At 61.8% G+C, this 223,493-nt stretch carries 229 protein-coding genes and 8 tRNA genes (2 of these 237 only partly in view); 142 read left to right on the top strand and 95 right to left on the bottom strand.

Translation table 11 applies throughout. The features are described from left to right. Positions 1-160: the beginning of a hypothetical protein gene (locus MNR02_RS10410; protein ID WP_241596379.1), read on the bottom strand. The gene continues 419 nt to the left of window position 1, outside the view; only the first 160 of its 579 coding nucleotides appear in the window; the start codon lies at positions 158-160; the stop codon falls past the left edge of the window. Next, entirely contained in the window at positions 157-378 is a 222-nt protein-coding gene (locus MNR02_RS10405) for a hypothetical protein (RefSeq protein WP_241596376.1), read from the bottom strand. Before MNR02_RS10405 ends, MNR02_RS10410 begins: the two co-directional genes overlap by 4 nt. A gap of 125 nt (positions 379-503) precedes the next feature. Between MNR02_RS10405 and dnaE the strand changes: the two genes are divergently transcribed. Further along, positions 504-3,998, top strand: coding sequence for a DNA polymerase III subunit alpha (dnaE, locus tag MNR02_RS10400; RefSeq protein WP_241946734.1), 3,495 nt, complete (start codon positions 504-506; stop codon positions 3,996-3,998). Between the two features lie 142 nt (positions 3,999-4,140). Then, a complete protein-coding gene (locus MNR02_RS10395; protein ID WP_241946733.1) occupies positions 4,141-5,091 on the top strand; it encodes a tetratricopeptide repeat protein in 951 nt (316 codons plus the stop codon). Between the two features lie 60 nt (positions 5,092-5,151). Here MNR02_RS10395 and MNR02_RS10390 read toward each other — a convergent pair whose 3' ends face one another. From MNR02_RS10390 to MNR02_RS10380, 3 genes are all read right to left on the bottom strand, one after another. Beyond that, positions 5,152-6,462 (bottom strand): L,D-transpeptidase family protein, encoded by a 1,311-nt coding sequence (locus MNR02_RS10390; RefSeq protein WP_241946732.1) that lies wholly within the window; start codon positions 6,460-6,462, stop codon positions 5,152-5,154. A 131-nt stretch (positions 6,463-6,593) separates the two neighbouring features. Beyond that, the gene (locus MNR02_RS10385; protein ID WP_241946731.1) at positions 6,594-7,970 is read right to left on the bottom strand and encodes a DNA polymerase IV; all 1,377 of its coding nucleotides are present in this window, start codon (positions 7,968-7,970) and stop codon (positions 6,594-6,596) included. A gap of 82 nt (positions 7,971-8,052) precedes the next feature. Continuing rightward, entirely contained in the window at positions 8,053-8,352 is a 300-nt protein-coding gene (locus MNR02_RS10380; protein WP_241946730.1) for a DUF3572 domain-containing protein, read from the bottom strand. Positions 8,353-8,493: 141 nt separating this feature from the next. On the opposite strand from MNR02_RS10380, the gene MNR02_RS10375 reads away from it, so the two are divergent. Continuing rightward, entirely contained in the window at positions 8,494-8,865 is a 372-nt protein-coding gene (locus MNR02_RS10375) for a response regulator (protein WP_003537642.1), read from the top strand. A 15-nt stretch (positions 8,866-8,880) separates the two neighbouring features. Continuing rightward, entirely contained in the window at positions 8,881-10,248 is a 1,368-nt protein-coding gene (locus MNR02_RS10370; protein WP_241946729.1) for a PleD family two-component system response regulator, read from the top strand. 651 nt (positions 10,249-10,899) lie between these two features. On the opposite strand, the gene rpmG is transcribed toward MNR02_RS10370, so the two are convergent. The 6 genes from rpmG to topA all read right to left on the bottom strand — a co-directional run bounded on the left by rpmG (position 10,900) and on the right by topA (position 18,598). Further along, positions 10,900-11,067, bottom strand: a complete 168-nt coding sequence (gene rpmG, locus MNR02_RS10365; RefSeq protein WP_241596359.1) for a 50S ribosomal protein L33 — start codon at positions 11,065-11,067, stop codon at positions 10,900-10,902. A 94-nt stretch (positions 11,068-11,161) separates the two neighbouring features. Next, entirely contained in the window at positions 11,162-12,346 is a 1,185-nt protein-coding gene (locus MNR02_RS10360; protein ID WP_241596354.1) for an MFS transporter, read from the bottom strand. A gap of 13 nt (positions 12,347-12,359) precedes the next feature. After that, on the bottom strand, positions 12,360-13,022 hold the full coding sequence (locus MNR02_RS10355) for an NUDIX domain-containing protein (protein ID WP_241946728.1): 663 nt from the start codon (positions 13,020-13,022) through the stop codon (positions 12,360-12,362). Then, on the bottom strand, positions 13,019-13,489 hold the full coding sequence (locus tag MNR02_RS10350) for a DUF983 domain-containing protein (protein WP_241946727.1): 471 nt from the start codon (positions 13,487-13,489) through the stop codon (positions 13,019-13,021). Before MNR02_RS10350 ends, MNR02_RS10355 begins: the two co-directional genes overlap by 4 nt. Before the next feature lie 77 nt (positions 13,490-13,566). After that, positions 13,567-15,918, bottom strand: a complete 2,352-nt coding sequence (rnr, locus tag MNR02_RS10345; protein WP_241946726.1) for a ribonuclease R — start codon at positions 15,916-15,918, stop codon at positions 13,567-13,569. 4 nt (positions 15,919-15,922) lie between these two features. Beyond that, on the bottom strand, positions 15,923-18,598 hold the full coding sequence (topA, locus tag MNR02_RS10340) for a type I DNA topoisomerase (protein WP_241946725.1): 2,676 nt from the start codon (positions 18,596-18,598) through the stop codon (positions 15,923-15,925). A gap of 258 nt (positions 18,599-18,856) precedes the next feature. Here topA and MNR02_RS10335 point away from each other — a divergent pair, with 258 nt between their 5' ends. Next, complete coding sequence (locus MNR02_RS10335; RefSeq protein ID WP_241946724.1) at positions 18,857-19,111, top strand: hypothetical protein; 255 nt, start codon at positions 18,857-18,859, stop codon at positions 19,109-19,111. Here the strand turns inward: MNR02_RS10335 and dprA are convergent. The 4 genes from dprA to MNR02_RS10315 form a co-directional block, all read right to left on the bottom strand. Continuing rightward, positions 19,043-20,194 (bottom strand): DNA-processing protein DprA, encoded by a 1,152-nt coding sequence (dprA, locus tag MNR02_RS10330; protein WP_241946723.1) that lies wholly within the window; start codon positions 20,192-20,194, stop codon positions 19,043-19,045. The genes MNR02_RS10335 and dprA overlap by 69 nt on opposite strands. 2 nt (positions 20,195-20,196) lie before the next feature. Beyond that, on the bottom strand, positions 20,197-20,802 hold the full coding sequence (gene plsY, locus MNR02_RS10325; protein WP_241597790.1) for a glycerol-3-phosphate 1-O-acyltransferase PlsY: 606 nt from the start codon (positions 20,800-20,802) through the stop codon (positions 20,197-20,199). A gap of 71 nt (positions 20,803-20,873) precedes the next feature. Next, positions 20,874-22,166 (bottom strand): dihydroorotase, encoded by a 1,293-nt coding sequence (locus MNR02_RS10320; protein ID WP_241946722.1) that lies wholly within the window; start codon positions 22,164-22,166, stop codon positions 20,874-20,876. Continuing rightward, complete coding sequence (locus tag MNR02_RS10315; protein ID WP_241946721.1) at positions 22,163-23,104, bottom strand: aspartate carbamoyltransferase catalytic subunit; 942 nt, start codon at positions 23,102-23,104, stop codon at positions 22,163-22,165. Before MNR02_RS10315 ends, MNR02_RS10320 begins: the two co-directional genes overlap by 4 nt. A 171-nt stretch (positions 23,105-23,275) precedes the next feature. On the opposite strand from MNR02_RS10315, the gene MNR02_RS10310 reads away from it, so the two are divergent. Continuing rightward, positions 23,276-24,922 carry an acyl-CoA dehydrogenase family protein gene (locus MNR02_RS10310; protein ID WP_241596329.1) on the top strand — a complete coding sequence of 549 codons (1,647 nt, stop codon included), beginning with the start codon at positions 23,276-23,278 and terminating at the stop codon, positions 24,920-24,922. On the opposite strand, the gene MNR02_RS10305 is transcribed toward MNR02_RS10310, so the two are convergent. Continuing rightward, positions 24,904-25,839, bottom strand: coding sequence for an AEC family transporter (locus tag MNR02_RS10305; protein ID WP_241946720.1), 936 nt, complete (start codon positions 25,837-25,839; stop codon positions 24,904-24,906). The genes MNR02_RS10310 and MNR02_RS10305 overlap by 19 nt on opposite strands. A 207-nt stretch (positions 25,840-26,046) precedes the next feature. Between MNR02_RS10305 and MNR02_RS22920 the strand changes: the two genes are divergently transcribed. Both MNR02_RS22920 and MNR02_RS10300 read left to right on the top strand, forming a co-directional pair. After that, complete coding sequence (locus MNR02_RS22920; protein WP_256464450.1) at positions 26,047-26,178, top strand: hypothetical protein; 132 nt, start codon at positions 26,047-26,049, stop codon at positions 26,176-26,178. Continuing rightward, a complete protein-coding gene (locus MNR02_RS10300) occupies positions 26,175-26,501 on the top strand; it encodes a DUF6105 family protein (protein ID WP_241596324.1) in 327 nt (108 codons plus the stop codon). The genes MNR02_RS22920 and MNR02_RS10300 overlap by 4 nt, the downstream gene beginning before the upstream one ends. Here the strand turns inward: MNR02_RS10300 and ruvX are convergent. Both ruvX and MNR02_RS10290 read right to left on the bottom strand, forming a co-directional pair. Continuing rightward, the gene (gene ruvX / locus MNR02_RS10295) at positions 26,447-26,932 is read right to left on the bottom strand and encodes a Holliday junction resolvase RuvX (RefSeq protein WP_241946719.1); all 486 of its coding nucleotides are present in this window, start codon (positions 26,930-26,932) and stop codon (positions 26,447-26,449) included. The two genes, MNR02_RS10300 and ruvX, sit on opposite strands and share 55 nt — an antisense overlap. An 11-nt stretch (positions 26,933-26,943) precedes the next feature. Then, positions 26,944-27,240 carry an alkylphosphonate utilization protein gene (locus tag MNR02_RS10290; RefSeq protein WP_241946718.1) on the bottom strand — a complete coding sequence of 99 codons (297 nt, stop codon included), beginning with the start codon at positions 27,238-27,240 and terminating at the stop codon, positions 26,944-26,946. 111 nt (positions 27,241-27,351) lie between these two features. Here MNR02_RS10290 and MNR02_RS10285 point away from each other — a divergent pair, with 111 nt between their 5' ends. The 5 genes from MNR02_RS10285 (at position 27,352) to MNR02_RS10265 (ending at position 31,242) form a co-directional block, all read left to right on the top strand. Further along, entirely contained in the window at positions 27,352-28,056 is a 705-nt protein-coding gene (locus tag MNR02_RS10285; RefSeq protein ID WP_241946717.1) for a metal-dependent hydrolase, read from the top strand. A gap of 104 nt (positions 28,057-28,160) precedes the next feature. Further along, positions 28,161-28,448, top strand: a complete 288-nt coding sequence (gene gatC, locus MNR02_RS10280; protein WP_241596313.1) for an Asp-tRNA(Asn)/Glu-tRNA(Gln) amidotransferase subunit GatC — start codon at positions 28,161-28,163, stop codon at positions 28,446-28,448. A 3-nt stretch (positions 28,449-28,451) separates the two neighbouring features. Beyond that, a complete protein-coding gene (locus MNR02_RS10275) occupies positions 28,452-28,916 on the top strand; it encodes a GNAT family N-acetyltransferase (RefSeq protein ID WP_241946716.1) in 465 nt (154 codons plus the stop codon). An 18-nt stretch (positions 28,917-28,934) separates the two neighbouring features. Continuing rightward, positions 28,935-30,416: an Asp-tRNA(Asn)/Glu-tRNA(Gln) amidotransferase subunit GatA gene (gene gatA / locus MNR02_RS10270; RefSeq protein WP_241946715.1), complete on the top strand. Its 1,482-nt coding sequence runs from the start codon at positions 28,935-28,937 to the stop codon at positions 30,414-30,416. A 313-nt stretch (positions 30,417-30,729) separates the two neighbouring features. Beyond that, complete coding sequence (locus MNR02_RS10265; protein WP_241596304.1) at positions 30,730-31,242, top strand: GNAT family N-acetyltransferase; 513 nt, start codon at positions 30,730-30,732, stop codon at positions 31,240-31,242. A gap of 33 nt (positions 31,243-31,275) precedes the next feature. Here MNR02_RS10265 and MNR02_RS10260 read toward each other — a convergent pair whose 3' ends face one another. The 4 genes from MNR02_RS10260 to MNR02_RS10245 all read right to left on the bottom strand — a co-directional run bounded on the left by MNR02_RS10260 (position 31,276) and on the right by MNR02_RS10245 (position 33,514). Next, positions 31,276-31,533 (bottom strand): YjhX family toxin, encoded by a 258-nt coding sequence (locus tag MNR02_RS10260; RefSeq protein WP_241946714.1) that lies wholly within the window; start codon positions 31,531-31,533, stop codon positions 31,276-31,278. A 192-nt stretch (positions 31,534-31,725) separates the two neighbouring features. After that, on the bottom strand, positions 31,726-32,628 hold the full coding sequence (locus tag MNR02_RS10255; protein ID WP_241946713.1) for an NAD(P)/FAD-dependent oxidoreductase: 903 nt from the start codon (positions 32,626-32,628) through the stop codon (positions 31,726-31,728). 81 nt (positions 32,629-32,709) lie between these two features. Next, complete coding sequence (locus MNR02_RS10250) at positions 32,710-33,153, bottom strand: Rrf2 family transcriptional regulator (protein WP_241946712.1); 444 nt, start codon at positions 33,151-33,153, stop codon at positions 32,710-32,712. A gap of 55 nt (positions 33,154-33,208) precedes the next feature. Then, a complete protein-coding gene (locus tag MNR02_RS10245) occupies positions 33,209-33,514 on the bottom strand; it encodes a DUF1294 domain-containing protein (protein WP_241596292.1) in 306 nt (101 codons plus the stop codon). A 130-nt stretch (positions 33,515-33,644) separates the two neighbouring features. On the opposite strand from MNR02_RS10245, the gene gatB reads away from it, so the two are divergent. The 4 genes from gatB to MNR02_RS10225 all read left to right on the top strand — a co-directional run bounded on the left by gatB (position 33,645) and on the right by MNR02_RS10225 (position 36,704). Beyond that, the gene (gatB, locus tag MNR02_RS10240; RefSeq protein WP_241946711.1) at positions 33,645-35,147 is read left to right on the top strand and encodes an Asp-tRNA(Asn)/Glu-tRNA(Gln) amidotransferase subunit GatB; all 1,503 of its coding nucleotides are present in this window, start codon (positions 33,645-33,647) and stop codon (positions 35,145-35,147) included. Positions 35,148-35,149: 2 nt separating this feature from the next. Beyond that, a complete protein-coding gene (locus MNR02_RS10235; RefSeq protein ID WP_241948855.1) occupies positions 35,150-35,650 on the top strand; it encodes a GNAT family N-acetyltransferase in 501 nt (166 codons plus the stop codon). Positions 35,651-35,776: 126 nt separating this feature from the next. After that, positions 35,777-36,172, top strand: a complete 396-nt coding sequence (locus MNR02_RS10230) for an NADH:ubiquinone oxidoreductase subunit NDUFA12 (RefSeq protein ID WP_241946710.1) — start codon at positions 35,777-35,779, stop codon at positions 36,170-36,172. Positions 36,173-36,299: 127 nt separating this feature from the next. After that, positions 36,300-36,704 carry a DUF2155 domain-containing protein gene (locus MNR02_RS10225; protein ID WP_241948854.1) on the top strand — a complete coding sequence of 135 codons (405 nt, stop codon included), beginning with the start codon at positions 36,300-36,302 and terminating at the stop codon, positions 36,702-36,704. 181 nt (positions 36,705-36,885) lie between these two features. Here MNR02_RS10225 and aat read toward each other — a convergent pair whose 3' ends face one another. The 5 genes from aat to MNR02_RS10200 form a co-directional block, all read right to left on the bottom strand. Next, positions 36,886-37,500, bottom strand: a complete 615-nt coding sequence (aat, locus tag MNR02_RS10220) for a leucyl/phenylalanyl-tRNA--protein transferase (protein ID WP_241946709.1) — start codon at positions 37,498-37,500, stop codon at positions 36,886-36,888. A 13-nt stretch (positions 37,501-37,513) separates the two neighbouring features. Then, positions 37,514-38,860: an acetyl-CoA carboxylase biotin carboxylase subunit gene (accC, locus tag MNR02_RS10215; protein WP_241596280.1), complete on the bottom strand. Its 1,347-nt coding sequence runs from the start codon at positions 38,858-38,860 to the stop codon at positions 37,514-37,516. A gap of 10 nt (positions 38,861-38,870) precedes the next feature. Continuing rightward, on the bottom strand, positions 38,871-39,332 hold the full coding sequence (accB, locus tag MNR02_RS10210; protein ID WP_241946708.1) for an acetyl-CoA carboxylase biotin carboxyl carrier protein: 462 nt from the start codon (positions 39,330-39,332) through the stop codon (positions 38,871-38,873). A gap of 22 nt (positions 39,333-39,354) precedes the next feature. Then, the gene (gene aroQ / locus MNR02_RS10205) at positions 39,355-39,792 is read right to left on the bottom strand and encodes a type II 3-dehydroquinate dehydratase (protein ID WP_241946707.1); all 438 of its coding nucleotides are present in this window, start codon (positions 39,790-39,792) and stop codon (positions 39,355-39,357) included. 140 nt (positions 39,793-39,932) lie between these two features. Then, complete coding sequence (locus MNR02_RS10200; RefSeq protein ID WP_241946706.1) at positions 39,933-40,691, bottom strand: DsbA family protein; 759 nt, start codon at positions 40,689-40,691, stop codon at positions 39,933-39,935. A gap of 206 nt (positions 40,692-40,897) precedes the next feature. Between MNR02_RS10200 and MNR02_RS10195 the strand changes: the two genes are divergently transcribed. Beyond that, positions 40,898-42,049: a pyridoxal phosphate-dependent aminotransferase gene (locus MNR02_RS10195; RefSeq protein WP_241946705.1), complete on the top strand. Its 1,152-nt coding sequence runs from the start codon at positions 40,898-40,900 to the stop codon at positions 42,047-42,049. Positions 42,050-42,124: 75 nt separating this feature from the next. Here MNR02_RS10195 and MNR02_RS10190 read toward each other — a convergent pair whose 3' ends face one another. Together MNR02_RS10190 and MNR02_RS10185 are read right to left on the bottom strand one after the other, a co-directional pair. Further along, positions 42,125-42,889, bottom strand: coding sequence for an SDR family oxidoreductase (locus tag MNR02_RS10190; protein ID WP_241946704.1), 765 nt, complete (start codon positions 42,887-42,889; stop codon positions 42,125-42,127). A 141-nt stretch (positions 42,890-43,030) separates the two neighbouring features. Further along, on the bottom strand, positions 43,031-45,919 hold the full coding sequence (locus MNR02_RS10185; protein WP_241946703.1) for a ribonuclease E/G: 2,889 nt from the start codon (positions 45,917-45,919) through the stop codon (positions 43,031-43,033). A gap of 632 nt (positions 45,920-46,551) precedes the next feature. Here MNR02_RS10185 and MNR02_RS10180 point away from each other — a divergent pair. The 3 genes from MNR02_RS10180 to prfB all read left to right on the top strand — a co-directional run bounded on the left by MNR02_RS10180 (position 46,552) and on the right by prfB (position 51,740). Then, positions 46,552-47,781: an N-acetylmuramoyl-L-alanine amidase gene (locus MNR02_RS10180; RefSeq protein ID WP_241946702.1), complete on the top strand. Its 1,230-nt coding sequence runs from the start codon at positions 46,552-46,554 to the stop codon at positions 47,779-47,781. 280 nt (positions 47,782-48,061) lie between these two features. Beyond that, the gene (locus MNR02_RS10175; RefSeq protein ID WP_241596253.1) at positions 48,062-50,509 is read left to right on the top strand and encodes a penicillin-binding protein 1A; all 2,448 of its coding nucleotides are present in this window, start codon (positions 48,062-48,064) and stop codon (positions 50,507-50,509) included. 99 nt (positions 50,510-50,608) lie between these two features. Next, positions 50,609-51,740 (top strand): peptide chain release factor 2 gene (prfB, locus tag MNR02_RS10170; protein WP_241596250.1). Its coding sequence is split into 2 segments (ribosomal slippage): positions 50,609-50,677 and positions 50,679-51,740, totalling 1,131 coding nucleotides; the frame shifts between segments, so codons are not numbered across the junction. A gap of 48 nt (positions 51,741-51,788) precedes the next feature. On the opposite strand, the gene MNR02_RS10165 is transcribed toward prfB, so the two are convergent. The 4 genes from MNR02_RS10165 to MNR02_RS10150 form a co-directional block, all read right to left on the bottom strand. Then, positions 51,789-52,259, bottom strand: a complete 471-nt coding sequence (locus tag MNR02_RS10165; RefSeq protein ID WP_371746743.1) for a hypothetical protein — start codon at positions 52,257-52,259, stop codon at positions 51,789-51,791. A gap of 51 nt (positions 52,260-52,310) precedes the next feature. Continuing rightward, positions 52,311-53,084: an NAD kinase gene (locus MNR02_RS10160; protein WP_241946700.1), complete on the bottom strand. Its 774-nt coding sequence runs from the start codon at positions 53,082-53,084 to the stop codon at positions 52,311-52,313. 230 nt (positions 53,085-53,314) lie between these two features. Further along, positions 53,315-53,506 carry a hypothetical protein gene (locus MNR02_RS10155; protein WP_241946699.1) on the bottom strand — a complete coding sequence of 64 codons (192 nt, stop codon included), beginning with the start codon at positions 53,504-53,506 and terminating at the stop codon, positions 53,315-53,317. Between the two features lie 139 nt (positions 53,507-53,645). After that, positions 53,646-53,813: a hypothetical protein gene (locus MNR02_RS10150; protein WP_241946698.1), complete on the bottom strand. Its 168-nt coding sequence runs from the start codon at positions 53,811-53,813 to the stop codon at positions 53,646-53,648. A 204-nt stretch (positions 53,814-54,017) separates the two neighbouring features. Here MNR02_RS10150 and MNR02_RS10145 point away from each other — a divergent pair, with 204 nt between their 5' ends. Next, the gene (locus MNR02_RS10145) at positions 54,018-54,227 is read left to right on the top strand and encodes a hypothetical protein (protein WP_241946697.1); all 210 of its coding nucleotides are present in this window, start codon (positions 54,018-54,020) and stop codon (positions 54,225-54,227) included. A 169-nt stretch (positions 54,228-54,396) separates the two neighbouring features. Here the strand turns inward: MNR02_RS10145 and MNR02_RS10140 are convergent. Continuing rightward, positions 54,397-54,472: transfer RNA gene (locus MNR02_RS10140), tRNA-Thr, on the bottom strand. Between the two features lie 55 nt (positions 54,473-54,527). Continuing rightward, complete coding sequence (locus MNR02_RS10135; protein WP_241596234.1) at positions 54,528-55,475, bottom strand: LysR family transcriptional regulator; 948 nt, start codon at positions 55,473-55,475, stop codon at positions 54,528-54,530. 131 nt (positions 55,476-55,606) lie between these two features. Here MNR02_RS10135 and MNR02_RS10130 point away from each other — a divergent pair, with 131 nt between their 5' ends. Continuing rightward, positions 55,607-56,230, top strand: coding sequence for an FMN-dependent NADH-azoreductase (locus MNR02_RS10130; RefSeq protein ID WP_241946696.1), 624 nt, complete (start codon positions 55,607-55,609; stop codon positions 56,228-56,230). A gap of 69 nt (positions 56,231-56,299) precedes the next feature. On the opposite strand, the gene rlmB is transcribed toward MNR02_RS10130, so the two are convergent. Beyond that, complete coding sequence (rlmB, locus tag MNR02_RS10125; protein ID WP_241946695.1) at positions 56,300-57,175, bottom strand: 23S rRNA (guanosine(2251)-2'-O)-methyltransferase RlmB; 876 nt, start codon at positions 57,173-57,175, stop codon at positions 56,300-56,302. A 254-nt stretch (positions 57,176-57,429) separates the two neighbouring features. Here rlmB and MNR02_RS10120 point away from each other — a divergent pair. The 13 genes from MNR02_RS10120 to rpoC all read left to right on the top strand — a co-directional run bounded on the left by MNR02_RS10120 (position 57,430) and on the right by rpoC (position 72,526). After that, a tRNA-Tyr gene (locus MNR02_RS10120) sits at positions 57,430-57,514 on the top strand. 25 nt (positions 57,515-57,539) lie between these two features. Further along, positions 57,540-57,613 (top strand) — tRNA-Gly (locus MNR02_RS10115). Positions 57,614-57,831: 218 nt separating this feature from the next. Then, on the top strand, positions 57,832-59,007 hold the full coding sequence (tuf, locus tag MNR02_RS10110; protein ID WP_241596205.1) for an elongation factor Tu: 1,176 nt from the start codon (positions 57,832-57,834) through the stop codon (positions 59,005-59,007). A 399-nt stretch (positions 59,008-59,406) separates the two neighbouring features. After that, positions 59,407-59,967 (top strand): hypothetical protein, encoded by a 561-nt coding sequence (locus MNR02_RS10105; protein ID WP_241946694.1) that lies wholly within the window; start codon positions 59,407-59,409, stop codon positions 59,965-59,967. Positions 59,968-60,102: 135 nt separating this feature from the next. Next, positions 60,103-60,178 (top strand) — tRNA-Trp (locus MNR02_RS10100). A gap of 192 nt (positions 60,179-60,370) precedes the next feature. After that, the gene (secE, locus tag MNR02_RS10095) at positions 60,371-60,571 is read left to right on the top strand and encodes a preprotein translocase subunit SecE (RefSeq protein WP_241596223.1); all 201 of its coding nucleotides are present in this window, start codon (positions 60,371-60,373) and stop codon (positions 60,569-60,571) included. A gap of 16 nt (positions 60,572-60,587) precedes the next feature. Beyond that, entirely contained in the window at positions 60,588-61,118 is a 531-nt protein-coding gene (nusG, locus tag MNR02_RS10090) for a transcription termination/antitermination protein NusG (protein WP_064329841.1), read from the top strand. Positions 61,119-61,329: 211 nt separating this feature from the next. Then, positions 61,330-61,761: a 50S ribosomal protein L11 gene (gene rplK, locus MNR02_RS10085; protein WP_023517311.1), complete on the top strand. Its 432-nt coding sequence runs from the start codon at positions 61,330-61,332 to the stop codon at positions 61,759-61,761. 4 nt (positions 61,762-61,765) lie between these two features. Next, positions 61,766-62,458: a 50S ribosomal protein L1 gene (gene rplA / locus MNR02_RS10080; protein ID WP_241596220.1), complete on the top strand. Its 693-nt coding sequence runs from the start codon at positions 61,766-61,768 to the stop codon at positions 62,456-62,458. A gap of 350 nt (positions 62,459-62,808) precedes the next feature. Further along, a complete protein-coding gene (rplJ, locus tag MNR02_RS10075; RefSeq protein WP_160859783.1) occupies positions 62,809-63,327 on the top strand; it encodes a 50S ribosomal protein L10 in 519 nt (172 codons plus the stop codon). A gap of 60 nt (positions 63,328-63,387) precedes the next feature. Further along, positions 63,388-63,765 (top strand): 50S ribosomal protein L7/L12, encoded by a 378-nt coding sequence (gene rplL / locus MNR02_RS10070; RefSeq protein WP_134652681.1) that lies wholly within the window; start codon positions 63,388-63,390, stop codon positions 63,763-63,765. A 254-nt stretch (positions 63,766-64,019) separates the two neighbouring features. After that, positions 64,020-68,159: a DNA-directed RNA polymerase subunit beta gene (gene rpoB, locus MNR02_RS10065; protein WP_241596218.1), complete on the top strand. Its 4,140-nt coding sequence runs from the start codon at positions 64,020-64,022 to the stop codon at positions 68,157-68,159. A 155-nt stretch (positions 68,160-68,314) separates the two neighbouring features. Continuing rightward, positions 68,315-72,526: a DNA-directed RNA polymerase subunit beta' gene (gene rpoC, locus MNR02_RS10060; RefSeq protein WP_241596215.1), complete on the top strand. Its 4,212-nt coding sequence runs from the start codon at positions 68,315-68,317 to the stop codon at positions 72,524-72,526. Positions 72,527-72,656: 130 nt separating this feature from the next. Here rpoC and MNR02_RS10055 read toward each other — a convergent pair whose 3' ends face one another. After that, on the bottom strand, positions 72,657-72,953 hold the full coding sequence (locus MNR02_RS10055) for a transcriptional regulator (RefSeq protein ID WP_134652687.1): 297 nt from the start codon (positions 72,951-72,953) through the stop codon (positions 72,657-72,659). Between the two features lie 554 nt (positions 72,954-73,507). Between MNR02_RS10055 and rpsL the strand changes: the two genes are divergently transcribed. From rpsL to MNR02_RS09895, 32 genes are all read left to right on the top strand, one after another. Beyond that, the gene (gene rpsL / locus MNR02_RS10050; RefSeq protein ID WP_003507760.1) at positions 73,508-73,879 is read left to right on the top strand and encodes a 30S ribosomal protein S12; all 372 of its coding nucleotides are present in this window, start codon (positions 73,508-73,510) and stop codon (positions 73,877-73,879) included. A 55-nt stretch (positions 73,880-73,934) separates the two neighbouring features. Continuing rightward, entirely contained in the window at positions 73,935-74,405 is a 471-nt protein-coding gene (rpsG, locus tag MNR02_RS10045) for a 30S ribosomal protein S7 (RefSeq protein ID WP_241596211.1), read from the top strand. A gap of 30 nt (positions 74,406-74,435) precedes the next feature. Then, positions 74,436-76,535, top strand: coding sequence for an elongation factor G (gene fusA, locus MNR02_RS10040; protein WP_241596208.1), 2,100 nt, complete (start codon positions 74,436-74,438; stop codon positions 76,533-76,535). Between the two features lie 65 nt (positions 76,536-76,600). Further along, positions 76,601-77,776 carry an elongation factor Tu gene (gene tuf, locus MNR02_RS10035; protein WP_241596205.1) on the top strand — a complete coding sequence of 392 codons (1,176 nt, stop codon included), beginning with the start codon at positions 76,601-76,603 and terminating at the stop codon, positions 77,774-77,776. 188 nt (positions 77,777-77,964) lie between these two features. Next, a complete protein-coding gene (rpsJ, locus tag MNR02_RS10030; protein WP_003507767.1) occupies positions 77,965-78,273 on the top strand; it encodes a 30S ribosomal protein S10 in 309 nt (102 codons plus the stop codon). Between the two features lie 169 nt (positions 78,274-78,442). Then, complete coding sequence (gene rplC, locus MNR02_RS10025; protein ID WP_024270438.1) at positions 78,443-79,126, top strand: 50S ribosomal protein L3; 684 nt, start codon at positions 78,443-78,445, stop codon at positions 79,124-79,126. A 12-nt stretch (positions 79,127-79,138) separates the two neighbouring features. Then, the gene (rplD, locus tag MNR02_RS10020) at positions 79,139-79,759 is read left to right on the top strand and encodes a 50S ribosomal protein L4 (protein WP_241596202.1); all 621 of its coding nucleotides are present in this window, start codon (positions 79,139-79,141) and stop codon (positions 79,757-79,759) included. Next, entirely contained in the window at positions 79,756-80,049 is a 294-nt protein-coding gene (locus tag MNR02_RS10015; protein ID WP_117372286.1) for a 50S ribosomal protein L23, read from the top strand. The genes rplD and MNR02_RS10015 overlap by 4 nt, the downstream gene beginning before the upstream one ends. 31 nt (positions 80,050-80,080) lie before the next feature. Next, on the top strand, positions 80,081-80,917 hold the full coding sequence (gene rplB, locus MNR02_RS10010) for a 50S ribosomal protein L2 (RefSeq protein WP_134649048.1): 837 nt from the start codon (positions 80,081-80,083) through the stop codon (positions 80,915-80,917). Positions 80,918-80,933: 16 nt separating this feature from the next. Next, positions 80,934-81,212 (top strand): 30S ribosomal protein S19, encoded by a 279-nt coding sequence (gene rpsS / locus MNR02_RS10005; RefSeq protein WP_023517272.1) that lies wholly within the window; start codon positions 80,934-80,936, stop codon positions 81,210-81,212. 2 nt (positions 81,213-81,214) lie between these two features. After that, on the top strand, positions 81,215-81,604 hold the full coding sequence (rplV, locus tag MNR02_RS10000) for a 50S ribosomal protein L22 (RefSeq protein WP_134649049.1): 390 nt from the start codon (positions 81,215-81,217) through the stop codon (positions 81,602-81,604). Next, on the top strand, positions 81,604-82,335 hold the full coding sequence (rpsC, locus tag MNR02_RS09995) for a 30S ribosomal protein S3 (protein WP_241596199.1): 732 nt from the start codon (positions 81,604-81,606) through the stop codon (positions 82,333-82,335). The genes rplV and rpsC overlap by 1 nt, the downstream gene beginning before the upstream one ends. 38 nt (positions 82,336-82,373) lie before the next feature. After that, a complete protein-coding gene (gene rplP / locus MNR02_RS09990; protein ID WP_024270440.1) occupies positions 82,374-82,787 on the top strand; it encodes a 50S ribosomal protein L16 in 414 nt (137 codons plus the stop codon). 12 nt (positions 82,788-82,799) lie between these two features. Further along, the gene (gene rpmC / locus MNR02_RS09985) at positions 82,800-83,000 is read left to right on the top strand and encodes a 50S ribosomal protein L29 (RefSeq protein WP_024270441.1); all 201 of its coding nucleotides are present in this window, start codon (positions 82,800-82,802) and stop codon (positions 82,998-83,000) included. 12 nt (positions 83,001-83,012) lie between these two features. Next, positions 83,013-83,249, top strand: a complete 237-nt coding sequence (gene rpsQ / locus MNR02_RS09980) for a 30S ribosomal protein S17 (protein ID WP_117372292.1) — start codon at positions 83,013-83,015, stop codon at positions 83,247-83,249. Between the two features lie 248 nt (positions 83,250-83,497). Then, positions 83,498-83,866, top strand: coding sequence for a 50S ribosomal protein L14 (gene rplN, locus MNR02_RS09975; RefSeq protein WP_147182031.1), 369 nt, complete (start codon positions 83,498-83,500; stop codon positions 83,864-83,866). Positions 83,867-83,878: 12 nt separating this feature from the next. Further along, positions 83,879-84,190, top strand: a complete 312-nt coding sequence (gene rplX, locus MNR02_RS09970; protein WP_241596196.1) for a 50S ribosomal protein L24 — start codon at positions 83,879-83,881, stop codon at positions 84,188-84,190. Beyond that, positions 84,183-84,740 carry a 50S ribosomal protein L5 gene (rplE, locus tag MNR02_RS09965; protein ID WP_241596193.1) on the top strand — a complete coding sequence of 186 codons (558 nt, stop codon included), beginning with the start codon at positions 84,183-84,185 and terminating at the stop codon, positions 84,738-84,740. The genes rplX and rplE overlap by 8 nt, the downstream gene beginning before the upstream one ends. 33 nt (positions 84,741-84,773) lie before the next feature. After that, positions 84,774-85,079 (top strand): 30S ribosomal protein S14, encoded by a 306-nt coding sequence (gene rpsN, locus MNR02_RS09960; protein ID WP_241596190.1) that lies wholly within the window; start codon positions 84,774-84,776, stop codon positions 85,077-85,079. Between the two features lie 12 nt (positions 85,080-85,091). Further along, positions 85,092-85,490 carry a 30S ribosomal protein S8 gene (gene rpsH, locus MNR02_RS09955; RefSeq protein ID WP_134649052.1) on the top strand — a complete coding sequence of 133 codons (399 nt, stop codon included), beginning with the start codon at positions 85,092-85,094 and terminating at the stop codon, positions 85,488-85,490. A 42-nt stretch (positions 85,491-85,532) separates the two neighbouring features. Beyond that, positions 85,533-86,066, top strand: a complete 534-nt coding sequence (gene rplF / locus MNR02_RS09950; protein WP_241596187.1) for a 50S ribosomal protein L6 — start codon at positions 85,533-85,535, stop codon at positions 86,064-86,066. A 12-nt stretch (positions 86,067-86,078) separates the two neighbouring features. Then, entirely contained in the window at positions 86,079-86,441 is a 363-nt protein-coding gene (rplR, locus tag MNR02_RS09945) for a 50S ribosomal protein L18 (protein WP_134649054.1), read from the top strand. Between the two features lie 127 nt (positions 86,442-86,568). Next, the gene (gene rpsE / locus MNR02_RS09940; protein WP_134649055.1) at positions 86,569-87,135 is read left to right on the top strand and encodes a 30S ribosomal protein S5; all 567 of its coding nucleotides are present in this window, start codon (positions 86,569-86,571) and stop codon (positions 87,133-87,135) included. Between the two features lie 13 nt (positions 87,136-87,148). After that, on the top strand, positions 87,149-87,352 hold the full coding sequence (gene rpmD / locus MNR02_RS09935; RefSeq protein WP_119258419.1) for a 50S ribosomal protein L30: 204 nt from the start codon (positions 87,149-87,151) through the stop codon (positions 87,350-87,352). A 13-nt stretch (positions 87,353-87,365) separates the two neighbouring features. Beyond that, on the top strand, positions 87,366-87,845 hold the full coding sequence (gene rplO / locus MNR02_RS09930; RefSeq protein ID WP_241596184.1) for a 50S ribosomal protein L15: 480 nt from the start codon (positions 87,366-87,368) through the stop codon (positions 87,843-87,845). A 315-nt stretch (positions 87,846-88,160) separates the two neighbouring features. Next, positions 88,161-89,501, top strand: a complete 1,341-nt coding sequence (gene secY / locus MNR02_RS09925; RefSeq protein ID WP_241596181.1) for a preprotein translocase subunit SecY — start codon at positions 88,161-88,163, stop codon at positions 89,499-89,501. After that, complete coding sequence (locus MNR02_RS09920) at positions 89,498-90,082, top strand: adenylate kinase (protein ID WP_241596177.1); 585 nt, start codon at positions 89,498-89,500, stop codon at positions 90,080-90,082. Before secY ends, MNR02_RS09920 begins: the two co-directional genes overlap by 4 nt. A 228-nt stretch (positions 90,083-90,310) precedes the next feature. Continuing rightward, complete coding sequence (gene rpsM / locus MNR02_RS09915; protein WP_134649059.1) at positions 90,311-90,679, top strand: 30S ribosomal protein S13; 369 nt, start codon at positions 90,311-90,313, stop codon at positions 90,677-90,679. 241 nt (positions 90,680-90,920) lie between these two features. Then, positions 90,921-91,310, top strand: coding sequence for a 30S ribosomal protein S11 (gene rpsK, locus MNR02_RS09910; RefSeq protein ID WP_023513823.1), 390 nt, complete (start codon positions 90,921-90,923; stop codon positions 91,308-91,310). A 100-nt stretch (positions 91,311-91,410) separates the two neighbouring features. Next, complete coding sequence (locus MNR02_RS09905) at positions 91,411-92,421, top strand: DNA-directed RNA polymerase subunit alpha (RefSeq protein ID WP_134649060.1); 1,011 nt, start codon at positions 91,411-91,413, stop codon at positions 92,419-92,421. Positions 92,422-92,560: 139 nt separating this feature from the next. Next, positions 92,561-92,986, top strand: coding sequence for a 50S ribosomal protein L17 (gene rplQ, locus MNR02_RS09900; RefSeq protein WP_134649061.1), 426 nt, complete (start codon positions 92,561-92,563; stop codon positions 92,984-92,986). 164 nt (positions 92,987-93,150) lie between these two features. Next, positions 93,151-94,341 (top strand): GGDEF domain-containing protein, encoded by a 1,191-nt coding sequence (locus MNR02_RS09895; RefSeq protein WP_241946693.1) that lies wholly within the window; start codon positions 93,151-93,153, stop codon positions 94,339-94,341. On the opposite strand, the gene msrQ is transcribed toward MNR02_RS09895, so the two are convergent. Continuing rightward, positions 94,342-95,001: a protein-methionine-sulfoxide reductase heme-binding subunit MsrQ gene (gene msrQ, locus MNR02_RS09890; protein WP_241946692.1), complete on the bottom strand. Its 660-nt coding sequence runs from the start codon at positions 94,999-95,001 to the stop codon at positions 94,342-94,344. After that, on the bottom strand, positions 95,001-95,942 hold the full coding sequence (msrP, locus tag MNR02_RS09885) for a protein-methionine-sulfoxide reductase catalytic subunit MsrP (RefSeq protein ID WP_241946691.1): 942 nt from the start codon (positions 95,940-95,942) through the stop codon (positions 95,001-95,003). The genes msrQ and msrP overlap by 1 nt, the downstream gene beginning before the upstream one ends. Positions 95,943-96,141: 199 nt before the next feature. Between msrP and MNR02_RS09880 the strand changes: the two genes are divergently transcribed. After that, complete coding sequence (locus MNR02_RS09880; protein ID WP_371746657.1) at positions 96,142-97,545, top strand: DegQ family serine endoprotease; 1,404 nt, start codon at positions 96,142-96,144, stop codon at positions 97,543-97,545. Next, a complete protein-coding gene (locus MNR02_RS09875) occupies positions 97,542-98,855 on the top strand; it encodes a replication-associated recombination protein A (protein ID WP_241946690.1) in 1,314 nt (437 codons plus the stop codon). The genes MNR02_RS09880 and MNR02_RS09875 overlap by 4 nt, the downstream gene beginning before the upstream one ends. Here MNR02_RS09875 and MNR02_RS09870 read toward each other — a convergent pair. The 6 genes from MNR02_RS09870 to MNR02_RS09845 form a co-directional block, all read right to left on the bottom strand. After that, on the bottom strand, positions 98,852-99,166 hold the full coding sequence (locus tag MNR02_RS09870) for a DUF1883 domain-containing protein (RefSeq protein ID WP_241596163.1): 315 nt from the start codon (positions 99,164-99,166) through the stop codon (positions 98,852-98,854). The genes MNR02_RS09875 and MNR02_RS09870 overlap by 4 nt on opposite strands. Before the next feature lie 142 nt (positions 99,167-99,308). Further along, positions 99,309-99,959 carry an alpha/beta family hydrolase gene (locus MNR02_RS09865; RefSeq protein ID WP_241946689.1) on the bottom strand — a complete coding sequence of 217 codons (651 nt, stop codon included), beginning with the start codon at positions 99,957-99,959 and terminating at the stop codon, positions 99,309-99,311. 13 nt (positions 99,960-99,972) lie between these two features. Next, positions 99,973-100,143, bottom strand: a complete 171-nt coding sequence (locus tag MNR02_RS09860; protein ID WP_241596158.1) for a hypothetical protein — start codon at positions 100,141-100,143, stop codon at positions 99,973-99,975. A gap of 61 nt (positions 100,144-100,204) precedes the next feature. Continuing rightward, positions 100,205-101,197, bottom strand: coding sequence for an endonuclease/exonuclease/phosphatase family protein (locus tag MNR02_RS09855; RefSeq protein ID WP_241946688.1), 993 nt, complete (start codon positions 101,195-101,197; stop codon positions 100,205-100,207). Between the two features lie 105 nt (positions 101,198-101,302). After that, complete coding sequence (locus MNR02_RS09850) at positions 101,303-101,914, bottom strand: hypothetical protein (protein ID WP_241946687.1); 612 nt, start codon at positions 101,912-101,914, stop codon at positions 101,303-101,305. 259 nt (positions 101,915-102,173) lie between these two features. Then, positions 102,174-102,461 (bottom strand): hypothetical protein, encoded by a 288-nt coding sequence (locus MNR02_RS09845; RefSeq protein WP_241596145.1) that lies wholly within the window; start codon positions 102,459-102,461, stop codon positions 102,174-102,176. Positions 102,462-102,669: 208 nt separating this feature from the next. Here MNR02_RS09845 and MNR02_RS09840 point away from each other — a divergent pair, with 208 nt between their 5' ends. The 5 genes from MNR02_RS09840 to MNR02_RS09820 all read left to right on the top strand — a co-directional run bounded on the left by MNR02_RS09840 (position 102,670) and on the right by MNR02_RS09820 (position 107,008). Continuing rightward, positions 102,670-102,906, top strand: coding sequence for an Lrp/AsnC ligand binding domain-containing protein (locus MNR02_RS09840; RefSeq protein ID WP_134649071.1), 237 nt, complete (start codon positions 102,670-102,672; stop codon positions 102,904-102,906). A 46-nt stretch (positions 102,907-102,952) separates the two neighbouring features. Continuing rightward, the gene (locus MNR02_RS09835; protein WP_241946686.1) at positions 102,953-103,945 is read left to right on the top strand and encodes an RluA family pseudouridine synthase; all 993 of its coding nucleotides are present in this window, start codon (positions 102,953-102,955) and stop codon (positions 103,943-103,945) included. Further along, positions 103,945-104,610 carry an HAD-IA family hydrolase gene (locus MNR02_RS09830; protein WP_241946685.1) on the top strand — a complete coding sequence of 222 codons (666 nt, stop codon included), beginning with the start codon at positions 103,945-103,947 and terminating at the stop codon, positions 104,608-104,610. The genes MNR02_RS09835 and MNR02_RS09830 overlap by 1 nt, the downstream gene beginning before the upstream one ends. Next, a complete protein-coding gene (locus MNR02_RS09825) occupies positions 104,603-105,388 on the top strand; it encodes an ATP12 family chaperone protein (protein WP_241946684.1) in 786 nt (261 codons plus the stop codon). Before MNR02_RS09830 ends, MNR02_RS09825 begins: the two co-directional genes overlap by 8 nt. A gap of 87 nt (positions 105,389-105,475) precedes the next feature. Next, entirely contained in the window at positions 105,476-107,008 is a 1,533-nt protein-coding gene (locus MNR02_RS09820) for an acyl-CoA carboxylase subunit beta (protein WP_241946683.1), read from the top strand. Between the two features lie 72 nt (positions 107,009-107,080). Here the strand turns inward: MNR02_RS09820 and sugE are convergent, their stop codons facing one another. From sugE to MNR02_RS09785, 7 genes are all read right to left on the bottom strand, one after another. Beyond that, positions 107,081-107,395 carry a quaternary ammonium compound efflux SMR transporter SugE gene (gene sugE / locus MNR02_RS09815; protein ID WP_241946682.1) on the bottom strand — a complete coding sequence of 105 codons (315 nt, stop codon included), beginning with the start codon at positions 107,393-107,395 and terminating at the stop codon, positions 107,081-107,083. A 162-nt stretch (positions 107,396-107,557) separates the two neighbouring features. Continuing rightward, the gene (fghA, locus tag MNR02_RS09810; protein ID WP_241946681.1) at positions 107,558-108,391 is read right to left on the bottom strand and encodes an S-formylglutathione hydrolase; all 834 of its coding nucleotides are present in this window, start codon (positions 108,389-108,391) and stop codon (positions 107,558-107,560) included. A gap of 16 nt (positions 108,392-108,407) precedes the next feature. Further along, entirely contained in the window at positions 108,408-109,064 is a 657-nt protein-coding gene (locus MNR02_RS09805) for a DUF1345 domain-containing protein (protein ID WP_241946680.1), read from the bottom strand. Further along, positions 109,061-109,534, bottom strand: coding sequence for a YaiI/YqxD family protein (locus tag MNR02_RS09800; protein ID WP_241946679.1), 474 nt, complete (start codon positions 109,532-109,534; stop codon positions 109,061-109,063). Before MNR02_RS09800 ends, MNR02_RS09805 begins: the two co-directional genes overlap by 4 nt. Before the next feature lie 13 nt (positions 109,535-109,547). Continuing rightward, positions 109,548-110,021, bottom strand: a complete 474-nt coding sequence (locus MNR02_RS09795; RefSeq protein ID WP_371746655.1) for a GNAT family N-acetyltransferase — start codon at positions 110,019-110,021, stop codon at positions 109,548-109,550. Next, positions 110,021-111,148: an S-(hydroxymethyl)glutathione dehydrogenase/class III alcohol dehydrogenase gene (locus MNR02_RS09790; RefSeq protein ID WP_241946677.1), complete on the bottom strand. Its 1,128-nt coding sequence runs from the start codon at positions 111,146-111,148 to the stop codon at positions 110,021-110,023. Before MNR02_RS09790 ends, MNR02_RS09795 begins: the two co-directional genes overlap by 1 nt. A 78-nt stretch (positions 111,149-111,226) precedes the next feature. After that, entirely contained in the window at positions 111,227-111,631 is a 405-nt protein-coding gene (locus MNR02_RS09785; RefSeq protein ID WP_241946676.1) for a helix-turn-helix domain-containing protein, read from the bottom strand. Between the two features lie 154 nt (positions 111,632-111,785). Here MNR02_RS09785 and MNR02_RS09780 point away from each other — a divergent pair, with 154 nt between their 5' ends. From MNR02_RS09780 to MNR02_RS09770, 3 genes are all read left to right on the top strand, one after another. Further along, positions 111,786-112,736: a DMT family transporter gene (locus MNR02_RS09780; protein WP_241946675.1), complete on the top strand. Its 951-nt coding sequence runs from the start codon at positions 111,786-111,788 to the stop codon at positions 112,734-112,736. 22 nt (positions 112,737-112,758) lie between these two features. Next, on the top strand, positions 112,759-114,765 hold the full coding sequence (locus tag MNR02_RS09775) for an acetyl-CoA carboxylase biotin carboxylase subunit (RefSeq protein ID WP_371746653.1): 2,007 nt from the start codon (positions 112,759-112,761) through the stop codon (positions 114,763-114,765). 69 nt (positions 114,766-114,834) lie between these two features. After that, positions 114,835-116,079 carry a hypothetical protein gene (locus MNR02_RS09770; protein ID WP_241946673.1) on the top strand — a complete coding sequence of 415 codons (1,245 nt, stop codon included), beginning with the start codon at positions 114,835-114,837 and terminating at the stop codon, positions 116,077-116,079. Here the strand turns inward: MNR02_RS09770 and lipB are convergent. Continuing rightward, positions 116,052-116,798, bottom strand: a complete 747-nt coding sequence (gene lipB, locus MNR02_RS09765) for a lipoyl(octanoyl) transferase LipB (protein ID WP_241946672.1) — start codon at positions 116,796-116,798, stop codon at positions 116,052-116,054. The genes MNR02_RS09770 and lipB overlap by 28 nt on opposite strands. A 195-nt stretch (positions 116,799-116,993) precedes the next feature. On the opposite strand from lipB, the gene MNR02_RS09760 reads away from it, so the two are divergent. Continuing rightward, positions 116,994-117,078: transfer RNA gene (locus MNR02_RS09760), tRNA-Leu, on the top strand. 468 nt (positions 117,079-117,546) lie between these two features. After that, the gene (gene exoR / locus MNR02_RS09755; protein ID WP_371746652.1) at positions 117,547-118,326 is read left to right on the top strand and encodes an exopolysaccharide production regulator ExoR; all 780 of its coding nucleotides are present in this window, start codon (positions 117,547-117,549) and stop codon (positions 118,324-118,326) included. A gap of 27 nt (positions 118,327-118,353) precedes the next feature. On the opposite strand, the gene xth is transcribed toward exoR, so the two are convergent. Both xth and erpA read right to left on the bottom strand, forming a co-directional pair. Continuing rightward, positions 118,354-119,145, bottom strand: a complete 792-nt coding sequence (xth, locus tag MNR02_RS09750) for an exodeoxyribonuclease III (protein WP_241597752.1) — start codon at positions 119,143-119,145, stop codon at positions 118,354-118,356. Positions 119,146-119,210: 65 nt separating this feature from the next. Beyond that, positions 119,211-119,543, bottom strand: coding sequence for an iron-sulfur cluster insertion protein ErpA (gene erpA, locus MNR02_RS09745; protein ID WP_241596097.1), 333 nt, complete (start codon positions 119,541-119,543; stop codon positions 119,211-119,213). A 217-nt stretch (positions 119,544-119,760) separates the two neighbouring features. Between erpA and MNR02_RS09740 the strand changes: the two genes are divergently transcribed. From MNR02_RS09740 to MNR02_RS09670, 15 genes are all read left to right on the top strand, one after another. Next, positions 119,761-120,981, top strand: a complete 1,221-nt coding sequence (locus tag MNR02_RS09740; protein ID WP_241946671.1) for a deoxyguanosinetriphosphate triphosphohydrolase — start codon at positions 119,761-119,763, stop codon at positions 120,979-120,981. A gap of 69 nt (positions 120,982-121,050) precedes the next feature. Further along, entirely contained in the window at positions 121,051-122,811 is a 1,761-nt protein-coding gene (gene argS, locus MNR02_RS09735; RefSeq protein ID WP_241946670.1) for an arginine--tRNA ligase, read from the top strand. Positions 122,812-122,873: 62 nt separating this feature from the next. After that, positions 122,874-126,170: an SPOR domain-containing protein gene (locus MNR02_RS09730; protein ID WP_241946669.1), complete on the top strand. Its 3,297-nt coding sequence runs from the start codon at positions 122,874-122,876 to the stop codon at positions 126,168-126,170. Between the two features lie 128 nt (positions 126,171-126,298). Beyond that, entirely contained in the window at positions 126,299-127,318 is a 1,020-nt protein-coding gene (gene nagZ, locus MNR02_RS09725; protein ID WP_241946668.1) for a beta-N-acetylhexosaminidase, read from the top strand. 108 nt (positions 127,319-127,426) lie between these two features. Next, positions 127,427-128,242 (top strand): ScpA family protein, encoded by an 816-nt coding sequence (locus MNR02_RS09720; RefSeq protein WP_241597750.1) that lies wholly within the window; start codon positions 127,427-127,429, stop codon positions 128,240-128,242. Between the two features lie 4 nt (positions 128,243-128,246). Then, positions 128,247-128,939, top strand: a complete 693-nt coding sequence (gene scpB / locus MNR02_RS09715) for an SMC-Scp complex subunit ScpB (protein ID WP_241948852.1) — start codon at positions 128,247-128,249, stop codon at positions 128,937-128,939. 63 nt (positions 128,940-129,002) lie between these two features. After that, on the top strand, positions 129,003-130,106 hold the full coding sequence (locus MNR02_RS09710) for an ABC transporter ATP-binding protein (RefSeq protein WP_241946667.1): 1,104 nt from the start codon (positions 129,003-129,005) through the stop codon (positions 130,104-130,106). A gap of 42 nt (positions 130,107-130,148) precedes the next feature. Beyond that, on the top strand, positions 130,149-130,343 hold the full coding sequence (locus MNR02_RS09705; RefSeq protein ID WP_241596076.1) for a twin-arginine translocase TatA/TatE family subunit: 195 nt from the start codon (positions 130,149-130,151) through the stop codon (positions 130,341-130,343). Positions 130,344-130,393: 50 nt separating this feature from the next. Further along, on the top strand, positions 130,394-130,999 hold the full coding sequence (gene tatB, locus MNR02_RS09700; RefSeq protein WP_241596073.1) for a Sec-independent protein translocase protein TatB: 606 nt from the start codon (positions 130,394-130,396) through the stop codon (positions 130,997-130,999). Further along, entirely contained in the window at positions 130,996-131,826 is an 831-nt protein-coding gene (tatC, locus tag MNR02_RS09695; RefSeq protein ID WP_241946666.1) for a twin-arginine translocase subunit TatC, read from the top strand. Before tatB ends, tatC begins: the two co-directional genes overlap by 4 nt. 66 nt (positions 131,827-131,892) lie before the next feature. Next, a complete protein-coding gene (gene serS / locus MNR02_RS09690; RefSeq protein WP_241946665.1) occupies positions 131,893-133,176 on the top strand; it encodes a serine--tRNA ligase in 1,284 nt (427 codons plus the stop codon). Positions 133,177-133,189: 13 nt separating this feature from the next. After that, positions 133,190-133,960, top strand: coding sequence for a 5'/3'-nucleotidase SurE (gene surE / locus MNR02_RS09685; protein WP_241946664.1), 771 nt, complete (start codon positions 133,190-133,192; stop codon positions 133,958-133,960). After that, complete coding sequence (locus MNR02_RS09680) at positions 133,957-134,613, top strand: protein-L-isoaspartate(D-aspartate) O-methyltransferase (RefSeq protein WP_134649100.1); 657 nt, start codon at positions 133,957-133,959, stop codon at positions 134,611-134,613. The genes surE and MNR02_RS09680 overlap by 4 nt, the downstream gene beginning before the upstream one ends. A 246-nt stretch (positions 134,614-134,859) precedes the next feature. Beyond that, positions 134,860-135,465, top strand: a complete 606-nt coding sequence (locus MNR02_RS09675; RefSeq protein ID WP_241946663.1) for a biotin biosynthesis protein BioC — start codon at positions 134,860-134,862, stop codon at positions 135,463-135,465. A 138-nt stretch (positions 135,466-135,603) separates the two neighbouring features. Then, positions 135,604-137,163: a peptidoglycan DD-metalloendopeptidase family protein gene (locus tag MNR02_RS09670; protein ID WP_241946662.1), complete on the top strand. Its 1,560-nt coding sequence runs from the start codon at positions 135,604-135,606 to the stop codon at positions 137,161-137,163. A gap of 69 nt (positions 137,164-137,232) precedes the next feature. Here the strand turns inward: MNR02_RS09670 and MNR02_RS09665 are convergent, their stop codons facing one another. Beyond that, complete coding sequence (locus tag MNR02_RS09665; RefSeq protein WP_371746651.1) at positions 137,233-138,117, bottom strand: ATP-binding protein; 885 nt, start codon at positions 138,115-138,117, stop codon at positions 137,233-137,235. 167 nt (positions 138,118-138,284) lie between these two features. Between MNR02_RS09665 and yajC the strand changes: the two genes are divergently transcribed. The 5 genes from yajC to MNR02_RS09640 all read left to right on the top strand — a co-directional run bounded on the left by yajC (position 138,285) and on the right by MNR02_RS09640 (position 143,037). After that, the gene (gene yajC, locus MNR02_RS09660; protein ID WP_241596051.1) at positions 138,285-138,623 is read left to right on the top strand and encodes a preprotein translocase subunit YajC; all 339 of its coding nucleotides are present in this window, start codon (positions 138,285-138,287) and stop codon (positions 138,621-138,623) included. Positions 138,624-138,710: 87 nt separating this feature from the next. Next, complete coding sequence (secD, locus tag MNR02_RS09655; RefSeq protein ID WP_241946660.1) at positions 138,711-141,227, top strand: protein translocase subunit SecD; 2,517 nt, start codon at positions 138,711-138,713, stop codon at positions 141,225-141,227. Next, positions 141,211-141,597, top strand: coding sequence for an Mth938-like domain-containing protein (locus MNR02_RS09650; protein WP_241946659.1), 387 nt, complete (start codon positions 141,211-141,213; stop codon positions 141,595-141,597). Before secD ends, MNR02_RS09650 begins: the two co-directional genes overlap by 17 nt. A gap of 21 nt (positions 141,598-141,618) precedes the next feature. Next, complete coding sequence (locus MNR02_RS09645; protein ID WP_241946658.1) at positions 141,619-142,470, top strand: phytoene/squalene synthase family protein; 852 nt, start codon at positions 141,619-141,621, stop codon at positions 142,468-142,470. Between the two features lie 117 nt (positions 142,471-142,587). Continuing rightward, positions 142,588-143,037, top strand: a complete 450-nt coding sequence (locus MNR02_RS09640; protein WP_241946657.1) for a hypothetical protein — start codon at positions 142,588-142,590, stop codon at positions 143,035-143,037. Positions 143,038-143,045: 8 nt separating this feature from the next. Here the strand turns inward: MNR02_RS09640 and trmFO are convergent, their stop codons facing one another. The 3 genes from trmFO to MNR02_RS09625 all read right to left on the bottom strand — a co-directional run bounded on the left by trmFO (position 143,046) and on the right by MNR02_RS09625 (position 145,240). Beyond that, positions 143,046-144,455 carry a methylenetetrahydrofolate--tRNA-(uracil(54)-C(5))-methyltransferase (FADH(2)-oxidizing) TrmFO gene (trmFO, locus tag MNR02_RS09635; RefSeq protein WP_241946656.1) on the bottom strand — a complete coding sequence of 470 codons (1,410 nt, stop codon included), beginning with the start codon at positions 144,453-144,455 and terminating at the stop codon, positions 143,046-143,048. 157 nt (positions 144,456-144,612) lie between these two features. Beyond that, complete coding sequence (locus tag MNR02_RS09630; RefSeq protein ID WP_119258352.1) at positions 144,613-144,756, bottom strand: DUF1127 domain-containing protein; 144 nt, start codon at positions 144,754-144,756, stop codon at positions 144,613-144,615. 340 nt (positions 144,757-145,096) lie between these two features. Next, positions 145,097-145,240: a DUF1127 domain-containing protein gene (locus tag MNR02_RS09625; RefSeq protein WP_069058672.1), complete on the bottom strand. Its 144-nt coding sequence runs from the start codon at positions 145,238-145,240 to the stop codon at positions 145,097-145,099. Between the two features lie 881 nt (positions 145,241-146,121). Here MNR02_RS09625 and MNR02_RS09620 point away from each other — a divergent pair. From MNR02_RS09620 to tig, 4 genes are all read left to right on the top strand, one after another. Next, on the top strand, positions 146,122-147,225 hold the full coding sequence (locus MNR02_RS09620; RefSeq protein WP_241946655.1) for a DUF2157 domain-containing protein: 1,104 nt from the start codon (positions 146,122-146,124) through the stop codon (positions 147,223-147,225). A 1-nt stretch (position 147,226) separates the two neighbouring features. Beyond that, positions 147,227-147,817: a GDYXXLXY domain-containing protein gene (locus MNR02_RS09615; protein WP_241946654.1), complete on the top strand. Its 591-nt coding sequence runs from the start codon at positions 147,227-147,229 to the stop codon at positions 147,815-147,817. 135 nt (positions 147,818-147,952) lie between these two features. Next, a tRNA-Leu gene (locus tag MNR02_RS09610) sits at positions 147,953-148,037 on the top strand. A gap of 180 nt (positions 148,038-148,217) precedes the next feature. Beyond that, positions 148,218-149,693, top strand: coding sequence for a trigger factor (gene tig, locus MNR02_RS09605; RefSeq protein WP_241946653.1), 1,476 nt, complete (start codon positions 148,218-148,220; stop codon positions 149,691-149,693). 99 nt (positions 149,694-149,792) lie between these two features. On the opposite strand, the gene MNR02_RS09600 is transcribed toward tig, so the two are convergent. Beyond that, positions 149,793-150,230, bottom strand: coding sequence for a BA14K family protein (locus MNR02_RS09600; protein ID WP_241946652.1), 438 nt, complete (start codon positions 150,228-150,230; stop codon positions 149,793-149,795). Between the two features lie 284 nt (positions 150,231-150,514). Here MNR02_RS09600 and MNR02_RS09595 point away from each other — a divergent pair, with 284 nt between their 5' ends. Continuing rightward, positions 150,515-151,489, top strand: a complete 975-nt coding sequence (locus tag MNR02_RS09595; protein WP_241946651.1) for a GlxA family transcriptional regulator — start codon at positions 150,515-150,517, stop codon at positions 151,487-151,489. 66 nt (positions 151,490-151,555) lie between these two features. Here MNR02_RS09595 and MNR02_RS09590 read toward each other — a convergent pair whose 3' ends face one another. The 4 genes from MNR02_RS09590 to MNR02_RS09575 all read right to left on the bottom strand — a co-directional run bounded on the left by MNR02_RS09590 (position 151,556) and on the right by MNR02_RS09575 (position 155,837). Continuing rightward, positions 151,556-152,332, bottom strand: a complete 777-nt coding sequence (locus tag MNR02_RS09590) for an amino acid ABC transporter ATP-binding protein (RefSeq protein ID WP_241596017.1) — start codon at positions 152,330-152,332, stop codon at positions 151,556-151,558. Between the two features lie 16 nt (positions 152,333-152,348). Next, positions 152,349-153,503, bottom strand: coding sequence for an amino acid ABC transporter permease (locus MNR02_RS09585; RefSeq protein WP_241596014.1), 1,155 nt, complete (start codon positions 153,501-153,503; stop codon positions 152,349-152,351). Between the two features lies 1 nt (position 153,504). Continuing rightward, the gene (locus tag MNR02_RS09580; RefSeq protein WP_241946650.1) at positions 153,505-154,713 is read right to left on the bottom strand and encodes an amino acid ABC transporter permease; all 1,209 of its coding nucleotides are present in this window, start codon (positions 154,711-154,713) and stop codon (positions 153,505-153,507) included. Positions 154,714-154,808: 95 nt separating this feature from the next. After that, positions 154,809-155,837, bottom strand: coding sequence for an amino acid ABC transporter substrate-binding protein (locus MNR02_RS09575; RefSeq protein WP_241596008.1), 1,029 nt, complete (start codon positions 155,835-155,837; stop codon positions 154,809-154,811). A gap of 355 nt (positions 155,838-156,192) precedes the next feature. Here MNR02_RS09575 and MNR02_RS09570 point away from each other — a divergent pair, with 355 nt between their 5' ends. Then, positions 156,193-157,383 (top strand): cystathionine beta-lyase, encoded by a 1,191-nt coding sequence (locus MNR02_RS09570; RefSeq protein WP_241946649.1) that lies wholly within the window; start codon positions 156,193-156,195, stop codon positions 157,381-157,383. A 70-nt stretch (positions 157,384-157,453) separates the two neighbouring features. On the opposite strand, the gene MNR02_RS09565 is transcribed toward MNR02_RS09570, so the two are convergent. Both MNR02_RS09565 and MNR02_RS09560 read right to left on the bottom strand, forming a co-directional pair. After that, on the bottom strand, positions 157,454-158,614 hold the full coding sequence (locus MNR02_RS09565; RefSeq protein ID WP_241946648.1) for an FAD-dependent monooxygenase: 1,161 nt from the start codon (positions 158,612-158,614) through the stop codon (positions 157,454-157,456). A gap of 22 nt (positions 158,615-158,636) precedes the next feature. After that, positions 158,637-158,885, bottom strand: coding sequence for a zinc-finger domain-containing protein (locus tag MNR02_RS09560; protein ID WP_134649122.1), 249 nt, complete (start codon positions 158,883-158,885; stop codon positions 158,637-158,639). A gap of 229 nt (positions 158,886-159,114) precedes the next feature. Here MNR02_RS09560 and MNR02_RS09555 point away from each other — a divergent pair, with 229 nt between their 5' ends. The 8 genes from MNR02_RS09555 to MNR02_RS09520 all read left to right on the top strand — a co-directional run bounded on the left by MNR02_RS09555 (position 159,115) and on the right by MNR02_RS09520 (position 165,998). Then, positions 159,115-159,900 (top strand): alpha/beta fold hydrolase, encoded by a 786-nt coding sequence (locus MNR02_RS09555; RefSeq protein ID WP_241946647.1) that lies wholly within the window; start codon positions 159,115-159,117, stop codon positions 159,898-159,900. Between the two features lie 90 nt (positions 159,901-159,990). After that, positions 159,991-160,824, top strand: a complete 834-nt coding sequence (gene cysE, locus MNR02_RS09550; protein WP_241595996.1) for a serine O-acetyltransferase — start codon at positions 159,991-159,993, stop codon at positions 160,822-160,824. Between the two features lie 131 nt (positions 160,825-160,955). Continuing rightward, on the top strand, positions 160,956-161,159 hold the full coding sequence (locus MNR02_RS09545) for a DUF3126 family protein (protein ID WP_241595993.1): 204 nt from the start codon (positions 160,956-160,958) through the stop codon (positions 161,157-161,159). Between the two features lie 217 nt (positions 161,160-161,376). After that, positions 161,377-161,730: a phasin family protein gene (locus MNR02_RS09540; RefSeq protein ID WP_241595990.1), complete on the top strand. Its 354-nt coding sequence runs from the start codon at positions 161,377-161,379 to the stop codon at positions 161,728-161,730. Between the two features lie 247 nt (positions 161,731-161,977). Further along, positions 161,978-162,328 (top strand): ATP-dependent Clp protease adapter ClpS, encoded by a 351-nt coding sequence (gene clpS, locus MNR02_RS09535; protein WP_134649127.1) that lies wholly within the window; start codon positions 161,978-161,980, stop codon positions 162,326-162,328. Between the two features lie 9 nt (positions 162,329-162,337). Next, positions 162,338-164,851, top strand: a complete 2,514-nt coding sequence (clpA, locus tag MNR02_RS09530; RefSeq protein ID WP_241946646.1) for an ATP-dependent Clp protease ATP-binding subunit ClpA — start codon at positions 162,338-162,340, stop codon at positions 164,849-164,851. Positions 164,852-164,916: 65 nt separating this feature from the next. Beyond that, positions 164,917-165,657 carry an AzlC family ABC transporter permease gene (locus tag MNR02_RS09525; protein WP_241946645.1) on the top strand — a complete coding sequence of 247 codons (741 nt, stop codon included), beginning with the start codon at positions 164,917-164,919 and terminating at the stop codon, positions 165,655-165,657. Then, on the top strand, positions 165,654-165,998 hold the full coding sequence (locus MNR02_RS09520; protein ID WP_241946644.1) for an AzlD domain-containing protein: 345 nt from the start codon (positions 165,654-165,656) through the stop codon (positions 165,996-165,998). Before MNR02_RS09525 ends, MNR02_RS09520 begins: the two co-directional genes overlap by 4 nt. A 6-nt stretch (positions 165,999-166,004) precedes the next feature. Here MNR02_RS09520 and MNR02_RS09515 read toward each other — a convergent pair whose 3' ends face one another. From MNR02_RS09515 to MNR02_RS09500, 4 genes are read right to left on the bottom strand one after another with little or no spacing between them, the layout of a single operon-like run. After that, on the bottom strand, positions 166,005-166,427 hold the full coding sequence (locus MNR02_RS09515) for an HIT family protein (RefSeq protein ID WP_241946643.1): 423 nt from the start codon (positions 166,425-166,427) through the stop codon (positions 166,005-166,007). A gap of 15 nt (positions 166,428-166,442) precedes the next feature. Further along, complete coding sequence (locus MNR02_RS09510; RefSeq protein ID WP_241946642.1) at positions 166,443-167,636, bottom strand: GNAT family N-acetyltransferase; 1,194 nt, start codon at positions 167,634-167,636, stop codon at positions 166,443-166,445. A 1-nt stretch (position 167,637) separates the two neighbouring features. Then, positions 167,638-168,363, bottom strand: a complete 726-nt coding sequence (locus MNR02_RS09505) for a glycerophosphodiester phosphodiesterase (protein WP_241946641.1) — start codon at positions 168,361-168,363, stop codon at positions 167,638-167,640. After that, positions 168,363-168,827, bottom strand: a complete 465-nt coding sequence (locus tag MNR02_RS09500; protein WP_241946640.1) for a RidA family protein — start codon at positions 168,825-168,827, stop codon at positions 168,363-168,365. The genes MNR02_RS09505 and MNR02_RS09500 overlap by 1 nt, the downstream gene beginning before the upstream one ends. Positions 168,828-169,005: 178 nt before the next feature. Here MNR02_RS09500 and MNR02_RS09495 point away from each other — a divergent pair, with 178 nt between their 5' ends. From MNR02_RS09495 to lpxB, 14 genes are all read left to right on the top strand, one after another. Continuing rightward, positions 169,006-169,833: a cell envelope integrity EipB family protein gene (locus MNR02_RS09495; protein WP_241946639.1), complete on the top strand. Its 828-nt coding sequence runs from the start codon at positions 169,006-169,008 to the stop codon at positions 169,831-169,833. A 243-nt stretch (positions 169,834-170,076) separates the two neighbouring features. Continuing rightward, entirely contained in the window at positions 170,077-170,838 is a 762-nt protein-coding gene (gene rpsB / locus MNR02_RS09490; RefSeq protein WP_134649136.1) for a 30S ribosomal protein S2, read from the top strand. A 235-nt stretch (positions 170,839-171,073) separates the two neighbouring features. Further along, positions 171,074-172,000 carry a translation elongation factor Ts gene (gene tsf / locus MNR02_RS09485; RefSeq protein ID WP_241946638.1) on the top strand — a complete coding sequence of 309 codons (927 nt, stop codon included), beginning with the start codon at positions 171,074-171,076 and terminating at the stop codon, positions 171,998-172,000. Between the two features lie 204 nt (positions 172,001-172,204). Further along, positions 172,205-172,927 carry a UMP kinase gene (gene pyrH / locus MNR02_RS09480; protein WP_241595961.1) on the top strand — a complete coding sequence of 241 codons (723 nt, stop codon included), beginning with the start codon at positions 172,205-172,207 and terminating at the stop codon, positions 172,925-172,927. A gap of 59 nt (positions 172,928-172,986) precedes the next feature. Beyond that, positions 172,987-173,547, top strand: a complete 561-nt coding sequence (gene frr, locus MNR02_RS09475) for a ribosome recycling factor (RefSeq protein ID WP_134649139.1) — start codon at positions 172,987-172,989, stop codon at positions 173,545-173,547. Between the two features lie 40 nt (positions 173,548-173,587). Next, a complete protein-coding gene (locus MNR02_RS09470) occupies positions 173,588-174,334 on the top strand; it encodes an isoprenyl transferase (protein ID WP_241946637.1) in 747 nt (248 codons plus the stop codon). Next, the gene (locus tag MNR02_RS09465) at positions 174,334-175,167 is read left to right on the top strand and encodes a phosphatidate cytidylyltransferase (RefSeq protein WP_241946636.1); all 834 of its coding nucleotides are present in this window, start codon (positions 174,334-174,336) and stop codon (positions 175,165-175,167) included. Before MNR02_RS09470 ends, MNR02_RS09465 begins: the two co-directional genes overlap by 1 nt. 25 nt (positions 175,168-175,192) lie before the next feature. Next, complete coding sequence (gene rseP, locus MNR02_RS09460; RefSeq protein ID WP_241946635.1) at positions 175,193-176,326, top strand: RIP metalloprotease RseP; 1,134 nt, start codon at positions 175,193-175,195, stop codon at positions 176,324-176,326. A gap of 233 nt (positions 176,327-176,559) precedes the next feature. After that, on the top strand, positions 176,560-178,902 hold the full coding sequence (bamA, locus tag MNR02_RS09455; RefSeq protein ID WP_241948851.1) for an outer membrane protein assembly factor BamA: 2,343 nt from the start codon (positions 176,560-176,562) through the stop codon (positions 178,900-178,902). Positions 178,903-178,950: 48 nt separating this feature from the next. Beyond that, the gene (gene lpxD, locus MNR02_RS09450; RefSeq protein WP_241946634.1) at positions 178,951-180,018 is read left to right on the top strand and encodes a UDP-3-O-(3-hydroxymyristoyl)glucosamine N-acyltransferase; all 1,068 of its coding nucleotides are present in this window, start codon (positions 178,951-178,953) and stop codon (positions 180,016-180,018) included. Then, on the top strand, positions 180,011-180,481 hold the full coding sequence (gene fabZ, locus MNR02_RS09445; protein ID WP_241595945.1) for a 3-hydroxyacyl-ACP dehydratase FabZ: 471 nt from the start codon (positions 180,011-180,013) through the stop codon (positions 180,479-180,481). Before lpxD ends, fabZ begins: the two co-directional genes overlap by 8 nt. Continuing rightward, the gene (lpxA, locus tag MNR02_RS09440) at positions 180,478-181,296 is read left to right on the top strand and encodes an acyl-ACP--UDP-N-acetylglucosamine O-acyltransferase (RefSeq protein ID WP_241948850.1); all 819 of its coding nucleotides are present in this window, start codon (positions 180,478-180,480) and stop codon (positions 181,294-181,296) included. The genes fabZ and lpxA overlap by 4 nt, the downstream gene beginning before the upstream one ends. A 5-nt stretch (positions 181,297-181,301) precedes the next feature. Then, positions 181,302-182,180 carry an LpxI family protein gene (locus MNR02_RS09435; protein WP_241946633.1) on the top strand — a complete coding sequence of 293 codons (879 nt, stop codon included), beginning with the start codon at positions 181,302-181,304 and terminating at the stop codon, positions 182,178-182,180. Beyond that, positions 182,177-183,355, top strand: a complete 1,179-nt coding sequence (lpxB, locus tag MNR02_RS09430; RefSeq protein WP_241946632.1) for a lipid-A-disaccharide synthase — start codon at positions 182,177-182,179, stop codon at positions 183,353-183,355. The genes MNR02_RS09435 and lpxB overlap by 4 nt, the downstream gene beginning before the upstream one ends. Positions 183,356-183,385: 30 nt before the next feature. On the opposite strand, the gene gltA is transcribed toward lpxB, so the two are convergent. Next, a complete protein-coding gene (gene gltA, locus MNR02_RS09425; protein WP_241595936.1) occupies positions 183,386-184,675 on the bottom strand; it encodes a citrate synthase in 1,290 nt (429 codons plus the stop codon). 450 nt (positions 184,676-185,125) lie between these two features. On the opposite strand from gltA, the gene MNR02_RS09420 reads away from it, so the two are divergent. Further along, positions 185,126-187,501 carry a ComEC/Rec2 family competence protein gene (locus MNR02_RS09420; RefSeq protein ID WP_241946631.1) on the top strand — a complete coding sequence of 792 codons (2,376 nt, stop codon included), beginning with the start codon at positions 185,126-185,128 and terminating at the stop codon, positions 187,499-187,501. A gap of 165 nt (positions 187,502-187,666) precedes the next feature. On the opposite strand, the gene lexA is transcribed toward MNR02_RS09420, so the two are convergent. The 6 genes from lexA to MNR02_RS09390 form a co-directional block, all read right to left on the bottom strand. Continuing rightward, entirely contained in the window at positions 187,667-188,389 is a 723-nt protein-coding gene (gene lexA / locus MNR02_RS09415) for a transcriptional repressor LexA (RefSeq protein WP_241595931.1), read from the bottom strand. A 93-nt stretch (positions 188,390-188,482) separates the two neighbouring features. Continuing rightward, the gene (gene glp / locus MNR02_RS09410) at positions 188,483-189,706 is read right to left on the bottom strand and encodes a gephyrin-like molybdotransferase Glp (protein WP_241946630.1); all 1,224 of its coding nucleotides are present in this window, start codon (positions 189,704-189,706) and stop codon (positions 188,483-188,485) included. Then, positions 189,706-190,200 carry a cyclic pyranopterin monophosphate synthase MoaC gene (gene moaC / locus MNR02_RS09405; RefSeq protein WP_241948849.1) on the bottom strand — a complete coding sequence of 165 codons (495 nt, stop codon included), beginning with the start codon at positions 190,198-190,200 and terminating at the stop codon, positions 189,706-189,708. Before moaC ends, glp begins: the two co-directional genes overlap by 1 nt. After that, on the bottom strand, positions 190,200-191,015 hold the full coding sequence (trpC, locus tag MNR02_RS09400; protein WP_241946629.1) for an indole-3-glycerol phosphate synthase TrpC: 816 nt from the start codon (positions 191,013-191,015) through the stop codon (positions 190,200-190,202). The genes moaC and trpC overlap by 1 nt, the downstream gene beginning before the upstream one ends. 8 nt (positions 191,016-191,023) lie before the next feature. Further along, positions 191,024-192,046 (bottom strand): anthranilate phosphoribosyltransferase, encoded by a 1,023-nt coding sequence (gene trpD / locus MNR02_RS09395; protein ID WP_241946628.1) that lies wholly within the window; start codon positions 192,044-192,046, stop codon positions 191,024-191,026. Between the two features lie 15 nt (positions 192,047-192,061). Further along, on the bottom strand, positions 192,062-193,951 hold the full coding sequence (locus MNR02_RS09390) for a peptidylprolyl isomerase (protein WP_241946627.1): 1,890 nt from the start codon (positions 193,949-193,951) through the stop codon (positions 192,062-192,064). Between the two features lie 282 nt (positions 193,952-194,233). Between MNR02_RS09390 and MNR02_RS09385 the strand changes: the two genes are divergently transcribed. From MNR02_RS09385 to MNR02_RS09365, 5 genes are all read left to right on the top strand, one after another. Further along, on the top strand, positions 194,234-195,880 hold the full coding sequence (locus tag MNR02_RS09385) for a Na/Pi cotransporter family protein (protein WP_241946626.1): 1,647 nt from the start codon (positions 194,234-194,236) through the stop codon (positions 195,878-195,880). Positions 195,881-195,958: 78 nt separating this feature from the next. Beyond that, complete coding sequence (glmU, locus tag MNR02_RS09380) at positions 195,959-197,338, top strand: bifunctional UDP-N-acetylglucosamine diphosphorylase/glucosamine-1-phosphate N-acetyltransferase GlmU (protein ID WP_241946625.1); 1,380 nt, start codon at positions 195,959-195,961, stop codon at positions 197,336-197,338. A gap of 123 nt (positions 197,339-197,461) precedes the next feature. Beyond that, complete coding sequence (glmS, locus tag MNR02_RS09375) at positions 197,462-199,288, top strand: glutamine--fructose-6-phosphate transaminase (isomerizing) (RefSeq protein WP_241946624.1); 1,827 nt, start codon at positions 197,462-197,464, stop codon at positions 199,286-199,288. Then, positions 199,285-199,440: a hypothetical protein gene (locus MNR02_RS09370; protein ID WP_241946623.1), complete on the top strand. Its 156-nt coding sequence runs from the start codon at positions 199,285-199,287 to the stop codon at positions 199,438-199,440. Before glmS ends, MNR02_RS09370 begins: the two co-directional genes overlap by 4 nt. 35 nt (positions 199,441-199,475) lie before the next feature. Further along, complete coding sequence (locus MNR02_RS09365) at positions 199,476-200,180, top strand: DUF502 domain-containing protein (protein WP_241595903.1); 705 nt, start codon at positions 199,476-199,478, stop codon at positions 200,178-200,180. 123 nt (positions 200,181-200,303) lie between these two features. On the opposite strand, the gene MNR02_RS09360 is transcribed toward MNR02_RS09365, so the two are convergent. Continuing rightward, the gene (locus MNR02_RS09360) at positions 200,304-200,519 is read right to left on the bottom strand and encodes a hypothetical protein (RefSeq protein WP_241946622.1); all 216 of its coding nucleotides are present in this window, start codon (positions 200,517-200,519) and stop codon (positions 200,304-200,306) included. A gap of 75 nt (positions 200,520-200,594) precedes the next feature. Continuing rightward, positions 200,595-202,700 carry an ATP-dependent DNA helicase RecG gene (gene recG, locus MNR02_RS09355; RefSeq protein ID WP_241946621.1) on the bottom strand — a complete coding sequence of 702 codons (2,106 nt, stop codon included), beginning with the start codon at positions 202,698-202,700 and terminating at the stop codon, positions 200,595-200,597. A 109-nt stretch (positions 202,701-202,809) separates the two neighbouring features. Here recG and MNR02_RS09350 point away from each other — a divergent pair, with 109 nt between their 5' ends. From MNR02_RS09350 to MNR02_RS09340, 3 genes are read left to right on the top strand one after another with little or no spacing between them, the layout of a single operon-like run. Beyond that, complete coding sequence (locus MNR02_RS09350; protein WP_241595891.1) at positions 202,810-203,118, top strand: succinate dehydrogenase assembly factor 2; 309 nt, start codon at positions 202,810-202,812, stop codon at positions 203,116-203,118. Continuing rightward, positions 203,115-206,630: a transcription-repair coupling factor gene (mfd, locus tag MNR02_RS09345; RefSeq protein WP_241946620.1), complete on the top strand. Its 3,516-nt coding sequence runs from the start codon at positions 203,115-203,117 to the stop codon at positions 206,628-206,630. The genes MNR02_RS09350 and mfd overlap by 4 nt, the downstream gene beginning before the upstream one ends. Positions 206,631-206,661: 31 nt before the next feature. After that, entirely contained in the window at positions 206,662-207,303 is a 642-nt protein-coding gene (locus MNR02_RS09340; protein ID WP_241946619.1) for a glutathione S-transferase family protein, read from the top strand. 8 nt (positions 207,304-207,311) lie between these two features. Here the strand turns inward: MNR02_RS09340 and MNR02_RS09335 are convergent, their stop codons facing one another. Both MNR02_RS09335 and MNR02_RS09330 read right to left on the bottom strand, forming a co-directional pair. Further along, entirely contained in the window at positions 207,312-207,983 is a 672-nt protein-coding gene (locus MNR02_RS09335; protein WP_241595882.1) for a DsbA family oxidoreductase, read from the bottom strand. Between the two features lie 113 nt (positions 207,984-208,096). After that, positions 208,097-209,902 carry an extracellular solute-binding protein gene (locus MNR02_RS09330; RefSeq protein WP_241948848.1) on the bottom strand — a complete coding sequence of 602 codons (1,806 nt, stop codon included), beginning with the start codon at positions 209,900-209,902 and terminating at the stop codon, positions 208,097-208,099. A gap of 284 nt (positions 209,903-210,186) precedes the next feature. Here MNR02_RS09330 and MNR02_RS09325 point away from each other — a divergent pair, with 284 nt between their 5' ends. Both MNR02_RS09325 and MNR02_RS09320 read left to right on the top strand, forming a co-directional pair. Further along, positions 210,187-210,810 carry an invasion associated locus B family protein gene (locus MNR02_RS09325; RefSeq protein WP_241595879.1) on the top strand — a complete coding sequence of 208 codons (624 nt, stop codon included), beginning with the start codon at positions 210,187-210,189 and terminating at the stop codon, positions 210,808-210,810. 197 nt (positions 210,811-211,007) lie between these two features. After that, positions 211,008-211,715 carry a FadR/GntR family transcriptional regulator gene (locus MNR02_RS09320; protein WP_241597719.1) on the top strand — a complete coding sequence of 236 codons (708 nt, stop codon included), beginning with the start codon at positions 211,008-211,010 and terminating at the stop codon, positions 211,713-211,715. A gap of 60 nt (positions 211,716-211,775) precedes the next feature. Here the strand turns inward: MNR02_RS09320 and MNR02_RS09315 are convergent, their stop codons facing one another. The 7 genes from MNR02_RS09315 to MNR02_RS09285 all read right to left on the bottom strand — a co-directional run bounded on the left by MNR02_RS09315 (position 211,776) and on the right by MNR02_RS09285 (position 214,601). Next, the gene (locus MNR02_RS09315) at positions 211,776-212,123 is read right to left on the bottom strand and encodes a hypothetical protein (protein ID WP_241946618.1); all 348 of its coding nucleotides are present in this window, start codon (positions 212,121-212,123) and stop codon (positions 211,776-211,778) included. Between the two features lie 23 nt (positions 212,124-212,146). Continuing rightward, positions 212,147-212,407: a hypothetical protein gene (locus tag MNR02_RS09310; protein WP_241946617.1), complete on the bottom strand. Its 261-nt coding sequence runs from the start codon at positions 212,405-212,407 to the stop codon at positions 212,147-212,149. 87 nt (positions 212,408-212,494) lie between these two features. Next, positions 212,495-213,019, bottom strand: coding sequence for a DUF992 domain-containing protein (locus MNR02_RS09305; protein WP_241595871.1), 525 nt, complete (start codon positions 213,017-213,019; stop codon positions 212,495-212,497). Between the two features lie 691 nt (positions 213,020-213,710). Next, positions 213,711-213,800 (bottom strand) — tRNA-Ser (locus tag MNR02_RS09300). Between the two features lie 126 nt (positions 213,801-213,926). Then, complete coding sequence (locus MNR02_RS09295) at positions 213,927-214,103, bottom strand: hypothetical protein (protein ID WP_241946616.1); 177 nt, start codon at positions 214,101-214,103, stop codon at positions 213,927-213,929. Between the two features lie 7 nt (positions 214,104-214,110). Beyond that, positions 214,111-214,308 carry a hypothetical protein gene (locus MNR02_RS09290; protein WP_241946615.1) on the bottom strand — a complete coding sequence of 66 codons (198 nt, stop codon included), beginning with the start codon at positions 214,306-214,308 and terminating at the stop codon, positions 214,111-214,113. Between the two features lie 29 nt (positions 214,309-214,337). Continuing rightward, positions 214,338-214,601 carry a hypothetical protein gene (locus tag MNR02_RS09285; protein WP_241946614.1) on the bottom strand — a complete coding sequence of 88 codons (264 nt, stop codon included), beginning with the start codon at positions 214,599-214,601 and terminating at the stop codon, positions 214,338-214,340. Between the two features lie 170 nt (positions 214,602-214,771). Between MNR02_RS09285 and MNR02_RS09280 the strand changes: the two genes are divergently transcribed. Continuing rightward, positions 214,772-215,296, top strand: a complete 525-nt coding sequence (locus tag MNR02_RS09280) for a hypothetical protein (RefSeq protein WP_241946613.1) — start codon at positions 214,772-214,774, stop codon at positions 215,294-215,296. Between the two features lie 72 nt (positions 215,297-215,368). Here the strand turns inward: MNR02_RS09280 and MNR02_RS09275 are convergent. The 7 genes from MNR02_RS09275 to phaC all read right to left on the bottom strand — a co-directional run bounded on the left by MNR02_RS09275 (position 215,369) and on the right by phaC (position 221,936). Continuing rightward, positions 215,369-215,445 (bottom strand) — tRNA-Arg (locus MNR02_RS09275). Between the two features lie 9 nt (positions 215,446-215,454). Then, the gene (locus MNR02_RS09270; protein WP_241595857.1) at positions 215,455-215,760 is read right to left on the bottom strand and encodes an ETC complex I subunit; all 306 of its coding nucleotides are present in this window, start codon (positions 215,758-215,760) and stop codon (positions 215,455-215,457) included. Between the two features lie 344 nt (positions 215,761-216,104). Further along, positions 216,105-217,511: a Si-specific NAD(P)(+) transhydrogenase gene (gene sthA / locus MNR02_RS09265; protein ID WP_241595854.1), complete on the bottom strand. Its 1,407-nt coding sequence runs from the start codon at positions 217,509-217,511 to the stop codon at positions 216,105-216,107. Positions 217,512-217,647: 136 nt separating this feature from the next. Further along, positions 217,648-218,478, bottom strand: coding sequence for a DNA repair protein RadC (gene radC, locus MNR02_RS09260; RefSeq protein WP_241946612.1), 831 nt, complete (start codon positions 218,476-218,478; stop codon positions 217,648-217,650). Positions 218,479-218,486: 8 nt separating this feature from the next. Continuing rightward, the gene (gene map / locus MNR02_RS09255; protein ID WP_241946611.1) at positions 218,487-219,314 is read right to left on the bottom strand and encodes a type I methionyl aminopeptidase; all 828 of its coding nucleotides are present in this window, start codon (positions 219,312-219,314) and stop codon (positions 218,487-218,489) included. 30 nt (positions 219,315-219,344) lie between these two features. Beyond that, on the bottom strand, positions 219,345-220,064 hold the full coding sequence (sfsA, locus tag MNR02_RS09250) for a DNA/RNA nuclease SfsA (RefSeq protein WP_241946610.1): 720 nt from the start codon (positions 220,062-220,064) through the stop codon (positions 219,345-219,347). Between the two features lie 15 nt (positions 220,065-220,079). Beyond that, complete coding sequence (gene phaC, locus MNR02_RS09245) at positions 220,080-221,936, bottom strand: poly(3-hydroxyalkanoate) polymerase subunit PhaC (RefSeq protein ID WP_241946609.1); 1,857 nt, start codon at positions 221,934-221,936, stop codon at positions 220,080-220,082. A gap of 126 nt (positions 221,937-222,062) precedes the next feature. Between phaC and MNR02_RS09240 the strand changes: the two genes are divergently transcribed. Then, positions 222,063-222,401 (top strand): hypothetical protein, encoded by a 339-nt coding sequence (locus MNR02_RS09240; protein WP_241595838.1) that lies wholly within the window; start codon positions 222,063-222,065, stop codon positions 222,399-222,401. 274 nt (positions 222,402-222,675) lie between these two features. After that, a protein-coding gene (locus MNR02_RS09235; protein WP_241946608.1) for an LL-diaminopimelate aminotransferase crosses the window boundary here: on the top strand, positions 222,676-223,493 show its 5' portion. It continues 403 nt past the right edge of the window; the window shows 818 of its 1,221 coding nt (coding positions 1-818); the start codon lies at positions 222,676-222,678; its stop codon lies off the right edge, out of view.

Below are 223,493 nucleotides of genomic sequence, written 5' to 3'. Positions count from 1 at the left end.
CGTTTTCCGGCGTCGCGATAACGGCAAGATCCGCAGTCCCGTCCTTGTCCCAATCACCGCTCGCCATGGCAATGATGCGCTCTGCCGGAAAGTCGGCGGCGATGGCGCCCGCGGGCAGAACGGTGGTGGAAAACAGCAGCGCGGCGGCAAACGATTTCATTTCAATTCTCCGTTGATCGGCCAGACCGTATTGCGCTTGGAAGCGACGGTCCAGAGGGGCTGTGGAAAACTGTTGACATGAGAACAAGAGTGGAACAAAATAAAAACATAAACGGAAAGGGAGACACCATGACCGACTTTCTTCGCGATCTCGCCGCATTCACCACCATGGCAATGTTCGTCGCCAGCTTCTCCGTCATTCTCTTCGGCATCTGACATTTTCGTCGCATCCCCCAACTGAATGCGCCTTGCCGCGTGGATATCGGGTGCAAGGGCAAGAACCGTCTGGACGAGGCTGGTGCGAATCCGCTTAAGCTTCCTGTCTGATTGAAAGGACGAAGCAGATGGCGGAAGCGGTACCGGGCTCAGACAATGCGAAGATCGCGGAAACGCCGGAATTCGTGCATCTGCGCGTGCATTCGGCTTTCTCGCTGCTCGAAGGGGCCCTACCGATCAAGAAGATCATCGGCAAGGCAACATCCGACCAGCAGCCGGCAATCGCGATCACGGATACGAACAACCTGTTTGCCGCGCTCGAGTTTTCGCAGAAGGCGGTCGGCGAGGGTATCCAGCCGCTGATCGGCTGCCAGTTGTCGATCGACATGGAGGACGAAGGCGACGGCGAGCGGCGGGGTTCTCAGGCCCAGCTCGTCAAGCTGCCGTCGATCGTTTTGCTGGCGGCAACCGACGCCGGTTATGTTCGTCTGGTGGAGCTTGTCAGTCGCGCCTATCTCGGTGGCGAGAGCGGCCAGTCGGTTCGCATCGCCAGGAGCTGGCTGGAGGAGGGCACGGAGGGGCTTATCGCGTTGACCGGTGCCCTCGGCGGCCCCGTAGACATGGCGTATCTGGCCGGCCAGCCAGCCGTTGCCAGGGCGCGGCTCAAGGCCCTGAAGGCGGCGTTCGGCGACCGGCTCTATATCGAATTGCAGCGCCATGGCCGCTACGACCGGCAGCACGAGCGTCGCATGGTCGAACTCGCCTATGCCGAGGATTTGCCGTTGGTCGCGACCAACGAGCCCTTCTTCCCGGCGCCGGACGATTACGACGCGCACGATGCGCTGATGGCCGTCGCGCACAATGCGATGGTTTCGGACGACAACCGGTTCCGCCTGTCGCCGGATCATTACCTCAAGGGCCGCAAGGATATGGCGACATTGTTCGCCGATCTGCCGGAGGCCCTGGAAAACACGGTCGAAATTGCCCGACGCTGCTCCTTCGTGCTGAAGACGCGCAGCCCCATCCTGCCGCGCTTCACCGGAGCCACCGACGATCCGGAGGAGGCCGAACGGGCCGAATCCGCAGAGCTGCGCCGTCAGTCTATCGAGGGCCTGGAGAGCCGCATGGCCCTTCTCGGGCTCTCGCCGGGTTACACCGAGCAGGATTACCGCGAGCGGCTGGATTTCGAACTCAGCGTCATTGAGCGCATGAAGTTCCCCGGCTACTTCCTCATCGTTGCCGACTTCATCAAATGGGCCAAGCATCACAACATACCTGTCGGGCCGGGCCGTGGTTCGGGTGCGGGCTCGCTGGTGGCCTATGCGCTCACCATCACCGACGTGGATCCGCTGCGATTCTCGCTGCTCTTCGAACGCTTCCTCAACCCGGAACGCGTCTCGATGCCGGACTTCGATATCGACTTCTGCCAGGACCGCCGCGAAGAGGTGATCCGCTACGTGCAGCAGAAATACGGTCGCGAGCAGGTGGCGCAGATCATCACCTTCGGTTCGCTGCAGGCGCGCGCCGCCCTGCGCGATGTCGGCCGCGTGCTGGAAATGCCCTATGGCCAGGTCGACAAGATCTGCAAGCTCGTGCCCAACAATCCGGCCAACCCGACGCCGCTCTACAAGGCGATCGAGGAGGAGCCCAAGCTGCAGGAAGAGGCTGAGAAGGAGCCGGTGGTCGCACGCCTGCTCGACATCGCCCAGAAGATCGAGGGCCTCTACCGGCACGCCTCCACGCACGCCGCCGGCATCGTGATCGGCGACCGTCCGCTGTCGCAGCTCGTGCCGATGTACCGCGATCCGCGCTCCGACATGCCGGTCACCCAGTTCAACATGAAATGGGTGGAGCAGGCTGGCCTCGTCAAGTTCGACTTCCTCGGCCTGAAGACGCTGACCGTCTTGAAGACGGCGGTCGATTTCATCCGCAAGCGCGGCATCGAAGTGAAGCTCGAAAGCCTGCCGCTCGATGACCAGCTGACCTATGAGATGCTCTCGCGCGGCGAGACGGTCGGCGTGTTCCAGGTGGAAAGTGCCGGCATGCGCAAGGCGCTGATCGGTATGCGGCCCGACTGCATTGAGGACATCATTGCGCTCGTGGCGCTCTATCGTCCGGGCCCGATGGAAAACATCCCGGTCTACAACGCCCGCAAGCATGGCGAGGAGGAGATCGAGTCGATCCATCCGATGATCGACCATCTGCTCAAGGAGACCCAGGGTGTCATCGTCTACCAGGAGCAGGTGATGCAGATCGCCCAGGTGCTCTCGGGCTATTCGCTCGGCGAAGCCGACCTGCTGCGCCGCGCCATGGGCAAGAAGATCAAGGAGGAGATGGACAAACAGCGCGCGCGTTTCGTCGAGGGCGCGGTCAAGAACGGCGTGTCCAAGCCGCAGTCCGACCTGATCTTCGACCTGCTCGCCAAGTTCGCCAATTACGGCTTCAACAAGTCGCATGCCGCCGCCTACGCCATCGTGTCCTACCAGACGGCCTATCTCAAGGCGCATTACCCGGTCGAATTCCTCGCCGCGTCGATGACCTACGATATGTCCAACACCGACAAGCTGAACGACTTCCGACAGGATGCCGCGCGTCTCGGCATCGCGGTCATTCCCCCGTCCGTCCAGACTTCCTTTGCGCATTTCGAAACCGGCGAAAGCCGCATCTACTACGCGCTCGCCGCCATCAAGGGCGTTGGCGAGGCCGCGGTGCAGCATATCGTGGAGGTGCGCGGCACGACGCCGTTCAAGAGCCTGGAGGATTTCTGCACCCGCATCGATCCGAAATTCGTCAACCGCCGCGTCTTCGAAAGCCTGATCATCGCCGGCGCCTTCGATTGCTTCGGCCATGACCGCGCGGCGATGATTGCCGGGCTGGACCGTCTGCTCGGAGCAGCACAGCGCGCCCAGGAGAACAAGACGAGCGGGCAGGGCGACATTTTCGGCATGGGGGCTGCGACCGGACCCGAGGTCATCACGCTGCCCTCCTACACGCCGTGGCTCGCCTCGGAAAAGCTGCACCGCGAGTTCCAGGTGCTCGGCTTCTATCTTTCGGCACATCCGCTCGATACCTATGCGCCGATCCTCTCGAAGATGCGCGTACAGACCTATGGGGACTTCTCCGTTGCGGTGAAGCGCGGTGCGACGGCCGGCCGCCTTGCCGGCACCGTCACCTCCAAGCAGGAGCGCAAGACGCGCACCGGCAACAAGATGGGCATTGTCGCCTTCTCTGATTCCTCCGGTCAGTTCGAGGCCGTGCTGTTTTCGGAAATGCTCAACCAGTACCGCGATCTTCTCGAGCCCGGCAAATCGCTGGTCATGACGGTTCAGGCGGAAGAGCGCCCGGAGGGCATCGGCCTGCGCATTCAGACATTGCGCTCGCTGGAGGAGGAGGCGTTGCAGACGCAGAAGGCGCTGCGCGTCTATGTGCGCGATTCCGGTCCGCTGCGCTCCATCGCCGCCCATCTCAACACCAAGGGCGACGGCCTCGTGTCCTTCATCGTCATCAAGGACAACGGCCAGCGCGAGATCGAGGTCGAACTGAACGAACGCTTCCGCATCTCTCCCGAAATCGCCGCGGCCCTGCGCTCGGCGCCGGGCGTTCTGGACGTGGAGCTGGTATAGGCGCGCGAGCCCGGCCGCTCATCACTCGCACCGCGCTAACGCCCCGCAGTCGGTCGAAAAAGATCGTCTGCGGTCTTGATCTTAATGGCTCCGTTTGCCAGTTCCTGAACCAGGATAATCAACAGGGAGCCGGAGGAAACGGATGCGATTTCGCGCTGCCATCGTGTACTGCCTCGTCGCCGTCCTGGCACTTCCGTCTATCGCCATGGCAGAACGCGAGACGATCATTATCGAAAAGCAGGGCGCACCTGCCAATGATGCGCAATTGCGCCAGCGCGTCACGCTGATGCGCAGCCGCATCGATGATGAAAACGTAGAGTTCAGCGGCACCGACGCGATGGAAGAGCTGAAGGTCTTGCGCGCCTATGTTGGCAAGCGGCAGGATCTGATCGACGAACGACGCGATATCCTGTCGATGATCGGTCTCGTCACGAGCCGCTCGTCTGTTGTTCCGTTTGAAGACGGAATCGACGCATTGGCAGAGCTGATGACGCTGGCGGACGATGACCGCCGCCCACTCAAGCGCCAGCTTGGCGATCGCTATCTCTACGCCGAACTGCTTGGCGGCTACGCGAAAATTCCCGGCAACAGCGCCAGGCACGCGCTGTCCGCCGAACAATACGGCAAGGCGGCGCTGATGGCCGACCGCTACGACGGCTACAGCGACGACCAGCGTGCCGGCGTGCGCCAGAAACAGGCCTACGAGTTGCATGAGGCAAAGCTCTACGAGCAGGCCTATACGCTCAATCTCGATGTGCTCGCCCGCGGCGAGAAGATCTTTGGCAAAAGCCACCCCAATCTCACGACAGTGCTGACAAACCTTGCCCAGAACCTTCACGCGATGGGCCGAAAGCCGGAGGCCGAGCCGTATTTGGAGCGTGTCCTGGCCATCGCCGAGGCGGACAACGACCTCGATACCGTGCAGGATCTGCTGTTCCAGCGCGGCGTACTCGCCTACGAGCTGGGGCGGAAGGAGGACGCCAAGGCCTTCATGCGGACCCGGATCGAGCGTCTGCGTGCTGCGGGTGAGGACGCCCGCTTGGCGACGGCACAGGAGGATTACGACGAGCTGCTGCGTCGCCTTGGCGAGTGAGACACGCAAAGAAAAGGCCACCCGAGGGGTGGCCTTAAGATAAAGTGTGTTTGCAACAGGTCAGTTGATGACCGTCACCGACGACTTCTTCTTTTTCGATTTCCTGCTGCCCTGTGTGACCGACACATCCGCCTTCTGCACCTTGCGTGTGACGGTGATGAAGTCCGTTCCGTCGCCGGTTTCCGGGCCAAGCCCCGTGTCTGAAATGGACAGCGACGCACCTTCGCTCATCAGGCCGGAAATACGGTTGCGCATGTCCTCAGGGATATCCAGCCGATCCAGCGTGCGGGCAAGCGCATCCGGCGCGCCCGCATCCGCCTCCGTGGTGATGCCGAGCCGCTTCAGGGTCGATTGCGGCAACTGGTTGTCCATGCTCACACCATACCATTCGGCGGTACCCTTGTCGGCATCGACCGCGCGCGCCAGCAGGAAATGCGTCCCCAGGGCCACCTCCGGCTCACGGATGGTGATCGCTTCCTCGACGAGCGGCTTGAACTTCTGGCGCACGAGGATCTGGCCGTTCGGCGGCGCGCCCTTTCCTGCCTTGGCATAGACGGCAGCAACGAGATCGGCTGTCATCATGCCGTCTTCCTTCAATCCCTCTGCCAGCTGGAAGGCGCGGATGGCCGTGATCGTCTGCTTGCCGTGGCGGCCATCCGGTACGCCGGCGTCGTAACCCAGCGTGTTGAGCAGCGTTTGCAGGTCCAGCAGCGCTTCGCGCTCGCCGCGGCGGGTGATCAGGATGCGGATCGGGTCCTGCTCGGTCTTGACGACGACGGGTTCGATGACCGACGGCTTGGGCTCGGTCATCGCGACCTCGACGCTCTTGTCGCCGGCCTCGATCAGCGCGGGCCGCAGGCCGGCATCGGAGAGCAGTGGCGTATCCGGAACGACGATGGAGGGCTTGAAGAGCGCGGCATGTACCACGCGCTGCGGCGCTACTTCGCGGTCGGAGATCAGGACATGCCCCCCGCGACGGGTGGCGGAGAAAAGCGTCTTGGCAAAATCGTTGGGCAGGCGCACACAACCGTGCGAGGCCGGGTAGGACGGCACGCTGTTGGAGGCGTGCAGCGCGATACCCGACCAGGTCAGCCGCTGCATGAAGGGCATCGGCGCGCTGTCATATATATTGGAGAAGTGCGTACGCTTCTTTTCGAGAATGGAGAAGATGCCTGTTGGCGTCGAGTGGCCGGCCTTGCCGGTCGAAACGCGCGAGGTCGCCACCACGACGCCGCCATCGTAGATCTTCAGTTCCTGGAGATCCTTGGAGACCACGATCTGCAGCGGCCCTTCGAGCGTGCCGCCGAGGGCGCTGGTGCAACTCAGCATCAGGCCCAGAATGCTCATGCCAGTGGCAAGACGAAACTTCATGTAACTCACCCGTACGCAATACAAACCGGGGAAAAATCTAACGCATCCGGTTTAAGGAACACTTGATGCATCGCGCCGACGTCCCCGCCCGTCTCATCCCGATACACAGGAAAACGCCGGTTTGCGGGGATTTATTCGCTTGGGTCTTCGAGTTTCCCGACGGCTTTCAGGCTCACTTTTCCGTGAGTGCGCTCAGGGCCGGAACGGCCGAACGTGTAGCCGGTCTCAACGCTTGCCTTGCCGAACTTGTCGCGCAGCGTGTTCATTGCCGCTTCGGCGGCGGCGCGGCGGCTGGCTGCGGGATCGACAAGATCGGGCGGGTCGGCGCGGCTGGAATCCGTGAGGTCGCTGACGCCGATGCCGATCAGCCGGTACTTCGTGCCGTCGGCTTCCTTGCGCAGAAGCTCGATGCCGGTGCGGAAAATCCGGTCGGCCAGCATGGTGGGGTCCTCGAGCTTGCGGTTGCGCGTCCGGCTCTTGAAATCGGCAGTCTTGAGCTTGAGCACCACGGTATGGCCGGCGATCTGTGATTTGCGCAGGCGGGTCGCGACCTTTTCGCTGAGCTGGCGCAGATGCGCGACAAGGTCGTCATAGCGTGAGATATCGTCGAAGAACGTGGTTTCGGCCGATACGCTCTTGGCCGCCTCATTGGCGTGGACTTCCCGGTCGTCCTGCCCGCGCGAGAGGTTGAACAGGCGTTTGCCCATAATGCCGTAGCGGCGCATCAGGTCGGTTTCCTCCATGGTCTGAAGCTGGCCGACCGTGCGGATACCGTCGCTTTCCAGCGTCTGCGCGAAAGCCTTGCCGACGCCCCATATGATGCGAACAGGCTTGTCCTTCAGGAAGGCGAGCGCTTCCGTCTGGCCGATGACGGAAAAGCCGCGCGGCTTGTTGAGGTCGGAGGCGACCTTGGCCAGAAACTTGCAATAGGACAGGCCGATGGAGATGGTAATGCCCACCTCCTTCTCGACCCGCTGCGCGAAGCGGGCAAGCACGCGGGCAGGGGTGTCGTGGTGCAGCCGCTCGGTGCCTTTGAGCTCCAGGAAGGCTTCGTCGATCGAAAGCGGTTGCACCAGCGGCGTCAGTTCCTGCATCATGGTGCGTATCTGCCGGCCGACGCGCACATACTTTTCCATGTCGGGCCGGATCACCACCGCGTCCGGGCAGGCTTCCAGCGCCTTGAACATCGGCATGGCCGATCGCACGCCATGAATGCGCGCGACGTAACAGGCCGTCGACACCACGCCGCGCTTGCCGCCACCGATAATGACGGGCCGATCCGCCAGTTCGGGATTATCGCGCTTTTCAATTGCCGCATAGAACGCGTCGCAGTCGATATGGGCGAGGGTCAGGTCATCGAGTTCAGTGTGGTAGACGAGGCGCGGGCTGCCGCAGGCACGACAACGGCGCAGGTCGGCGGTCTGCCCGGAGAGGCAGTCACGGCAAAAACCCGGTAATCGCGTGGCAGCGGAGTGCATGTCAGGAACAAAAGTTGAACATCGCGACATTACAGCGTAAGTTCATGAGTCTCAAGACGGACCACGCCCCGATTGCGCGCGGTGCACAGGCAAAGGCGGCGTTATTTGCCGTTCAGAAATCGATGTCACCGTGCGGTCCCGAAAGGACAGCATGGGCCGCCACAACGGTTTCCGGCTGCGTGCCGGTTGCCGCGCAAAAGGCGAGAAGGGTGGGCTCATGCGCCATCAGGAAATCGACGAGGCCGGCGCGAAAGCCGGGGTCGGCCATCGCATGACGCACGTCCGATGGCAGGACACCCGTCAGCGAGAGGAAACGCGAAAGAAGTTCGGGTTCACCGGCGAGCCAGCCGAGGATCGAGATGGCAGTCGCTTCGGCGTTCTCTACCGCCGCTGTCTCTTTCTGGCTCTTCATCGTTTTTCCTCGGGAAATTTACCTTTTAATCAACCAAGTGCCGCTAATGTGAATGCGGTACGGCTGGCTGAATTCGGTTCCGCCGCAACTTATCTATCTGCCCGACGGTTGCAAGGCCGGTCAGAGGAACAGGGACGCACGATGCCCAAACAGGTCATGATTGTCGAGGACAACGAGCTGAATATGAAGCTCTTCCGGGACCTTATCGAGGCATCCGGTTATGCGACCATTCAGACCCGGAACGGTATGGAAGCCCTTGAACTGGCTCGTAAACACCGCCCGGATCTGATCCTGATGGACATCCAGCTTCCGGAAGTGTCCGGGCTTGAAGTCACCAAGTGGCTGAAGGAAGATGACGAGCTTCACGTCATTCCCGTCATCGCCGTCACGGCATTCGCGATGAAGGGCGACGAGGAGCGAATCCGGCAGGGCGGGTGCGAGGCCTATGTCTCCAAACCCATTTCAGTGCCGAAGTTCATCGAAACCATCAAGACCTATCTCGGCGACGCCTGAGCGAGGGGACGCAGAATGACCGCACGCATCCTCGTCGTCGATGACATACCCGCAAACGTGAAGCTGCTCGAAGCGCGGCTGCTGGCGGAATACTTCGATGTCCTGACGGCCGAGAACGGTTACGATGCATTGGCGATCTGCGAGCGCACCCAGGTCGATCTGATCCTGCTCGACATCATGATGCCGGGCATCGATGGTTTCGAGGTCTGCGAGCGGCTGAAGGCCAATCCACGGACCGCGCATATTCCTGTCGTCATGGTTACGGCGCTCGACCAGCCGTCTGACCGCGTGCGTGGTCTCAAGGCCGGCGCGGATGATTTTCTGACCAAACCCGTCAACGACCTGCAACTCATGTCGCGGGTCAAGAGCCTCGTGCGCCTGAAGATGCTGACGGATGAGTTGCGCCTGCGCGCAGCGACCGCGCGCGCCATATCATTGGAAGACGGGTTGGAAACCGGGCTGGGCGATGAACCAGGCGACATCCTGCTCGTCGATGGGCGCGGCAGCTCGCAGGACCGCATCGCGCGCGCCCTGAAGCCGATTGCCGAGGTCACCTGCATGTCCGATCCGCAGGCAGCGGTGTTTCAGGCCGCAGAGAGCAATTTCGAACTCGTCATCGTCAATGCCAATTTCGAGGATTACGATCCGCTGCGCCTCTGCTCGCAGCTGCGCTCGCTGGAGCGCACGCGCTTCCTGCCGATTCTGCTGATCGCCGAGCAGGGCGATGACGATCTGATCGTACGCGCGCTCGATCTGGGGGTGACGGACTACGTCATGCGCCCGATCGATCCCAACGAGCTGATCGCGCGCAGCCTCACACAGATTCGCCGCAAGCGCTGCAACGATCGCCTGCGTGCCAGCGTGCGCCAGACGATTGAACTGGCGGTCACGGACGGCCTGACCGGGCTGCATAACCGTCGTTATCTCGACAACCATCTCAAGCTTCTGATCGATCGCGCGACTGCACGGGGCAGGGCGCTCTCCGTCTGCATCACCGATATCGATCGCTTCAAGCTGGTCAACGACACCTATGGCCACGATGCCGGCGATGTCGTGCTCCGGGAATTTGCAAGCCGCGTTCGCTCGGCCGTGCGTGGCGCGGATCTGGCCTGCCGCTATGGCGGGGAGGAATTCGTGCTGGTAATGCCGGATACGACACCGGAAATGGCTGCCGGCGTTGCCGAACGTCTGCGTGCGATCGTCGAGTCCGAGCCGTTCCAGATTCCGGGCAAGGATATCGCGCTTTCCGTGACGGCATCGCTGGGCATCGCTGCCATGTTGCCAGGCGGCGACACGCCGGACGCGCTGCTGAAACGAGCCGACACCGCGCTCTATGAGGCCAAGCGTTCGGGCCGCAATCGGGTCGTGGCCGCGGCGGCATGAGCGGCGCGCTTAGACTTGTCCACAGCCATCTCGAGATCTTAGATCGTGTGGATTTTTTCGCCGGTTGACGGAAATTAGGAAGCCGGCTCATGAGCCGTGAATATGTCGCTGGAGCGCGTGCCGCTGTAGCGAAATCTAGCCATGTCGCTACGATTTGATTTTGCCGAAACTTATCAAGGTCTTGCATATTCTGCAATCAGACCGTGCGCAGGCTTATGGCGTGTTCGGCTTTTGTGCTGATCGCCGGTCGGTTGCATTGCCTTTGCAAATTGTCTCGTTTTCGTGACAGAAAACCGGACAGCGATTAACTATGAGACAACGCGCCGGCCGCCGAGCGTTAAGAAATCGTTGATTTATTTTCGTTTCCGCGCAATGCTCAACTCATGGACGGGAAATGATCCCGTACAACCGGTTACCCCATGATGCTAGGTCCGCCGCATCTCCTGGGTCGTGGGGTCGGTCGGTCAGTAACGACAACTACGGAATCCTCGTGCCGTCGTCGTTCCTGACCGACCCCCAATTTAGCGCCGCTCTCCGAGAGGAGGGCGGCGTTTTCGATTCGCGCTACGGAAGAGTGCCGTAATTTCCCCCAAAGAAAAAGGCGCCGGGCGTTTCCGCCCCGCGCCTTTGCGAACCTGTCGGGTCCCAAGATTACTTGATCTTGGTTTCCTTGAATTCAACGTGCTTCTTTACGACGGGATCGTACTTCGTCTTGGACATCTTGTCCGTCATCGTACGGCTGTTCTTCTTGGTTACGTAGAAGAAACCGGTGTCGGCCGTCGACAGCAGCTTGATCTTGATGGTGGTAGCCTTGGCCATGGTCGTCCTGCCTTTATGAAAAACGAAGCCGCGGACAGCCAGTCTGCTCCACGGCTTTAAATCTGCGCGGAAACTACAAATAGCGCCCGAAAAGTCAACCCTGTTTTGGCCGGAAAACCATCCGACCAAGAGAAAGTATGAGGTAAAGCACGAAGAAGCCAACGATTGCCCAGGCAAAACCGTCATTGCCCGAGACGTCCATAGCCCCGCCGATGGCTTGCGGGCCGATCACCGTGCCAACCGCATAACAGAAGATGAAGGCCGCATTCGCCGCGGCAAGGTCCGCTCCGACGAGTCGCGAGCCAAGATGGCTGAGGCCAACCGTATAGAGCCCCGCAACGCAGCCGCCCCATACGAACAGCACGACCGCCATCAGCATCCAGTTCTGTGACACCAAGGGCAGCGACAGCGCACCAATCAGGCCGACGACGGCCATGATCGTGAGCAGGCCCCGGCGGTCGCGCATGCGGTCGGAGATCATGCCGAGGGGGATCTGGAACGCCATGTTGCCGATGCCCATGACGGTGAGAAGAAGGGCGGCCTGCGGCTCGCTGAAGCCCGCACGGGTGGCATAGATCGGGAACAGGGACAGTCCGCCCACCTCGACGGCGCCGAACACGAAGACGGCGGCCGTCGCCGTCGGCACGAGCAACACATAGCGCATGAAGTGGGCATCCGGCTTCTCGGTGATGATCGGGCTCTCCCGTCTCGCGATAAAGATCGGAACGGCTGCGACAAGGATGATCATGGCACCCACCGCAAACGGCAACACGCCCTGGCTGCCGAGCAGGGAGAAGAGCAGGGGGCCGGCGGCGAAACCGAGCGACAGCACCGTCGCATAGATGCCCAGCACCAACCCGCGCCGGCGGGGTGGCGCGGCGGCGTTGATCCAGAATTCTGAGAGGATGAACAGGGTGGTGATGGCCCCGTGGAAGACGAGGCGCAGCGGAAACCATAGCCAGAAATTCTCGATATAATAAAAGCCGAGCCCGCTGATGGCGGCCAGCACGATAGCCAGCAGCATCGTGTTAGACGTGCCCAGTCCATGCGCAAGGCGCGTGGTGAAGGGCGCGGCTACCATCGCCGCCACGCCCGCCATGGCGGAATTGATGCCGATGAGAGTCGGAGAGATGCCGCGCTTCTCCATAATGATCGACAGCAGCGGAAGCCCGAGGCCGATGGCCAGTCCCACGGCGGAGATCGCGGCGACGGCTGCAATAAGAGAACGCCAGTGAATGTGTTCCACCGGGCCGGATGTGCCGGATTGCGGCTGCGTCATATGTGGTCTGTCCTCAAAGCAGGTCCCTAAGGAAGCGCCCGTGCCGGGTGTGATACAGTGGCACGGCCCTTCCGAAAGGCAGAGATAGGTCTTCCTGAAGGCATTTTTGAAGCTCTTCAAGGATCAAGACGGTTATGTCGGGCATCTCAACGCATGTCTGATCAAAAATATTGACCCATCGCAGGTCCTCCAGCTCGTGACTGGCTGTCGCCGAGGCCGGATCGATGCCGGCTTCATCGGTGAAAAGCGTGAAGAAGCGCGTGTCGAACCGGCGAACCATGCCGGCGGGCGTGATGGCGCGGGCGAGGAATCGCAGCCGCGACAGGTCGGGCAGAAAGGGCAGGGCGTCGCCTGCGGGATTGGCGAGCGGCATGCCGACGCTGATGCCCGTCTCCTCGTAGAGTTCGCGGATAGCCGCGACGGCCAGCGCCCGCAGCCGCGAATCGGAGCACCGCGCGCCTGCGCGAATCGCCAGCCTCTCGGAGGCGAGCGCATGCAGCGGGCTGGCGATGGGTAAAAGCCGGTCGCGGGCATCGCGCCGGCCGCCCGGAAAGACATAGACATCCGGCATGAAGACATGCCTGCTGCTGCGCCGTCCCACGAGGACGCGAATGTTTCCGCCCGTCCGGTCGAGAAGCAGGATCGAGGCGGCGTCGACGGGCCGGATGGCCGTCATGCCACGCTGTCGCCGCGCGCCGGCGATTCCTCGTCATCGGTGGGCTTGTCACCGAAACCGTGCATCTTCAGCGCCCATTGCAGGCCGATGGTGCCGCCCTTGACGGGCTGGAGCAGGACGATCGCCATGATGATGGTGATCGGCACCCAGATCATAAGATGCTGCCATGTGTTCAGGGGCAGGATCAGATCCGTCGCCATGTAGCCGCCAACGACGATGTGGCCGACGATGGTGATAACGATATAAGGCGGCAGGTCGTCTGAGCGCTGGGGCGTGAAATCCTGGCCGCAGGCCGCGCAATGATCGGCAGGCTTGACGAAGGCACGGAACAGGCGGCCGGTGCCGCAGGCCGGGCAGCGGTTGAGCATGCCGCGCCGGATGGAGCGCCACACGGGTCTATCGTTCGGAACGGAATGTCCGCTCTCGCCGAAATGCTGCGTCGTTTCGCCGGTCTCTTCGGCCTGCATCTCACATGTCCTTCCCGCCGAAGGTCGCTCCGGCAAACCGCGCCCGCACAGGGGCGAACACGGATATTCTATCAGGCCTAGCGCTTACCGCGGGGCGGGCGCGTGCCCGGCTGGCGGCGTGGACCGGAACCCTTACGGCGGCCCGACTTGTGGAACGAACGCACGGCGGTCGGCATCTTGCGGCCTTCGCTGACCATGTCGAAGCGCAACGCGCCGGCAAGCGGCACGGCTTCGGCAAGCTTGACGCGCACCTCGTCGCCGAGGCGATAGCCGAGCCCGGTCTTCTCACCGGACAGCGCCTGATGGGCCTCGTCGTAGATGAAGTAATCCTGGCCGAGCATCGATATCGGTACGAAACCATCCGCGCCATATTCGGGCAGGGTGACAAAAAGTCCCGCCTTGGTGACGCCGGAAACGCGGCCGTCGAATTCCTCGCCGAGGCGCCCCGCGAGGTGATGGGCGATCAGCCGGTCCACCGTATCGCGCTCCGCCGCCATGGCACGGCGCTCGAAGGTCGAGATTTCGGCAGCGATGTCGTCCAGAACGGCTTCTTCGTCCGGCGTGATGCCGCCTTCGCCGAAGCCGAGCGAGCCCACCAGCGCGCGATGTACGATCAGGTCCGCATAGCGGCGGATCGGCGACGTGAAGTGGGCATACTTCATCAGGTTCAGGCCGAAATGGCCGATATTCTCCGGGCTGTAGATTGCCTGACTCTGTGAGCGCAGCACCATCTGGTTGACCATCTGCTCGAAGGGTGTCTCCTTCGCCTTGGCCAGCACGCCATTGAAATGGTTGGAGCGCATGTTGCCGCCCTTCACCAGCGAAATGTCGAGCGTCTGGAGGAATTCGCGCAGCGTTTCCTGCTTGGCAAGCGAGGGGGCGTCGTGCACGCGGTAGACGAGGACCTGCTTCTTTTTCTCCAGCGTTTCGGCGGCCGAAACGTTCGCCTGGATCATCATCTCTTCGATGAGCTTGTGCGCATCGAGGCGCGGCGGCACGAAGACCCGGTCGACCGTGCCATCGGGTTTCAGCAGGATCTTGCGTTCCGGCATGTCGAGTTCGAGCGGCTGCCTGCGGTTCCTGCCGATCGTCATGATGCGGTAGGCTTCCCAGAGCGGTTTCAGGATCGTCTCGAGGATCGGGCCGCTCTTGTCATCGGGTGCGCCGTTTATGGCGGCCTGCGCCTGCTGGTAGGACAGCTTCCCCGCGCTCTTCATCATGATACGGTGGAAGGTGTGGCCCGCCTTGCGGCCTTCCTTCGAAAACACCATACGCACGGCGAGGGCCGGGCGGTCGACGCCTTCCTTCAGCGAGCAGAGGTCGTTGGAAATGCGCTCCGGCAGCATCGGCACGACGCGGTCGGGGAAGTAGACCGAGTTGCCGCGCTTCAGCGCCTCGCGGTCGAGCGCGGATTTCGGGCGAACATAGTAGCTGACATCGGCGATGGCGACGGTGACGATCACGCCGCCGGGATTGTCCGGCGAGGTATCCGGCTCGGCGTGCACGGCATCGTCGTGGTCCTTTGCGTCAGCAGGATCGATGGTGATGAGGGGCAGGCTGCGCCAATCCTCGCGATGCGACATGGACGCCGGGCCTGCCGCTTCCGCCTCGCGGATGACCGCGTCGGGAAAGATGTACGGGATGCCGTGGGCATGGATGGCAATCATGGAGATCGCCTTCTCCGACGCCACGGAGCCGATCACGCCCTTGATCTGCGCGCGCGGCAGGCCAAACCGGCCGATGCGCACGACATCGATCTCAACGAGGTCACCGTCCTTGGCGCCGGCTGTGGATCCGGCATCGACGTCCATCTCCTCGCCGCGTCGGTCGATCGGCAGGATGCGCCCATTGCCGCCGGGCATGGAGCGGAAGACGCCCATGCCGGAGTTCTTCTTCTTGTCGAGAACCTTGATGACGCGACCGGTATAGGCCGGCCCGCCGCGTTCCTTGGCCGGAAAGATCTTCGCGAGAACCCGGTCGCCGAGGCCGGCGACGGGTGCCTTGTCCTTGCGCGGTCCGCCGGACTGGCGGATCAGCACGGCCGGCGCCACGCCCGCGTCGTCGAGCCATTCGGCAGGGCGCCCGATCAGTTCACCATCGACATCGCGGGTTGTTATGTCGAGCACGGCGACCGGGGGCAGGGCGCCAGGGCGCACCAGCGACTTGCGGCGCTTTTCCAGGAGACCGTCCTCCTCGAAGGACTTCAGCAGCGCCTTCAGTTCGACGCGCGCTTCGCCCTTCAAGCCGAAGGCCTTGGAGATTTCGCGCTTGGAGGCCTGCTCGGGATGATCGGCGATGAAGCGCAGGAGAACGTCGCGCGGCGGCACGACGCCGTGGATGATCGACGTATCGTCTGCCGCCGGGGCATCACGACCCGCGCGGCCGGGCCGCCTGGATTGTCCCGACCGGCTGCGTGGTTCTCTGGTCATTCGATCAGGCCTTCTTTGCCTTGGGAGCTGTCTTCGGCTTGGCGGCGGCTTTCGGCTTGGCGGCGGCCTTTGCCTTGGGCTTCGCCGTCTTCGTCTCGCCGGTCTTTGCCGTCTTCGTGGACTTCGCCGCCTTGGCCCTGCCGCCCTTGGCAGGCGTCTTGCCGGCCTTGTCGGCGATCAGCACGAGCGCTTCCTCCAGCGTGACGCTGTCGGCGGACTTGTCCTTCGGCAGGGTCGCGTTGACCTTGCCCCAGTTGACATAGGGTCCATACTTGCCGTCGCGTACCGTGATGGGGCCGCCGTCCGGGTGGTCGCCCAGCGTCTTCAGCGCGGCCGGTGTACCGCGGCCGCGGCCGCCCGGGCCCTTCGATGCCTTGTCCGCGATCACTGTTACGGCCCGGTTGAGACCGATCGAGAACACGTCTTCCACCGTTTCCAGATTGGCGTAGCCGCCGTCGTGCAGCAGGAACGGCCCGTAGCGGCCAAGCCCGGCCGAAATCATCTTGCCCGTTTCCGGATGCTGGCCGATATCGCGCGGCAACGAGAGCAGGGCGACCGCCTTCTCATGGTCGATGGTGGCCGGCGCCCAGCCCTTCGGCAAGCTCGACCGCTTGGCTTCCTTGCCGTCGCCGCGCTGCACATAAGGCCCGAAACGGCCGGAGCGCAGGGTGATTTCCTCGCCGGTATGGGGATCCTTGCCGAGGCTCTGCGGTTCGTTGGAGACGGACGCATCCGCATCGGAACCGCCGTCGGCGGAAAGCTGGCGAGTATAGTTGCATTCCGGATAGTTCGAGCAGCCGACGAAGGCGCCGAACTTGCCGAGCTTCAGCGAAAGCTTGCCAGTGCCGCAGACCTGGCAGATGCGCGGATCGCTGCCGTCTTCGCGCTTGGGGAAGACGAGCGGTGCCAGTTCCTCGTTCAGCGCGTCGAGAACATTGGTGACGCGCAGCTCCTTGGTTTCCTCGATCTGTGCGAAGAAATCCTTCCAGAAGTCCCGCAGAACCTGCTTCCAGTCGAGCTCGCCGGCTGAGATCTTGTCGAGCTTCTCTTCAAGATCGGCCGTGAAATCGTATTCGACATAGCGCGTGAAGAAGCTTTCGAGGAAAGCCGTGACGAGGCGGCCCTTGGTCTCGGGGATCAGCTTGCGCTTGTCGATGATGATGTATTCGCGGTCACGCAGCGTGGCGAGCGTCGCGGCATAGGTGGAGGGACGGCCGATGCCGAGCTCTTCCATTTTCTTGATGAGCGTTGCTTCGGAATAGCGCGGCGGCGGCTCGGTGAAGTGCTGCGTGGCGTTCACCTTCTGCTTGTCGAGCTTTTCCTGCGCGTTGATTTCCGGCAGGCGGCCATCCTCGTCGCCGTCGTCCGATTGCTCGCCGTCTTCCTTCTGGTCCGTATAGGCGGCGATGAAGCCGTCGAAGCGGATGACCGAGCCGGTGGCGCGCACACCGGCCTTGCGGCCGCCATTGTCAGCTTCGATCTCGACAGTCGTACGCTCGATTTCGGCGGAGGCCATCTGGCTTGCGATGCCGCGCTTCCAGACGAGATCGTAAAGCTTCAGCTGATCCGCATCGAGGAAACGGCGCACCTCGTCGGGCGTACGATCGAATGATGTCGGGCGAATGGCCTCGTGCGCTTCCTGGGCATTCTTCGCCTTGGTGGAATAGAGGCGCGGCTTTTCCGGCACATAACGCTCGCCGAACTGGCTTGCGACGGCCCGGCGGGCGGCGTCGATCGCCTCGGGCGCCATCTGCACGCCGTCGGTACGCATATAGGTGATGAGACCGACGGTCTCGCCGCCGATATCGATGCCTTCATAGAGCTTCTGTGCCACCTGCATGGTGCGTGATGCCGAGAAGCCGAGCTTGGAAGACGCGGCCTGCTGAAGGGTCGACGTGGTGAAAGGCGGGGCGGGATTGCGCTTGGTGGGCTTTGCCTCCACGCTTTCCACGCGATAGGCCGCGCCGTCGAGCAGGGTTTTCAGGCGGTTTGCCTCTTCGGCATTGCCGATGGCCTTCGGCGTCAGGCGCTTGCCCTCCGCAGACACGAGACGCGCCTCGAACTCGTCGCCGCGCGGCGTCTTCAGGGTGGTCGAGAGGTTCCAGTACTCTTCCGAGACGAAGCGCTCGATCTCGGATTCCCGGTCGCAGACGAGGCGAAGCGCCACCGACTGCACGCGCCCGGCGGAACGGGCGCCCGGCAGCTTGCGCCACAGCACCGGCGAAAGATTGAAGCCGACGAGATAGTCGAGCGCGCGGCGCGCCAGATAGGCATCGACAAGCGATATGTCGATGTCGCGCGGATGTTTCATCGCATCCAGCACGGCCGACTTGGTGATGGCGTTGAAAACCACGCGCTTCACCGGCTTGTCGCCGATCACCTTCTTCTTGTTGAGCACATCGAGGACGTGCCAGGAGATCGCTTCACCTTCGCGATCCGGGTCGGTCGCGAGGATAAGGCCATCGGAGGACTTCATCGCGTCGGCGATATCCTTGATGCGTTTTGCGGAGGCCGTGTCGACTTCCCAGGACATCTCGAAGTCCTCGTCCGGCCGCACGGAACCGTCCTTGGCCGGCAGGTCGCGGACATGGCCGAAGGAGGCGAGCACCGTGTAACCAGGCCCGAGATACTTGTTGATCGTCTTGGCCTTGGAAGGCGATTCCACAACTACAACATTCATCGTCATTTCTCTGATACCAGGTGCCGCGGCTTGACCGCGCGGCAAAAAAGAAGGCGTCCCGCGCCGCAAAGTGTGTTTCGACATGAACAGGGAAAGCGTTCCGGTCAAGAGGTAGGGTTGAAATAAGTCGGTTACAACGCAATACAACCAGTGGTCGACTAATAATTTATTGCAATTATAAATAATCGTATTATCGTTTGAGTGGTACAGGAATTGCAACCTGAAGTGATGATTCGTCACGGATGCAACGGGGGTGCCATGAACCCGAAAACAGCCACGCCAAGCATGCCGCCGCGCACTGCGGAGGACAACATAGCTTATATACGCCAGATGCTCGGCGAATTGCGCAGCATCGCAAACAATGACGGCGCGGACATGCTGCGCTACCTGATCGAGATGGCCTATGTCGAAGCCGGAGACATCCAGTCCGGCGTGAGGCCGCTCTCAGTCCGCGGTCATCGAGACGCGCCCATCGACATGGCGTTCCAATCGCCCCGCAAGGTCAAGTTCTAGCAGAATGAGATAGGCGGCAGACGGGGTGATGCCGGTGTACCGAATGATCTCATCGATCTCGGTCGGGACAGGGCTCAAAGCCTCCGTCAGCCGTTCACGGTCGCTTTCGCTCGGCGGCAGCCGCTCGGCGGATGCGATGTCCTCGTCCGGTTCGTCGGCTCCGCTGTGCGGCTGGAAGAGATCGGGCTCGCACAAAGGTCGCAGGCCGTCCAGCACGTCCTGTGCCGTCGTGGTGATCGTCGCGCCATCCTTCAAAAGGCCGTTGGTTCCTTCACAACGCGGATCGAGGGGCGAGCCGGGCACGCCGAAGACCAGCCGTCCGAAATCGCCTGCATTGCGTGCTGTGATCAGCGAGCCGGAGCGCATCGCGGCTTCCACCACGACGAGGCCAAGCGACATGCCGGCGATAAGGCGGTTGCGGCGCGGAAAGTCGCGTGCGCGCGGCTCCCATCCGAAGGGCATCTCGCTGACCGCAACGCCGTCCCGCGCCGTCAGCTCGTCGAGCAGTCCGATATTTTCGGGCGGGTAGGGCTTGTCGAGCCCGCCAGCCATGGCCGCGATGGTGCCGGTCTCGATGCTGGCGCGATGAGCAGCGGTGTCGATGCCGCGGGCAAGACCGGATACGATGGCATAGCCCGCCCGGCCGATGTCCCGCGCCAGCAGGCCGGCGAGCTTCATGCCTGAAATGGAGGCATTGCGGGCGCCGACAATGCCGACGGCCGGCGCCGTCATGACCCTGCGATTGCCCTTGACGGCCAGCAGCGGCGGTGCGCCGTCGATCTGGCGCAGAAGGGGCGGATAGTCGGGTTCGCCGATGCCGACGAAGCTTGCGCCATGGCGCTCGGCCATCTCCATTTCGCGTTCCGCATCCGCCCGGCTGGCGACACGGATGCTGCGCGATGCACCACCGCGCCGGGAGAGCTCCGGTAACATTTCCAGCGCGGTCTCGGCGCTGCCGAAGTGGTTGATCAGGTCGCGGAAGGTGACTGGTCCGACATTGTCGCTACGGATGAGCCGCAGCCAGGCGATCCTCTGTCGTTCCGTCAGCGCAATTCCCGTGGTCCTTGCGCTGCGGTCGTCCATGGCTATCCCTTGCTGCCGATCTTGCTTTCCGTGCCGCTCATGAGGCGGCTGATATTCGCGCTGTGCTTCCACCAGGTGATGAGCGTCAGCACCAGGAAAAGCAGCGCCACTTTCTCATACCCGAGAAACCACAATACAACCGGAGATACGGCAGTTGCAACCAGGGCCGAGAGCGACGAGTAGCGGGTGATATAGGCGCAGGCGATCCAGACGGCGGCGAACACCGCGACCATGACGGGCACCAGCCCGAGCAGAACGCCGACATAGGTCGCAACGCCCTTTCCGCCCTTGAAGCCGAGCCAGACCGGAAAGAGGTGGCCGAGGAAGGCGGCGAAGCCCGCGGCAATGCCGGCCTCGATCCCCCAGCGCGAGGCGATGGCGGCCGCGGCCGTGCCCTTCAAAGCATCGAGAAGCAGTGTCGCGGCGGCAAGTTTCTTGTTTCCCGTGCGCAGCACGTTGGTCGCGCCGATATTGCCGGAGCCGATCTTTCGCACGTCGCCCAGCCCCGCCATGCGGGTGAGGACCAGCCCGAAGGGTATCGACCCCAGCAGATAGCCGAAGGCGAGGGCGGCAAGGGTCGGCAATGCACCGAGCGGCCAGCTGAAAATGTCGGACACGATTGTTCCCCCGTTTTGTTCAGAGCATTCGGGGCTTAATCTCCCGAGCGGCCGATGTCCCTTCAGCCCAGCGAATGCACCCGTTTGCCGGCAACATAGGTGCTAACCGCGCGTCCCGTAAAGCGGGCATCTTCGAACGGCGTGTTCTTCGATCGCGAGACGAACGTCTCTTTCGTGGCAAGCCACGGCTCGTCCGGGTCGATCAGCACGATATCGGCCTTCGCGCCCGGCGCGAGCGTGCCGGCGTCGAGGCCAAAGATCTTTGCCGGCCGCGTCGACAGCGCATCGATGAGCCGCATGAGTGGGACTTCGCCGCTGTGATGCAACCGGAGTGCGGCCGCCAGCATGGTTTCGAGCCCGATTGCGCCATCCGCCGCGTCGGCGAAGGGCAGGCGCTTGGTGTCGACATCCTGCGGATCGTGCGAGGAGACGATGATGTCGATGTCGCCCCTTGCGAGCGCGTCGACCATGGCCTTGCGATCGTCTTCGCCGCGCAGCGGCGGCGACAGCTTGAAGAACGTGCGGTACTCGCCGATGTCGTTCTCGTTGAGTGTCAGATGGTTGATCGAAATCCCGCAGGTGACGTTGGCCCCGCGCTGGCGGGCGGTCTTCACCGCCTCGGCGGATTCCGGCACGGAAATCTGCGCGGCGTGGTATTTGCCGCGGGTGAGGCCGGCGATGCGCAGGTCACGCTCGAGCGGGATCAGCTCGGCTTCGCGCGGGCTGCCGGACAGGCCGAGCCAGCTCGCCAGCAGTCCCTCGTTCATCACGCCGCCGGCGCCGAGATACTTGTCGCGCGTTTCGAGCGCGATGACGCTGCCGAATTCGCGTGCATAGGTCATGGCGCGGCGCAGCACCTGAGCATTGTGCATGGGGTTGCGGCCATTGGTGAAGGCCACCGCGCCGGCATCTTTGAGCAGGCCGAACTCCGTCATCTCCTCGCCGGCAAGCCCCTTGGTCAACGCGGCGGCCGGATGAATGTTGACGATCGCCTTGTCGCGCGCGTTCTTCAGCACGAATTCGACCAGCGCGATGTCGTCGATGACGGGGTCGGTGTCCGGCATGGTGATGAACGTCGTGACGCCGCCTGCTGCTGCGGCGCGCGAGGCCGATTCGATGGTCTCGCGATGTTCCGCGCCGGGCTCGCCGACGAAGACCCTGGCATCGACGAGACCGGGCGCGGCGATCACGCCACGGCCGTCTACAATCTCGGCGCCCTCAGGAGCGCCCTGGTTGTGCGCGCCACTGCCGATAGCGGCGATCCGCCCGTTCTCGATGACGATCGAGCCGTTTTCATCAAGGTTGCTGGACGGGTCGAGGATGCGGAGGTTTTTCAGGACGGTGGTGCGGGTCATGCGCGGACATCCTGGTTCTGTGAGAGGAGGAGCGTCTGCATGACGGCCATGCGCACGGCGACACCCATCTCGACCTGCTGTTCGATCACGCTCTGCGGGCCGTCGGCGATTTCGGAGGCGATTTCCACGCCGCGGTTCATGGGGCCGGGATGCATGACAAGCGCATCCTCCTTCGCCGCCTTCAGCTTTTCGGCATCGAGGCCGTAATAGTGGAAGTATTCGCGCACCGAGGGTACGAAGGCGCCGGACATGCGCTCGCGCTGCAGCCGCAGCATCATGACGACGTCGGCATCCTTCAGGCCCTCCGCCATGGAGTGATAGACCTCGGCCCCCATCTCCGCGATGCCGGATGGCAGCAGCGTTGCCGGCGCCACCACGCGCACCCGCGCGCCCATGGCGTTGAGCAGAAGGATATTCGAGCGGGCGACACGCGAATGCAGCACGTCGCCGCAGATGGCGACGATGATGCGCGAAAGCTTGCCCCGGGCGCGGCGAATGGTCAGCGCGTCGAGCAGCGCCTGGGTCGGATGCTCGTGCTGGCCGTCGCCGGCATTGATGACGGCGCAGGAGACCTTTTGCGCCAGAAGGGCCGCGGCACCGGCGGAAGAATGGCGCACCACCAGCACGTCCGGATGCATGGCGTTCAGCGTCATCGCGGTATCGATCAGGGTTTCGCCCTTCTTCACCGAGGAATTGCCGACCGACATGTTCATCACATCCGCGCCGAGCCGCTTGCCGGCCAGTTCGAAGGAGGATTGCGTGCGGGTGGAGGCTTCGAAGAAGAGATTGATCTGCGTCAGCCCTCGGAGCGCCGACGTTTTCTTCTCCCGCTGGCGGGAGATTTTCACTGCCTCGTCGGCGCGGTCGAGCAGGAACGTGATGTCGTGCTCCGTCAGACCCTTAATACCGAGAAGGTGGCGATGCGGAAAGAAGTCCATGGGGCTCCGCCTCAACTGTCGTGGATACGCGCGGTCTATAAAGTGTCGGTTTCCGCGCGGCAAGGCGGCGTGGACCGCTCGGCGTGCATTCCCACGCTTTTGTGCGCTGAAGCGCATCTGCGGCATCACGGCCCCGTTTCGCCCCGTCGCGACTTGCGATAGAACCCGCTCATGACTCGCGACACCGAACAGAAACTTGCCGATCTCAACCAGCCGCCGCTGTGGTCGGGCATCAATGCCTACCGTTCCGATCCGTTGCTGGTCGACGCCACGGACGCCATGCCCAAGAGCCTTCGCGACGAGTTCGACGCGATCGGCCGCTATGTGACCTCGCCGGAGGCGCAGGAGCTTGCGCGCATGGCAAACGAGGGCGTTCCGCAACTGCGCACGCACGGGCCGCGCGGCGAGCGCATCGATGTCGTGGACTATCACCCCGCCTGGCATGCGCTGATGCGCCGGTCCATGGCGACCGGCCTGCATTCTTCGCTCTGGGAAAACGTTCCGGACGAGAATGGCATCGCGCACAAGGCGCGCGCCGCCCGCTTCTTTCTGACCGCGCAACTCGAATGCGGGCATCTCTGCCCGCTGACCATGACGAGCGCCTCCGTCGCGGCGCTGTCGGCCTCGCCGCAGGTCCAGCGCGAATGGGGCCGCAAGATCCTGTCGCGCAAATATGACAGCGCCAACAAGCCCGCCATGCAGAAGAGCGCCATTACCATCGGCATGGGCATGACGGAAAAGCAGGGCGGCACGGATGTGCGCGCCAACACCTCGACCGCCGAGCGTGTCGGCGAGGGCATTTACCGGCTGAACGGCCACAAGTGGTTCATGTCGGCACCCATGAGCGACGGCTTTGTGATGCTGGCCCAGACCCGCGAGGGTGTCGGCTGCTTCCTCGTGCCGCGCCTGCTCGAGGACGGGTCCGGCAACGGCCTTCGCTTCCAGCGCCTCAAGGACAAGATCGGTAACCGCTCCAATGCCTCGTCGGAGGTGGAGTTCTCCGACACATTCGGCTTCCTGCTCGGCAAGCCGGATGCGGGCATTGGTACCATTCTCGACATGGTCACGCTGACGCGGCTGGATTGCGCGCTGGCCTCCGCCGGCATCATGCGCGCGTCCCTCGCCGAAGCCGTGCATCATACCCGCGGCCGAATGGTCTTCGGCAAGCCCCTCGTTGCGCAGCCGATCATGACGCGGGTGCTGGCCGATATGGCGCTCGACGTCGCCGGTGCAACCGCGCTCTCCTTCCGCCTCGCCGATGCATTCGACAAGGCGCGCGACAGCGCGAGCGACGCCGCCTATGCCCGCATCATGACGCCGGTCACGAAATACTGGTGCTGCAAGATCGCGCCCGCGCTCATCTACGAGGCGATGGAATGCATCGGCGGTAGCGGTTATGTGGAGGAGCGCCCGATTGCCCGCCACTATCGCGAGGCTCCGGTCAACGCGATCTGGGAAGGCTCCGGTAACGTCATGGCGCTCGACCTGATGCGGGTCATAAGCCGTGGCAGGGACCTGTTCGAACTGCTCTTCGCCGGCTTTGCCCGTGATCTCGGCCCCGCCGGCAAGAAGACGGTGGAGGTTCTGCGTGCCGCCCTGTCGCTCTGCGAGCGGGATGAGGGTGCTGCCCGCATGCTGGTGGAGCAGCTCGCCCTGGCTGCGGCCGCTGCCGAACTCTACCGTGCCGGTGCCGGCCGCATTGCCGATGCCTTCCTGGAAACGCGTCTGGCCTCTGGCTGGCGCGCGACCTACGGCATGCTCGATTCGCGCTTCGATTCGGCCTACATCGTTGATCTGCTCTATCCGCCGGCCAGATAGGCCGCCGTGGCCAGTACGATCGGGATGGTGAAGAAAGACGCGACGGTCTGAAGCGTTGCGACGGCCGCATAGAGCGGCGCATCCCCACCCATCTGCTTGGCCAGAACATAACCGTTCATGGCGGTGGGTACGCTCGCCCCCATGGTTATCGTCATCAAGTGCTCGCCGCGCATGCCCAGCGCATAGGCCGCCGCGGTCATCACGAGTGGCATGAAGATGAGTTTCAGGAACAGCGGCAGCAAAGCCAGCGGACGTGGTCTCAAGGCGTCCGCCAGTTTCAGTCCGGCACCGACCATGATGAGACCGAGGCTCAGCGACGAGCTCGCCACCAGCTCGGCTGCCTGCATTACCGGCTGATAGAGCGGGATTTCCAAGAGATTGATGGTCACGCCCAGCGCCGACCCGATGATCATCGGGTTGGTGAGCACCTTCCACAGGAAGGTCTTCAGGCTCCGGCTGCCGCCGCCGAACCAGATCAGCATCGCGATATTGTAGAAATTGAGGGGAATGATGATCAGTGTGGCCACGAGCGCGACAAGCGCGAGGCTTTGTTGCCCGTAGAGCTTTTCGCCGATGGCCAGCGCGATGAAGGCATTCCACCGGGTCGAGGTCTGGAAGACGGACGTGAAGGATGAACCCGACACGCCGGCTGCGCGAAACAGCGGCCAGGACAAGACGATCAGCAGCGCGATGAGCGTCACCGAGCCGATGGAGCCGATGGCGACGCTGCCGGCAGCAATTCCCGAAAACTCGGCCTTGGCGAGCGTGGTGAAGAGCAGGCACGGAAACAGCACGTAGAAGCCGAGCTGTTCCAGCCCGTTCCACATGTCGCCGTCGATGGCACGCCACCGTCTGAGCAGCACGCCGAGCACGACGAGCAGGAAGATGGGCAGGATGCTTTCGAAGATGAGGAGCATGGAACCGGAGGGCCTGGAGACGATTATCCGCTCATGCCCTGTCGCGATGGTGGTGGCAAGGGCGGCCGCAACCGCCGCCCGTGTGGAAATTAACCTTAATCGCAGGTTTGCGTTGCGCGAAGAGGGTTAACCGGCAAAGCTGCCATTAACCTGCTGTTAACCATGTAGCGAGTGATGAGTATGGCCATGGCGGCCCGGATATCGGTCATGACGACCCTGTTTTCCTTCGTGGCGGTGGATATCGTGCTTCCGCTCATCGTTCTTGTCGCGGTCGTGGCGATCAGCGAAACGCTGTTTGCCGCCACGGACCTTCTCGCAACGCGGAGGAGGGCGGCATGAAATGGTTCCTCATTCTCTGGGCGGGGCCGATCGCGCTGCTGGGCAGCTGGTATGGGCTTTCCTACTACGACATGAATTTCGGCATCTTCATGCTGACACGCGATGCCCACGATCTGGTGTTCCGCATCTACGGGCACATTCTGGGCATTCCACCGGAGAGCATTCCGCCGCTCGTCCTACGCGCCATCATCCTCGACAGCTTCCTGGTGCTCGGCATCATTGCCTTCCGCCGCCGCAAGAAGATTGCGGCCTGGTGGCAGGCGCGCCGTCAGTCGGCGCCGGCCGTCCTGGCCAGGGATGAAAGCCTGTCCAGCGCGCCCTGAAGGATGAAGGAGGCGGCCGCCGAGTCGATGCGCTCGGCCCGCTTCTTGCGCGAGACATCCATTTCGATCAGCGTACGTTCCGCCGCGACCGTCGAAAGCCGTTCGTCCCAGAAGACGAAGGGAATATCTGTTTTTTCCGACATGGAACGGACGAAGGCGCGGGTGGCCTGCACGCGCGGTCCGGCGCTGCCATCCATGTTCACCGGCAGGCCGATGACAAAGGCGGCGATCTTCTCCTTTGCCGCAAAGGCCAGCAGCAACTCGGCGTCCTGCGTGAATTTCACGCGCTTCAGCACCGGCCGGGGCGTCGCGAGCCGCCGGCCGATATCGGAAACCGAGAGACCGATGGTCTTGGTGCCGAGGTCGAGGCCGGCGACGGGCTGCCCGGGGGCGAGGATCTGCGACAGTTCTTCCAGCGTCAGCGTCGCCATGGGGCAGCCTCTCAGCGTTTGCGGACGAATTCGGTGCGCAGCACCAGGCCGCGGATGCTTTCATGCCGGCAGTCTATTTCTTCCGGGTTGTCCGTGAGGCGGATCGAGCGGATCACCGTTCCCTGCTTCAGCGTCTGGCCCGCACCCTTGACCTTCAGGTCCTTGATGAGCACGACCGAATCGCCATCCGCCAGTACATTGCCGGCGGCGTCATGCACGGCATTCTGCGCAACCTTTTCAGCCGCGACCTCGGAAGCCGGGCGCCATTCGCCGGTCGCTTCATCATAGATGTAATCATCGTCGCTCATGGCGAACTCCTTCTTCAATCATGAGCGCCACGCTTATAACGATCCGGCGGCGGATGGAAACGCCCTTCATGCCGACTATATTGCCTGGCGAATCCAAACCGGAGACTGTTCATGAAAATCACCTGGCTCGGCCACTCGGCTTTCCGCATCGAAACGGCGAAGGCAAAAATCCTCATCGACCCGTTCTTTACCGGCAATCCGGCCTTTGACGATTCGACGCGCAAGGACGCCGTTTCCGGCCTTACCCATATCCTGCTCACCCACGGCCATGGCGACCACGTCGGCGACACGATCGGGATCGCCAAGGAAACCGGCGCAACCGTACTCGCCAATGCCGATCTCGCCGCCTGGCTCGGCGCCAAGGGCGTGGAGAATGTCGATATGGGCAATACCGGCGGCACCGTACATTTCGACGGCTTTTCGACCACCTTCGTCAATGCGCTCCATTCGTCCGCGCAGATCACCGAGGACGGCACGTCCCATTCGCTTGGCAGCGCCAATGGTCTGGTCCTGCATTTCGAGGATGAGCCGACGCTTTACCACATGGGCGATACGGACATCTTTTCCGACATGGCGCTGATCAACGAGCTGCACCAGCCGGACATCGGCCTGGTGCCGATCGGCGACCGGTTCACCATGGGCGGTGCCGTGGCAGCACTCGCCTGCCAGCGCTTCTTCAAGTTCGGTACCGTCATTCCCTGCCACTACGGTTCCTTCGGGATCATCGACCAGACGGCGGACCTTTTCGTGCAAGCCATGGATGGTGCGTCCGCTCGCATCGAGGTGCCTGAGGTCGGCGGTGTCGTCACGCGCTGAACGGCGGGAAATCGGGCGAGGGGGCGTGGAACCGGCCATTCCCCCGTTGCGCCCCTTGGGCTTGGTCATTATAGCGAAGGGGAAATTTCCCATCGGAGACCGCCATGTCCGTAGATCTAGCCACCGTGAAGCGCGTCGCGCGCCTTGCCCGCATCGCCGTCAGCGAGGAAGAGGCAAACCGTATGACCGGCGAACTCAACGGTATCCTCGGCTTCGTCGAGCAGCTGTCCGAGGTCAATGTCGAGGGTGTCGAGCCAATGACCTCCGTCATGCCGATGGAGATGCGCAAGCGCCAGGACATCGTCAATGACGGCAACAAGGCCGATGCGATCGTCGCCAACGCCCCGGCCACTGACCGCAACTTCTTCCAGGTTCCGAAGGTTGTGGAGTAATCCTTGACCGTCACCATCGACGTCGAAAGCCCGCTCACGGATGAGGTTCGCACGCTGATCGCAGAGCTGGACACGGCGCTGCTTGCGCTGTCGCCGCCGGAGGCGTGCTATCACCTCACTGTCGAGGAGATGGCTGACCCGACTGTGACGGTCTGGATCGCACGCGACGGCGACACCGCTATCGGCTGCGGCGCGCTGAAGCGCCACTCCGACACGATTGGCGAGGTGAAACGCATGTTCACCCGGCCGGCCTGGCAGGGGCAAGGCGTCGGTCGGCGTATGCTCGAAAAGATCCTGGAAACCGCCGAACGGGAAGGACTGAAGACGCTCGTTCTCGAAACGGGGGACCAGCATCCGGCGGCATGGGCGATCTACGAAAAGGCGGGCTTCACCCGCTGCGGACCCGTGCTCGACTACCCGGATTCACCCTATTCCATATTCTATCAAAAGCAGCTTTCTGCTGCCTGACCTGAAGTGACCGCACCCATGACCGACCTGACCCGCCTGACCATTGCCGAAGCCCGCGAAAAGCTCTCCGCCAAGGAGATCAAGGCGGTCGAGCTGACGGACGCGTATCTTTCCGCGATCGAGGCGGCCAATCCGGCAATCAATGCCTATGTCGCCGTGACGCCGGAAAGGGCGCGCGAGATGGCGAAGGCTTCCGATGCCCGCATTGCCGAAGGCAAGGCCGGGGCGCTTGAAGGCATCCCCCTCGGCATCAAGGACCTGTTTGCCACCGAAGGCGTGCACACGCAGGCCTGCAGCCACATCCTTGACGGCTTCAAGCCGCAATACGAATCGACCGTCACCCAGAACCTCTGGAACGACGGCGCCGTCATGCTCGGCAAGCTCAACATGGATGAGTTTGCCATGGGCTCGTCCAACGAAAGCTCCTATTACGGTGCCGTGAAGAACCCGTGGCGCGCTAACGGCTCCAACGCCGATCTGGTGCCGGGCGGTTCGTCCGGCGGTTCGGCCGCAGCTGTCGCCGCGTTCCTTTGCGGAGGTGCGACCGCGACAGATACCGGCGGCTCGATCCGCCAGCCGGCAGCCTTCACCGGCACCGTCGGCATCAAGCCGACCTATGGCCGTTGCTCGCGCTGGGGCATCGTCGCCTTCGCCTCGTCGCTCGATCAGGCCGGCCCGATCGCACGCGATGTTCGCGACGCTGCGATCCTGATGAAGTCCATGGCGAGCGTCGATGCCAAGGACACGACCTCCGTCGACCGGCCGGTGCCGGACTACGAAGCGTCTCTCGGCCAGTCGCTGAAGGGCATGCGTATCGGGATCCCGCGCGAATACCGCGTCGATGGTATGCCGGATGAGATCGAGGCGCTCTGGCAGCAGGGCATCGCCTGGCTGAAGGACGCCGGCGCTGAAATCGTCGACATCTCGCTGCCGCACACGAAATATGCCCTGCCGGCCTATTACATCGTCGCGCCGGCGGAAGCCTCGTCGAACCTCGCCCGCTATGACGGCGTGCGCTACGGTCTGCGCGTTGACGGAAAGGACATCGTCGACATGTACGAGAAGACGCGCGCCGCCGGCTTCGGCACGGAAGTGAAGCGTCGCATCATGATCGGCACCTATGTGCTGTCGGCCGGCTATTACGACGCCTACTACCTGCAGGCCCAGAAGGTGCGCACGCTGATCAAGCGCGATTTCGAGCTGGTATTCAATGCCGGCGTCGACGCCATCCTGACCCCCGCGACCCCGTCGTCGGCCTTCGGCATCGCCGACGAGGAACTCGCGTCCGATCCGGTCAAGATGTACCTTCAGGACATTTTCACGGTGACGGTGAACATGGCTGGCCTGCCGGGCCTGTCGGTTCCCGCCGGGCTTGATCACAAGGGCCTGCCGCTCGGCCTCCAGCTCATCGGCAAGCCTTTCGACGAGGAAAGCCTCTTCCGGACGGCCCATGTCATCGAGCAGGCCGCCGGCCGCTTCACGCCGGCCAAATGGTGGTAGGGGCTCTTCCCTCGACACGCCAAGCATCCGAAAAGTTGTCCCGTAACGGCAATAGTTGCCGTTACGGCAGCCGCTTTGCGCCGTTTTCCGCTTGAACCACATCCCAACGCTAACAAACGCGCCCTCCCGGTCGTTCAGCCGGTGCGGATGGCAACGGATGGACGACCTCCTCCAGCTTTGCGACAGGTAGGGGATCGCCCGGCCGAGTGCCGAACGGTCTCGTTTCGGGATGCATCATCTCCGTGGATAGCCCTGCCGGTCTATCGCCGACTCACGCCGATGGTGCTTTCATCGTACCGAAGAGGTCTGGCGCATGATCATTGTTCGCAATGCCCGTGAAGGCGATGTCGCAACGCTTGTCGAAATCGGCACGAGGGCGTGGGAACAGGCCGTGGTCGGGGTTGCCGATCTCCAGGTCCGGCGCGACCATGCCCGCAACGCCTTCGAGCAGTTCCTGCCCGGCCATTGGCTGCATGTCAGCGTGGCCGAGGCCGACGGTATGCCTGCGGGCTGGGCGGCGCGCGAGGCTCTCGACGACGAGATCAGCGACCTCTGGATCGATCCCCTTCAGCAGAAGAAGGGATTGGGAACCGCTCTGCTGGCAGCCATGGAGGCGGAAATCATCGCTGCGGGCTTCGAAGCATCCCGGCTCCAGACCCACGCGCGCAACATTGCCGCCGTCGCCTTCTTCCAGAAGCACGGCTATTCGGTGAACTGGCTTTCCGTCGACTACTCGCCGCGTCTCGATCGCAATGTCGAATCGATCGGCCTGCGCCGCCAGCTCGTCGCCGATCTGCCGATTGGCTACGGGCCGGGCGGGTTTTGAAGGAGGCGCAGCCTTCGCCGCGCCTCCGCCCGCTCACTGGTTGTCGAGTTGCGATCGCACCAGTTCAAGTCCGCGTTGCGTGATGCGATAGGGCCTGCCGCCGGTCGAGGCGATGCAGCGCCGGCGCTTCAGCTTGCGAAAGAGCACTATGTCGAGCCCGCCCGCCCGCCATCCGTCGCGCGTGATGCAGGCGACGGCGGTGATCTTGCGGTTCTCGTCTTTTTCGATGTCGATCCTGCCGCCCTGAGCGAGCAGGTGCAGAATGCGCTGTTCTGCGCGGTAAATGTCCATTGTCGTGGGAATCCGTCTGGCGTTCGAACGAACGCGAAAAAACGTTCCGCCACCGGTCGGTGGCAGGGTTCAGCGTTTTTTCCGACCCTGTGCGCAAAAGCTGCGTACAGGGTCTCTAGCGGGACTCAGACGAGTTGGACATCAAGACTCCATTTGCGGATATCCCTTAGATAAATCCGACATCCTGCATCGTCAATGTGACGGCCAGATCAGCGAGTGATGCAGGAAGACGGCGGTCTTCACGCCATTGGCCGAAGCAAGCGCGATGTTGGCGGGGCCAAGCGCAATGTCGCCGGCGGCATAGAGGCCGGGCAGGGACGTCTGCCCCATATCGTCGGTCTGGAGGATGTTGCCGATCGGCGTGGCCTTCAGTTCCAGGCCGCGATCCCGCGGTATGTCGCTGCGCACTCGGGCTTCCGGGCTGACGAACAGCGCCTTGACCAGCGTGGGAATACCGGGACCTGTCTCGACAGCAAGCATCCCGCCAGGCCCGTCCGTGACAGCCGTTACGCGGCCAGGCCGCAGCTTCACATTGCGCGCCTCAAGCACCGCCAGATCCTTCTCGTCCGGCTCCGGCACCGCATTGGTGAAGAGCGTGACATCGCCCCAGTCGGCAACGACGGCGGCAAAGCGCGCGGCCTCGGACGTGCGCGCCAGGACGCCGACCGGCCCGCCGCCCACTTCATATCCATGGCAGTACGGGCAATGCAGCACCGTCTTGCCCCAGCGTTCGGGAAGGCCGGGAATATCAGGCAACTGGTCCTCGAAGCCGGTGGAGAGTAGAACGCGGCGCGCGTCGATCTGCCCGCCATCGCCGGTGACGACGGTAAAGGCATCCCGTTCTCCGTTCAGGGTTTCGGCCGATGTCGTCCGGAACGTGACGGTTTCGTAGGCGGCAAGCTGGCGGCGGGCATCCGCGAGGATATCCGCACCCGGCCGGCCGTCCTGGGCGAGAAAGCCGTGCGAGTGCGCAGAGAAGCGGTTGCGCGGCAGGCCCGTGTCAAGAATTGTGACGCGGCGCCGGGCGCGGGCAAGCTGCATGGCGGCGGACAGGCCGGCAAAGCCCCCGCCGATGATGATGGCATCTTCGGTCATGATCGGTCCTTTCATGTGAGCGTGCGGCATCCTTCGCCCGGCACATGCCGGTCGTTTGATGAGGATGCGGGGAGTGCTGCCTTAGCCTGTATCGGCCCGGCAGTGTTTCGCCGCCGCGCGGAAGTCGGCGGCGAGATCGGCCAGCGTCGAGCCGGCAAAGCGCGCCATCAGGATGGCTTCCGCATCCTTCAGGGCGTCGCCGATCACCCGGTTGACGGATTGCTCGACAACGCAGCCCGGCATCTCCGTCGCCGGGCCGATCTGGAAGACGATCGGTTCGCCAAGCGCATTGTAGATGTCGAGCAGAGAGATTTCGGCGAGCGGTCGGGCAAAGTGCCAGCCGCCGCCATGGCCGCGGCCGGACTGCACGATCCCGGCGTCACGAAGTCCGGCCATGGTGCGCCGGACGACGACGGCGTTGGTGTCGAGGCAGCGCGCAAGATCGTCCGACGTCATCGGCTCCTTGCGTTCGGCCATATGCATGAGTGCATGAAGCACGGCGGAAAGGCGGCTGTTTCTTTTCATGTAACAATAATAGTTACGAATAATGATGGATGTCAATAAGCGGCGGGATATGATGTCAGCCGGCAAGCAACAGTCGTTGGAGGTCGGGGCCGAAGATCAGCGCTGCGGGAACCAGGGCGGCATGCAGAATAAGGATCGCCAGGAGTAGCGTGCGAAAGGGCTCCTTGCGGGTTTTGTGCCGCAACAGGCGTTGCGCGGCAAAGGCACCGAGGCTGCCGCCGAAGAAGGCGAGTTGCAGCAGGCGCGCTTCGGAAACGCGCCAATGACCGTCGCGCGCCGCTTCCTTGTCCCACCAGTAGACGCAGAACGTCACGACGTTGAAGAGGAGGAAGATGATCAGAAGCGTTGCCGGCGTGCCCATGACACCCTTTTAGCCGCACAACCTTGCCGGCTTGCTAATGAAGGCCGGTGGCATCAGCTGAAATCCTTGCGCCGCCTGTCCATATGTTCTACCGAGACAACACCGAAGACACCACAGCAAGAGCCTAAAAATGACCCTCGTCGACGTCCGCACTCCCGATCCGAAACGCTTGATCCCCGGCGCCACAGGCGACTGGGAAGTCATCATCGGCATGGAGGTGCACGCACAGGTCCTTTCGAGTTCGAAGCTGTTTTCCGGCGCTTCCACGCAGTTTGGCAAGGCGCCGAATGCCAATGTCTCGCTCGTCGATGCCGCCATGCCCGGCATGCTGCCCGTCATCAACGAGGAATGCGTCAGGCAGGCCGTGCGCACCGGTCTTGGCCTGAAGGCGCAGATCAATCACCGCTCGATCTTCGACCGCAAGAACTACTTCTATCCGGACCTGCCGCAGGGGTACCAGATCTCGCAGTTCAAGGACCCGATCGTCGGCGAGGGCAAGATCGTCATTTCGCTCGGCCCTGATCGTCACGGCAATTTCGAGGATATCGAGATCGGCATCGAGCGCCTTCACCTGGAGCAGGACGCCGGCAAGTCGATGCACGACCAGCATCCGACCATGTCCTATGTGGATCTCAACCGCTCCGGCGTGGCGCTGATGGAGATCGTCTCCAAGCCAGACATGCGATCGTCGGACGAGGCAAAGGCCTATATGACGAAACTGCGCTCCATCGTGCGCTATCTGGGCACCTGCGACGGCAATATGGACGAGGGCTCCATGCGCGCCGACGTCAACGTTTCCGTGCGCCGCCCCGGTGAGGCCTTCGGCACGCGCTGCGAAATCAAGAACGTCAACTCCATCCGCTTTATCGGCCAGGCGATCGAGTATGAAGCCCGTCGCCAGATCGGCATTCTCGAGGATGGCGGTTCCATCGACCAGGAAACGCGTCTGTTCGATCCCGGCAAGGGCGAGACGCGCTCCATGCGCTCGAAGGAAGACGCGCACGATTATCGCTATTTCCCCGATCCGGACCTGCTGCCGCTGGAGTTCGACAATGAATTCGTCGGTAAGCTGCTCGCCGACCTGCCGGAACTGCCCGACGACAAGAAGATCCGTTTCGTCAAGGATCTCGGTCTTTCGGTCTACGACGCCTCGGTGCTCGTCTCCGAAAAGGCGATCGCCGATTATTTCGAGGCGGTGGCCGCCGGCCGCGACGGCAAGATTGCCGCGAACTGGGTGATCAACGACCTGCTGGGTGCCTTGAACAAAGCCGGCAAAGACATTGAAGAGACTCCGGTTTCCCCCGATCAGCTCGGCGGTATCATCGATCTGATCAAGGATGGCACGATCTCGGGCAAGCTCGCCAAGGATCTCTTCGAAATCGTCTGGAACGAGGGTGGCAACCCTGTCGAGATCGTCGAGGTGCGCGGTATGAAGCAGGTGACGGATACCGGGGCCATCGAAAAGGCGGTCGACGAGATCATCGCCGCCAACCCCGATCAGGTTGCCAAGGTCCTGGCCAAGCCCACGCTTGCCGGCTGGTTCGTCGGCCAGGTCATGAAGGCGACGGGTGGCAAGGCCAACCCGCAAGCCGTTCAGGCCCTGGTCAAAACCAAGCTCGGTATCGAGGAATAATGGTGTTCTTCGTTCGCACCGCGTCGGAGCGCGACCTGGCAAAAGTCAGCGAGCTGCTGTCGGAGACGTGGCACGCGACCTATGACGCGCTCTACGGTGCCGACAAGGTGAGCGAGATCACGGCGCGCTGGCATTCCGTGCCGGCGCTGAAGGCCCGGCTGGAGCGCAAGGACAGCGAGTTCGTCGTCGCCGACGACGGCAAGGCGTTTGCCGGCATGGGCTATGCCGGCATGGCGAAGGACCGGCCGAAGACGGCCATTCTTCACCAGCTCTATGTCCTGCCGCGCTATCAGCGCCAGGGCATCGGACGTGACATGTTCGCGGAGCTCGAAACCTGCTTTCCCGATGCGAACGCCATGTTGGTTGAGGTCGACCCACGCAGCGATGCGGCCGTGGCCTTCTATGCCGCACACGGTTTCGTCAAGGTTGGCGAGACAAAGCACACCGCAGACGATGTTTCCGGCGTGCCGCTTCATGTCTACGAGAAGCCGCTCGGCGGCTGATCCGCGGCGAAAAGCCGTGGGCGAAGGCGCGGGAATCGCTGGACATTCACACCCTGTCGCGCCATAAGCAGAGAAAATATCAGTCTCGGGCCGTGTTTCGGCATGGCCCTGCCAAGGACGCCAGCCATGAGCCTTCTCACGCAGATCTTCACTTGGTGGAACGGTCAGACGATCGGAACCCGCTTTCATACCTGGCGCTTCGGCACGAAGGTCGGGCAGGACGAGTTCGGCAACGTCTATTATCAGGGTGGCAAGGACTCCGAAGGCCGCACGCGCCGCTGGGTGATCTACAATGGCTATGCCGACGCCTCCGCCATTCCGGCCGGCTGGCACGGCTGGATGCATCACCGCACCGACGTTTCGCCCGCCGACGAGGACTACAAGCCGCGCGAATGGCAAAAGACGCATCGCGCCAATCCGACCGGTACGTCCGAAGCCTACCGTCCGCCGGGGTCGCTTGCCGCAACCGGCGAGCGTCCGCGCGTCACGGGTGATTATGACGCCTGGACGCCGGGTAACTGATACCGATTTGGCCACATTTCGCCGGTAGCCCGAAGCGGCCGGCGAATGCCGGCACAGATCGCAGGAGACGGCTTTCATGACATCAGGGTTTTCGCGGACAGGCGCCGGCAGGCGGTTCCTTTCGGTCATGCTGGCGACGGTGGCTGTCGGATCTGCCCTTGCGCCGGTCACGGCCGAGGCGGCCCGTATCGAGAACCCGGTTGCCGTCTTCTCCGGCATCGACAAGATTACCGGGCGCATTACCAGCTTCGATGTCTATATCGGCGAGACCGTCCAGTTCGGCGCCCTCCAGGTGACCCCGAAGGTCTGCTACAGCCGCGACGATACAGAAGCGCAGAAGATCACCTCTTTCGTCGAAGTCGACGAAATCACGCTCGACCGCAAGATTCGCCGCATCTTTACCGGCTGGATGTTCGCTGACAGCCCCGGCCTCAACGCCGTAGAGCACCCCGTCTATGACGTCTGGCTCACCGAATGCAAGGCCAAGTCCGATGTGCCGCCGCCAGACGATTCCGAAGCGAAGGTGCAGTAAAGGCCCCGTTCGCGGCGGTGGATCCTAAGCTAAGTGCAAGGATAACGGAGGGGAGGGAGTGTGGCCCGCCTCCGTCAAACGGCGTGGCATGCGGTGCCGTTTCTATGTTTGTCGCTTATCTTCTGGCGTCATCCTCGGACTTGAGCCGAGAATTCATGCCCTCACCGCAAAACTCATCGTCTCAGAACGGCAGGTGTGGCGAGGCGAGAGCGTTCGCCAGCATGTCCTCATAGTCGATTTTCGGCACGTCGATCGCTCCGAACGTCTTCAGGTGATCGGTGGTAAACTGCGTGTCGAGCAGGCGAAAGCTGTTCGCCTTCAGGCGCTCGACGAGATGGACGAGGCAGATTTTGGAGGCGTTTGTCCGGCGCGAGAACATGCTCTCGCCGAAGAAGGCGGCGCCGAGCGACACGCCGTAGAGCCCGCCGACGAGCTGGTCACCTTCCCATGCCTCGACCGAATGGGCGTGGCCCATGCGATGCAACGTGCCGTACAGCGACTTGATCTTTGCGTTGATCCAGGTTGACGGCCGATCCGGCGCGGCCTGTGCGCAAGCTGCGACCACGGCGTCGAAGGCGGTGTCGAAACGAATGTCGAAGGGCTTCTGGCGGATAACCTTGGCGAGGCTGCGCGAGACGTGGAACCCGTCAAGCGGGATGACTCCCCGCACATCCGGCTCGACCCAGAAGAGCTCCGGGTCATCGGCCGAATCGGCCATCGGGAAGAGCCCGATGGAATAGGCGCGCAGCAGAAGTTCCGGCGTTATTTCCGGGTTGCTGCCGCGACGCCTTGCCATTGCCCAACGCCTCTCAGGCGTCGGTCGTGCTGGCCAGATAGTTTTCCAGCCAGTGGATGTCATAGTCGCCGTTGGCTATGTCCTGGTTGCCGATGAGGTCCTGGAACAGCGGCAGCGTCGTCTTGATCCCGTCGATGACAAACTCGTCGAGCACGCGGCGCAGGCGCATCATGCATTCGACACGCGTGCGACCGTGCACGATGAGCTTGCCGATCAGGCTGTCGTAGTAGGGCGGAATCTTGTAGCCCTGATAAGCACCCGAATCGACGCGCACGCCAAGACCGCCGGGCGCATGGAAATGCGTAATCGTGCCCGGGGAGGGAACAAAGGTGCGCGGGTCCTCGGCATTGATTCGGCACTCGATGGCATGGCCTGAGAAGACGATGTCTTCCTGTGTGACGGACAGGCCGGCGCCGGAAGCGACGCGGATCTGTTCATGCACGAGATCGATGCCGGTGATCGCTTCCGTGATCGGGTGTTCCACCTGGAGGCGCGTGTTCATTTCGATGAAATAGAACTCGCCGTTCTCGTAGAGGAATTCGACCGTGCCGGCACCGCGATACTTCAGCTTCTTCATGGCGTCTGCGCAGACCTGGCCGATCTTCATGCGCTGTTCGACATTGAGTGCCGGGGAATTGGCTTCTTCCCAGACCTTCTGGTGGCGCCGCTGCAGCGAGCAGTCACGCTCTCCGAGATGCACCGCATTGCCCATGCCGTCGCCGACCACCTGGATTTCGATGTGGCGCGGCTTGCCGAGATACTTTTCCATGTAGACGGCGTCGTTGCCGAAGGCGGCGAGCGCCTCCGAACGTGCCGTGGAGACGGCTTCCTCGAGATCGGCCTCGGTCTTGGCGACCTTCATGCCGCGACCGCCGCCGCCGGCGGTGGCCTTGATGAGCACGGGAAAGCCGATCTTGCGGGCAACTTCCAGCGCGTTCTCCGGCTTCACCTCGCCGTCGGAACCAGGAACGACGGGAATGCCGAGTTCCTGCGCCGTCTGCTTGGCGGTGATTTTGTCACCCATAATGCGGATATGTTCAGCCGTCGGGCCGATGAAGGTAATGCCGTGTGCGTCCAGAATCTCGGCGAACTTGGCGTTCTCCGACAGGAAGCCGTAGCCCGGATGCACGGCGTCGGCGCCGGTGATTTCGCAGGCGGCGACGATCTGGTGGATGTTGAGGTAGCTTTCGCGCGACGGCGGCGGGCCGATGCACACGCTTTCGTCGGCGAGGCGCACATGCATGGCATCGGCGTCAGCCGTGGAATGCACGGCGACCGTCGCAATGCCGAGCTCCTTGCAGGCCCGAAGGACCCGGAGGGCGATTTCGCCGCGGTTGGCAATGAGGACTTTGGAGATCATGGGACCCGCCTTACTCGATGACGATCAGCGGTTCGCCATATTCTACCGGGCTTGCATCCTGAACGAGGATTTCGGTGATCTTGCCCGAACGCGGCGCCGGAATCTGGTTCATCGTCTTCATCGCTTCGATGATGAGAATGGTCTGGCCTTCCTTGACCGTCGCGCCGACTTCGATGAAGGGGCGGGCGCCCGGGGCGGGAGAGAGGTAAGCCGTGCCGACCATCGGCGCCGTGACGGCGTTCTTGTTGTTGCGCGCGTCGACCGCGGGGGCGACGGCGGCGCTCACAGCCGGGGCGGCAACGGGAGCCGGAGCGGCCATCGGCGCCTGGACATATTGCGGCGTTCCGGCGCGCGAGACGCGGATGCGCAGTTCATCCTGCTCCACTTCGATCTCGGTCAGGTCCGTCTCGTTGAGGATATTGGCGAGATCGCGGATCAGGGCCTGATCGATGCCGTTTTTCTTGTCAGCCATGGGAATGAGCCTCTGGTTCTTCTTATTTCGTGATGGATGAAAGCGCATGGAGCGCCAGGACGTAGCTCTGCGCACCGAAACCGCAGATCACGCCCTTCACGGCGGGTGCGATCATCGATTTGTGGCGGAAGTCTTCGCGGGCATGCACATTGGAAAGGTGCAGCTCGACCACCGGTGTCTTCACGGCGCGGATCGCATCGTGAAGCGCAATCGAGGTATGCGTGTAGGCGCCGGCATTGATCGCGACGCCGGCGGCGACATCGCCGGCCTCGTGAATCCAGTCGACAAGGTCGCCTTCATGGTTGGACTGGCGGAAATCGACGGCAAAGCCCAGCTTCTCGCCTTCGGCCCTGCACAGCGCCTCGATATCGGCAAGCGTCTGGCCGCCATAAATGCCGGGCTCGCGTTTGCCGAGTGCGTTCAGGTTGGGGCCGTTGAGCACGAAAAGTATTGAAGCCATTCGAAATTCCGCATTCTGGATGGAGGATTACCTATAGACCGGCGGTCTGCGCAGGGAAAGCCCCAAGGCGCGGGCTTTCCCGGTCGAAGGGACGTGTCCACAAGCGGTTAGGCTCCAACACGGCCAGAAGATGGCGGCTGTCAGCAGCTCGCCTTTCCGCAGGCGCGGACATTGGCGATCTTTTCGCGCAGGTCGTCCGATCCGACGGCGCCGAAGACCATTTCCTCGCCCACGACATAGGAGGGGGTGCCGGTAATGCCGAGATCGTTGGCCAGCGAATAGGCCTGACGCACCGCATCGTCATGCGGCTTCTCGGTCATCGTCTTGCGGACATCTGCTTCGGAAATGCCGAGGCTGGCGGCGAGCGCTATGGCGCTTTCCTCCGTCGCGCGGCCTTCGCCGCCGAGCAGCGTGCGGTGGAACTCGCCATACTTTTCCGGTGCAAGATCGCGCACGGCGGCGCTGACCTTGTGGGCGGCCAGCGAATCGGGACCGAGAATCGGAAGTTCCTTCAGGACGAAGCGGACATTCTTGTCGTCCTTCAGGATATCTTCCATGTCGGAGAGGGCGCGCTTGCAGTAGCCGCAATTGTAATCGAAGAACTCGACGATCGTCACATCGCCCTTGGGATTGCCGAGCGCGATATCGTAGGGCGAGTTATAGATCGCCTTCGTATTGTCTGTGATCGCGGACTGGGCCTTTGCCTGCTGCTGCGCTTCCTGCTTCTTCTGCAGGGCTTCCTGCGCTTCGAGGAGGACTTCGGGGTTTTCGACCAGGTACTCCTTGATGAAGTCGCCGATTTCCTTCTTTTGCGCATCGTCGAGGGCAAGCGCCGGAAGGGGGGCCGCGACCGCAAGTGTAAGGGCTACGGTGGCCGCGAGCTTCGTCTTGAAAGTCATGTCTGTCCTGTCCTCGTCGTGATGCGCAGCAGAAGTGCCATTGGCCGCACCGGCGCGTCAATGCGCGCGCGGCCACTTTCAACGACCTTATGGGCGCGGTGAAGCAAACGACAGGTAAAAAGCGGCGGATTTTCGGCCCTCGCGGGATTGTGAATGTCGGCGTCTTGCGGCAGGAAAGCCGCAGTCAGGAAGCAAAAGGCAACCTCATGAAGCTCTCCGCACGCGGCGCCGTCGAACCATTCCATGCCATGGACGTCCTTGCCGAGGCGACAAAGCGGCGCGCCGCCGGCCGGCCCGTCATTTCCATGGCGGTCGGCCAGCCCGTCCACCCTGCGCCGCACGCCGCGCGAGAGGCCGCGCGCCGCGCTCTCGACGTGGGCCGCATCGGCTATACGGACGCGCTTGGCCTTCTGTCTCTGCGCAGCGCCATTGCGGATTTCTATCAGCGCCGCCACGGCGTGACGGTCGATCCCGCCCGCATCGCCATCACCACGGGCTCCTCCGCCGGTTTCAACCTGGCCTTCCTTGCGCTGTTCGATGCCGGTGATCGCGTCGCCATCGCACGCCCTGGCTATCCGGCCTACCGCAACATTCTCGCAGCACTCGGTATCGAGACGGTGGAGATCGAGGTAAATGCGGAGAACGGCTTCACCCTGACGCCGGAAGCGCTGGAGGCCGCGGCTTCCCTTCACGGGCGCATCGACGGCGTGCTCCTGGCAAGCCCGGCGAACCCCACCGGCACGGTGACGGGCAGGGCCAATCTCGCCGCCCTTTCCGCGTACTGCCGCGACAATGGCATCGCCTTCATCTCAGACGAGATTTATCACGGGCTGACGTTTGTGGGTGAGGAGGCGACAGCGCTGCAGTTCGGCGAGGATGCGGTCATCATCAACTCGTTCTCGAAATATTACTGCATGACCGGCTGGCGCATCGGCTGGATGGTGCTGCCCACGGCGCTGGCGCGCCCCGTCGAGCGTATTGCGCAAAGTCTCTATATCTCGGCGCCGGAACTGTCGCAGATCGCGGCGGAAGCAGCGCTGGGGGCTGAGGCCGAGCTGAATGTCTATCGCGATGCCTACCGTGTGAACCGAGATTTCCTGGTGAAGCGCCTGCCCGAGATCGGCTTTTCCATCGCGTCACCCATGGACGGCGCATTCTACGCCTATGTGGATGTGAGTCGCTTTACCAATGACAGCATGGCTTTCGCACGCCGCATGCTGGCCGAAACCGATGTGGCCGCCACGCCCGGCATCGACTTCGATCCACGGGACGGCGACCACACCATGCGCTTCTCCTATGCCGGTGCATTCGAGGAGATGAGCGAGGCGGTCGACCGCCTCGCGCGTTGGCTGGCCTGATGGGGTAAAGCGATTCTGCTTCAGGGACTTGCTGTGATCCGCGGACTCTATCTCTCAAGCACCTGAATCGTTTTCTCAGATGCGGTTGATCGACACGCCGCCGTCCACCAGCATTGCCGTACCGGTCATGAAGCTGGCCGCATCCGAGCACAGGAAGAGTGCGGCTTCGGCAATTTCTTCCGGAGCGGCAATGCGCTTGAAGACATTGAGCCCAGCCACGAAATCCAACGCCTCCGGCGTATTGGCGACGTGGCGCCCCATCGGCGTATCGGTCGCGCCGGGCAGGAGTGCGTTCACACGAATGCCCTTTAGCCCATATTCCGAAGCGAGAACCTGGGTGAGGCCGATGAGGCCCGATTTCGACGCGGCATAGGCAGCTAATCCGGGAAAGCCAGCCGTATATCCGACGAATGTCGAGGTGAACACAATGGAGCCGCCGCCGCGCGCTTCCATCGCGGGCAACTGATGCTTCGCCGCAAGAAAACCGCTGGTGAGATTGACGTTGACGACGGCCTGCCATTCGGCAAGCGAAAGCGTGGGAAGCGCGCCGACAGGCCCTGTTGTGCCGGCATTGTTGAAAGCGATATCGAGGCCGCCGAACTCTGCCTGCGCCGCAGCGACGAGAGCTCCGTGGTGCGCCTCCTCGCCTACGTCACCGGATATCGCGATCGCCGTGCCACCCTGCGCGCGGATGTCCTGCGCGACGGCCTCAAGCCGGTCTAGGCCGCGCGCGGACAGGATGAGGGTGGCACCCTCTCGGGCGAAAAGCTGGGCGGCGGCGCGGCCGATGCCCGAACTGGCACCGGTGATGATGGCGACCTTGCCGGAAAGGCTTGTCATGGAATGTCTCCTTGCTGTGTCTGACGCGCATGCAGTCGCAGACGAGGAGCCCGGCAACCACCCGATTCCGGCGTGGGAGCCATCCAGACGAAAAAGGCCCGGTCGAAACCGGGCCTTTTGAAATCAGAATTGCTCGGGTTCTCAGAAGAACCCGCGGCGCTGCCACCAGCCACCCTTCTTGGGCTTATCGGCTTCGGCGTCCGAAGGCGTCTCCTTGGCAGTGGACGACTTCACGACGGGCTCCGAGGCGATCTTGGTGATATCGCGGTTGGCACGGGTCGGCTTGGCCGGAGCATCGAGGTCTTCGGAAGCCTCTTCGACCTCGGGCTCTGCCGGGGCTGCGGCCTCTTCCACGACAGCCACAGGCTGCGCTTCGATTTCGCTGCGGGCAACCTCGTCGGTCACGGCCTCTTCCTTGGCCTTGGCGCGGCTGCGGCGTGCACGCTTGGGCTTTGCCGGTGCCTCTTCCTCTACTGCAGCCTCGACTGGAGTTTCCTCGGCAGGGGCGGCGACTTCGGTGATGGCGACCTCGACGGCTGCGACCTCTTCGGTCTCGCCTTCGCTGTCATCGCCATCCTCATCGGAATCATCGGCCGAAGCTTCGACGCTGCCATCTTCCGGACGGTTGCGACGACCACCGCGCTTGCCGCGGCGACGCCGCTTGCGGCGATCCGAGCCGTCTTCCGAAGACTGGTCGGCCTTGGCCGCATCCACGCCCTCATGGCCCTCGGCATCGCCTTCCTCGTCGTCATCCAGTGCATCTTCGTCACCGGCCTGTTCGCCGCCGAAGGAGGCGGTATCGGCGCCGTCGCCGTTTTCACGACCACGACCGCGACGACGGCGGCGACGCTTGCGCTTGCGGCCGTTTTCATCGGATGCCGAAGACTGCGGCGCTGCCGCGGCTGCTGCCGGGCGTGCTGCTTCTTCCTCTTCCTCGTCGATCTCGTCCTCGATCACGACGTCATCGTCTTCGGGTTCAGGCTCGAAATGCAGAATCTGCTCGATTTTGACCGGGTTCTCGACAGGCTCGCCACGGTCGATTGCGAAATGCTGCGCGCCGACATGGGCATCCGCATCGATGAGAATGGCGACGCCGAAGCGGCCTTCATAATCGATGATCGTGCCGCGCTTGTGGTTGAGCAGGTAGAGCGCGATATCGGGCGTCGTGCGGACGGCGATGTTGTGCGTCGTGTTCTTGAGGAGATATTCCTCGATGCCGCGCAGAACGTGCAGCGCAACGGATGACTGCGAGCGGATATGGCCCGTGCCGTTGCAGTGCGGGCAGGTCTGCATCGTGGATTCGAGGACCGAAGCGCGGATGCGCTGGCGCGACATTTCGAGCAGGCCGAAATGCGAGATGCGGCCGACCTGGATGCGTGCGCGGTCGTTCTTGAGGTGATCCTTCAGGCGCTTCTCGACGGCCCGGTTGTTGCGCTTCTCCTCCATGTCGATGAAGTCGATGACGACGAGGCCGGCAAGGTCGCGCAGGCGCAGCTGACGTGCCACTTCTTCCGCTGCTTCCAGGTTCGTCTGGAGCGCGGTCTCCTCGATGGAGTGCTCGCGAGTCGAGCGGCCGGAGTTGACGTCGATCGAAACGAGCGCTTCGGTCTGGTTGATGATGATGTAGCCGCCGGACTTCAGTGTGACCTGCGGCTGCAGCATGCGGTCGAGCTGCGCTTCGATGCCCGAGCGCGAGAAGATCGGATGCACATCGCGATAAGGCTGAACGACCTTCGCGTGGCTCGGCATCAGCATCTTCATGAAGGCTTTCGCTTCGCGGTAGCCTTCTTCGCCGGCAACGACGATCTCGCTGATATCCTTGTTGTAGAGGTCGCGGATCGAGCGCTTGATCAGCGAGCCTTCCTCATAGACGAGGCAGGGCGCCGTGGAGGCGAGCGTCAGCGTGCGGACGTTTTCCCAAAGGCGCATCAGATATTCGAAGTCGCGCTTGACCTCGACGCGGGTGCGGTTGGCACCGGCCGTGCGCAGGATGACGCCCATGCCCTGCGGAACTTCGAGGTCGCGGGCGATTTCCTTCAGGCGCTTGCGATCCTGCAGGTTGGTGATCTTGCGGGAAATGCCGCCGCCGCGCGCCGTGTTCGGCATCAGCACCGAGTAACGGCCTGCGAGCGACAGGTAGGTGGTGAGAGCCGCGCCCTTGTTGCCGCGCTCTTCCTTGGCGACCTGCACGAGCAGAATCTGGCGGCGCTTGATGACTTCCTGGATGCGGTACTGCTTGCGCGGCTTGCGGCTCACGCGGTCCGGAACCTCTTCCATGGCGTCTTCGGCGCCGACGGATTCGATGACTTCCTTCTCTTCGCCGTTGTGATCGTCGTCATCGTCGTCATCTTCACGATGGCGGCGGCCGCGCTTGCGCTCGGCAGGCTCGGATACTTCGTCCGTATCGACCGCCATGGCCATGGCGCCGCCCGGGGTCTCGTCGTCGCTGCCTTCGGACGGCGCGGCTTCCTCGGCGGCCGGAGCCTCTTCGGCCTTCGCCTTGGCCTTGCGGGGACGGCGCGCCTTCTTCGGCTTTTCGGCGGGAACTTCGGGCTCTGCGGCGAGATCGGCCGATGCCTCGACAACTTCCGGCTCGGCGGCGGGCTCGGCCTGGACTTCCTCGACGGCTTCTACCGCTTCGGCTTCCACAGCTTCGATGGTATCGGCAACCGAGTCATTGTCGCTGGCGCCGGAAGTGCGCGGGGCGGTCTCGACCGGCTCGATGTCGTCATCGCGGCGGTGATCTTCTGCTTCGGCCCTCAGCAGCGCCTGACGGTCGGCGAGCGGGATCTGGTAGTAGTCGGGGTGGATTTCGGCGAAAGCCAGGAAGCCGTGGCGGTTGCCGCCGTAGTCGACGAAAGCGGCCTGGAGCGAGGGCTCCACGCGCGTCACCTTGGCAAGGTAGATATTGCCGCGGATCTGTTTCTTGTGTTCGGATTCGAAGTCGAACTCTTCTATGCGGTTCCCGCGTACAACGACAACCCGCGTCTCCTCGGAGTGAGACGCGTCGATAAGCATTTTCTCTGCCATTTAAATTGTGCTCCTCGGCGCAGCCGCAATCCTGGCGGCGAGCTTTTCCCTGATGGGAACGAGCCGGGGGAGGAGAGGGATGCGCCGGATAAGTAAAGTCTCGTCGGGCCCCGGTGAGGGGTAAGCGGACGAGGGGAGGCCGGCACGCGAGCGTCCCGTTGCCTGTTACCCTCTGAATGAATCCGCCGTGACAACATCAACGTCCAACGAGAATGCCAGTGCCATAGACCTGTTCGGTCCGATGAAATGCCCTTTGGTAAGGGCGAGCGGTGGATACCCACCTTGACTGTTCCGGCCACCGCCGGTTTACGCGATCTAATCGGCCGGGAAAAAGGTTTGCGACGGCGGATGAAGGCCCGGTTCGGCGCCAAGTTCCGATGGATTGGCTGCCTGCTCTAAGCGATTCTATCCCGTCTGTTCTTTCTCCCTGATTTTGCTTTTATGGCGGATATGTCACAATGGCAAGGGAAAAGCCCTGTTGTCATAATCTTGATGAAATTGCCGGTCTGTGTGCGCGCTTGCAGCGTATGCCCGGGATGGCAAGGTTTGATTAACCATATGATAGCATCTATAGGCCTCGTCCTGCACCGCGCCGCGCGGTTTTCACGCGTTTGAACGGACTGCCAGTGGTGATGCCAAGCTCCCTGAACGACAGATTTTTCCGCTTTGCCTGCCGCCTGCTTCTGGCCGTGCTGCTGCTTTGCGCGCCTGCAACGGCATTTGCGGATACATCACCGCTCCTCGCCTTTGCCGCCCGCATTGCCGGTGATGACGCACGCACCCGCCTGATCATCGATTTCGACCGCAAGCCCGATTTCGAGGTGCACTACGTCGCCAATCCCTACCGTATCCTCATCGACCTGCCGCAGACGGATTTCGGCATCAAGGCGGAGGAGCTGGAGGCGCGCGGCATCTTCACGGATATCCGCTACGGTGCGATGGCCGCGGGCCGCTCCCGCATCGTTTTGACGGCCACCCGCCCGGTCGGCGTCGCGCTGGCGGAGGTCCAGCCAGAGGAGGGGGCATCCAGCCACCGGCTGGTCATCGACGCGGCCATCGTCACCGAGACGGTCTTTCAGGCGCAGATGGAAAAGCAGAGCTGGAAGGAAGTGTCCGTGCCGGCCGGCGGCGACGTGCCGGTCCAGCTGCCCGGTAGCAAGTCCGACGGCCCTTTCGTCATCGCGGTCGACGCCGGTCACGGCGGCATCGATAACGGCGCTCGCGGCGGCGTCACCAAGATGGAGGAGAAGCATGTCACGCTCGCTTTCGCCAGGCAGCTGGCGGAAGCGCTGAACGCGCTGCCCGATACGCGTGCCATCCTGACGAGGGACAAGGATGAGTTCCTTTCGCTCTCGCAGCGCGTGCAGCTTGCGCGCAGTGAAGGCGCAAACCTCCTCATCTCCATCCACGCCGATACGCTGCGACAGAAGGATATCCGCGGCGCCACGGTCTATACGATCTCCGACAAGGCCTCCGACAGCCTTGCGGCAAGTCTTGCAGAGCGCGAAAACCTGTCCGACCAGATTGCCGGCATCGCCTTCGTCGATGAACCCGCCGAGGTTGCCGACATTCTACTCGACCTAACGCGGCGCGAGACGCAGGCCTTCTCCATCAGCCTCGCGCAGAGTGTCGTCGGCAAGTTCAAGGACCAGGTCCTGCTCATCAACAACCCGCACCGGCACGCCGGTTTTCGCGTGCTGACGGCGCCGGACGTGCCGTCGATCCTGCTCGAACTCGGCTTCATGTCGAACAAGGAGGACGAGCAGCTTCTGACCGATCCGGCATGGCAGAAGAAGGTCGCCGGCCTCATCGCAGAGGCTGTCAAGGATTATCGCACCACCGTCGCTTCCAACGGCGGTTAAGCCTTTCGTGCGATAGTCGAGGCGCGGCCATTCGCAATATGCTAGTCTGCCCGCTGTGCCGGAAAAGTGACAACGGTCGCCAATGTGCGGTGGCGAAGCGGTCGAGCATGCTGTAAAGCCCTATTTTCCTCACATTCCGATCGCTAGACGGGTTCGAGAAAATTGGGGCGTGACTCGTCTTCAGAGTACCGGCGTGACGCATATCGTCATGTCGGTTGAGAACCGGGCGGCAGGTCCGCGCGATGAAATTATAAAGATATAAGGCATCGGTAACTGGCTCATGATCAGACTGATTGGATATTTCTTCGGGATTGGCGCCGTCTTCTTCCTCGTCGTGGCAGGCGCGGTCGCCCTTTATCTCGGAAGTGTCACCAAGGATCTTCCCGATTATGAGGTCTTGAACAGCTACGCACCGCCGGTGACGACGCGTGTTCACGCCGGCAATGGCGCGCTGATGGCCGAATATGCCCGCGAACGCCGTCTCTACCTGCCCATCCAGGCCATTCCCGACCGGGTGAAGGCTGCTTTCCTGTCTGCGGAAGACAAGAATTTCTATCAGCATCCGGGCGTCGACGTGACCGGCCTGTTCCGCGCCATCGTCGTCAACCTCCAGAACATGGGCTCGGGCCGCCGTCCTGTCGGTGCATCGACGATCACGCAGCAGGTCGCCAAGAACTTCCTGCTCTCGTCCGACCAGACGATAGACCGCAAGGTCAAGGAAGCCATCCTCTCGTTCCGCATCGAGCAGGCCTATTCCAAGGACCGTATTCTCGAGCTCTATCTCAACGAAATCTTCTTCGGCCTGAATTCCTACGGCATCGCCGGCGCCGCACTCACCTATTTCGACAAGTCCGTCACGGAGTTGACGATCGCCGAGACCGCCTATCTCGCCGCGCTGCCCAAGGGCCCGTCCAATTACCATCCGTTCCGCAGGACCGAGGCCGCGCTTGAGCGCCGCAACTGGGTCATCGACCGCATGGTTGAGAATGGCTACATTACCCAGACCGACGGCGCCGACGCCAAGACCCAGCCGCTCGGCGTAACGCCGCGCCACCGCGGTACCTATCTCTTTGCCTCCGACTACTTCTCCGAAGAGGTCCGCCGCCAGATCATCGAGCGTTACGGCGACAATGCGCTGTACGAAGGCGGTCTATCGGTACGCACATCGCTGGATCCGCGCATCCAGGTCGCTGCGCGCAAGGCGCTGCAGCACGGCCTGATCAGCTATGACGAACGTCGCGGTTTCCACGGCCCGATCAAGACCATCCAGATCGGTGGTGACTGGGGCGTGGAGCTCGCCAAGGTCGATGCCTTCTCCGATGTACCGGAATGGAAGCTCGCCGTCGTGCTGTCTGCTGACGATAGCGGCGCCGATATCGGCCTCCAGCCGGGCAAGGACGCATCCGGCAAGGTCGTCGAGCAGCGTGTGACCGGCCGCATTGCAGCCAAGAGCATGACCTGGGCCTATCGCTCCGCAAAGGGAGACCGCAAGACGGCGAAATCGCCGGCGGGCGTGCTTGAGGTTGGTGATGTCGTCTATGTCGAGCCGACCGACGATGGCGGCTACCGCCTGCGTCAGCCGCCCAAGGTGCAGGGCGGCCTCGTCGCCATGGATCCGCATACGGGCCGCGTGCTCGCCATGGTCGGTGGCTTCTCCTACGGTCAGTCGGAATTCAACCGCGCCACCCAGGCGATGCGCCAGCCCGGCTCCTCCTTCAAGCCGTTCGTCTACGCTGCCGCGCTCGACAATGGTTATACGCCGGCGTCGGTGATCATGGATGCGCCGTTCGAGATGGTCGCCGGCGGTCAGGTCTGGCGTCCGCAGAACTACGGCGGCGGCTCGGCCGGCCCGTCGACGCTGCGCCTTGGCATTGAGCGCTCGCGCAACCTGATGACCGTTCGCCTTGCCAACGACATGGGCATGAATCTCGTCGCCGAATATGCCGAGCGCTTCGGCATCTACGACAAGATGCTGCCGGTTCTGGCCATGTCGCTTGGCTCCGGCGAGACGACGGTTCTGCGCATGGTCTCGGCCTATGCGGTGCTGGCGAATGGCGGCAAGCAGATCAAGCCGTCGCTGATTGACCGTATTCAGGACCGCTACGGCAAGACGATCTTCCGCCACGAAGAGCGCACCTGCGAAAACTGCAACGCCAATGACTGGGAAAACCAGGCCGAGCCCGAGCTTGTCGACAATCGCGAGCAGGTTCTCGACCCGATGACCGCCTACCAGATCACCTCGATGATGGAAGGCGTCATCACGCGCGGCACCGCCGCCGGCAAGATCAAGCTCGACCGTCCGGTCGCCGGCAAGACCGGCACGACCAACGACGAGAAGGATGCCTGGTTCGTCGGCTATACGCCGGATTTGGTGGCCGGCCTCTATATCGGTTTCGACAGCCCGGCGCCCATGGGCCGCGGCGCAACCGGCGGCTCGCTGTCTTCGCCGATCTTCAACGAGTTCATGCAGGCCGCGATCGAAGGTACGCGTCCCACGAAGTTCATCGTGCCCGAGGGCATGCAGTTCATCGCCGTCAACCGAAAGACCGGCATGCAGGCCTATGAAGGCGAGCCCGACACCATCATGGAGGCCTTCAAGCCCGGCACGGGGCCGGCCGATGTGTTCTCCGTCATCGGCGGCGACGAGTATGCGACGCCGGAGGAAATCCTGAAGAGCTCGCCGCAGGCGAACCAGGCCGTGACAGGCGGCAGCGGCGGCTTGTTCTGATCCATATCGCATCCCTATGAGGGCGGGCGCGGGGGTTTACATCCGCGCCCGCCCTCTCTATTTCGGGGCCACCGAAACACGAGCATTGAAGAAACGGACATGCGCGCGGAAATCGAGAATATTGTCGACGAAATCAAGCAGGCCATAAGCCTGCTGAGGAGGCATCTTTGACTGGGATCAGGCGGTAAGACGACTGGACTGGTTGAATAACAAGGCAGAGGATCCCAACCTCTGGAACGACGCCCAGGAAGCCCAGAAGCTGATGCGCGAACGCCAGCAGCTGGACGAGAGCATCAACGCCGTGAGGGCCATCGAGCAGCAGCTTCGTGACAATATCGAGCTGATCGAGCTCGGCGAGGAAGAGGGCGATGCCTCCATCGTCAGCGAAGCCGAGGAGGCATTGAAGGCTGTCAAGGTCGAGGCCGCGCGCAAGCAGGTCGAGGCCATGCTTTCGGGCGAGGCCGACACGAACGACACCTATCTCGAAGTGCATTCGGGCGCAGGCGGCACGGAAAGCCAGGATTGGGCGAACATGCTTCTGCGCATGTACACGCGCTGGGCGGAACGTTCGGGCTACAAGGTCGAGCTTCTGGAAATCCATGACGGCGAAGAGGCCGGCATCAAGTCCGCCACGCTGCTCGTCAAGGGGCACAACGCCTATGGCTGGCTGAAGACGGAATCGGGCGTGCATCGCCTCGTGCGCATCTCGCCCTACGACAGCAATGCACGGCGTCACACCTCGTTCTCCTCGATCTGGGTCTATCCGGTCGTGGACGACTCGATCAACATCGAGGTCAACGAAAGCGACTGCCGGATCGATACCTACCGTTCGTCCGGCGCCGGCGGCCAGCACGTCAACACCACCGATTCGGCCGTGCGCATCACGCACATTCCGACCGGCATCGTGGTGGCCTGCCAGCAGGAGCGTTCGCAGCACAAGAACCGCGCCAAGGCGTGGGACATGCTGCGCGCACGCCTGTACGAGGCCGAGTTGAAGAAGCGCGAGGACGCCGCCAATGCCGAGGCCGCTTCCAAGACGGATATCGGCTGGGGGCACCAGATCCGCTCCTATGTCCTCCAACCTTACCAGCTGGTGAAGGATCTCAGGACCGGCGTCGAAAGCACGGCACCGTCCGATGTGCTCGACGGCGAACTCGATGAGTTCATGGAGGCCGCGCTGGCACACCGTGTGAACGGCGGCAGTGACGCCGTGGTCGACGACCTGAACTGATACATACAGACCTGTTAGCGATTGCAGACGGGCGCCTCGGCGCCCGTTTCAGTTTGTGGCGCGCTCAATCTTGATCTCGCCGAGATCGTCGATCAGCACCGTCCAGCTTTCCGGTTCGCTCGCCTTGGGGTCCGTCTTAAGGGAGACCGTCGCGAAGAAGCCCGGCTGCGTGGTGATGCCGGACGAATTCTCTGGTCGGATATCCGTCACATAGGGCTTCATCGCGGAGAATTCCTCCAGCGCGGCGGAGGACACGATTTTTGGTCCCTCTGCCGTCGCCTCGATCTGCTGGAGATGCACCTCGGCTGTTCCATCCGCCTGACGCACGGCGATCAGTTTGTAGTAGCCACGCCGGGTCTGCGCTCCGGCCGTATCCGTATCGGCTTCCTCCGCCGGTTCCTCCCAGAAACCTGTACTGACCACGAAGGTGACCGTTTCCGCAACGGGCGGTGAGTCGCCTGCGGCATAGGCGGGCACGCAGGCGAGGGCGAACAGGGTGAGGGCGGCGGCAGGCGTCAACCGTTTCACGGACGCATTCATGGCATACTCCTTCCCGGCAGTGTCGTTCGATCAGTAATCGAACTGTTCGGCAAGAATCCGGTCGGACCAGGAATGATCCGGATCGGAGAGAATGCGCGCCGACGGGCCGACCGATTCGGCGATGCGCACCGACGTCACGGACTTCACCTCGGTATTGTCGGCGACAGCGTTGACCGGGCGCTTCTCGGCTTCCAGCACCTCGATCTCTACCGTGACCTTGTTGGGAAGGAGCGCGCCACGCCAGCGGCGCGGCCGGAACGCGCTGACCGGCGTCAGCGCGAGCAGAGGCGCTTCCAGCGGCAGGATGGGGCCATGCGCGGAAAGGTTATAGGCCGTGGAGCCGGCAGGCGTCGCCAGAAGCACGCCGTCACAGATCAGCTCCTCCAGCCGTACACGGCCATCCACGCTGACGCGCAGCTTTGCCGCCTGGTAGGACTGACGAAACAGATAGACTTCGTTGATGGCGAGAGCCCGGCGCTCAAGGCCGCTGGCGTCGCTCGTCACCATTTCCAGCGGCCGGAAAGCGTTCTCCACCGCACGCTCGACACGGGCCGGAAGATCTTTCGCATCGTAGCGGTTCATCAGGAAACCGATGGAGCCGCGGTTCATGCCGTAGACGCATTTGCCGGTGTTCATCGTCGTGTGCAGCGTCTGCAGCATGAAGCCGTCGCCGCCGAGGGCGACGATAACGTCTGCCTCTTCCGGGTCGGTATTGCCATAGACGGCGATCAGTTCCGCGCGCGCCTCTTGTGCTTCGGCGGCCTGTGAGGCGACGAAGGAGAAGGTGTTGAACTGGCGCGCCATCTGCTGTCCGTCTCCTCTCGGGCCGTGCCGGCCAGAATGCCTTTGCCCGACTTCACTCATGCTATCGGGAGGACGTTACGATCAATCCAGCGACAACCACGGCCTCTTCCCGAAATCGCCGGCGCGCAACACGCCCGGGCGGCCTTTGTTGCACGCCTTTATGCGATATGCATCTGAAAAATATGACAGACCGGGCGAGTCTCGGATCTGCCGCGCGGGCGCTCAGGTCGTCAGACCTTCCTGCCCGGCGTGCGGGCTTCAAGGCTCTTGAGTGCAGCCTGTCCGGCGGCGGCGGCCTGGAGTGGATTGGTAAAAGGTCCCGTAACGGGATAGGTCACGCCTCGAAAGGTTAGGGCAAAGAAATAATGGCCCTTACGGTCCTTTTCGACCGTGACCTTCGAAACCGGTTCCTTGTCTGCCACGTCCGTTCCTCCAGGCAAGTGCTGGTCACGATGCAAGATCGCATCGTCCCGTCGAACGCCTATAGGACAGTCAGCCTTCCGCGGCAATGTGCGACCGTGTCTATGCCACGCCTGTGGGCGCGGCGGCGTTGGGCTCTGTTCACTGCAGCGGCAGTTCCAGTTGCGCCTTGTGCTTGAGCACATAGAGCGGTTTCGCGACTGCAGCGGCCTTGCGCTGTAGTTCCAGGCGATTCTGGACCTGTCGCTCCCGAAGCAACCGGCAGGCCTCGATGGTGGCAACAGCGCGATCTAGTGTGTCGTTCTGCATGTCTACATCTCCATTTGTTCTCTATATGTTCTATTTTGAAGCGAGAATCAAGATCGCGTTGCGAATGGCTTGGGTAGGTCATGTTCTGCCGTGGACACGATGAGATATGGCCGCGGCCAGGAAGTGGCTCTACGCGGCCGATCGCCGTGCGTCTGGAACCTCGGCACGGCGGCGCCGTTTCCCTCATCAACGAAGGAGACCGTAATGACCCATGCATCAGATATAGCGAAAGAATATCAACGGCTGGGCGGCAAGCGCCTGGCCAAGATCGACGACAACATGATCTCGACCCGCACATGGGAGGACGAACCCGCGGAAGCCGCCGCCTTCTGGAAGGAGAATGTGGAAGTCCTGAGCGAAAAGGAACAGGCGGAAGTCGTCACCAATTTAAAGACGATCACCACCGAGCAATAAGGGTTATTGTCTCAGGCGCGTGCGGTACAAGCGCGAAGCCCGATGGGGCTGGTAATCGAAGTCAACTGATTCGACGATTCAAAGGTCAGGCTGGGCGTCATGTATGATCTCATGCGTAAGCCGGGTTTTCCGGCTCTCGCCCCATGTGCTATCACGACTTGGAAAGAAATGGTGCCCCCACCAGGACTCGAACCCGGGACCCCCTGATTACAAATCAGGTGCTCTACCAACTGAGCTATAAGGGCACTGCGTGCAGGGAGTTACCATATTCTCCGCCGCTGTAAAGCAAAAATGGGTCGTTCAGATTGACCATGTGCCGCGCGACCTCTCACCAGGGGTGATTTCCTGGCAGCGCTCCAGCGAGCGCGGCAGGTTTTCGGCGAGGTGGTCTATGAGCGCACGCACGGCAGGCAGCATGCCATGCCTTGACGTGAACACTGCGTGGACGGCGGCTTCGGCACCCGACCAGTCGGGCAGCACATGCGTGAGCAAGCCCGTGCGAAAGCCGCGTTCGGCAATCATGTCCGGCAGCAGGCCGAGGCCGATGCCCTCCAGCGTTGCGCGCTCCAGCACGGCGAAATCGGAGCAGGACAATACCGGTGAATGCGAGATATCGCGCACGCCGCCGCTGGCATTGTGCAGCGTCCAGATGGCGCGCGGTGTGTTCTCCTGCATTGACACGGTGGGGACGAGGGCGATGGTGTCGAAATCGATCGGACCGTGGCGCGCCAGGAAGGCCGGGCTCGCGGCCAGATAACGCCGGGTACTGGCGAACCGCCGGACGACGAGGGACTGGTCGGTGTCATAGGTATCGCGCACGCGTAATGCGACGTCGATGCGCTCTTCGATCAGGTCGACCGGCCGCCCCGTGGTGATGATTGACAGCCGAACCAGCGGATAGCGCTTCATGAAGCCGGGAAGCACCTCTGCGATCATGGGCGCGAAGCCCGGAGGCATCGACATGCGTACCATACCCGCCGGCTCCGCCTTTGCGACCGCCACGACCGCTTCGGCAGCCTCCACGCCCGACAGAACCGCCTCGCACCGGTCATAGAAGGATTTGCCGATATCGGTGACACTCAGCTTGCGTGTGGACCGCTCGATCAGCCGCACGCCCAGCTGCTCCTCGAGCGCGGCGATGCGCTTGCTGATCTTCGATTTGGGGACGCCGAGCGCGTTGGCGGCGGCGGTAAAGCCCTTGTGCCGCACCACGGCGGCGTAGAGGGCGAGATCGTTGAGGTCCTGCATGGCATTCGTCTCCAAGGTCACTCGGATTTATTGTTTCCTTGGGGAAACGGTCAATTGGATTTTTGCCGTCTAATCATCGCATTGTTTTCAGAACATATCTCTGGCACCCAATTCAACCAAGGTGCTGAACCATGAACATCCTCCATATTGACTCCGGCATTCTCGGAGAGCACTCCGTTTCACGCCGCCTGACCGCCGCTGTCGTAGCGCAGATCAAGGCCGAACAGCCTGCTGCCTCCGTGACCTACCGCGACCTCGTATCCAACCCGCTGCCGCACCTCTCCGGTGCCCATCTCATGGCTGCCAACGTCAATCCCGCTGACGTCGATGCTCAGGTTGCAGCCGATGTCGCCGAAAGCGCGGTCGTGCTCGAGGAATTCCTCGCCGCCGACACGGTCGTGCTGGGCGTGCCGATGTACAACTTCTCCCTGCCGAGCCAACTAAAGGCCTGGATCGACCGCGTCGCCGTCGCGGGCAAGACGTTCCGCTACACGGCCGAAGGCCCCGAAGGGTTGGCCACCGGCAAGAAGGTCATCGTGATCTCCACACGCGGCGGACACTATAGCGCCGGTCCCGCTGCCGTGATGGACCACCAGGAAAGCTATCTGCTCGCCGTTCTCGGTTTCTTCGGTATCACCGACATCGAGATCGTTCGCGCCGAAGGCCTGAACCTGAGCGCCGACTCGAAGATCGAGGCGATTTCGGAAGCCGAACGCAGCATATCCACCCGCGCGAGCCTCAAGGTCGCAAGCTGATCCTGCCATCTTTCATGCAAAAGCCCGCCGGTGAAAACCGGCGGGCTTTTTTACGTTCGTATCGTGTAATCAGCCGAACAGGTGACGATGCGTGGCGTAAAGTGCGATGGCCGCAGCGTTCGAAACATTCAGCGACTTGATCGCGCCAGGCATGTCGAGGCGGGCGAGCGCCTTGCAGGTGGCGCGCGTCTTCTGCCGCAGGCCCTTGCCCTCGGAGCCCATGACGAGCGCGACCCGTTGGCCGGACAGCGTACCCTCAAGCGGTTCCGGGCCCTCCGAATCAAGGCCGATCGTCAGGAAGCCAAGCTGGTGCAACTCTTCCAGCGCATCCGAGAGATTGGTGATCTGGATATAGGGGATGAGTTCCAGTGCGCCCGAGGCCGTCTTGGCGAGCACGCCCGATTCGGTGGGCGAATGGCGCTGCGTGGTGATGACGGCGCCGGCATTGAAGGCAACGGCAGAGCGCATGATGGCGCCGACATTGTGGGGATCCGTCACCTGGTCCAGCACGAGCAGCAGCGGGCTGTCCTTCAGCGCCTCCAGCCGGCGCACGGGCAGGGGGCGGGTTTCGAGCATGACGCCCTGGTGAATCGCTTCCGGGCCGAGCACCTTGTCGAGGTCGGAAGGCAGGACGGTCTCGACCGGGTAGGGCAGGGTCGCGATATCGGGCAGTTCGAGGCGCTGGGCCGCGTTCTGGCTCACCGAAAGCTTGATGATCTGCCGCTCGGGATTGTCGAGGGCGGCGCGCACCGTGTGCAGGCCGTAGAGATAGACCTGGTCGGGCGCAAGGGCCGGCGCCTTCCAGCCCTCCGCCGGCTCGCGGCGGCGGTCGTCCTTCGGTGTGGGGATCTCACCGCGCTCGCGCCTCTGGTCGCGATGCGCCCGGCGCAGCTTGGCATAATGGGTGTCTTTTGCGGACTTGCCGCCGGTATCGTCTTTGCTCATGGGGGCCTTATAAAGCATGTCCCGGCAAAGTGTGCAGGGGTTTTGCGGGAAGGGCTGAGGAAAATTCCGGCGCTCGCCGCTGGCCCGTCCACAGGCTTCTGCCGTCGAGTGGAGATGCTGGCGTTTTTCGCAATTTTTTCCGTGGCGTCGTGTTGACAGGATGAATTGTGCCCGTCATATACGCCGCCAGATCGAAGGCGCCGCTGCGAAGCACAGCCAAGATCGATACCGGTCGCTTGATCCCGACAGAATATGGAGGGATGCCCGAGTGGTTAAAGGGGACGGACTGTAAATCCGTTGGCTCAGCCTACGTTGGTTCAAATCCAACTCCCTCCACCATTCTGTCAGACGGATCAAGACCCCCGCGGGTATAGCTCAATGGTAGAGCAGCAGCCTTCCAAGCTGAATACGCGGGTTCGATTCCCGCTACCCGCTCCACTTGTCGTGTTAAAAAGAAGAATCAAGCATTCGCTGTAAAGCCCTGCCTTGAAAAAGCGATTCGTTATCACGATATTGGAGAAATCCGGCACAGCCCGGCCTCTTCCCGGTCCCTTTTCCCGTGCATTTAAGGCTTGCGCATTCGTTGCGAAACCCTTAAACGCCTGCCAAACCGGACGGGCCGGTTAGCCCAACTTTCGTTCAGTAGGAAATAAGAGATGGCAAAGAGCAAGTTTGAGCGCAACAAGCCTCACGTAAACATCGGCACGATCGGGCACGTTGACCACGGCAAGACGTCGACGACGGCAGCGATCACGAAGTACTTCGGCGAGTTCAAGGCGTACGACCAGATCGACGCTGCTCCGGAAGAAAAGGCGCGCGGCATCACCATCTCGACGGCACACGTCGAATACGAGACGGCCAACCGTCACTACGCCCACGTTGACTGCCCCGGCCACGCCGACTACGTCAAGAACATGATCACCGGTGCTGCCCAGATGGACGGCGCGATCCTGGTTGTTTCGGCTGCCGACGGCCCGATGCCGCAGACGCGCGAACACATCCTGCTGGCTCGCCAGGTCGGCGTTCCCGCGATCGTCGTGTTCCTCAACAAGGTCGACCAGGTTGACGACGCCGAGCTTCTCGAGCTCGTCGAGCTGGAAGTTCGCGAACTGCTGTCGTCCTACGAATTCCCGGGCGACGACATTCCGATCGTCAAGGGTTCGGCTCTGGCCGCTCTGGAAGATTCGAACAAGGAAATCGGTGAAGACGCGATCCGCGCCCTGATGGCCGCTGTCGACGACTACATCCCGACGCCCGAGCGTCCGATCGACCAGCCCTTCCTGATGCCGATCGAAGACGTGTTCTCGATCTCGGGCCGTGGTACGGTTGTGACCGGCCGCGTCGAGCGTGGCATCGTCAAGGTCGGTGAGGAAATCGAAATCGTCGGCATCCGTCCGACGACGAAGACGACCTGCACGGGCGTTGAAATGTTCCGCAAGCTGCTCGACCAGGGCCAGGCCGGCGACAACATCGGTGCGCTTCTGCGCGGCGTCACGCGTGACGGCGTCGAGCGTGGCCAGATCCTGTGCAAGCCGGGTTCGGTCAAGCCGCACAAGAAGTTCATGGCAGAAGCCTACATCCTGACGAAGGAAGAAGGCGGTCGTCATACGCCGTTCTTCACGAACTACCGTCCGCAGTTCTACTTCCGCACGACGGACGTGACGGGCATCGTGTCGCTGCCGGAAGGTACGGAAATGGTCATGCCGGGCGACAACGTCACCGTTGAAGTCGAGCTGATCGTTCCGATCGCGATGGAAGAAAAGCTCCGCTTCGCTATCCGCGAAGGTGGCCGTACCGTCGGCGCAGGCATCGTTGCCTCCATCGTCGAGTAATCTTTAGGGATTACGACAGGTCTTGAAGCCCCCGCTGGTCACCAGCGGGGGCTTTTCGTTTGCGTTATCTTCTGCCGTTATACTTTAGCCATTGCCGAAAACTGGCCAATTCTGGGGATGGAGGCAGTGGGCGGGGATGTGTAGGGTCATCACGTCGCTTCGTGCGACAGGCCCGGGCATGCGCCATGGGTCCGGCGCCTTGGACCGATGGGTTTTCTCTTGTGTAAAGGCGCCCGTGCGCGTGGCAGGCATGAGGCCGTGCCGCGCGTAACAACGCTCACACGAGACGGATCCGTTTTTCAAATGACGCTATTCTTCCGTGCGGCGCGCGCAGCGTTCGCCCTTTCAATGGCTTCTGTGAGTCTTCAGGCTGGCCCCGCCCGTGCAGAGGGCTCCCTGTTGATCTGGTCGCCGAGCAAGATTTCCGGCAATGCCTACCGGCTGCGCCTGGGCGCGAAGGCGCCGCCGGGCAGTGATGCGCGTGCCGGTGTCGATCTTTCCGTCACGACGTCCTCGACGGGCGGCATCCGACGCACCCGTGACAATGCGCGGCTGTGGGCGGAGATGCGGGGCAAGGGCGCGTCCGGCGCCGAAGGCAACGTGGCAGCCGGATATAACCCTGCAACGGGACGGGCGACGGCAAGCGCCGGCGTTTCACATCGCTGGATGGCAACGCCCTCCATCGACATTCTCATCAATCCGTCCGTATGGGCCGATTCGGATATGCGGCACGGCCATACCGGGTCCGTACGCGTCACGCAGAAAGCGCAGCTTCAGTCCATCGGGACGGGCACGTCGCTTATCGCGTCCGGCACGGCCGTCACCGGTCAGCCGCATGTGAGGGCGGAGTTCCGCGTCGAGCAGAATGTCGTGCGCGGCCTCAACGTCGCCGCGACCCTGCAAAGGCAGGATGCAGAACTGGTCGGCGCCATCCGCGCACGGTTCCGCGTGGAGTGGTGATCCACCGGGGAGGGGTGTTTGGCTTGCTAAGCTGTGAAAAAAACACGCATTCGCCCTTGCCAAGTGCGGCTGCGCGCCGTAAAGACGCCATGCCTTGCCGGCAAGCGGTGTTTCACCCGGATACGGCAGGCGTGAAGGGGTATAGCTCAGTTGGTAGAGCGGCGGTCTCCAAAACCGCAGGTCGGGGGTTCGAGCCCCTCTGCCCCTGCCATTTTCGCCTGATGGCGCGGACCACCAGCAGCGACGGCGGAACATGGCACCGACGGCGAGAGCCGTCTAAATTCGTGAAAAGTCCGGTTACCTCTTGTGAAAAAGGGAATCGGGCTTTATGTAGGGCAAAACAGACACGCGGTGCGTGGGGCTGATAATTCAGCTTTACGCGCCGTAATGGCGTGGATATTCAATGGCATCGAAAACGAATCCGATTGCGTTTCTGCAGCAGGTACGCTCCGAAACGGCAAAAGTGACTTGGCCCTCGCGGCGCGAGACGATGATCTCGACCGCAATGGTGTTCGTGATGGTCTTCCTTGCCGCGGTGTTCTTTTTCGCTGCGGACCAGTTGCTGGCCTGGCTGATCGCGCTCGTCCTTAACGCTGGCGCTTGATTGGTTGGAGGTGAACATGGCTTCGCGTTGGTACATCGTCCACGCCTATTCGAATTTTGAGAAGAAGGTCGCCGAGGACATCGAGAACAAGGCCCGTCAGAAGGGTCTTGACCATCTCTTTGAAAAAATCCTCGTTCCGACCGAAAAGGTTGTTGAGGTGCGTCGCGGCCGCAAGGTCGATTCCGAACGCAAGTTCTTCCCCGGCTATGTGCTGGTGCGGGCGAACCTGACGGACGAGGCGTATCACCTCATTAAAAACACGCCGAAGGTCACGGGCTTCCTCGGTTCCGACAATAAGCCGGTTCCGATTCCCGACAGCGAGGCGGAGCGTATCCTGTCTCAGGTGCAGGACGGTGTCGATCGTCCGAAGCCCTCGGTCTCGTTCGAGATCGGCGAGCAGGTCCGCGTTTCCGACGGTCCCTTCGCGTCGTTCAACGGCACGGTGCAGGATGTCGACGAGGAGCGTTCGCGCCTCAAGGTGGAAGTGTCGATCTTCGGTCGCGCTACCCCGGTCGAGCTGGAATATGCCCAGGTCGAGAAAATCTGATTTCGATGGCTCCCGGTTTTGCGACCGAGGGGCCGTCCATATGAGATCCGGTCCTCTTCGCAGGATCGGCGGCGGAAGTTTCCGCCAATCGCGTGGAAGGGAAGGTGGCCTGTAGCCGGGCGCTGAAAACCGCACCACGCAACCGCAGCCGCCGATCCTCGGATCGGCATCAAGGGCCGGGCAACCGGCCGCATTCTGAAAGGCAGAGAAAATGGCTAAGAAAGTTGCAGGCCAGCTCAAGCTTCAGGTCAAGGCAGGATCGGCAAACCCGTCCCCGCCGATCGGCCCGGCGCTTGGTCAGCGTGGCATTAACATCATGGAATTCTGCAAGTCGTTCAACGCAGCGACGCAGGAAATGGAAAAGGGTATGCCGATCCCGGTCGTCATCACCTATTACCAGGACAAGTCCTTCACGTTCGTGATGAAGCAGCCGCCGGTGACCTACTTCCTCAAGAAGGAAGCCAAGATCACGTCCGGCTCGAAGACCCCGGGCAAGGGCGCGACGGTCGGCAAGCTCACCAAGGCTCAGATCAAATCGATCGCTGAAGCCAAGATGAAGGATCTCAACGCCGCCGATATCGAAGGCGCGATGGCAATGGTTGAGGGCTCCGCCCGCGCCATGGGCCTGGAAGTGGTAGGTTAAGACCATGGCCAAGATTGCAAAGCGTCTCCAGAAGATCCGTGAAGGCATCGACCCCACAAAGCTGGTCGCCCTTTCGGATGCCATCGCTCTCGTCAAGGAGCGTGCCGTCGCCAAGTTCGACGAAACCGTCGAAATCGCCATGAACCTCGGCGTCGATCCGCGTCACGCAGACCAGATGGTCCGCGGCGTGGTCAACCTGCCGAACGGTACGGGCCGTGACGTTCGCGTCGCCGTCTTCGCACGTGGCGCCAAGGCTGATGAAGCCAAGGCTGCCGGCGCAGATATCGTCGGCGCCGAAGACCTGCTCGAAATCGTTCAGGGCGGCAAGATCGACTTCGATCGCTGCATCGCCACCCCGGACATGATGCCGCTCGTCGGCCGTCTCGGTAAGGTCCTCGGCCCGCGCGGCATGATGCCGAACCCGAAGGTCGGCACCGTCACCATGGACGTCACGGGCGCCGTCAAGGCGTCCAAGGGCGGTGCTGTCGAGTTCCGCGTCGAGAAGGCTGGTATCATCCATGCCGGCATCGGCAAGGCTTCCTTCGATGCCAAGGCTCTGGAAGAAAACATCAAAGCGTTCGCCGACGCCGTCGTCAAGGCGAAGCCGGCTGGCGCGAAGGGCAACTACGTCAAGCGCGTTGCCATCTCGTCGACCATGGGCCCGGGCGTCAAGATCGACCCGGCGACCGTCGCCTGATAAGACACGGGTCCGGCTCCGGCCGGACCCAGCAGAATTCCCGGCCTTGTCTGGCCGGGAATTTCCGGGGTCAAACCCGGAACTCCTGTCCGAGATTGCAGGTGGTTAGACCTTAATCACTTTGCCTGCATGAGACGGGGTGAGACCTGGATTTCATCTCAGCGTCGGATGACGCCGGAATTCGGTTCGAACCTACCTTACCTTGTGCCGCGGTCCGATAGGGCCGAGCGCGGGGGGACAGGATCCTCGAGCGTCGCTCGGGGTCCATTTCAAAGTGGACCTCTGGCGGCAAAGGTAAACCCGGCAGGTCCCGTGAGAACTCACGGTCCTGTCAACTGGAGATAGGCACAGTGGAAAGAGCGGAAAAACGCGAATTCGTCACGGAGCTGAACGAAGTCTTCAAGGCTTCCGGTTCGGTTGTCGTGGCCCGCTACGCCGGTATCACCGTCGCGCAGATGAACGATCTTCGTACGAAGATGCGTGCTGCCGGCGGCACCGTCAAGGTCGCGAAGAACCGCCTGGCCAAAATTGCCCTTCAGGGTACGGAGTCGGAAGGGATGTCTGATCTCTTCCAGGGTCAGACGCTCATTGCTTACGCAAATGATCCGATGATTGCTCCCAAGGTAGCCATGGATTTCGCCAAGACCAACGACAAGCTCGTTGTTCTCGGTGGTGCCATGGGTGCGACCACACTCGATGCTGAAGCAGTCAAGTCGCTCGCGACCCTGCCTTCGCTCGACGAGCTTCGTGCAAAGCTTCTGGGCCTGCTTGCAGCCCCGGCAACGCGCGTCGCCACGGTCGTTGCAGCACCGGCAAGCCAGCTTGCCCGCGTGTTCGCAGCCTACGCCAAGAAGGACGAAGCCGCTTGAGGCGGTTTTTCGCTGTAAATCAAACTAACCAGTTCGAACCGAATATAAGGAACTACTACAATGGCTGATCTCGCAAAGATCGTTGAAGACCTGTCTGCTCTGACCGTTCTGGAAGCTGCTGAGCTTTCCAAGCTGCTCGAAGAGAAGTGGGGCGTTTCTGCTGCTGCTCCGGTAGCTGTTGCTGCTGCTGGCGGCGGCGCTGCTCCGGCTGCTGCTGAAGAAGAAAAGACCGAATTTGACGTTATCCTCGTTGACGCTGGCGCCAACAAGATCAACGTCATCAAGGAAGTCCGCGGCATCACCGGCCTCGGCCTCAAGGAAGCCAAGGACCTGGTCGAAGGCGCTCCGAAGCCGGTCAAGGAAGCCGTCTCCAAGGCTGAAGCCGCTGACCTCAAGAAGAAGCTTGAGGATGCCGGCGCCAAGGTCGACGTCAAGTAATATCGGAATGCGATGGGGGAGGGTTTCGGCCCTCTCCCATTGATGATTCCTCCGGACTGATTACCCAAAAGCCGCAAAAACGGCTTTTGGGTAATGGGTTCTTCAAGAGGATGGTCTTTCTCCGCAAGTCAGGGCAATCCGGCCCGGTGCGCGGCAGGCGAGACGAGTTTGAACCAACCCATTGGTCGACGGGATCGACTGGCCAGCGAACCCCGTCCGTTGCAGGCCCGGATGCTTAATTTGAAGGAGCGACGATGGCTCAGACCCTTTCGTTCAACGGTCGTAGGCGCGTACGCAAGTTTTTTGGAAAAATCCCCGAAGTCGCAGAAATGCCGAACCTCATCGAGGTTCAGAAGGCATCCTACGACCAGTTTCTGATGGTTGAAGAGCCGGCCGGCGGTCGTCCGGACGAGGGCCTTCAGTCGGTTTTCAAGTCGGTCTTCCCGATCACCGATTTCTCCGGCGCTTCCATGCTTGAGTTCGTGTCCTACGAATTCGAACAGCCGAAGTTCGACGTCGAGGAATGCCGCCAGCGTGATCTGACCTATGCGGCGCCGCTCAAGGTGACGCTGCGCCTCATCGTGTTCGATATCGACGAGGATACCGGCGCGAAGTCCATCAAGGACATCAAGGAACAGAACGTCTACATGGGCGACATGCCGCTCATGACCGACAACGGTACGTTCATCGTCAACGGTACCGAGCGCGTCATCGTCTCCCAGATGCACCGTTCGCCGGGCGTGTTCTTCGACCATGACAAGGGCAAGAGCCATTCGTCCGGCAAGCTGCTCTTCGCAGCCCGCGTGATCCCGTATCGCGGTTCCTGGCTCGATATCGAGTTCGACGCCAAGGACATCGTGCATGCGCGCATCGACCGCCGCCGCAAGATCCCCGTCACCTCGCTCCTCATGGCGTTGGGCATGGACGGCGAAGACATCCTGTCGACCTTCTACACGAAGTCGCTCTACCAGCGCGACGGCGAAGGCTGGCGCATTCCGTTCAATCCCGACGTGCTGAAGGGCCAGAAGGCCGTCGCGGACATGATCGATGCCGATACCGGCGAAGTGGTTGTCGAAGTCGGCAAGAAGCTCACGCCGCGCCTGCTCCGTCAGCTCTCCGACAAGGGCCTCAAGGCTCTCAAGGCGACCGACGAGGATCTTTACGGCAACTACCTCGCCGAAGACGTCGTCAACTACGGCACGGGTGAAATCTACCTCGAAGCCGGCGATGAAATCGACGAGAAGACCCTACCGGTCATTCTGTCGGCCGGTTTCGACGAGATCCCGGTTCTCGACATCGACCATATCAATGTCGGTGCCTACATCCGCTCGACGCTCGCAGCCGACAAGAACGAGAACCGCCAGGACGCTCTGTTCGACATTTACCGCGTCATGCGTCCGGGCGAGCCGCCGACCATGGATTCGGCCGAAGCCATGTTCAACACGCTGTTCTTCGATGCGGAGCGTTACGACCTCTCCGCCGTCGGCCGCGTGAAGATGAACATGCGCCTTGACCTCGACGTCGAGGACACGGTCCGCACGCTGCGCAAGGACGACATCCTGGCCGTGGTCAAGATGCTCGTCGAACTGCGCGACGGCAAGGGCGAGATCGACGACATCGACAACCTCGGCAACCGCCGCGTGCGTTCGGTCGGCGAGCTCATGGAGAACCAGTACCGTCTGGGTCTGCTCCGCATGGAGCGCGCGATCAAGGAACGCATGTCCTCGATCGAGATCGACACGGTCATGCCGCAGGACCTGATCAACGCGAAGCCGGCGGCTGCCGCCGTTCGCGAGTTCTTCGGTTCCTCGCAGCTGTCGCAGTTCATGGACCAGGTGAACCCGCTGTCGGAAATCACCCACAAGCGCCGTCTTTCGGCTCTTGGCCCGGGTGGTCTGACCCGCGAGCGCGCCGGCTTCGAAGTCCGCGACGTTCACCCGACCCACTACGGCCGTATTTGCCCGATCGAAACGCCGGAAGGCCCGAACATCGGTCTGATCAACTCGCTCGCCACTTTCGCCCGCGTCAACAAGTACGGCTTCATCGAAAGCCCATACCGCAAGATCGTGGACGGCAAGGTGACGACGGACGTGGTCTACCTCTCCGCCATGGAAGAGGCCAAGTACCACGTTGCCCAGGCCAACTCGGTGCTGGAAGCGGACAACTCCTTCGCTGAAGAGTTCGTCGTCTGCCGTCACTCCGGCGAAGTCATGCTCGCCCCGCGCGACCAGATCAACCTGATGGACGTTTCGCCGAAGCAGCTCGTTTCGGTCGCGGCGGCGCTCATCCCGTTCCTCGAGAACGACGACGCCAACCGCGCGCTCATGGGTTCGAACATGCAGCGTCAGGCCGTTCCGCTTCTGCGGGCGGAGGCTCCGTTCGTCGGCACGGGCATGGAGCCGATCGTGGCCCGTGACTCTGGCGCGGCCATCGCGGCTCGCCGCGGCGGTGTCGTCGACCAGGTCGACGCGACCCGTATCGTTATCCGCGCCACCGAAGACCTCGATCCGTCGAAGTCGGGCGTCGATATCTATCGTCTGCAGAAGTTCCAGCGCTCCAACCAGAACACCTGCGTCAACCAGCGTCCGCTGGTCACCGTCGGCGACGTTCTCAACAAGGGCGACATCATCGCGGACGGTCCGTCGACCGACCTCGGTGACTTGGCACTCGGCCGCAACGCGCTCGTCGCGTTCATGCCGTGGAACGGCTACAACTACGAAGACTCGATCCTGATGTCCGAACGCATCGTCTCCGACGACGTGTTCACCTCGATCCATATCGAGGAATTCGAAGTCATGGCCCGCGACACGAAGCTCGGCCCGGAAGAAATCACGCGTGACATTCCGAACGTTTCGGAAGAAGCGCTGAAGAACCTCGATGAAGCCGGTATCGTCTATATCGGTGCAGAGGTTCAGCCGGGCGACATCCTGGTCGGCAAGATCACCCCGAAGGGCGAAAGCCCGATGACGCCGGAAGAAAAGCTCCTGCGCGCCATCTTCGGTGAAAAGGCCTCCGACGTTCGCGACACCTCCATGCGCATGCCGCCCGGTACCTTCGGTACGGTCGTCGAAGTTCGCGTCTTCAACCGCCACGGCGTTGAAAAGGACGAACGCGCGATGGCGATCGAGCGTGAAGAGATCGAGCGTCTGGCCAAGGACCGTGACGACGAGCAAGCGATCCTCGACCGTAACGTCTACGGTCGTCTGATCGACATGCTGCGCGGCCACGTCGCCGTCGCCGGCCCGAAGTCCTTCAAGAAGGGCACCGAGCTGTCGAACGCCGTCATCTCCGAATATCCCCGCTCGCAGTGGTGGATGTTCGCCGTCGAAGACGAAAAGGTCCAGGGTGAGATCGAAGCTCTGCGTGGTCAGTACGACGAATCCAAGTCGCGCCTTGAACAGCGCTTCATGGACAAGGTCGAAAAGGTCCAGCGCGGCGACGAAATGCCTCCGGGCGTCATGAAGATGGTCAAGGTCTTCGTCGCTGTGAAGCGCAAGATCCAGCCGGGCGACAAGATGGCCGGCCGTCACGGCAACAAGGGCGTTGTTTCGCGCATCCTGCCGATCGAGGACATGCCGTTCCTCGAAGATGGCACGCATGTCGACATCTGCTTGAACCCGCTGGGCGTGCCTTCGCGCATGAACGTCGGCCAGATCCTCGAAACCCACCTTGCCTGGGCTTGCGCCGGCATGGGCAAGAAGATCGGCGATCTGCTCGACGAGTATCGCAAGACCATGGACATCTCGGACCTGAAGCGCGAGCTGACGGAAGTCTACGAGAGCGAGGCCAAGGACGAAGTCGCTCACTTCGATGACGACGCCCTGGTCAAGCTGGCCGAGCAGTCCCGCAAGGGTGTCTCTATCGCAACGCCGGTCTTCGACGGTGCGCATGAGCCCGACGTTGCCAGCATGCTCGAGCGTGCAGGTCTCAACGCGTCCGGTCAGTCGGTTCTGTACGACGGCCGTACGGGTGAAGCCTTCGACCGCAAGGTCACCGTCGGCTACATGTACATGATCAAGCTGAACCACCTCGTGGATGACAAGATCCACGCCCGTTCGATTGGTCCGTACTCGCTCGTTACCCAGCAGCCGCTGGGCGGCAAGGCGCAGTTCGGCGGCCAGCGCTTCGGGGAAATGGAAGTCTGGGCTCTCGAAGCTTACGGCGCCGCCTACACGCTGCAGGAAATGCTGACCGTGAAGTCGGACGACGTCGCGGGCCGCACCAAGGTGTACGAGGCGATCGTTCGCGGCGACGATACGTTCGAGGCGGGCATTCCGGAGAGCTTCAACGTTCTCGTCAAGGAAATGCGCTCGCTCGGTCTGTCGGTCGAACTCGAGAACTCCAAGATCGATCCGAACGCGGAAGCCGGCCAGCTTCCCGACGCGGCGGAATAAGCCTGATCAGGTGCGCGCCCTCAGGCGCGCACCGTTTCCGCCTCCCGCCTGTTCGGCAGGGGGCGGCTCATCCGTTTAGGGCAGCGTTGCGGCACCCGGGTATCGCCGCAATTGCTTGCTAAGCAGAGGGCCCAAGGCCCACTAAGGAGATAGGCATGAACCAAGAGGTCATGAACCTTTTCAACCCGCAGGTGCCTGCGCAGACGTTCGATTCCATCCGGATTTCGATCGCGTCGCCGGAAAAGATCCTGTCCTGGTCTTACGGCGAGATCAAGAAGCCGGAAACCATCAACTACCGCACGTTCAAGCCGGAACGCGACGGTCTGTTCTGCGCGCGCATCTTTGGCCCGATCAAGGACTACGAGTGCCTGTGCGGCAAGTACAAGCGCATGAAGTACAAGGGCATCATCTGCGAAAAGTGCGGCGTCGAAGTCACGCTGTCGCGCGTTCGCCGCGAGCGCATGGGCCATATCGAGCTCGCTGCGCCCGTTGCCCATATCTGGTTCCTCAAGTCGCTGCCGTCGCGCATCGCGACGCTGCTCGACATGACGCTGAAGGATGTCGAGCGCGTTCTCTACTTCGAGAACTACATCGTGACCGAGCCGGGTCTCACCGCGCTCAAGGAAAACCAGCTTCTTTCCGAAGAAGAGTACATGATCGCCGTCGATGAATATGGTGAAGACCAGTTCACGGCGATGATCGGCGCCGAGGCCATCTACGAGATGCTCGCCTCGATGAACCTCGAGAAGATTGCAGGCGATCTGCGCTCGGATCTGGCGGACACCACGTCGGAACTGAAGCAGAAGAAGCTGATGAAGCGCCTGAAGATTGTCGAGAACTTCATGGAATCCGGCAACCGTCCGGAATGGATGATCATGAAGGTCGTTCCGGTGATCCCGCCGGACCTGCGTCCGCTCGTCCCGCTGGACGGCGGTCGTTTCGCGACGTCGGACCTCAACGATCTCTACCGCCGCGTCATCAACCGTAACAACCGTCTGAAGCGTCTCATCGAGCTGCGCGCACCGGGCATCATCATCCGTAACGAGAAGCGCATGCTTCAGGAATCGGTTGACGCCCTGTTCGACAACGGCCGCCGTGGCCGCGTCATCACCGGTGCCAACAAGCGTCCGCTGAAGTCGCTGTCCGACATGCTCAAGGGCAAACAGGGCCGCTTCCGCCAGAACCTGCTCGGCAAGCGCGTCGACTATTCCGGCCGTTCGGTCATCGTGACCGGCCCGGAACTCAAGCTGCACCAGTGCGGCCTGCCGAAGAAGATGGCGCTCGAACTGTTCAAGCCGTTCATCTACGCCCGCCTCGACGCGAAGGGTTTCTCCTCGACCGTCAAGCAGGCCAAGAAGCTCGTCGAAAAGGAAAAGCCGGAAGTCTGGGATATCCTCGACGAGGTCATCCGCGAGCATCCGGTTCTCCTGAACCGCGCACCGACGCTGCACCGCCTGGGCATCCAGGCCTTCGAACCGATCTTGGTCGAAGGCAAGGCGATCCAGCTGCACCCGCTCGTCTGCACGGCTTTCAACGCCGACTTCGACGGTGACCAGATGGCTGTTCACGTGCCACTCTCGCTGGAAGCCCAGCTGGAAGCGCGCGTGCTCATGATGTCGACCAACAACATCCTGCATCCGGCGAACGGCGCACCGATCATCGTTCCCTCGCAGGACATGGTTCTCGGCCTCTACTATCTGGCAATCATGAACCAGAACGAGCCGGGTGAGGGCATGGCCTTCTCCGACATGGGCGAACTGCACCATGCGCTGGAAAACAAGGTTGTCACGCTGCATGCCAAGATCAAGGGCCGCTTCAAGACCATGGATGCCGACGGCAACCTGGTTTCGAAGATCTACGAAACGACCCCTGGCCGCATGATCATCGGCGAACTTCTGCCGAAGAATGTCAACGTGCCGTTCGAGACCTGCAACCAGGAAATGACCAAGAAGAACATCTCCAAGATGATCGACACGGTCTACCGTCACTGCGGCCAGAAGGACACGGTCATCTTCTGCGACCGCATCATGCAGCTCGGCTTTGCCCATGCCTGCCGCGCCGGCATTTCGTTCGGCAAGGACGACATGATCATTCCGGAAACCAAGGCGAAGATCGTCGGTGACACCGAAACCCTCGTCAAGGAATACGAGCAGCAGTATAACGACGGCCTGATCACCCAGGGCGAAAAGTACAACAAGGTCGTCGACGCCTGGGGCAAGGCGACTGAAAAGGTTGCCGAAGACATGATGGCCCGCATTAAGGCCGTCGAATTCGACCCGGAAACCGGTCGTCAGAAGCCGATGAACGCCATCTACATGATGTCCCACTCGGGCGCCCGTGGTTCTCCGAACCAGATGCGCCAGCTGGGCGGCATGCGTGGCCTCATGGCCAAGCCGTCGGGCGAGATCATCGAAACGCCGATCATCTCGAACTTCAAGGAAGGCCTGACCGTGAACGAGTACTTCAACTCGACTCACGGCGCCCGCAAGGGTCTGGCAGACACCGCCTTGAAGACTGCGAACTCCGGTTACCTGACCCGTCGTCTCGTCGACGTCGCGCAGGATTGCATCGTCACGCACGTGGATTGCGGTACCGACAAGGGCCTCACCATGACGGCGATCGTCGATGCCGGCCAGGTCGTGGCTTCGATTGGTACCCGCGTTCTCGGCCGTACCGCACTCGACGACATCGATCATCCGGTCACGGGTGAGCGCATCGTCGATGCCGGCAGGATGATCCTCGAGGCCGATGTCGTCGAGATCGAGAAGGCTGGCATCCAGTCGATCCGCATCCGTTCGGCGCTGACCTGCGAAATCCAGACCGGCGTCTGCGGCGTCTGCTATGGTCGCGACCTCGCACGCGGCACGCCCGTCAACATGGGCGAAGCCGTTGGCGTCATCGCGGCACAGTCGATCGGCGAGCCGGGCACCCAGCTCACCATGCGTACCTTCCACTTGGGCGGCACGGCGACCGTGGTCGACCAGTCGTTCCTGGAAGCATCGTATGAGGGCACGGTGCAGATGAAGAACCGCAACATGCTGCGCAACTCCGAAGGCGCACTCGTCGCGATGGGCCGCAACATGGCGATCACCATCCTGGACGAGCGTGGCGTGGAGCGTTCCTCGCAGCGCGTCGCTTACGGTTCGAAGATTTTCGTCGACGATGGCGACAAGGTGAAGCGCGGCCAGCGTCTCGCCGAGTGGGATCCTTACACCCGTCCGATGATGACGGAAGTGGAGGGTACCGTTCACTTCGAAGACGTGGTCGACGGCATCTCGGTTCTGGAAACGACGGACGAGTCCACCGGCATCACCAAGCGTTCGGTCATCGACTGGCGTTCGACGCCGCGCGGTTCGGACCTGAAGCCGGCGATCATCATCAAGGACAAGAATGGCGCTGTTGCCAAGCTGTCCCGCGGTGGCGAAGCCCGCTTCATGCTCTCGGTCGACGCGATCCTCTCGGTCGAACCGGGTCAGAAAGTCTCCCAGGGTGACGTTCTTGCCCGCTCGCCGCTGGAAAGCGCCAAGACCAAGGACATCACCGGTGGTCTGCCGCGCGTTGCCGAACTGTTCGAAGCCCGTCGTCCGAAGGACCACGCCATCATCGCTGAGATCGATGGTACGGTTCGCCTCGGCCGCGACTACAAGAACAAGCGTCGCGTGATGATCGAGCCGGCGGAAGACGGTGTCGAACCGGTCGAGTACCTGATCCCGAAGGGCAAGCCCTTCCACCTTCAGGACGGCGACTTCATCGAAAAGGGTGACTACATCCTCGACGGTAACCCGGCGCCGCACGACATCCTGGCGATCAAGGGCGTGGAAGCACTCGCTTCCTACCTCGTGAACGAAATCCAGGAAGTCTACCGACTGCAGGGCGTCGTGATCAACGACAAGCACATCGAGGTGATCGTTCGCCAGATGTTGCAGAAGGTCGAGATCACGGATGCCGGCGACTCGACCTACATCGTTGGCGACAATGTCGACCGTATCGAGCTGGAAGACGTCAACGACGGCCTGATCGAGGAAGGCAAGAAGCCGGCATACGGCGATCCTGTCCTTCTCGGCATCACCAAGGCGTCGCTGCAGACCCCGTCGTTCATCTCGGCCGCTTCGTTCCAGGAGACCACCAAGGTTCTCACGGAAGCTGCGATCGCCGGCAAGACCGACGGCCTGCAGGGCCTCAAGGAAAACGTTATCGTCGGCCGCCTTATCCCGGCCGGTACCGGTGGAACCATGACCCAGATCCGCCGTATTGCGACGGCTCGCGACGAGATGATCCTCGACGAGCGCCGCAAATCGACGGGTGCGGGCGTCGCCACACCGATGCTGGCGGAACTCGCCGGCGGCGAAGGTGCCGCAGCCGAATAAGGCTGGATCCCATGACTGTGAAGACGCCGGGCCTCGTGCCTGGCGTTTTCGTTTCCGGCAGCTTCGGGCAGAAACAAAAAAGCCGCCCGGCGGACCGGGCGGCTTTTGCATGTCGGACTGTTGGAAGCGGTCAGGCGAAGCGGATGATCGCTACTTCGCCTTCAAGGGCGCCCTTGTAGGCGGAAGCGTGCGGCTCTTCCTCCGGCTCGCCCGTCAGAGTGCCGATCTGGTCGAGGTCGGCCTCGATGAAGCCTTCCTCCGAAAGCGCGTTCAGGGCCTCGCGTACGGCGCTGTCGTCATCGGGCGCGCGCAGCATGACGTGGATGTCCAGGCCATCGTCGCCCTCCCGCTCATAAGCCTTGCCGATGATGATGAAGACCATCGGTTCGTCGAGCGTATTGTTGTCGTTGTCGGCGCTGGACGCCATGGCGGGCTCCTTTCGGGATCGAGTTCTGGACATTCTATAAAGGGTAGGGCGGCGAGACCCAAAGGCAAAATGCGGCGCTGGGTCAGCCGGACGAGAGAATCAGTGGATGCAGATGGTGCGTGGTGACTCTTCCCGGTTGATTCCGTTTTCATGCTTTCTTAATATTCATTCGTGATGGATTGATGGCTCGCCCGATACCCGCCGAGGGCAGGGGGCGATGCCGAAAGCCCTGCATTTCAGGCATGTCCGCCGCCGCGGCCCGGGATTCTTTTGCCGCGCCCCTTGACCTTTTGCCCTTAAGTCAGTATTCCGCACGCCATCAGAGCCTATGTGAGGCTGGCTGGTTCGGAACGACTCGTTCTGGAGTTCGCCTCAAACAGGGCTCGACGCACGTTGAGAACATGAATGCTGCACGCATGACGCGGTTATAACGCGTCCTCTGCCTATTGGGGTCATCCGCTTATGTGGATCGGCCTTTTATTGCGCATGAACACGCGTGTGGCCATGTATCCGCCCGCAAGGGTAACGAGACTAGATTTGCAAGGGATGGTTCTATGCCTACCGTAAACCAGCTGATCCGCAAGCCGCGCCAGGCGCAGGTAAAGCGTAACAAGGTTCCTGCTCTGCAGGAAAACCCCCAGAAGCGTGGTGTTTGCACCCGCGTTTATACCACGACCCCGAAGAAGCCGAACTCGGCTCTGCGTAAGGTCGCCAAGATCCGCCTTACCAATGGCTTTGAAGTCATCGGCTACATTCCGGGCGAAGGTCACAACCTGCAGGAACACTCTGTCGTCATGATCCGTGGCGGCCGCGTGAAGGACCTTCCGGGTGTGCGTTACCACATCATCCGTGGCGTTCTCGACACCCAGGGCGTCAAGAACCGCAAGCAGCGCCGCTCCAAGTACGGCGCGAAGCGTCCGAAATAATACAGTAACCGGCGCCATTTCGCTGGTCGGAACCTTTTGAAGAAAGACGAAAAGTATGTCCCGTCGCCATAGAGCAGAAAAGCGCGAGATCAACCCGGACCCGAAGTTCGGCGATCTCGTTGTCACCAAGTTCATGAATGCCATCATGCTGGACGGCAAGAAGTCCGTCGCCGAAACGATCGTTTACGGCGCCTTCGACGTCGTGCAGGGTAAGGCCAAGGCCGACCCGCTGAGCGTGTTCCATTCGGCTCTCGACAACGTTGCGCCGCACGTCGAAGTGCGTTCGCGCCGCGTTGGTGGTGCGACCTACCAGGTTCCGGTCGATGTTCGTCCGGAGCGTCGTCAGGCTCTGGCCATCCGCTGGCTGATCTCGGCTGCCCGCAAGCGTAACGAAACGACCATGGTCGAGCGCCTTTCCGGCGAACTCATGGACGCATCGAACAATCGCGGCAGCGCGGTCAAGAAGCGCGAAGACACGCACAAGATGGCTGACGCCAACCGTGCCTTCTCGCACTACCGCTGGTAACCGAAACTAGACGTCTCGAAAGGAGCTCCAATGGCTCGCGAATACAAAATCGAAGACTACCGAAATTTCGGTATCATGGCGCATATCGACGCTGGCAAGACCACGACGACCGAGCGCATCCTGTACTACACCGGCAAGTCCCACAAGATCGGCGAAGTCCATGACGGCGCCGCCACGATGGACTGGATGGAGCAGGAGCAGGAACGCGGGATCACCATCACGTCCGCTGCTACCACGACCTTCTGGAAGGGCCGCGACGGCAAGACCCGCCGCTTCAACATCATCGACACTCCCGGCCACGTTGACTTCACCATCGAAGTCGAGCGTTCGCTGCGCGTTCTCGACGGTGCGATTGCCCTTCTCGATGCCAACGCCGGCGTCGAGCCGCAGACGGAAACCGTCTGGCGTCAGGCTGAGAAGTACAACGTTCCGCGCATGATCTTCTGTAACAAGATGGACAAGACCGGCGCGGATTTCTACCGCTCGGTTTCCATGATCAAGTCGCGTCTCGGTGCCACGGCTGTTGTCATGCAGCTGCCGATCGGCGCTGAAAGCGATTTCAAGGGCGTTGTCGATCTGATCGAGATGAATGCTCTCGTGTGGCGCGACGAGTCGCTCGGCGCGCAGTGGGATGTCGTCGAGATCCCGGAAGACATGAAGGAAAAGGCCGAAGAGTACCGCGAGAAGCTCATCGAGACCGTCGTCGAAATCGACGAGGCCGCGATGGAGGCTTACCTCGAAGGTAACTATCCGGACAACGACAAGATTCGCGAACTCGTTCGCCGCGGCACCATCGACGTGAAGTTCCACCCGATGTTCTGCGGTACCGCTTTCAAGAACAAGGGCGTTCAGCCGCTGCTCGACGCTGTTGTCGATTACCTGCCGTCGCCTGCGGATATCCCGGCGATCAAGGGCATCGACGTCAAGACCGAGACCGACACGGAGCGTCATGCGGACGACGCCGAGCCGCTCTCCATGCTCGCATTCAAGATCATGAACGACCCCTTCGTCGGTTCGCTCACCTTCGCCCGCATCTATTCCGGCAAGCTCGAAAAGGGCACGTCGGTCATGAACACGGTCAAGGAAAAGCGCGAGCGCGTCGGCCGTATGCTGCAGATGCATTCCAACTCGCGTGAAGACATCGAAGAAGCCTTCGCAGGCGACATCGTTGCTCTGGCCGGTCTCAAGGACACGACCACGGGCGACACGCTCTGCGATCCGCTGAAGCCGGTCATTCTCGAGCGCATGGAATTCCCGGAGCCGGTTATCCAGATCGCCATCGAGCCGAAGACGAAGAACGACCAGGAAAAGATGGGCCTCGCGCTCAACCGCCTGGCTGCAGAAGATCCGTCCTTCCGCGTCAAGACCGACGAAGAATCCGGCCAGACGATCATCGCCGGCATGGGTGAACTTCACCTCGACATTCTCGTCGACCGCATGCGTCGCGAGTTTAAGGTTGAGGCAAACGTCGGTGCTCCGCAGGTTGCTTACCGTGAGACGATCACGCGCAAGACCGAGAAGGACTACACGCACAAGAAGCAGACCGGTGGTACCGGCCAGTTCGCCCGCGTGAAGCTCGTATTCGAACCGAACCCGGATGGCGAAGATTTCCTCTTCGAATCCAAGATCGTCGGCGGTGCTGTTCCCAAGGAATACATCCCGGGCGTTCAGAAGGGTATCGAAAGCGTTCTGTCTTCCGGTCCGCTGGCAGGCTTCCCGATGCTGGGCGTCAAGGCGACCCTCATCGACGGCGCTTACCACGACGTCGACTCCTCGGTCCTCGCCTTCGAAATCGCATCGCGTGCCTGCTTCCGTGAAGCATCCCGTGAAGCTGGCGCACAGCTGCTCGAGCCGATGATGAAGGTCGAAGTCGTAACGCCGGAAGACTATGTCGGCGACGTGATCGGCGACCTGAACTCCCGTCGTGGCCAGATCCAGGGCCAGGAGAGCCGCGGCGTTGCCGTCGTCATCTCCGCCAACGTACCGCTGGCCAACATGTTCAAGTACGTGGATAACCTGCGCTCCATGTCGCAGGGCCGCGCCCAGTACTCGATGGTCTTCGACCACTATGCGCCGGTTCCGTCGAACGTCGCACAGGAAATCCAGGCAAAGTACTCCGGTCAGAAGTGACCGGGGTACGTCCCACCCAATTTGTATGAATTTCCCTTTGCGGGATCACGAACGGAGAGCCGGAAATGGCAAAGAGCAAGTTTGAGCGCAACAAGCCTCACGTAAACATCGGCACGATCGGGCACGTTGACCACGGCAAGACGTCGACGACGGCAGCGATCACGAAGTACTTCGGCGAGTTCAAGGCGTACGACCAGATCGACGCTGCTCCGGAAGAAAAGGCGCGCGGCATCACCATCTCGACGGCACACGTCGAATACGAGACGGCCAACCGTCACTACGCCCACGTTGACTGCCCCGGCCACGCCGACTACGTCAAGAACATGATCACCGGTGCTGCCCAGATGGACGGCGCGATCCTGGTTGTTTCGGCTGCCGACGGCCCGATGCCGCAGACGCGCGAACACATCCTGCTGGCTCGCCAGGTCGGCGTTCCCGCGATCGTCGTGTTCCTCAACAAGGTCGACCAGGTTGACGACGCCGAGCTTCTCGAGCTCGTCGAGCTGGAAGTTCGCGAACTGCTGTCGTCCTACGAATTCCCGGGCGACGACATTCCGATCGTCAAGGGTTCGGCTCTGGCCGCTCTGGAAGATTCGAACAAGGAAATCGGTGAAGACGCGATCCGCGCCCTGATGGCCGCTGTCGACGACTACATCCCGACGCCCGAGCGTCCGATCGACCAGCCCTTCCTGATGCCGATCGAAGACGTGTTCTCGATCTCGGGCCGTGGTACGGTTGTGACCGGCCGCGTCGAGCGTGGCATCGTCAAGGTCGGTGAGGAAATCGAAATCGTCGGCATCCGTCCGACGACGAAGACGACCTGCACGGGCGTTGAAATGTTCCGCAAGCTGCTCGACCAGGGCCAGGCCGGCGACAACATCGGTGCGCTTCTGCGCGGCGTCACGCGTGACGGCGTCGAGCGTGGCCAGATCCTGTGCAAGCCGGGTTCGGTCAAGCCGCACAAGAAGTTCATGGCAGAAGCCTACATCCTGACGAAGGAAGAAGGCGGCCGTCATACGCCGTTCTTCACGAACTACCGTCCGCAGTTCTACTTCCGCACGACGGACGTGACGGGCATCGTGTCGCTGCCGGAAGGCACGGAAATGGTCATGCCGGGCGACAACGTCACCGTTGAAGTCGAGCTGATCGTTCCGATCGCGATGGAAGAAAAGCTGCGCTTCGCTATCCGCGAAGGCGGCCGTACCGTCGGCGCAGGCATCGTTGCCTCCATCGTCGAGTAAGACTTAAGGCTTCAGGCCGCTGAAATAGGAAGGGCAGGAGACAATCCTGCCCCTCCGGTCTTTGAAAATTTAGCGGACTGGCCTTTCGGCAATTGTATTTTCGTGCGCGTTCCTTTATGGAACCGCCAGAATCAAAAACGCGGATTCCCCAAGAGAATCGCGCGAATAACGAACTAAGGAAAAGTCGTATGAACGGCCAGAACATCCGCATCCGCCTCAAGGCGTTTGACCACCGGATCCTTGATGCCTCCACGCGTGAGATCGTGTCGACGGCAAAGCGCACCGGCGCAAGCGTCCGCGGCCCCGTTCCGCTCCCGACCCGTATTGAAAAGTTCACTGTCAACCGTTCGCCCCACGTGGACAAGAAGAGCCGTGAACAGTTCGAGATGCGCACGCACAAGCGCCTGCTCGACATCGTAGATCCGACGCCGCAGACGGTCGATGCTCTCATGAAGCTCGACCTTGCGGCCGGTGTAGACGTAGAGATCAAGCTCTAAGTCCGGCGTAAGCCGAATAACAAGGAAGGTACGTGGCATTAAGCCGACGTCTTCTGAAAACGGGAAACCCGACGGCCTTTGAGGCCTGAGTGGAATCCTTAAACCAAGAGGCATGAAGGGGCTCCCTCTCGAGGGGTTGCCCCGACAGGACTTCTAAGAGGATTGAACCATGCGTTCAGGTGTGATTGCACAGAAAGTAGGGATGACTCGCGTCTATAACGACGCAGGTGAGCACATTCCCGTAACAGTATTGCGACTGGATAACGTCCAGGTCGTTGCTCAGCGTACGCAGGACAAGAATGGCTACACGGCCGTTCAGCTCGGCGCCGGCTCTTCCAAGGTGAAGAATACGGCAAAGGCGCTGCGCGGTCAGTTCGCCGCTGCAAGCGTCGAGCCGAAGGCCAAGCTCGTCGAATTCCGCGTGTCGGAAGACAACCTCATCGAAATCGGCGCGGAACTGACCGCCAGCCATTTCGTCGCCGGCCAGCTGGTCGACGTTACCGGCACCACGATCGGTAAGGGCTTTGCCGGCGCCATGAAGCGCCACAACTTCGGCGGTCTTCGTGCAACGCACGGCGTTTCCGTTTCGCACCGTTCGCACGGTTCGACGGGTAACAACCAGGACCCGGGCAAGGTCTGGAAGGGCAAGCGCATGGCTGGTCACATGGGCCAGACGCGCGTCACCACCCAGAACCTCGAAGTCGTCTCCACGGACGAAGAGCGCGGTCTCATCCTCGTCAAGGGCGCGGTCCCGGGCTCCAAGGGCGCCTGGATCGTTGTTCGCGACGCCGTCAAGTCCGGCACCCCGTCCGACGCTCCGCGTCCGGCCGCCGTGCGCGCCGCAGCTAAGTAAGGGAGCCTGATCATGGATCTCAAAGTCACGACCCTCGCAGGGAAGGACGCCGGCAAGGTTTCCGTTTCCGACGCGATCTTCGGCCTCGAGCCGCGCGAAGACATCATTGCCCGCGTCGTTCGCTGGCAGCTCGCGAAGAAGCAGCAGGGCACGCACCAGTCGCTGACCCGCGGCGAAGTTTCGCGTACCGGCTCCAAGATGTACAAGCAGAAGGGTACGGGCCGCGCTCGTCACCATTCGGCTCGCGCTCCGCAGTTCCGCGGCGGTGCCAAGGCTCACGGCCCGGTATCCCGTAGCCACGCTCACGACCTGCCCAAGCAGGTCCGCGCGCTCGGCCTGCGTCACGCTCTCTCGGCCAAGCTCAAGGCTGACGACGTCATCATCATCGACGACCTCGTCGCCGCAGAAGCAAAGACGAAGGCTCTGGCCGGCGTATTCGCTTCCCTCGGCCTCACCAATGCTCTCTTCATCGGCGGCGCTGAACTTGACGGCAACTTCAAGCTCGCAGCTCGCAACATCCCGAACGTGGATGTACTGCCGATCCAGGGCATCAACGTTTACGATATCCTGCGCCGCGGCAAGCTCGTGCTCTCCAAGGCTGCTGTAGAAGCCCTCGAGGAGCGGTTCAAATGACGGATCTTCGCCACTACGATGTGATCGTATCTCCTTCGATCACCGAAAAGTCGACGCTGGTATCCGAAAACAACCAGATCGTCTTCAACGTCGCCAAGCGCGCTTCCAAGCCTGAAATCAAGGCTGCCGTGGAAGCTCTCTTCGGCGTCAAGGTCACGGCTGTGAACACGCTCGTCCGCAAGGGCAAGGTAAAGCGTTTCCGCGGCTTCGCCGGCCGGCAGGGAGATGTCAAGAAGGCTATCGTCACGCTTGCTGACGGTCAGTCCATCGACGTCTCCACCGGGCTCTAATCGAGCAGTCGGCTAAAGAGGAAACAAGAAAATGGCATTGAAAAGCTACAACCCGACCACTCCGAGCCAGCGCCAGCTGGTCATCGTCGACCGGTCGGGCCTTTACAAGGGCAAGCCCGTAAAGGCTCTCACCGAGGGTCTCTCCAAGAGCGGTGGCCGTAACAACGCAGGTCGCATCACTGCCCGCTTCATCGGCGGCGGTCACAAGCGTACCTACCGTCTCGTCGACTTCAAGCGTCGCAAGTTCGACGTCGAAGGTACGGTCGAGCGTCTGGAATACGACCCGAACCGCACGGCGTTCATCGCTCTGGTGAACTATGCTGACGGCGAGCAGGCTTACATCCTGGCGCCGCAGCGCCTGGCTGTCGGCGACAAGGTCATCGCGTCTGAGAAGGCCGTTGACGTGAAGCCCGGCAACACCATGCCGCTGCAGTACATGCCGGTTGGTTCGATCGTCCACAACGTCGAAATGAAGCCCGGCAAGGGCGGTCAGATCGCACGTTCGGCTGGTACCTTCGTACAGCTGGTCGGTCGCGACCAGGGCATGGCGATCCTTCGCCTCAACTCTGGCGAACAGCGCCTGGTTCATTCGTCCTGCCTAGCAACCATCGGCGCCGTCTCCAACCCGGAACACGGCAACATCAATGATGGTAAGGCTGGCCGTACGCGCTGGCGCGGCAAGACCCCGCACAACCGCGGTGTCGTCATGAACCCCGTCGACCACCCGCATGGTGGTGGTGAAGGCCGCACCTCCGGTGGTCGTCACCCGGTTTCCCCGTGGGGTAAGCCCACCAAGGGCAAGCGGACCCGTTCGAACAAGTCGACCGACAAGTTCATCATGCGCTCGCGCCACTTGAAGAAGAAGTAAGAGAGGTTAGTCAGAAATGGCTCGTTCAGTATGGAAAGGCCCGTTTGTTGACGGCTATCTTCTCAAGAAGGCTGAGAAGGTTCGTGAAGGCGGTCGCAGCGAAGTTATCAAGATCTGGAGCCGTCGCTCCACGATCCTGCCGCAGTTCGTTGGATTGACCTTCGGTGTCTACAACGGCTCGAAGCACATCCCGGTGGCCGTCAATGAAGACATGGTCGGCCACAAGTTTGGTGAATTCGCTCCGACGCGGACCTATTACGGTCACGGCGCGGACAAGAAGGCGAAGAGGAAGTAACGATGGGTAAGGCTAAAGCCGAACGTCGGCTGAAGGATAACGAGGCGCAGGCCGTTGCGCGCACGATCCGCGTCAGCCCCCAGAAGCTCAACCTGCTTGCTGCGCTCATCCGCGGCAAGAAGGTCGATCGCGCCCTTGCAGAACTTGAATTCTCGCGCAAGCGTAGCGCCGAGACCGTCAAGAAGACGCTCGAATCCGCGATCGCAAACGCAGAAAACAACCACGACCTCGACGTCGACAGCCTTGTCGTCGCCGAAGCCTATGTCGGCAAGTCGATTGTCATGAAGCGTTTCCACGCTCGTGGCCGCGGCCGTGCATCGCGGATCGAGAAGCCTTTCTCGCATCTCACGATCGTCGTCCGTGAAGTCGAAGCCAAAGGGGAGGCCGCATAATGGGCCAGAAGATTAATCCGATCGGTTTCCGCCTCGGCATCAACCGTACCTGGGACAGCCGCTGGTTCGCCGACAACGCCGAATACAGCCAGCTGCTTCACGAAGACCTGAAGATCCGCAAGTTCGTTCAGGATGAACTGAAGCAGGCCGGTATCGCCAAGGTCGTCATCGAGCGTCCGCACAAGAAGTGCCGTGTCACGATCCACTCGGCTCGCCCGGGTCTGATCATCGGCAAGAAGGGTGCAGACATCGAAAAGCTTCGCAAGAAGCTTTCCGAGATGACGAACTCCGAAACGCACCTCAACATCGTTGAAGTGCGCAAGCCGGAAGTCGACGCGACCCTCGTTGCACAGTCGATCGCCCAGCAGCTCGAGCGCCGCGTGGCTTTCCGCCGTGCGATGAAGCGCGCTGTGCAGTCGGCCATGCGTCTTGGCGCCGAAGGCATCAAGATCACCTGCGGCGGCCGTCTCGGCGGTGCGGAAATCGCGCGTACCGAATGGTACCGCGAAGGTCGCGTTCCGCTCCACACGCTGCGTGCGGACATCGACTACGGTACGGCTGAAGCCGAAACCGCATTCGGTATCTGCGGCATCAAGGTCTGGATCTTCAAGGGCGAAATCCTTGAGCACGATCCGATGGCCTCTGAGCGTCGCGCGAGCGAAAGTGACAGCCAGGGTCCCGCAAGCCGCGAACGCGGTGATCGCGGCGACCGTCGTCGTGAAAACGCGTAACAGTCGCGTTTGGCAGCCAATATCGGAGAAGTAAAAAAATGTTGCAGCCAAAGCGTACCAAGTACCGCAAGCAGTTCAAGGGCCGCATCAAGGGTGTCGCCAAGGGCGGCTCCGAGCTCGCTTTCGGCGAGTTCGGCTTGAAGGCTCAGGAACCGAACCGCGTGAACGCTCGCGAGATCGAAGCGGCCCGCCGCGCGATCACCCGTTACATGAAGCGTGCCGGCCGTGTGTGGATCCGCGTGTTCCCCGACGTTCCGGTCACCGCCAAGCCCACGGAAGTCCGTATGGGTAAGGGTAAGGGTTCGGTCGAATACTGGGCAGCCAAGGTCAAGCCCGGTCGTATGATGTTCGAGATCGACGGTGTCTCCGAGGAGATCGCCCGCGAGGCGCTTCGTCTCGGCTCGGCCAAGCTCTCGGTCAAGACGCGCTTCGTACAGCGCATTGCAGAGTAAGGAGCGAGCGCCATGAAAGCCGCAGACGTCAAGGCGCTCAGCGCCGATCAGCTCAACGAAGAGCTTGCCAAGCTGAAGAAGGAGCAGTTCAACCTGCGCTTCCAGAAGGCCACCGGCCAGCTTGAGAAGACCTCGCGCATCAACGAAGTCCGCAAGGACATCGCACGCGTCAAGACCATTGCCCGCCAGAAGGCGGCAGAAGCCAAGGCCTAAGGACCAAAAAATATGCCGAAACGCATTCTGCAGGGCACTGTTGTCAGCGACAAGAACGACAAGACTGTTGTCGTGCGCGTCGAACGCCGTTTTGCCCATCCCCTGCTTCAGAAGACCGTTCGCCGGTCGAAGAAGTACAAGGCGCATGACGAAACCAACCAGTACAAGGTCGGCGACGTCGTTTCCATCCAGGAATGCGCCCCGATTTCGAAGGACAAGCGCTGGACCGTCGTAGCGGCCCAGGCTTAAAAACAGCAGATTTCGCGTCGGGCCTTGCGTCTGGCGCGAAAACCTGTATGAAGCAGCGCAAGGACGCTCGGAATCACGAGCGTCTTTTGCTTTGAGCGCACGGAAGGTCCGTCGGTTCGCCGAAGGGAAACCACCCTGGCAACACATCTTCCCGCGCGAAGACATGAATTTCCATATGCTGGAACAGGGGGCCTTTCCTTGATCGGGATTGGCCCAACCGGTCTGGTAAAACAAGAAGGCGACCTGACATGATTCAGATGCAGACTAACCTCGACGTCGCGGATAATTCCGGCGCACGTCGTGTCATGTGCATCAAGGTGCTGGGCGGCTCCAAGCGCAAGTACGCTTCCGTTGGCGACGTTATCGTCGTCTCGATCAAGGAAGCTATTCCGCGCGGCCGCGTGAAGAAGGGTGATGTGATGAAGGCGGTTGTCGTTCGCACCGCCAAGGACATCCGTCGCGCCGACGGCAGCGTCATTCGTTTCGACAGCAACGCCGCTGTCCTGATCGACAACAAGAAAGAGCCTATCGGCACCCGTATCTTCGGACCGGTTCCGCGCGAGCTTCGCGCCAAGAACCACATGAAGATCATCTCGCTGGCTCCCGAAGTACTCTAAGGAGCGATGGCTATGCAAAAGATTCGCAAGGGCGACAAGGTCGTCGTACTCACCGGCAAGGACAAGGGCCGTACCGGTGAAGTTGTGCAGGTGCTGCCGAAGGAAGATCGTGCGGTCGTCAAGGGTATCAACCTGGTGAAGCGTCACCAGCGCCAGTCCCAGACCCAGGAAGCCGGCATCATCACCAAGGAAGCTTCGATCCATCTGTCGAACATTGCCATTGCCGATCCCAAGGACGGCAAGCCGACCCGCGTTGGCTTCAAGGTTGAGGGCGACAAGAAGGTTCGTGTTGCAAAGCGTTCGGGAGTGTCGATCGATGGCTGACACCAAGTATGAGCCGCGGCTCAAGAAGGAATATGTCGAGCGTATCCGCAAGGCGCTTATGGAGCAGTTCTCCTACGCCAACGAGATGCAGATCCCGCGCCTCGACAAGATCGTGATCAACATGGGCGTGGGCGAAGCCACGGGCGACTCGAAGAAGCCTTCGGTTGCCGCCGCTGACCTCGCAGCGATTGCCGGCCAGAAGCCGGTCATCACGCGCGCCCGCAACTCCATCGCCGGCTTCAAGCTGCGCGAAGGCATGCCGATCGGCGCGAAGGTTACCCTTCGTGGCGCCCGCATGTTCGAATTTCTGGATCGCCTCGTGAACATCGCGCTGCCCCGCGTACGCGACTTCCGTGGTCTGAACCCGAAGTCCTTCGATGGCCGTGGCAACTTCGCCATGGGTATCAAGGAGCACATTGTGTTCCCTGAGATCAACTACGACAAGGTTGATCAGATGTGGGGCATGGACATCATCGTTTGCACGACGGCCCCGACGGACGACGAAGCGCGCGCTCTTCTGAAAGAGTTCAGCTTCCCGTTCCGCGCCTGACCGTAACGACAAGCGTAAAGAAGGATTACTGTTATGGCTAAAACCAGCGCAGTCGAGAAGAACAAGCGCCGCCGCAAACTGGTCGCAAACCAGGCTGCAAAGCGCGCCGCCCTCAAGGCGATCATCCAGAACCAGGCTCTTCCGATCGAAGACCGCTTCAAGGCAACCTTGAAGCTTGCCGAAATGCCGCGCAATGGTTCCAAGACCCGCATCCGCAACCGTTGCGAAGTCACCGGCCGTCCTCGTGCGTTTTATCGCAAACTTGGTATGTCGCGTATTGCGCTTCGTGAACTGGGCAATTCCGGCAAGGTGCCGGGCATTGTCAAGTCGAGCTGGTAAGGAGACGGGTACATGGCAATGACTGATCCCCTGGGCGATATGCTCACCCGTATCCGCAACGGTGCTGCTCGCCGCAAGTCCAGCGTTTCCACGCCGGCTTCCAAGCTGCGCGCACGCGTTCTGGATGTCCTTCAGGCTGAAGGCTACATCCGCGGATACTCCGAAGTCGAATTCGGCAACGGCAAGTCCGAGCTGAGCATCGAACTCAAGTACTACGAAGGCGCGTCCGTGATCCGCAAGATCGACCGCGTCTCCAAGCCGGGCCGCCGGGTCTATGTCTCGGTCAAGTCCATTCCGCAGGTCGCGAACGGCCTCGGCATCACCATCCTTTCGACTCCGAAGGGCGTGATGGCCGATCACCAGGCACGCGAACAGAACGTTGGTGGCGAGGTTCTTTGCTCGATCTTCTAAGATCGGGCATGGATCTCCATAACGAACAGACAGGATAAAACAATGTCTCGTATCGGTAAGAAGCCCGTTCCGGTTCCCGCTGGTGTTACCGCGACCGTCGATGGTCAGAAGGTCACCGCGAAGGGCCCGAAGGGTGAACTGTTCTTCGTTGCAAACGACGAAGTTTCGGTGAAGCTCGAAGACAACGCCGTTGTCGTCGAGCCGAACAGCCAGTCGAAGGATGCTCGTTCCAAGTGGGGCATGTCCCGCACGATGGTCGAGAACATCTTCAAGGGCGTCAAGGACGGCTACGAGCGCAAGCTCGAAATCAACGGCGTCGGTTACCGCGCGTCTCTGCAGGGCAAGAACCTGCAGCTGGCACTCGGCTTCAGCCATGACGTCGTCTACCAGACGCCGGAAGGCATCACGATCGCTGTTCCGAAGCCGACCGAAATCATCGTGTCCGGCATCAGCAAACAGCAGGTCGGCCAGGTCGCTGCGGAAATCCGCGAGTACCGTGGCCCCGAGCCCTACAAGGGCAAGGGCGTCAAGTACGCGGAAGAGCGCATCGTCCGCAAGGAAGGCAAGAAGAAGTAAGGATCACGCGAAATGGCTAGCACTAAAGAAGCTCTCGTGCGCCGCGCCAACCGCGTGCGCCGTTCCCTCAAGGCGGTGGCCAATGGCCGTCCGCGCCTGTCGGTTCATCGCTCGTCGAAGAACATCTACGTACAGGTTATCGACGACGTGGCCGGCAAGACGCTTGCGTCCGCCTCCACGCTCGACACCGATCTGCGTTCGTCGCTGAAGACGGGCGCCGACACGGCAGCAGCTGCTGCCGTCGGCAAGCTCATTGCCGAGCGCGCAGTCAAGGCCGGCGTCAAGGACGTCGTCTTCGACCGTGGCGCCTTCCTCTACCACGGCCGCGTCAAGGCTCTTGCCGACGCTGCTCGTGAAGGTGGCCTGAACTTCTGATCATTCGGCCGGGCGCTTCGGCGCCCCGCCGATCTCAGTAGGGTATCTGTCGCTTCCATTTTTTTAGGATGGGGGCGACTTTCGTCAATCTGCCGATTGCACCCGGAAAAGAAAAAGGAAAAGGACAATGGCACAGGAAAAGCGCGGTCGCGATGACCGCCAGAACCGCGAAGAGCGCGACAGCGAGTTTGTCGACAAGCTCGTCGCGATCAACCGCGTCGCAAAGGTCGTCAAGGGCGGCCGTCGTTTCGGTTTTGCAGCTCTCGTCGTCGTGGGCGACCAGAAGGGCCGCGTCGGCTTCGGCCATGGCAAGGCTCGTGAAGTTCCGGAAGCAATCCGGAAGGCCACGGAAGCCGCCAAGCGCGACCTTATCTTCGTTCCGCTGCGCTCGGGCCGCACGCTGCACCACGACGTGCACGGCCGTCACGGCGCCGGCAAGGTTCTGCTTCGTTCGGCCAAGGCTGGTACCGGTATCATCGCCGGTGGTCCGATGCGCGCGGTCTTCGAAACGCTCGGCGTTCATGACGTCGTCGCAAAGTCGACCGGTTCGTCGAACCCCTACAACATGATTCGTGCGACGTTCGACGCTCTCAAGAGCCAGATGCACCCGAAGGACATCGCAGCACAGCGCGGCCTCAAATACGCCACGCTGCAGGCTCGCCGCCAGTCCGCCGGCGTCGCTGCTGAAGAATAAGGAGCCCTGATCCATGGCTAAGAAAGAAACCGCCAAGAAGACGGTGACTGTCGAGCAGATCGGCAGCCCCATCCGCCGTCCGGCTGTTCAGCGCGCCACGCTGGTCGGCCTGGGCCTTAACAAGATGCACCGGGTCCGTACGCTGGAAGACACGCCGTCTGTCCGCGGCATGATCCGCGCCGTCCAGCACCTCGTCCGCGTCGTCGACGAGAAGTGAGGGAGACAAGATCATGAAACTTAATGAAATCAAGGACAACGAAGGCTCTTCGAAGAACCGTAAGCGCCTCGGTCGCGGTATCGGTTCCGGCAAGGGCAAGACCGGTGGTCGCGGTGTCAAGGGTCAGAAGGCTCGTTCGGGCGTTGCCATCAACGGCTTCGAAGGCGGTCAGATGCCCATCTACCGTCGCCTGCCCAAGCGCGGCTTCACGAACATCTTCTCGTCCGACTTCAACGTCGTTTCGCTGGAGCGCGTTCAGAAGGCCATCGACGCCGGCAAGCTCGACGGCAAGGCAACGGTTGATGCTGCAGCCCTCAAGGCTGCCGGTGTCATCCGCCGCATCAAGGACGGCGTTCGCATCCTCGCTGACGGCGAACTGAAGGCCAAGGTCGCTTTCGAAGTGGCTGGCGCTTCCAAGCCGGCGGTGGAGAAGATCGAAAAGGCCGGCGGCTCGATCAAGCTGCTGATCGCAGCCCCCGAAGCTGCCGAATAATTCCACGAAATAATCGCCCGGTGTGCTTCACACCGGGCGATTTTGCTCCCATATGTGAGCCTCACAACGACGGCCGGGAATTGTCTCTCCGCTGTTGTCCGGAAGAAAAACCAGGGTGAGGCCGGGATTGCTTGACAATCCGCGTTTCAACCGGTTTAGGCTCCATCCGTCCGATTTGCCGCAACGGCAAAAGGGCACGACCAATTTCAGCATATGCGCATTGCCCGGGGAGGGCAGGGCGCGAATGCCAACGGATAAGCCATTTCGGACCTGGCCGGGCGTCGCCGCCGCCGGATTGGCTACGCGGAGAAATGCATGGCTTCGGCAGCGGAACAACTTGCCTCTAATTTGAACTTCTCGACTTTCGCCAAGGCGGAAGACCTGAAGAAGCGTCTCTGGTTCACGCTGGGCGCGCTGCTCGTATATCGTCTCGGCACCTACATTCCGTTGCCGGGCCTCAACCCCGATGCTTTCGCGCAGGCCTTCCGCGGCCAGTCCGGCGGTATTCTCGGTCTCTTCAACATGTTCTCCGGTGGCGCCGTCGAGCGCATGGCGATCTTCGCGCTCGGCATCATGCCGTACATTTCCGCGTCGATCATCGTGCAGCTGATGACATCGGTTGTTCCTTCGCTCGAGCAGCTGAAGAAGGAAGGCGAGCAAGGCCGCAAGATCATCAACCAGTACACCCGCTACGGCACGGTGCTGCTCGGCACGCTGCAGGCCTATGGCATTGCGGTGGGCCTCGAAAGCGGGGCAGGGCTTGTCAACGATCCGGGCTGGTTCTTCCGCATTTCCACGGTCATTTCGCTGCTCGGCGGTACCATGTTCCTGATGTGGCTGGGTGAGCAGATCACCTCGCGCGGTATCGGCAACGGCATTTCGCTGATCATCTTCGCCGGCATCGTCGCCGCGCTGCCCGGCGCGCTGGCCGGCACGCTGGAACTCAGCCGCACAGGCGCGCTGTCGATCGGCGTCGTCATCGCCGTCGTCGTCATGGCTGTCGGCGTCATCGCGCTCATCGTCTTTGTCGAGCGTGCCCAGCGCCGCCTGCTGATCCAGTATCCGAAGCGACAGGTCGGCAACCGCATGTTCCAGGGCGACACCTCGCATCTGCCGCTGAAGCTGAACACCGCTGGCGTTATCCCGGCCATTTTCGCCTCCTCGTTGCTGCTTCTGCCGGCAACGCTTGCTGGCTTCTCCAACACGTCGGAATTGCCCGCCTGGGCGACGTCGATCATCGCCTCGCTCGGCCATGGCCGCCCACTCTACATGGCGCTCTATGCCGCCATGATCGCCTTCTTCGCCTTCTTCTACACGGCCATCGTCTTCAACCCGAAGGACACGGCCGATAACCTGAAGAAGCACGGCGGCTTCATCCCGGGCATCCGCCCCGGCGAGCGCACCGCTGAATATATCGATTACGTGCTGACCCGTATTACGGTCATCGGCGCTGCCTACCTGATGTTCGTCTGTATTCTTCCTGAAATTCTCATCGCTCAGACAGGTGTGCCCTTCTACCTTGGTGGTACATCGCTTTTGATTGTTGTCAGCGTGACCTTGGATACGGTAGCACAGATACAGGGCCACCTGATCGCCCAGCAGTATGAAGGGCTGATCAAGAAGTCGAAGTTGCGTGGAGGTAAGAGGGGACGATGAGACTGATTTTTCTGGGCCCGCCGGGTGCCGGCAAGGGGACGCAGGCCAAGCTGCTGACCGAGAAGTACGGCATCCCGCAGCTTTCCACGGGGGACATGCTCCGCGCGGCCGTTGCCGCCGGGACGGATGTCGGCAAGCGCGCCAAGGCCGTCATGGATGCCGGCCAGCTGGTTTCGGATGCGATCGTCAACGAGATCGTGTCCGACCGAATCGCCGAGCCGGACTGCGCGAAGGGGTTCATCCTCGACGGCTATCCGCGCACGGTTCCGCAGGCCGAAGCCCTCGATGGGATCCTGGCCGGCAAGGGTATCGCACTTGATGCGGTCATCGAGCTGAAGGTCGATGAGGATGCGCTGGTCAAGCGCATGGAGAATCGCGTCGCCGAAACCATCGCTGCGGGCGGCACCGTCCGCTCCGACGATAATGCCGAATCTTTCAAGCGCCGGCTGACCGAATACCGTGAGAAGACCGCGCCGCTGTCGAACTATTATGCCTCGACCGGCAAGCTTCAGACCGTCGATGGCATGGCCAATGTCGACAAGGTGACCGCCGAGATCGACGGAATCCTCGAGAGTGCCTGATATCAGGCAAAAAGGAACGGCCGGGGAGTTGACTTTTTCGGCCGATTCCCCTTAAGACAGCGCCAACTCGCGACATGCCATTGCGATCGGCGCGGATTTCCAGATGAGAAGTCCGGGTGCGGTCCTTTTGGTGCGTACCGAACATCGATTGAGCGTTGCGGCTTTCGAAGCCGTTTCAAATGAAGAAGACCACTTGCCGGATGGCAACTGGAAGCAAGGAGAACAGGCGTGGCACGTATCGCTGGCGTCAACATCCCGACTGCAAAGCGCGTAGTCATCGCGCTGACCTATATCCACGGGATCGGCCCGAAGTTTGCAAAGGAAATCATCGAGAAGGTCGGTATCCCGGCTGATCGTCGCGTTCACCAGCTGACGGACGCAGAAGTCCTGCAGATCCGTGAAGCAATCGATCGTGACTATCAGGTCGAAGGTGACCTGCGTCGCGAAACCTCGATGAATATCAAGCGTCTCATGGACCTCGGTTGCTACCGTGGCCTGCGTCACCGCCGCAGCCTTCCGGTTCGCGGTCAGCGCACGCACACGAACGCCCGTACCCGCAAGGGCCCGGCCAAGGCCATCGCAGGCAAGAAGAAGTAATTTCCCGGAAACGGGGAACGGGAGGCTGGCGCTTCGCGCCGGCCTCTTTTGAGTTTCGAGCAGGGGCTTGCCTGATGTCAGGGTCCTGGTCGGTGGAGCTGCTGGTGTTACGGCAGTGACGATATCGCCGCACGCTTTGCCTGATGGCTGCGTGCAATTGTTATTCAGGGAAGGGGTGCTGCCCCGACCCGGTGGAGCCGCTGGCATTACGGCGGTGTCGAGATCAACGAAAGGACTACCCATGGCCAAGGAAGCCGCACGCGTCCGCCGTCGCGAACGCAAGAACATCACCTCGGGTGTTGCTCACGTCAATTCTTCGTTCAACAACACGATGATCACCATCACGGACGCACAGGGCAACGCCATTGCCTGGTCGTCGGCCGGCGCCAAGGGCTTCAAGGGCTCGCGTAAGTCGACCCCGTTCGCTGCCCAGATCGCTGCCGAAGACTGCGCCAAGAAGGCCCAGGAACACGGCATGAAGTCGCTGGAAGTCGAAGTCTGCGGTCCGGGTTCGGGTCGCGAATCGGCTCTGCGCGCCCTCCAGGCTGCCGGCTTCATGATCACGTCCATCCGCGACGTGACCCCGATCCCGCACAACGGTTGCCGCCCGCGCAAGAAGCGTCGCGTCTGATCATCGCATTCGAACTGCTGGAAAAGCCGGTCGGCTTTTCCAGAACTTCAGGGCTCGGTCGCCACGATTGGATGGTGGCGGCGAACGGAAGGCAAAACATATGATCCAGAAAAACTGGCAGGAACTGATCAAGCCGAACAAGGTGGAGTTCACCTCCTCCGGCCGCACCAAGGCAAGCCTTGTTGCCGAGCCGCTGGAGCGTGGCTTCGGCCTGACGCTCGGCAACGCGCTGCGGCGCGTTCTCCTGTCGTCGCTGCGCGGTGCGGCTGTCACCGCCGTGCAGATCGACGGCGTCCTGCACGAGTTCTCCTCCATCCCGGGCGTCCGGGAAGATGTGACGGACATCGTGCTGAACATCAAGGAAATCGCCATCAAGATGGATGGCGATGACGCGAAGCGTATGGTCGTGCGCAAGCAGGGTCCGGGCGTCGTTACGGCTGGTGATATCCAGACGGTCGGCGACATCGAGATCCTGAACCCCGAGCATGTCATCTGCACCCTCGACGAGGGCGCGGAGATCCGTATGGAGTTCACGGTCAACAACGGCAAGGGCTATGTCCCGGCTGACCGCAACCGTTCCGAAGACGCACCGATCGGCCTCATCCCGGTCGACAGCCTCTACTCGCCGGTCAAGAAAGTGTCCTACAAGGTGGAAAACACCCGTGAAGGCCAGGTTCTCGACTACGACAAGCTGACGATGACCATCGAAACCGACGGTTCCGTCACGGGCGAGGATGCAATTGCGTTCGCGGCCCGCATTCTTCAGGACCAGCTCTCGGTCTTCGTCAACTTCGACGAGCCGCAGAAGGAAGCCGAGGAAGAATCGGTCACGGAACTGGCGTTCAATCCGGCGCTCCTCAAGAAGGTCGACGAACTGGAACTGTCCGTCCGTTCGGCGAACTGCCTGAAGAACGACAACATCGTCTATATCGGCGATCTCATTCAGAAGACCGAAGCCGAAATGCTTCGCACTCCGAATTTTGGTCGCAAGTCGCTTAACGAGATCAAGGAAGTTCTCGCTTCTATGGGCCTGCACCTCGGCATGGAAGTGCCTGCATGGCCGCCCGAGAACATCGAAGATCTCGCCAAGCGTTACGAAGACCAGTACTGAGGCCGCACGCGCCCCTTCCGGGGCGCGCAAGGCTGGCCTCAGCAAGATCAACGCGTATGGACATGGTCTCGCGGCACGCGAGATGGACATGCGCCCCGTCAAACGGCAGGCAACTGCCTGCATGTGAAGGAGAACCGAGATGCGCCACCAGAATTCCGGTCGCAAACTCAACCGTACCGCCAGCCACCGCAAGGCGATGTTCGCCAACATGGCTGCTTCGCTCATCCAGCATGAGCAGATCGTCACCACGCTGCCGAAGGCGAAGGAAATTCGTCCGATCGTCGAGAAGCTCGTCACCCTCGGCAAGCGCGGCGACCTGCACGCTCGTCGTCAGGCGATCTCGCAGATCCGTGACGTTGCCGTCGTTTCGAAGCTGTTCGACGCGATCGCAACCCGTTACGCCAACCGCAACGGCGGTTATCTGCGTATCATGAAGGCCGGCTACCGCCATGGCGACAACGCTCCGCTGGCTGTCATCGAATTCGTCGAGCGCGACGTCGATGCCAAGGGCGCAGCCGACAAGGCCCGCGTCGCTGCTGAAGCCGAAGCTGCCGAAGCCGCATGATCTGATCCGTTCCAAGGAACGATCCGAAGCCGGACGCGCGAGCGTCCGGCTTTTTGTATTTCAGGGATTTTGCGTATCAGTAGCATTTCGTAAACCATGTCCTTAGGCAGTGTTTTCAGTCCTGTCGGCTAGGCTGCGCGCGAAAATTCAATCGAGTTCGGGTGATGGACGAGAACTTCGCTTTCCTGCTGCCAGTGGTCCTCAGCCTGTTTGGCGTCGCGTTCCTCGTCGTTGCCCGTTACGGCAACCGTGCGGCTCTCTTCTGGGGCGGCGGTTATCTCTGCGCTGCCCTTGGCTTCCTCGCGCCGCTGCTTCTTGCTGTCCTGCCCGTGGCGGCGGTTGCCTTGGCGGCGGATGCGCTTTTTGTCTGTGCGTTCCTTTTCTACAGCCACGCTCTTATCTGCCACTTCAACGCACCGCGGATGTTTGCACTGCGGGGTGCCATCGCCATGCTCGGTTACGCCGGCATGGCCGTGGCGGTTCTTGGTGTCGATAGCCTTCGCTACGAACTTTTCCTGAGCGATATCACTTGCGGCCTTCTGCTGGTCGTGGCGATGGTAGCCGTACGCTTGCGCTTGCGTGCTCCGGTGGAAAAGGCACTGTTCGCCGCCGCCATCTTCGTGGTACTCGAGACGGTCGTCCGGACGCTGGTGTTCTTCTACATGGCCGGTTCGCCCGCCATCGATGCCTTCGTCGGCTCGTCCTATGCGTATGTGATGCAGATCACATCCACCATCGGGGCGCTGCTTCTGGCACTCACCGCGCTCGCTTCCGTCGCGTTGCGTGTCCTAGATGGTCACAGGAGGGATGCTGAGGAGGATCCGCTGACAGGCCTGCTCAACCGGCGCGGTTTCGAACAGTTCATCGGCGAAGGTGGCCGGTCGGCGAAGAACGACGCGGCAATCATCGTCGCCGATATCGACTGGTTCAAGTCGATCAACGATCACTTCGGCCATGCTGCTGGCGATGAGGCGATCCGCGAGGTCGCGCGTCTCCTGCGGGCGGTGTCGTGGCCCGGCCTCGCCGTTGCCCGCTTCGGCGGGGAGGAGTTCATCGCTTACTTGCCGAATTGCCGCCTTCCGGACGCGCATATGCTCGCCAACACCGTCCGCATCGCGCTGGGGGAACGCGACTTGAGCGGCATCGGCATCGACCGGCCGATCACGGCAAGCTTCGGCATATCGGTCACGGCGGCGGGAGACCACACGATCCACGAAGCGATCAGCCGCGCAGACCGGTTGCTTTATCTGGCGAAGAGCAGCGGCCGCAACCGGGTTGTCAGCAACGCCGCGGACGGCGGCCAGCCAGCGGCAGGCCCGCGGCTTTTCGTCGTGCGCGATGAAATGAGCGGCTGATCAGGCCGATCGCTCACGCCCCGGCAGGGTGGCGTTTGTCCGTCTGCCGCGAGTTCGGTTCCGCAGGATCGGACGCAGAAAACGGTACAGCAGCAGCAGCGCAACGAGCGCGATATAGGTCCAAGGCTCCAGCCCCACGACCTTGACCGACATGGCGAAGTGAAGAACACCGGCGGCGGCAATGACATAGACGAGCCTGTGAAGTTTGACCCAGCGTGGCCCCAGCCGTCGGATCGACCAGTTGTTCGACGTCAACGCCAAGGGAATGAGCATCACGAATGCGGCCATGCCGATGGTGATGAAGGGGCGCCGGACGATGTCGTCGATAATCGCCGCGAAGTTCAGATACTGGTCCAGCACCATATAGGTAAGGAAGTGCATCAGCACGTACCAGAAGGCCAACAGGCCCAGAGCGCGGCGATAACGGATCCAGTTGATGCCGAACAGGTCTCGCAGCGGCGTGATGGCGAGCGTCGCCACGAGGAAGCGCAGCGCCCAGAGGCCAAGAAGGTGCTCGAACTCCTTGACCGGGTTTCCAGGGAGCCCGCCGGTGGCGCCAAGCCAGAAGCCCCATGCCGCCGGCAGGAGGCCGACGGCGTAGAGCAGCCAGATCGAGGCCGCATGGTATTTTCGAGGCAGCGCGGGGATGGCGGCGGGCATCAGAAGTTCGCCCGCAGGTCCATGCCGGAATACAGGCTCGCCACCTCTTCCGCATAGCCGTTGAACGGCAGAGTCGGGCGGCGGTTGGCGCCGAAAAAGCCGCCTTCGCCGATGCGGTTTTCAGTCGCCTGGCTCCAGCGCGGATGATCCACCTTCGGATTGACGTTGGCATAGAAGCCGTATTCGTTCGGCGCGGAAATATTCCAGGTGGATGGCGGCTGCTTGTCGGTCAGCGTGATCTTGACGATCGACTTGATGCCCTTGAAACCATATTTCCAGGGAACGACGAGCCGGATGGGCGCTCCGTTCTGGTTGGGCAGCGTCTTGCCGTAGACGCCGACCGAAAGCAGCGTCAGCGGATTGCGGGCCTCATCGAGCCGCAGGCCTTCGACATATGGCCAGGGCAGCGACTGGAAGTAGCCCGCTTGTCCCGGCATCTGTTCCGGCCGCACGACCGTTTCGAAGGCGACATATTTCGCGTCGCCGAGCGGCTCCACCTTGTCGAGCAGGGCTGCGAGCGGAAAGCCGACCCAGGGAATGACCATCGACCAGGCCTCGACGCAGCGCATCCGGTAGACGCGATCCTCGAGCGGCATGGCGAGCAGCTCCTCCAGACCGAATTCCTTGGGCTTGCCGACGAGGCCGTCTACCTTCACGGTCCAGGGGGTGGGCTTGAAGTTTGCGGAGTTCGCCGCTGGATCGCCTTTGCCGAGGCCGAACTCGTAGAAATTGTTGTAGGTCGTCACGTCCTTTTCGGGCGTCAGCTTCTCATCGACCGTGTAGCGGCTCTCCGACGCCTTCAACGCCGAGGCAAAGGCGGGTGCGGCAGTCGCTGCCAGCATGCCACCGGCCGCCGTGGCGATGAAGGCGCGGCGGTTAAGAAAACAGTTCTCGGGCGTAATCTCCGAGGCGGGAATGCGGGGAGGGCGATAGACTGACATGGGGACTCGATCCGTTCGATTGTATTCCCTGATACCTACGTAACGGCGGACAAAGTTGTTTCAATGGCGGTGATTTTTTCTGCAACCACATTTACGTGCGCGGCCCGTGAGAGGCCGTGAGCGCAGTACCAAGCCCGGTTTGCCTTTTTTCCCCCGAAATCCTATCTGAACCTGACGCGCAAACGAAGGAGACTCGCCCATGTCGAAAGCCAGAATGCTGTTTGCCGCCCCGCTTTTCGTGGCGCTGGCGCTTGTCACGCCAGCCACGGCAGAGGAGCGCACCGTCCCGCAGTCGAGGACGGAGATGCAGCTGTCTTTCGCACCGCTCGTCAAGAAGGTCGAAAACGCGGTCGTCAACGTCTATGCCGAACGGTCGGTCGAACGCCGCTCCATCTTCGAAGGCGATCCCTTCTTCGAGGAGTTCTTCGGCCAGCGCATGCCCAACCGCAGTGAAAAGCAGTCCTCGCTCGGCTCGGGCGTGATCGTCGGCGCCAACGGCATCGTGGTGACCAACAATCACGTCATCGAAGGGGCCAGCGACATCAAGGTCGCGCTGGCGGATGGCCGGGAATTCGAAAGCACGGTCGTCCTCAAGGACGAGCGGATCGACCTCGCGGTGCTGAAGATCAAGGGCGATGCGAAATTCTCCACGCTGCCGCTCGGCGACAGCGATGTGGTTCAGGTGGGCGATCTGGTTCTTGCCATCGGCAACCCATTCGGCGTCGGCCAGACGGTGACGAGCGGTATCGTGTCGGCGCTGGCCCGCAACCAGGTTCGCTCCGGCGACTTCGGCTTCTTCATCCAGACGGACGCGGCGATCAACCCTGGCAATTCCGGTGGCGGTCTCGTCAACATGAATGGGGAACTGATCGGCATCAACACCGCCATCTTCTCGCGTGGCGGTGGCTCCAATGGCGTGGGCTTCGCCATTCCCGCCAATCTGGTGAAGACTTTCGTGGCAAGCGCTGAACATGGAAACGCTACCTTCGACCGCCCGTTCATCGGTGCAACCTTCGATGCAGTGACATCGGAGGTCGCCGAGGCGCTCGGCCTGGACCGCGCGCGGGGCGCGCTCATTTCGCGCGTTCAGGCTGGAAGCCCCGCAGAGAAGGCCGGAATGAAGCCGGGGCAGGTCGTCACCGCCGTCAACGGCATTGCCGTCGAGCACCCTGATGCCTTGGGTTACCGTCTGACGACGGTCGGTATCGGCGGTACGGCGAAAATCACCGTCATCGCCAATGGCAAGCAGGAGGAACTGACACTTGCCCTCGACCGCGCACCCGAAACAACCCCGCGTGACGAGCGCCTGATCGAGGGACGCAATCCCTTCTCGGGCGCCGTGATCGCCAATCTCTCCCCGCGCGTGGCGGATGAGCTTCGCATGCCGACAAACCAGACCACGACAGGCGTCGTCGTCACGCAAGTCAATCGCGGCTCTCCCGCCGCCCGCATCGGCCTCCAGCCGCGCGATATCGTTATCGAGCTGAACGGCACGGCCGTGTCGACGACGGAGACGCTGGAAGCGCTCGTCAAGGAAAACCCCTCCTTCTGGCGCGTCGAGATCGAGCGTGACGGCCAGCGCATTCGTCAGTTCTTCCGATGAGCGATCTCTTCGCCCCGCGTGAACCCGAGGACATGGCGGCAAAACGGCCTCTGGCCGACCGCCTGCGTCCGCGCACGCTGGGCGAAGTCTCCGGCCAGGCGCATCTGACCGGGCCGGACGGCGTGCTTTCGCGCATGATCGAGGCTGGCTCACTTGGCTCCATGATCTTCTGGGGGCCACCCGGCACCGGAAAGACAACGGTCGCACGACTGCTATCCGGGGAGACGGGGCTCGCCTTCGAGCAGATCTCCGCGATCTTCTCCGGTGTGGCTGACCTCAAGAAGGTCTTCGAAGCGGCGCGAGCGCGTCGTATGGGCGGCCGCCAGACCTTGCTCTTCGTCGACGAGATCCATCGCTTCAACCGTGCCCAGCAGGACAGTTTCCTGCCTGTCATGGAAGACGGCACCATCGTGCTTGTCGGTGCGACGACCGAGAACCCGTCCTTCGAGCTGAATGCGGCGCTTCTGTCGCGGGCACGCGTACTGACCTTCAAGCCCCATGACGAGCAAAGTCTCGAAGAGCTTCTGAAACGGGCGGAGACGGTAGAGGAAAAGCCGCTTCCGCTCGATGAGGAGGCGCGTGCGTCGCTCCTGCGCATGGCGGACGGCGATGGCCGCGCCGTGCTGACGCTGGCCGAAGAGGTGTGGCGCGCCGCGCGCGCCGGCGAGACCTTCGGGCAGGACGATCTCTTTCGCATCGTGCAGCGCCGCGCGCCCGTCTACGACAAGTCGCAGGACGGCCACTACAATCTTATTTCAGCGCTGCATAAGGCGGTGCGCGGCTCCGACCCGGATGCATCGCTCTACTATCTCTCCCGCATGCTGGATGCCGGCGAGGATCCGCTGTTCCTGTGCCGGCGCATGGTGCGCATGGCCGTCGAGGATATCGGCCTTGCCGATCCGCAGGCGCTCGTCGTGTGCAATGCAGCCAAGGACGCCTATGATTTCCTGGGCTCGCCGGAGGGCGAACTGGCGCTGGCGCAGGCCTGCGTCTATCTCGCCACTGCGCCGAAATCGAATGCCGTCTACACCGCCTACAAATCCGCAATGCGCGCGGCGAAGGAGAACGGTTCGCTGCTGCCGCCCAAGCACATCCTCAACGCGCCGACCAAGCTGATGAAGGGGGAGGGCTATAGCGACGGCTACCTCTACGACCATGACCAGCCGGATGCCTTTTCCGGCCAGGATTATTTCCCGGAGAAGATGGGCCGCAGGACCTTCTACAATCCGCCGGAGCGCGGTTTCGAGCGCGAGCTTCGCAAGCGGCTGGAATGGTGGGCGAAGCTGCGCCACGAGCGCGGCTGCAGCTAGGCGGCGTTGAAGCGTTGCGCGGGCTTTTCCGGGCCTTTCGGCACGATCTTGATCGAGGATTGCGCCTTGCCCGGATGCCCTTCCATATCCACCACGATATGCCAGTGCCCGCTCTGCGGGATTTTCAGCCGGATCGGCGATTGCTTGGCCACGCCGCCGAGAAACTTGTGCTGACGGGCATTTTTGAACAGGTCGAAATTGCCATGGCTCATCAGGCGCACATTGGCGACGGCTGACAGCGTGATCTCTATGACCGTTCCGCTGCGCTGCATGTCGAGGTCGTAGTGCGTATAAGCAAAGCTGTGCGTCATGGCTTGCCCGACTTTGGGGGATGGAACCAACATTCTGGCACAGCCCGGTTAATGTTCCCTTTTTCGAAAATGGATAGCGTTTCAAAGCCTTGCATGGAAAAGCGGATTCAATTCGTCAAACCGTTGAATCAGTCCCTCAGCTTTATTTGGCCGGGTGTCGGAGGGTCTCGGTCCACTCTTTTACCGTCCTTGCCATCGTGGCGAGATGGTCGGCGGCGGAGAAACCGGAAATAGACTTGCGCGGCTTCAGGTCATGATCGCCGTCTTCGAGCCGCAAGAGGCGGATGCTTTCGGGCAGGCCATAGGTCGAAACCTCTTCCTTCGTGCCGAAGGGATCGCGCGTGCCCTGGCAGATGAGCGTCGGCGTCTTCAACGTCATCAGGTGGGCGGTGCGCAACTGCGTCGGCTTTTCCGGCGGGTGGAACGGATAGCCGAGACAGAGCAGACCTGCGACGATGCCGGCGGCATGGAGATCGTCCGCCACCATGCTGGCGACGCGCCCACCCATCGACTTGCCGCCGATGACCAGCGGGCCGTTCGCGCCGAGCGCCAAAACGGCCGCGCGGAACTCCGGGTTCAGTGTCTCTGCCTTGGGCGGCGGCCGACGGCTGCCGTTGGTGCGCCGCGCCGCCATGTAGGAGAATTCGAACCGCGCGATACGCAGGCCCTGCGCCGCCAGCGCCTCGGCAGCCGCATTCATGGCCGGCGAGTCCATCGGTGCTCCGCTGCCATGGGCCAGGAGCAGTGTCACCGGCGCGTCGTCCGGGCCGGTGAAGAGAAAACTGCCGTTCACGCCGCGGCTCCACTCACTTGGCGTGATCCTTCACATCACCGGGCGCGATCGGGTCGCTCGCCGGAAAGGTCTCTTCCAGCGCTTCCTCCAGATAGTCGTCCTGCTCGGCCTTCGGGCTCTTTTCCTTCTGCCGGGCACGTTCCTGTTCGAGCGAGGTTTTCGGGCTGTCCTTCTTGGTCGTCATCGTCGTCTCCTCGTTTCGGCTACCCTGACAAGATAGCGTATTTTTTCGGCGCGACGAGGTCTCAGGTCTGCGGCAGCGTCAGTTCTGCGATGACTGGCCGGTGGTTCGAGCCGAAGGCCGGACCGACACGGTGCTTGCGCAGGAAGATGTCCGGTGAAACGGCGATGTGGTCGATGGTGGCGCCGACATAGGCGAAGGCCTCGAGCTTCATGGTAAAGCGCGTGACTGGCTGCAGCCAACCATCCGCCGTGGAAGCCAGACCTGATTGCTGGAGGAAGGTGCGGAAGAAGGGCGACCAGGTTGGTGTGTTCCAGTCGCCGGCCACAATCACCGGCGCCCGTTCCAGATCGCCTTTCACCGCATCGGCGGCGGCCGAGAGATAGGCATTGCGGTCGCGCCACTGCCAGAGCCGGCGCGGCGTTTCCGGATGGAAGGCATAGAGAAAAAGCGGCTTGCCGGCGAGATCGAGCTCGAGCCGCAGTGGCTGCTTGTAGGCCTGAGGCTCGGTGACGGCGCGCTTCAGTTCCGTTTCAGCGCGGATGGGCAGGGTCGAATAGACTTTCAGCGCGTCCCGCAGCATCGCTTCGGTGCTGCTCTCATAGGGATAAAGGCCGGATGACGAAATGAGCCGCTCCCAGGCGGGACTGGTCTCTTCGAGAACGACGACGTCGGGCCGCTCCTGCTTCAACAGGGCAAGGAAGGCGGCGCGATCCTTGATATTGTCGCCGAAGATGTTCGCCGTCATCACCTTGATGCCGCCTTGCGCGGAGGAGGCACGGGCGGTCGGCACGTCCGCGGCCGGCAGGAGCGCGACCGCAAGGCCGATCACCGCCATGGCGATAGCCTTGACGCGGCGTGTCAGCAAGGCCGCGACAGTCAGCAGCACGCCGACGGCGACAACGTAGGGCCAGGCGAAGGTGACAAGATCGACCAGCCAGAAGCGGTCGGCGGCAAGCACGACGGTACTGACGGCGAAAAGATAGACAATGACGCCCGGCAGGACGAAAACACGGTAGGCGAGGGCGATCGCTCCCTTGCGCGGTGCTGTGGGCATCGGCGGTTCCTTCTGCATCACGGGATTCGCCATAAGGCGATTCCCCGTAACGGGACGTTCGCATGTAGCCCGTGCAATCCTGCACCGCAATGACAACCTAGTCGGCTACCGCGCCGCGAAGCTTTCAGAGATGTCGTTCCAGCCGGGATTGGATGCCTCGATGAAACCGATCTTCCTCTGCCGCGACCATTTCCGCATCTCCTTCAGACGGTTCATGGCGCTTTCCTTACTGTCATGCCATTCGCACCACACCAGTACCTTCGCGTGCTTGGCGGCGGAGCCGTTCTTCGCCTTGTTTACGTGCGGCTCCAGCGTGTTTTCCGCCTCTAACAGCAACAGATCGCTTGCGCCTGACGACAGTATGTAAACATACCATGTCTCTTCTTCACCGACGCCGTGACGCTCGGCTGACGATTCGCTACCCTCAGCGAATCCGGCGGAGAAGGCCTGTTGTTTCATGGCAAACCAACTGCGGAAGGCATGAAGATCATTACGGCGATCGCGCTCTTCTTCGTGTGTGAGGTCCTTCTCCCGCTCAATGAAAGGCCGTTTCGCCCTGCTATGCGCAAGCGCGTTTTCATAGCAGGCTTGTTTTGTTGGAAACGACATGATGGACCGACCGATCCAATTGCCGTTCTCGTCAAACAATTCCCAATGCCACCCGTTCGTCGTCAGTATGAAATGCCACCCCGTATGAGCCGTCTTCTTTCCCGTCATTAGCGCGCTCCCCATTGCCTATTCAGGGTAGCATTGGGTTGAGTGCGTGTACATGGCCAGGTAGTGGTTGCGCGCCAAGCGAAAGTGCTAGTCGACCGATTTTACGTAACCGGTGATCCACCTCTCCTAGTCGGTCGAAATCTCATCCAACTTTGTTGGCGGGTATCAGCGATGCTTCGGCTATGAAGACATACGACATGAAAAGAAAGCCCCCGGTAACGGGGGCGAGGTGTTGGGGACGGCTGTTGTTGGGGAGGTGTCAGTCGACGTCGGGCGGTACTTCCTGACCGTTCTCGTCGTATTGGCGCTGTGCCTCGGCGACCGTTACCTGGGGGCGCAGGTCCGGCGCGGTGAGGAGGGCGAGCGCAAGCGCCGGGGGCTGGATGACGTTGAGGACCGCGAGCACGCGGGCATCGCCGCGCACCTTCGCATCCTCGCTCCAGTGATGGATGCGTTCCTCGAAGAGCGTATGGCTCCGCGTTGTGGTTTTCATGCCGAGAGAGGCATAGGCGGCGGTTGCCGGAGAGACTGTCACGATCTGGGTCATGGCATTTCAACGGTTGGTCGGATGATCGACTCTAGCATTCGGGAATTTCGCTGCAGTGAATTATGATGCTTGTATTTTCATCGAATTTTAACCGATGTCGGCTGTTTCCGGCGGTCTTGCCTTTGCGGTGACAATTCCGTCATAAGGAATGCGTAATGCCGCCGGAGTCGCGCGGCTCGAGCATGCCGCCGATGGCACGGGAGGACCGATGAAGCCGATTTTCGTGCAACTGCAATGCGCCCCGGGCAAGACCTATGAGGTGGCCGATGCGCTTTACGCAACCGAACTCATTTCGGAGCTCTATTCGACGAGCGGCGAGTTCGACCTGCTGCTCAAGATATATGTCGAAAGCGAAGAGGATATCGGCAAGTTCATCAACGATCATGTCGCGTCCATTCCCGGCATCGTGCGTTCGCTGACGACACTGACCTTCCGCGCCTTCTAATTCCTTCGTTCTTGCGCTAAGAGCGGCGCAACGAAAGAAGGCTGACATGGCAGGCATCGAACACAAGCAGGTGGATAACGACGAGGCGGGCATGCGTCTCGACCGTTGGTTCAAGGTCCACTATCCGGGGCTCGGCTTTGGCCAGCTTCAAAAATTGCTGCGCTCCGGGCAGGTCCGCATCGACGGCGGGCGTGCGAAAAGCGACACGCGCATACAGCCCGGACAGATTATCCGCATCCCGCCCATGGATGTCGATCCGAAAGCTGCGAAGTCCGGCCCCATTGCCAGCCGTGATCTCAAGCACTCCCCTGACGGCGAACTCCTGTCGCGCATGCTGCTGCATGAGGATGACAAGGTGTTCGTGCTCAACAAGCCGGCCGGCATCGCCGTGCAGGGCGGTTCGGGCGTCACGCGCCATATCGACCAGATGCTGGAAGCCTGGACGAGCCAGAAGGGCGAGAAGCCGCGCCTCGTGCATCGCCTCGACCGCGACACGTCGGGCGTTCTTGTCATCGCCCGCACGCGCGGTGCCGCGCAGAAGCTCACGGCGGCGTTTCGCGAGCGCGACACCAAGAAGACCTACTGGTCGCTGGTCAAGGGCGTGCCGAAGAAGCGCGAGGACAAGATTTCCACCTGGCTCGTCAAGGAGCAGACGCCGGATGGCGATCGCATGCGTATCGCCAAGCACGGCGAGGATGGCGCAGACCACGCCGTCTCCTTCTACCGCGTCGTCGAGCAGGCGGGGCAGAACTTCGCGTGGCTAGAGATGGAACCCTACACCGGGCGTACCCATCAGCTGCGCGTCCATGCCCTGCATATCGGCCATCCCATTCTCGGCGACCCCAAGTATTTCGATTCGGATGTGAACTGGAATTTCCCCGGCGGGGTCCAGAACCGGCTCCATCTGCATGCGCGTCACATCGATATTCCGCATCCGAATGGCGGGCGCCTGCGTGTGACCGCGCCCCTGCCGCCGCACATGGTGCAAACATGGAACCTCTTCGGTTTCGACCAGAACACCGCGGATGAGGAAGAGTGATGCGGCTTGTGCTTTTCGATTGCGACGGAACACTGGTGGACAGCGTCAAGCTGATCCACGAGGTCATGGCCCGCACCTTCGTCGATTTCGGGTATGCCCGGCCGGATGTGGCCGAGACCAAGGCGATCATCGGGCTTACCCTCGATATCGCGATAGCCCGCATGCAGGACAAGCCCCATGTCGACGACGAGGCGCTGGCGATGACGGCGCATTACAAGGCCATCTTTACCGACGTGCGTGCCGAGCCCGGTTTCCAGGAACCACTTTTCGACGGCATCGCGCCGATGATGGCGCGGCTGGAGGGCGAAAACGACCTGATCCTCGGTGCGGTCACCGGAAAGTCCCGCCGCGGGCTCGATCTCATTCGTGCCTCCCATGGCTTCGACAAGACTTTCTTCGTATCCCGCACCGCCGACGACTGCCCCTCCAAGCCGCATCCGGCCATGGTCATGGAATGTTGCAGCGAGGCGGGTATCGATGCGGCCCGCACGGTTGTGATCGGCGATGCCGTCTATGACATGCAGATGGCCAAGGCAGCCGGTGCCAAGGCCATCGGCGTTTCCTGGGGATATGCAAGTGTTCCCGAACTGGTTGATGCGGGCGCAGACCATATCCTGCGCACGCCGGCCGACCTTCTCGAATGGCTGGAGATTTCCGATGCGTGATATCCGAAGCGATCTTTCCGATGCGATGAGCGATCCCGATCCGGTACGCCGCGCGCAAATCCAGATGAAGCGGCCGCTGCCGAAGCGGTTCTACACGGACGTGACGACCGAGCAGTCGGATGAGGGATTCCGCATTCTTCTCGACGGCAGGCCGGTGCGCACGCCGGGCAAGAACATTCTGGCGGTGCCGTCCCGGGCGATTGCCGATCGCCTGCGCGAAGAATGGGACGGGCAGGGCGAGGAGATCGATCCCGCGAAGATGCCCGTTACCCGCCTCGCCAACACGGCAATCGACGGCGTCGCCGCCAATTTCGATGCGGTGGCCGACGAGATCGTGCGTTTCGCCGGCACCGACATGCTGTGCTACCGCGCCGATTCTCCCGAGGGTCTGGTCAACCGCCAGCGCGACAGTTGGGGTCCGATCCTGCGCTGGGCGGCTGAGGCCAAGGGTGCTCGGTTTATCCTTGTAGAAGGCGTTATGCACCAGGAGCAGCCGGCACCGGCAATCGACGCCTTTGCCGCAGCACTCTCTGCGCATACCGATCCGCTGGCGCTGGCCTGCCTGCACACCGTCACGACGCTGACGGGCTCGGCGCTGCTGGCACTGGCGCTTGCGGAGGGCGTTGTCGATGCCGAGACGGCCTGGTCTCTCGCTCATGTGGACGAGGACTGGCAGATCGAGCATTGGGGCACCGATGAGGAAGCCTTCCGGCGTCGGGAGCTGCGGCGCGAGGAGATGGATGTCGCCGCCTCCGTTCTCGCCGGCATTCCACGCTGACCTAAGACCATCGATCTAGGCAAATCCTCTTCAAGCCCCCGGTTCCCCATGCTAAGCCGTTGTCTGAACGGGAGGAACCGAGGGATCATGAAGGAAATTCTCCACGAGCTCGAAGTCCGGCGCGAGCGCGCCCGCATGGGCGGCGGACAGGCGCGCATCGATGCGCAACACAAGCGCGGCAAGCTGACGGCGCGCGAGCGCATCGATGTTTTCCTCGACGAGGGCTCGTTCGAGGAGTTCGACATGTTCGTCGAACACCGCTCCACGGATTTCGGCATGGAGAAGACGAAAATCGCCGGCGATGGCGTCGTCACCGGCTGGGGCACCGTCAATGGCCGCACCGTCTTCGTCTTCGCCAAGGATTTCACGGTCTTCGGCGGTTCGCTTTCCGAGACCCATGCCCAGAAGATCATGAAGGTCCAGGACATGGCGCTCAAGAACAGGGCACCCATCATCGGGCTTTACGATGCCGGCGGTGCCCGTATCCAGGAGGGTGTCGCGGCACTTGGCGGCTATGCCGAGGTTTTCCAGCGCAACGTGCTGGCCTCGGGCGTCATTCCGCAGATTTCCGTCATCATGGGGCCATGCGCGGGCGGCGACGTCTATTCCCCTGCTATGACCGATTTCATCTTCATGGTCCGCGACACGTCCTACATGTTCGTGACGGGGCCGGATGTGGTGAAGACCGTGACGAACGAGACCGTGACTGCCGAGGAACTCGGCGGCGCCTCCGTTCACACCACGAAATCCTCGATTGCCGACGGTGCCTACGACAACGATGTCGACGCGCTTCTTCAGGTTCGCCGCCTCGTGGATTTCCTGCCGCAGTCGAATACTTCGCCCGTGCCGGAGATCGAATGCTTCCAGTCCGTGGAGGCGGTCGATGCCTCGCTCGATACGCTGGTGCCGGCGAACGCCAACAAGCCCTATGACATCAAGGAGCTGATCCTCAAGACCGTCGACGAAGGCGATTTCTTCGAGATACAGGAAAGCTTTGCCCGGAACATCGTCTGCGGCTTCGGCCGTATCGAGGGCACATCGGTCGGCTTCGTCGCCAACCAGCCTATGGTGCTGGCGGGTGTTCTCGATTCGGATGCCAGTCGCAAGGCCGCGCGTTTCGTGCGATTCTGCGACTGTTTCAACATTCCCGTCGTGACTTTCGTCGATGTTCCGGGCTTCCTGCCGGGCACGGCGCAGGAATATGGCGGCCTCATCAAGCACGGCGCCAAGCTGCTCTTCGCCTTTGCCGAGGCAACGGTGCCGAAGGTCACGCTCATCACCCGCAAGGCCTATGGCGGTGCCTATGACGTCATGGCCTCGAAACACCTTCGCGGCGATATCAACTATGCCTGGCCGACGGCGCAGATCGCCGTGATGGGTGCCAAGGGCGCGGTCGAGATCATCTTCCGCAAGGATATCGACAATCCCGAAAAGATCGCCGAGCACACGAAGATGTACGAGGACCGGTTCCTGTCGCCCTTCGTGGCGGCTGAGCGCGGCTATATCGACGAGGTGATCATGCCGCATTCGACGCGCAAGCGCATTGCCCGCGCGCTGCGCCTGCTGCGCAACAAGGATCTGGAAAATCCCTGGAAGAAGCACGACAACATTCCGCTGTAAAACAACGGATGTCGTGGGTTTCCATCTGGAGGCGTTGCCGGGAGCTCTTGCCCCCGGCCGTACCAGTTATGTCTACGCGACGAACTTCAGGCCGAGAATGCCCGTGACGATCAGGGTGATACAGCCTATCCGCATGGCCGTGACCGGCTCTGCGAAAAGGACGATACCGAGAATGACGGTGCCGACGGTGCCGATTCCGGTCCAGATCGCATAGGCCGTGCCCATGGGCAGCGTCTTCACGGCAAGGCCGAGAAGCACAATGCTGACCAGCATGGAACCGGCGGTGAGGACGGTCGGCACGAGCTTTGTGAAACCATCGGTATATTTGAGACCGACAGCCCAGCCGATTTCGAAGAGACCTGCAAGGGTAAGAAGAATCCAGGGCATTTTGCCTACTCCGTTTGAAAGGAGCGAGGCCGTCCCCGCGATCGTGACCGGATGTCCCGGCGGTAGCCGTCTACCGTGAAGAAATATTGCGCATCGTGAGGCCGATCGCAAGAGCAGGGGCGGCATGTCAGCCATGCGCCCCCGCCATGGGAAATCGTCGTGTCAGCCGAGGCGTTCGGCGTGCCACTTCAGATGGTCGTCCATGAAGGTCGAGATGAAGTAATAGGAGTGGTCGTAGCGCTCATGCATGCGCAGCGTGAGCTTGATGTCCGTATCCTTGATCGCCTCTTCGAACAGCCAGGGACGCAGGCCGTTGTCGAGGAAGCCATCCGCCTTGCCCTGGTCGATAAGGAACTCCGGGAAACGCGCGCCATCTGCCACCAAGGCACAAGCATCGTATTGGCGCCATGCCGCCTTGTCGGCACCGAGATATTTTTCGAAAGCGGGCGCGGACCAGTCGGCGGTCGACGGTTCGACGATCGGCGCGAAGGCCGAGCAGCTCTTGAACCGGTCGGGATGCTTCAGCGCGATGGTCATGGCGCCGTGCCCGCCCATGGAATGACCGAAGATGCCCTGGCGATCCATGTCCATGCGGAAATGCTGGCTGAGGAAATTCGGCAGTTCTTCCGTCACATAGCTGTACATCTGGTAGTTTTCCGCCCACGGCGCCTCGGTGGCGTCGAGATAGAAGCCGGCGCCCTTGCCCATCTGCCAGTTGGTGATTTCGTCCGGCACGTCATTGCCGCGCGGGCTGGTATCGGGGCAGACGACGATCAGGCCGAGCTCCGCTGCCATGCGGCGGTATTCGCCTTTTTCCATGACATTGGCATGGGTGCAGGTGAGGCCGGACAGATACCACAGCACCGGGCGCGGCTCCTTTATGGCCTGCGGCGGCACGAAGACGGCGAAGGTCATCTCGGCCTTGCAGGCCTCGGAATCGTGGGCGAACACGCCCTGCATGCCGCCGAAGGCGGTGTTCTGGGATAGCACTTTCATTGGGAAGCTCCTGATGTCAGGTGGCGAGCGACACGGCCGCGTTCACCGCGGCTGCGACCAGCACCGTGTTGAAGAAGAAGGATGCGATGGCGTGCAGCAGGTTGACCTTGCGCATCGCCGTCGAGGTGATCGCGACGTCAGATGTCTGCGCCGTCATGCCGATCACGAAGGCGAAATACAGGAAGTCGAACGCGCCCGGCTTTGTGTCGCCGGGGAAGGAAAGGCTGCGGCCTGCGCCGCGTCCCGTCTCCGTGTTCGATGGCCGCCAGTAGACATGGGCGTAATGCAGTGCCGCCATGGTGTGGATGGTAAACCAGCCCAGCGCGACCGAGGCGAAGGCGAGGGCGAGTTCGATGCCCGAGGCCCCCTTGCGATTGAGCACGACGAACAGCGAGCCTATGGACACGGCGGCGGTCGCGAAGGTGACCGTGAAGATGATCCACACCGGTTCGTCGGCGTCGGTGGCATGATGTTCGAGATAGCCCGCCGTCAGATAGGGCAGGCGAATGATCGTCATTCCCAGGTAGCAGGAGAAGAACACCACGACGGCAATATCGATTGCGAAATCCGGTTTCATCAAGATCGCCGGCACGCCGCATAAGACGGCTGCGGCGATGCCTGCATAGAAAGGCAGGTGCCGACCGTAGATCTTGCGTGCCGGTGCTGCCGTCATGATCCTGCCCGCGCGTTCTTCGCCCGGCGGCAAAGCCGGTCCAGGGTTTCCAGGAAGGCGGAACGGTCGCGCGGCGAGAAGGCGGCATTGTAGCCCTTGCTTTCGCCGGTCTCGCGCAGATGTGCACCGAGATCGCGCATCGCGCTGGCCATGCCGATATTGGTCTGGTCGAACAGTCGCCCGGTCGGACCGGTCACATGCGCCCCCTTGGCGACGGTTCTGCCGGCAAGTGGCACATCCGCGGTGATGACGATGTCGCCTTCGCGCACGTTCTCGACGATCCAGTTGTCGGCCGCATCGAAGGCGCCGGAGACGATGACGTTGCGGATCATCGGGTCACGCGATGGACGCAGCCCCGAATTGGCGACGAACGTCACCGGCAGGCCGTGCCGCTCGGCAACCTTGAGGACCTCCGGCTTTACCGGGCAGGCATCCGCATCGACAAAGATGGTGGGCTGGTCTTCGTTCATGCGATCGGTCTTTTCAGTTCGCCTGTGCCTGGCTTTCGGCCGGCCGCGCCATATCGAGATGGGGAATGCCATCTTCGACATATTCCGCCGAAGTCGGGATAAAGCCAAGGGACCGATAGAAGGGTTCGAGATGGCTCTGCGCCGAAAGCGAGATCGGTTGACCGGGGAAATGCGCTTCGCAGGCCTCTATCGCGGCGCGCATCAGCGCCCCGCCGAGGCCGCTGCCGCGATGTGCCGGTGCCACGATGACACGCCCGATGCGCGGGCCGCCGTTTTCCGGCTTCCACAACCGCGCATAGGCTGCGGTCTCACCATCGATGATCAGGCGCAGATGCAGCGCATCGGCATCCTTGCCATCCAGTTCCGGATAGGCGCAGGCCTGCTCGACGACGAAGACATCGACGCGCAGTTTCAGCAGGGCATAAAGCTCGACCGCGGAGAATGCTTCCATTCTCCGCACATCGACCAGGTAGGCGGCTGCCGTCATCAGTAGACGACGACGCTGCGGATGGACTTGCCCTCATGCATCAGGTCGAAGCCCTTGTTGATGTCTTCGAGCGGCATGGTGTGGGTGATCATCGGATCGATCTGGATCTTGCCCTCCATGTACCAATCGACAATCTTGGGAACGTCGGTACGGCCACGCGCACCGCCGAAGGCCGTGCCCATCCAGTTGCGGCCCGTGACCAGCTGGAACGGACGAGTGGAGATTTCCTGGCCCGCGCCGGCAACGCCGATGACGACCGACTTGCCCCAGCCGCGATGGGACGATTCCAGCGCCTGGCGCATCACCTTGGTGTTGCCCGTGCAGTCGAAGGTGTAGTCCGCGCCACCGATCGTGTCGCCATTACGCTTCGTCATGTTGACGAGATAGGGCACGATGTCGTCGCCGACTTCCTTCGGATTGACGAAATGCGTCATGCCGAACTTTTCGCCCCAGGGCTTGCGGTCGTTGTTGATGTCGACGCCGATGATCATGTCAGCGCCGGCAAGGCGCAGGCCCTGCAGCACGTTGAGGCCGATGCCGCCGAGGCCGAAGACGATGGCCGTCGAGCCCACTTCCACCTTAGCCGTATTGATGACCGCGCCGATGCCGGTCGTCACGCCGCAGCCGATATAGCAGATCTTGTCGAAGGGGGCGTCGGGGTTGACCTTGGCGAGCGCGATTTCCGGCAGAACCGTGTAGTTCGCGAAGGTCGAGCAGCCCATGTAGTGGAAGATCTTGTCCTTGCCGATCGAGAAGCGCGAGGTGCCGTCGGGCATCACGCCCTGACCCTGCGTGGTGCGAATGGCCGTGCACAGGTTGGTCTTGCGCGACAGGCAGGAATAACACTCGCGGCATTCCGGCGTGTAGAGCGGAATGACATGATCGCCCTTCTTCAGCGATGTGACGCCCGGGCCCACATCGACGACGATGCCTGCGCCCTCGTGGCCGAGAATGGCCGGGAAAAGGCCTTCCGGATCAGCACCCGACAGGGTGAATTCGTCCGTATGGCAGATGCCGGTCGCCTTCACTTCGATGAGCACCTCGCCGGCGCGTGGGCCTTCGAGCTGCACGGTCATCACTTCCAGCGGTTTTCCTGCCTGAACGGCAACGGCGGCACGTACATCCATAGTCGTCTCCCTATGCGGATTCTCTTGCGACCAGACCATTGCAGAGCCGGGCCGCTGTCTCAAGTCTTGGGGTGAAAATCAGGCCTGATCTTTTTGTATCAGCCTGGCGACCTCGGCCTCGAGCGCGGCGATCGCCTTGCCTGTCCGCTCATGCAGCTGGTGCACCTCGCGGAGCTGTCGAAGCAGGGGGTGGAGGTGCTCGTCGCCGGCGGGATCGCCCGGCGCCTCGCCGATGCCGGCGATCAGCCAGGACGGCGAGACCGACAGAACGCCTGCCAGCATGAAGAGCGCCTTGGTGTCCGGCTCGGCGCGGTCGCTTTCCCAGCCGCCGATCGTGTCTTCCGGCAGGCCGAGCCGTGCCGCAAGGTCTTCCAGCGAAACGCCGATGGCATCGCGCGCGCGCCAGATGCGGCCGCCCAGCGTGTCACCGTCGGTACGGATGGCAGGAAAGGGAATGGTGTTGTTTTCGCCGGCAATGGTCATCGCGGCCTCCAATGTGTTTCCGGCAAGTTTACAGCCAGAGAAGGCCTCGTTTCTACCTCAAATGCGCCGCTTCGCGCCGCCTCTGCGGGGCCGAAAATCCGTCATTGCCAGTTGAGTGAAAAGGTCTAAGGAGAAAGTAACGAGGAGACGCATCATGAATGCAGGCGCAGGCCCAGTCGGCCAGTCCGGCGCAAACACCATGCAGGGCGTGGCGCTCATGGCCATCGCCATGCTGCTTCTGCCCTGCATGGATGCCATCGCCAAATACATGGCCAATTTCGCCGGCATGTCGCCCGGGCAGGTTACGTTCTACCGCTTCTTCTTCCAGTTGGTCTGCACCGTGCCGCTGATCTTCACGGCTGCCGGCGCCGCGACGCTGCGCCCGAAGCGTCCATGGCTCAACCTCCTGCGCGGGGCAATCCACGGCGCGGCAAGCCTGCTCTTCTTCGCTGCCGTCAAGTACATGCCGCTGGCGGATGTCTTTGCGATCTACTTCGTGGAACCCTTCATACTGACGGCGATGTCTGCTGCCTTTCTCGGCGACAAGGTCGGCTGGCGGCGCTGGCTCGCCATCATTGTTGGCTTTGGTGGTGCGCTCATCGTCATCCAGCCGAGTTTCGTGCTGTTCGGCTGGACGGCGCTGCTGCCGGTTGGCTGTGCCTTCCTCTATTCCATCTATCTCTTCATGAACCGCGCCATCGGTGATGCCGATTCGCCGCTTACCATGCAAACGATCGCCGGGTTCGGCGGAACGCTGTTCATGGGCGCCGCACTCATGATCGGCAACAATGCCGGCATTGGCGACTTTGAGCTGTCGCTGCCGCCGTCGCTCTTCACACTCATCCTGCTGCTCATTCTGGGGGCGCTGTCGGGTTATGCGCATATGCTGGTGGTGCGCGCCTTCCGCATGGCGCCGCTGTCGCTACTGGCTCCGTTCCAGTATTTCGAGATCATCTCTGCAACCGTGCTCGGCTACGCGATCTTCGGCGATTTTCCCACGCCGTCGAAATGGCTCGGTATCGCAATCATCGTCGCCTCTGGCCTTTTCATCATCTGGCGCGAACAAAAGAGCCGAAAGGCGAGGGCGGATATTGCCTTCGACTAAAGTGCCCGTGCGCTGCCGTTGAATGGCCGGGGCTTTTGTGGCTACAACTCCTGCACAAGACTGCCGGGAGGAAAGCATGTTCAAGAAGATCCTGATTGCCAATCGCGGCGAGATCGCCTGCCGCGTGATCAAGACGGCACGCAGGATGGGCATCGCCACCGTTGCGGTCTATTCCGATGCCGACCGCGACGCGCTGCATGTCGAAATGGCAGACGAAGCCATCCATATCGGTCCCGCGCCGGCGGCCGAAAGCTATCTGGTCGCAGACAAGATCATTGCTGCCTGTAAGGAGACCGGCGCAGAGGCGGTCCATCCCGGCTACGGCTTCCTTTCCGAGCGCGCCAGCTTTTGTGAGGCGCTGGAGGCCGAAGGCATTATTTTTATCGGCCCCAAGCCCAAGGCGATCCGTGCCATGGGCGACAAGATCGAATCGAAGAAATTCGCCAATGCCGCAAACGTCTCGACGGTGCCGGGTTTCCTCGGTGTGATCGAGGACGCCGCCCACGCGGAGCGCATTGCCGGCGAAATCGGCTATCCCGTGATGATCAAGGCCTCCGCTGGCGGCGGCGGCAAGGGCATGCGCATCGCGTGGAATAAGGACGAGGTGCGCGACGGTTTCGACCGCGCCCGCTCGGAGGCGAAAAGCGCGTTTGGCGACGACCGCGTCTTCATCGAGAAATATATCGTCGACCCGCGCCATATCGAGATCCAGGTGCTCGCGGATGCGCATGGCACGACGCTCTATCTCGGCGAGCGAGAATGCTCCATCCAGCGCCGAAACCAGAAGGTCGTCGAGGAGGCGCCATCGCCGTTTCTCGATGCGGCGACACGGCGTGCCATGGGCGAGCAGTCGGTGGCGCTCGCCAAAGCGGTCGATTACCAGAGCGCCGGCACGGTGGAGTTCATCGTCGACCGCGACCGAAACTTCTATTTCCTCGAGATGAACACCCGCCTGCAGGTCGAGCATCCGGTGACGGAACTCGTCACGGGCATCGATCTCGTTGAACAGATGATCCGCATTGCCGCCGGCGAAAAGCTGGCGCTGACGCAGAACGATATCCGCCTTGATGGCTGGGCTGTCGAAAGCCGTCTCTATGCCGAGGACCCATATCGCAGCTTCCTGCCGTCCATCGGTCGGCTCACCCGCTATCGCCCGCCCGCGGAAGGGAAATCCGGTTCAACGATCGTGCGCAACGATACCGGCGTCTACGAGGGCGCCGAAATCTCGATGTATTACGATCCCATGGTCGCCAAGCTTTGCACCTGGGCGCCGAGTCGCCTGGAGGCGATCGATGCCATGAGCGACGCACTCGATGGCTTCAGCGTCGATGGCATCGAGCACAATGTTCCCTTCCTCGCCGCGCTGATGCGGCATCCTCGCTGGCGGGAGGGGCGGCTTTCGACCGGTTTCATCGCCGAAGAATATCCCGACGGCTTCGCGCCAATGACACCGAACGCAGGTGAGGCGCAGGTGCTGGCCCGTGTCGCGCTCTCCGCGCACCTGACCGACGCCGCGCGCCGCGCGAAACACCTCGACCGCCTGCGTCCAGCGCAAGGGCTACGGTCAGACTGGGTGGTGAAGATCGGCGATGATTACCACGCGCTCGCGACGACGGATGCGGTCGAAAGCGAGTGGCGTCCGGGCGATGCCGTATGGCGCGGCGCGGTTGACGGAAAATCGGTGACGGCGCAGTTGCGGCCGTTGCGAAACGGCATGCGCATCGACTGGCAGGGGCTGTCCGTACGGACCCGCGTCTTCGCGCCGCGCCTTGCCGAACTCGATGCGCTGATGCCGGTCAAGCTGCCGCCCGATACCTCGAAAATGTTGCTTTGCCCCATGCCAGGCCTGGTCGTGTCGATTTCCGTTCAGGAAGGTCAGGAGGTGAAAGCGGGCGAGACCCTTGCCGTGGTGGAAGCCATGAAGATGGAGAACGTCCTGCGCGCCGAGCGTGACCTGACCGTCGGCCCGATCCGTGCGCGACCCGGCGAAAGCCTGGCAGTTGACGCCGTCATCATGGAATTCGCCTGAAACTCCTGATTTGTTAGGAAATCGCCGCTAGCCTGAAATCTCCGGTCCATGACGACCGGGGAGGATGCAATGTCGACTTCGGTTTCGGTTGTCTTGCTGCTGGCAATCAATCTCGGCCTGATCTGGCTGTTAATCGCAGCGCCGGTCGGCCGCCGCACCCTGCGGCTCAGCCGGGTTCTAAAGGCATCACCGGCGCGTCTTGCCGGGCTGGTCAGCCCGCTTGGCAGCGAAGCCGACTGGCATCCCTCCGTCTTGTCAAGCGAGCCTCTTTCCTCGGATCGTGCCCGGCAAACCTTCCGCTACCCAGATCGGCGAGGTGAACCGATTACCCGAACAGTGTCGGTGCGCGAAGCGCGCGATGGCGATGGTATCGCCTGCGAGACTCGCGTCATCGAAGACAGCGCGCTCGATTCTTCCTTCTGGGAGGATTATGTGGATCGGCGTTTCCTGCGTCCGGTGCCGGGCGGAACGCTGATGACGGTCGAACAGACGGATCGTTATCGCGGCATCGCCTTCCTGCTTTTCCGCTATGTGCAGCTGCGCCGTGAAATGAAGGCGCTCGATCAGTGGCTCGCCACGGGACAAGGCGAGGTGAGGGGCATTTTGGAGCGGCCGGCGACGCAGATGGTGCTCGCCATCCTGTCGACAGTGCTGCTCTGGCCGTTTTTCGGGCTCAACGTGCGCGGTCTGCTGCTGTCTTCTTTTCTCACGGCGGTGATCGTTCTGCATGAATTCGGGCACATGGCCGCTTACCGGGCCTTCGGTCACAAGCGCGTGCGCATGATCTTCGTGCCGCTGCTCGGCGGCATCGCCGTCGGTGGGCGGCCTTACAATTCACGCTTCGAGGTGGCGGTCTGCGCGCTGATGGGCGCTGGCATGTCGGCTTTCCTTGTGCCGCCGCTGATCGCGCTGCACGATGCCGGCTCGCGCGCGGCAGGTGCTGCCGTGCTGGTCTTCCTGCTGATCCTCGGCGCGTTCAACCTGCTCAACCTCCTGCCGATGCACCGTTTCGATGGCGGGCAGGTGTTGCGTCAGGTTTTCGAGAGTCGAGCCGGCCTTCTTTCCGCGAGCTTTCTGGTGACGCTGGCCATCGTATTCGTCGGCTGGCGTATCGGCCTGCCGTTCACGCTTCTCATCGCTGGCCTTGCCGTCTTCACGCTCCTGAGCCTGATCGGTGCCGGTGGCGTGAAACCGCGTCGCGCGCTGGAGCCCATGACGCCGCCGCAGATGCTGCTCGCGGGCTTCGGTTTCTACGCTGCCCTTGCCCTGCACGGCTACGCGATCGTCTATGCCTGCGATGCGCTAATCGCCTGAAAGTCCGTGTCGGGGATGGTTTCGCCAAAGACCCGCTCGAACGAGTTGCGGATCTGGATATCGACGTCGCTCATCATGACCGGCAGGCCGAGGTCGACGAGGCTGGTCACGCCGTAACCGCGGATGCCGCAAGGCACGATGCCGCTGAAATGTTCGAGGTCCGGATCGACATTGAGGGAAAAGCCGTGAAAGCTCACCCACCGGCGCAGGCGGATGCCGATGGCGGCGATCTTGTCTTCTGCAGGTGACCCATCGGGCAGCGGTGGGCGCTCGGGCCGGCGTACCCAGACTCCGACACGATCTTCGCGCCGCTCGCCGCGGATGTTCATGGAATCGAGCGCATCGATCACGACGGCCTCGAGTGCTGCCACGAAGGCACGCACATCCTGCCGCCGGCGCTTGAGATCCAGCATGACATAGACAACACGCTGGCCGGGGCCGTGATAGGTATATTCACCGCCGCGTCCCGTGGAGAACACCGGAAAGCGATCGGGAGCCACCAGGTCATCGGGCACCGCGCTGGTGCCAGCGGTGTAAAGAGGCGGATGCTCGACCAGCCAGACCAGTTCGTCGGCTTCTCCGCGCGCAATGGCGGCCGCCTCGCGCTCCATCGTTTCGACTGCCTCGTCATAGGCGACAAGTCCTGGCGCGACGCGCCAGCGCACCGGCGGGGAGCCGGGAATCGCTAGAAGGGATGTCTCGATGTCCTGGCGCTGCATGACGGCTTTCCTTTCGGGTTCCTTGTGCCAGATATAGGAGCGATCCTGCAAGGATTTCAGGGGTTTCCGGGGCCTTGCGAAGGGACTGTTGAAATTGTTTCGCTTTCTCTCATTTTTCTTGTCGCGCGGCCTTGTGCACCCCAAATCCTTTTGCTACATGCACCCCCGTCGCCGCAAGACGACACCTACCACGATGCGGTCGTGGCGGAATTGGTAGACGCGCAGCGTTGAGGTCGCTGTGGGGCAACCCGTGGAAGTTCGAGTCTTCTCGACCGCACCAAGAACCCGGCCTAGTGCCGGGTTTTCTCGTTTCTGGGCTTCTGTTTTCCTGCTTTTCGCGCAGCCTGTCCCGCAGCTTTCGCGCGGCGCTCATCGGGCGCGCCTAAATGGTGCTCAAATCATCTGCGACAATCGTTATAGTTAATGTTTCCTTATTGTTGGGCGCTTGCAGTGGGGAAATCACAGTGTTGCTGAAAATTCTGTGACAGAATCGCAACACATTTTTTTCCAGAGTTTGCTACACCCTCTGGCAAGCGACGAAATGTCCATTTCCCGCCACAAACGGGGCGCAGCGATAAGGGCATGCAGATGCGGGCGACCGCGCTCAAGGGATATGATGAGCCAAACGATGTCATTGCCGCGGGAACTGTCGGAAAAGCGTACGAAAACCGTACGTTCCCGGTTTCTTGGCGATAGATCGGCCGGCCGCGGAATAGTTGAAGTGATACCCAGGTCTGAGTTGATGCCGATGAAAGTACTTGTAATGGGTCTCTGCCTTTCGCTCTCCTGCGGGATGGCGTCGACGGCTCTGGCATTCGATCCCGATGCGGGCATTACCAAGGAAAGCGGGCCTTTCGATCTCTTCAAGTTCGGTTTCTTCTCCTACAAGGAAGGTCGCAAGGGCGATGCCGTCGAGGCCTATCGCTATGCCGCGGAAAAGGGACATACGGGTTCGCGCTGGGCGCTCGCCAACATGTATGCCGACGGCGACGGCGTACCGGAGAACGACCTGGAAGCCTTCAAGATCTATAGCGAGATCGCCCGTGCCGGCGTCGAGCCGGGGTCGGAAGATACGGGTTATTTCGCCAGCGCCCTGATTTCACTCGCCAGCTACTATCGCCGCGGTATCCCAGACAGTCCGGTCCGGATCGATCTGACGCAGGCGCGTCAGCTCTATTTCCAGGCCGCGTCCACCTTCGGCATTCCCGAAGCGCAGTTCCAGCTTGGCCGCATGATGCTGCGCGGCGAGGGTGGCAATGTGTCCGTGCACCAAGCCAAGAAATGGCTGAACCGCGCGCGCAACAAGGGCCATGCCGGTGCGATGGGCTTGTTCGGTAACATTCTTTTCCAGGAAGGGGACACGGCCCGTGGTCTCGCCTTCATGACGGCGGCGCTGGACCATTGCCCGCCCAAGGACTGTGGCTGGCTTCAGGCGACGCAGGAGGAGGCGTTCTCCGTCGCCACCGAGGAGGACCGCCGCAAGGGCGTCGCACTCGCGCAGAGCATTCGTTTCAATCCCAACGAATAGACTGATCGAAGAGAGATCTCGCGCGCATCACGCGGCGTAGTCGAGCACAGCCACTACTGGCACATGGTCCGATGGCTTTTCCCAGTTGCGCACATGCTTCTCGACGGCTGTCGAGACCAGCCGGTCCGATGCCTCGGCCGACAGCATGAGATGGTCGATGCGGATACCGTAGTTCTTCGGCCAGCACCCGCCCTGATAATCCCAGAACGTATAAAGCGGCGCGGCATCCGACGAGGCGCGCACCGCATCGGTGAGACCGAGGTTTTCAAGACGTCTGAAGGCCTGCCGTGTCGGCGGCAGATAGAGCGCGTCCCGCTCCCAGACCTTGACGTCCCAGCAGTCGTGCGGCTCGGGGATGACATTATAGTCGCCGGCAAGCACGAGGGGTTCTTCCAGCGCCAGGCGATCCTGCGCGAAGGCGAAGAGGCGCTCCATCCATGAAAGCTTGTAGGGGTATTTGACCGGATCATCGGCGGGGTTGCCGTTCGGCAGGTAGATCGAGCAGACGCGGATTGCGCCGCCCTCAACGGAAAAGACGCCCTCGATGAAGCGCGCCTGTTCGTCGGCCTCGTCGCCCGGAAGGCCGCGGTTCACCTCGTCGGGGCGGATCTTCGACAGAAGCGCGACACCGTTGAAGCCCTTCTGCCCGTGTGTCTCCACATGATAGCCGAGCGCTTCGATCTCCAGGCGCGGAAATGTCTCATCGACCGTCTTGATTTCCTGCAACGCGACGATGTCGGGGTTCGATTCCTTCAGCCACGCGACGAGGTTTTCGATGCGGGCCCGCACGCCGTTGATGTTCCAGGTGGCAATCTTGATCGGCATGCGGTTTCCGTTTCGCGTGTTCTTCCGGCCAATCTCTGTTGGCCGGGTATGAAATGACGTCAGATCGAGAAGCTGGTGCCGCAGCCGCAATTGGCGACGGCGTTCGGATTCTTGATCTGGAAAGACTGGCCAAGAAGGTTGTCGACGAAATCGATCTCCGAGCCGTCCATGTAGACGAGCGAAAGCTGGTCGATCAGCACGCGTGCATCGTTCTTCTCCAGAACGAGATCATCGTCCTGCTGGTCTTCGACAAGATCGAACTTGTAGGAAAAGCCGGAACAGCCGCCGCCTTCGACAGACACGCGAAGCGCCTGCTTTTCGGGCGAGGAGCCGAGAATGGTCGCAATGCGCCGGGCGGCGGCATCGGAAAGGGTTACGGGTTGGTTGCTCATGTCTGCCTCCTGCCGGGGTCAAGATCCGGAGAGAATCGTTTGTTCGCATTGGCCGGCGCGGCTGCGCCGTGAAGCCCGACTAAACGCGGAACCGTCGGCAGATCATTGAAAATGCTGATCTTTCAGACGGAGCTTGCGGCCGGACTTGCTGCTATGCACACTATAGGTATGAAGGCATTGAGGCCGCGTCAATGGGCGGCGTGAATGCAGGTGACGAATGACACTCGACAGACATGCGCTGGGTTTCGGCGCCGGACAGCGCGCCATCTATGCTTCCGATCCCTGGACAAGCCGTGGGAGGCTCTTTCCCGAAAGCGAAAGCCCCACGCGATCGGATTTCCAGCGCGACCGCGACCGCATTGTGCACACGACGGCCTTCCGTCGTCTCAAGCACAAGACGCAGGTGTTCATCGCAGCTGACGGCGACCATTACCGCACGCGGCTGACCCATACTATCGAGGTGGCGCAGATCGCCCGGGCGCTGGCGCGGGCACTGAAGCTCGACGAGGATCTCGCCGAAGGCGTGGCGCTGGTGCACGATTTCGGTCACACCCCCTTCGGGCATACCGGGGAAGACGCGTTGCAGGAGGTTCTGGAGCCATTCGGCGGCTTCGATCACAACGCCCAGTCCCTGCGCATCGTCACCAAGCTCGAACGACGCTATGCCGAGTTCGATGGGCTGAACCTGACATGGGAAAGCCTGGAGGGTCTGGTCAAGCACAACGGCCCGCTGATCGGTCCCAACGGAGAATGCACGCATGGCAAGGAGGTGCCGCGGCCCATCCTTGAATATTGCGCGATGCATGATCTTGAAATTGGCAGTTTCGCGAGCTTGGAGGCGCAGGTCGCCGCCATCGCCGATGATATCGCCTATAACACCCATGACATCGATGACGGCCTGCGCTCCGGCTTCCTGACCTTCGACATGCTGGAGGAGGTGCCCTTCCTGGCAAGGCTGATGCGGGAGGTTCACGATCGCTATCCGGGTCTCGAAGCATCGCGCTTCACCCACGAGATCATGCGCCGGCAGATCACGGCGATGGTGGAGGATGTCATCGGCTACGCGCAGCACGCGCTGCTGGAGGTTCGTCCCGAGAGTGCCGACGATGTGCGCAAGGCGCGCCGGTGCATGGCGACCTTTTCCGAAGGCATGGGGCAGACCGACAGGGAGATCAAGAAACTCCTGTTCTCAAGGATCTACCGGCACCCGGAAGTCATGCGCGTGCGCGCCAACGCGGCATCGATCCTGACCGATCTCTATCATGCTTACATGGATGATCCCCAGCTCATGCAGGGACACTATTGGGTCGACCGCATCGCCACCATGCCCGAATCGGCGCGTGCCCGCCACGTCGCCGATTATCTGGCGGGTATGACCGACAATTACGCGATCAACACCCATCGCCGGCTGTTTGACCATACCCCTGAATTGCGATAGTCAGCCGGCACCCCGAATTTCTTCGCAGGAATACAGCCCGATGCGGTTCTCTGCGCGCGGATGGATGAGATGAACCTTTTTACAGACTTCGACAGCAGAATCAAAAACGTACTCGAAGGACTTCAAATCGTCCGTGAGAAGCGCGCCGAACTCGATTTCGGCCGTATCAGCGTCGAGCCGCCGCGTGATCAGAGCCATGGCGATGTCGCCACCAATGCTGCGATGGTTCTGGCCAAGCCGCTCGGTCTCAATCCGCGCGCGCTTGCCGATCTCATCGTGGCCGAGCTGAAGAACGATCCGGAAGTCGCCGATGTCGGCGTGGCCGGGCCGGGCTTCATCAATGTGCGCCTGTCCGTCGCCTATTGGCAGAAGCTTTTGGCTGCCGTCGTGGCTGCGGGCTCCGATTATGGTCGCAGCACGACGGGCGCCGGCCGAAAGGTCAACGTGGAATATGTGTCGGCCAATCCGACCGGCCCCATGCATGTCGGCCATTGCCGCGGTGCCGTGGTCGGCGATGCGCTCGCCAATCTTCTCGCCTTTGCCGGTTACGCCGTCACGAAGGAATATTACATCAACGATGCCGGTTCGCAGATCGACGTGTTGGCGCGTTCCGCCTTCCTTCGCTATCGGCAGGCGCTGGGCGAGACGATCGGTGAAATCCCGTCGGGTCTCTATCCCGGCGACTACCTGATCCCTGTTGGGGAGGCGCTCGTGGCCGAACACGGCACGTCGCTGCGTGCGATGTCGGAGGTGCAGTGGCTGCCGATCGTCAAGGAAAAGGCCATCGACATGATGATGGCGATGATCCGCGAGGACCTGGCCGCCCTCAACGTCGAGCATGACGTCTTCTTCTCGGAACGTTCGCTTCATGCCGGAAACGGCGCGCCTATCCGCACCGCGATCAATGACCTGACCTTCAAGGGCTATGTCTACAAGGGCGTTCTGCCCCCGCCGAAGGGTCAACTGCCGGAAGACTGGGAAGACCGCGAGCAGACCCTGTTCCGCTCGACGGAGGTGGGTGACGATATCGACCGCCCGCTGATCAAGTCCGACGGGTCCTATACTTACTTCGCCGCAGACGTCGCCTACTTCAAGGACAAGTTCGATCGCGGCTTCGACGAGATGATCTATGTGCTCGGCGCCGACCATGGCGGTTACGTCAAGCGCCTTGAGGCGGTCGCCAAGGCGGTTTCCGATGGAAACTCGAAGCTGACCGTCCTGCTGTGCCAGCTCGTCAAGCTCTACCGCGATGGCGAGCCGGTGAAGATGTCCAAGCGCTCCGGCGATTTCGTGACCCTGCGCGATGTCGTCGAGGAGGTCGGCCGCGATCCCGTCCGCTTCATGATGCTCTATCGCAAGAGCAGCGAGCCGCTCGACTTCGACTTTGCGAAGGTGACCGAGCAGTCCAAGGACAATCCGGTCTTCTATGTGCAGTATGCTCATGCACGTTGCATGTCGGTCTTCCGTCAGGCGGCCGAGGCACTGCCGGGTCTCGATGTAGGTGCGCTCGATCTTGCCAGTGCGATCGCCGGAAATATCGCGGATCCGAGCGAGTTGCAGCTTCTGGCAAAACTGGCAGAATATCCCCGTGTCATCGAAGGTGCGGCAGCGGCGCAGGAGCCGCATCGCATTGCATTTTATCTCTATGAACTTGCCAGCGCATTCCACGGACACTGGAACAAGGGTAAAGAACAACCGGAATTACGGTTTGTTAACGATAAAAATAGAGAATTGACCATCGCCAGACTTGGGCTGGTGCACGCTGTCGCTTCCGTTATCAAGTCGGGTCTGTCCATTACAGGTACCGCAGCACCGGATGAAATGCGATAACGTCACCATTTACCCATAATAAGCTGGCAATGCGTCTTTGTAGCTTATGAGTGGGAAGCAGTATGGCTGACAAGAACTTCGCGCGAAGCGGAACCGGTGATGCGGGCCTCTTGGCGGATGATGATCCGCTGAGCGAGCTTGCCCGTCTCGTGAACTTCGATCCGCGCCCGGTGCAGGGCGTGACGCAATCCTTCTCCGAAAGCGCGCAGCCTGCGCCCCGGCGCGAGAATGCTGTTCTCGCGCTCGAGGACGAGCTGATGCGAGCCTTCGAGCAGTACGATGCCCCCGCAAGCCGCGTTTCGGCGCAGCCGCTTGTGGAGCCGGCTGCCGAACGCCACGGCGAGCCTGTCTTCGATGTGCCGTCGCCGGTTGTCGAGGACCGCGCCGCGATCATCGACGAGATTCCTGCGCGAGACACGTTCGTAGACACCCCCCGTCATCAGGAGCCGTCATTCGCCGAACCCACGTTCGAGGCGCCGGTCGAAACATATCAGGCCCAAGTTGATGCCGAGCCCGTCTTCGAGCCGCAAGTGGATGCGTTCGTCGCCAGTCCCGTCGAGGATTTCGTCGCTCATGACGTTTATGTCGACGAAGCTCGCGATTGGGAGCCAGCGTTCGAAGAAACGCCGGCGACCGTCGAAGCTTCGGTGTTTCAGGCCGATGTCCCTGCTGATTCCGCGCTTCTGCTCGCTGATGAGCTTGAAGGCACCGTTCAGGACGTGCCGCCGGTTTCCGTCGAGGCGGAGGCCCATGCAGGCTTGCAGTTCGCTGAACGCTTCGAGCCGCATTTCGAAGCCCCGCCGCAGATTTCGACTGTCCCGGAACCCGAAACTTATGCGGCGCCCGAGCCCACATTCCTCGGCCTGCAGCCGGTGGAAGGCGACACGGTTTCCGATCTCGGGGTGGATCTCGAGCGCGAGCTTGAACTTTCTCTCGGCGATACCTTCACGGATGTGGCTCACGCGCAGGATACGAGCGCTGAAGCCGCGTTCGTCCAGCCGTTGCCGGTTGCCGAAACGGTGATCGAAAGCGCTGTCGAGCCCGTTGCAGGCAGCTGGATGCCGGCCGATTCGGGCGTCGAGCATGCCGAGCCATTCCATGCCGAGACAGCCTATTATGCCGGCGAGCAGCCGCATTTCGTTTCCGAGATGCCCATCGACACGGCAGAAGATCATGCACGCGCCGTCGCCGAAGCCCAGCAGTCCTGGCAGGCGGAGCCTGTGCATGAGGCTGCTCCGGATTACCAGGTGCAGTCCGTCCAGAAGGGGCGGGGCTACGGTCACGATTCCCTGCTGGCCGAAGTCGAGCTTTATCCTGTGCCGGAAGCAGGTTCGCCCTTTTCCGCCTCCACCGCTGCTGCGGCCACGACGGCGGGGGTTACAGCCGCCGCTGCACAGCGCAACTCTTTTGCGAATGTCGCAGCCATTTTCGGACGTGCAACACCGACCGGCCGCCGCGAGACCGTAGCGGAAAAGGCGGTAACGTCTGCCGTCCCGACTTTCACCGAACCTGCGTTTACAGCGCCGGCACCGATCATCGAAACCCGTAAGGAGCCGGTTTCCGCTACGACGCCCGCCGCCGAGCCGGACATCCATTTCGACAATCTGGACTTTGATCTCTCTGACATCGATCTCGATCTGTCCGATTTTTCGCTGGATGAAACTCCGGCCGTTACGAAACCCGTGGCCCGCGCAGAGGTGGCTCCGGTAGAAACGGCTCGCGCTGTCGAAGCAGAACGCCCCGTGCGCCGTGAGCCGGCCGTTGCCGTACCCGTATCGACCTATACGGCGCCGCAGCCGATCGTTTCGGAAATGGCGGATGGCTCGCTGCCTTTCGATCCGACCATGATCGCCGATACCGATGTTGGTGTCGCGCCGGTCACGGAACTGGACGTGCCGCAGCTTCCCGTTGTCGAGAAGGAAAAGCCGCAGGCCTACCAGCCCGATTTCGATTTCGACCTCGATGCGGAGATGGCCCAGCTCTTTACCGAGCCGGCTGCTCCGGCGCGCGCGGAAGATTTGTCGCGCGGCGCTGCCACGGGTGCAGCCGCGGTCGGCCAGCCGGCAGCGCAGATCAACGATGTCGATGATTTCGAACGGGCGCTCGAAGAGGATTTCCGCCGTTCGCTGCACCAGCCGGAGCGCATGGCCATCCCCGTCGATCCCGGCCAGGCCAACACGCTTTACGCCGGCGATGGCTATGATGACGAACAGTCGCGCCCGCGCCGCGGCATGCTGATTGCGGCCTCCGTCGCCGCCCTGCTGCTTGTCGGCGGCGGTGGCGTCTATGCATGGTCGTCGTTTACGGGCGGCGGCACGGCGAGTTCCGGTGAGCCACGCGTCATTCTCGCTGACAAGGAACCGATCAAGGTCGTGCCCGAGGAGCGTGGCGGCAAGACCGTGCCCAATCAGGACAAGGCCGTCTACGATCGCGTGGCAGGCGACGGCGCTAATACGCCGCAGCAGGAGCAACTCGTCACCTCGTCGGAGGAGCCGATCGATGTGGTACAGCGCACGCTAACGCCGGACACCCTGCCGTTCGATGATGCGGATGACGGGCAGGAGACAGCTGGCGCCGACGATGGAAGCCGCCTGCTTCCGGGCGTGGATGAGCCTGAAAAGGCGACCGCCGACGCCGGCAAGCCTGTCGTGTCGCCCCGCAAGGTGCGCACCATGATCGTCAAACCCGACGGCACGCTGGTTGCCCGGGAGGATACGCCGGCGACGCAGGAAACCGCCCAGTTCGACGCGAAGGCGACGGCGACCACCGGCCGCACGGCAGGCGAAGCCACAACGGCAAATGCCGAGGTCGATCCCAATGCCTCGCTGCGTGCCGAACAGGCTGCCACCGGCACTCAGCCGCGCTCCGCGCTTGCCGAAGTGGCGAATGCCCAGGTCGATGACACCGCGCCTGTCCGTACCGTAAAAACCACGACCTTCGGTGCGGACGCCGCGACGACGGCCGGCAACAACACGCCGACGCCGGAAAGCCGTCCGGTCGACCAGCCGGTCAACGTTGTCGGAACTGTTACCGAAAACGGCAATGTCCGTGGCCAGCAGACCGCGGCTGCGACGAGCCAGGCCGCGGAGACCACCCAGGTCGCCGCCGTGACGCCCGGCAGCTACGTCATCCAGATCGCCTCGCTGCCGTCTGAGGCGGAAGCGCAGAAGACCTACAATTCGCTGTCCGCCAAGTTCGGCAGCGTGATCGGCGGTCGCGGCGTGGACATCAAGCAGGTGGCGATCCCCAACAAGGGCACGTTCTATCGTGTGCGTATTCCGGCTGGTTCGCGTGAAGAGGCCAACAGCCTGTGCAACCGCTACAAGGGCGCCGGCGGCAGCTGCCTCGTCACCCGCTGAGGCATGCAGTCAGCATTTGAGGGGCGCGGATCTTGTCCGCGCCCTTTCGATTCCATCTCGGGGCGCATCGCGGATAGCCCGCAGATCAGGGCCTCGTCTTTCTTTCCCGAACCAATAAGATTGCCGATATGAGCGAATCGAAATCCTTCATTTCGGGCTGCAAGGGCCTGAGCCTCACCGCCGACGAAAAAGCCTTCTTCCGCAATGAGCGGCCCTGGGGTTTTATCCTGTTCGGTCGCAATATCGGTGAACCGGCGCAGGTCGCCGATCTCACTGCCGAAATGCGCGATTGCATCGGCGGCGATGCCGATATTCCCGTGCTGATCGATCAGGAAGGCGGGCGTGTGCAGCGCATCAAGCCGCCCCATGTCCAGCAATATCCGAACGCCGCAGCGCTCGGTGCCATCTACCGTTCCGATGCGGAAAAGGGCCTGCGGGCAAGCTGGCTGATGTCGCGCCTGCATGCCTTCGATCTGCTGCGTCTCGGCATCAACGTGGATTGCCTGCCGGTGCTGGATGTCGCCGTTCCCGGCGTGCATGACGTGATCGGTAACCGGGCCTATGGCCAGGAGCCGGAAATCGTGTCCGCCATGGGCAAGGCCGCCGCGGAAGGCCTGAAGGCCGGCGGCATGCTGCCAATCATGAAGCACATGCCCGGTCACGGCCGCACCATGGTCGATTCCCACCACGATTTGCCCGTGGTGCAGGCAAGTCTGGAAGAGCTCGATGCCTGCGACTTCGTGCCGTTCCGGCGCATGAACGATGAATTGATGGCGATGTCGGCGCACATCGTCTTCACGGCCATAGACCCCGACAACCCGGCCACCACGTCGCCAAAGGTCGTGCGCGAAATTATCCGCGAGAAGATAGGCTTCGACGGGCTCCTGATGTCCGATGACGTCTCGATGAACGCCTTGCGGGGCGATATTGCCGAAAGAACACGGGGAATCATCGCCGCGGGTCTCGACATGGTGTTGCATTGCCATGGCATCATGGACGAAATGCTGGCAGTGACCGAAAACGCCCCGCCGCTTGCCGGCGACAGCCTGCGGCGGGCGAAGGCGGTCCGTGCAGGTTTCCAGGCGCCTGACGACGCGGACGAGCAGGCGCTGCGAGAAGAATTCAATGCCATGATCGCGGTGGCCTGATCCACAGCGTCGCGGCGTGCGTCGGGAACTGCGTTCGAACACGAGAGGCGCGACGTGCAGGCAACAGGCGGCAAGCCACCGAGGAAGGGACGCGGCGCGGATGCGCCGATGGACGACCTGTGGCAGGATGACGCCTCGGGGCGGGGATTGCACGAGGAAAGCCTCGTCGTCGATCTCGCCGGCTTCGAAGGGCCGCTCGATCTGCTCCTTCACCTCGCCCGGACGCAGAAGGTCGACCTGACACGTATCTCCGTTCTGGCGCTGGCCGAGCAATACCTCGTCTTCATCGACCGGGCGCGCAAGATCCGCATCGAGCTTGCAGCAGATTACCTCGTCATGGCGGCCTGGCTTGCCTATCTCAAGTCACGCCTCCTCATTCCCAAGCAGGCGAAGGACGACGGGCCTTCGGGTGAGGAGATGGCGGCGAGTCTTGCCTTCCGCCTCAAGCGGCTGGAAGCGATGCGCGATGCGGCCACGAAGCTGGTCAACCGCAACCGCCTCGGCCGCGATGTGTTTGCGCGCGGCATGCCCGAGCATATTCCCACCGAGCGCCGCTCGGCTTTCGAGGCGTCTCTCTACGATCTGCTGACCGCCTATGCGTCGCTGCGCCAGCGTCATGCAATCACCCAGGTCACTATCGAGAAGCGCAGCGTCTGGTCGCTGGCCGACGCGCGCGAACTCCTGCAGCTCCTCGTTGGCGATTTCGATGACAACTGGACGGCGCTCGATCATTTCATGCTGCGTTACCTGAGCGATCCGGCTGAACGGACCACGGCGATTGCCAGCGCATTTGCCGCAACGCTGGAACTTGTCCGGGAAGGGCGGCTGGAACTGCGTCAGGACGGTGTCTTCCAGCCCATCTATCTGCGCCGGGGCCAGAAGGCGGGCGAAGGCGAGGGAAGTGGGGGCGAAGAGGGTGGCTGAAGATGTGGGCGCCAGCGACGAAAACGCGACTGTTGTCGATCCGCGGCGGCTCTATGAAGCCACGCGCATTGCCGAGGCGCTGGTTTTCGCCTCCGCCGGCCCGGTTTCGTCGGCCTATATCGCCGAGCGCCTGCCGCGCGGTGTCGATGTCCTGCATGTCATGCGCGAGCTGAAGGCGTTCTATGCGGGACGCGGCGTCAATCTCCTGCAGATCGAGGATAGCTGGGCGTTCCGCACGGCACCCGACATGTCCTTCGTCATTCGCACCGAGGAAACGGAGGTGCGCAAAGTCTCGCGCGCCGCGCTCGAGGTGCTTTCGATCATCGCCTATCACCAGCCGGTAACGCGTGCGGAAATAGAGGATATCCGTGGCGTGCAGACATCCAAAGGCACGCTCGACGTCCTCATGGAGGCCGGATGGGTGCGCCTGCGCGGCCGCCGGCGCTCGCCCGGCCGTCCTGTGACATTCGGCACCACGCGGGATTTCCTCGATCATTTCGGGCTGGAAGAACTGCGCGACCTGCCGGGCCTCGACGAGTTGAAGGGAACAGGCCTGCTGTCCGGCCGTATTCCGTCCAATTTCCAGATCCCCATGCCGCTTGGCGAGGATGAGCTCGCGGAGGACGAGGATCCGCTGACACAACTCGACCTCGAGGAACTCGGACTCTTGACACCGGGCGGAAAAGCGGACGAATAGACGAAGGTTTATGCAAGACTGCATCGTCGACCTCCGCGCCGGCGACAGGGAAAGACTTCTGCAATGGCTTCGGACCCGTCAGGTTCCAACGGCATCGAGGCGAGACGAGCTTCGGCGGTGACCTTCGCGTCGCGCCTCGTCTTCGATGACATTCACCACAGCTATCACAACAAGGACACCATTCGTGGCCTCTCGCTGACGGCGGAACCGGGCGAGGTGTTGTGCCTGCTCGGGCCTTCAGGCTCCGGCAAGACGACGCTTCTGCGCATCGCCGCCGGCATCGAGGCGCAGACACGCGGCCGCGTTCTGCTTGATGATCGCGAGATCGCCGGCCCGGATGTCTTCCTGCCGCCGGAACGACGCGGCGTCGGGCTGATGTTTCAGGATTTTGCGCTGTTCCCGCATATGTCCGTGCTCGACAATGTACGCTTCGGTCTGACGGCGCTTCCGCGCGCCGAAGCGGAGGCTGAGGCGAACGTGGCGCTGGACCGCGTCGGTCTGTCGCACTACGCGGCAAAATTCCCGCATATGCTGTCCGGCGGCGAGCAGCAGCGCGTGGCGCTTGCGCGGGCTTTGGCCCCCCGGCCGAGCGTTCTCCTGATGGACGAGCCATTCTCCGGCCTGGATTCGCGGCTCAAGGATTCCATCCGGGCCGATACGCTCGCCATCCTGCGAAAATCCCGCGCCAGCGCCATCGTCGTCACGCATGATGCCGAGGAGGCGATGCGCATGGGGGACCGCATTGCACTTCTCAAGGACGGCAAGCTTGTCCAGGTGGGTACCGCCGAAGACCTGTATCTCAAGCCGAACGACATGTTTGCTGCGGCGTTCTTCTCGGAGATCAACGAATTTCCGGGCCATGTGCGTGGCGGCGTCGTGGAAACGCCGCTCGGCAATGTCGATGGCAAAGATTTTATCGACGGCCAGAAAGTTCACGTCGCGGTGCGTTTGACGGGCATTCGCGTACAGGAAACCGGCGGCGACACGCCGGCGCGCATCCTTTCGCGGCGTTTCCTTGGCGTGGTCGAGCTTCTGGAGCTCGCCGTCGACGGAACCGACCGTCCCGTTCGGGCGCGGGTGAGGGCCGATCAACTGCCTGCCGGATTGCGCGACGTCACGCTTTCGGCTAACCAGCGCGACATACTAGTGTTTGAAAAAGACGGCTGAACGTCTTACATCGGGATCAGAGTTCAAAAGGGAGTCAAGCGAATGGGTTCTTTCAGCATCTGGCATTGGCTGATTGTTCTGGTGGTAGTGCTGCTGCTGTTCGGCCGTGGCAAGATTCCGGAACTGATGGGCGATGTCGCCAAGGGCATCAAGAACTTCAAGAAGGGTATGACGGACGAAGAAGCCAGCGCCGAGCAGGCGAAGACCGTCGACCACAAGGCCGACGAGGTCAAGTAACCGGCATTCGGCCGCGGACGGTGGTGCGCGGCTTCTGAGGACAGTACCCAATGCTTGATGTCGGCTGGACAGAGATACTGGTTATCGCCGTCGTCCTGATTTTGGTGGTAGGCCCGAAGGACCTGCCGCCGATGCTCAGGACATTCGGCCGCATGGTAACGAAGATGCGCGGCATGGCGAGCGATTTCCGCCAGCAGTTCGACGAGGCGCTGCGCGAGGCTGATCTTGACGATGTTCGCAAGACCATCGGCGATGCGCAGAAGCTTAACCCGCTGAACACCATACGCGAGGCGGTCAATCCGCTGCGCCAGGTGGGAGACGAGATCAAGTCGGACCTCCAGAAGTCGGTCGGATCCCCGTCCTCATCCATTTCGACGCCGGTCTCGGCCGTTTCCGCCGTGCCGTCGGAAGCGAACAAGCCCGCATCTACAGAGCCTGTCGCCGCCGAACCCTTGAAGAAGGGGCCGACGCGCAAGACCGCGGCAAAGAAGACCGACCCTGTGATCGCAGAGACGCAAAAGGCTGCGCGCAAGCCGGCCGCCAAGGCGAAGGCCGAGCCAAAGGCTGCCGCCGAGCCGGTCGCAAAAGTCTCGACCGCCAAGAAGACAGTTGCCGCCAAGGCCAAGACTGCAAAGACCCGGAAGGACGAGGCATGAGCGGCGATATCGAAGACAAGCCCCAGCCGCTCCTCGAGCATCTGATCGAACTGCGCCAACGCCTGATGTGGGCCGTCGGTGCGTTCTTCGTCGCGTTCCTGGTCTGCTTCTACTTCGCCAAACACCTTTTCAACATCCTGGTGCTGCCGTTCAAGTGGTCCGTCGAATGGGCCGGCCTGACGCATCGCAATGTCGAATTGATCTATACCGCGCCGCAGGAATTTTTCTTCACGCAGATCAAGGTCGCCATGTTCAGCGCTCTGGTCATCGCCTTTCCGGTGATTGCCCAGCAGGTCTACAAGTTCGTGGCGCCCGGCCTCTACAAGAACGAGCGTTCTGCCTTCCTGCCGTTCCTCATCGCATCGCCGATCCTGTTCCTGATTGGCGCCGCACTCGTTTATTTCTTCTTCACGCCCATGGTCATGTGGTTCTTCCTCTCCATGGAGCAGGGCGGCGGCGAAGGCCAGGTTTCCATTCAGCTTCTGCCAAAGGTTTCGGAGTATCTCAGCCTCATCATGTCGCTGATCTTCGCCTTTGGTTTGGTGTTCCAGTTGCCGGTTATCTCATCGCTTCTGGTGCGCGCCGGCTTCATCACGTCGCAGACGCTTGCGGAAAAGCGCAAATACGCAATCGTCATCGCCTTCGTCGTGGCGGCCGTGCTGACGCCGCCCGATCCGGTGTCCCAGATCGGCCTTGCACTGCCGGCCATCCTTCTCTACGAGATTTCCATCTATACGGCCCGACTCATCGAACGGCAGCGGGCGAGCGCCTCGAACGCGCAGGATGCGGAAAACGAGGTCGCTGCAACGCATGGCGAGGCTGAATAAGCCTTCGCCTGCGGGTCGCTGCCGGGCGTGGATGGGCCTTCATCCACGGAAGAGCCTGGAACGACAATGCTTGATATCAAATGGATCCGCGACAACCCGACCGCCCTTGACGCCGCTTTGGCCAAGCGCGGTGCAAGCGCGCTTGCGCAGACCCTGATCGACCTCGACGAGAAGCGCCGCAGCGTCATCCAGACCGCGCAGGACATGCAGTCGCGCCGCAATGCCGCCTCCAAGGAAATCGGCGCGGCCATGGCCGCCAAGAATACCGATCTTGCCGACAAGCTGAAGGCGGAAGTCTCCGCCATCAAGGACCGCCTTCCGGCAGCAGAGGAAGAAGAGCGACAGGTCACCGCTGAGCTCAACGACGCGCTGGCACGCCTGCCGAACATTCCATTCGACGACGTGCCTGTCGGAGAAGACGAAGCGGGCAATGTCGAGAAGCACCGTTGGGGCAGCAGGCCCGCCTGGAACCATAAGGCGCTGGAGCACTACGAGATCGGCGAAGCCCTCGGCTACATGGATTTCGAGGCGGCGGCGAAGATCGCAGGTTCGCGCTTCACCGTTCTCAAGGGCCAGCTTGCCCGCCTGGAAAGGGCGCTCGGCCAGTTCATGATCGACGTGCACACCCAGGAGCACGGCTATACGGAGGTGCATGCGCCGCTTCTGGTGCGTGACGACGCCATGTTCGGCACGGGTCAGCTGCCGAAGTTCTCCGAAGACCTGTTTCGCACCACCGATGGCCGCTGGCTGATCCCGACGGCGGAAGTCTCGCTCACCAATCTGGTGCGCGAGGAAATCCTTGAACAGGAAAAGCTTCCACTGCGTTTCACGGCGCTGACGCCGTGTTTCCGCTCGGAGGCGGGTTCGGCAGGGCGCGATACGCGTGGCATGCTGCGCCAGCACCAGTTCATGAAGTGCGAACTTGTCTCGATCACGGATGCCGAAAGCGCTGTGGACGAGCATGAGCGTATGACAGCCTGCGCGGAAACGATCCTTCAGCGCCTCGGCCTGCATTACCGCGTCATGACGCTCTGCACCGGCGACATGGGCTTCGGCGCCCGTAAAACCTACGACCTTGAGGTCTGGCTGCCCGGCCAGGACACCTTCCGGGAGATCTCGTCCTGCTCGGTGTGTGGCGATTTCCAGGGGCGCCGGATGAATGCCCGCTACCGCGGCAAGGACGACAAGGCGACGAAGTTCGTGCACACGCTGAACGGCTCGGGTACGGCCGTCGGCCGCGCGCTCATCGCCGTCATGGAAAATTACCTCAATGACGATGGCACCGTGACTGTGCCTGAGGCGCTGCTGCCCTATATGGGCGGGCTGACGAAGATCGAGAAGGCCGCCTGAGGCGGGACGGGGCATGCGCATTCTTCTGACGAACGATGATGGTATCCACGCAGAAGGCCTTGCGGCCCTCGAACGCATCGCGCGTGAACTCACGGATGACGTGTGGGTCGTCGCCCCGGAGACCGACCAGAGCGGCCTTGCCCACTCCCTGACGCTTTCCGAGCCGTTGCGGCTCAGGAAGATCGATGAGAAGCGTTTCGCGTTGCGCGGCACGCCGACTGACTGCGTCATCATGGGCGTGCGCGAGGTTCTCGACAAAAAGCCGGATCTCGTTCTGTCCGGCGTGAATGCCGGCGCCAACATGGCTGACGACGTCACCTATTCCGGCACCATCGCCGGCGCCATCGAGGGTACGCTTCAGGGCATCAAGTCCATGGCGCTCAGCCAGGCGTACAATCATGCCCATGGCCGTGTCGTGCCGTGGGAACTTGCCGAGACCTTCGCGCCCAATCTCATTCGCCAGCTGATGGATGTCGAGCTGCCGGACTGGACGTTCTTCAACCTCAATTTCCCGAATTGCGCGCCGAAGGAGCTCCAGGGCGTCGAAGTAACGAGCCAGGGCAAGCTCGATTTCGGCCTGACCATCGACGAACGTGCCGACGGCCGCGGTTTTCCCTATTACTGGCTACGCTTCGGCGAGCGGAAGGGCGATTTCCGCGCTGGCACCGATATTCATGCAGTGAAGAACCACAAGATCTCCGTCACGCCGCTCAAGCTCGACCTGACGGACTACACGGTGCTGGATCGCGTTAAGCGCGCCCTGATCGGTGAGGATGCGGATTGAGCACGGGGCGGGTGATCGAGAAGGAGGGATTTGCCGCGTTGGCGCTGCGTCTGCGCGGCGAGGGCATAAACAATCTCGAACTCCTCACGGCGGTGGAGCAGACGCCCCGCACGCTCTTCGTTCCCCCGCAATTTGCTGGCGACGCCTATTCGAGCAGGCTGCTCCCGCTGGAATGCGGCTCTTTTGCCGAAGGCATCGATCTTGCCGTGCGCCTGCTGCATATCCTGAATCTCAAGGCTGGCCAGCGCGTGCTGGAAGTCGGTACGGGCAGCGGCTTCACCGCTGCCGTCATGGGGCGCCTGACGGAGCGCGTGCTGACCATCGACCGCTATCGCACGCTGGTCACGAACGCCCAGCAAGCCATCGAAAAGGCCGGCACCCGCAACGTCATCGTCCGGCAGGCCGATGGCAGCAACGGCATGCCGGGTGAGGGCACCTTCGACCGCATCCTCGTCACCGCCGCCTTTCCGGCGCTGCCGCGCTTCTTTGCCGAGCAGCTCGTTTCCGGTGGTGTTCTCATCGCGCCCGCCATGGTCAGCGAAACCGAGTGTCGCATGCTGAAGCTGACCAAGACCGGCAGCCGCTTCGATCGCGAGGATCTTTTTGCGGTGCCCTATCTGCCCATCGTTCCGATGATGGCCCAGGCGCTCTGAGCGCCCGAACGTTTTACCCTGCCTTCCCAATTGCGCTGCCGGCTGAGTCGTTTCGCCGGTTTTCCGCGTGATCCGTGCGCTTTGCCGTGCGCCAATCCTCCAGTCGGCCGAGAAAGTGTAGCGTTAACCTTTTGTTAACCGACGCAAGCCTCGCGCAAGCTTCGGCGCGTAGGCCCGTAGCGAAGCAGCAGTTTCCACGCAGGATGCCGGGTTTTCAACCTTCCGGCGATTCCGATGGAGAGGGAAATGTACGTCTCGAACAGGATAGCCAGCGGCTCGACCCATGAGGGGCTCGCCTATCTCGCGACCAAGGCGGCCGGCAAGGCCAACGAGGACGTGGCGGAGGCTGTTTCATCAGCGAACCTCGCCGGCGGCACGAGCGATCCCTCATCCCATGTCGGCCTTTCGGTCGATGCGCTTCTCGTTCTCAGCGTCGCCAAGGAAGAGGCAGTTCACAGCCAGCCGGCCTTGACGGATGCCGAACGCAACAACCTGGATACGGCCGCACTCGAAGCCCGTGAATATGGCGCCTTTGGTCATTTCTTGGAGGCCGGTGATCGCAAGGCCTACTACCGCGCCTATATCGAATATTTCGACAGCATGCCGCCGCAGGATCAGCGCAGTGCCCGCTATCTCGGGACGCGTGAGACGGCCGTTTCTGCTCTGCGTGCCATCGCGTACAACGAAAGCGCGCTCGACATGAGCGAACCCGAATCGGTCATTGAAGGTGTGGCCCGGCGGGCGACGCCGATTTCCGCGATCCTGCAGCCGGGGCAGGGCAATATGGAAAATAACGCCCATATCGGCGCACGCATCTCCCGCGCCGACAGCATGTACGCGGCCGGCTTCTGACGCTGCCGGCGATGGCCGCCTTGCGCATGGTTATCAATTTATCAAAAAACCTTTGCGGATAGGCCAGCCTTAACCGGGCAGTAACTCTAACGCGCTTTAATCGGTTCACTTCAAGTAGCGTACCGATTGGGTAGTCTTATGCGTAAGAGTGTATCGCCGAGTTTTGGCAGGACCGCGACCCGCCTTATTGCTGCGGCCCTGCTGGCCAGTGTCGCAACCGGGTGCAGCTCGGATGTTTCCCGTTTTGGCGGCCTGTTTTCCAGCTCCGGGCAGGACAACATGACGACCAGCTCGGTTCCGCGCCGCACGCTGTTCGGCAGCAATAGCATCGTTCCCCGCGCAACGGTTGGAAACGAGCAGCAGCAGTTTGCATCCGCAAATCAGATGGGAAGTCGGGATCAGGCGCTCAATCAGCCTTTCCCGGATCAGGGCGGCGTTTCCTACGATCCGATCAACACCTCGACGACGAGTGGCTCCGGTTCGCGTCTTGCGACCACGCCGATGACCGTTCAGCGTGGCGCGCTTAACGATCCCACAGCCGGCGCTGCACGTTCGGCAGAGCGCGAAGCCGTCGGTCAGCAGCGTCAGGCGAAAGCGATCGCCGACAATGCGGATACGCTCTCGACGGGAACCATCCAGAAGCCCAAGGCCGGTTGGTCGACGAACAATGCTCCTGTTGTCATGCTGCGGCAGGGCGAAAGCGTAAAGACGCTCGCTAACCGCTACGGCGTGCCGGAGAAGGAAATTCTCGCCGCAAACGGCCTGACGCGTTCGACCGACGCCGAACCTGGCCAGCGTATCATCATTCCGACCTTCAGCACGACCGCAAGCGCGGCCAAGGCTGCGACGGACCATACGCTCAAAGTCGATAACAAGCTGCCGACGCCTGAGCGCAAGACGGAACAGAACGTTGCCATCCTGCCCGGCACGTCGAAGCGCGACAAGGTAAAGTCGGATACCGATCAGGCCAACACCAATCTCGCCAATGCCGGTGAAGGCGCTGGCGGCTACGAGGTCAAGCCGGGCGATTCGCTCGCCAAGATCGCCCGCAGCAACGGTGTGTCGGTCGACGCCTTGAAGAAGGCGAACGGCATCCAGACCGCCTCGATCCGCATCGGCCAGAAGCTCGTGATCCCGGCGGGCGGGGCGGCTGTGGATACGACGACGGACAAGACGACCACGGCCTCCGTTCCGGTAAAGGAAAAAAAGGTCGAGACAGCGGAAAAGAAGCCGGAATCCTATAAGGCACCGGTCAAAACCGTCTCGGTCGCCGAGGTGACGCAGAAATCCGATGTGACCGACGAAGCGCCCGAATCGACGGGCATCGGCAAGTATCGCTGGCCGGTCCGCGGCGCGGTCATTGCCGGCTATGGCTCCAACGTCAACGGCAGCCGCAACGACGGCATCGACATTTCCGTACCCGAGGGCACGCCCATCAAGGCGGCTGAGAATGGCGTCGTCATCTATGCCGGCAGCAGCCTGAAGGAACTCGGCAACGCGGTTCTCGTCCGCCATGACGATGGCACGGTTACGGTTTATGGCCACGCCGGCGACCTCAACGTGCAGCGTGGCCAGAAGATCCAGCGCGGCCAGACCGTCGCAACGTCGGGCATGAGCGGCAGCGCCACCCGTCCGAAGGTTCACTTCGAGGTGCGCAAGAACGCGACCCCGGTCAACCCGATGACGTTCCTAGAATAGGTTCGTCTGCATTCATGAATGACAAAAGGGCGGTTCCTGCGGGACCGCCCTTTTGTCATTCGGGTGTTTCTAGCGATGGAGCGGCTTTCCAAGGCGTCCGGCAAGATCCTGCACATATTGCCAGGCGACGCGTCCGGAGCGGGAGCCACGCGTCGTTGCCCATTCCAACGCCTCGGCGTGAAGCTGTTCGACCGGGATATCGAGCGCATAGTGGCTCGCATAGCCGTCGATCATCTCAAGATATTCTGCCTGACTGCATTTGTAGAAGCCGAGCCACAGCCCGAAGCGGTCGGAAAGGGAGACCTTTTCCTCGACGGCTTCCGACGGGTTGATGGCCGTGGATTGCTCGTTTTCCATCATGTCGCGGGGCAGGAGGTGGCGACGGTTGGAGGTGGCATAGAGTAGTACATTGTCCGGCCGTCCCTCGACGCCGCCATCCAGCGCCGCCTTCAGCGACTTGTAGGAGGTGTCGTCGTGGTCGAAGGAAAGGTCGTCGCAGAAGATGATGACGGGATAGGGCACTTCCTTGAGGATATCCATCAGTGCGGGCAGGGTGGCGATATCCTCGCGATGAACCTCGATGAGCTTCAGGTTGCTGCCGGTTTCGCTCGCCGCGAGCGCATGCACCGACTTGACCAGTGAGGACTTGCCCATACCGCGGGCGCCCCACAAGAGCACATTGTTGGCCGGCAGACCGCGCGCGAAGCGCACCGTGTTATCGACGAGAATGTCACGAACATGATCGACGCCGCGGATAAGGTCGATGTCGATGCGGTTCGGGCGCTTCACCGCTTGCACCTGCAGGCGCGCGGGCGACCAGACGAAGACGTCTGCCGCGTCCCAGTCGTTGATGGCGGGCGCGGGGCCGGCGAGGCGCTCCAGCGTTGCGTTGATGCGGCCGATTTCGGCCAGCAGAAGCTTGACGTGATCTTCCTGCACTGTGTCTCTCCTCATACTTCATGCCGGGTAGCATGGCGGGAAGGGGGGCGAAAAGGGGGAAAACACTTGAAAAACGAGAGCTTCTCAGTCTCGTGTGTTGCATTGGATGTGTGCTTGCCTATATTCCGGCATCCGAAATGGGCCTTCAGGCCTTACAAATTCAAGTTTTCAAGGAGTAGCTGATGTTCATTACCGAGGCCTTCGCCCAGACGGCGGCACCCGGCGGTTCAGCAGGCGGTGCAGACATCCTGATGTCTATCCTCCCGTTCCTGCTGATTTTCGTGGTGATGTATTTCCTCATCATCCGCCCGCAGCGCGCTTCCATGAAGCGTCGCGAAGAGCTTCTGAAGAACATCCGCCGCGGCGATCAGGTCGTCACGGGTGGTGGTATCGTCGGCAAGGTGACCAAGGTCGTCGACGACAGCGAGCTTGAAGTCGAAATCGCAGAAGGCATCAAGGTGCGCGTCGTGCGCAGCGGTGTGAGCGAAGTCCGCGTCAAGGGCGAACCCGTCAAGGAATGACTTGGCTTGCCGTTCGGCCGAGGGTAACCTCGGCCTGCGGCCCGACTGGTTTTCAGCGGCGCTGGCGCCGTTTTTGTCGAGATCGCAATGCAGCAATCCGCCCGCTGGAAAACGTTTCTTCTCTGGTCCGCGTTCCTGGCCAGTCTTCTCGTCCTGTTGCCAAGCCTTATTCCGGCACGCATGGCAGCCGGCCTTCCCGAGTGGATCGCCGCACATCGGCTGAAACCGGGCCTGGATCTCACCGGCGGCTCGCGCCTTGTTCTCGATATCTCCCGTGACGATATCATCGATGCGCGCCTGCGAGGCGCCGTCGAAACGATCGGCAATGCCCTGCGGGCAGCGCAGATCCCTTATGGCAATCTCAACGGCGCGGACGACCAGGTCGATGTGACGATATCGTCGACCAGTGATGTCGAAGCAGCCAGCAAGACGCTCGATGCCCTTGGGCTCGGCACGCTGACCACAGGCGAAAACGGCGCCTTCAGCATCGTGCTGTCCGATGCCGCCATCGACGAAGCCGTGGCGGCAGCATCGCTCGGCGCCGTCGATGCCGTGCGTCGTCGTGTGGAGAGTCTCGGAATTCCCGCTCTGACTGTCGGGCGGGGCGACCGCGGCCGCATCGTCGTTTCCATGCCGGGTCTCACCGATCCGCAGCGCGTGAAGGACATGCTGGCGACCGTGGGCAAGCTTTCCGCCCGCCTGATCGACAACAGCGTGCCGGTCAACACGGCCATTGAGAGCGGCGCGCCTGCCGGTTCCGAAGTGCTATACTCAGCCGACGAGCCGCCGACCGGTTATCTCGTACGCCAGGATGACCTCTTCACTGCGGCGGATGTCGCGTCGGCGCGGGCATCGGCCGATGGCGAACCCTTCATCGAATTCGTGTTGCGCAAGGAGGCCGCCGAGAAGCTCGCTGCCTTTACCCGCGACAATGCCGGCCGAACCATCGCGATTCTGCTCGATGGGCAAGTTATCTCGACATCGCAGATCCAGGGCGCCATCAGCGATGGCATCGGCCGGCTTTCCGGCGATTTCGACGCCGAAGGGGCGGCTAACCTCGCCCGAGTCGTTGCCAGCGGCCCGCTACCGGCAGCTCTCACGATCCTGGAGGAGCGGTCGATCGAGCCGGTGCTTGGCGCCACGTCGATCGGCTCCGTCGCGCTGGCGCTCGCGGTTGCCGTCGTCGCTGTCGTCGCCTTCATAACATTTTTCTATGGTGTGCTCGGGATCATCGCTTCGCTGGCGCTGTTCTTCAACGTGCTGCTGACCTTCGCCGCTCTCGCGCTGATCGGTGCGCCGCTCTCGCTTTCGATGATCGCGGGGGTCGTGCTGACCATGGGGCTTGCCGTCGATGCGAGCGTTCTGATCTTCGAACGTATCCGCGAGGAGGTGAAGGCCGGGCGACCGTTGTCGCAAGCCGTCTCGGTCGGTTTCGGCCGCGCCCGCACGACCGTGGTGGATGCATCCGTCACGATGCTGATTGCCGTTGCCGTCCTGTTCCTGCTTTCCGCGGCACCGGTTCGTGGCTTCGCGCTTGCGGTCGGCGTCGGCATGGTGGCGACCCTGTTCACGACATTCGGGCTGACACACCGGCTTGTCCGGATCTGGCTCGGCCGGAGCCATGCGACGCGCCTCCCCAAAGGCGTGCGCAGCGGGTTCTTCGACAGCCTGAACCTGCGCTTCATGGCGGTGCGCAACGCGGTTTTCCTGGCGACGGCCGCGCTTTCGCTGGTCATCGCGGGCATGCTTGCGATGGGTGAACTGCGGCTCGGGATCGATTTCACGGGCGGTGCGGCGGTCGAGGTTCAGGCGAAATCCGGAAAGGCCGATGCGTTCGATATTTCCGCGCGCCTCGCCGATGCCGGCGTGGCCGTTCAGACCGTGGATACGCGGGTGGACGAACGGCGGGCGATCGTCCGGCTGACCTCGCAGGGCGATGGCGAAAACGCTGAGCAGACCTCGGTCCTCGTCGCGCGTGGCGAGCTCGAGGACGATTACGATTTCCGCCGCGTCGAGGTTGTCGGTCCGTCCATATCAGGTGAGTTGATCGATACGGCGACGCTTGGCTTCGTGGCCGGGCTTCTCGCGCTGATCGCCTATATCTGGGTACGCTTCGAATGGCATTTTGCCATCGGCGCGGTGATTGCGCTGGCCCATGACGTATTCTTCACGCTCGGGTTCCTGGCCGTCGCCAATATCGAGTTCAACATCAGCGCTGTTGCCGCGTTGCTGACGGTCGTCGGCTACTCGCTGAACGACACGATGGTTGTCTACGACCGGATCCGCGAGAATCTGCGGCACTTCAAGCAGATGCCGCTGCCGATCCTGATCGACGATGCGATCAATCGCACATTGTCGCGCACGGTCCTTACCTCCGCGACCACGCTGATCGCGCTTGCCGCCCTCGCACTCTTCGGCGGCGAGGCAATCCGAACATTCGCGCTGACGCTGTTCTTCGGGGTCGCCGTCGGCACCATATCATCCATCTACATTGCCGGGCCTATCCTCATTCTGTTCCGTCTCCGGCCGGAGCGCTACCGCCCCGGCAAGGGCGGCGCGGTGACGGCCCCGGAAGCGACGGGAGCCAATGGCCAAGGGAATTGAAATCCGGGAGGCGCACTTCCCCGGACGCGCGCCGATCGACGCATACGGCAATGGCGGCTTCCGCTTTGCGGATATGTCGCATCGCGGCTCCATCCTCTGCCTGCCCTCGGGCATTCATGGCTGGGACAAAGAGGATGGCAGCCCGCTGACGCTGGTCGATCTGGAGCGCGTTCTGGACGAGGCGGGCGATATCGAGGTTCTGCTCGTTGGCACCGGCAAGGAGATCCGCCCGCTCGCGCCGGAGATCAAAGCGGCCCTGCGTGAACGCAAAATCAGTTCCGATCCAATGAGCACAGGCGCGGCCGTGCGTACGTTCAATGTCATGCTGGCGGAAAGCCGCGCGGTAGCCGCGGCGCTTATCGCCGTGTGACGGGCGAGGCGGTTTTTCGACGTGAGCGATAACGATACTCATTATGCGCACTGCCTGACGGTGCTTCGCGACACCGATCGCGACCGCTATCTCGCCTGCCTTCTGGCGCCCGCTGAAAAGCGCGGCGCGCTTGCCGCCCTCTATGCCTTTAATGCCGAGCTCGCCCGGGTGCGCGATGTCGTGCGCGAGGCGCTGCCCGGAGAAATCCGCCTGCAATGGTGGCGGGATCTGCTGGAGGGTGAGGCGGATGGCGATGCGTCGGCGAATCCGCTGGCGGCCGGCCTTCTGGCCTGCGTACGGGAACATCATCTGCCGGTCGGCGTGCTGACCGATATGATCGAGGCCCGCATCTTCGATGTCTACAACGACCCGATGGAGAGCCGCTCCGCTTTTGAAGGTTATGCGGGCGAAACGGCCTCGGCACTCATCCAGCTTGCAAGCCTGGTGCTCGATCCGGCAAACGCGCCGAAGTCTGCCGACGCTGCAGGCCATGCCGGCGTGGCGCAGACAGTGGCCGGTGCTCTGCTGATGCTGCCGATTCATCGCCGGCGCGGACAGGTCTATCTGCCGGCGGATCTGCTTGCGGCGACCGGCCTGTCGCCGGAGGCGTTGCTTGCAGGTGACGACAAAGCCGCCGCCAGGCGCGCGATCGAGGCATTTGCGGGCCTCGGCCGGGAACATCTGGCCAAGGCGCGTGCGGCAAACGGTGTGTCAGTGGGCAACCGTCCGGCATTTCTGCCCATTGCGCTCGTGCCGCATATTCTCGATGCCGCCGAAAAGGCCGGCGCGGATGTACTCGAAGGCTCGCTCCAACCGGCGCAATGGCGACGGCAATGGTGGATGTGGCGGGCGCTGCGGCGTTGTCCTTTGTGACAAGTCCGGCCGGAACCGTCTGGCGCCCGCTGCCGTTTCATTTGACGAGACGCACAACTGGCGCAAGCCTCGTTCGTTAGAGAAGGCGAATGTTATCGGCGCGGGGGAGTTCACGCCATGCTCTGGACCATCACGATCGTCTGCCTGTTTCTGGCGGGGCTGATTTTTCGTCACGCGTTTCATCGCGATGAACGTGAAAAAGCCGAGAACGATTCCGGGCTGGCGATCTTGGAGTTCGGCCGGGCTTTTCCCGATGAGGCGATCCGCGATGTCGTGACCACGGCAAATGGCGGGACCGTGTTCCTGCGCCTGCACGATGGGAAGGCCGGATGCATGAACGCACACGGCCTGCACTACACTTGCCATCTCATCGAGCCCGGCACGGTGCGTGTCGAAAGCGCCGGCCCACGGCGGCTTTCCGTGACATTCGCCAACGCTGCCTTCGAGGGCGGCACATTCGAGTTCCGCAATGAGCTGCAGGCCGCGGAGGTCTCGCTTTGGCTGCTGGGAAGCTTCAGACCGATGGCTGCCGCCACCGGCGAGCGGGTGCAGCAACAGCCGATCTGACCCTTAAATCAGCCTTTCAGCCAGCGGGCGCAATCGTCCAGCGCGCGTGCGGCGGTCGCATGCTTCTTGGCGATTGCCTTGTCCTTGCCACGGAAACGCTTCATGGCCTCGGGCTTTGTCACCGTTCCCGGCTCCAGCGGCGGGAACAGGCCGAAATTGATGTTCATGGGCTGGAAGGAACGTTTGCCCGGCTCATCATCCGACACGATATGCCCGCCGGTGATGTGGTTAAGCAGCGCGCCGAAGGCCGTGGTTTCCGGCGGAAGGGCAGGAGCGTGGCCTTGGCGCTCGGCGGCGGCGAAGCGGCCGGCAAGCAGCCCGATGCTCGCGCTTTCCACATAACCCTCGCAGCCGGTGATCTGGCCGGCAAAGCGAAGCCCCGGACGGCCCTTCAGCGTCAGCGACCGGTCGAGCAGCGTGGGGGAGTTGATATAGGTATTGCGGTGCAGCCCGCCGAGGCGCGCAAATTCCGCGTTCTCGAGGCCCGGGATCAGCCGGAAGATTTCCGCCTGCGCACCATATTTCAGCTTCGTCTGGAAACCGACCATGTTGTAGAGCGTGCCAAGCGCATTATCCTGGCGCAGCTGAACGACCGCATAAGGTTTTACCGTCGGGTTATGCGCATTGGTCAGCCCCATCGGCTTCATCGGGCCGTGGCGTAGCGTCTCACGGCCACGTTCCGCCATCACCTCGATCGGCAGGCACCCGTCGAAATAAGGTGTGCCCTCCCATTCCTTGAAGCCGGTCGTGTCGCCGGCGATCAGAGCGTCGATGAACGCGTTGTACTGCGCCTCATCCATCGGGCAGTTGATATAGTCCTTGCCCGTGCCGCCGGGTCCGACCTTGTCATAGCGCGACTGATACCAGCAGATATCCATGTCGATGCTCGCCGTATGCACGATCGGCGCGATGGCGTCGAAGAAGGCGAGCGAATCGGCACCGGTCCGCGCCTGGATGGCTTCGGCCAGCGAAGGGGCAGTGAGCGGGCCGGTCGCGATAATGGCCTGATCCCATTCCTCGGGCGGAAGCCCTGTCACTTCCTCGCGTGTGATGGTGATGAGCGGGTGGCTTTCGAGTGCAGCCGTCACGGCGTTGGAGAAGCCGTCGCGATCGACCGCCAGCGCACCGCCGGCCGGGACCTGATTGGCATCAGCCGAGCGCATGATGAGCGAACCGGCCAGCCGCATTTCCGCATGCAGCACGCCGACGGCATTGCTCGTCGCGTCATCCGAGCGGAAGGAGTTCGAACAGACGAGTTCCGCCAGGCCGTCGGTCTTGTGCGCATCCGTGCCGCGAACGCCGCGCATTTCATGCAGGATGACGGGGATGCCGCTTTCGGCAATCTGCCAGGCGGCTTCCGAGCCAGCAAGGCCGCCACCGATGACATGGATGGGAGTGTGGGAAGAGGTCTTGGTCATGGCCGGTTCGTTACCATGGGCGACGGCGCAATTCCAAGGAAAAGCATGGAAATGAGGCATCATGCCCCCGGAATCAAAAACGGCACCCTGTGGTGCCGTTTGAAGCGTTCTCCGCGCGTCGCCGTTTCCGGCCGCAGCGGTGGAAACCGGCTATGAATTAGCGGAAGGAACGGGAAGCGATGTCACGAATGTCGTAACGGGTCAGGCCGATGTCCGAGAGCGTGTGGTTCGACAGGTTGCCGAGTTCGTTCAGGGTGCGGCGGTAGGAAATCCAGTTCTTTGCGATGCGGATCGGGTTCATGGTCGTGTCCTTGACGGGTTGTCCGGAGGCTTTCCCCCGGCGTTGGCGTTCATATACGCGACATCCCTGTTAATGTGCAGTGCAAAGAAAATGCAGCTGCTATGCATTTGTGCAATAAGACGATGAAGGATAGGGCAGTTGCCGCTGTTGCATGCGGAAGAGGCAGATAACGGCGCCATATCAGGCAGATACCACGATGTGACTGCGCTCGTGGGCTATGCGCGCCATGTCGTAGCCTATGATTTGCGACATTGTGCGACGCAAAAAGACGGACAAACAAAAACGCCCTCCGGCGAGAGCCGAAGGGCGTTCAATTTGCGACCCGATGGGTCCGCTCGGCTTAGATCGAAGCCTTGCGTGCGATATAGGGGATATCGCTGCGGCCGATGCCGAGGTCACGAAGTTCGCGGTCGGACATGCGGCCGAGTTCGTTGACGGTCTGACGATACTTGCGCCAGTTGTTGAAAGAGCGTGCCAGGTTCATTTTCATACCCCTTTCTTGGGCTTCGTACTGAGCGGCCGCTCGTCGTTGGCGCCGCCCTGATCTGTTGAGCCGGACTATACGCGGCGGCGGCGAAATGAACAGCGCTCGATTGACACAGCACCCATGCGATTATTGCATGTCAAGTGGAAATTTTGACAAAATTCTGGCCAAAAAAGGCCCTATCGCCACACTGGTAAACACTCGCTATGCGAATCCGGTAGGAGTTCGCCTCAACCGAAAGGGCGATGCATGCGTCGGTGACGCGCAGGTGCGGGCCTGCTGGGAAGCCACACGATCTGGGTGTCTGACGTATCAAAAGGGGGGGGGTAAAATAATAACGCCCGCTGGGGGAGGAGATCCAGCGGGCGTCATTGATATTGATTGGCAACTGGGAGGAGGAGTGTTGCCAATCGATCGAAGGGGCGCTGGGAGGAGGAGTGCGCCACTTCGAATTCCATCGATCGCCGTTTCCGGCAACCTGATCTTTCGGCATCATGCCGGGCCTGATCATCTGGCCTTTCCGCGCCTGTCGCCTGCTGTGGCGCCTCGGTTGCGGCCCGGATCAATACCGATCCGATGTTTGCAATATAACCGCCTCATTCGGTTTTGTGCAGTGCAATATGATCATGGATGATATGCACTATCTGCATGGCAAAAAAACCGGGCTAAGTCGTCGCCTTAAGGCCAAATCTGCCATGGTTTTCTTTATGTTTCGTTAATCTTGCGCGCCAGTTCGAAAGGATTTCTGCAGTTTCGCGGTCGCTTTGATGGATTTGTTTACTTTTGCCGTGACCGGACATTTTTGCGCAGCCTATAGTGCTGCGATTGACAGGGCGGGAATCACGGCCGCGCGGGCTGATTGTCGAAAGGAACGGCAGGGAATGTACAGGAGTTGGTTGGAGCGCGACCTGAAAGCGTGGACTGGGCAAGGCCTGATCGATACGCAGACGGCAATGTTGCTCTTGAAAGAGTACGATTCCCGTCCGAGCTCTTTTAGTGCCGGTCGTGTGCTGATGGTCGTCGCGGCGCTTCTCTTCGCGGCAGCCGTCCTCCTGCTTCTCGCGGCCAACTGGGACGTCATCCCGCGGCTGGCAAGGCTGGCCGCCATCCTCGGCATCATCTGGGGAGCCTATCTCGGCGGTGCTGCGCTTATGGCGCGCGGTGCAGAGCGTCTTGCAGCAGCTTTTCTCGTGCTGGGTTCGCTATCCTTCGGCGGCGCCATCGCACTGGTAGGGCAGATGTATCACCTCTCGGGTGATGCGCTCCACGCAGCGCTGGTTTGGTTCGGCGGTACGGTGGTGGCCGCCGTGCTTTTCCGTTCGGGCGCCGTGACCGTCGTCGCCGGCTTTCTCGCCTTCGGCGTGGCCGGAACCGACTGGACGCAGTCCTATTCCGCCGACCAGATGTTGCTGCTCTGGCTCATGCCGCTCATGGCCGTGATCGTCATAGCCCTCGCGCGCTACACCGACGCCGGCCGCGCACGCCATCTCGGCTATCTGCTGCTGGTCGCCTGGCTCGCCTTTATCTATAGCGAATATTCCACCGCTACGACGGCTATTGCCATCGTCGTCTTCGGCGCCGTTGCCTATCTCACCGCCGCTCTGCCGCCATCACCACTGCACGCGATTGCCCGCAGCGCCGGTGCGGCGCCCGCTTTCTACGCCTATCTCGTGCTGATGCTCAGCCTGGTGGTCCTGCATGTCGAGTTTGATGCGGAGGGCGAACGTCTGGCCGTCGGCATCGTTACACTCGGCGCAGCGATCGCAGGCATCGCGCTTTCCGGCAAGGAAAACGGTGCGGTCCGTTACCTCGGATACGTGGCCTTTGCGGTGGAAACACTCTATCTCGCTTCAGAGACGATCGGCTCGATCATCGGTACTTCCGGCTTCTTCCTCGTGTCCGGACTTGTGGTCGCCGTCATCGCCTGGGCGGTGATCGCGCTGGAGCGTCGCCTTGCGTCAACCGAAGACAAGGCGGAGGCCTGACATGACCCTGTCCCGTTCCTTCCGCCTTTCGCCGTTGGTTGCCGGTATCATCGTTGCCGTGCTCCAGACGGGCGTGATCGGCTACATGGTCGAAAGCCGGGCTGCCATCCTGCGCAACGGTGCAGATATCCGCTTGAAAACGAGCCCGGTCGATCCGCGCGACCTGCTGCGCGGCGACTATGTCATCCTGTCCTATCCGATCTCCACCATTTCGAAATCTATCGTCACGGGCGATATTGCGCCGGATGGCACTCGCACCCGGCTTTCCGTGCGCCTGAAACCCGATGCCAGTGGGCTATGGAATGCGACGGAAGCGCGCTTTGCTGACATGGCGCCTGAGGATGGCTCGGTCATCCTGCGCACGCTGCCCATCGTTTTCAATACCTACGGCGCCGGCGAGATGCCCGATACGCTCTTTGTACAATACGGTCTCGAACGCTACTATGTGCCCGAAGGCGAGGGCAGGGCGCTGGAAAATGCCCGCAACGCGGAGGAGCTGGAAGTGGAGGCGCGGGTTTCGCACGATGGTACGCCGCAGATCGCGCGGCTGCTGTTGCGAGGAGAGCCCGTCTATGACGAACCGCTCTATTGAGCCGAAGCGCCGGAAGAACGGTCATTTATGTGTCATTTTTCCTTTGATCCCTGCAAAACGGATGATATAGAGACGCCGCGCTCGGAAGGCGCCACTGGAGCGGCCCGGCCGCCTGTGGACAGCGGTTTCTGAGACGCGGGTATGGTGAAATTGGTAGACACGCCAGATTTAGGTTCTGGTGCCGCAAGGCGTGGGAGTTCAAGTCTCTCTACCCGCACCAGAACCACCAAACGTGGAAACCGGACGGTTCCGCGGGGTGTGGAATATTAGAGCGCGCCATTTTGCTTGCCAAAAGGCCACCGAATTCAGTAAAGCCACTGCCGGCAAATGGACCGGCGGGGTGTTCGCCATAACCGGCAGCCCGGTTTGAACACCGCCAACTCGAAATGAAGGTTTGAACATGCAGGTTATCGAAACGCTCGCTGAAGGGCTGAAGCGCGAAATCAAGGTCGTCATTCCGGCCAAGGACATGGAAGCTCAGATGAACGAGCGTCTTGAGGACGTGAAGGGCCGTGTCCGCATCAACGGCTTCCGTCCGGGCAAGGTGCCGTTCGCACACCTCAAGAAGATGTACGGCAAGTCTGTCATGGCTGAGCTGGTCAACGAGATCGTTCGCGACCGTCCGTCCGCCATTCTTTCCGAGCGCGGCGAGAAGTCTGCAACCCAGCCGGAAGTCGCGATGACCGAAGACCAGGCCGAAGCCGAGAAGATTCTCGCCGGCCAGGCCGATTTTGAGTTCACGCTTTCCTACGAAGTCATCCCGGCCATCGAGCTGAAGGACAATTCCGGCATCGCCGTAACGCGCGAAGTCGTGGAAATCGACGCCAAGGAAGTCGACGACCAGATCCTGCAGATCGCCGAAAGCGCACGTTCCTACGAAACCAAGAAGGGCAAGGCCGCCGACGGCGACCGCGTCACCATCGATTACCTCGGCAAGGTCGACGGCGAGGCCTTCGACGGCGGCAAGGACGAAGACGCGGAACTGGTTCTCGGCTCCAACCGCTTCATCCCGGGCTTCGAAGAGCAGCTCGTTGGCCTCAAGGCTGGCGACGAGAAGGTCATCACCGTGACCTTCCCGGCTGAGTATCCGGCTGCAAACCTTGCTGGCAAGGAAGCCACCTTCGACATCAAGGTCAAGGAAGTCGCTGCCGCCGCCGACATCGAGATCAACGACGACCTCGCCACGAAGCTCGGCCTCGAATCGGCTGACAAGCTGCGCGAAATCGTTCGCGGCCAGATCGAAAGCCAGTACGGCTCGGTCACGCGCCAGAAGGTCAAGCGCCAGATTCTCGACCAGCTCGACGAGATGTACAAGTTCGACACGCCCGAGCGCCTGGTTGACGCCGAGTTCGAAAACATCTGGCGCCAGATCAACACGGACCTCCAGCAGTCCGGCAAGACCTTCGCTGACGAAGACACCACGGAAGAAGCCGCTCGCGAAGAATACCGCAAGCTGGCCGAGCGCCGCGTCCGCCTCGGCCTCGTGCTCTCGGAAATCGGCGAGAAGGCCGGCGTCCAGGTTTCGGACGAGGAAATGCAGCAGTCGCTCTATCAGCAGCTGCGCCAGTTCCCCGGCCAGGAAAAGCAGATCCTCGAATATTTCCAGAAGACCCCGGGTGCCGCCGCTTCGCTGCGCGCGCCGATCTTCGAAGAAAAGGTCGTCGATCACCTGCTCGGCGAAATCAAGGTGACGGACAAGACCGTCTCCAAGGACGAGCTGATGGCTGACGACGAGGAAGGTTCCGAAAAAGACGCCAAGAAGGCTGCGCCGAAGAAGAAGGCTGCTGCCAAAACTGAAGCTGCCGAAGGCGAAGAAGCCGCTCCGAAGAAGAAGGCGCCGGCCAAGAAGAAGGCCGCTGAAGGCGACGCGGAATAATCATCCGGCGAAGGGTTTTGACCCTTCACAATGCCCAATAGAATGCAAAACGCCCGCGATATCATCGCGGGCGTTTTTTATTGGATCAAGGCCTGACGTTTAGCGCGAATAGGGCGAGACGCAGCTTTTGCGCGGACCGTTGTTCGGCTGGAACGTATTGTCATAGGCACGGTACGAACGGTAGCGGTTCGAGCACCAGTTGACGTGGGAGCCGCTCACATCGCGGTCACGGGACACCGCACCGCCGATTGCCGCGCCCAGGCCGAAGGCAGCCAGCGGGTACCACCAGCCATCGGAGTGGCGACGATAGCCGGGGCGGCGGTCGCGATAACCGCGGTGGCCATGCCAGCGTCGCTCTGCCCTGTCTCGACGGTGCATGCGTTCACGACGCTCGTAGCGATACTGCACCTGTTCGACGGTGGACGCCGACGGAACTGGAACGTTCGGGAACGTAATCGCCTGCGCCGGCACGAAGGAGGTAAGCGCCACGGCGATGGAGAGGGCGCCTGTGGCGAAAATGGACCTGAGTTTGTGCATGATGAAACCTTTCCTGCTTGGTTGCGGTGTCAACGCGCAAGGCAGGTGTAGGTTCCGCATCCGCAACCTTGTGTCCTTGGTCGACACCGGGAGAGCACGCAAAAAAAACGGGCTGGTCCGCCGTGAGGCTCGCCAACCCGTTCCGATAAAACGCGGATCAGGGTTCGGGGTACAGGGGCTGTCGCCATGATCCGGCTGCATCTCCGGATCACCTGTGAGATGGATCATGCCGGATTGCGGTTTTCTCGATTGACATAATGCGTGTGTTTTTTGACAATTTCCGCATGATCAAAGAATTGCCGCAACCTGGACCGCTCGACGTCACCATCGTTCTCCTGCCGGAATCGTCGATCATGTCGCTCGCTTCGGTGCTGGATCCCATGCGCGCGGCCAACCGCGTGGTGCCGGAACCCGTGTTCCGCTGGACAATTCTTTCGCCGGAGGGGCAGCCGGTGCTGCTGACCTGTGGGGTGGAAGTGCGGGTCGACGGCGCATTCGCCGATGTGACGAGCGGCGATGCCTTACTCCTGATCGCAGGCTTCAACCAGGATCGCCATGCCGGACGGTCTTTCGTTGCGCGGCTAAAGAAAGTGGCGCGGCGCTTCGGGATTGTCGCGGGCATCGAGTCCGGTTGCTGGCTGCTGGCGCGATCCGGCCTTTTGGATGGACGGGACGCAACGGCGCACTGGGAGGAACTGGAGGATTTTGCCGCCGCTTTTCCGGCGCTCAACGTTCGGGCTGACCGCTTCGTCACGGACGGTCCGCTGTGGACGTCAGGTGGTGCTTCTCCGACCTTCGACATGATGTTGCATCTCGTGCGCGAGCGGTTCGGTTCCGCGGTCGCACTGGATGTGGCCAGTGTGTTCGTCTACGACGAGACCCATGCGGCCACCGATGCCCAGCCGCTCGTATCATTGGGCCGCCTCGGCGAGCACAGGCCCGAACTTGCGGCCGCGATCCGTCTGATGGAGCGGACGATCGACCGGCCGCTGACGATCGCCGCGTTGGCGCGCCGCCTCGGGTTTTCCACGCGAAAACTCGAGACGCTGTTCGTTGGCGGGCTAGGTGCGGCGCCAGGAAAATATTATCTGCGCCTGCGGTTGACGGCAGCACAGCGCCTGGTGCGCGATACGCCGCTCTCCATGCAGGAGGTCGCGTTGCGCAGCGGCTTCGACAGCCTCTCCGCCTTCTCGCGCGCCTTCCGCAATCATTTCGGCGCAAGCCCGCTGAAGTTCCGGATGGGACTTCGCACGAAATGAAGCGTAGCGGGCAAGAAAAAAGGCGGGCATTCAGCCCGCCTTCTTCGGAATCGGATAGAGATCCGCTTAGTGGAGGATCTGGCTGAGGAACAGCTTGGTGCGCTCGTGCTGCGGATTGTCGAAGAATTCCGCAGGTGCGTTCTCCTCGACGATCTGGCCCTGGTCCATGAAGATCACGCGGTTGGCGACCTGGCGGGCAAAGCCCATTTCATGGGTCACGCACAGCATGGTCATGCCTTCTTCCGCCAGCGACACCATTGTGTCGAGCACTTCCTTGACCATTTCCGGATCGAGCGCCGAGGTCGGCTCGTCGAACAGCATGATCTTCGGCTTCATGCACAGCGAGCGGGCGATTGCCACGCGCTGCTGCTGGCCACCAGAAAGCTGGCCCGGATATTTGTTCGCCTGTTCGGGGATCTTGACGCGCGTGAGATAGTGCATCGCGATTTCCTCCGCTTCCTTCTTCGGCATCTTGCGCACCCAGATCGGCGCGAGCGTGCAGTTCTCGAGGATGGTCAGGTGCGGGAAGAGGTTGAAGTGCTGGAACACCATGCCGACTTCGCGACGGACCTCATCGATTTTCTTGAGGTCGTTCGTCAGCTCGATGCCGTCGACGATGATCTGGCCCTTCTGGTGCTCTTCCAGACGGTTGATGCAGCGGATCATCGTCGACTTGCCGGAACCCGACGGTCCCGCGATAACGATGCGCTCGCCCTTCATCACCTTGAGATTGATGTCGCGCAGCACATGGAAATCGCCGTACCACTTGTTCATGTTGATGATCTCGACGGCGGCATCCGTAGCCGAAACAGTCATCTTTTGTGCATTGGCTTGGTTGGCCATTGGTGTTTCCTCTCAGTTATCTCTTATGGCCCTTGTCGAGCCGGCGTTCCACGAAAGCCGAATAGCGCGACATGCCGAAGCAGAAAATCCAGAATACGAAGCCGGCGAAGATCAGGCCCGTGAGCGGCGTGACAGGAGTGATCCAGCCCGAATCGCCGAAGCTCGCCTTCACGATGCCGAGCAGATCGTACATCGAGATGATGGTGACGAGCGAGGTATCCTTGAACATGCCGATGAAGGTGTTCACGATCCCCGGGATAACGAGCTTGATGGCCTGCGGAAGCACGATGAAGGTCATCTTGTGAAAGTAGTTTAGACCAAGCGCATCGGCTGCTTCATACTGCCCTTTCGGAATGGCTTGAAGACCGCCGCGGATAACCTCCGCCATATAGGCGGACGCGAAGATCGAGACACCGATCAGTGCACGCAGGAACTTGTCGATATTGTTGCCCGGCTCCAGGAACAGCGGCAGAAGCACGCTGGCCATGAACAGGACGGTGATCAGCGGAACGCCGCGGATCAGCTCGATGAAGCCGATGCAGACCATCTTCAGGATCGGCATGGACGACCGGCGTCCGAGCGCCAGCAGAATGCCGATCGGCAGCGACATGACGATGCCGACGAAGGAGATGATGAGCGTCACCATCAGCCCGCCCCACAGCGACGTTTCGACGTAACGCAGGCCGAAGGAACCGCCGAGAAGCAGGAAATAAGCAACGATCGGCAGGGCGACGAGCAGCAGGAGCGCGTTGAGCCCCTTGCGCGGCACCTTCGGGATGAGGAAGGGCACGAGCAGCGCGACGAACATGCCGGCGACGAGAAGCGGTCGCCACAGCTGATCGCGCGGGTAAGAGCCGAACATGAACTGCACGAAACGGTCGTTCACATAGGCCCAGCAGGCCCCGCTCCAGCCCGCCGGCAGCTGGCCGCCCTGGTCGGTCGTCAGGCAGGCGGTTCTGTCGGCCCCCGTCCAGACCGCCGAGACGAACAGCCAGTCGATGGCCTTCGGCAGGTAGTAGACGAGCACTGCAAGAGCAATCACCGTCAGAAGGCTGTCCTTCCAGGAAGCGAAGAGGTTGTGACGGATCCAGGCAAGCACGGACGAATCCGAGCTCGGCGGCTTTTCCGCCTCGATGAACCCCTCGCGGACATAGGTAATGCTTTGGGACATCTTAGCGCTCCACCAGGGCCATCTTGGCGTTGAACCAGTTCATGAACAGCGAGGTGATGAGGCTGATCGATACATAGACCAGCATCCAGATCGCGATGATCTCGATGGACTTGCCCGACTGGTTGAGGATGGTACCGCCGACCGCGACAAGGTCGGCATACCCGACGGCGACGGCGAGCGACGAGTTCTTGATGAGGTTGAGATATTGCGAGGTAAGCGGCGGGATGATGATGCGCAAGGCCTGCGGCAGCACGACGAGGCGTGTCGTATGGCCGGCCCGCAGTCCGAGTGCGAAGGCAGCCTCGGACTGGCCCTTGGACACGCCACGGATGCCCGCCCGCACGATCTCGGCGATGAACGAGGCCGTGTAGAGAGAGAGCGCGAGATAAAGCGCCAGGAACTCAGGCCCGATCGACATGCCGCCACGCATGTTGAACGACCCCGGAACGGCGTAATCCAGCGACAACGGGCTGCCCATCACGAGGAAGACGACGATTGGGAACAGCACGATCAGGCCGAGATTGACCCACAGGACCGGCGGACGCTTGCCCGTGGCCCGCTGGCGGGCATTGGCCCAGATCGTGAAGGCGATCGCTGCGATGATGCCGAGGATGAACGCCCCGACCACCATGCCGAACCCTTCACCGAAGACAGGGGCTGGCATGTAGATCCCGCGGTTGGAGATGAAGAAGATGGCGTCCGGATTTTCCTCCAGGTGCTGGAAGATCGACCGGATCGACGGCAGCAAGGCCAGAACGCCGAGATACCAGAAGAAGATGACCAGAAGCGGCGGAATGTTGCGGAAGATTTCCACATAAACCGTGCAGAGCCGCGCGATCAGCCAGTTGTTCGACAGGCGCCCGACGCCAATGAGAAGGCCAACGATTGTCGCGGTGACGATACCGGCAGCGGCAACCACTAGCGTGTTGAGCAGCCCGACTTGCAACGCGCGAAAATAGGTCGAGTCACTGGTATAGGCGATCAGCGTCTGTGCGATGTCGAAACCCGCGCGGCTGTTCAGAAAGCCGAAACCGGCTGACATGTTGGCGCGGGCGAGGTTCTGAACGACGTTGTTCCAAGCGTACCAGACCGCCGCGACGATCACGACAAGTGTAACGACCTGATAGAGCACGCTTCGCAGCGCAGGATTGTAGAGAAGCGAAACCTTCGGCGGTTCGCTGGACCCGTTTCGGGCGTCCGCAAGAGCCATGCAAGTCCCCTGACATTGTGTTCGCCCTGTTTTCCGGGCGTTGTTTTAAAAAGGGAGGGCAATGGCTTGCCCTCCCGAAGCGGTGTCGTCCGGTGTTAGCGGATCGGCGGGGCGTACTGCAGTCCACCCTTCGTCCACTGGGCGTTCAGGCCACGTGCGATCTTGAGCGGGGAGCCTTCGCCGACATTGCGCTCGAAGGATTCGCCATAGTTGCCGACGGCCTTGATGATCTGCACGGCCCAGTCCTTCGGCACGCCGAGGTCTGCACCGATGGTCGAATCGGCTTCTTCACCGAGGAAGCGCTTGATGTCCGGATTCGCGGAAGTCTTCATTTCCTCGACATTCGCCTGCGTGATGCCGAACTCCTCGGCAGCCACCATCGCGTAGTGCGACCAGCTGACGATGTCGAGCCACTTGGAATCGTTCTGGCGAACGGCCGGGCCGAGCGGCTCCTTGGAGATGATTTCCGGCAGAACCATATGGTCGTCCGGGTTGGCCATCTTCAGGCGGATCGAGTAAAGGCCGGAGGCGTCCGTCGTGTAGGCGTCGCAACGGCCGGCATTGTAGGCAGCGTCGGCTTCATCCTGGGCTTCGAAAACGACAGGCTTGAAGTCCATGTTGTTCGAGCGGAAGTAGTCGGCGAGGTTCAGTTCGGTCGTGGTGCCGGACTGGACGCAAACGGAAGCGCCTGACAGTTCCAGAGCAGACTTAACGCCGAGCTCCTTCTTCACCATGAAGCCCTGGCCGTCATAGTAGTTCACGGCGCGGAAATCGAAACCGAGCTGCGTGTCGCGGCTGATGCTCCACGTGGTGTTGCGCGCGAGAAGATCGATTTCGCCCGACTGAAGTGCGGGGAAGCGGTCCTTGGCCGAAAGAGGGGTGTACTTTACCTTGGTGGCGTCGCCGAAGACGGCAGCCGCCACGGCCTTGCAGAGATCCACGTCGAGGCCGGTCCAGTTGCCCTGAGAATCCTGCGCGCCGAAGCCGGCGAGGTTCGAGCCGTTGACGCCGCACTGGACGAAGCCCTTTGCCTTTACGTCAGACAGTGTGTCGGCCTGAGATGCTGTAGCGCCAAACCCCAGTACGGCGGCACCAACGAGCGCCGTCACAATTTTTTTTGCCATTTTTTACGACCTTTTTCTGTTGTCTTTGTCTTATCCGCAGGTCACGTGGTCCGGACGGACACGTATGCGGAACTCGCCACCCTCCCGGCGCGAGGTCGCTTATCTCATGCTCAAAATTTCGCAGGGTCAAGTGACACGGCCCATTTTCCATTCACTTCTCGAAATTTAAGGAAAATTGGCGCGGTTTTGGGCAAGGAAATGGGAATAGGTGCAGTCTCACGCCCAAAAAAGCTGCTTGCCGCAAATTTCAAGCGCTTTGGATTTCGCCTTCTTCGTCATCACGGGGTTGACCTCTAGGGGCTGCTGGCGAAAAGTCCGCCGGAGATAAACCTATTTGCATCGTTCGGATTGATCCATGAAAAACAAAGACGAAATCTTCGCCGGCGCCGGCGTGAATACCCGCCTTGCCCACGCCGGCAACAACCCGGCCGACTATTACGGTTTCGTCAATCCGCCGGTCGTGCATGCCTCCACGGTCCTCTTTCCCAATGCTGCCACCATGGAAAGCAGAGCGCAGAAATACACCTATGGCACGCGCGGAACGCCGACCACGGATGCGCTTTGTGCGGCGATCAACGAGCTGGAAGGTTCCGCCGGCACCATTCTCGTGCCCTCGGGGCTGGCGGCCGTGACCGTACCGTTCCTTGCCTATCTGTCGGCAGGCGACCACGCGCTGATCGTCGATTCCGTCTACAACCCCACACGCCGGTTCTGCGACACAATGCTGAAGCGGCTCGGCGTGACCGTGGAATATTACGATCCCTTGATCGGCGCTGACATCGAGACCCTGATCCGCCCCAACACCAGGCTCGTGCATACGGAAGCCCCCGGCTCCAATACCTTCGAAATGCAGGATATTCCGGCTATCGCCGCCGTTGCGCACCGGCATGGCGCGGTTGTCACCATGGACAATACCTGGGCGACGCCGCTCTACTTCAAGCCGCTCGATTTCGGTGTCGACGTTTCCATTCATGCGGCCACGAAATATCCGGCCGGTCATTCCGATGTGCTGTTCGGCACGGTGTCGGCCAATGCCGCCCATTGGGAGCAACTGCACGAAACGCAGATCACGCTGGGCACCTGCGCCTCGCCGGATGATTCCTACCAGGTGCTGCGCGGACTGCGTACCATGGGCGTGCGGCTGGAACGCCATCAGGAGAGTGCGCTGGAGCTGGCGCGCTGGCTGGAGGGCGTCGACGACGTTGCGCGCGTTCTTCATCCCGCGCTTTCGAGCTTCCCGGGACACGATCTTTGGAAACGCGACTTCAAGGGTTCGAGCGGCATCTTCTCGATCGTGCTGAACGGTGGCTCACCGGATCGCTACAAGGGCAAGGCCCATGCGTTTCTCGATGCGCTCGGCATTTTCGGGCTGGGTTACTCCTGGGGCGGTTTCGAATGCCTCGCGGTGCATGTGAACCTCGACGATCGCCGTATCGCCAAGGCACCGGAAGGAGGCCCCGTGCTGCGCCTGCAGATCGGTCTTGAAGACGTGAAGGATATCAAGGCCGATATCGAACGCGGCCTCGCCGCCGCCCGGGCCGTTTGACCGTTTCACGCATCTCATATCGTCACTTGCCGGCGTCTTTGCCGGCAGGTGACGTGTAGGATGCCGGATATCAGTCCGGCGTGCGGTAGCCGTAGAGCCAGTCGAAATCGCCGGCAAGGCTTTCGGGCTTTCGCAACGACAGCACCAGATTGCGCGCGAGCGCGACGGGGCCGCGTGCGTGATAGGCAAAGCGATTGAAGGCGCCGCGGTTGCGGACTTTTGCGACCCGTTCCCGGCGGTCGCTCTCAAAGCGGTGAAGGGCTTGGCGAAGGTCCGTCGTCCCGGCAAGCCGGTTTGCCAGCAGCGCAGCATCCTCGATGGCCATGGCGGCGCCTTGTGCCGCAAAGGGTGTCATAGCGTGGGCAGCATCTCCGATCAGCACCGTCTTGCGGCCGTCCGTCCATGAACCATCGGCGCAGCCGAACAGCGGCCAGACCAACGGATCGTTTGCAGCCGCAATCAGCCGTCTTAGGTCGGTGTGCCAGCTGGAGAAGGCGTCGAGCAGGCGCTTGCGGGCTGTGGCATCGCCCGTGCGGGACCAACCCTCCGGCGGTGCGTCAACCTGCTGGTGGATTGCAACGATGTTGAAAGCCCGCGTTTCCGACAATGGGTAGGCGACGAGATGGGCGTGCGGGCCGAGAAAGGCTGTAACCGTGCGTGGATTGAGCAAGGCCGGTGCGCCATCGTAGGGCACCAGGAACCTCCAGGCGACATTGCCCGAATAGCGCGCGGGCAGGGCGCCCGGGACTGATCCGCGCAACCGGGACCACACACCGTCTGCCGCAATCACCAGATCGGTGTTCGCGACGGCGGCGGCCTCTTCGGCCGTTTCGATTCTCCGGCCGGTGACGAGCGTGCATAAGGGTTCGCGGCTGACCGCGCCGAGAAGAACGGCCTGAAGCGAGGCGCGGTGGAGGACACCGTAGGGCGCTCCCCACCGAGCACGGGCGGCGCTGCCGGCGGGAACCGAAGCGAGCGGCGCGAGCGTGTGTCCCGAGGACAGCAGGATGTGGTCCGGCTCGCTCCAGCGTTGTTCAAGGTCTTTCAGAAGGCCGAGATCTGCCAGAATGCGCGACGCATTGGGCGAAAGCTGTAAGCCGGCGCCGACTTCCGCCAGCGTTGAAGCCTGTTCGACGATTTGCGACGCAATACCCTTGCGGGCGAGCGCAAGGGCCGCCGTCAGGCCGGCAATGCCGGCTCCGACGATTGTGACAGATTTTACCGGGGACATGATCGTGTCGGCCTTCTGGCCGTCACGCCGCCACCACGTTGGTGAAGGTGCAGCCTACCGGATTGGTCTGCGTGGCCTTCAGCGCGGGATTGTAGCGGTAGAGCGTCGAGCAATAGGGACAGACCTTCTCGTTGTCGTCGCCCATGTCGAGGAAGACGTGCGGATGGTCGTAAGGAATGGACGCGCCGACGCACATGAATTCCTTTACGCCGATCTCGATTGCGCTGTGGCCGCCGTCGTTCTGGAAATGGGGAATGCTGTGCCCAGCCATGTCATGCTCCGTGCAGGTCTGTTTTGTCGGCCGGACCATAATCATCTTCCGCGGGAATGTGTAGATGCAAAACCGTCGCGGAGAGGCAATGATCGTACCGCTGCGCTGGTTTTTCGTGCCGGACGCTCATGCGTGAACGTATTGGAGCTGGAAGTTTTCCGCTCCGGGCGTTTTCTCCGCGCGCAAACGGCGGTAAGAGCGGTTCGAGAAAACGAAAGACGGTCTCGCGATGAATATTGATCCTCCGCCCTTTTCCCGGTTCACCCACGAAGGTCTCGAACTGGCCTTTTTCGATGAGGGCGATCCCTCCGGCGATCCCGTGCTGCTGATTCACGGCTTCGCCTCCAGCGCCAATGTCAACTGGGTGTTTCCCGGCTGGCTGAAGACGTTGGGGGATGCTGGCTACCGCGTTATCGCGCTCGATAATCGCGGACACGGTGCCAGCGCCAAGCCGCACGAGCCCGCACTCTATACGCCGCCGCTGATGGCTGGCGATGCTGCGGCACTGCTCGATCATCTTGCGATCCCCGAAGCGCATGTTTTCGGCTATTCGATGGGTGCGCGCATCACGGCCTTCATGGCACTGGCCCATCCGCATCGGGTGCGATCCGTCGTCTTCGGTGGGCTCGGCATCGGCATGGTCGAAGGCGTGGGCGAGTGGGACCCGATCGCAGACGCGCTGCTGGCGCCATCGCTTGACGACGTGACTCATGCTCGCGGTCGCATGTTCAGGGCCTTCGCCGACCAGACGAAATCCGACCGGCAGGCGCTTGCTGCCTGTATCATGACATCGCGCGACCTGCTGACGGAAGCCGATATGGCCCGTATCGACATGCCGGCCTTGATCGGGGTCGGCACGAAAGACGACATTGCCGGTGCGCCGCAGGCCCTGGCGGCCCTGATGCCGGATGCGCGGGCGCTCGATATTCCCGGGCGCGACCACATGCTCGCGGTCGGCGACAAGGTGTTCAAGCGCGCGGTGCTGGATTTCTATGCGGAGATCGAAGGACGCTGAGGCGGCCTTCATGACAATGACGACCGGGGCATTTCGCTCGCCCTCGGTTTGTTCTATATATGGACGAGAATGACGACAAGGAGTGCGGCGATGGTCGCGACGAACGAACTGCGGGCTGCCGAGCGGCTCAAGGCTATGGATCCGATCTGGGACAGCCTGCGCGAGGAAGCACGTGTTGCCGCCCAGGCCGAGCCTCTGCTGGCTGCCTTCCTCTATTCGACAGTGCTGAACCACCACTCGCTTGAGGAAAGCGTCATCCATCGGGTCTGCGAGCGTCTCGATCATCCGGACCTGCAGGCCAATCTGCTGCACCAGATCTTCGACGAGATGCTGGAAGACTGGCCGGAGTGGGGCGGTATCCTGCGCGTCGATATTCAGGCGGTCTACGACCGTGATCCCGCATGCCTGCGGTTCCTCGATGCCGTGCTCTATTTCAAGGGGTTCCACGCCATCCAGACGCACCGTGTCGCCCACTGGCTCTACAACAACGGCCGGCGTGACCTCGCGCTTTACCTGCAAAGCCGCTCCTCCAGCGTCTTCCAGACGGATATCAATCCGGCCGCGCGCATCGGCAAGGGCATCTTCCTCGACCATGCGACGGGTCTGGTCGTGGGCGAGACGGCATCCATCGGGGACAACGTTTCGATCCTCCACAACGTAACCCTCGGTGGCACCGGAAAGGAAGGCGGCGACCGCCATCCCAAGATCGGTGACGGTGTCATGATCGGTGCCGGCGCGAAAATCCTCGGCAATATCCATATCGGCCATTGCTCGCGCATCGCTGCCGGTTCCGTCGTTCTCAAGCCCGTTCCGCCGAAATCGACCGTGGCGGGTGTGCCGGCGCGCGTGGTGGGCGAGGCGGGTTGCAACGAGCCGTCGCGTGCGATGGACCAGCTACTTGCGGCCTTCGATTACGATCTCTAGCCGCGCCGGCGAGGCGCCGCCTTGAACGCCTGAGCGCGGGAAAAGTCGGCTCGCACCTGCATTGAAGGGTTTACACGCCAGGGAGCAGGTGCGAGAAGCGCGGCACATCAAATCGTTGACGGAGACGTATCGTGACGCCGGAAGAAATCAGGAAGCTCGAGGCCTACTTCAAGCGCAATATCAACAAGGAGATTGTCGTGAAGGCCCGCCCGCGTAAAGATGAATCCGCCGAAGTCTATCTCGCCGACGAGTTCCTCGGCGTCATCTTCCGCGACGACGAAGACGGCGAACTGTCCTACAACTTCTCCATGGCGATCCTCGACATCGATCTCTGATCTCAAGGATTTCCCAAAAACAAGGCCCGGCTGCCCTTGGCGCCGGGCCTTTTGTTATTGTTTTTTGGCAAATTGGCTTTTGTCAGCGCCAATAATCATACCTATCGTCCAACGTCTTGCTTTGGTTATGGAATATTGCATTGCAGCATATACATTGACTTTTTTGTGCGCTGCATATATATTTCAACCAAGTCACAAGGGACCAAAGGAGACTTCGATGTTCAATTTCGACGAGGCAAGCAAGAAGAACAAGGAAGCCATGGATACGTTCGTGAAGAGCTATACCAATCTCGCGCAGGGCTGGCAGGCGATCGCCACGGAAACCGCCGACTATTCCAAGAAGTCCTTCGAAAACAGCCTTGCCCATTTTGAAAAACTCTCGGGCGTAAAGAGCATCGAGACGGCCGTCGAACTGCAATCCGCATTCGTGAAGTCTTCCTATGAAGGCTTCGTCGCGGAAGCCACCAAGATCGGCGAGCTCTATGCCGATCTCGCCAAGGGCGCTTACAAGCCTTACGAAGCGCCGGTTGCCAAGGCCACGGCAGCAGCGAAGGCTGCAGTCGCCGCCTGAGGCCGACACGCCTTAATACGCGCATGACGTTCAACGACCGGCCGCGGGCAACCGCAGCCGGTCGTTTTCCGTTTCGGGGATTGTGCGAGGCTGGCGTGCTGGCGGCAAATTTCGCTATTTCCTTCGGATGGTCCGCGATTATGATTGCAGTGCGAAGCGAGGGTCTTACAATCGTGTGTCGAGACATTAGATAACACGTCGAGAGGCGACCTCGAGACGGACTACGCAGTCAGGGAATGAACAGGAAATGGAAGTGAGACGGGTCCGAATGCAGGATGGCGAAGACGGCGGCGATACTCCCGGCCGCAGCACGTCCGTCATTACCCGCACGAAGCCGAAGACCAAGAAGCCGAGTCTTTATCGCGTCCTGCTTCTGAATGACGACTACACGCCCATGGAGTTCGTGATCCACATTCTGGAGCGTTTCTTCCAGAAGGACCGGGAAGCGGCCACGCGGATCATGCTTCATGTGCACAATCATGGCGTGGGCGAATGTGGTGTGTTCACCTACGAGGTTGCCGAAACCAAAGTGACACAGGTGATGGATTTCTCCCGCCAGCACCAGCACCCGCTGCAATGTGTCATGGAAAAGAAATGAGGAACCAACGTGCCAACATTTTCTGCAAGCCTTGAAAAGGCGCTCCATCAGGCACTGACTTTCGCGAACGAGCGTCACCACGAATATGCGACGCTGGAGCATCTGCTTCTGGCGTTGATCGACGATTCCGATGCGGCGGCCGTGATGGGCGCGTGCAATGTGAACCTCGATGCGCTGCGCAAGACCGTTACCGACTATGTCGATCACGACCTCGCCAACCTTGTGACCGGATATGAGGAAGACTCCAAGCCGACCTCCGGCTTCCAGCGTGTCATCCAGCGCGCGGTCATCCATGTCCAGTCTTCCGGCCGCGAGGAAGTGACGGGCGCCAACGTGCTCGTGGCGATTTTCGCTGAGCGCGAGAGCCACGCCGCCTACTTCCTGCAGGAGCAGGAAATGACGCGCTACGACGCCGTCAATTTCATCTCGCATGGCATCGGTAAGCGGCCGGGCGCCTCCGAGCAACGGCCTGTGCGCGGCTCGGACGAGACAGAAGGCGAGCCGAAGCAGCAGCGCAACGGCAGCAACGAGCAGGAAGAACCAGCCAAGAAGCAGGATGCTCTGACCGCCTATTGCGTCAATCTCAACGAGAAGGCCAAGGGCGGCAAGATCGATCCCCTGATCGGCCGTCACGCCGAGGTGAACCGTACCATCCAAGTTCTGTGCCGCCGTTCCAAGAACAATCCGCTCTATGTGGGTGATCCCGGCGTCGGCAAGACGGCCATCGCCGAGGGCCTTGCCAAGCGCATCGTCGAAGGCAAGGTTCCGGAAGCGCTGGCGGACGCCACGATCTTCTCGCTCGACATGGGTACGCTGCTTGCCGGCACCCGCTATCGCGGTGACTTCGAAGAGCGTCTGAAGCAGGTCGTAAAGGAACTGGAAGAGTATCCGGGCGCCGTGCTGTTCATCGACGAGATCCATACGGTCATCGGCGCCGGTGCAACATCCGGCGGGGCGATGGATGCGTCCAATCTTTTGAAGCCGGCGCTCTCCTCGGGTGCTATCCGCTGCATCGGCTCGACCACCTACAAGGAATACCGCCAGTTCTTCGAGAAGGACAGGGCGCTCGTGCGCCGCTTCCAGAAGATCGACGTGAACGAGCCGACCATCGATGACACGATCGAGATCATGAAGGGCCTCAAGCCCTACTTTGAAGAGTATCACAAGCTGAGATACTCGAACGAGGCGATCAAGACTGCCGTCGAGCTTTCGGCACGGTACATCAACGACCGCAAGTTGCCGGACAAGGCGATCGACGTGATCGATGAGACCGGTGCCGCCCAGATGCTCCTGCCGGCCGGCAAGCGCCGCAAGATGATCACCGAAAAGGAGATCGAGGCGACGATCGCGACCATGGCCCGCATTCCGCCGAAGACGGTTTCCAAGGATGACGAGCAGGTGCTCGCCAATCTGGACAAGGAACTGCGTTCGGTCGTTTACGGTCAGGATCTGGCCATCGAGGCGCTGGCTTCGGCAATCAAGCTGTCCCGTGCGGGCCTGCGCGAGCCGAACAAGCCGATCGGCAGCTATCTGTTCTCCGGCCCAACGGGCGTCGGCAAGACGGAAGTCGCCAAGCAGCTTGCAGCCTCGCTCGGTGTGGAACTGCTGCGCTTCGACATGTCGGAATACATGGAGCGGCACACGGTCTCGCGTCTGCTCGGTGCACCTCCCGGCTATGTCGGCTTCGACCAGGGCGGTCTGCTGACCGATGGCGTCGACCAGCATCCACACAGCGTTCTGCTGCTCGACGAAATCGAGAAGGCGCATCCGGACCTCTACAACATTCTGTTGCAGGTCATGGATCACGGCTCGCTGACCGACCATAACGGCAAGAAGATCGACTTCCGCAACGTCATCCTGATCATGACGACCAATGCGGGCGCGTCTGACATGGCCAAGGCCGCCATCGGCTTCGGCTCGTCCAAGCGCGAAGGCGAGGACATGGAGGCGATCAACCGCCTGTTCACGCCGGAGTTCCGCAACCGTCTCGATGCGATTATCCCGTTCGGCTCGCTGCCGACGCCGGTTATCCATCAGGTCGTTCAGAAGTTCGTCATGCAGCTGGAAACCCAGCTGGCCGAGCGCAACGTCACCTTCGATCTTCAGCAGGACGCAATCGCCTGGCTGGCCGAGAAGGGCTACGACGAAAAGATGGGTGCCCGCCCGCTGGCGCGTGTCATCCAGGAAAACATCAAGAAGAAGCTTGCCGACGAGATCCTCTTCGGCAAGCTCAAGAAGGGCGGCGTCGTTCGCGTTTCTGTCGGCACCAAGGAAGACGGCTCGAAGGGCCTGATCCTCGACGCCGTGCCGGAGACCGCACCGATCAAGCCGAAGGCCGAAGTGGAAGAGGCTGCCGCTAAGAAGGCAAAGCCGCGCAAGGCCAAGGAAACGGTTGCCGCCGAGGCAGCCCCAGCCAAGGCGAAGTCGTCGAAGAAGGCGGCCGAAACCAAGGCCGCGGAGCCAAAGGACGAGCCGCCGCGGAAGTCTTCCAGCGCCGTTCCGAAGGTGCCGCGCAAGAAATAACGGCTTTACAAACGATACAGGCCGGGCAGGAAACTGCCCGGCTTTCTTTTTGCACGAGATTCCTGATGACGGTTGACACGGCGCCAGACACCCAATCCCAGATCCACTGGTTCCTCATCGGCATGCGCGGTCTTTTTAGCTTGCCGGCCATCATCCTGATGCTGTCTTTCGTGGGCTTTGCGGCCTTTACGGCGGAGGCGAACATTCCCGTCGATCAGGTGATGTTCATGACCGGCATGGTCTGGGCGCTTCCGGCCAAGGTCATCCTCGTCGGCTCCATGCTGTCAGGCGCGCATGTCGCGACCGCCTTCATCGCCGTGACGCTTTCTTCCGTGCGCATGATGCCGATGGTTGCAGCGCTCATTCCGGAAATTCGTGATCGTCGCACGCCGACCTGGCTGCTGCTCATCATCTCTCACTTCGTCGCGATCACCGCGTGGGTCTTTGCCATGGAGAAGGTTCGCGACGTGCCGCGCTACGGCCGCGTGGCGTTTTTTGCCGGTTTCGGCATCACGCTGACGGTGACGAACATCATCCTAGTCGGCCTCGTCTACGGCGCGGTTTCAAGCTTTCCGCCTATCGTGTCCGGTTGCCTCTTCTTCCTGACGCCGGTGTATTTCCTCACCTCGATCTGGATTTCGGCGCGTCATCGCGTGATCTACTGGGCGCTCGGCATCGGCCTTGCTCTCGGCTACCTCTTTGCCGTCATCGCACCGGAATACGATATCCTGCTGGCCGGCATAATCGGCGGCACGCTGGCATGGTGGGGAGAGAAACGGTTGCGGCAGAAGGAGGCCGGGCAATGAGCTTCGACGGTGTCTGGCCGTATATCTACATCGCCATCGCTGGCTGGCTGGCAACGGATATCTGGCGCTGGGCCGGTGTGATTGCCGGCAAGCGGATCGACGAGAATTACGAAACGCTGAACTGGGTGAGGGCGGTCGCCACGGCGCTGGTGGCTGCGGTCATCGCCAAGCTCATCTTCTTCCCGACAGGCGCTCTTGAGAACTCGCCTCTGTGGCTGCGGCTTGGGTCGATCCTGTTCGGCGCCCTTTGCTTTTTCATCGGCGGGCGTTTCCGCCAGCCTCTCGGCATCGCCGCGGCCATCGCATTCCTGGCCGCGGGACTTGCGCTCATCGGCCTTTGAGCAGTCTCAGCCGGCCAGTGCCTTGCGAAGCTTCTCCGCATTTGCAGAAAGCACGCTCTGATCTTCCATCGTCCCGGAATGCGGCCTGAGGGCTGCACCTTCGACGCGCGGGATGACATGGAAATGCAGGTGATAGACGGTCTGACCGGCGGCCGGTTCGTTGAACTGCATGACAGCCACGCCATCCGCGTCGAAAGCCTCCTTTGCCGCCTTCGCAACCTTTTGCACGACGGGCAGCAGGCGCGACAGCGTTTCGGGATCCGCATCCAGGATATTGCGGGAATTGGCTTTCGGAATGACGAGGGTATGCCCGTTTGCTTGAGGCATCACATCCATGAAGGCAACCGTATGCTCGTCCTCATAGACGCGGTGCGACGGGATTTCGCCGCGCAGGATCTTTGCGAAGATGTTGTTGGTGTCGTAGCTCATGCCCGTCTCCCGGTCTCACTCAGTCTCGTTATTGTCGCCGCCGCGTCGGAAAGGTCCGTGTTCGGCCAGGTACTCGCCTGCCATTTCTACATCGCGTCGCTCGCGCTCCAGGTATTCGGCGACGGCCCGACGGAGCCCCGGATGGATGATGTAATGCGCGGAATGGGTAGTAACCGGCAGGTAGCCGCGCGCCAGCTTGTGCTCGCCCTGCGCACCGGCTTCGACGCGCGTGAGGCCCTTGGCGATCGCGAAGTCGATGGCCTGATGGTAGCAGACCTCGAAATGCAGGAACGGATGATCCTCGACGCAACCCCAGTGTCGGCCGAAAAGCGTATCGCTGCCGATGAAATTGATCGCGCCCGCGATATAGTGGCCGTCGCGCTTGGCCATGACCAGCAGGATATCCTCGGCCATGCGCTCGCCGATCAGGCTGTAGAATTCCCGGTTCAGATAGGGACGGCCCCATTTGCGGCTGCCGGTATCCAGGTAGAAGGCAAAGAACTGGTCCCAGATGGATTCGGTGAGATCCGCGCCTGTCAGCCAGTCGATCTCGATGCCGTTTTCAAGCGCTGCGCGGCGCTCCTTCTTCAGCGCCTTGCGCTTGCGCGACGCCAGCGTTTCGAGAAAATCATCATGTGAGCCGTAGCCCTCATTGATGAAGTGAAACTGCTGGTCGGTGCGGTGCAGATAGCCGGTAGCCTCGAAGACTGGCATTTCGTCCTGCGGCGCAAAGGTGACATGCGCCGATGAGACCCCATGCCGTTTCGCCAGTTCTTTCAGTCCCTCGGCAAGAGCCGTCTGTGTCGGAAGGACGGGTTGGCCGACGCGGGAGAGTAGGCGCGGGCCGGTGGCCGGCGTGAAGGGGATGGAGGCCTGAAGCTTGGGATAATAGCGCCCGCCGGCGCGCTCGAAAGCGTCCGCCCAGCCATGATCGAAAACATATTCGCCCTGGCTGTGATTTTTCAGATAGGCGGGCAGGGCACCGAGCAGCGCCCCGTCGTCGCCCTCCAGAAGCAGGTGCTGGCCGAGCCAGCCGGTTTCGGCGACCGCGCATCCCGATTCCTCGAGTGAAGACAGGAAGGCATGGCTGATAAAGGGATTATAGGGCGTTTGCGCATCCGCCCGGGAGGCGCCGGAAAGGCGGTCCCAGTCGTCCGCCGCGATATCGGCGAAAGTCGTTTCGACTCGGATGTGCACCGTTTCCGTCATCCTATGCTGTCAGAGGCTCGCGCGGATCGAAGCCCTCGAAGGTCATCTGGTCCGCGTTGAGTGCCGTGATCGTGCGCGCTTCGTCGTCGCGAACGGTCCAGGTGATGATCTGCTTGCCGAGGTCGCGCTGGCGGCTGATGAAGGCGTTGGGCAGGTGGCCGTAGTGGTAGGAGATGAAGTCGAGCCCATACTGCATGGCTTCCTCGTGCACGGCGAAGTTCTCCGGACGCGCACCCTCGGCCGTCAACCCGACGGGTCGGTCGGTACCGATCGCCGTCAGGTCCTTGAGAAGCCAGTGATCGAAGCTCATCAGCGCGACCGGTCCATCGTAGCCTTCAAGTGCGTCGAGAACCGCCATTGCGAAACCCTCGTCATCGCCGTTTCGGCCCTTGAGTTCCAGAATCAGCGGCACGCGGCCTTTCACGAGATCGAGAAGCTGTCTCAGTGTCGGGATGCGGTCGCCCGTACCGCCGATCGGCAGCAGCCCGAGTTCGCCGGCCGTGCGCTGGCGCACATCGCCCTCGATGCCGCACAAGCGCTTCAGATCATCGTCATGGAAGACGACCGGAATGGCATCTGCCGCATATTGCAGGTCGCACTCGATAGAGAAGCCGGCCTCGACCGCGCGGCAGAACGCCGAGAGCGTGTTCTCCCAGACGGCGCGGTTGAGATCGTGGTAGCCGCGATGCGCAATCGGGCGCTCGGTCAGCCAGTTGAATTTGTGCATCAAGCAATTTCCATGATGGCGTCGATCTCGACCGCAGCATTAAAGGGCAGGGCAGCCATGCCGACGGCAGCACGCGCATGCTTGCCGGCATCGCCCAGCGCGCCGACGAGGAAGTTCGAGGCGCCGTTGATGACGAGGTGCTGTTCGACGAAATCGGGCGTGGAGGCGACGAAACCGTTGATCTTGATGACGCGCTTGATGCGCGACAGGTCGCCAAGTGCCGCCTTGGCCTGGGCGAGCAGGCCCAGCGCGCAGAGTTCCGCGGCCTTCTGGGCGCCCGTCACGTCGACATCCTTGCCCACATGGCCGGTCACCGCGATCTTGCCGTCGAGCATCGGCAGCTGGCCGGAGATGTGGAGGACATTGCCGCTGATGACGAAGGGAACGTAATTGGCTGCAGGGGCTGCGGCGACCGGGATATCGTAACCCAGGTCCTTGACGCGTTTTTCGATTTCAGCGGACATTGCGGTCTCCGTAGTGTGATCACCACCCTAGATAGGGTCGGCGCGGTTCGACTGTCAGGGGCATTGCGGCAAGGCAGATCGCACTGTTGCAAATGAATATGTCATCGCACGGATATTGCCTCGCTTTTGCCGGAAGAGTTCATATAACATCGCCGCTGGATTCAACAGGAGGAAACGGATGTTTCGTTCATCCTTTGTCACGGCACTCGCGGCCGGGGCATGTGTCGCGAGCAGCGGCGTGACCAGCGCTTACGCCAACCCGGCGAGCGGGCTTGCGCCGCATCGCGCCGTCTATGACCTCCAGCTCAAGGATGCGAGCGAGCGTTCCGGCATCGCCGGCATGTATGGCCGCATGGTCTATGAATTCAACGGCAGCCCTTGCGATGGCTACACCGTGAGTTTCCGCTTCGTCACGCAGGTCAACACGGGCGAGGAAACGCGCCTCACCGACCAGCAGACCACGACCTACGAGGACCTGAAGAACGGCAGCTTCCGCTTCCTGACCCGCTCCTTCACGGACGAGAAGCTGGACAAGGAAGTGCGCGGCACTGCGCGAGAGGAAAAGTCCGGCGTCAGTGTCGATCTGACCGCGCCGGATACCAAGCAGGTGGAACTGGCCGCCAGCCGTTTTCCGACCGAACACATGCTCGAGGTGATCGACCACGCCAAGAAGGGTGAGCGGTTCTTCGAATCGCGCATCTTCGACGGCTCCGATTCGGGCGACAAGACGTTGATGACGACCGCCGTCGTCGGCAAGAAGGAGCAGCCCAAGGCAGGCGATCCGGATGCCGACAAGGCGGGGACCTTCTCCAAGCAGGCATTCTGGCCGGTTTCCGTTGCCTACTACAACGACACCAGTGACGGCGACGCTTTGCCGGTCTACCGCATGTCCTTCAAGCTCTATGAGAACGGCATCACCCGTGATCTCACGATGGATTACGGTGAGTTCGTGCTGAGCGGAAAGCTCGCCAAGCTCGAGATGCTCAAGCAGCAGGACTGCAAGTAGGCTGTCTGCCGCTTGGACGCGGACATGCCTTTGCCTGTGTGATGACGTCGGCCAAAGAGCGTCCGTAGGTGCTTTTTTACCCGGCTGCCCTTGATTTACCGGGAAACTGGGGGTATGGGGCAACCATTCCACACGTGAGACATGGGATTGTTCGGGAGAAATCCGGACTGTTCCGACCGGTGGCGCTTCCGAAGGAAGGGCTGTTCGTCTCGCGGAGGTTCAACCGGAAAAGGATAACTAGGCATGGCATTGCCCGATTTCTCTATGCGCCAGCTTCTTGAAGCCGGCATCCACTTCGGCCACCAGACGCACCGCTGGAACCCGAAGATGAAGCCGTACATCTTTGGCGATCGCAACAACGTTCACATCATCGACCTGGCACAGACCGTTCCAATGCTGTCGCGCGCCCTTCAGGTCGTCAGCGACACCGTTGCAGGTGGCGGCCGCGTTCTCTTCGTCGGCACGAAGCGCCAGGCTTCCGACATCATCGCTGACGCTGCCAAGCGCTCGGCCCAGTACTACGTCAACGCCCGCTGGCTCGGCGGCATGCTGACGAACTGGAAGACAATCTCCAACTCGATCCAGCGTCTGCGCAAGCTCGACGAGATCCTGGCCTCGGAAGGCTCGGGCTACTCGAAGAAGGAACGCCTGAACCTCGAGCGCGAACGCGAGAAGCTTGAAAAGGCTCTCGGCGGTATCCGCGACATGGGCGGCACCCCGGACCTGATGTTCATCATCGACACCAACAAGGAATCGATCGCGATCCAGGAAGCCAAGCGTCTTGGCATTCCGGTCGTCGCCGTTATCGACTCCAACTGCGACCCGGATCCGATCGATTTCCCGATCCCCGGCAACGACGACGCCTCGCGCGCCATCGCTCTGTATTGCGACCTGATCGCCCGCGCCGCCATTGACGGCATCGCGCGCCAGCAGGGCGCCTCGGGTCGTGACCTCGGCGCCTCTGCCGAAGTTCCGGTCGAGCCGGCTCTCGAAGCCGAAGCGTAAGGCCCAGGCAGGAGCGATCCGCTCCAGCTTCCTGATCAAACCGAGGCCAGAGAGACGATCCCTGGCCTCGGCTTGTTTGAAGGCCCTGCTGCCGGCAATCCAAGCGGTTGCATCAGAGGCAACGGGCCGGAGGTGATCTTCATCACCCTGTCATATTTCCGGGTACATTCGTTCCCAAAACCTTGAGTTCGCCGAGGTTTTCCGGCGGCACGCAACAACCGACAAGAGGCTCACAATGGCTGAAATCACCGCTGCACTGGTGAAGGAACTGCGCGAAAAGTCCGGCGCAGGCATGATGGACTGCAAGAAGGCGCTGGCTGAAAACAACGGCGACATCGAAGCGGCAATCGACTGGCTGCGCGCCAAGGGCATCGCCAAGGCCGACAAGAAGTCGGGCCGTACGGCTGCCGAAGGTCTCATCGGCGTCGCTTCTTCCGGCACCAAGGCCGTTGTCGTCGAAGTCAACTCCGAAACCGACTTCGTTGCTCGCAACGATGCCTTCCAGGCCATGGTTCGCGGCATTGCCGACGTAGCGCTCACCACCGATGGCACCGTCGAAGCCGTTGGCGCCGTAACCTACCCGGCAACCGGCAAGTCGGTCACCGACACGATCAAGGACGCCGTCGCCACCATCGGCGAGAACATGAACCTGCGCCGCTCGGCCGCTCTCTCGGTCGAGGATGGCGTTGTCGCGACCTATATCCACAACGCCGCCGCCGACCGTCTCGGCAAGCTCGGCGTTCTCGTCGCGCTCAAGTCGACCGGCGACAAGGAAGCCCTGAACGCCATCGGCCGCCAGGTTGCCATGCACATTGCAGCAACCGCGCCGCTCGCGATCCGCGCCGAAGAAGTCGATGCTGCCGTCGCCGAGCGCGAACGCAACGTCTTCATCGAGCAGTCGCGCGCTTCCGGCAAGCCGGACGCCATCATTGAGAAGATGGTCGAAGGCCGTATGCGCAAGTTCTTCGAAGAAGTTGCTCTGCTGTCGCAGGCCTTCGTCATGAACCCCGACCTGACTGTCGGCGCTGCCGTCAAGGAAGCTGAAAAGACCGTCGGCGCGCCGATCGAAGTCGTCGGCATGGCCCGCCTCCTGCTCGGCGAAGGCGTCGAGAAGGAAGAGTCGGACTTCGCCGCCGAGGTCGCAGCCGCTGCAAAGGGCTGATTTCACTTCTCCCGCAAGGGAAAAGTAATCTCGGTTTGGAAAAGAGGAGGGCGCCGCGTGACAACGCGGCGCCCTTCGTGTATCCGGCTTGCCGAAATGCCTGCCCCGAAATTTCTCTGCGGCCAGGACTGCCTTGTGCGGAGCCGACCCGGTACCCGCCCGGCGGCCGAACGGGTGAGCAGGCACACGAGTTCAGGAGCGACGATGACCGCCACGCCAATCTACAAACGTGTTCTGCTGAAAGCCTCTGGTGAGGCGCTGATGGGCTCGCAGGGCTTCGGCATCGATGTCGCCGTTGCCGACCGCATCGCCTCCGATATTGCCGAAGCGCGCGCGCTGGGCGTCGAAGTCGGTGTCGTCGTGGGCGGAGGCAATATCTTCCGCGGCGTCGCCGTTGCGTCGAAGGGGGGCGATCGCGTTACCGGCGACCACATGGGTATGCTGGCGACTGTCATCAATGCACTGGCGCTCGCGACCTCGCTGCGCAAGCTCGACATCGATACCGTCGTGCTGTCGGCCATCGCGATGCCGGAAATCTGCGAGAGCTTCTCGCAACGCGCCACACTCTACCACCTCTCGCTCGGCCGCGTCGTCATCTTTGCCGGTGGCACGGGCAATCCGTTCTTCACGACGGATTCGGCCGCCGCACTGCGCGCCGCCGAGATGGGCGCCGAGGCGATCTTCAAGGGAACTCAAGTCGATGGCATCTACTCGGCAGACCCGAAGAAGGACCCGACCGCCACGCGCTTCGACCAGTTGACGCATAGCGAGGTTCTGGAGAAGGGCCTGGCCGTCATGGATGTCGCCGCCGTTGCGCTGGCGCGCGAGAATTCGATCCCGATCATCGTGTTCTCGATCCACGAAAAGGGTGGATTTGCCGAAATATTGACCGGTGGCGGCCGCGGAACCATCGTAACCGACAACTGATTCTGGATCGGCTGTACGCTCATCGCGTGCAGTCGTCCTGCGACAATGGGAGTATTCCGATGAGTGAAGGTATCGACCTCAAAGAATTGAAGCGCCGCATGGATGGCGCAATCAACGCGTTCAAGAACGACATCGCCTCGTTGCGTACTGGCCGTGCCTCGGCCAACGTGCTCGATCCTGTCCAGGTCGAGGCCTATGGTTCGCGCGTGCCGCTCAATCAGGTCGCCAACATCTCCGTTCCCGAGCCGCGCATGCTGTCGGTCTCCGTCTGGGACAAGGGTATGGTCGGCGCGGTCGAACGTGGCATTCGCGAATCGAATCTCGGCCTCAACCCGATCATCGACGGCCAGAACCTGCGTATTCCGCTGCCGGAACTCAATGAAGAGCGTCGCAAGTCGCTCGTGAAGGTTGCGCATGATTATGCAGAAAAGGCAAAGGTGGCGATCCGCCACGTGCGCCGCGATGGCATGGACGACCTCAAGAAAGCCGAAAAGGATGGCGATATCGGTCAGGATCTGAGCCGTGCGCAGTCTGAAAAGGTGCAGAAGATGACCGACGAGACGATTTTGGACGTCGATCGCTTGCTTGCAGACAAGGAAAAGGAAATCATGCAGGTTTAAAGCAAAGGCTCGCCTGCTTTTCTTCTTTCTCGGATTGTCCATGAACCAGCTTTCGCCCAGTACCGTTCCGGCCCACGTCGCCATCATCATGGATGGCAACGGCCGCTGGGCGAATGCGCGCGGCCTGCCGCGCGCCATGGGGCACCGCAAGGGTGTCGAAGCCGTGCGCGAGGCCGTGAAGACGGCCGCCGAGTGCGGCATCTCCTATCTCACGCTGTTCGCCTTTTCGTCTGAAAACTGGAGCCGCCCGGAAAGCGAGGTCTCGGACCTCATGGGCCTCCTGAAGGCGTTTATCCGGCGTGACCTTGCGGTTCTTCACAAGCAGAACGTGCGCATCCGCATTATCGGCGACAAGACGAATCTGTCTGGCGATATCCTCCCGCTCCTGTTGGAAGCCGAGGAGACCACGCGCGCGAATACCGGTATCACGCTCGTCATCGCGTTCAACTACGGCGCGCGTGACGAGATTGCACGAGCGGCAAGGCAGCTTGCTGCGGAAGTTGCAGCTGGTCGCCTGGAGGCATCCGCCATCACGTCGGAACGGATCGGCGCGGCACTCGATACTGCGGGAATCCCGGACCCTGATCTCGTCATCCGCACGAGCGGTGAGGAGCGGCTGTCCAATTTTTTGCTTTGGCAGGCCGCCTATGCCGAGCTGATGTTCATACCCGAATTCTGGCCTGACTTTTCGCGCGACACTTTCGTCGCCGCGCTCTCGCGCTATGCCATGCGGGAGAGGCGGTTTGGCGGGTTGCAACCCGCCACCACGCTTGCAACGGGTTCCTGATGCAGACTGAACTGCGCCTGCGCATCATCTCCGGCATCGTGCTGGCTATCGCCGTTCTTGCCGCAACCTGGTTCGGTGGTTTTGCCTTTCGTGTTCTCGCGGCCGGTATCGGCGTCCTGATCTACTATGAGTGGTCGACGATTACCCGACTTGCCGAATCGGACTTCCGCGGTAACGCGTTTGGCTGGTTATCCGTCGCGCTTGTTGCCGCGCTCGTGCTTTTCGATTTCGATGAGCTGGCGCTGCCGACACTTCTGGCGGCGACGGTCATCGGTATCGTCTACGTGCTGGTCGCCAAGGCAAGCCGCTGGCTGCCGGGAGGTATCGTCTATGCGGGCCTGACGGTGATCTCGCTTGCGGCGATCCGTGGTGACACTGCGCATGGCTTTGCTGCGATGCTGTTCATCTTCGGCGTTGTCTGGGCAACGGATATCCTTGCCTACTTCATCGGACGGGCCATCGGCGGCCCCAAACTTGCGCCGTCGATCTCGCCGGGCAAGACTTGGTCGGGCGCCATTGGCGGAGCCGTTTCCGCCGTGATTGCGGGCACGCTGATCCATATGGCGTTCTTTTCCCTGAACGGTCTTTGGGTGCCGGCCATCGCGCTGATCCTGTCCATCTTCAGCCAGATCGGCGACCTCTTCGAATCCTTCATCAAGCGCCGTTTCGGCGTGAAGGATTCAAGCCGTCTCATTCCGGGGCATGGCGGGGTCATGGACCGCGTCGACGGCCTTGTTTTTGCCTGCTTCGCCGCGTTCCTCATTGCATTGGGCGACGCGATCATGAAGGGCACCGTCAACACGCCTGCCGGCGTGTTCCTTTTCGGCCCGTGACCGCGAAAGACTGGGGACTGGACATATGGAAATGCTTGCAGGCTCTCTCGGTTTCGTGACGGGCTATATCGTTCCCTTTCTGATCGTGCTGACGCTCATCGTCTTCGTGCACGAAATGGGCCATTATCTGGCGGGTCGCTGGTCCGGCATCGGCGTGACCGCGTTCTCTGTCGGCTTCGGCCCGGAACTCCTCGGCTTCACGGACAAGCACGGGACACGGTGGAAACTTTCCGCAATTCCACTGGGCGGATACGTGAAGTTTCTGGGCGATGACGACCCTGCCTCGACGCCTGACTACGATGCCGTCGCCGCGTTGCCGGAAAGCGAGCGCAACCGCACCTTCCTCGGTGCGGCCCTGTGGAAAAGGGCCGTGACGGTCGCCGCAGGCCCTATTGCCAACTTCATTCTCGCCATCGCCATCTTCGCGGTGATGTTTTCCATCTACGGCCGCCAGATCGCCGACCCGATCGTTGCGGAAGTGCGGCCGGACAGCGCCGCGCAGGAGGCGGGCGTTCTGCCCGGCGACCTGCTGGTGGCGCTCGACGGTCATGCCGTCACGACCTTTGACGACGTCCGCCGCTATGTGAGCGTGCGCCCGGAACTGCCGATTACCGTGACCGTGCGCCGCGGCGGGGCCGATCTCAATCTTCCCATGGTGCCGAAGCGCACGGAGATTACCGATCAGTTCGGCAACAAGGTGGAGCTCGGCCTGATCGGCATCGTCACCAATCAGGAGACGGGCAACTTCCGTGTCGTGGAATACGGGCCGCTTGAAGCCGTGGGGCAGGGCGTTGTCCAGAGCTGGCATATCGTCACCGGGACGTTCGATTATCTGTCCAACCTCGTGACCGGCCGCATGAAGGCCGACCAGCTTGGCGGGCCCATCCGTGTGGCGCAGGCGTCCGGCCAGATGGCCACGCTGGGTGTTGCCGCATTGCTGCAACTCGCCGCCGTTCTCTCTGTTTCCATTGGACTTTTGAATCTGATGCCGGTTCCGGTACTTGATGGCGGCCACCTGATGTTCTATGCGGTAGAGGCTGTCCGGGGCAGGCCTGTCGGGCCCGGGGCGCAGGACCTCGCATTTCGCATCGGCATGGCGCTGGTGCTCATGCTGATGGTCTTCGCGACCTGGAACGACATATCCATGCTTCTTGGCTGAAGGCCGCCGGTGTCGCCGGGGCACATTATTAAGGGGAGCCGCAGTCTGGGCGGGGTGCGCTAACGCTCTGTTTACCGTGATGAAAAGCAATTAGTGGCGTTGAGGCCACTGTTGCAATCGAAGTAAACAGAAATTAACGCGTGGCCTTGCTTGTATGGCAAAAGCGGTTAAAACGGCATCGTGTCCGGAATCGGGCATGCCTGCCGGACGTAAAACGAAGGTAAGTTGTGAAGATGAAAGCTGGTTCGAACTTTTTGAACGCCGTGTCTGCCGTAGCATTGTCGGCAAGTATGGTCGTTACGGGCGGCTCTGTTGCCACGCTTGTCTCCGCAACCGTTGCAGAGGCGGCCGTCATTCGCAGCATTCAGGTGCGTGGCGCCGATCGCGTGAGCGCCAACACGGTCAAGGCCAACTTGTCGATCAAGCCTGGTGAAAACTTCACCAGCGCGGACATCGATGAGTCTGTTCGTCGCCTTTACGCGACCGGCTATTTCTCTGACGTCAAGGTCTCCGTTTCCGGCGGCACGCTCCTCGTGACCGTCAACGAAAACCAGTTGCTCAACGAAGTCGTCATCAACGGCAACCGCAAGATCAAGGACGACAAGCTGCAGGCGGTGCTTCGCTCTCGCTCGCAGGGTCCTTACAGCGAAGCAACGATCGAAGCCGACAAGCAGGCTATTCGTGACGCCTATGCCGCCATCGGCCGCAGCGACGCGCAGGTGACCACGCAGACCTACCCGCTGGGCAATGGTCGTGTGAACCTCGCCTTCGTCGTCGATGAAGGTGATCGCACGAAGATTTCTCAGATCAACTTCGTCGGTAACCAAGCTTACAGCAATGGTCGCCTGCGTTCGGTCATTCTGACCAAGAAGTCGAACTTCCTGTCGTTCCTGACCCGCAAGGACGTCTACAGCCCGGAAAAGCTGCGCGCCGATGAAGAGGCGCTGCGCCAGTTCTATTTCAACAACGGTTATGCCGACTTCCGCGTCATCTCCTCGGATGCCGTTCTGGATGAAGCATCGAACGAATATGTCGTCACTTTCACGGTGGACGAAGGTCAACGCTACAACTTCGGCGACGTGAATGTCGAATCGACGGTTGAAGGCATCGATCCCGGCGAGCTGAAGGGCCTCGTCGAGACGAAGGCCGGCAAGACCTACCGTGCCAAGGATGTGCAGGACACGATGTCTGCGATTTCGCAGCGCGTCGCGGCAAACGGCTATCCGTTCGCCCGTGTGACGCCGCGCGGCAACCGCGACCTCGGCAATGGCACCATCGCCGTCGATTATCTCGTCGACCAGGGCGAGCGCGCCTATGTCGAGCGCATCGAAATCCGCGGTAACACCCGCACGCGTGACTACGTCATTCGTCGCGAGTTTGATATCGGCGAAGGCGATGCCTTCAATCAGGAAGTCATCACGCGCGCCAAGCGTCGCCTTGAAGCGCTGGGCTACTTCTCTTCCGTGGAGATCACGACTGCGCCGGGCAGTGAATCCGATCGCGTGGTTCTCGTTGTCGATGTTCAGGACCAGTCGACCGGTTCGTTCGGCATCGGCGCGGGTTACGAGACAGGCAATGATGGTGGCTTCAAGCTCGAAGCGTCGATCGAAGAAAAGAACTTCCTTGGTCGCGGCCAGTATATTCGCGTGGCTGCCGGTGGTGGTGCTGACTCCCGCAACTACAGCCTGAATTTCACCGAGCCCTATTTCCTGGGTTATCGTCTGGCTGCCGGTTTCGACATCTTCAAGAACGAAGACAAGAGCGAAGACTATTACAATGTCGACACGCAGGGCTTCACGCTCCGTGTGACCGCACCGATCACCGAAGACCTGTCGACGACGTTCCGGTACAATTACACCAAGCTCGACTACAAGTCGTCGCTGCCGGTTAACGATCCGCGCCTGTCGACGCCGTATTGGGACGTGGTCAACAACGGTCCCTGGGTTCGTTCGTCGATCTCGCACAGCCTGACCTTCGATACGATCGACGACCGCACGCTGCCGCGTGAGGGCATCTTTGCGCAGGTTACGCAGGAATTCGCTGGTCTCGGCGGCGACTCCGACTACTACAAGATCTCCGGCAAGGCGCGTTACTTCCACACGCTGCTGGAAGATGCTGATGTCATCGGCTCTCTGTCCGTCAGCGGCGGTCACATGTGGGGTACGGGCGACACGACCCGCGTCTACGATCAGTTCACGCTCTCGGCAAGCGAACTGCGTGGCTTTGAGTCGGCTGGTATCGGTCCGCGTGCCACGTCGACTGGCGATGCGCTCGGTGGCACGACCTACTTCACGGCTTCGGCCGAAGCGTCGTTCCCGCTGCCGGCAATCCCGCGTGACTCCGGTTTCCGTGGCGCCGTCTTCATCGATGCCGGTACGCTTTACGGCAACAAGGTTGCCTACGCTGACAGTGACAAGGTGCGGGGCACGGACATGAGCCTGCGTGCGTCCGTCGGTGCCTCGATCATCTGGGCGTCTCCGTTCGGCCCGCTGCGCTTCGACTATGCTGTTCCGATCAAGAAGGAAGAGTTTGACGAGACCCAGCGCTTCAAGTTCGGTATCGCAACTCAGTTCTGATGCAGCGCGTCCAGAACCGCGAGTATTTGGACGTTCTGGAGTCTTGCGATGGAACATAACTGGTTCTTTCCGCCCCACGAAGGCATTCGTCTGGGAGACCTAGCGGTAGCGCTTGGGGCGGAGCTGGCTGATACGGCACATGCCGACCGCATCGTGCGCAACGTGTCGCCGGTCAGTCGTGCGAAAGAGGGCGACCTCTGTTACATCCTTTCTCGGAAGATGCGTGGTGAGCTCGAAACGAGCGAGGCGACGGCGATCCTGTGCGATGCCGCGCTGGTGTCGCTTATTCCCTCTCATATCGCTGTGCTGCTTTCGAAACGTCCTCATACTGCGTTTGCAATCGCTGGCGCCATGCTGCATCCCGCGGCCATGCGTCCTGGCGTGACGACTTCCGATTCCACCGGCATTTCTCCCGCCGCCTTCGTCGATCCCGGCGCGCGCCTCGAAACGGGCGTGGTCGTCGAGCCCATGGCCGTGATCGGCAAAGGGGCTGAGATCGGGGAGGGAAGCCGTATCGGACCCGGTGTCGTCATCGGAGCTGATGTGCGAATCGGCCGCAACTGTACGATTGGCACGGGTGCGACGCTGCAATGCGCGCTGGTCGGCAACGACGTCATCATTCATCCCGGCGCCCGTATCGGCCAGGACGGTTTCGGCTATGCGCCCGGTCTCAAGCCCGGCATGATCAAGATCGTGCAGATTGGCCGTGTGATCATTCAGGATCACGTTGAGATCGGCTCCAACACGACGATCGACCGCGGCACGATGGATGACACGGTGATCGGCGAGGGCACGAAGATCGACAATCAGGTGCAGGTCGGCCACAACGTGCGCATCGGCCGCCACTGCGGCATCGTCAGCGGCGTCGGCATCGCCGGCAGCACGCGCATCGGCGACGGCGTGATGATCGGCGGTGCATCGGGTATCAACGGCCATATAACCATCGGCGACGGCGTGCAGATTGCCGCGATGAGCGGTGTGGTCGGCGACATCCCGCCCGGTGAACGATATGGCGGCATTCCCGCACGCCCGATGCGCGACTTCTTGCGTGACGTGGCGGAAATGGCGATGCGCTCCAGCGCGCGAGACAAGAAGAAGGGCAGCAAGGATGACTGAAGAGACGACGAAGGCCACTCTGGGCGTAGCCGATCTGCGTGAAATCCTGACGCTGCTGCCGCACCGCTATCCGTTTCTGCTGGTCGACAAGATCATCGAGATCGATGGCGACAATTCGGCCATCGGCATCAAGAATGTGACGGTGAATGAGCCCCACTTCATGGGCCATTTTCCCGATCATCCCATCATGCCCGGCGTTCTGCTGGTCGAGGGTATGGCGCAGACCGCTGGCGCCATCTGCGCGCGCAAGGCCGCGACGGGCTCGAACCTTGTCTACTTCATGACCATCGACAATGCGCGTTTCCGCAAGCCGGTCGTACCGGGCGACCGCGTGGAGTTCCATGTCACGAAGCAGAAGCAGCGCGGCAATATCTGGAAGTTTCACTGCGATGCAAAAGTTGATGGGCATCTTGTCGCCGAAGCTGATATCGGCGCCATGATTGTGAAAAAGGAAGATGCCTGAAAATGATTGCCGCCAGTGCAAGGGTCCATCCGCTCGCCGTTGTTGAGGACGGGGCGGTCATCGGAGAGAACGTTGTCGTTGGCCCGTTCTCCTATGTTGGTCCCAAGGTCGTTCTTCACGATGATGTGGAACTGCTGCAGCATGCGGTTGTCACAGGGCGCACGGTGATCGGCCGTGGCTGCCGTTTCTTCCCGAACTCCGTCGTCGGCGGCGATCCGCAGAGCCTGCATCACGATGGGGCCGAAACGACCCTGACCGTCGGCGAGAAGTGCACCTTCCGCGAAGGCGTCACCGTCAACACGGGCACCACCGAAGGCGGCGGCAAGACGGTTATCGGCAACAACAATCTGTTCCTGGCCAATTCCCACGTCGCACATGATTGCATCCTGGGTGACCACATCGTCATGTCGAACAATGTGATGCTGGCTGGCCATGTGATCGTCGAGGACCGGGTCATCCTGGGCGGTGGCTCTGCGGTACACCAGTTCACCCGCATCGGCCGACAGGCGTTTATCGGTGGCCTTTCCGCCGTGTCTTACGATGTCATCCCCTACGGCATGCTGAACGGCAATCCCGGCCTGCTGAGCGGCCTCAATGTCGTGGGCATGGCGCGTGCAGGTATCGAGAAGGCGACGATCCACGAGGTCCGGCGCGCCTACAAGCAGATTTTCGATGGCGAGGGCTCGATCCGCGCCAACGCCGCCGCTATTCGCGACGATTACGCAGGCAGCGTGCCGGTCATGCAGATCCTCGACTTCATTGCCGCCGAGAGCGACCGTGCTCTCTCTTCCCCGCATCGGGGCAGCAAGGGCTGACCGGCATGGCAGAAAGCCGGCCCGATATCCGTGACCGGCTCGCCATCATCGCAGGTGGCGGTCTTCTGCCCCGTTACGTTGCCGAGGCGGCGCGTGCACGGGGCGAAACGCCCTACATCCTCGCCTTGCGCAACGAGGCCGGCGACGACTGGTCGGATTTCGATCACGAGATCATTTCCATCGGGAATTATGCCGGCATCGGGGCGGCCTTTCGCCGGCACGGAATCGGGCGGGCGGTGCTGTCGGGCTGGGTGCGCCGCAGGCCGGAATGGCGCGACATCCATGCGCCTTTGCGTATGCTGCTGGCCGTTCCCTCCGTCGTGCGGACTCTCCTGAAGGGGGGCGATGACGCTGTTCTACGTATGGTGATACGTCTGATCGAGGCGGAGGGCGTACGCGTTGTCGGCGCGCATGAAATCGTGCCCGATCTCCTCGGCTGTGAAGGACCGCTGGGAAAAGTTGCGCCCGACCGAGACGCTGAGGCCGATATTGCCGCCGCGACGGCCGCCGCACAGGCGCTGGGCCGTCTGGACGTGGGGCAGGGTGCTGTCGCCGTCGGCGGCCGGGTGGTGGCGCTGGAGGGAGCCGAAGGCACCGACGGCATGCTGGAGCGCGTCGCCGCGCTGCGCGCCGCCGGACGTATCTCGCAACGCCGCAAGGGGGTTTTGGTCAAGCTCTGCAAGCCGGGCCAGGATATGCGCGCCGATCTTCCCGCCATCGGTGTGGAAACGCTGTCGCGTGCGCGCGCCGCGGGCCTTGCCGGCATCGCGGTGGAAGCCGGCCGTTCTCTGGTTCTGGAGCGTGACGCCATCATCGCCGAAGCGGACGCACACGGTCTCTTCGTGACGGGTATCGTGCCGGACACAATGGAGAAGACACCATGACGAAAGGAGCACTGAAGATCGCTGTCGTCGCGGGTGAGGTCTCGGGCGATCTGTTGGGCGGCGATCTTGTTGCCGCCCTGCGCTCTGCCTATCCAGATGATATCGACATCATTGGTGTCGGTGGTCCGGCGCTGGAGCGGCAGGGGCTGAAATCCCTGTTCGACTTTTCCGAACTCTCCATCATGGGTATTTCTCAGGTGCTGAAGCGCTTGCCGCTGCTGCTGCGCCGTATCCGCCAGACGGCGGATGCCATCGTCGCGGCAGAGCCCGATGTGCTTTTGATCATCGACAGCCCTGATTTCACCCATCGCGTTGCCAAGCGGGTGCGCAAGGCAAGGCCGGATCTTCCCGTCGTCAATTATGTCTGCCCCAGTGTCTGGGCCTGGAAGGAACAGCGCGCGCCGCGCATGCGCGGCTATGTCGATCATGTCCTTGCGCTGTTGCCGTTCGAGCCGGAAGTCATGGAGCGGCTGGGCGGCCCGATGACGACCTATGTCGGCCACCGCCTTGTGAGTGACCCCGACATAGGCCGGATACGTGCGCAACGGCTTGCGCGGCCGGAAACACCGCCGGGTGAGCGCCGATGCCTTCTTTTGCCGGGTTCACGCAGCACCGAAATCACACGTCTTCTGCCAGTCTTCGGAGAAACGGCAAGGATACTGGCCGAGCGCAATCCCGGTATCGGTTTCCTTCTGCCCACCGTTCCACGGCAGGAAGCGCTGGTGCGCCGGCTGATGTCAGACTGGCCGGTAAAGCCCGTGATCACCGTGACGCCGGAAGAGAAGTGGCAGGCCTTTGTCAAGGCTGACGCTGCCATTGCCGCCTCCGGAACCGTTATTCTGGAGCTCGCGCTGGCCCGGGTGCCGGTGCTCTCCACCTATCGTTTCGACTGGCTGGCCAATTTCTTCGTGGGTCGGCTCAAGATCTGGACGGCGGCCATACCGAACATGATCGCCGACTACGGCATCGTGCCCGAATTTCTCAACGAGCAGGTACGTCCCGGCACGCTTGCCCGCGGCTTCGAACGGCTAGCCGCCGCCACGACCGAGCGTCAGGCGATGCTGGAAGGCTACGATCTCGTTCTGGAGCGTATGCAGACCGTTCGCCCGCCGGGAGAGACCGGCGCAGCCGTCATTCTGGATCTTCTCGCAACAAAAAAGCCCGGTCACTTCTGACCGGGCTTTTTTAATTTTGTCTTTTAGGGATCAGCGCTTGGAGACCGGAGTGTAATCCCGCTTCGGTGCACCGATATAGAGCTGGCGCGGACGGCCGATGCGCTGCTCGGGATCCTCGATCATCTCGTTCCACTGGGCGATCCAGCCCACGGTGCGGGCGAGCGCGAAGAGAACGGTAAACATGGTCGTGGGGAAGCCCAGCGCCTTCAGGGTGATGCCCGAATAGAAGTCGATGTTCGGATAGAGCTTCTTCTCGATGAAGTACTCGTCCGTCAAGGCGATGCGCTCCAGCTCCATCGCGACTTCCAGCATCGGGTCGTCCTTTATGCCGAGTTCGCCGAGAACCTCGTGCGTCGTCTTCTGCATGATGCGCGCGCGCGGATCGTAGTTCTTGTAGACGCGGTGGCCGAAACCCATCAGGCGGAACGGATCGTTCTTGTCCTTGGCCCTCGCAACATATTCCGGAATGCGATCGACGGAGCCGATCTCGGCCAGCATGTTGAGCGCTGCTTCGTTTGCGCCGCCATGGGCGGGGCCCCACAGGCAGGCGATGCCGGCCGCAATGCAGGCGAACGGATTGGCGCCCGAGGAGCCGGCAAGACGAACCGTCGACGTAGACGCATTCTGCTCGTGGTCGGCATGAAGGATGAAGATGCGGTCCATCGCGCGCGACAGGACCGGATTGACCACATAGTCCTCGCAGGGAACCGCAAAACACATGCGCAGGAAGTTCGATGCGTAGTCGAGGTCGTTCTTCGGGTAAACGAAGGGCTGGCCGATATGGTACTTGTAGGCCATTGCCGCGATCGTCGGCATCTTCGCAATCATGCGCAGCGAGGCGACCATGCGCTGATGCGGATCCGTGATATCCGTCGAGTCGTGATAGAAGGCCGACAGCGCGCCCACGCAGCCGCACATTACGGCCATGGGGTGGGCATCACGGCGGAAGCCGGTGAAAAAGCGGCTCATCTGCTCGTGCACCATCGTGTGATGCGTGACGCGATGATCGAAATCATCCTTCTGCGCCTTGGTCGGCAGGTCGCCGTAGAGAAGAAGATAGCAGACTTCGAGGAAGTCGCCGTGTTCTGCCAACTGCTCGATCGGGTAACCGCGGTGCAGAAGCACGCCTTCATCGCCGTCGATATAGGTGATCTTCGATTCGCACGAGGCCGTGGAGGTGAAGCCGGGATCGTAGGTGAAGGTACCCGTGTTCTTGTAGAGTGTGCCGATGTCGATCACATCGGGGCCGATCGTCCCGGATCGCGTCGGCAGCTCGATTGTCTTGCCACCGACCGATACGTCCGCGCCTTTTCCTGTCATAACGATCCTCCGTTGTTTCGAATGGCGGCATCCGGTTGTACCGGCGCCACGAGCATGCCCGTTTTGCTAGCCCATTTGCGATGTCCTGCCAAGCGATACGAAAGGCAAATTGTGCATTGCGGTAACAGGCTTTCCGGCAACGCAATATCTACCCTTTGAGCGAAGTTGCAAGCAACTATTGAGGGTGGTTTGAAAATTGCGGAGGGCGCATCCTTTCTGTCTGCCTTATCATCCCGGTCAGCTACTTTCGATTGAACATTGCTCCGATCGATTGCATGATGGTCTGGGACAGCGAGGCCGGGGCGCATGGCCGGGACGGAGATCGCAGAGCGGAAGAGGGCCGCAAAGGCCTATCGGTGGGATGTCCGGCCGCGTGATGGCGCGGTGCCCGCGGAGTTCGACGTGGCGCCTGCGCCGGTTGAGAGGGCCGCGCGGTGGTACGGAAGGGCTGTGGGCTGGCTGCGACCGCGCCGCGCAATCCGTGAAAGCCTGTCGGAGGCCTTTGCCGAAGAGCGCACGCACGGGCACTTCTTTCTGTTCGTGCCGGTCTTGCTTGGAATAGGCGCGGCTCTCTGGTTCGCTGCCGAGGTCGATCCGCCGATCTATGCCATGGTTCTGTTGGCCATTGCCGCCATGATGCCCGCCTGGCGGCTTCGCCATCGCGAAAATTTGAGCGCGATCCTGGCGGGCGGCGCATTTCTCGTTCCGATCGGAATGCTGCTCGCGACGCTGGAAAGCGCAAGGCTCGGTACCGTCATTCTCGATACGTCCGTGACGACCATGATCGAGGGACGTGTGCTTTCGCGCGAAAGCGGGGCGGGCAACACGATCCGTTACCGCATCGCGCTGGAGAAGACGCGAGAGCCAACCCTGAAACGCGCGCCGCGGATCGTAACGCTACTGGCGCGAAGCCGCCATGATCCGATTGCCATCGGCCACGGCATATCCGGCCGCGCGCGTCTCGGGCCCCCCTCGGGACCCGCCTTGTCCGGCCTCAACGACTTCGCTTTCGACGCCTATTTTGCCGGCACGGGCGCGGTCGGATACTTTTATAGCGCGCCGGTCGCAATCGAGACGGGGTCCGGCGGGTGGAGCGACCACATAGCGCAGCGGATTGCGATATGGCGAAACAACCTGACCGAGCATATCCGCGGCCGCATCGGCGGCGATGCCGGGGCGATTGCCGCGGCTCTGGTTACGGCGGAACAGCGGGCTATCAGCGACGAGACGGTGGAAGCGCTCCGGCAGGCGGGGCTTGCTCATGTCCTTGCCATTTCCGGCCTCAACATGGTGCTTGCGGCCGGCACATTTCTTGTCGGCGCACGTATGCTGATGGCGCTCATACCCGGCTTTGCCGAACGCTTCCCAACCCGCAAGATTGCCGCGGGCGGCGCGCTCATAATGGTCACACTCTACATTCTCGTGTCGGGCGGCGCGATTTCGGCTGTCCGCTCATGGATCATGATCTGCGTGATGCTGATCGCCGTGCTTTTCGGCCGCTCCGCCATCAGTCTGCGCAATGTAGCGCTGTCGGCCATCATCATCCTTGCCGTCACGCCCTCCGCCGTCACCAATCCCGGTTTCCAGATGTCTTACGCCGCAACGCTCGGTCTCGTCGCCGGTTACGCGGCGTGGCGCGAGCGGCCCGTGCGCAAGGAGGGCAAAGGCGGCGCGCTGCGTTTGACCGGCGGTGCGGCCGGGCGCTTCTTCGGCGGACTTCTGCTTTCATCGGCAATCGGAAGCCTGTCCACGCTGATCTACTCCATCGGCCACTTTCACCGTGTGCCCGCCTATGGGCTCGCCGGCAACCTGCTCGCCATGCCGGCAATCAGCGCAATCGTCATGCCCTTCGGTCTCATCGCGGTTCTGCTCATGCCTTTCGGACTTGATGCGATCCCCTTTGCCATCATGGGAAAAGGGATCGAATGGATGATCGCGCTGGCCGAATGGGTTTCGCGCTGGAAGGGTGGGGATGTCGTCACCGGTCGTATACCCATGTCCGCTTTCGTGCTGATCGGTGTTGGTGGCGGACTGCTCTGCATCCTGCGCACGCGGCTTCGGCACGCCGGGACGGTTCTTATTGTCGTCGGTGCGCTGATGGCCGTATGGCCTCCCACACGCGGGAAACCGGAGTTGCTGATTTCCGAAGACGGGCGACTTGTTGCGATCCTGCGCGACGATGCGGTCGCAACGAACCGCGCCAAGCCGCCGGGCTTCATCTACGACCAGTGGCGCCGTGCCTTGCGGCTCGGCGACCTTGCCAGACCGGACATGCGAAAGACCGCCGATATGCTGCTGGCGGAAACGGCGACGGAGGCGGCTGCTGCCGAGACCGAACGGAAACGGCCGCGTCGCAAGGCGGACAGGGAGAAGGCGAAAGAAGCCATGATGTCGGCTTTGGTCGCCGCGCGGCAGACGCAAACGTTTATCTGCGAGGCGAAGGCTTTCTGCGCCGCCGTCTCGCCCAGCGGCTGGAAGATCGTGACCCTTGAGGATACGGCCTTTCTGGGCACGGCTTGCGATAGGGCTGATCTCGTTGTCGTGCCCTTCGCTTTGCGGCTCGACAGTTGCCGTTCTGGCGCCAAGCTCCTGACCGCGCGGCATCTGCGCCGAACGGGCGCCCTGGAAATTACGCCATCGACCGATGATGCCGGAGCAAGCCTTACCGATGCGATTTACACGTCGGCCGTGGAAACTGTCGCGCGCGCCTGGTCGCGACATCGCACCTATGACTGGCGCAGCGATACCTTCGAGACGCCAGCTGCAGCACCGCTGGCAGAGCCTGAGATCAAGGAGACCGATCCCTCACCTTTGCCACTCCCATGACGTCCAGGAAGCGGCCGAGCTTATCGGATGGGAGGGCGTTACAGAGATAGCGATCTGGCAGTACTCCACACCAAGCAGCAGAGCACTTGCAAAGAGGCAGAGCAACTCGGCCCCGTGCGCTCCATCAACAAGACTGTCAGAGCCAGCCTTATTGGCTACCGCGTCTCAGTGATACCGGCGGATGAGCCCGACAAGCTTGCCCTGGATCTTGACCCGGTCGGGGCCAAAGATGCGGGTCTCATAGGCAGGATTTGCCGCTTCCAGCGCGATGGATGCGCCTTTGCGGCGGAACCGCTTCAGCGTCGCCTCTTCGTCATCGACGAGGGCAACGATGATTTCGCCCGGATTGGCAGTACTGGCGTTACGAATGATGACCGTGTCGCCATCGAGAATGCCGGCCTCGATCATCGAATCGCCTTTGACCTCGAGCGCATAGTGATCGCCGTTGCCGATCATCTCAGCCGGGACGGTGATCTCGTGCGTGTTGTTCTGGATGGCGGAGATCGGCACACCCGCGGCGATACGGCCCATGACCGGCACGGAAACGGACGACGACATATTCTGCGGCGGCGTTACAGGCCTGGATGGCGTCACGGCTGCGGGCTGCTTGCCGAGGCTGCCTTCGATGACCGATGGCGAAAATCCCCGGCGCGGCTGGAGGCTCGGCGAATAGGCCTCCGGAAGCTTGATGACCTCGAGCGCACGAGCCCGGTTCGGCAGGCGGCGGATGAAGCCGCGCTCCTCCAGCGCCGTGATCAGGCGGTGAATCCCGGATTTCGAAGCGAGATCCAGCGCATCCTTCATCTCGTCGAAAGACGGAGGAATGCCTGACTCCTTCATACGCTCGTGAATGAACAGGAGCAGTTCCTGTTGTTTGCGCGTCAGCATGGCATCTCCAGCGAGAATCGTGAAACAAATCCAGAACAGACACTATCCGTTCCACATGTGTTCTGCAAGTGGCTGCCAGGACAATAATGCCGCTCAGGCGGCGGGATCCCTGAGAACGAGCACATCGCAGAGGGCGCCGGCATCCTCTGCAGGTGCATGCGGCGGACGGATCAGGAGGCCGTCCGATTCTGCGAAGATCTTCATCATCGACGAATCCTGCTTCTCGAATGGCGTGACGAGAAGCGCGTCGTCGGGCGCGCGTGCAAGGCCTGCGCGAATGTAATCCTGCCGGCGGTCGTTCTGTTTGAGCGGCACGGCGGCGACGGCCCGGCTTACCCGGTTCTTTGCAGGCAAGCGGGCGAGTTTTCGGAGCAATGGTTCCAGGAACAGATAGGAGCAGACAAGGCTGGAGACGGGATTGCCGGGCAGGCCGACCACCTGGATATCACCAAGACGTCCGACCATCAGCGGCTTGCCGGGTCGCATGGCGATGCGCCAGAAGTCGAGTTCCATGCCGGCCTCGCCGAGCACAGGCTGAACAAGGTCGAAATCGCCCACGGACGCGCCGCCGAGTGTCACGAGCACGTCGATGTCCATCTGCAGCGCCTGGCGCACGGCATCCAGAATGGCCTGCTTGTCGTCTCTCACGATGTCGAGGTCTACGATCTCCGCACCGGCCTGCCGGGCTATGGCGGCGACGCCGTAGCTGTTGGACGCGATGATCTGGCTTGCGCCGGGCGTCTCTCCGGGCGGCACGAGTTCGTCGCCCGTCGCGAGGATCGCGACCCGCGGGCGGGCATAGACGGGCAGCTGCGGGTGGTTCATCGCTGCTGCAACGGTCAATCGGCCAGCATCCAGCATCTGGCCGGCCTTCAGAACGACCTCGCCTTTGGTGAAATCCTGCCCGCGCGGGCGAATATGGCGGCCCTTGGGCGTGAGGAAGGTGGTGCGAATTCGACCGTCCTCAAGGGGCTCCGTGTCTTCCTGGAGGATGACTGTATCGGCAAAGGCCGGGAGCGGGGCGCCGGTGAAGATGCGCACCGCTTCACCCGGACCGGCCGTACCCTCGAACGCATGACCGGCTGAGGATACGCCGGCGACGCTGAGGACGGATCCGATCCCGGCGATATCGGCATGGCGAACGGCATAACCGTCCATTGCGGAATTGTCGAAGGGCGGCTGGGTAAGGCGGGCGGCGACATCTTCGGCCAGCACCCGTCCTGCCGCGTCGTGGAGCTGGACGCGATCCGTCCGCTGCACCGGCTTGGCCGCGGACAACAGGCGGTCGAGGGCGTCGGCAACGGGCAGAAGGGACATCAGCTCTCTCTGCGCTTGTAGTCGCCTGAACGGCCGCCGGACTTTTCGACGAGGCGGACACCGCCGATCTCCATCTCGCGATCGGCCGCCTTCGCCATGTCGTAGATGGTGAGGCACGCGACGCTGACGGCCGTCAGCGCCTCCATCTCCACGCCGGTGCGGCCGGTGAGCTTGGCCATGGCCTCGACGCGCAGGCCGGGCAGGGCGCGGTCCTCACGGATCTCCACGGAGACCTTGGTGAGCATCAGCGGATGGCAGAGCGGAATGAGGTTTGAGGTCTGCTTGGCGGCCATGATGCCGGCGAGGCGCGCAGTCCCGATGACATCGCCCTTTTTCGAATCGCCCTTGAGAATGAGGTCGAGCGTCGTGGTTTTCATGCGCACGAAGCCTTCGGCCACGGCGATCCGCACGGTCTCCGCCTTGTCGCCGACGTCGACCATATGGGCTTCGCCGGAGGCGTCGATATGCGTGAGCGTGCGGGCGTCGTCGCCCATCATTCCGCTGCCAGCATGCCAGCGGAGCCGGTCAGCAATTCGTGCGTGGCCGCTGTTACATCGTCCTTGCGCATCAGGCTTTCGCCGACGAGGAAGGTGGAGATGGCGACCTTGGCGAGGCGCTGGCAATCGGCGTGGGTAAAGACGCCGCTTTCGCTCACGAGCAGTCGGTCCTCCGGCACCATGCCGGCCAGTTTTTCGGAGACGGCGAGATCGACCTCGAAGGTGCGCAGGTTGCGATTGTTGATGCCGACGAGCTTGGATTTCAGCTTGAGCGCCCGCTCCATTTCCGCTGCGTCATGCACCTCGATCAGGACATCCATGCCAAGCGAAAAGGCGGAGTCTTCCAGCATTTTCGCCGTTTCGTCCGTTAGAGAGGCCATGATGAGAAGAATGCAGTCGGCACCCCAGGCGCGGGCTTCCAGCACCTGATAGCTGTCGAACATGAAGTCCTTGCGCAGTGCCGGCAGCGCGCAGGCGTCGCGCGCCGCAGTGAGAAATTCCGGCGCGCCCTGAAAACTCGGCGTGTCCGTCAGGACGGAAAGGCAGGCCGCACCGCCGGCTTCATAGGCCTTGGCAAGCGCAGGTGGATCGAAATCCGGGCGGATGAGACCCTTGGAAGGGCTGGCCTTCTTGATCTCGGCGATCAGGCCGAACTGGCCTTGTGCCTTCTTGTTCTTGAGGCTGGCGAAGAAACCGCGCGGCGGCTCCTGGTCGCGGATGCGGGCGCGAAGCTCGGCTGGAGCGACGCGCGTCTTGGCGGCCGCGATTTCTTCCAGCTTGTAGGCTTCGATCTTCTTGAGGATATCGGTCATGATCAATCCTAACCCGCCGCGGCTTCGTTGGAAACCGTGACGAGGCGTTCCAAGGCGGTGCGTGCGCGGCCGCTTTCGAGAGATTCGGTCGCAAGCCTCATGCCATCCGCCAGCGTTTCGGCCTTGCCGGCAACGACGAGCGAGGCGGCGGCGTTGGCGAGCGAGATGTCGCGATAGGGCATATGCGCGCCGCCGAGCACCGACAGAAGCGCCGCGGCATTGTGCACGCCGTCGCCACCTTTGAGATCGTCGAGCGTCACCTGTGGCAGGCCGAAATCGGCGGGTGTCAGCTCGAAGGTACGAATCTTCCCATCCTCCAGAGCCGCGACCTGCGTCGTGCCTGTTGTCGTGATCTCGTCGAGCCCTTCGCCGTGCACGACCCACAGGCTTTCCGAACCGAGATCGCGCATCACTTCGGCCAGCGGCAATAGCCACTGTGGAGAGAAGACGCCGAGCAGCTGGCGCTTGACGCCGCCGGGATTGGAAAGCGGGCCGAGCAGGTTGAAGATCGTGCGCGTGCCCAGTTCGACGCGGGACGGGCCGACATGCTTCATTGCCGGATGGTGCAACTGCGCGAACATGAAGCCGAGGCCGGCATCGTGCACGCAGCGCGCAATGTCGTTCGGGCCGATATCGAGCTTTACCCCAAGGCAGGAGAGCGCGTCCGCCGTGCCTGACTTGGAGCTGAGTGCGCGGTTGCCGTGCTTGGCGACGGGCACGCCTGCGCCGGCCACGATGATCGCCGCAAGCGTTGAGATGTTGTAAGTGCCGGCGCCATCGCCGCCCGTACCCACGATGTCGATGGCGTCTGCCGGCACGTCCACCGGCAGCATGCGCGCACGCATCGACCCGACTGCGCCGTAGATCTCGTCGACGGTCTCGCCACGCACGCGCAGCGCCATGAGGAAACCGCCGATCTGCGATGGCGTTGCTGCGCCCGACATGATGATCTCGAACGCGCCGCGCGCCTCCTCCCGGTCAAGGGAGGCGCCGGCGGCGACCTTGGCGATATAGGGTTTCAGGTCGGACATGCGGCTGCGTCTCCCTCAGCGCGTGATGCTCTGTTCGGCGAGCGTCCGGTTGATGGAGACGCCATAGGACGTCTGGAGCGCGCTGACCATCTGGTCGAGGATGTCGTCGCCGCTGACACGGGCAACAGCCTCGATCTGCTGTGCGTCATTGGACAGCGCGTCCGTGGTGGCATCGGTGTTCACCTCTGTGACCTTCATAAGGATCTGGCCTTCACCATCGACGCCGGGCGTGTTGGCGACGTGGCCAACCGGACCGCCGAAAGCTGCCGCAACGGCGGCCGGGCTCAGGACGGCATCCTGCGCGCCGCGATGCAGGCCCGCCTTCGTTTCAACGACCATGCCGAGTTCGGCCGCGATTGCGGCGAGATCACCGCCCTTGCGCACGCGCTCGGCAAGTTCTTCGGCCTTCTTGCCGAGAGCCTGGCGCTGCTGTTCTGCCGTCCAGTCGGCGACGGCGCGGTCGCGGACCTCGTCGAGCGTACGGTCGCGCTCCGGCACGATATCGAGCACTTCGTACCAGGCGTAGCCTTCGCGGCCGATATTGACCGGCGACGTCTCCATGCCGACGTCGGTCTTGAAGACCTCGCCGATCAGGGCCGCCTTTTCGGGAATGCCGGTGATCTCTTCGCCCTTGGCATCGTTGCCCTGCGCATCGGCGGCCTCGACCGTCACAGCCTTGAGGTTGTTCTTGGCGGCGGCTTCCGCGAGCGTCATGCCATCGGCGCGGCTGTCCTCGATGCGGTCGTGGACAGCGAGGATGCCCTGGGCTGCCTCGTTGAGCGCCAGTTCGTTGCGAAGCTCGTCCTTGACCTCGTCGAAGCTCTTGACGGTTTCCGGACGAATATTCGTGATGCGCAGGATGATCGGGCCGAACGTGCCGTCGATCACCGGGGTCGTGCCGCCGTCTGCGGTTACGGCGAAGGCGGGGGCGGCGAGCTTCTGGTCGGGTACATTGGCTTGCGTGAAGTCGCCAAGCAGCACGTCTGCGGCCGTCTTGCCTTCTTCCGCGATGAGGGCGTCGAAGGTCGTGCCGGCTGCCAGCTTTGCGGCCGCGGCGTCGGCGGCTGCGCGGTCGGAGAAGCTGAGCTGCTCGATCGTGCGCGTGGCCGGCGTGCGATATTTGTCGACGTTCTTGTCGTAATCAGCCTTCACCGCCTCGTCGGTGATGGCTGCCGTGTCCATGATGTCTTTCGGCTCAAGCGAGACATAGACGAACTTGCGGTATTCAGGCGCGCGATACTTTGCCTTGTTCTGCTCGAACCATGGCGCCAGCACGTCGTCACCGGGTGCCTTTACCGGATCGATATTGGCATTGGTAAGGATGAGGTAATCGATCGAGCGGGCCTCGCCGCGGTACTGGCGAAGCGCTTCGAGAAGCGTTTCAGGCGCTTTGTAACCATCCGAGACCGCCTCGACGACCTGGGTGCGGATCGCGACCTGGCTGCGGTTGTTGATATAGTCGTTTTCGCGCAAGCCCGCATTGCGCAGGATGGCGGAGAAGGCCGTGCGGTCGAACTGGCCGTTGACGCCGCGGAAGGCCGGGTCGTCAGCGATCAGCTGCGCAAGGCGGCCCTCGGACAGGCCGAGATTCATGTCGCGCGACAGTTGGTCGAGCGCAGCGCCAGCAACGAGTTCGGCAAAGACCTGGTTCTCGACGCCGAAGGCGCGGGCCTGCTCTGCGTTGAGCCGCATGCCGAAGCGCTGCGACATGGTGGCGACCTGCCGCTCATAGGCAAGGCGGAAATCGGTCGGCGAAACCTTGACGTCGCCCACGGTGACGACGGCATTGGACGCGCCTGTGACGATCGAGCTCGAAACGCCCCAAATCGCAAAGGAACCGACCAGAACGATCAGCAGGGCTTTTGCCACCCAGGTCTGGGCGGCGCGTCTCAGGGCTTCGAGCATCGTCTACATTTCCTCATCTCGGCGGCCATGCGGCCGGAGATCGTCTCATAACGGAAAGTTCTCGGGAAATGAAGTCCGCGGACTTCCGCAATTTCCGCCAAAATCGAGCGATGGCGCAAATCGGCGCGACGCTGTCGATATTCTTCGCCGGCAAAATAAAATTTCCTGAAATTATTAGCGGATTCCGATCGCCTGGCGCTGTCATAATCGAAAGATTCGTGTTCGGATGAACGATCAGCCCGATGAGTCCCATGATAGGCGGGGTGCAAGGAGATTGAAGACGTGGAATCCACGATCGTCATGATCAACCTTTTTGGCGCCGTCGCGCTGCTGCTCTTCGGCCTCGCGCTGGTCAAGGATGGCATGACGCGTGCGTTCGGCGTCAAGCTGCGCTCGGGCCTGGCACTCGGCACGCGTGGGCCTTTCCGTTCGTTTTTCGCCGGTTTCGTGGCGACCGTCGCGCTGCAGAGTTCGACGGCGACGGCACTCATGATCGCCTCTTTCGTGGAAAAAAACCTTGTTCGGGCGCGCATGGCGCAGATCGTGCTGCTCGGAGCCAATGTCGGCACCGCCGTCACCGCCTGGCTTGTTGCGACGGGAATCGAGTCGATCTCGCCGCTGATCATTCTCGTCGGTGTCGTGTTCTACAAGTCCACGGGATCGACGGCGCGTCAGGGCCTGGGCTCGGCACTGGTCGGTATCGGCCTCATGCTGCTGTCGCTTCATCTTCTCAGCCTTGCGACGGAGCCGATGCGCCAGTCGCCGGCGCTCGCCGCCTTCCTGACGCTACTGGATGGTGCATGGCCGGCGGCGCTGGCTTTTTCCACCGTGCTTGCCATCGTGTCTTCGTCGAGTCTGGCGGTCGTCGTGCTCGTCCTGTCGCTTTCGGCCATGGGCATCCTGTCGCCGGCGCTGACGGTGATCCTCGTGCTCGGCGCCAATCTCGGCGGCGCCGTTCCACCGGTCATCGCAACGCTCCGTGCTGCTGCCTCCGCGCGACGCGTGACGCTCGGGAACCTGCTGGTGCGTGGCGCGGGCTGCCTTGTCGTTCTGCCGTTCGCCGGACAGGTGGCCGACCTGCTTGCGCTCCTGCCCGTGCCGGCGGCGAAGCTGCCGGTTGACGTTCATCTCGCCTTCAACCTCGTCGTGGCGCTTGTGCTCTGGCCTTTGTCCGGGCCGCTCTCGCGGCTAATGGAGAAGCTGGTGCCCGATGACAAGCCGGAGGAAACCGGGCCGAAATATCTGGAGGATTCCGCGCTCTCCAGCCCGGTCGTCGCGCTCTCCGGTGCAACCCGCGAAGTACTGCGTGTCGGCGACCTGATCGAGGCCATGCTGATCCGCACCATGCGTGCCTTCAACGACAACAATCTGACGCCGCTCAAGGATATCGGCGACCTGGAGCAGCAGGTCGACGGGCTTCAGCAGGAGGTGAAGATATACCTTTCGCGGCTCGGGCGGCAGGGCGTGGACGGCGAGTGCGCGGCGCGGTCGATCGTCATCATCGACTACGCGATCAACCTCGAGCATGTCGGCGACATCATCGAGAAGGGCTTGCAGGAGCAGGTCCGCAAGAAGGTCGTCAACGGCCTGAAATTTTCCGAGGACGGCTACAAGGAGCTGGCCAATCTCTTCAACCTGACCATCGAGAATCTGCGCATCGCCCAGACCATCTTCGTCACGCGCGATTCTGCGCTGGCGCGCCAGCTTGTAGAGGTCAAGGTCGATGTGCGCCGCATGGAGAAGCAGTCCTCAGAGCGCCATCTGGAACGGTTGCGCGATGGCCGTCTCGACAGCCTCCAGACCAGTTCGCTGCATCTCGACATGCTGCGCGACCTCAAGCGCGTCAACGCGCACCTCGTCTCCGTCGCTTATCCGATCCTGGACGAAAGCGGATTGCTGACGGAAAGCCGCCTGCGCAGCACCAGCTGATCGTGCGAAATCCTTTTGTGTCTTCTCATCGCTTTTTGCTAAGGAACGCCATCGAAGACGCCTGAACGAGGGATTCCCATGACCGCAGACCGGACGAAGCGCACTTGCCTGGCCGTTATCCTGGCCGCCGGTGAAAGCACGAGGATGAAGTCCTCGAAGTCCAAGGTGCTGCATCCGGTCGCAAACCGCCCGATGATCGCCCATGTGGTCGACGCGCTGGCGCGGGCCGGTATTGCCGATATCGCGCTGGTGCTGGGCCGCGATGCGGAGAAGGTCGAGGCCGCGGCAAAGAACGCCGCGGTGGAAAGCACCGTGCATATCCAGACTGAGCGCCTCGGCACGGCGCATGCCGTGCTGGCCGCTCGCGAGGCCATCGCCCGCGGTTATGATGACCTGCTCATTGTTTTCGGCGATACGCCGCTCATTACCGAAGCGCCGCTGATTGCGGCGCGCGAAGGGTTGGCTGACGGGGCGGATGTCGTCGTCATTGGTTTCGAGACCGCCGATCCAACTGGCTACGGCCGCCTTATCGTGGAAAACGGTGAACTGCTGGCCATCCGCGAGCATAAGGACGCCACCGATACCGAGCGCGCCGTCACCTATTGCAATGGTGGCCTGATGGCGGTCAACGGCCGCAAGGCGCTCAAGCTGATCGGCCTAATCGGCAATGAAAACGCCAAGGGCGAATACTACCTGACCGATATCGTAGAGGTCGCGCGTGCCTCCGGCGGCCGTGCCATCGCGGTCGCGGCGCCCGAGGAGGAATTGACCGGCTGCAACACGCGCGCCGAGCTTGCCGTGATCGAGCGGCTTTGGCAGCAGCGCCGCCGTCACGCCATGATGATCGAGGGCGTCTCGATGGTCGCGCCCGAAACGGTGTTCCTGTCCTATGACACAGAGATCGGTCCCGATGCGACGATAGAACCGAACGTCGTCTTCGGTCCGGGCGTGACGGTCGAGAGCGGTGCGGTCATCCATTCGTTCTCGCACCTCGAAGGCGCGCATGTCGGCGCGGATGCCGAGATCGGCCCCTATGCCCGCCTGCGGCCCGGCGCCAAGCTGGGAACGGGCTCCAAGGTCGGTAACTTCACCGAGATCAAGAAGGCGGAGGTCGGCGCGGGGGCCAAGGTCAATCATCTCAGCTATATCGGTGATGCCTTCATCGGCGCGCACACCAATGTCGGCGCCGGCACCATCACTTGTAACTATGACGGTATCAACAAGCACATCACGCGCATCGGTGCCGATGCCTTCATAGGCTCCAACACGTCGCTCGTCGCACCCGTGACGGTGGGCAACGGCGCCTATATCGCATCTGGCAGTGTCATCACGGTCGATGTGCCCGACGACGCCGTCGCCTTCGGCCGCGCGCGCCAGGAAAACAAGGAGGGCAGGGCCGTCCTGATCCGCGAGCGAAACCAGGCGATCAAGGACGCGAAGAAGAAGGGCGACCGATGACTTGCATGTGGGCGCGCCCACATTAACGATTGCAATCGAAAGTGAGTGTGCATCTGTTGCGCCGTGACGAAAAAACTCTACGACAGAGCGCAATCGAAGCATCTCTAGAACGCGGAGCGGGCCATGTGCGGAATTGTCGGTATCGTCGGAAATCAGCCTGTCGCGGGCCGGCTGGTCGATGCCTTGAAGCGCCTTGAATACCGAGGTTACGATTCCGCCGGCGTTGCGACCATCGTCGATGGCGTGCTCGCCCGTCGCCGGGCCGAGGGAAAGCTGTTCAACCTGGAGAAGCGCCTTGCCGAGGAGCCGCTCGCCGGTACGATCGGAATCGCACATACGCGCTGGGCCACGCATGGCGCGCCGACCGAAGGCAATGCCCATCCGCATTTCGTCGATAGCGTCGCGGTCGTCCACAACGGGATTATCGAGAACTTCTCGGAACTCAAGGACGAGCTGATCGCTGATGGCGCGACTTTCTCCACGCAGACGGATACAGAGGTTGTTGCCCAACTGCTCGCGAAATATCGCCGCGATGGCCTCGGCCGCCGCGAGGCGATGCATGCAATGCTGCGCCGGGTGACCGGCGCCTATGCGCTTGCCGTGATTTTCGCGGACGATCCGTCCACCATCATGGCGGCCCGCAGCGGCCCGCCGCTGGCGATCGGCCATGGCCATGGAGAGATGTTTCTGGGCTCCGACGCGATCGCGCTTGCACCGTTCACCAACGAGATCAGCTATCTCGTCGATGGCGATTGGGCCATTCTCGGCCGCGACGGCGCCCATATTTTCGATATGGACGGCAACCGCGTCGAGCGCCCGAAGCAGATTTCTTCGGCGGCGGCCTATCTCATCGACAAGGGCAACCACCGTCACTTCATGGAAAAGGAAATCCATGAGCAGCCGGAGGCGATATCCCACGCGCTCGGCCACTATGTCGATTTCCTGGAGCATACGGTTCGCCCTGTCGCCGGCAGCATCGACTTCGCCAAGATCCCGAGCCTTGCCATTTCTGCCTGCGGCACCGCCTATCTCGCCGGTCTTGTCGGCAAATACTGGTTCGAGCGTTATGCGCGCCTGCCGGTCGAAATCGACGTCGCCTCGGAATTCCGCTATCGCGAAATCCCGCTGAATCCGGCATCCGCCGCGCTTTTTATTTCGCAGTCCGGCGAGACCGCCGATACGCTCGCCTCGCTACGGTACTGCAAGGAGCACGGTCTGAAGATCGGCGCCGTGGTGAATACGAGAGAATCGAGCATCGCACGCGAATCGGACGCCGTCTTTCCGATCCTCGCAGGCCCGGAGATCGGCGTCGCCTCGACCAAGGCCTTTACCTGCCAGCTGACGGTGCTCGCTGCACTCGCCATCGGCGCCGGCAAGGCGCGCGGAACGCTGACGGAGGCGGAGGAGAAGGCTCTCGTGCGTAACCTCGCCGAGATGCCGCGGATCATGGCCGGCGTGCTCAACACCATTCAGCCGTCCATCGAACAGCTGGCGCGCGATCTCTCCAAGTGCAAGGACGTGCTCTATCTCGGCCGCGGCACCAGCTATCCGCTGGCCATGGAAGGGGCGTTGAAGCTCAAGGAAATCTCCTACATCCACGCCGAAGGCTACGCCGCCGGCGAGCTGAAGCATGGGCCGATCGCGCTGATCGACGAGAATATGCCCGTCATCGTCATTGCCCCGCATGACCGCTTCTTCGAGAAGACGGTGTCCAACATGCAGGAAGTGGCCGCGCGCGGCGGGCGGATCATCTTCATCACCGATGCGAAGGGGGCTGCGGCCTCCAAGCTGGAAACAATGGCGACCATCGTGCTTCCCGATGTCGATGAGGTGATCGCGCCCATGATCTATTCGCTGCCAATCCAGCTGCTGGCCTACCACACGGCCGTCTTCATGGGCACGGACGTTGACCAGCCGCGCAACCTCGCCAAGTCAGTGACGGTGGAATGACCGTCAGGCCGGAGCGGCCCGCCGATGTGGGCTTCGTTGCGGATCCCGCCCTTCGGGTCGATGGCGTGCCGCCCGAGTATTTCCTGCGCCTGGCGTTTTCACAGGTTTACGGCGGCGGAACGGTTTCCTATCATCCGGCATTCTATGGCTGAGCGGCCTCCCGCGCTCGCCACACGCTGGATATTCGATGACCGAACCCCTCCCGAGACCGTCGCTGCCCACGCGGCTGCGCAACAATTTCCTGACCGGCCTGGTCATATGCGCGCCGATCGCCATCACCATATGGCTGACCTGGACGTTCATTCATTGGGCGGATAGCTGGGTCAAACCCTATATTCCCGCACGCTATAATCCCGAGAGTTATCTTCAGTTCGCCATTCCCGGCTTCGGTCTCCTGATCGCGCTGGTGCTGATCACGCTGATCGGCTTTCTCGGCAAGAACCTTATCGGCCGCTCGATCGTCGAGTTCGGCGACGGGCTTTTCAATCGCACGCCGCTCGTGCGCACGGTTCATAAGAGCCTCAAGCAGATCTTCGAGACCGTTCTGAAGGACAAGGGAACGTCCTTCAACAAGGCTGCCATGATCGAGTATCCAAGCGCGGGCCTCTGGTCGATCGTCTTCGTGGCCACCGATGCGCGCGGCGAGATCGCCACCAAGTTCCGCTCCATGGGCAAGGACATGGTGGCCTGCTTCCTGCCGCCAACGCCGTTCCCGACCGCCGGCTGGCTTGTCTATATTCCAAGAGAAAAGATTGTGCCGCTCGACATGAGCGCGGAGGACGCCGCCAAACTCGTCATCTCCGTCGGGCTCGTAACGCCGCCGGAAGGAGCGTCGCTTCCGGCCGTGAAGCCGGAGAGCAAGGCGAAATCAAAGGATCGCAAGAAAAGCTGACATAACCGGCACTTGACGTCAGTCGTTAATCCACAACATGAACGTCATATGATCAAGCTGATGATCGTGCCGGATGGATGACACCAGCCGAACACCGTGGTCGTCAAAGCTGACCTATAGAGCCTATTCCGCGGCTGCCGCATCCTTGCGGTCATCCAAACGGATCGTATCGGCATCTGCCGGGAGGCGGGATTGCTTTTCCGTCGTGACGACGCTGGCGGTGGTGATCGTCTTGTCGACATCCGCCGCGGCGGTGGTCTTGTTGTGCCAGGCGCAATCCGCGAAGGCGGCGGATGCCGAAAGCCCGAATACTGCTGCGACTGCGAGAACTGTCTTCATGGCATTTCTCCTTTTTCGCTTGTGCGGGAGAAGTATGCCCTGACGGGCTTTATCGGCGAAATCACGATTTTGTGGTCAGCCGGCCCTGAGGAAGCGGATCGCCTCGTCACGGCGGTAGAGATAGAGCAGGGTGCGGATCGCTTCTCCGCGTTCGCTCGTCAGTTCCGGATCGCGCTCCAGGATATAGGCGGCGTCCTTGCGGGCGATCTCCAGAAGGTCGCCATGCGCCTCAAGGCTTGCGACGATAAAGCCCGGCGTGCCGGACTGTCGCGTCCCCAGAAGCTCGCCTTCGCCGCGCAGCTTCAGGTCCTCCTCCGCGATGCGGAACCCGTCTTCCGTCTCGCGCAGGATGGAAAGTCTTGACCGGCCATTCTCGCTGAGCGGGCCCTTGTAGAGCAGGATGCAGCTCGATGCTTCCTCGCCGCGACCCACGCGCCCGCGCAGTTGGTGGAGCTGGGCGAGGCCGAAGCGCTCGGCGTGCTCGATGACCATGATGGAGGCATCGGGCACGTCGACACCGACTTCCACGACCGTTGTCGCCACGAGAAGACGTGTCTCGCCGCTCTTGAAGGCGAGCATGGCGGCGTCCTTTTCCGGTCCGCTCATGCGGCCATGGACAAGCCCGGCGTCGTTACCGAAGATGCTGGCAAGCGTCGCATGCCGCTCCTCGACGGACATGAGGTCGCTTTCTTCCGATTCCTCGACGAGCGGGCAGATCCAGTAAGCCTTCTTGCCTTCGGCAAGGGCGGCCCGCAGACGATCCACGATCTCCCCGACGCGCTCCTGCGCGACGACGACGGTCTGGATCGGCTTTCGCCCGGCGGGCTTTTCCGTCAGCTTCGACACATCCATGTCGCCGAACGCCGCCAGAACCAGTGTTCTGGGGATCGGCGTGGCCGTCATGACCAGCATATGCGGCGAAATGCCCTTGGCTGTCAGGCGCAGGCGCTGGTGCACGCCGAAGCGGTGCTGCTCGTCCACCACGGCCAGCACGAGGTCCTTATAGGCGACATTGTCCTGGAAGAGGGCGTGCGTGCCTATGACGATCTGCGTTTCGCCCGAGGCGATGCGTTCCAGGATGGCGTCGCGCTCGCGACCCTTGGTGCGGCCCGTCAGCACATCTATGGACAAGCCGGCCGGGGCAGCCATTTTGGACAGTGTCGCAAAATGCTGCCGCGCCAGTATTTCGGTTGGGGCCATCAGCACGGCCTGCCCGCCGGATTCGACGGCAGCGAGCATCGCCATCAGCGCCACTGCTGTCTTGCCGGCGCCGACATCGCCTTGCAGGAGCCGCAGCATGCGCTGCTCGCCGGCCATATCCTTGAGCACCTCCCCAATCGCCACCTGTTGGCTGTTGGTCAGCGAGAAGGGTAGGGCGTCGATGACGGGGCGGCTGAGAGCACCGGTCGCGATGACCGGCCGCCCTGCGACCTTGCGCAGCTTCTGGCGAACCAGCGCGAGCGAAATCTGGCCCGCCAGAAATTCGTCATAGGCAAGCCGGCGTCGGGCTGGCGACTGGGGGTCGAGGTCCGTTTCGTCGCGCGGATCGTGCAGCCGGTGGATGGCATCGAAGGCCGTCGGAAAATCCTGCCGCTGCGCGAGCGCCGGATCGATCCATTCCGGCAGGTGCGGCACGCGGGCCACCGCCGCTTCCACCGCCTTGCGCAAAACGCGGGAGGTGAGGCCGGCGGTGAGGCCATGTACCGGTTCGACAAGCGGCACGTTGTCGGCGTCGCTGAGCCGCGCCATATAGTCGGGATGCACCATGGAGGCGCGGCCGTTGAACCAGTCGACCTTGCCGCTGACCACGACGGTTTCATCGATCGGCAGCGATTTTTCCAGCCAGTTGCCCTTGGCGCGGAAGAAGGTGAGTGCCAGTTCACCGGTCTCGTCGTGAAGAAAGACACGGTAGGGCATGCTCGATTTGCCCGGTGGCGGCGGCTGATGGCGATCCACGCGGCCGGTGATCGTGACGATGACGCCGTCATGCGCATTGGCGATGCCAGGCTGGTTGCGCCGGTCGACGATGGAATGCGGAAAATGGAAAACGAGATCCACAACCCGGCAGTCCTCGATGCTTTCCTGGCCGAGAAGGCGCGCGAAGAGTTCCCCCAGCTTCGGGCCGATGCCGGGAAGCGTGGAGAGCGGTGCGAAGAGTGGATCGAGCAGGGCGGGTCTCATGGGGCGCCAAAATCGCCGGAGATGGTGTCTTTGGCAAGGCTGACAAGCGGCTTTTGCCGGTCTATAGAAGCGCAAAATTCTTTGCGATACCAGAAAGGCGAGGACGATCATGACGGGAACGACACGCTCGAGTGCCGATATCGACCCGCGCCGCAAGCGCATCCTCTTCCGCTGCTGGCATCGCGGTATCCGCGAGATGGATCTGGTGCTCGGCGCCTTTGCTGACGCGGAGATCGAGACGCTGTCCGATACCGAGCTGGATGAGCTGGAGCGCATCATGGCCGAAGAGGATAACGACCTCATCAAGTGGGTGACGGGGGAAAAGCCCGTGCCTGACGATTTCCGTGACGGTCTCTTTCCGCGCATCGCCGCCTACCGCCCCGATTTTTCCCCGCTCTTTAAAGACGACCGCGCATGATTCCCGGTTTTTCTCCTGAACGCATCGCCGCCGCCGACAGGCCGCTGACCATCGGCGCGGTGCCATCGGGCGTCGAGCCGTTGATCCTGGCCGACCTGGCGCGCAAGTCCGGTCCTGTTGCCTATGTGCTGTCCGATGGCCAGCGCATTTCCGATCTGGAGCAGATGCTGGGGTTCGTGGCGCCCGACATTCCAGTGTTGACGCTGCCCGGCTGGGACTGCCTGCCCTATGACCGCGTCTCCCCCAGTGCGGATGTCTCCGCCCGCCGCCTTTCGGCGCTTTCGGCGCTGATTGCGCATCAGAAGAAGCCGCATGCGGCGATCGTGCTCGTCACCGTCAATGCGATGTTGCAGAAGACGGCACCGCGCACGACCATCGAAAGCCTCGCCTTCTCCGCCAAGCCCGGCAACCAGGTGCGCATGGACGACATCGCCGCGCGGCTGGAACGCAATGGTTTCGACCGTGTCGCGACCGTGCGCGAGGTGGGCGAATTTGCCGTTCGCGGTGGCATCCTCGATGTTTTCGTACCTGGCAGTCTCGAGCCCGTGCGCCTCGACTTCTTCGGCGATACGCTCGAAAGCATCCGCTCCTTCGATCCCGCCAGCCAGCGCACGACGGGGCAGGCCCGCTCGCTCGATCTCAATCCCATGAGCGAAGTGACGCTGACGCCGGAAACCATCTCGCATTTCCGCAAGCAATATCTGTCGTCTTTTGGTGCCGCCACGCGCGACGATGCGCTCTACCAGGCCGTCTCCGAGGGCCGGCGCTATGCGGGCATGGAACACTGGCTGCCGCTGTTTTATGGCGAGCTGGAAACCACCTTCGACTATCTCGCCGGCTTCCGTATCGTCACGGACCACACCGTACGTGAGGCCGCGGTCGAGCGTTCTCGGCTCGTGCGCGACTATTACGACGCGCGCCTCGCTTCCGCCACGCCCGGCAAGGGGCAAGTGGCGCAGGCGACACCCTACAAGCCGGTGCCGCCGGGCCAGCTCTATCTCGACGCGGAACGCTTTGCCCGCGAACTCGACGAGCGCTCTGCCATTCGCCTGTCTCCCTTCAACGAACATGAAGGCGAGGCGCGACAGGTCGTGACCATAGAGGCTCGCCCTGGCCAGCGCTGGGCAAAGCCCGCCGGCAGCGAGGACGCCGACGGCGGTCGCGTCAACGTCTTCGATCAGGCAGTCAAACACATCGCCGACAAACGCGCGTCGGGCGCCAAGGTTCTCGTCACAGGCTGGTCGGAAGGTTCGCTCGACCGCCTTCTGCAGGTCCTGGCCGAGCACGGTCTCGGCAATGTCGTGGCGGTGGAGAAGTTTTCCGATCTGCGCAAGCTGAAGCCGGGTGAGGCAGGGTCTGCCGTGCTCAGCCTGGAAAGCGGCTTCGAAGCGGGCGACATCGTCGTTATCGGCGAACAGGATATTCTTGGCGACCGCATGGTGCGGCGTGCCAAGCGGCGCAAGCGCGGCGCGGATTTCCTCACGGAGGTCGCCGGACTCGACGAGGGCTCCATCGTCGTGCATGCAGAGCATGGCATCGGCCGCTTCGTGGGACTTCGCACCATCGAGGCCGCCGGCGCGCCGCATGCCTGTCTCGAACTGGTCTACGCCGACGAGGCGAAACTCTTCCTGCCTGTCGAAAACATCGATCTCCTGACGCGCTATGGCGGTGAGGGCACGGATGCGTTGCTCGACAAGCTGGGCGGCGTCGCCTGGCAGGCGCGCAAGGCCAAGCTCAAGAAGCGCCTGCTCGACATGGCCGGCGGTCTTATCCAGATCGCCGCCGCGCGCCTTGTGCGCCATGCGCCGGTGCTCAGCACGCCGGAAGGCGTCTATGACGAGTTCGCCGCGCGCTTTCCCTACGACGAGACGGACGATCAAGCGAATGCCATCGATGCCGTGCGCGACGATCTCGGTGCCGGTCGTCCTATGGACCGCCTCGTCTGCGGCGACGTCGGCTTCGGCAAGACGGAAGTGGCGCTGCGCGCCGCCTTCATCGCCGCCATGAACGGTGTGCAGGTCGCCGTCGTCGTGCCGACGACACTGCTCGCCCGTCAGCATTTCAAGACTTTTGCGGACCGCTTCCGCGGCCTGCCCATCCGCGTGCAGCAGGCTTCGCGCCTCGTGGGCTCAAAGGAGCTGGCGCTGACGAAGAAGGAACTGTCCGAGGGCAAGACGGATATCGTCGTTGGCACTCATGCGCTGCTGGGCTCGTCGATCAAGTTTGCCAATCTCGGCCTGCTCATCATCGACGAGGAGCAGCATTTTGGCGTGAAGCACAAGGAGCGGCTGAAAGAGCTGAAGAGCGACGTGCATGTGCTGACGCTTTCGGCAACGCCGATCCCACGCACCCTGCAACTTGCAATGACCGGCGTGCGCGAGCTCTCGCTCATCACCACGCCGCCGGTCGACCGTATGGCAGTGCGCACCTTCATTTCGCCCTTCGATCCGCTCGTGATCCGCGAGACGCTGATGCGCGAGCACTACCGCGGCGGCCAGAGCTTCTATGTGTGCCCGCGCTTGAGCGACCTTTCGGAAATCCATGACTTCCTGCGCCAGGACGTGCCGGAACTGAAGGTTGCCGTCGCCCATGGCCAAATGCCGGCTACCGAGCTCGAAGACATCATGAACGCCTTCTACGAAGGCCGCTACGATGTGTTGCTCTCGACGACCATCGTCGAGTCGGGTCTCGACGTGCCGACGGCAAACACGATGATCATCCATCGCGCCGACATGTTCGGCCTTGCTCAGCTTTACCAGCTGCGCGGCCGCGTCGGACGCTCCAAGGTTCGTGCCTTCGCTCTACTCACGCTGCCGGTCAATCGCACGCTGACGGGTACGGCGGAGCGCCGTCTCAAGGTGCTGCAATCGCTCGATACGCTGGGTGCTGGCTTCCAGCTCGCCAGCCACGACCTCGATATCCGAGGCGCCGGAAACCTGCTCGGCGAAGAGCAGTCCGGCCACATCAAGGAAGTCGGTTTCGAGTTGTATCAGCAGATGCTGGAAGAGGCTGTCGCCGAGATCAAGGGCGATGAGGAGGTTGCCGACAGCGGCTGGTCGCCGCAGATCTCCGTCGGCACGCCCGTCATGATCCCGGACGATTACGTGCCTGACCTTCATCTGCGCCTCGGCCTGTACCGTCGCCTCGGCGAGATCACGGAACTGGCCGATATCGATGCCTTCGGCGCGGAAATGATCGACCGTTTCGGTCCGTTGCCCATCGAGGTTCAGCACCTTTTGAAGATCGTCTACATCAAGTCGCTGTGCCGCGTTGCGAATGTCGAGAAGCTGGATGCCGGTCCGAAGGGCGTCGTCGTCCAGTTCCGCAACAAGGAATTCCCGAACCCGGCAGCGCTTGTCGGCTATATCGCCAAGCAAGGCACGCTGGCGAAGATCAGGCCGGACCAGAGCCTCTTCCTGTCCCGTGATTATCCGACCCCGGAACGTCGCCTGACCGGAGCCGCACAGGTCATGACGCAACTGGCAGGCCTCGCAAAACAGGGTGCGGCCTGACAAACAGGATCAAACGGTCGCGGAGGGCGTGATGTCCGATATCGGCAAGAGGGTCGTCGTGTACGGCGCTAGCTACAGCGTGTATGTGCGGATCGTGCGCATCGTGCTGGCCGAGAAGGGCGTCGCCTATGATCTCGTGCCGGTCGATGTCTTCGCGCAGGAAGGTCTGCCGGCGGGTTACATTGTCCGCCACCCCTTCGGCCGCATCCCTGCCTTTGCGCATGGCAGTTTCGATCTCTACGAGACCACCGCCATCACTCGCTATATCGATGAGAGCTTCGACGGACCTGTGCTTCAGCCGCAAGCACCCCGCGAACGTGCTCGCATGAACCAGATCGTCGCCATGCTGGACAACTATGCCTACGGGCCGATGGTCTGGGACGTCTATGTGCAGCGCGTGGAGCCGCCGGAAGGTCAGCGCCCTGATGAGGCAAGAATCGCCGACGGGCTGGAGAAAGCCCGTCGCGTTCTTACCGCGCTATCAGATCTCGTCGGAGACCGGCCCTGGCTCGCCAGCGAAACGCCCTCTCTCGCCGATTTCCACGCCGCACCGATCTTCGATCTGTTTCAACGGGCCCCGGACGGGGCTGCGATGCTGGCTCAATTCCCCAGCCTGTTCGCCTGGTGGGAAACGATCAGCGCCCGACCGTCCGTGGTTGCTGCGCTGACATAGCCTGGATTTCAGTTCTTCCCAATGCGCTCCTGCGCCTTCATGGCTGCGATTTCGCGGAAGGCATTGGTCAGTACATCGACGGACTGCGCGCCCATGACGGCATATTTATTGTCGATGATGAAGCAGGGCACGCCGGAGACGCCCATGTCACGCGCCATGCCGATCTCCTCAGTGACGGAATCGACGTCGGCGCCGGCGGAAAACAGGGCTTTCACCACGGCGCGGTCCATCCCCGCTGCTTCCGCCACGTCGAGCAGAACGGCCCGGTCACCGACATTACGGCCTTCCTCGAAATAGGCCTTGAAGAGGCCGAGAGCCGCGCGGTTCTGTACCTCCGGCCCCTCGATCATCGCCCAGCGCAGAAGGCGGTGCGCATCAAGCGTGTTCGGGCTGATCTTCACGGCCGGAAAATCGAAGGCGATGCCGTCCTGCCGGCCAAGCTCGGTCAAGGTATCATGCGCCCGTTCCACTGCATCGGTGCCGCCGAGTTTTTCCGCAAGATGCGCCTTGTGATCGACGCCTTCCGGCGGCAGGTCAGGATTGAGCTGATAGGGGCGGAACGTCACCGCGACACCAAGCTCGTCCCTGACATTCTCGATTGCCTGGTCGAGCCGCTTCTTGCCGAGATAGCACCACGGGCACACGACATCCGAAACGACATCGATTGTAATGGCTTCCATCCGGTTTTCCTTTCGAGACGCAGTAACGATCCGGTCATGCGCCGAGATAGGCTCGTGCGCCGCTTGTTTCAACAGGTTACCTTGAGGGAACCCTAATTCTGGGGATCACCCCTTTACTGTGCGCGTGCGTCCCACCATACGGGGAACTGGAAACCGTAGAGCGGGGTCTTTTCCGGACGCTGGATGCGTTTGGCATGCGCCACCCACTGTTCGCCGAGATGGTAGAGCGGCACGACATAGTAGCCCGAAAGCAGCATCCTGTCGTGCAGGCGCACGGCCGATCGGAAATCCTCGGCGGAACGAGCGTTCAGCATCGCATCGATGAAGCGGTCGACATCCAGATCGGCCACGCCCGCAAAGTTCGAGCTTCCGGGAAAGTCACTCGTCGTTGAACTCCAGTAGCTGATTTGGTCACGCCCGGGCGAAAGCGAGGAGGGGAAGGACTTGATGATGACGTCATAGTCAAAGGTCTGGCTGCGGCTCTGATACTGCGAATCATCCACCGTTCGGATACCGGCCTTCACGCCGAGCGCCGCAAGAAAACGCTGGTAGGCGAGTGCGAGCTTCTCCTGATCGGCGTTCTGCGTCATGATTTCGAAGGTGAGCGGCGTCCCGTTCGCGTCGACCATCTGGCCGCCCTTGATGGCGTAGCCGGCCTCGATGAACGAATCCATCGCCAGACGCAGCACCTTGCGGTCCCGCCCCGAGCCATCCGTGGTCGGCAGGAGATGCGTGCCGGCAAGGATATCCGGTTCTATCTTCTCGAGCGCCGCTCCCGCCACCGCCCGCTCACGGTCATCGGCGGGCACGCCCATCGAGCTGAGATCGGAATTCTGCCAGAAGCTCTGCGTGCGCTTGTAAGCGTTCTCGAAAAGGCTGCGATTCACCCATTCGAAATCGAAGACCAGTGTCAGGGCCTTGCGCAATTCCTTATTCTGGAAGACGGGTCGGCGCGTATTGAAAACGAAGCCGAACATGCCGGATGGCGTCTTCGGGCTCACCGCGTCCTTTACAATGTCACCGGATGCGATGGCGGGAAAATTGTAGTTGCGCACCCATTTCGTCGGGCTCCCCTCCTGGTAGAGGTCGATTTCGCCCTTCTTGAAGGCCTCGAACAGAGAATTGTCCTGCAGGAAGTATTCAACCGAAATCTCGTCGTAATTGTCGAAACCCACTTTGGACGGGAGATCCTTGGCCCAATAGTCGGGATTGCGCTCGTACACGATCCTCTCGCCGGGCCTGACCGCCTTCACCTTGTAGGGACCGGAGCCAACCGGAAGCGAAAGCGATGTGCGGTCGAAGGTCTCGACGTCGATGGCATGCTTCGGCAGGATTGGCGAATAGCCGGCGATCAGCAGCGGCGTCTCGCGGTCGGCCTTGTCGTTGAAGGTGAAGCGCACGCTGTTTTCACCGACCTTCTCCATTTTCTCGACGCCGTCGAGCCGGCGGTTGAAGGGCGTGCGGCCCTTGTCGCGGAGCAGTTCGAAGCTGAAGATCACGTCGTCGGCGGTCACCTTCTCGCCATCCGCCCAATGCGCCTTTGGGTTGAGGTTGAACTGGATGAAGGTCCGATCGTCATCCATCACGACGGTTTCGGCGAGCAGGCCATACATGGTGAAGGCTTCGTCGCGAGAGCGCTGCATGAGCGATTCGTAGACGAGGTTGCCGAATTCGGGATCCCACATGCCGCGCGCCGTCGTGCGCATGCTCTTCAGAATGAACGGATTGAGATTGTCGAAAGTGCCGACGACGCCATAGGCGATGCGCCCGCCTTTCTTGACGGCCGGATTGACGTAAGGAAAGTGCGTATAGTCCGCCGGCAGGGCAGGCTCGCCATGCATCGCGATGCCGTGCACGGGCGCGGCCTCCACCGAAGCGGCGGCAAGGCCGATCGTGCAGGCGGCGAGGGCGGTTAGGATCAGGCGCACGTGTGACTCCCGTGACTTCAGGATGATTCTCCCTATTATACTGCCTGCATGCGCGGCAGCAGCATGGCGGCGGTGGGAAATGGCGTGTGCGCCGGATTTTCGCAAGGAAAGACTGGATATCCGGCGCGACGCGATGTAACAGGGTTCACCGAAGCGGGTCATGCAAATGCCTCATTTCGCCGACAGGAGAGCGCACGGCTGACCGAATGCCCGAGAGGGGCTTGCGGGAGGAGCGCAGTCGCTCCGGCACCGGATTTTCAGGAGACCGAAATCGTATGATCTTCACATCGAATCTCATCAAGCGGACCGTCCTTTCTGCCTTCGCCGCGTCCGTTGCGATGGCTGCTGCTCCGTCCGCGTCGCAGGCTCAGCAGGCCGCCCCGCCGAAGGGCTGGTTCAAGGTCTGCACCAAGCAGGAAGACAATGACGTATGCATCGTACAGAACCTGCTGACCGCCAGCAGCGGCCAGCTCATCACGGCTGTCGGCCTCATCACCGTTGCAGGTAAGGCCAACCGCAAGATCATGCAGGTCTCGGTTCCGAGCGCGCGTCTGATCCCGGTCGGCGTTCAGATGCAGATCGATGGCGGCAAGGCCCAGAAGCTCGACTATGCGATCTGCATGCCCGACAAGTGCGTTGCAGAAGTCCCGCTCACCGATCAGGTTCTGGCCAGCCTCAAGAAGGGCGGCGAACTCGTTCTGACCTCGGTCAACTTCCAGCGCGCGCCGAACCCGATCAAGATCTCGCTTGAAGGCTTCACGGGCGTGTTCGACGGCGAGCCGATCGAACAATCCCAGCTCGAAGAGCGTCAGCGCCTGCTGCAGGAAGAAATGCAGAAGAAGGCCGAGGAAGCCCGCAAGAAGCTGGAAGATGCCCAGAAGGCTGCCAAGAGCCAGTAAGCCTCCGGCACCAGCATATCCCATTCAGAAAACCCGGCGTCTCGCCGGGTTTTTTGTTGATGCTGCGGGTGCGCGATCAGGCTTTGCGGAATCGGTGCGGCGTTCTATACCAGCGGGATGTTTCGCAGCGGATGACGTGTGCGAGACGGAGGAGGGGACATTTGCAAAAGGGTTTGCTTGAAGCCGCCATATCGGGGATGAACACGCGCACCAGCCATGCGCAGGTCGTCAACGAACTCGGGCGGGCCATCATTGCCGGCGAGTATCCGGTCGGCAGCACCCTTCCGGGCGACGTGGAGCTGGCCGCGCGCTTCAAGGTTTCGCGAACAGTGCTGCGTGAAGCGATGAAGACGTTGGCCGCAAAGGGCCTTGTCGTGCCGCGCGCGAGGATCGGTACACGCGTGACGCCGAATACCCAGTGGAATCTTTTCGATGGCGATATCCTCACCTGGTATTTCGCCGTGGGCATCGATGAGGAGTTTCTGACCCACCTCTCAGAGGTACGTCTTGGTTTCGAGCCTCACGCAGCGGCCCTTGCGGCGCGTAACGCCACGGAGGCCGATATCAGCCAGATGATGCGGCTTGCCGTCGCCATGGGCGACCCGGAGCATACCGCTGGCTCTATGGCTATGGCGGACCTGAAATTTCATCTGTCTGTACTGGAAGCGTCGGGTAATCCGTTCCTGCGCACGCTGGGCAGCCTTATTGAAGCCGGCCTCGTCGGCGCCTTCACGCTCAGCTCGCCGGCGGAAGATCGCAGCAAGATCAACGATGTCGCTGCCAACCACATCCGTATTGTCGAGGAGATCCACAGGCGGGACGAGGAGGGCGCACGCAGCGCCATGGAGAATGTCATTCGCCTCGGTCGCGAGCGGGTCGTTCAGGCCCTGCGCGACGTGACTTGACCTGACCGAGCCGGCACTGGGCCTCGCACCCGAAGCGCGAGCCTCATTTACGAAGTTTGATCAGTCGTCGTTGCTGGCATTGAGTTCCTCGGGCCGCTTGCCTTCGTCCGTGTTGCGGCTCGTCAGCTGCGCAGCGCCCATGGACTGGTACAGATTGAACAACGCTTCACTCGCGCGCGCGGCCAGGCGGAACCATTCCGGATTTCCCGCAATGGCGGGATGATGCAACAGCTGTTCGTCCACGAGATCAAGCACGATAGAGGTGGTGTGTACCGCCTCATGAAAACCGAAGGAACCCGGTTGGTAATGGGCCATCAGTTCGGACCCCGTAAGACTACGTTCGGAAGCGAGAATATCGAGCTGCTTCAGGCGCTCGTCTTCCAGTTCGATGTCCGAGCTTTCCAGCATGGCATTCTCCCGTTGTCCGTCCATTAGAATACCTCGACGCGTACATAACGCCGCACGATCGACAGCGATCGGTCTGGTTCGATTCGATACGTCTCGAACACCTCGCGGCCACGACGGTCGATGAATTGATGTTCGAACGTGCTGCCAACAGGGGCCTTGGTGAGCTTGGTGCGCGGCTGTGCATGGTAGGTGATGCTTCCCGGGATCGGTTCCAGCGGCATACCGCCAGTCGTGCAACCGGCCAGAACCAGAATAGCAAGCAGGGGAAGGGCAAAACGCTTCATGACAGCACCTCTAGTGCTTCATTCTAACAGATGGCGCGAAGGAAGAAACGGGCAACCGGTGTTGCCCGTTTCTATCGTAAGGTTTTATCAGCCCTGCGGCGTCAAAGTGACGGAGGTGCCGGTCGCGGCGAGGTTGAGACCAAGCTGGCCACTTACGCTGATCGTCTGCAGTTGGATCGAGCCCGACGTTCCTCCAACGAGGATATTTGTGCCGATACCCACGCCAACCGTCGCCTCAGCCGTTGCGCCCTGATACAGGCCACCGAGCGAACCCTGATGGTAGCCGGCCGTCGGCGCGAAAACCGCCCAGATGATTCGGCCCTGGGTGGTGAAGCCAAGATCGACGCCCATCTTGCGGATCACGCCGGAATAAACGTCCTGTTCGCCGTTGCTCGCGCTGAAAACGCAATCGACGCTCTTCGCAGACCCGATCACGTAGCCGACACCGCCGCCGACATCGCAGGTCAGCATGCCGATCTTCACGCCGTCACGCGCGCCACGATCGACGTAGACCGGCGCGTTGTCGCGGCCGACCATGTCGGCTGCACCAGCGCTGGTCGCGATGGCCTGCGCCAGCGTCAATGCGAGAACCGTTCCAAGCTTCTTGTTCATTTGTGCACTCCTTCTATCTGGCACGATAATGGCGAGCCCGGCGCATTGGTTCCCGGTCGCATCGCATCTCATGGCGAAGATCATGGCGGAGTGTGGGCGCGCGGCCTTCCGCACACAGGAAGCGGCGTGGCATGTCACGCATTCACTTGTTTCGATCGGGTCAGACGGGAAAAACAAAAAAGGCCGGGGCGAAATAGCACCGACCTTCCTCATCATCGCCTGTTTCGCCAGTGCCAGTACATCCGTGGTCAAAAGCATCAGGCGATGGCGGCATTGCGAGCGGCAGAAGCTTTCCAGCGCTCATCAGCAATGCCGATGGAAGAGATATAGGAGGCTATTGTGGCCAAAACAAGGGGTCGCCGCCAGTTCGATCCTGCCGAAGATCGGAGTGCCGAGTTCTGGTGAGAATGCTCATTGAACACAGGGAGTGCTGCGCCCGACGAGGATGAGCACGACGACTACGCTATAGCGGTCTACCGCCGCACAAGGCGACAATCCGAACCAGATATTGCATCGCGATTCGCGGTGCGCCCCATGCACAGCGCTGACCCAGCAGCGCCTACGAGCTGGGCGATGCCAGCCCACGACAGCCCGACTGCTCCAGCGGTTTGAATCGGCGCGACGTACGAAAATTGGGAGGGGCGCATAGCTATGGCCAAAGAGTATCGCTTTATAGCGCAGAATCGGCTTGTGGCGGATGGGGTGGGATTCGAACCCACGGTACGGTCTCCCGCACGCCGGTTTTCAAGACCGGTGCCTTAAACCGCTCGGCCACCCATCCGTGCCCCGGGACGTGTCCCGTTCAAGCGATGCGGCTTTGTAGCAGCTTTGCCCAGCCCGTCAACGGGAGGTGGATGCGTACGCCGCAGCCAGCGCGGCATTCACGAAAAAATACGTTTGTATCACTTCAGTTTGCTGCGGTGAAAATCCCGTAGAGCACTGTGAAAGTGTAGAGCGCAAAGGCTGCGACGCCGATGCCGCAGATCACCATGACGGCACCTCGGCCTATCTGCAGTTTGCGCTTCTTTTCCCTCGGCGAATCCGCTGACGGTGCAAGGCCAACAGGGGTCTCATTCTTTTCCATGTTGTCCTCACTCGGATTGATTGATTGCGTTCGGCGAAGGCTGGCGCTCCGCTGCGCCGGGCATCCAGAACACAATGTAGGACCCTGCAAGAAGCAAGGCGATCCCGGAGAGGATGATGACGAACCGGTACATCCCGGCCTTGGCTTTGCGTTCGGTGTCTTTCATGCGAGCCGAACGGCCAAGATTCACGAATGTTCCAGCCATCAAGTCTGAGCGTCCCGCGGTTTTCTGCGCTACCGCAGGATTTCACCCCATGAGGGATTCCATTTCACGCCCTCGACAAGCTCGACATATATCGGCGCTTCGCCCTCGCTGTGAGATTCGGCGACCTGGAATGCCTTGGCCGGCTCCATCTCTTCGCCTGGGAATATTGTATCGTTCTCGGCGGGATCGGCGATCTTGCGCACATAACCTCTGATCTTGTCGCCCGACGTGTAGAGCTTGACGACGATCGCGTCGGGAACGGATGTGTTCGGGTCGAAAGTTTTGTAATTCATCTGTGTTCTCCCTTTTTCGGGAAATACGCTGATGTCGGAGAAGTTCCCGCCAGGTCAGCCAGCAGAAAATAGGGGCATTCACGGTTATGTCAGTCAAAGTGAGCCTGATTGGCGAAACCAATCCGTCGGCCCTTGATTTGATCCAGGTGACTGGATGAAAGGAGACCGATGTGAGCAATTCTCGACAGCTGGAAGCGCGTTTTCTCGACAACAGCGAGAAGCAACTGGTGGACTCGTCGCATCACCCCGATGTCGGCGATCTGTCCGACCGGGAACTGGCGGATCTGAGGCGAAATCTTCGCGAAAGACGCAACCGTGCCCGGGACATTGCAAATCGCCAGCGGCGTGAAATACGCGGCAAGGGCGCACCCAGAGGCGAGTCCCGTGTCTCAGAAGATGCCGGCAGCCGCGAAAAGCTGAGCGTGCTGTCTTCGGCCCTTCAGCGCGTCAACAATGAGACGTCGCGTCGAGAGCGCTTTTGCTCGCGGCAGGCATTGAAGAACAATGCGGAGCGCGCACTGGAAATGCGTCGCGCGGCCAGCCGACCGAGGCGTCCAAAGTCACGTCGTGCCGATAAGGGTATGCACGCAGTGCCAAACGAGCGCGCCCCCGATCTGGTGAACCGGATGGAGGTCGGTCGTGTATCGCAGTTTGTGAAGGACAGCCAGGCTCGGAAAGATAATCGTCAGGGCTGAGCCTGGCCGTTGAGTCAAAAAAACGCCCGTCACAGTTTTCTGCCGTGCGGGCGTCTTGGCACACAATATAAATGGCGACCCCTGCAGGGCTCGAACCTGCGACATTCTGCTTAGAAGGCAGATGCTCTATCCAGCTGAGCTAAGGGGCCGTCGGGACCTCAATGGGTCCAAGGCTGCATGCGGTTGAAGCGGAAATTGTCCGGATAGGCCACGCGCTTGCGCGTCGCTTCCTTCGGCTCGATCACGCGGTATTCGATGCCGTTGCGCTCGGCATACGCGACCGCTTCCTCGCTGGTTTCGAAGGTCAGCTTGACCTGCTGGTACATGTCGCCGGAACTCGTATACCCCATAATGGGGTCGATCGTCCGCGGCTTCTCGGCATCGAATTCCAGAACCCAGAGGTTGGTCTTGGCCTTGCCCGACTGCATCGCGGTCTTGGCGGGACGATAGATCTTTGCGGTCATCGACGTGGCTCCAGAATTCGCGCATCGCGGCGCGACGATCCGCCGGCGAGCATGAGGAAATGCATAATCCGGTTTGCTTGAGGGAACAATGACCGGAACAACAGACTGCGCCTAAAGGCGAACCGCAGACAGGCCGAGCGGAACGATTCGAAACCGAACATGTCGTTTGTTTTCCACGACAATCTCCTCTCGATCCCATGCCCGCGCGGTTGCCATTCAGGCGCAATTTGCAAGCGTTGATATAGCCGCGAATATATGGGCTGACAACCTCGTCGATACCCAATCTTCAGCGCAATTCCGGGCGATTCGTGACGGCATCCGCCCGGTGTTTCGATGCAAGGGCGTCAGCCTGCCTGCGACAGGTCCCCCATGCGGTTCCATGCATCCAGGCCGGCGATCTTGTAGGCTTCGGCGAGCGTGGGGTAATTGAAGGTGTTCTCGACGAAATACTCGACGGTGCCCTTCAGGTTCAGCACGGCCTGGCCGATATGAACCAGTTCGGTCGCCCCTTCGCCGACAATGTGCACGCCGAGAAGGCGGCGGGTCTTCAGGGAGAAGATCATTTTCAGCAGGCCGGAGTTGAGGCCCATGATGTGGCCGCGCGAGGTCTCGCGGAAGCGCGCCATGCCGCATTCATAGGGAATACCGCGCTCCTTCACCTCTTCCTCGGTCAGTCCGCAGGTGGAGATTTCCGGCACGGCATAGATGCCGTAGGGGAAGTATTTCGGTGGTTCCTTCGCGATGGCCCCGACGGCGACGCGGGCGGCGATGCGGCCCTGCTCCATCGAGGTCGAGGCAAGTGCGGGAAAGCCAACCACGTCGCCGGCGGCGTAGATGTGCGGCACGTCGGTCTGGAAGGTTTCCGGGTTGACGCTGAGGCGGCCGCGCGAGTCGGCTGTGAGACCGGCAGCGGCGAGGTTCAGGCTATCTGTGGCGCCGACGCGGCCGGCGGCATAAAGCACCATGTCGCAGGTGACATGGCGCCCGTTGTCCAGCGTGATCTCGCACTTGCCGTTGGACAGCTTCTCAACCTTCTCGGCCTTCTGGCCAAGGATCAGCTTCATGTTGCGGTCACGCAGATCATGGACGAACTCCTCGATGATCTCCTTGTCGATGAAATCGAGGATGGTCGCCTTGGGATCGATGACAGTGACCTGCGTGTCGAGCGCAGAAAAGATCGTGGCATATTCGATGCCGATGACGCCCGCACCGATCACGGCCATCGAGCGCGGCAGTTCCTGGATGTCGAGCAGTTCATCGCTGTCGAGCACACTCACGCCGTCAAACGGAATGCTTTCCGGGCGGTAGGGCTTCGTGCCGACGGCCAGCATGATGCTTTTCGCCTGGACATGGATGGTCTCGCCGTCATCCTTGGCGATCTCCATCGTATCCGGTGTCACGAACGTCGCCTTGCCGCGAATGTGCTGCACGCGGTTGCGGGCGAACTGGTGCTCCAGAACCTCCACCTCGTGATCGAGCGTGATGAGCAGGCGGCGGCGCAGGTCGTCCGCACTGATCTCCTGCTTTACGCGATAGGCGCGGCCGTAAAAGCCGCGCTCGCGCCAACCCGAGAGGTTCAGTGCGGTCTCACGAAGGGTTTTGGAGGGGATGGTGCCGGTGTGCACGGAAACGCCGCCGACGCGTTTGCCCTGTTCGATGACGAGAACCTTTCGTCCGAGCTTGGCTGCCTGGATGGCGCCACGGCGGCCTGCCGGCCCGCTGCCCACGACGACGAGATCGAATTCCTGCATGAAAGATAGCCCCAGTCCTGTGCGGGAAGAATCATATTGCATTGCAGCAATTCTCTTCGCCTAGTCAGTTTCGTCAACCGAATGTGGCAGCAAACCGTTTCAATCGGATGAAAGCTTGATTATCCGATTTCGGAATTCATATAAGTCTCAAGCCCTTGAGACTGACATGTCCATCCTTGCCGATGATGATGTGATCATGCACCGTGATACCAAGCGGTCGGGCCGTTTCCACAATCGTCTTCGTCATGTCAATGTCCGCTCGCGAGGGTGTCGGGTCGCCCGAAGGATGATTGTGCACAAGGATAATGGCTGTAGCCGAGAGTTCGAGCGCGCGGCGCACCACCTCGCGCGGATAAACCGGGGTGTGATCCACAGTGCCGCGGCCCTGCACCTCGTCGGCGATCAGCGTGTTGCGCTTGTCCAGGAAGAGGATCCGAAATTGTTCGCGCGGCTCATGCGCCATGGCGGCATGGCAGTACTGGATGACCGAGGACCAGGAGGCGAGCACCGTCTTGTCGCGGATCTCGCTCTTCAGCGTGCGCTGGGCAACGGCGGCGATGAGCTTGATATCGAGCGCGACCGTTTCTCCGATGCCGCTGACTTCCTGGAGCAGGGCGGGCGTCGCGCCGAAGACGCCGGAAAGAGTACCGAACCTGCTGAGCAGCGCTTTGGCAACCGGTTTGGTGTCGCGGCGGGGAATGAGGCGAAAGAGGAGGAGTTCGAGGATTTCGTAGTCGGCGAGCGCGGTGTCGCCGCTTTCACGAAAACGAAGACGCAGACGGTCACGGTGCCCGTGGTAGTGCTTCTCTTCAGGTTCGGCCGTGGCAGCGGGCACTGCGGTCCGCGCCGGTCGCTCCGAAAAATATCCTCGCTCGTCAGTGTCGTCGAAAAGATCGCCGGCAGGGCACGCTTTGTCCTCCTTGCTGGCGGAGGGGGGCTGGTCGATACGGCCGCGCGATCCCTTCATGGCGATCCTTAAGTGGGCAGACCCGGGCGGTCGAGGCCGCCGGGCGACAGTGTAAATATCTCGCATCCGTCAGCGGTGACACCGACAGTATGCTCGTACTGTGCCGACAGCGAGCGGTCGCGCGTCACGGCGGTCCAGCCGTCGGAGAGCACCTTCACATGCGGGCGGCCAAGGTTGATCATCGGTTCGATCGTAAAGATCATGCCTTCGCGAATTTCCGGACCTTCGTTCGCCCGCCCGTAATGCAGGATGTTCGGCGCGTCGTGAAACAGCCGGCCGACGCCATGGCCGCAGAAATCCCGCACGACCGAGCAGCGCTCGGCCTCGGCGTGAGCCTGGATCGCTTCGCCGATCGCGCCTGTGCGGGCGCCCGGCTTCACGGCGGCGATGCCGCGCATCAGGCATTCGTGGGTGACTTCGAGCAGCCGCTCGGCCGCCCGCTTGATCTCGCCGACGGGATACATGCGGCTGGAATCGCCGTGCCAGCCATCGAGAATGTAGGTGACGTCGATGTTCACCACATCGCCTTCGCGCATCGGCTTGTCGTTGGGAATGCCGTGGCAGACCACGTGGTTGATCGAGGTGCAGGTCGATTTCGTATAGCCGCGATAATTGAGCGTGGCAGGCAGCGCTCCATTGTCCATGCCGAACTCGAAGACGAAGCGGTCGATCACGTCGGTCGCGACGCCGGGCTTCACCAGCGGATAGAGTTCGTCGAGGCAGCGCGCCGTCAACTGACAGGCCATGCGCATGCCCTCGAAGGCCTCCGCATCGTAAAGACGGATGACGCCCGTGTTCTTCAACGGCGCCGCCGACGCTTCAATATAAGTCACCATGGTGCAGCTTTCTTCATTCTCCAGCGACCGTCATAAAACAGCGGCACCGGGTTCGTCCATGGTGATCGATGCCACAGGCCGGATTTGCGAGGGTGTAACCGCACATTTGACCGCATAGGCCTCCACGCCACGGGACATGGCACGCTGGAAACCGGTCGCGTAGAAGGGGTCGAGGTCGGCGCAGATGCGAAAGCGGTCGCAATCCTCGCGCTGAACGAGATAGAGCATGATCGCGCGAAAGCCGGCTTCGGCCATGTCCCCAAGCTCTTCCAGATGCTTCGCGCCACGCGTCGTCACCGTATCGGGAAATTCGGCAAGCCCCGCAGCACGGCGGAAATGCACGTTCTTGACTTCGACATAGGCTGGCGACCGCGTGTCGCCCGACAGCAGGATATCGATGCGCGAGTTGCGGCCGTACTTCTTCTCTCGTTCGATCAGCGGATAGGTGGCGAGGTCGGAAACGAGACCGGCATGGATCGCCTCTTCCGCAAGACGGTTCGGCAGGCCGGTATTGATGCCCACGACGGTGTCATCCGCCTCCACCAGTTCCAACCGGTGGCGATGTTTTCGCGTCGGACTGTCGCTTGTCGACATCCATATACGCGATCCCGGCGCGGTGAGGCCGCGCATCGAGCCGGTATTCGGGCAAGAGCCGGTGATCGCCGACCCGTCATCGAGGATGGCGTCGAACAGGAAGCGTTTGTAACGCTGCACGAGGGTGCCGGGGATGAGCGGCGGATCGAATTTCATTGCTGGATGAGTTCGTCAGGCACGCACACGCACATAGGAGCCGGGCGCTTCCTCGATGGAGTTCATGCTGCCGCCTGTCTTGCGGGCCGGTACCATGCGGTCGTCCTCGTCTTTGATCCATGCATCCCAGTGTGTCCACCACGAGCCGGGGGTTTCCTTCGCCTTCTTGACCCAGGTATCGAAGTCGCCTTTTGCCGGTCCGCCCGTCCAGTACTGATACTTGTTCTTGTCGGGCGGGTTGACGACGCCGGCGATGTGGCCGGAGCCTGCCATGACATAGGTTACCTTGCCGCCGAACAACTGGCTGCCGACGAAAACCGATTTCGCTGGCGCGATGTGGTCTTCCTTCGTGGCGAGATTATAGATCGGGATCTTTACGTCCTTCAGCGAAAGCGCCTTGCCGGCAAGCACCATCTCGCCCTTGCTCAGCGTATTGTTGAGATAGCAATTTCGAAGATAAAACGAGTGGTTGGCGGCAGGCATTCGTGTGGAATCTGAATTCCAGTACAGCAGGTCGAAGGGCATGGGATCCTGGCCCTTCAGGTAGTTGTTCACAAAATAGGGCCAGATCAGTTCGGAGGCGCGCAACATGTTGAAGGCCGTCGCCATCTTGGAGCCTTCGAGATAGCCCGTGGCCTGCATGCCGCGCTCGATGAGGTCGATCTGCTCTTCGTCCGCGAAGACCTTGAGGTCACCGGCGTAGGTGAAGTCGACCTGCGTGGTGAACAGCGTCGCACTGCGGATGCGCTTGTCGCCCTCCTTGGCATGCAGCGCCAGCGTCGCCGCCAGCAACGTGCCGCCCACGCAATAGCCGATGGCGTTGACCTCATCTTCGCCGGTGGCCTGCTTGATCGTATCGAGCGCGAAGCCGATGCCCTCGCGGGCATAGGCCTCCCAATCCTTGCCGGCATGCCGTTCGTCCGGGTTCACCCACGAAATAACGAAAACCGTATGGCCCTGGTCGACCGCCCATTTGATGAAGGATTTCGCGGGATTAAGGTCGAGAATGTAAAACTTGTTGATCCACGGCGGGCAGATGAGGAGAGGGCGCTTCAGGACCTCCTTCGTCGATGCGTCGTACTGGATGACCTGACAGACGTCGCTCTGCGCCAGAACCTTGCCTGGCGTCAGCGCCATGTTCTCGCCAATGGCGAACTTGCTGGTATCGGTCTGGCGCATCTTCAGGTCGCCGCGACCCGCCGCTATGTCTTCCGCGAGCATCTTCATGCCGCGCACGAGGTTCGCGCCGCTCGAGGCGACGGTTTCACGATAGAGTTGCGGATTGGTGGTCACGAAATTCGAGGGCGAAACGGCGCTCGCGATCTGCTTCACGTAGAAGGCCGCCTTGTGACGCGTGTGCTCGTCCAGGCCCTCGGCGTCGGTCACGAGTTTCTCCGCCCAGTCCGATGTCACGAAATAGGCCTGCCGCAGGAAGTCGAAGAAGGGGTTCTTCACCCAATCCTCGTCGGCGAAACGTTTGTCCTTGGCGTGGAGATCGGGCCCGGCCGCGGCATCTTCCCCGCCCATCCGGCTGAGCGTGCGCGACCAGATGTTAAAGTAGCTGCCCAGCAGCATGGTCTGCGCTTCCAGCGTCCGGCGCGGGTCGGCCATCCAGTATTCGGAGACCTTTGAGAGGGTCTTGACCATGTCGACCATCGGTTCGGAGACGGTATCGACCTTCGCACCGCTTTCGCGCGGTGCAAGCCAGGCGGAGGCGGCCTTGCCGAGTTGCTCGACCATGCGGGCGAGATTGACCGTCAGCGCCTCGGGGTCCTTGAGGACATAAGGTTCGATCGTTGCGGGATCGAAAGGCTGAAAACCGGGCTTTTCGCCGGCGGCATCGCGTTCACCCGCTTTGCTGTCCTGCGCCATGCTTTCCTCCCGGTTTTATTGTGTCGTTTTGCATTTTTACATTCTCTGCGAAACAGATTACAAGGGCCTGACAGCCTTTCGCGGCACGATACGGAACCCGTCGTTTCGACAGGAGCATACAGCCATATGGCGTTCGAATTCAGGCGCTTGAGCGTCGTCCTTCTCATGGCCGCCCTTCCGGTGGCTTTTGGCTCCTGCAGCTCGACAGCGCGGGATCCCTCGGTCAATGCCGGTGCCAACCGCGCGGACGTCTATCCGGACATCACGGCCATCGTCAGCGCCGAGACGCAGCAGATGACCGACGAGGAGGCCGCCACGAACAGCGAGAGCCTGACGGCGCTTGCGAAACGGCGCAGCGCCGGCCAGATTTCTGATGCCGAATACCGTCGCCAGCTCGCCGAGCTGCAGGCACTGCGCGACAACCACGGCAAGGCAACGCTGTCCGAGATCGAAGGCACGAATTAACGCTTGCGTTTCTTGCCGTTTGGCAGCAAAGCGAAAGGCGGCCCAAGGGCCGCCGGCGCGGGCGAAGCGTGTTCAATTCGAACGTTTTCGCCGCTGCATGATTCCTTGAATCGCGCACGATCCAAGGACAAAATTATGCGGCAATTGAAATGCTACTGCACCGTCTGCGCGCCAATTGTGGCGCGCAGACGGTGCAGTAGCGCCGGTTGATCGAATCGCGCGGGGTTTGCTCAGGCCAAGCCGGAGAAGGGCGCCGCGCCCAACGGGGTTGAAGATGGAAGAGTTTCACAAGGTCCGGCGTCTGCCGCCATATGTTTTCGAACAGGTCAACCGTTTGAAAGCAAGCGCGCGAGCGGGTGGTGCCGACATCATTGACCTTGGCATGGGCAACCCCGATCTGCCGACGCCCAAGGCGATCGTCGACAAGCTTTGCGAAGTCGTCCAGGATCCGCGCACGCATCGCTACTCATCTTCCAAGGGCATTCCGGGCCTTCGCCGTGCGCAAGCCGCCTACTACGCCCGCCGCTTCGGCGTGAAGCTGAACCCGGAGACGCAGGTCGTCGCCACGCTCGGCTCCAAGGAAGGCTTTGCGAACATGGCGCAGGCGATCACCGCGCCCGGCGACGTGATTCTTTGCCCGAACCCGACCTATCCGATCCACGCCTTCGGCTTCCTGATGGCGGGCGGTGTCATCCGCTCCATGTCCGTCGAGCCCGACGAGAGCTTTTTTCCGCCGCTCGAGCGCGCTGTGCGCCATTCGATCCCGAAGCCGCTGGCGCTGATCATCAACTACCCGTCGAACCCGACGGCACATGTGGCCACGCTCGATTTCTACAAGGACGTCATCGCGTTTGCGCGCAAGCACGACATCATCGTGCTGTCGGACCTTGCCTATTCGGAAATCTACTTTGACGACAACGCGGCGCCGCCGTCCGTTTTGGAAGTGCCCGGTGCCATGGACGTGACGGTGGAGTTCACCTCCATGTCCAAGACCTTCTCCATGCCGGGCTGGCGCATGGGTTTTGCCGTCGGCAATGAACGGCTGATTGCCGCGCTGACGCGCGTGAAGTCCTATCTCGACTACGGCGCCTT

Origin of the sequence: Shinella sp. H4-D48, assembly GCF_022637395.1 — a bacterium.
Classification (GTDB): Bacteria; Pseudomonadota; Alphaproteobacteria; order Rhizobiales; family Rhizobiaceae; genus Shinella; species Shinella sedimenti.
Note: the sequence above shows the minus strand (reverse complement) of the source record. Positions and strands in the feature narration are given on the sequence as shown.

Coding starts and splice junctions, on each gene's coding strand:
- MNR02_RS10405 (WP_241596376.1), bottom strand. CDS start 378: ATGTCAGATGCCGAAGAGAATGACGGAGAAGCTGGCGACGAACATTGC.
- dnaE (WP_241946734.1), top strand. CDS start 504: ATGGCGGAAGCGGTACCGGGCTCAGACAATGCGAAGATCGCGGAAACG.
- MNR02_RS10395 (WP_241946733.1), top strand. CDS start 4,141: ATGCGATTTCGCGCTGCCATCGTGTACTGCCTCGTCGCCGTCCTGGCA.
- MNR02_RS10390 (WP_241946732.1), bottom strand. CDS start 6,462: ATGAAGTTTCGTCTTGCCACTGGCATGAGCATTCTGGGCCTGATGCTG.
- MNR02_RS10385 (WP_241946731.1), bottom strand. CDS start 7,970: ATGTCGCGATGTTCAACTTTTGTTCCTGACATGCACTCCGCTGCCACG.
- MNR02_RS10380 (WP_241946730.1), bottom strand. CDS start 8,352: ATGAAGAGCCAGAAAGAGACAGCGGCGGTAGAGAACGCCGAAGCGACT.
- MNR02_RS10375 (WP_003537642.1), top strand. CDS start 8,494: ATGCCCAAACAGGTCATGATTGTCGAGGACAACGAGCTGAATATGAAG.
- MNR02_RS10370 (WP_241946729.1), top strand. CDS start 8,881: ATGACCGCACGCATCCTCGTCGTCGATGACATACCCGCAAACGTGAAG.
- rpmG (WP_241596359.1), bottom strand. CDS start 11,067: ATGGCCAAGGCTACCACCATCAAGATCAAGCTGCTGTCGACGGCCGAC.
- MNR02_RS10360 (WP_241596354.1), bottom strand. CDS start 12,346: ATGACGCAGCCGCAATCCGGCACATCCGGCCCGGTGGAACACATTCAC.
- MNR02_RS10355 (WP_241946728.1), bottom strand. CDS start 13,022: ATGACGGCCATCCGGCCCGTCGACGCCGCCTCGATCCTGCTTCTCGAC.
- MNR02_RS10350 (WP_241946727.1), bottom strand. CDS start 13,489: ATGCAGGCCGAAGAGACCGGCGAAACGACGCAGCATTTCGGCGAGAGC.
- rnr (WP_241946726.1), bottom strand. CDS start 15,918: ATGACCAGAGAACCACGCAGCCGGTCGGGACAATCCAGGCGGCCCGGC.
- topA (WP_241946725.1), bottom strand. CDS start 18,598: ATGAATGTTGTAGTTGTGGAATCGCCTTCCAAGGCCAAGACGATCAAC.
- MNR02_RS10335 (WP_241946724.1), top strand. CDS start 18,857: ATGAACCCGAAAACAGCCACGCCAAGCATGCCGCCGCGCACTGCGGAG.
- dprA (WP_241946723.1), bottom strand. CDS start 20,194: ATGGACGACCGCAGCGCAAGGACCACGGGAATTGCGCTGACGGAACGA.
- MNR02_RS10320 (WP_241946722.1), bottom strand. CDS start 22,166: ATGACCCGCACCACCGTCCTGAAAAACCTCCGCATCCTCGACCCGTCC.
- MNR02_RS10315 (WP_241946721.1), bottom strand. CDS start 23,104: ATGGACTTCTTTCCGCATCGCCACCTTCTCGGTATTAAGGGTCTGACG.
- MNR02_RS10310 (WP_241596329.1), top strand. CDS start 23,276: ATGACTCGCGACACCGAACAGAAACTTGCCGATCTCAACCAGCCGCCG.
- MNR02_RS10305 (WP_241946720.1), bottom strand. CDS start 25,839: ATGCTCCTCATCTTCGAAAGCATCCTGCCCATCTTCCTGCTCGTCGTG.
- MNR02_RS22920 (WP_256464450.1), top strand. CDS start 26,047: ATGACGACCCTGTTTTCCTTCGTGGCGGTGGATATCGTGCTTCCGCTC.
- MNR02_RS10300 (WP_241596324.1), top strand. CDS start 26,175: ATGAAATGGTTCCTCATTCTCTGGGCGGGGCCGATCGCGCTGCTGGGC.
- ruvX (WP_241946719.1), bottom strand. CDS start 26,932: ATGGCGACGCTGACGCTGGAAGAACTGTCGCAGATCCTCGCCCCCGGG.
- MNR02_RS10290 (WP_241946718.1), bottom strand. CDS start 27,240: ATGAGCGACGATGATTACATCTATGATGAAGCGACCGGCGAATGGCGC.
- MNR02_RS10285 (WP_241946717.1), top strand. CDS start 27,352: ATGAAAATCACCTGGCTCGGCCACTCGGCTTTCCGCATCGAAACGGCG.
- gatC (WP_241596313.1), top strand. CDS start 28,161: ATGTCCGTAGATCTAGCCACCGTGAAGCGCGTCGCGCGCCTTGCCCGC.
- gatA (WP_241946715.1), top strand. CDS start 28,935: ATGACCGACCTGACCCGCCTGACCATTGCCGAAGCCCGCGAAAAGCTC.
- MNR02_RS10265 (WP_241596304.1), top strand. CDS start 30,730: ATGATCATTGTTCGCAATGCCCGTGAAGGCGATGTCGCAACGCTTGTC.
- MNR02_RS10260 (WP_241946714.1), bottom strand. CDS start 31,533: ATGGACATTTACCGCGCAGAACAGCGCATTCTGCACCTGCTCGCTCAG.
- MNR02_RS10255 (WP_241946713.1), bottom strand. CDS start 32,628: ATGACCGAAGATGCCATCATCATCGGCGGGGGCTTTGCCGGCCTGTCC.
- MNR02_RS10250 (WP_241946712.1), bottom strand. CDS start 33,153: ATGAAAAGAAACAGCCGCCTTTCCGCCGTGCTTCATGCACTCATGCAT.
- MNR02_RS10245 (WP_241596292.1), bottom strand. CDS start 33,514: ATGGGCACGCCGGCAACGCTTCTGATCATCTTCCTCCTCTTCAACGTC.
- gatB (WP_241946711.1), top strand. CDS start 33,645: ATGACCCTCGTCGACGTCCGCACTCCCGATCCGAAACGCTTGATCCCC.
- MNR02_RS10230 (WP_241946710.1), top strand. CDS start 35,777: ATGAGCCTTCTCACGCAGATCTTCACTTGGTGGAACGGTCAGACGATC.
- MNR02_RS10225 (WP_241948854.1), top strand. CDS start 36,300: ATGCTGGCGACGGTGGCTGTCGGATCTGCCCTTGCGCCGGTCACGGCC.
- aat (WP_241946709.1), bottom strand. CDS start 37,500: ATGGCAAGGCGTCGCGGCAGCAACCCGGAAATAACGCCGGAACTTCTG.
- accC (WP_241596280.1), bottom strand. CDS start 38,860: ATGATCTCCAAAGTCCTCATTGCCAACCGCGGCGAAATCGCCCTCCGG.
- accB (WP_241946708.1), bottom strand. CDS start 39,332: ATGGCTGACAAGAAAAACGGCATCGATCAGGCCCTGATCCGCGATCTC.
- aroQ (WP_241946707.1), bottom strand. CDS start 39,792: ATGGCTTCAATACTTTTCGTGCTCAACGGCCCCAACCTGAACGCACTC.
- MNR02_RS10200 (WP_241946706.1), bottom strand. CDS start 40,691: ATGACTTTCAAGACGAAGCTCGCGGCCACCGTAGCCCTTACACTTGCG.
- MNR02_RS10195 (WP_241946705.1), top strand. CDS start 40,898: ATGAAGCTCTCCGCACGCGGCGCCGTCGAACCATTCCATGCCATGGAC.
- MNR02_RS10190 (WP_241946704.1), bottom strand. CDS start 42,889: ATGACAAGCCTTTCCGGCAAGGTCGCCATCATCACCGGTGCCAGTTCG.
- MNR02_RS10185 (WP_241946703.1), bottom strand. CDS start 45,919: ATGGCAGAGAAAATGCTTATCGACGCGTCTCACTCCGAGGAGACGCGG.
- MNR02_RS10180 (WP_241946702.1), top strand. CDS start 46,552: ATGCCAAGCTCCCTGAACGACAGATTTTTCCGCTTTGCCTGCCGCCTG.
- MNR02_RS10175 (WP_241596253.1), top strand. CDS start 48,062: ATGATCAGACTGATTGGATATTTCTTCGGGATTGGCGCCGTCTTCTTC.
- MNR02_RS10160 (WP_241946700.1), bottom strand. CDS start 53,084: ATGGCGCGCCAGTTCAACACCTTCTCCTTCGTCGCCTCACAGGCCGCC.
- MNR02_RS10150 (WP_241946698.1), bottom strand. CDS start 53,813: ATGCAGAACGACACACTAGATCGCGCTGTTGCCACCATCGAGGCCTGC.
- MNR02_RS10145 (WP_241946697.1), top strand. CDS start 54,018: ATGACCCATGCATCAGATATAGCGAAAGAATATCAACGGCTGGGCGGC.
- MNR02_RS10135 (WP_241596234.1), bottom strand. CDS start 55,475: ATGCAGGACCTCAACGATCTCGCCCTCTACGCCGCCGTGGTGCGGCAC.
- MNR02_RS10130 (WP_241946696.1), top strand. CDS start 55,607: ATGAACATCCTCCATATTGACTCCGGCATTCTCGGAGAGCACTCCGTT.
- rlmB (WP_241946695.1), bottom strand. CDS start 57,175: ATGAGCAAAGACGATACCGGCGGCAAGTCCGCAAAAGACACCCATTAT.
- tuf (WP_241596205.1), top strand. CDS start 57,832: ATGGCAAAGAGCAAGTTTGAGCGCAACAAGCCTCACGTAAACATCGGC.
- secE (WP_241596223.1), top strand. CDS start 60,371: ATGGCATCGAAAACGAATCCGATTGCGTTTCTGCAGCAGGTACGCTCC.
- nusG (WP_064329841.1), top strand. CDS start 60,588: ATGGCTTCGCGTTGGTACATCGTCCACGCCTATTCGAATTTTGAGAAG.
- rplK (WP_023517311.1), top strand. CDS start 61,330: ATGGCTAAGAAAGTTGCAGGCCAGCTCAAGCTTCAGGTCAAGGCAGGA.
- rplA (WP_241596220.1), top strand. CDS start 61,766: ATGGCCAAGATTGCAAAGCGTCTCCAGAAGATCCGTGAAGGCATCGAC.
- rplL (WP_134652681.1), top strand. CDS start 63,388: ATGGCTGATCTCGCAAAGATCGTTGAAGACCTGTCTGCTCTGACCGTT.
- rpoB (WP_241596218.1), top strand. CDS start 64,020: ATGGCTCAGACCCTTTCGTTCAACGGTCGTAGGCGCGTACGCAAGTTT.
- rpoC (WP_241596215.1), top strand. CDS start 68,315: ATGAACCAAGAGGTCATGAACCTTTTCAACCCGCAGGTGCCTGCGCAG.
- MNR02_RS10055 (WP_134652687.1), bottom strand. CDS start 72,953: ATGGCGTCCAGCGCCGACAACGACAACAATACGCTCGACGAACCGATG.
- rpsL (WP_003507760.1), top strand. CDS start 73,508: ATGCCTACCGTAAACCAGCTGATCCGCAAGCCGCGCCAGGCGCAGGTA.
- rpsG (WP_241596211.1), top strand. CDS start 73,935: ATGTCCCGTCGCCATAGAGCAGAAAAGCGCGAGATCAACCCGGACCCG.
- fusA (WP_241596208.1), top strand. CDS start 74,436: ATGGCTCGCGAATACAAAATCGAAGACTACCGAAATTTCGGTATCATG.
- tuf (WP_241596205.1), top strand. CDS start 76,601: ATGGCAAAGAGCAAGTTTGAGCGCAACAAGCCTCACGTAAACATCGGC.
- rpsJ (WP_003507767.1), top strand. CDS start 77,965: ATGAACGGCCAGAACATCCGCATCCGCCTCAAGGCGTTTGACCACCGG.
- rplC (WP_024270438.1), top strand. CDS start 78,443: ATGCGTTCAGGTGTGATTGCACAGAAAGTAGGGATGACTCGCGTCTAT.
- rplD (WP_241596202.1), top strand. CDS start 79,139: ATGGATCTCAAAGTCACGACCCTCGCAGGGAAGGACGCCGGCAAGGTT.
- MNR02_RS10015 (WP_117372286.1), top strand. CDS start 79,756: ATGACGGATCTTCGCCACTACGATGTGATCGTATCTCCTTCGATCACC.
- rplB (WP_134649048.1), top strand. CDS start 80,081: ATGGCATTGAAAAGCTACAACCCGACCACTCCGAGCCAGCGCCAGCTG.
- rpsS (WP_023517272.1), top strand. CDS start 80,934: ATGGCTCGTTCAGTATGGAAAGGCCCGTTTGTTGACGGCTATCTTCTC.
- rplV (WP_134649049.1), top strand. CDS start 81,215: ATGGGTAAGGCTAAAGCCGAACGTCGGCTGAAGGATAACGAGGCGCAG.
- rpsC (WP_241596199.1), top strand. CDS start 81,604: ATGGGCCAGAAGATTAATCCGATCGGTTTCCGCCTCGGCATCAACCGT.
- rplP (WP_024270440.1), top strand. CDS start 82,374: ATGTTGCAGCCAAAGCGTACCAAGTACCGCAAGCAGTTCAAGGGCCGC.
- rpmC (WP_024270441.1), top strand. CDS start 82,800: ATGAAAGCCGCAGACGTCAAGGCGCTCAGCGCCGATCAGCTCAACGAA.
- rpsQ (WP_117372292.1), top strand. CDS start 83,013: ATGCCGAAACGCATTCTGCAGGGCACTGTTGTCAGCGACAAGAACGAC.
- rplN (WP_147182031.1), top strand. CDS start 83,498: ATGATTCAGATGCAGACTAACCTCGACGTCGCGGATAATTCCGGCGCA.
- rplX (WP_241596196.1), top strand. CDS start 83,879: ATGCAAAAGATTCGCAAGGGCGACAAGGTCGTCGTACTCACCGGCAAG.
- rplE (WP_241596193.1), top strand. CDS start 84,183: ATGGCTGACACCAAGTATGAGCCGCGGCTCAAGAAGGAATATGTCGAG.
- rpsN (WP_241596190.1), top strand. CDS start 84,774: ATGGCTAAAACCAGCGCAGTCGAGAAGAACAAGCGCCGCCGCAAACTG.
- rpsH (WP_134649052.1), top strand. CDS start 85,092: ATGGCAATGACTGATCCCCTGGGCGATATGCTCACCCGTATCCGCAAC.
- rplF (WP_241596187.1), top strand. CDS start 85,533: ATGTCTCGTATCGGTAAGAAGCCCGTTCCGGTTCCCGCTGGTGTTACC.
- rplR (WP_134649054.1), top strand. CDS start 86,079: ATGGCTAGCACTAAAGAAGCTCTCGTGCGCCGCGCCAACCGCGTGCGC.
- rpsE (WP_134649055.1), top strand. CDS start 86,569: ATGGCACAGGAAAAGCGCGGTCGCGATGACCGCCAGAACCGCGAAGAG.
- rpmD (WP_119258419.1), top strand. CDS start 87,149: ATGGCTAAGAAAGAAACCGCCAAGAAGACGGTGACTGTCGAGCAGATC.
- rplO (WP_241596184.1), top strand. CDS start 87,366: ATGAAACTTAATGAAATCAAGGACAACGAAGGCTCTTCGAAGAACCGT.
- secY (WP_241596181.1), top strand. CDS start 88,161: ATGGCTTCGGCAGCGGAACAACTTGCCTCTAATTTGAACTTCTCGACT.
- MNR02_RS09920 (WP_241596177.1), top strand. CDS start 89,498: ATGAGACTGATTTTTCTGGGCCCGCCGGGTGCCGGCAAGGGGACGCAG.
- rpsK (WP_023513823.1), top strand. CDS start 90,921: ATGGCCAAGGAAGCCGCACGCGTCCGCCGTCGCGAACGCAAGAACATC.
- MNR02_RS09905 (WP_134649060.1), top strand. CDS start 91,411: ATGATCCAGAAAAACTGGCAGGAACTGATCAAGCCGAACAAGGTGGAG.
- rplQ (WP_134649061.1), top strand. CDS start 92,561: ATGCGCCACCAGAATTCCGGTCGCAAACTCAACCGTACCGCCAGCCAC.
- MNR02_RS09895 (WP_241946693.1), top strand. CDS start 93,151: ATGGACGAGAACTTCGCTTTCCTGCTGCCAGTGGTCCTCAGCCTGTTT.
- msrQ (WP_241946692.1), bottom strand. CDS start 95,001: ATGCCCGCCGCCATCCCCGCGCTGCCTCGAAAATACCATGCGGCCTCG.
- msrP (WP_241946691.1), bottom strand. CDS start 95,942: ATGTCAGTCTATCGCCCTCCCCGCATTCCCGCCTCGGAGATTACGCCC.
- MNR02_RS09880 (WP_371746657.1), top strand. CDS start 96,142: ATGTCGAAAGCCAGAATGCTGTTTGCCGCCCCGCTTTTCGTGGCGCTG.
- MNR02_RS09875 (WP_241946690.1), top strand. CDS start 97,542: ATGAGCGATCTCTTCGCCCCGCGTGAACCCGAGGACATGGCGGCAAAA.
- MNR02_RS09870 (WP_241596163.1), bottom strand. CDS start 99,166: ATGACGCACAGCTTTGCTTATACGCACTACGACCTCGACATGCAGCGC.
- MNR02_RS09860 (WP_241596158.1), bottom strand. CDS start 100,143: ATGACGACCAAGAAGGACAGCCCGAAAACCTCGCTCGAACAGGAACGT.
- MNR02_RS09855 (WP_241946688.1), bottom strand. CDS start 101,197: ATGCCCACAGCACCGCGCAAGGGAGCGATCGCCCTCGCCTACCGTGTT.
- MNR02_RS09850 (WP_241946687.1), bottom strand. CDS start 101,914: ATGACGGGAAAGAAGACGGCTCATACGGGGTGGCATTTCATACTGACG.
- MNR02_RS09845 (WP_241596145.1), bottom strand. CDS start 102,461: ATGACCCAGATCGTGACAGTCTCTCCGGCAACCGCCGCCTATGCCTCT.
- MNR02_RS09840 (WP_134649071.1), top strand. CDS start 102,670: ATGAAGCCGATTTTCGTGCAACTGCAATGCGCCCCGGGCAAGACCTAT.
- MNR02_RS09835 (WP_241946686.1), top strand. CDS start 102,953: ATGGCAGGCATCGAACACAAGCAGGTGGATAACGACGAGGCGGGCATG.
- MNR02_RS09830 (WP_241946685.1), top strand. CDS start 103,945: ATGCGGCTTGTGCTTTTCGATTGCGACGGAACACTGGTGGACAGCGTC.
- MNR02_RS09825 (WP_241946684.1), top strand. CDS start 104,603: ATGCGTGATATCCGAAGCGATCTTTCCGATGCGATGAGCGATCCCGAT.
- MNR02_RS09820 (WP_241946683.1), top strand. CDS start 105,476: ATGAAGGAAATTCTCCACGAGCTCGAAGTCCGGCGCGAGCGCGCCCGC.
- sugE (WP_241946682.1), bottom strand. CDS start 107,395: ATGCCCTGGATTCTTCTTACCCTTGCAGGTCTCTTCGAAATCGGCTGG.
- fghA (WP_241946681.1), bottom strand. CDS start 108,391: ATGAAAGTGCTATCCCAGAACACCGCCTTCGGCGGCATGCAGGGCGTG.
- MNR02_RS09805 (WP_241946680.1), bottom strand. CDS start 109,064: ATGACGGCAGCACCGGCACGCAAGATCTACGGTCGGCACCTGCCTTTC.
- MNR02_RS09800 (WP_241946679.1), bottom strand. CDS start 109,534: ATGAACGAAGACCAGCCCACCATCTTTGTCGATGCGGATGCCTGCCCG.
- MNR02_RS09795 (WP_371746655.1), bottom strand. CDS start 110,021: ATGACGGCAGCCGCCTACCTGGTCGATGTGCGGAGAATGGAAGCATTC.
- MNR02_RS09790 (WP_241946677.1), bottom strand. CDS start 111,148: ATGGATGTACGTGCCGCCGTTGCCGTTCAGGCAGGAAAACCGCTGGAA.
- MNR02_RS09785 (WP_241946676.1), bottom strand. CDS start 111,631: ATGACCATTGCCGGCGAAAACAACACCATTCCCTTTCCTGCCATCCGT.
- MNR02_RS09780 (WP_241946675.1), top strand. CDS start 111,786: ATGAATGCAGGCGCAGGCCCAGTCGGCCAGTCCGGCGCAAACACCATG.
- MNR02_RS09775 (WP_371746653.1), top strand. CDS start 112,759: ATGGCCGGGGCTTTTGTGGCTACAACTCCTGCACAAGACTGCCGGGAG.
- MNR02_RS09770 (WP_241946673.1), top strand. CDS start 114,835: ATGTCGACTTCGGTTTCGGTTGTCTTGCTGCTGGCAATCAATCTCGGC.
- lipB (WP_241946672.1), bottom strand. CDS start 116,798: ATGCAGCGCCAGGACATCGAGACATCCCTTCTAGCGATTCCCGGCTCC.
- exoR (WP_371746652.1), top strand. CDS start 117,547: ATGAAAGTACTTGTAATGGGTCTCTGCCTTTCGCTCTCCTGCGGGATG.
- erpA (WP_241596097.1), bottom strand. CDS start 119,543: ATGAGCAACCAACCCGTAACCCTTTCCGATGCCGCCGCCCGGCGCATT.
- MNR02_RS09740 (WP_241946671.1), top strand. CDS start 119,761: ATGACACTCGACAGACATGCGCTGGGTTTCGGCGCCGGACAGCGCGCC.
- argS (WP_241946670.1), top strand. CDS start 121,051: ATGAACCTTTTTACAGACTTCGACAGCAGAATCAAAAACGTACTCGAA.
- MNR02_RS09730 (WP_241946669.1), top strand. CDS start 122,874: ATGGCTGACAAGAACTTCGCGCGAAGCGGAACCGGTGATGCGGGCCTC.
- nagZ (WP_241946668.1), top strand. CDS start 126,299: ATGAGCGAATCGAAATCCTTCATTTCGGGCTGCAAGGGCCTGAGCCTC.
- MNR02_RS09720 (WP_241597750.1), top strand. CDS start 127,427: ATGGACGACCTGTGGCAGGATGACGCCTCGGGGCGGGGATTGCACGAG.
- MNR02_RS09710 (WP_241946667.1), top strand. CDS start 129,003: ATGGCTTCGGACCCGTCAGGTTCCAACGGCATCGAGGCGAGACGAGCT.
- MNR02_RS09705 (WP_241596076.1), top strand. CDS start 130,149: ATGGGTTCTTTCAGCATCTGGCATTGGCTGATTGTTCTGGTGGTAGTG.
- tatB (WP_241596073.1), top strand. CDS start 130,394: ATGCTTGATGTCGGCTGGACAGAGATACTGGTTATCGCCGTCGTCCTG.
- tatC (WP_241946666.1), top strand. CDS start 130,996: ATGAGCGGCGATATCGAAGACAAGCCCCAGCCGCTCCTCGAGCATCTG.
- serS (WP_241946665.1), top strand. CDS start 131,893: ATGCTTGATATCAAATGGATCCGCGACAACCCGACCGCCCTTGACGCC.
- surE (WP_241946664.1), top strand. CDS start 133,190: ATGCGCATTCTTCTGACGAACGATGATGGTATCCACGCAGAAGGCCTT.
- MNR02_RS09675 (WP_241946663.1), top strand. CDS start 134,860: ATGTACGTCTCGAACAGGATAGCCAGCGGCTCGACCCATGAGGGGCTC.
- MNR02_RS09670 (WP_241946662.1), top strand. CDS start 135,604: ATGCGTAAGAGTGTATCGCCGAGTTTTGGCAGGACCGCGACCCGCCTT.
- MNR02_RS09665 (WP_371746651.1), bottom strand. CDS start 138,117: ATGAGGAGAGACACAGTGCAGGAAGATCACGTCAAGCTTCTGCTGGCC.
- yajC (WP_241596051.1), top strand. CDS start 138,285: ATGTTCATTACCGAGGCCTTCGCCCAGACGGCGGCACCCGGCGGTTCA.
- secD (WP_241946660.1), top strand. CDS start 138,711: ATGCAGCAATCCGCCCGCTGGAAAACGTTTCTTCTCTGGTCCGCGTTC.
- MNR02_RS09650 (WP_241946659.1), top strand. CDS start 141,211: ATGGCCAAGGGAATTGAAATCCGGGAGGCGCACTTCCCCGGACGCGCG.
- MNR02_RS09640 (WP_241946657.1), top strand. CDS start 142,588: ATGCTCTGGACCATCACGATCGTCTGCCTGTTTCTGGCGGGGCTGATT.
- trmFO (WP_241946656.1), bottom strand. CDS start 144,455: ATGACCAAGACCTCTTCCCACACTCCCATCCATGTCATCGGTGGCGGC.
- MNR02_RS09630 (WP_119258352.1), bottom strand. CDS start 144,756: ATGAACCCGATCCGCATCGCAAAGAACTGGATTTCCTACCGCCGCACC.
- MNR02_RS09625 (WP_069058672.1), bottom strand. CDS start 145,240: ATGAACCTGGCACGCTCTTTCAACAACTGGCGCAAGTATCGTCAGACC.
- MNR02_RS09620 (WP_241946655.1), top strand. CDS start 146,122: ATGTACAGGAGTTGGTTGGAGCGCGACCTGAAAGCGTGGACTGGGCAA.
- MNR02_RS09615 (WP_241946654.1), top strand. CDS start 147,227: ATGACCCTGTCCCGTTCCTTCCGCCTTTCGCCGTTGGTTGCCGGTATC.
- tig (WP_241946653.1), top strand. CDS start 148,218: ATGCAGGTTATCGAAACGCTCGCTGAAGGGCTGAAGCGCGAAATCAAG.
- MNR02_RS09600 (WP_241946652.1), bottom strand. CDS start 150,230: ATGCACAAACTCAGGTCCATTTTCGCCACAGGCGCCCTCTCCATCGCC.
- MNR02_RS09595 (WP_241946651.1), top strand. CDS start 150,515: ATGATCAAAGAATTGCCGCAACCTGGACCGCTCGACGTCACCATCGTT.
- MNR02_RS09590 (WP_241596017.1), bottom strand. CDS start 152,332: ATGGCCAACCAAGCCAATGCACAAAAGATGACTGTTTCGGCTACGGAT.
- MNR02_RS09585 (WP_241596014.1), bottom strand. CDS start 153,503: ATGTCCCAAAGCATTACCTATGTCCGCGAGGGGTTCATCGAGGCGGAA.
- MNR02_RS09580 (WP_241946650.1), bottom strand. CDS start 154,713: ATGGCTCTTGCGGACGCCCGAAACGGGTCCAGCGAACCGCCGAAGGTT.
- MNR02_RS09575 (WP_241596008.1), bottom strand. CDS start 155,837: ATGGCAAAAAAAATTGTGACGGCGCTCGTTGGTGCCGCCGTACTGGGG.
- MNR02_RS09570 (WP_241946649.1), top strand. CDS start 156,193: ATGAAAAACAAAGACGAAATCTTCGCCGGCGCCGGCGTGAATACCCGC.
- MNR02_RS09565 (WP_241946648.1), bottom strand. CDS start 158,614: ATGTCCCCGGTAAAATCTGTCACAATCGTCGGAGCCGGCATTGCCGGC.
- MNR02_RS09560 (WP_134649122.1), bottom strand. CDS start 158,885: ATGGCTGGGCACAGCATTCCCCATTTCCAGAACGACGGCGGCCACAGC.
- MNR02_RS09555 (WP_241946647.1), top strand. CDS start 159,115: ATGAATATTGATCCTCCGCCCTTTTCCCGGTTCACCCACGAAGGTCTC.
- cysE (WP_241595996.1), top strand. CDS start 159,991: ATGGTCGCGACGAACGAACTGCGGGCTGCCGAGCGGCTCAAGGCTATG.
- MNR02_RS09540 (WP_241595990.1), top strand. CDS start 161,377: ATGTTCAATTTCGACGAGGCAAGCAAGAAGAACAAGGAAGCCATGGAT.
- clpS (WP_134649127.1), top strand. CDS start 161,978: ATGGAAGTGAGACGGGTCCGAATGCAGGATGGCGAAGACGGCGGCGAT.
- MNR02_RS09525 (WP_241946645.1), top strand. CDS start 164,917: ATGACGGTTGACACGGCGCCAGACACCCAATCCCAGATCCACTGGTTC.
- MNR02_RS09520 (WP_241946644.1), top strand. CDS start 165,654: ATGAGCTTCGACGGTGTCTGGCCGTATATCTACATCGCCATCGCTGGC.
- MNR02_RS09515 (WP_241946643.1), bottom strand. CDS start 166,427: ATGAGCTACGACACCAACAACATCTTCGCAAAGATCCTGCGCGGCGAA.
- MNR02_RS09510 (WP_241946642.1), bottom strand. CDS start 167,636: ATGACGGAAACGGTGCACATCCGAGTCGAAACGACTTTCGCCGATATC.
- MNR02_RS09505 (WP_241946641.1), bottom strand. CDS start 168,363: ATGCACAAATTCAACTGGCTGACCGAGCGCCCGATTGCGCATCGCGGC.
- MNR02_RS09500 (WP_241946640.1), bottom strand. CDS start 168,827: ATGTCCGCTGAAATCGAAAAACGCGTCAAGGACCTGGGTTACGATATC.
- MNR02_RS09495 (WP_241946639.1), top strand. CDS start 169,006: ATGTTTCGTTCATCCTTTGTCACGGCACTCGCGGCCGGGGCATGTGTC.
- rpsB (WP_134649136.1), top strand. CDS start 170,077: ATGGCATTGCCCGATTTCTCTATGCGCCAGCTTCTTGAAGCCGGCATC.
- tsf (WP_241946638.1), top strand. CDS start 171,074: ATGGCTGAAATCACCGCTGCACTGGTGAAGGAACTGCGCGAAAAGTCC.
- pyrH (WP_241595961.1), top strand. CDS start 172,205: ATGACCGCCACGCCAATCTACAAACGTGTTCTGCTGAAAGCCTCTGGT.
- frr (WP_134649139.1), top strand. CDS start 172,987: ATGAGTGAAGGTATCGACCTCAAAGAATTGAAGCGCCGCATGGATGGC.
- MNR02_RS09470 (WP_241946637.1), top strand. CDS start 173,588: ATGAACCAGCTTTCGCCCAGTACCGTTCCGGCCCACGTCGCCATCATC.
- MNR02_RS09465 (WP_241946636.1), top strand. CDS start 174,334: ATGCAGACTGAACTGCGCCTGCGCATCATCTCCGGCATCGTGCTGGCT.
- rseP (WP_241946635.1), top strand. CDS start 175,193: ATGGAAATGCTTGCAGGCTCTCTCGGTTTCGTGACGGGCTATATCGTT.
- bamA (WP_241948851.1), top strand. CDS start 176,560: ATGAAAGCTGGTTCGAACTTTTTGAACGCCGTGTCTGCCGTAGCATTG.
- lpxD (WP_241946634.1), top strand. CDS start 178,951: ATGGAACATAACTGGTTCTTTCCGCCCCACGAAGGCATTCGTCTGGGA.
- fabZ (WP_241595945.1), top strand. CDS start 180,011: ATGACTGAAGAGACGACGAAGGCCACTCTGGGCGTAGCCGATCTGCGT.
- MNR02_RS09435 (WP_241946633.1), top strand. CDS start 181,302: ATGGCAGAAAGCCGGCCCGATATCCGTGACCGGCTCGCCATCATCGCA.
- lpxB (WP_241946632.1), top strand. CDS start 182,177: ATGACGAAAGGAGCACTGAAGATCGCTGTCGTCGCGGGTGAGGTCTCG.
- gltA (WP_241595936.1), bottom strand. CDS start 184,675: ATGACAGGAAAAGGCGCGGACGTATCGGTCGGTGGCAAGACAATCGAG.
- lexA (WP_241595931.1), bottom strand. CDS start 188,389: ATGCTGACGCGCAAACAACAGGAACTGCTCCTGTTCATTCACGAGCGT.
- glp (WP_241946630.1), bottom strand. CDS start 189,706: ATGTCCCTTCTGCCCGTTGCCGACGCCCTCGACCGCCTGTTGTCCGCG.
- moaC (WP_241948849.1), bottom strand. CDS start 190,200: ATGGGCGACGACGCCCGCACGCTCACGCATATCGACGCCTCCGGCGAA.
- trpC (WP_241946629.1), bottom strand. CDS start 191,015: ATGACCGATATCCTCAAGAAGATCGAAGCCTACAAGCTGGAAGAAATC.
- trpD (WP_241946628.1), bottom strand. CDS start 192,046: ATGTCCGACCTGAAACCCTATATCGCCAAGGTCGCCGCCGGCGCCTCC.
- MNR02_RS09390 (WP_241946627.1), bottom strand. CDS start 193,951: ATGCTCGAAGCCCTGAGACGCGCCGCCCAGACCTGGGTGGCAAAAGCC.
- glmU (WP_241946625.1), top strand. CDS start 195,959: ATGACCGCAGACCGGACGAAGCGCACTTGCCTGGCCGTTATCCTGGCC.
- glmS (WP_241946624.1), top strand. CDS start 197,462: ATGTGCGGAATTGTCGGTATCGTCGGAAATCAGCCTGTCGCGGGCCGG.
- MNR02_RS09370 (WP_241946623.1), top strand. CDS start 199,285: ATGACCGTCAGGCCGGAGCGGCCCGCCGATGTGGGCTTCGTTGCGGAT.
- MNR02_RS09365 (WP_241595903.1), top strand. CDS start 199,476: ATGACCGAACCCCTCCCGAGACCGTCGCTGCCCACGCGGCTGCGCAAC.
- MNR02_RS09360 (WP_241946622.1), bottom strand. CDS start 200,519: ATGAAGACAGTTCTCGCAGTCGCAGCAGTATTCGGGCTTTCGGCATCC.
- recG (WP_241946621.1), bottom strand. CDS start 202,700: ATGAGACCCGCCCTGCTCGATCCACTCTTCGCACCGCTCTCCACGCTT.
- MNR02_RS09350 (WP_241595891.1), top strand. CDS start 202,810: ATGACGGGAACGACACGCTCGAGTGCCGATATCGACCCGCGCCGCAAG.
- mfd (WP_241946620.1), top strand. CDS start 203,115: ATGATTCCCGGTTTTTCTCCTGAACGCATCGCCGCCGCCGACAGGCCG.
- MNR02_RS09340 (WP_241946619.1), top strand. CDS start 206,662: ATGTCCGATATCGGCAAGAGGGTCGTCGTGTACGGCGCTAGCTACAGC.
- MNR02_RS09335 (WP_241595882.1), bottom strand. CDS start 207,983: ATGGAAGCCATTACAATCGATGTCGTTTCGGATGTCGTGTGCCCGTGG.
- MNR02_RS09325 (WP_241595879.1), top strand. CDS start 210,187: ATGATCTTCACATCGAATCTCATCAAGCGGACCGTCCTTTCTGCCTTC.
- MNR02_RS09320 (WP_241597719.1), top strand. CDS start 211,008: ATGAACACGCGCACCAGCCATGCGCAGGTCGTCAACGAACTCGGGCGG.
- MNR02_RS09315 (WP_241946618.1), bottom strand. CDS start 212,123: ATGCTGGAAAGCTCGGACATCGAACTGGAAGACGAGCGCCTGAAGCAG.
- MNR02_RS09310 (WP_241946617.1), bottom strand. CDS start 212,407: ATGAAGCGTTTTGCCCTTCCCCTGCTTGCTATTCTGGTTCTGGCCGGT.
- MNR02_RS09305 (WP_241595871.1), bottom strand. CDS start 213,019: ATGAACAAGAAGCTTGGAACGGTTCTCGCATTGACGCTGGCGCAGGCC.
- MNR02_RS09295 (WP_241946616.1), bottom strand. CDS start 214,103: ATGGAAAAGAATGAGACCCCTGTTGGCCTTGCACCGTCAGCGGATTCG.
- MNR02_RS09290 (WP_241946615.1), bottom strand. CDS start 214,308: ATGGCTGGAACATTCGTGAATCTTGGCCGTTCGGCTCGCATGAAAGAC.
- MNR02_RS09285 (WP_241946614.1), bottom strand. CDS start 214,601: ATGAATTACAAAACTTTCGACCCGAACACATCCGTTCCCGACGCGATC.
- MNR02_RS09270 (WP_241595857.1), bottom strand. CDS start 215,760: ATGACCGCAAAGATCTATCGTCCCGCCAAGACCGCGATGCAGTCGGGC.
- sthA (WP_241595854.1), bottom strand. CDS start 217,511: ATGCAGGAATTCGATCTCGTCGTCGTGGGCAGCGGGCCGGCAGGCCGC.
- radC (WP_241946612.1), bottom strand. CDS start 218,478: ATGAAGGGATCGCGCGGCCGTATCGACCAGCCCCCCTCCGCCAGCAAG.
- map (WP_241946611.1), bottom strand. CDS start 219,314: ATGGTGACTTATATTGAAGCGTCGGCGGCGCCGTTGAAGAACACGGGC.
- sfsA (WP_241946610.1), bottom strand. CDS start 220,064: ATGAAATTCGATCCGCCGCTCATCCCCGGCACCCTCGTGCAGCGTTAC.
- phaC (WP_241946609.1), bottom strand. CDS start 221,936: ATGGCGCAGGACAGCAAAGCGGGTGAACGCGATGCCGCCGGCGAAAAG.
- MNR02_RS09240 (WP_241595838.1), top strand. CDS start 222,063: ATGGCGTTCGAATTCAGGCGCTTGAGCGTCGTCCTTCTCATGGCCGCC.